222 protein-coding genes, 5 tRNA genes, 1 other RNA gene and 1 pseudogene (2 of these 229 running past the window's edge) are annotated in these 225,455 nt (G+C 56.7%); 115 read left to right on the forward strand and 114 right to left on the reverse strand.

All coding sequences use genetic code 11. The features are described from left to right. On the reverse strand, window positions 1-248 hold the 5' portion of the coding sequence (locus ACR0BK_RS01075) for a LysR family transcriptional regulator (protein ID WP_480553414.1). The gene continues 661 nt to the left of window position 1, outside the view; 248 of the gene's 909 nt are visible here — the first part of the coding sequence; the start codon lies at window positions 246-248; its stop codon lies off the left edge, out of view. 169 nt (window positions 249-417) lie between these two features. On the opposite strand from ACR0BK_RS01075, the gene ACR0BK_RS01080 reads away from it, so the two are divergent. From ACR0BK_RS01080 to ACR0BK_RS01125, 10 genes are all read left to right on the forward strand, one after another. Next, a complete protein-coding gene (locus tag ACR0BK_RS01080; RefSeq protein WP_480553416.1) occupies window positions 418-3,837 on the forward strand; it encodes an indolepyruvate ferredoxin oxidoreductase family protein in 3,420 nt (1,139 codons plus the stop codon). Window positions 3,838-3,915: 78 nt separating this feature from the next. Further along, window positions 3,916-4,794: a lysophospholipid acyltransferase family protein gene (locus ACR0BK_RS01085; protein WP_480553418.1), complete on the forward strand. Its 879-nt coding sequence runs from the start codon at window positions 3,916-3,918 to the stop codon at window positions 4,792-4,794. An 8-nt stretch (window positions 4,795-4,802) separates the two neighbouring features. Beyond that, window positions 4,803-5,612: a glutamate racemase gene (locus tag ACR0BK_RS01090; protein ID WP_480472593.1), complete on the forward strand. Its 810-nt coding sequence runs from the start codon at window positions 4,803-4,805 to the stop codon at window positions 5,610-5,612. A 94-nt stretch (window positions 5,613-5,706) separates the two neighbouring features. After that, window positions 5,707-6,735 carry an N-acetyl-gamma-glutamyl-phosphate reductase gene (gene argC, locus ACR0BK_RS01095; RefSeq protein ID WP_480553420.1) on the forward strand — a complete coding sequence of 343 codons (1,029 nt, stop codon included), beginning with the start codon at window positions 5,707-5,709 and terminating at the stop codon, window positions 6,733-6,735. A gap of 7 nt (window positions 6,736-6,742) precedes the next feature. Further along, the gene (ccmE, locus tag ACR0BK_RS01100) at window positions 6,743-7,189 is read left to right on the forward strand and encodes a cytochrome c maturation protein CcmE (protein ID WP_480553422.1); all 447 of its coding nucleotides are present in this window, start codon (window positions 6,743-6,745) and stop codon (window positions 7,187-7,189) included. 118 nt (window positions 7,190-7,307) lie between these two features. Further along, window positions 7,308-7,919 carry a holin-associated N-acetylmuramidase gene (locus ACR0BK_RS01105; RefSeq protein WP_480553424.1) on the forward strand — a complete coding sequence of 204 codons (612 nt, stop codon included), beginning with the start codon at window positions 7,308-7,310 and terminating at the stop codon, window positions 7,917-7,919. Next, window positions 7,910-8,488: a holin family protein gene (locus ACR0BK_RS01110; protein WP_480553425.1), complete on the forward strand. Its 579-nt coding sequence runs from the start codon at window positions 7,910-7,912 to the stop codon at window positions 8,486-8,488. Before ACR0BK_RS01105 ends, ACR0BK_RS01110 begins: the two co-directional genes overlap by 10 nt. Window positions 8,489-8,563: 75 nt before the next feature. Continuing rightward, entirely contained in the window at window positions 8,564-10,528 is a 1,965-nt protein-coding gene (locus ACR0BK_RS01115; protein WP_480472601.1) for a heme lyase CcmF/NrfE family subunit, read from the forward strand. After that, on the forward strand, window positions 10,525-10,980 hold the full coding sequence (locus ACR0BK_RS01120; protein WP_480553427.1) for a cytochrome c-type biogenesis protein: 456 nt from the start codon (window positions 10,525-10,527) through the stop codon (window positions 10,978-10,980). Before ACR0BK_RS01115 ends, ACR0BK_RS01120 begins: the two co-directional genes overlap by 4 nt. A 75-nt stretch (window positions 10,981-11,055) precedes the next feature. Then, window positions 11,056-11,832 (forward strand): enoyl-CoA hydratase-related protein, encoded by a 777-nt coding sequence (locus tag ACR0BK_RS01125; protein WP_480553428.1) that lies wholly within the window; start codon window positions 11,056-11,058, stop codon window positions 11,830-11,832. A gap of 6 nt (window positions 11,833-11,838) precedes the next feature. Here the strand turns inward: ACR0BK_RS01125 and bmt are convergent, their stop codons facing one another. Together bmt and ACR0BK_RS01135 are read right to left on the reverse strand one after the other, a co-directional pair. Next, entirely contained in the window at window positions 11,839-12,852 is a 1,014-nt protein-coding gene (bmt, locus tag ACR0BK_RS01130; protein WP_480472607.1) for a betaine--homocysteine S-methyltransferase, read from the reverse strand. A 124-nt stretch (window positions 12,853-12,976) separates the two neighbouring features. After that, a complete protein-coding gene (locus ACR0BK_RS01135) occupies window positions 12,977-13,297 on the reverse strand; it encodes a DUF1476 domain-containing protein (RefSeq protein ID WP_480472609.1) in 321 nt (106 codons plus the stop codon). 186 nt (window positions 13,298-13,483) lie between these two features. On the opposite strand from ACR0BK_RS01135, the gene purC reads away from it, so the two are divergent. From purC to ACR0BK_RS01170, 7 genes are all read left to right on the forward strand, one after another. Beyond that, a complete protein-coding gene (gene purC, locus ACR0BK_RS01140) occupies window positions 13,484-14,239 on the forward strand; it encodes a phosphoribosylaminoimidazolesuccinocarboxamide synthase (protein ID WP_209504015.1) in 756 nt (251 codons plus the stop codon). 285 nt (window positions 14,240-14,524) lie between these two features. After that, entirely contained in the window at window positions 14,525-14,755 is a 231-nt protein-coding gene (gene purS, locus ACR0BK_RS01145) for a phosphoribosylformylglycinamidine synthase subunit PurS (protein WP_117872765.1), read from the forward strand. Between the two features lie 3 nt (window positions 14,756-14,758). Next, the gene (locus tag ACR0BK_RS01150; protein ID WP_480553429.1) at window positions 14,759-15,802 is read left to right on the forward strand and encodes a zinc-dependent alcohol dehydrogenase family protein; all 1,044 of its coding nucleotides are present in this window, start codon (window positions 14,759-14,761) and stop codon (window positions 15,800-15,802) included. Between the two features lie 11 nt (window positions 15,803-15,813). Next, window positions 15,814-16,482, forward strand: coding sequence for a phosphoribosylformylglycinamidine synthase subunit PurQ (gene purQ / locus ACR0BK_RS01155; RefSeq protein ID WP_480493251.1), 669 nt, complete (start codon window positions 15,814-15,816; stop codon window positions 16,480-16,482). Window positions 16,483-16,551: 69 nt separating this feature from the next. Next, window positions 16,552-18,297 (forward strand): sensor histidine kinase, encoded by a 1,746-nt coding sequence (locus ACR0BK_RS01160; protein WP_480481076.1) that lies wholly within the window; start codon window positions 16,552-16,554, stop codon window positions 18,295-18,297. A gap of 12 nt (window positions 18,298-18,309) precedes the next feature. Then, the gene (locus tag ACR0BK_RS01165; RefSeq protein WP_480553879.1) at window positions 18,310-19,644 is read left to right on the forward strand and encodes a sigma-54-dependent transcriptional regulator; all 1,335 of its coding nucleotides are present in this window, start codon (window positions 18,310-18,312) and stop codon (window positions 19,642-19,644) included. 505 nt (window positions 19,645-20,149) lie between these two features. Beyond that, a complete protein-coding gene (locus ACR0BK_RS01170) occupies window positions 20,150-22,933 on the forward strand; it encodes an Rne/Rng family ribonuclease (RefSeq protein ID WP_480553431.1) in 2,784 nt (927 codons plus the stop codon). A gap of 43 nt (window positions 22,934-22,976) precedes the next feature. On the opposite strand, the gene ACR0BK_RS01175 is transcribed toward ACR0BK_RS01170, so the two are convergent. Then, window positions 22,977-23,210 carry a sulfurtransferase TusA family protein gene (locus ACR0BK_RS01175; protein ID WP_480472617.1) on the reverse strand — a complete coding sequence of 78 codons (234 nt, stop codon included), beginning with the start codon at window positions 23,208-23,210 and terminating at the stop codon, window positions 22,977-22,979. A gap of 106 nt (window positions 23,211-23,316) precedes the next feature. On the opposite strand from ACR0BK_RS01175, the gene ACR0BK_RS01180 reads away from it, so the two are divergent. From ACR0BK_RS01180 to ACR0BK_RS01195, 4 genes are all read left to right on the forward strand, one after another. After that, window positions 23,317-24,069, forward strand: a complete 753-nt coding sequence (locus ACR0BK_RS01180) for a cytochrome c biogenesis CcdA family protein (RefSeq protein ID WP_480493245.1) — start codon at window positions 23,317-23,319, stop codon at window positions 24,067-24,069. A gap of 62 nt (window positions 24,070-24,131) precedes the next feature. Continuing rightward, window positions 24,132-25,334 (forward strand): hypothetical protein, encoded by a 1,203-nt coding sequence (locus ACR0BK_RS01185; RefSeq protein ID WP_480516935.1) that lies wholly within the window; start codon window positions 24,132-24,134, stop codon window positions 25,332-25,334. Then, window positions 25,331-26,680 carry a cytochrome P450 gene (locus tag ACR0BK_RS01190; protein WP_480553433.1) on the forward strand — a complete coding sequence of 450 codons (1,350 nt, stop codon included), beginning with the start codon at window positions 25,331-25,333 and terminating at the stop codon, window positions 26,678-26,680. Before ACR0BK_RS01185 ends, ACR0BK_RS01190 begins: the two co-directional genes overlap by 4 nt. Before the next feature lie 73 nt (window positions 26,681-26,753). Further along, the gene (locus tag ACR0BK_RS01195; RefSeq protein WP_480493240.1) at window positions 26,754-27,635 is read left to right on the forward strand and encodes a fructose bisphosphate aldolase; all 882 of its coding nucleotides are present in this window, start codon (window positions 26,754-26,756) and stop codon (window positions 27,633-27,635) included. Between the two features lie 3 nt (window positions 27,636-27,638). On the opposite strand, the gene ACR0BK_RS01200 is transcribed toward ACR0BK_RS01195, so the two are convergent. From ACR0BK_RS01200 to fumC, 4 genes are read right to left on the reverse strand one after another with little or no spacing between them, the layout of a single operon-like run. After that, entirely contained in the window at window positions 27,639-28,241 is a 603-nt protein-coding gene (locus tag ACR0BK_RS01200) for a DNA-3-methyladenine glycosylase I (RefSeq protein WP_480553435.1), read from the reverse strand. 59 nt (window positions 28,242-28,300) lie between these two features. After that, on the reverse strand, window positions 28,301-28,522 hold the full coding sequence (locus tag ACR0BK_RS01205) for a ribbon-helix-helix domain-containing protein (protein ID WP_209504003.1): 222 nt from the start codon (window positions 28,520-28,522) through the stop codon (window positions 28,301-28,303). Continuing rightward, the gene (locus ACR0BK_RS01210) at window positions 28,519-28,695 is read right to left on the reverse strand and encodes a DUF4169 family protein (protein WP_480472629.1); all 177 of its coding nucleotides are present in this window, start codon (window positions 28,693-28,695) and stop codon (window positions 28,519-28,521) included. The genes ACR0BK_RS01205 and ACR0BK_RS01210 overlap by 4 nt, the downstream gene beginning before the upstream one ends. Further along, the gene (gene fumC / locus ACR0BK_RS01215; protein WP_480472631.1) at window positions 28,695-30,089 is read right to left on the reverse strand and encodes a class II fumarate hydratase; all 1,395 of its coding nucleotides are present in this window, start codon (window positions 30,087-30,089) and stop codon (window positions 28,695-28,697) included. Before fumC ends, ACR0BK_RS01210 begins: the two co-directional genes overlap by 1 nt. 206 nt (window positions 30,090-30,295) lie before the next feature. Between fumC and ACR0BK_RS01220 the strand changes: the two genes are divergently transcribed. Continuing rightward, on the forward strand, window positions 30,296-30,859 hold the full coding sequence (locus tag ACR0BK_RS01220) for a hypothetical protein (RefSeq protein WP_480472633.1): 564 nt from the start codon (window positions 30,296-30,298) through the stop codon (window positions 30,857-30,859). Between the two features lie 27 nt (window positions 30,860-30,886). Here the strand turns inward: ACR0BK_RS01220 and ACR0BK_RS01225 are convergent, their stop codons facing one another. The 8 genes from ACR0BK_RS01225 to ACR0BK_RS01260 all read right to left on the reverse strand — a co-directional run bounded on the left by ACR0BK_RS01225 (window position 30,887) and on the right by ACR0BK_RS01260 (window position 37,630). Continuing rightward, entirely contained in the window at window positions 30,887-31,348 is a 462-nt protein-coding gene (locus ACR0BK_RS01225; RefSeq protein WP_480472635.1) for an SspB family protein, read from the reverse strand. A gap of 76 nt (window positions 31,349-31,424) precedes the next feature. Then, window positions 31,425-32,678 carry a chromate efflux transporter gene (gene chrA / locus ACR0BK_RS01230; protein WP_480553436.1) on the reverse strand — a complete coding sequence of 418 codons (1,254 nt, stop codon included), beginning with the start codon at window positions 32,676-32,678 and terminating at the stop codon, window positions 31,425-31,427. Next, entirely contained in the window at window positions 32,675-33,490 is an 816-nt protein-coding gene (locus tag ACR0BK_RS01235; protein ID WP_480516947.1) for a chromate resistance protein ChrB domain-containing protein, read from the reverse strand. Before ACR0BK_RS01235 ends, chrA begins: the two co-directional genes overlap by 4 nt. 131 nt (window positions 33,491-33,621) lie before the next feature. Beyond that, the gene (locus ACR0BK_RS01240; protein WP_480472641.1) at window positions 33,622-34,053 is read right to left on the reverse strand and encodes an ester cyclase; all 432 of its coding nucleotides are present in this window, start codon (window positions 34,051-34,053) and stop codon (window positions 33,622-33,624) included. A gap of 99 nt (window positions 34,054-34,152) precedes the next feature. Next, window positions 34,153-34,499: a transfer-messenger RNA gene (ssrA, locus tag ACR0BK_RS01245) on the reverse strand. A gap of 217 nt (window positions 34,500-34,716) precedes the next feature. Continuing rightward, window positions 34,717-35,367, reverse strand: coding sequence for a hypothetical protein (locus ACR0BK_RS01250; protein ID WP_480472643.1), 651 nt, complete (start codon window positions 35,365-35,367; stop codon window positions 34,717-34,719). A gap of 13 nt (window positions 35,368-35,380) precedes the next feature. After that, window positions 35,381-36,781, reverse strand: coding sequence for a selenium-binding protein SBP56-related protein (locus tag ACR0BK_RS01255; protein WP_480553438.1), 1,401 nt, complete (start codon window positions 36,779-36,781; stop codon window positions 35,381-35,383). A gap of 117 nt (window positions 36,782-36,898) precedes the next feature. Further along, window positions 36,899-37,630 (reverse strand): FadR/GntR family transcriptional regulator, encoded by a 732-nt coding sequence (locus ACR0BK_RS01260; RefSeq protein ID WP_480472647.1) that lies wholly within the window; start codon window positions 37,628-37,630, stop codon window positions 36,899-36,901. 115 nt (window positions 37,631-37,745) lie between these two features. On the opposite strand from ACR0BK_RS01260, the gene ACR0BK_RS01265 reads away from it, so the two are divergent. From ACR0BK_RS01265 to ACR0BK_RS01355, 19 genes are all read left to right on the forward strand, one after another. Next, window positions 37,746-38,510, forward strand: coding sequence for a DUF2182 domain-containing protein (locus ACR0BK_RS01265; RefSeq protein WP_480517738.1), 765 nt, complete (start codon window positions 37,746-37,748; stop codon window positions 38,508-38,510). A gap of 4 nt (window positions 38,511-38,514) precedes the next feature. Further along, complete coding sequence (locus ACR0BK_RS01270) at window positions 38,515-39,219, forward strand: DUF1326 domain-containing protein (RefSeq protein ID WP_480553439.1); 705 nt, start codon at window positions 38,515-38,517, stop codon at window positions 39,217-39,219. Between the two features lie 153 nt (window positions 39,220-39,372). Beyond that, the gene (locus ACR0BK_RS01275) at window positions 39,373-39,507 is read left to right on the forward strand and encodes a DinB family protein (RefSeq protein WP_480553441.1); all 135 of its coding nucleotides are present in this window, start codon (window positions 39,373-39,375) and stop codon (window positions 39,505-39,507) included. Continuing rightward, window positions 39,508-40,611: a dimethylsulfoniopropionate demethylase gene (locus ACR0BK_RS01280; RefSeq protein WP_480516953.1), complete on the forward strand. Its 1,104-nt coding sequence runs from the start codon at window positions 39,508-39,510 to the stop codon at window positions 40,609-40,611. It begins immediately after the preceding gene. 106 nt (window positions 40,612-40,717) lie between these two features. Further along, window positions 40,718-41,713, forward strand: a complete 996-nt coding sequence (gene acuI, locus ACR0BK_RS01285; protein ID WP_480553443.1) for an acryloyl-CoA reductase — start codon at window positions 40,718-40,720, stop codon at window positions 41,711-41,713. A 181-nt stretch (window positions 41,714-41,894) separates the two neighbouring features. Then, window positions 41,895-42,458 (forward strand): ribosome recycling factor, encoded by a 564-nt coding sequence (frr, locus tag ACR0BK_RS01290; RefSeq protein ID WP_480472657.1) that lies wholly within the window; start codon window positions 41,895-41,897, stop codon window positions 42,456-42,458. Window positions 42,459-42,467: 9 nt separating this feature from the next. Beyond that, window positions 42,468-43,199, forward strand: coding sequence for an isoprenyl transferase (locus ACR0BK_RS01295; protein WP_480553445.1), 732 nt, complete (start codon window positions 42,468-42,470; stop codon window positions 43,197-43,199). Continuing rightward, window positions 43,196-43,978 carry a phosphatidate cytidylyltransferase gene (locus ACR0BK_RS01300; RefSeq protein WP_480553446.1) on the forward strand — a complete coding sequence of 261 codons (783 nt, stop codon included), beginning with the start codon at window positions 43,196-43,198 and terminating at the stop codon, window positions 43,976-43,978. The genes ACR0BK_RS01295 and ACR0BK_RS01300 overlap by 4 nt, the downstream gene beginning before the upstream one ends. Continuing rightward, a complete protein-coding gene (gene dxr, locus ACR0BK_RS01305) occupies window positions 43,978-45,150 on the forward strand; it encodes a 1-deoxy-D-xylulose-5-phosphate reductoisomerase (protein WP_480553447.1) in 1,173 nt (390 codons plus the stop codon). Before ACR0BK_RS01300 ends, dxr begins: the two co-directional genes overlap by 1 nt. 4 nt (window positions 45,151-45,154) lie before the next feature. Further along, the gene (rseP, locus tag ACR0BK_RS01310) at window positions 45,155-46,507 is read left to right on the forward strand and encodes an RIP metalloprotease RseP (protein ID WP_480516959.1); all 1,353 of its coding nucleotides are present in this window, start codon (window positions 45,155-45,157) and stop codon (window positions 46,505-46,507) included. 79 nt (window positions 46,508-46,586) lie between these two features. Continuing rightward, complete coding sequence (locus ACR0BK_RS01315) at window positions 46,587-46,715, forward strand: hypothetical protein (protein ID WP_267364732.1); 129 nt, start codon at window positions 46,587-46,589, stop codon at window positions 46,713-46,715. Between the two features lie 128 nt (window positions 46,716-46,843). Then, window positions 46,844-49,204, forward strand: a complete 2,361-nt coding sequence (gene bamA / locus ACR0BK_RS01320; RefSeq protein ID WP_480553448.1) for an outer membrane protein assembly factor BamA — start codon at window positions 46,844-46,846, stop codon at window positions 49,202-49,204. Window positions 49,205-49,210: 6 nt separating this feature from the next. After that, window positions 49,211-49,789, forward strand: a complete 579-nt coding sequence (locus ACR0BK_RS01325; protein ID WP_480493217.1) for an OmpH/Skp family outer membrane protein — start codon at window positions 49,211-49,213, stop codon at window positions 49,787-49,789. Between the two features lie 73 nt (window positions 49,790-49,862). Then, on the forward strand, window positions 49,863-50,336 hold the full coding sequence (gene fabZ / locus ACR0BK_RS01330; protein WP_267364735.1) for a 3-hydroxyacyl-ACP dehydratase FabZ: 474 nt from the start codon (window positions 49,863-49,865) through the stop codon (window positions 50,334-50,336). Continuing rightward, on the forward strand, window positions 50,333-51,118 hold the full coding sequence (lpxA, locus tag ACR0BK_RS01335; protein WP_480553450.1) for an acyl-ACP--UDP-N-acetylglucosamine O-acyltransferase: 786 nt from the start codon (window positions 50,333-50,335) through the stop codon (window positions 51,116-51,118). Before fabZ ends, lpxA begins: the two co-directional genes overlap by 4 nt. A gap of 4 nt (window positions 51,119-51,122) precedes the next feature. Beyond that, window positions 51,123-51,917, forward strand: coding sequence for an LpxI family protein (locus ACR0BK_RS01340; RefSeq protein ID WP_480553451.1), 795 nt, complete (start codon window positions 51,123-51,125; stop codon window positions 51,915-51,917). Then, window positions 51,917-53,083 (forward strand): lipid-A-disaccharide synthase, encoded by a 1,167-nt coding sequence (gene lpxB, locus ACR0BK_RS01345; RefSeq protein ID WP_480516965.1) that lies wholly within the window; start codon window positions 51,917-51,919, stop codon window positions 53,081-53,083. The genes ACR0BK_RS01340 and lpxB overlap by 1 nt, the downstream gene beginning before the upstream one ends. Beyond that, window positions 53,076-53,651, forward strand: coding sequence for a hypothetical protein (locus ACR0BK_RS01350; RefSeq protein ID WP_480516967.1), 576 nt, complete (start codon window positions 53,076-53,078; stop codon window positions 53,649-53,651). The genes lpxB and ACR0BK_RS01350 overlap by 8 nt, the downstream gene beginning before the upstream one ends. Before the next feature lie 99 nt (window positions 53,652-53,750). Next, the gene (locus ACR0BK_RS01355; protein WP_480553452.1) at window positions 53,751-54,296 is read left to right on the forward strand and encodes a carboxymuconolactone decarboxylase family protein; all 546 of its coding nucleotides are present in this window, start codon (window positions 53,751-53,753) and stop codon (window positions 54,294-54,296) included. On the opposite strand, the gene mnmA is transcribed toward ACR0BK_RS01355, so the two are convergent. Continuing rightward, window positions 54,293-55,438, reverse strand: a complete 1,146-nt coding sequence (gene mnmA / locus ACR0BK_RS01360; protein ID WP_480516971.1) for a tRNA 2-thiouridine(34) synthase MnmA — start codon at window positions 55,436-55,438, stop codon at window positions 54,293-54,295. The two genes, ACR0BK_RS01355 and mnmA, sit on opposite strands and share 4 nt — an antisense overlap. Window positions 55,439-55,566: 128 nt before the next feature. On the opposite strand from mnmA, the gene sciP reads away from it, so the two are divergent. The 5 genes from sciP (at window position 55,567) to ACR0BK_RS01385 (ending at window position 61,360) form a co-directional block, all read left to right on the forward strand. Then, complete coding sequence (gene sciP, locus ACR0BK_RS01365; RefSeq protein ID WP_480516973.1) at window positions 55,567-55,860, forward strand: CtrA inhibitor SciP; 294 nt, start codon at window positions 55,567-55,569, stop codon at window positions 55,858-55,860. An 85-nt stretch (window positions 55,861-55,945) separates the two neighbouring features. Next, a complete protein-coding gene (ctrA, locus tag ACR0BK_RS01370) occupies window positions 55,946-56,662 on the forward strand; it encodes a response regulator transcription factor CtrA (protein WP_267364745.1) in 717 nt (238 codons plus the stop codon). Window positions 56,663-56,785: 123 nt separating this feature from the next. Beyond that, window positions 56,786-59,038, forward strand: coding sequence for an NAD-dependent DNA ligase LigA (ligA, locus tag ACR0BK_RS01375; protein WP_480553454.1), 2,253 nt, complete (start codon window positions 56,786-56,788; stop codon window positions 59,036-59,038). Next, complete coding sequence (gene recG, locus ACR0BK_RS01380; protein WP_480553456.1) at window positions 59,035-61,125, forward strand: ATP-dependent DNA helicase RecG; 2,091 nt, start codon at window positions 59,035-59,037, stop codon at window positions 61,123-61,125. The genes ligA and recG overlap by 4 nt, the downstream gene beginning before the upstream one ends. Window positions 61,126-61,237: 112 nt before the next feature. Further along, a complete protein-coding gene (locus ACR0BK_RS01385) occupies window positions 61,238-61,360 on the forward strand; it encodes a hypothetical protein (RefSeq protein ID WP_267366389.1) in 123 nt (40 codons plus the stop codon). 184 nt (window positions 61,361-61,544) lie between these two features. Here ACR0BK_RS01385 and ACR0BK_RS01390 read toward each other — a convergent pair whose 3' ends face one another. Together ACR0BK_RS01390 and ACR0BK_RS01395 are read right to left on the reverse strand one after the other, a co-directional pair. Next, window positions 61,545-62,183 (reverse strand): MarC family protein, encoded by a 639-nt coding sequence (locus ACR0BK_RS01390; protein WP_480553457.1) that lies wholly within the window; start codon window positions 62,181-62,183, stop codon window positions 61,545-61,547. Window positions 62,184-62,241: 58 nt separating this feature from the next. Next, window positions 62,242-62,694 carry an iron-sulfur cluster assembly scaffold protein gene (locus ACR0BK_RS01395; protein WP_480553459.1) on the reverse strand — a complete coding sequence of 151 codons (453 nt, stop codon included), beginning with the start codon at window positions 62,692-62,694 and terminating at the stop codon, window positions 62,242-62,244. A gap of 48 nt (window positions 62,695-62,742) precedes the next feature. On the opposite strand from ACR0BK_RS01395, the gene hisI reads away from it, so the two are divergent. Further along, entirely contained in the window at window positions 62,743-63,132 is a 390-nt protein-coding gene (gene hisI / locus ACR0BK_RS01400; RefSeq protein WP_480553460.1) for a phosphoribosyl-AMP cyclohydrolase, read from the forward strand. Window positions 63,133-63,135: 3 nt separating this feature from the next. Here the strand turns inward: hisI and gluQRS are convergent, their stop codons facing one another. The 4 genes from gluQRS to ACR0BK_RS01420 form a co-directional block, all read right to left on the reverse strand. Beyond that, window positions 63,136-64,017, reverse strand: a complete 882-nt coding sequence (gluQRS, locus tag ACR0BK_RS01405; RefSeq protein WP_480553461.1) for a tRNA glutamyl-Q(34) synthetase GluQRS — start codon at window positions 64,015-64,017, stop codon at window positions 63,136-63,138. Next, on the reverse strand, window positions 64,014-64,628 hold the full coding sequence (locus ACR0BK_RS01410) for a class I SAM-dependent DNA methyltransferase (protein ID WP_480505215.1): 615 nt from the start codon (window positions 64,626-64,628) through the stop codon (window positions 64,014-64,016). Before ACR0BK_RS01410 ends, gluQRS begins: the two co-directional genes overlap by 4 nt. Before the next feature lie 37 nt (window positions 64,629-64,665). Further along, the gene (gene trmFO, locus ACR0BK_RS01415) at window positions 64,666-66,006 is read right to left on the reverse strand and encodes a methylenetetrahydrofolate--tRNA-(uracil(54)-C(5))-methyltransferase (FADH(2)-oxidizing) TrmFO (RefSeq protein ID WP_480553464.1); all 1,341 of its coding nucleotides are present in this window, start codon (window positions 66,004-66,006) and stop codon (window positions 64,666-64,668) included. Between the two features lie 255 nt (window positions 66,007-66,261). Then, window positions 66,262-67,047, reverse strand: a complete 786-nt coding sequence (locus ACR0BK_RS01420) for an enoyl-CoA hydratase (RefSeq protein ID WP_480553466.1) — start codon at window positions 67,045-67,047, stop codon at window positions 66,262-66,264. A 58-nt stretch (window positions 67,048-67,105) separates the two neighbouring features. Here ACR0BK_RS01420 and ACR0BK_RS01425 point away from each other — a divergent pair, with 58 nt between their 5' ends. Then, window positions 67,106-67,549 (forward strand): PaaI family thioesterase, encoded by a 444-nt coding sequence (locus tag ACR0BK_RS01425; RefSeq protein ID WP_480472700.1) that lies wholly within the window; start codon window positions 67,106-67,108, stop codon window positions 67,547-67,549. Between the two features lie 60 nt (window positions 67,550-67,609). Here the strand turns inward: ACR0BK_RS01425 and ACR0BK_RS01430 are convergent, their stop codons facing one another. Beyond that, the gene (locus tag ACR0BK_RS01430) at window positions 67,610-67,837 is read right to left on the reverse strand and encodes a DUF1127 domain-containing protein (protein WP_480472702.1); all 228 of its coding nucleotides are present in this window, start codon (window positions 67,835-67,837) and stop codon (window positions 67,610-67,612) included. A 98-nt stretch (window positions 67,838-67,935) separates the two neighbouring features. Here ACR0BK_RS01430 and ACR0BK_RS01435 point away from each other — a divergent pair, with 98 nt between their 5' ends. The 3 genes from ACR0BK_RS01435 to rpsI all read left to right on the forward strand — a co-directional run bounded on the left by ACR0BK_RS01435 (window position 67,936) and on the right by rpsI (window position 70,451). Next, a complete protein-coding gene (locus ACR0BK_RS01435; protein ID WP_480553467.1) occupies window positions 67,936-69,339 on the forward strand; it encodes an aminotransferase-like domain-containing protein in 1,404 nt (467 codons plus the stop codon). A gap of 161 nt (window positions 69,340-69,500) precedes the next feature. Further along, a complete protein-coding gene (gene rplM, locus ACR0BK_RS01440; protein ID WP_480472706.1) occupies window positions 69,501-69,959 on the forward strand; it encodes a 50S ribosomal protein L13 in 459 nt (152 codons plus the stop codon). Between the two features lie 6 nt (window positions 69,960-69,965). After that, window positions 69,966-70,451 (forward strand): 30S ribosomal protein S9, encoded by a 486-nt coding sequence (gene rpsI / locus ACR0BK_RS01445; protein WP_209503959.1) that lies wholly within the window; start codon window positions 69,966-69,968, stop codon window positions 70,449-70,451. Window positions 70,452-70,519: 68 nt separating this feature from the next. Here rpsI and ACR0BK_RS01450 read toward each other — a convergent pair whose 3' ends face one another. The 9 genes from ACR0BK_RS01450 to ACR0BK_RS01490 form a co-directional block, all read right to left on the reverse strand. After that, window positions 70,520-71,680: an ABC transporter substrate-binding protein gene (locus tag ACR0BK_RS01450; RefSeq protein ID WP_480472708.1), complete on the reverse strand. Its 1,161-nt coding sequence runs from the start codon at window positions 71,678-71,680 to the stop codon at window positions 70,520-70,522. A gap of 25 nt (window positions 71,681-71,705) precedes the next feature. Beyond that, window positions 71,706-73,592 (reverse strand): AMP-dependent synthetase/ligase, encoded by a 1,887-nt coding sequence (locus ACR0BK_RS01455; RefSeq protein WP_480553470.1) that lies wholly within the window; start codon window positions 73,590-73,592, stop codon window positions 71,706-71,708. Between the two features lie 5 nt (window positions 73,593-73,597). Further along, on the reverse strand, window positions 73,598-74,371 hold the full coding sequence (locus ACR0BK_RS01460) for an ABC transporter ATP-binding protein (RefSeq protein WP_480553471.1): 774 nt from the start codon (window positions 74,369-74,371) through the stop codon (window positions 73,598-73,600). Continuing rightward, complete coding sequence (locus ACR0BK_RS01465; RefSeq protein WP_480553473.1) at window positions 74,368-75,132, reverse strand: ABC transporter ATP-binding protein; 765 nt, start codon at window positions 75,130-75,132, stop codon at window positions 74,368-74,370. Before ACR0BK_RS01465 ends, ACR0BK_RS01460 begins: the two co-directional genes overlap by 4 nt. After that, complete coding sequence (locus ACR0BK_RS01470; RefSeq protein WP_480553475.1) at window positions 75,129-76,226, reverse strand: branched-chain amino acid ABC transporter permease; 1,098 nt, start codon at window positions 76,224-76,226, stop codon at window positions 75,129-75,131. Before ACR0BK_RS01470 ends, ACR0BK_RS01465 begins: the two co-directional genes overlap by 4 nt. A gap of 3 nt (window positions 76,227-76,229) precedes the next feature. After that, window positions 76,230-77,105, reverse strand: a complete 876-nt coding sequence (locus tag ACR0BK_RS01475; RefSeq protein WP_480553477.1) for a branched-chain amino acid ABC transporter permease — start codon at window positions 77,103-77,105, stop codon at window positions 76,230-76,232. Window positions 77,106-77,180: 75 nt separating this feature from the next. Further along, window positions 77,181-78,209 carry an alcohol dehydrogenase catalytic domain-containing protein gene (locus ACR0BK_RS01480; protein ID WP_480553479.1) on the reverse strand — a complete coding sequence of 343 codons (1,029 nt, stop codon included), beginning with the start codon at window positions 78,207-78,209 and terminating at the stop codon, window positions 77,181-77,183. Window positions 78,210-78,417: 208 nt separating this feature from the next. Next, window positions 78,418-78,972: a hypothetical protein gene (locus ACR0BK_RS01485; RefSeq protein WP_480553481.1), complete on the reverse strand. Its 555-nt coding sequence runs from the start codon at window positions 78,970-78,972 to the stop codon at window positions 78,418-78,420. Between the two features lie 249 nt (window positions 78,973-79,221). After that, window positions 79,222-79,311: transfer RNA gene (locus ACR0BK_RS01490), tRNA-Ser, on the reverse strand. A gap of 123 nt (window positions 79,312-79,434) precedes the next feature. Between ACR0BK_RS01490 and ACR0BK_RS01495 the strand changes: the two genes are divergently transcribed. The 9 genes from ACR0BK_RS01495 (at window position 79,435) to ACR0BK_RS01535 (ending at window position 86,891) form a co-directional block, all read left to right on the forward strand. Next, window positions 79,435-80,277 (forward strand): DUF2059 domain-containing protein, encoded by an 843-nt coding sequence (locus ACR0BK_RS01495; protein ID WP_480517740.1) that lies wholly within the window; start codon window positions 79,435-79,437, stop codon window positions 80,275-80,277. Next, the gene (locus tag ACR0BK_RS01500) at window positions 80,277-81,080 is read left to right on the forward strand and encodes a DUF2059 domain-containing protein (RefSeq protein ID WP_480472726.1); all 804 of its coding nucleotides are present in this window, start codon (window positions 80,277-80,279) and stop codon (window positions 81,078-81,080) included. Before ACR0BK_RS01495 ends, ACR0BK_RS01500 begins: the two co-directional genes overlap by 1 nt. A gap of 220 nt (window positions 81,081-81,300) precedes the next feature. Continuing rightward, window positions 81,301-81,912 (forward strand): 50S ribosomal protein L21, encoded by a 612-nt coding sequence (locus tag ACR0BK_RS01505; protein ID WP_480553483.1) that lies wholly within the window; start codon window positions 81,301-81,303, stop codon window positions 81,910-81,912. Between the two features lie 11 nt (window positions 81,913-81,923). Continuing rightward, a complete protein-coding gene (rpmA, locus tag ACR0BK_RS01510; RefSeq protein ID WP_050602452.1) occupies window positions 81,924-82,193 on the forward strand; it encodes a 50S ribosomal protein L27 in 270 nt (89 codons plus the stop codon). Between the two features lie 95 nt (window positions 82,194-82,288). Continuing rightward, window positions 82,289-82,897 (forward strand): LysE family translocator, encoded by a 609-nt coding sequence (locus ACR0BK_RS01515; RefSeq protein ID WP_480472730.1) that lies wholly within the window; start codon window positions 82,289-82,291, stop codon window positions 82,895-82,897. Then, window positions 82,894-83,430 carry a GNAT family N-acetyltransferase gene (locus ACR0BK_RS01520; RefSeq protein WP_480472732.1) on the forward strand — a complete coding sequence of 179 codons (537 nt, stop codon included), beginning with the start codon at window positions 82,894-82,896 and terminating at the stop codon, window positions 83,428-83,430. Before ACR0BK_RS01515 ends, ACR0BK_RS01520 begins: the two co-directional genes overlap by 4 nt. Window positions 83,431-83,467: 37 nt before the next feature. Continuing rightward, window positions 83,468-84,502 (forward strand): GTPase ObgE, encoded by a 1,035-nt coding sequence (obgE, locus tag ACR0BK_RS01525; protein WP_480553485.1) that lies wholly within the window; start codon window positions 83,468-83,470, stop codon window positions 84,500-84,502. Continuing rightward, window positions 84,490-85,596 carry a glutamate 5-kinase gene (proB, locus tag ACR0BK_RS01530; protein ID WP_480493171.1) on the forward strand — a complete coding sequence of 369 codons (1,107 nt, stop codon included), beginning with the start codon at window positions 84,490-84,492 and terminating at the stop codon, window positions 85,594-85,596. Before obgE ends, proB begins: the two co-directional genes overlap by 13 nt. A gap of 32 nt (window positions 85,597-85,628) precedes the next feature. Continuing rightward, window positions 85,629-86,891 (forward strand): glutamate-5-semialdehyde dehydrogenase, encoded by a 1,263-nt coding sequence (locus ACR0BK_RS01535; RefSeq protein ID WP_480493170.1) that lies wholly within the window; start codon window positions 85,629-85,631, stop codon window positions 86,889-86,891. Here ACR0BK_RS01535 and ACR0BK_RS01540 read toward each other — a convergent pair. After that, complete coding sequence (locus tag ACR0BK_RS01540; protein ID WP_480553487.1) at window positions 86,888-87,484, reverse strand: histidine phosphotransferase family protein; 597 nt, start codon at window positions 87,482-87,484, stop codon at window positions 86,888-86,890. The two genes, ACR0BK_RS01535 and ACR0BK_RS01540, sit on opposite strands and share 4 nt — an antisense overlap. 42 nt (window positions 87,485-87,526) lie before the next feature. Here ACR0BK_RS01540 and ACR0BK_RS01545 point away from each other — a divergent pair, with 42 nt between their 5' ends. From ACR0BK_RS01545 to tsf, 5 genes are all read left to right on the forward strand, one after another. Beyond that, window positions 87,527-87,709 (forward strand): DUF3553 domain-containing protein, encoded by a 183-nt coding sequence (locus tag ACR0BK_RS01545; protein ID WP_050602459.1) that lies wholly within the window; start codon window positions 87,527-87,529, stop codon window positions 87,707-87,709. A 102-nt stretch (window positions 87,710-87,811) separates the two neighbouring features. Further along, entirely contained in the window at window positions 87,812-88,567 is a 756-nt protein-coding gene (olsB, locus tag ACR0BK_RS01550) for an L-ornithine N(alpha)-acyltransferase (protein WP_480553489.1), read from the forward strand. Then, the gene (gene olsA / locus ACR0BK_RS01555; protein ID WP_480553491.1) at window positions 88,533-89,408 is read left to right on the forward strand and encodes a lyso-ornithine lipid O-acyltransferase; all 876 of its coding nucleotides are present in this window, start codon (window positions 88,533-88,535) and stop codon (window positions 89,406-89,408) included. The genes olsB and olsA overlap by 35 nt, the downstream gene beginning before the upstream one ends. Window positions 89,409-89,574: 166 nt before the next feature. Beyond that, a complete protein-coding gene (gene rpsB, locus ACR0BK_RS01560; protein WP_480553493.1) occupies window positions 89,575-90,357 on the forward strand; it encodes a 30S ribosomal protein S2 in 783 nt (260 codons plus the stop codon). Between the two features lie 77 nt (window positions 90,358-90,434). Beyond that, on the forward strand, window positions 90,435-91,310 hold the full coding sequence (gene tsf, locus ACR0BK_RS01565) for a translation elongation factor Ts (protein ID WP_480517012.1): 876 nt from the start codon (window positions 90,435-90,437) through the stop codon (window positions 91,308-91,310). A gap of 354 nt (window positions 91,311-91,664) precedes the next feature. Here the strand turns inward: tsf and ACR0BK_RS01570 are convergent, their stop codons facing one another. The 3 genes from ACR0BK_RS01570 to ACR0BK_RS01580 form a co-directional block, all read right to left on the reverse strand. Beyond that, window positions 91,665-92,420 carry an autoinducer binding domain-containing protein gene (locus ACR0BK_RS01570; RefSeq protein ID WP_480493168.1) on the reverse strand — a complete coding sequence of 252 codons (756 nt, stop codon included), beginning with the start codon at window positions 92,418-92,420 and terminating at the stop codon, window positions 91,665-91,667. Then, window positions 92,417-92,866: a type II 3-dehydroquinate dehydratase gene (gene aroQ / locus ACR0BK_RS01575; protein WP_480517014.1), complete on the reverse strand. Its 450-nt coding sequence runs from the start codon at window positions 92,864-92,866 to the stop codon at window positions 92,417-92,419. The genes ACR0BK_RS01570 and aroQ overlap by 4 nt, the downstream gene beginning before the upstream one ends. 123 nt (window positions 92,867-92,989) lie before the next feature. After that, a complete protein-coding gene (locus ACR0BK_RS01580) occupies window positions 92,990-93,991 on the reverse strand; it encodes an NADPH:quinone oxidoreductase family protein (protein WP_480553495.1) in 1,002 nt (333 codons plus the stop codon). 151 nt (window positions 93,992-94,142) lie between these two features. Here ACR0BK_RS01580 and ACR0BK_RS01585 point away from each other — a divergent pair, with 151 nt between their 5' ends. Both ACR0BK_RS01585 and ACR0BK_RS01590 read left to right on the forward strand, forming a co-directional pair. Next, on the forward strand, window positions 94,143-94,961 hold the full coding sequence (locus tag ACR0BK_RS01585; protein WP_480553497.1) for an SDR family NAD(P)-dependent oxidoreductase: 819 nt from the start codon (window positions 94,143-94,145) through the stop codon (window positions 94,959-94,961). Between the two features lie 14 nt (window positions 94,962-94,975). Next, window positions 94,976-96,010 carry a phosphotransferase family protein gene (locus ACR0BK_RS01590; protein ID WP_480553499.1) on the forward strand — a complete coding sequence of 345 codons (1,035 nt, stop codon included), beginning with the start codon at window positions 94,976-94,978 and terminating at the stop codon, window positions 96,008-96,010. Between the two features lie 7 nt (window positions 96,011-96,017). Here the strand turns inward: ACR0BK_RS01590 and ACR0BK_RS01595 are convergent, their stop codons facing one another. Next, window positions 96,018-96,641, reverse strand: a complete 624-nt coding sequence (locus ACR0BK_RS01595) for a DsbA family protein (protein WP_480472758.1) — start codon at window positions 96,639-96,641, stop codon at window positions 96,018-96,020. Between the two features lie 217 nt (window positions 96,642-96,858). Between ACR0BK_RS01595 and ACR0BK_RS01600 the strand changes: the two genes are divergently transcribed. Together ACR0BK_RS01600 and ACR0BK_RS01605 are read left to right on the forward strand one after the other, a co-directional pair. Continuing rightward, window positions 96,859-98,073 carry a serine hydrolase domain-containing protein gene (locus ACR0BK_RS01600; RefSeq protein WP_480553501.1) on the forward strand — a complete coding sequence of 405 codons (1,215 nt, stop codon included), beginning with the start codon at window positions 96,859-96,861 and terminating at the stop codon, window positions 98,071-98,073. A gap of 51 nt (window positions 98,074-98,124) precedes the next feature. Then, a complete protein-coding gene (locus ACR0BK_RS01605) occupies window positions 98,125-98,994 on the forward strand; it encodes an acyl-CoA thioesterase (RefSeq protein WP_480476735.1) in 870 nt (289 codons plus the stop codon). Here ACR0BK_RS01605 and ACR0BK_RS01610 read toward each other — a convergent pair. The 11 genes from ACR0BK_RS01610 to ACR0BK_RS01660 form a co-directional block, all read right to left on the reverse strand. Continuing rightward, window positions 98,991-99,758, reverse strand: coding sequence for an SDR family oxidoreductase (locus ACR0BK_RS01610; protein ID WP_480553503.1), 768 nt, complete (start codon window positions 99,756-99,758; stop codon window positions 98,991-98,993). The genes ACR0BK_RS01605 and ACR0BK_RS01610 overlap by 4 nt on opposite strands. A gap of 177 nt (window positions 99,759-99,935) precedes the next feature. Next, window positions 99,936-100,625: a phosphate regulon transcriptional regulator PhoB gene (gene phoB, locus ACR0BK_RS01615; RefSeq protein ID WP_480472764.1), complete on the reverse strand. Its 690-nt coding sequence runs from the start codon at window positions 100,623-100,625 to the stop codon at window positions 99,936-99,938. Window positions 100,626-100,637: 12 nt separating this feature from the next. Then, a complete protein-coding gene (gene phoU / locus ACR0BK_RS01620) occupies window positions 100,638-101,339 on the reverse strand; it encodes a phosphate signaling complex protein PhoU (protein WP_480472766.1) in 702 nt (233 codons plus the stop codon). Between the two features lie 16 nt (window positions 101,340-101,355). Beyond that, window positions 101,356-102,153: a phosphate ABC transporter ATP-binding protein PstB gene (gene pstB, locus ACR0BK_RS01625; RefSeq protein ID WP_480480931.1), complete on the reverse strand. Its 798-nt coding sequence runs from the start codon at window positions 102,151-102,153 to the stop codon at window positions 101,356-101,358. 12 nt (window positions 102,154-102,165) lie between these two features. After that, window positions 102,166-103,497: a phosphate ABC transporter permease PstA gene (pstA, locus tag ACR0BK_RS01630; RefSeq protein WP_480472770.1), complete on the reverse strand. Its 1,332-nt coding sequence runs from the start codon at window positions 103,495-103,497 to the stop codon at window positions 102,166-102,168. After that, a complete protein-coding gene (gene pstC / locus ACR0BK_RS01635; RefSeq protein WP_480553505.1) occupies window positions 103,494-104,966 on the reverse strand; it encodes a phosphate ABC transporter permease subunit PstC in 1,473 nt (490 codons plus the stop codon). Before pstC ends, pstA begins: the two co-directional genes overlap by 4 nt. Window positions 104,967-105,055: 89 nt before the next feature. After that, window positions 105,056-106,096 carry a substrate-binding domain-containing protein gene (locus tag ACR0BK_RS01640; protein ID WP_480553507.1) on the reverse strand — a complete coding sequence of 347 codons (1,041 nt, stop codon included), beginning with the start codon at window positions 106,094-106,096 and terminating at the stop codon, window positions 105,056-105,058. Between the two features lie 185 nt (window positions 106,097-106,281). After that, entirely contained in the window at window positions 106,282-107,328 is a 1,047-nt protein-coding gene (locus ACR0BK_RS01645; RefSeq protein WP_480553509.1) for a sensor histidine kinase, read from the reverse strand. 28 nt (window positions 107,329-107,356) lie between these two features. Then, window positions 107,357-107,881, reverse strand: a complete 525-nt coding sequence (locus ACR0BK_RS01650; RefSeq protein ID WP_480553511.1) for a gamma carbonic anhydrase family protein — start codon at window positions 107,879-107,881, stop codon at window positions 107,357-107,359. Then, the gene (gene gmk / locus ACR0BK_RS01655; RefSeq protein WP_480493148.1) at window positions 107,878-108,519 is read right to left on the reverse strand and encodes a guanylate kinase; all 642 of its coding nucleotides are present in this window, start codon (window positions 108,517-108,519) and stop codon (window positions 107,878-107,880) included. Before gmk ends, ACR0BK_RS01650 begins: the two co-directional genes overlap by 4 nt. Window positions 108,520-108,536: 17 nt before the next feature. Further along, window positions 108,537-109,427 carry a YicC/YloC family endoribonuclease gene (locus tag ACR0BK_RS01660; protein WP_480553513.1) on the reverse strand — a complete coding sequence of 297 codons (891 nt, stop codon included), beginning with the start codon at window positions 109,425-109,427 and terminating at the stop codon, window positions 108,537-108,539. A 244-nt stretch (window positions 109,428-109,671) separates the two neighbouring features. Between ACR0BK_RS01660 and ACR0BK_RS01665 the strand changes: the two genes are divergently transcribed. Then, the gene (locus tag ACR0BK_RS01665; protein ID WP_480553515.1) at window positions 109,672-110,346 is read left to right on the forward strand and encodes a PAS domain-containing protein; all 675 of its coding nucleotides are present in this window, start codon (window positions 109,672-109,674) and stop codon (window positions 110,344-110,346) included. A gap of 69 nt (window positions 110,347-110,415) precedes the next feature. Here the strand turns inward: ACR0BK_RS01665 and ACR0BK_RS01670 are convergent, their stop codons facing one another. Next, complete coding sequence (locus tag ACR0BK_RS01670) at window positions 110,416-111,786, reverse strand: class II 3-deoxy-7-phosphoheptulonate synthase (RefSeq protein ID WP_480472784.1); 1,371 nt, start codon at window positions 111,784-111,786, stop codon at window positions 110,416-110,418. A 169-nt stretch (window positions 111,787-111,955) separates the two neighbouring features. On the opposite strand from ACR0BK_RS01670, the gene ACR0BK_RS01675 reads away from it, so the two are divergent. Then, complete coding sequence (locus ACR0BK_RS01675) at window positions 111,956-112,960, forward strand: GlxA family transcriptional regulator (RefSeq protein WP_480472786.1); 1,005 nt, start codon at window positions 111,956-111,958, stop codon at window positions 112,958-112,960. A gap of 2 nt (window positions 112,961-112,962) precedes the next feature. On the opposite strand, the pseudogene ACR0BK_RS01680 reads toward ACR0BK_RS01675, so the two are convergent. Beyond that, window positions 112,963-114,069 (reverse strand): annotated as a pseudogene (locus tag ACR0BK_RS01680) (PQQ-dependent sugar dehydrogenase). A 154-nt stretch (window positions 114,070-114,223) separates the two neighbouring features. On the opposite strand from ACR0BK_RS01680, the gene ACR0BK_RS01685 reads away from it, so the two are divergent. The 8 genes from ACR0BK_RS01685 to ACR0BK_RS01720 all read left to right on the forward strand — a co-directional run bounded on the left by ACR0BK_RS01685 (window position 114,224) and on the right by ACR0BK_RS01720 (window position 121,158). Next, complete coding sequence (locus ACR0BK_RS01685) at window positions 114,224-115,405, forward strand: ABC transporter substrate-binding protein (RefSeq protein WP_209503916.1); 1,182 nt, start codon at window positions 114,224-114,226, stop codon at window positions 115,403-115,405. A 106-nt stretch (window positions 115,406-115,511) separates the two neighbouring features. Beyond that, window positions 115,512-116,300, forward strand: a complete 789-nt coding sequence (locus tag ACR0BK_RS01690) for an ABC transporter ATP-binding protein (protein ID WP_480553517.1) — start codon at window positions 115,512-115,514, stop codon at window positions 116,298-116,300. Window positions 116,301-116,308: 8 nt separating this feature from the next. Further along, window positions 116,309-117,139 (forward strand): ABC transporter ATP-binding protein, encoded by an 831-nt coding sequence (locus ACR0BK_RS01695; protein ID WP_480553880.1) that lies wholly within the window; start codon window positions 116,309-116,311, stop codon window positions 117,137-117,139. Between the two features lie 187 nt (window positions 117,140-117,326). Continuing rightward, window positions 117,327-117,629, forward strand: a complete 303-nt coding sequence (locus ACR0BK_RS01700) for a hypothetical protein (RefSeq protein ID WP_480472792.1) — start codon at window positions 117,327-117,329, stop codon at window positions 117,627-117,629. Window positions 117,630-117,865: 236 nt separating this feature from the next. Then, entirely contained in the window at window positions 117,866-118,195 is a 330-nt protein-coding gene (locus ACR0BK_RS01705; RefSeq protein ID WP_480553519.1) for a hypothetical protein, read from the forward strand. 206 nt (window positions 118,196-118,401) lie between these two features. Further along, window positions 118,402-119,412 (forward strand): branched-chain amino acid ABC transporter permease, encoded by a 1,011-nt coding sequence (locus ACR0BK_RS01710; RefSeq protein WP_480517044.1) that lies wholly within the window; start codon window positions 118,402-118,404, stop codon window positions 119,410-119,412. Further along, a complete protein-coding gene (locus tag ACR0BK_RS01715; RefSeq protein ID WP_480553521.1) occupies window positions 119,409-120,722 on the forward strand; it encodes a branched-chain amino acid ABC transporter permease in 1,314 nt (437 codons plus the stop codon). The genes ACR0BK_RS01710 and ACR0BK_RS01715 overlap by 4 nt, the downstream gene beginning before the upstream one ends. Window positions 120,723-120,903: 181 nt before the next feature. Then, on the forward strand, window positions 120,904-121,158 hold the full coding sequence (locus ACR0BK_RS01720; RefSeq protein ID WP_480553523.1) for a hypothetical protein: 255 nt from the start codon (window positions 120,904-120,906) through the stop codon (window positions 121,156-121,158). A gap of 32 nt (window positions 121,159-121,190) precedes the next feature. Here ACR0BK_RS01720 and ACR0BK_RS01725 read toward each other — a convergent pair whose 3' ends face one another. Further along, a complete protein-coding gene (locus ACR0BK_RS01725) occupies window positions 121,191-122,738 on the reverse strand; it encodes a helicase HerA-like domain-containing protein (protein ID WP_480472801.1) in 1,548 nt (515 codons plus the stop codon). 432 nt (window positions 122,739-123,170) lie between these two features. On the opposite strand from ACR0BK_RS01725, the gene ACR0BK_RS01730 reads away from it, so the two are divergent. Then, window positions 123,171-123,749, forward strand: a complete 579-nt coding sequence (locus ACR0BK_RS01730) for an invasion associated locus B family protein (protein WP_480472803.1) — start codon at window positions 123,171-123,173, stop codon at window positions 123,747-123,749. 49 nt (window positions 123,750-123,798) lie between these two features. Here ACR0BK_RS01730 and ACR0BK_RS01735 read toward each other — a convergent pair whose 3' ends face one another. The 4 genes from ACR0BK_RS01735 to ACR0BK_RS01750 are packed head-to-tail and all read right to left on the reverse strand — an operon-like array spanning window position 123,799 to window position 128,040. Next, window positions 123,799-125,007, reverse strand: coding sequence for a beta-ketoacyl-[acyl-carrier-protein] synthase family protein (locus ACR0BK_RS01735; protein WP_480472805.1), 1,209 nt, complete (start codon window positions 125,005-125,007; stop codon window positions 123,799-123,801). Window positions 125,008-125,016: 9 nt separating this feature from the next. Continuing rightward, the gene (locus ACR0BK_RS01740) at window positions 125,017-125,274 is read right to left on the reverse strand and encodes an acyl carrier protein (RefSeq protein ID WP_480472807.1); all 258 of its coding nucleotides are present in this window, start codon (window positions 125,272-125,274) and stop codon (window positions 125,017-125,019) included. A gap of 32 nt (window positions 125,275-125,306) precedes the next feature. After that, window positions 125,307-126,398, reverse strand: coding sequence for a UDP-3-O-(3-hydroxymyristoyl)glucosamine N-acyltransferase (locus tag ACR0BK_RS01745; protein ID WP_480472809.1), 1,092 nt, complete (start codon window positions 126,396-126,398; stop codon window positions 125,307-125,309). Between the two features lie 34 nt (window positions 126,399-126,432). Further along, window positions 126,433-128,040 carry a L,D-transpeptidase family protein gene (locus tag ACR0BK_RS01750; RefSeq protein ID WP_480553525.1) on the reverse strand — a complete coding sequence of 536 codons (1,608 nt, stop codon included), beginning with the start codon at window positions 128,038-128,040 and terminating at the stop codon, window positions 126,433-126,435. Window positions 128,041-128,393: 353 nt separating this feature from the next. Between ACR0BK_RS01750 and mepK the strand changes: the two genes are divergently transcribed. Continuing rightward, window positions 128,394-128,963, forward strand: coding sequence for a peptidoglycan L,D-endopeptidase MepK (mepK, locus tag ACR0BK_RS01755; protein ID WP_480472813.1), 570 nt, complete (start codon window positions 128,394-128,396; stop codon window positions 128,961-128,963). A 273-nt stretch (window positions 128,964-129,236) separates the two neighbouring features. On the opposite strand, the gene ACR0BK_RS01760 is transcribed toward mepK, so the two are convergent. The 10 genes from ACR0BK_RS01760 to iscR form a co-directional block, all read right to left on the reverse strand. Beyond that, window positions 129,237-129,313 (reverse strand) — tRNA-Arg (locus ACR0BK_RS01760). Between the two features lie 77 nt (window positions 129,314-129,390). Then, window positions 129,391-130,611 carry a cysteine desulfurase gene (locus tag ACR0BK_RS01765; protein ID WP_480505150.1) on the reverse strand — a complete coding sequence of 407 codons (1,221 nt, stop codon included), beginning with the start codon at window positions 130,609-130,611 and terminating at the stop codon, window positions 129,391-129,393. Between the two features lie 13 nt (window positions 130,612-130,624). Further along, on the reverse strand, window positions 130,625-131,191 hold the full coding sequence (locus tag ACR0BK_RS01770; RefSeq protein ID WP_480553527.1) for a YIP1 family protein: 567 nt from the start codon (window positions 131,189-131,191) through the stop codon (window positions 130,625-130,627). After that, complete coding sequence (locus ACR0BK_RS01775) at window positions 131,188-131,673, reverse strand: YIP1 family protein (RefSeq protein ID WP_480553881.1); 486 nt, start codon at window positions 131,671-131,673, stop codon at window positions 131,188-131,190. The genes ACR0BK_RS01770 and ACR0BK_RS01775 overlap by 4 nt, the downstream gene beginning before the upstream one ends. Further along, window positions 131,673-132,953: a Fe-S cluster assembly protein SufD gene (gene sufD, locus ACR0BK_RS01780; protein WP_480472821.1), complete on the reverse strand. Its 1,281-nt coding sequence runs from the start codon at window positions 132,951-132,953 to the stop codon at window positions 131,673-131,675. Before sufD ends, ACR0BK_RS01775 begins: the two co-directional genes overlap by 1 nt. Beyond that, complete coding sequence (gene sufC, locus ACR0BK_RS01785; RefSeq protein ID WP_480472823.1) at window positions 132,953-133,708, reverse strand: Fe-S cluster assembly ATPase SufC; 756 nt, start codon at window positions 133,706-133,708, stop codon at window positions 132,953-132,955. Before sufC ends, sufD begins: the two co-directional genes overlap by 1 nt. 48 nt (window positions 133,709-133,756) lie before the next feature. Further along, window positions 133,757-133,960, reverse strand: a complete 204-nt coding sequence (locus ACR0BK_RS01790; protein ID WP_480517060.1) for a hypothetical protein — start codon at window positions 133,958-133,960, stop codon at window positions 133,757-133,759. Continuing rightward, window positions 133,960-135,480 (reverse strand): Fe-S cluster assembly protein SufB, encoded by a 1,521-nt coding sequence (sufB, locus tag ACR0BK_RS01795; protein WP_480553529.1) that lies wholly within the window; start codon window positions 135,478-135,480, stop codon window positions 133,960-133,962. The genes ACR0BK_RS01790 and sufB overlap by 1 nt, the downstream gene beginning before the upstream one ends. A gap of 18 nt (window positions 135,481-135,498) precedes the next feature. Then, entirely contained in the window at window positions 135,499-136,578 is a 1,080-nt protein-coding gene (locus ACR0BK_RS01800) for a cysteine desulfurase family protein (protein WP_480553531.1), read from the reverse strand. Window positions 136,579-136,629: 51 nt separating this feature from the next. After that, window positions 136,630-137,088, reverse strand: coding sequence for a Fe-S cluster assembly transcriptional regulator IscR (iscR, locus tag ACR0BK_RS01805; RefSeq protein WP_209596301.1), 459 nt, complete (start codon window positions 137,086-137,088; stop codon window positions 136,630-136,632). A gap of 179 nt (window positions 137,089-137,267) precedes the next feature. Between iscR and ACR0BK_RS01810 the strand changes: the two genes are divergently transcribed. From ACR0BK_RS01810 to ACR0BK_RS01835, 6 genes are all read left to right on the forward strand, one after another. After that, window positions 137,268-137,921 carry an alpha/beta hydrolase gene (locus ACR0BK_RS01810; protein ID WP_170424714.1) on the forward strand — a complete coding sequence of 218 codons (654 nt, stop codon included), beginning with the start codon at window positions 137,268-137,270 and terminating at the stop codon, window positions 137,919-137,921. Next, a complete protein-coding gene (locus ACR0BK_RS01815; RefSeq protein ID WP_480493134.1) occupies window positions 137,921-138,166 on the forward strand; it encodes a hypothetical protein in 246 nt (81 codons plus the stop codon). The genes ACR0BK_RS01810 and ACR0BK_RS01815 overlap by 1 nt, the downstream gene beginning before the upstream one ends. Beyond that, entirely contained in the window at window positions 138,163-139,332 is a 1,170-nt protein-coding gene (locus tag ACR0BK_RS01820) for an HD domain-containing protein (RefSeq protein ID WP_480553533.1), read from the forward strand. The genes ACR0BK_RS01815 and ACR0BK_RS01820 overlap by 4 nt, the downstream gene beginning before the upstream one ends. A gap of 362 nt (window positions 139,333-139,694) precedes the next feature. Next, window positions 139,695-140,030 carry a DMT family transporter gene (locus tag ACR0BK_RS01825; RefSeq protein WP_480517066.1) on the forward strand — a complete coding sequence of 112 codons (336 nt, stop codon included), beginning with the start codon at window positions 139,695-139,697 and terminating at the stop codon, window positions 140,028-140,030. Window positions 140,031-140,106: 76 nt separating this feature from the next. Then, window positions 140,107-141,924: a translational GTPase TypA gene (gene typA / locus ACR0BK_RS01830; protein WP_480472835.1), complete on the forward strand. Its 1,818-nt coding sequence runs from the start codon at window positions 140,107-140,109 to the stop codon at window positions 141,922-141,924. Window positions 141,925-142,225: 301 nt separating this feature from the next. After that, window positions 142,226-142,822 carry a hypothetical protein gene (locus ACR0BK_RS01835; protein WP_480553535.1) on the forward strand — a complete coding sequence of 199 codons (597 nt, stop codon included), beginning with the start codon at window positions 142,226-142,228 and terminating at the stop codon, window positions 142,820-142,822. Window positions 142,823-143,037: 215 nt separating this feature from the next. Here the strand turns inward: ACR0BK_RS01835 and ACR0BK_RS01840 are convergent, their stop codons facing one another. The 4 genes from ACR0BK_RS01840 to recA all read right to left on the reverse strand — a co-directional run bounded on the left by ACR0BK_RS01840 (window position 143,038) and on the right by recA (window position 148,232). After that, window positions 143,038-143,661, reverse strand: a complete 624-nt coding sequence (locus ACR0BK_RS01840) for a transglutaminase-like cysteine peptidase (protein WP_480553537.1) — start codon at window positions 143,659-143,661, stop codon at window positions 143,038-143,040. A gap of 372 nt (window positions 143,662-144,033) precedes the next feature. After that, on the reverse strand, window positions 144,034-144,321 hold the full coding sequence (locus ACR0BK_RS01845) for a DUF1330 domain-containing protein (RefSeq protein ID WP_480517072.1): 288 nt from the start codon (window positions 144,319-144,321) through the stop codon (window positions 144,034-144,036). 1 nt (window position 144,322) lies between these two features. Beyond that, entirely contained in the window at window positions 144,323-146,995 is a 2,673-nt protein-coding gene (gene alaS, locus ACR0BK_RS01850) for an alanine--tRNA ligase (RefSeq protein WP_480553539.1), read from the reverse strand. A gap of 169 nt (window positions 146,996-147,164) precedes the next feature. Further along, the gene (gene recA / locus ACR0BK_RS01855) at window positions 147,165-148,232 is read right to left on the reverse strand and encodes a recombinase RecA (RefSeq protein WP_480472844.1); all 1,068 of its coding nucleotides are present in this window, start codon (window positions 148,230-148,232) and stop codon (window positions 147,165-147,167) included. A gap of 192 nt (window positions 148,233-148,424) precedes the next feature. Between recA and ACR0BK_RS01860 the strand changes: the two genes are divergently transcribed. Beyond that, the gene (locus ACR0BK_RS01860; RefSeq protein ID WP_480553541.1) at window positions 148,425-149,018 is read left to right on the forward strand and encodes a sulfotransferase family 2 domain-containing protein; all 594 of its coding nucleotides are present in this window, start codon (window positions 148,425-148,427) and stop codon (window positions 149,016-149,018) included. Window positions 149,019-149,022: 4 nt separating this feature from the next. On the opposite strand, the gene ACR0BK_RS01865 is transcribed toward ACR0BK_RS01860, so the two are convergent. From ACR0BK_RS01865 to guaB, 3 genes are all read right to left on the reverse strand, one after another. Continuing rightward, entirely contained in the window at window positions 149,023-151,314 is a 2,292-nt protein-coding gene (locus ACR0BK_RS01865) for a hybrid sensor histidine kinase/response regulator (protein ID WP_480553543.1), read from the reverse strand. A gap of 108 nt (window positions 151,315-151,422) precedes the next feature. Next, a complete protein-coding gene (locus tag ACR0BK_RS01870) occupies window positions 151,423-152,580 on the reverse strand; it encodes an RsmB/NOP family class I SAM-dependent RNA methyltransferase (RefSeq protein WP_480553545.1) in 1,158 nt (385 codons plus the stop codon). 93 nt (window positions 152,581-152,673) lie between these two features. After that, on the reverse strand, window positions 152,674-154,122 hold the full coding sequence (gene guaB / locus ACR0BK_RS01875; RefSeq protein WP_480472852.1) for an IMP dehydrogenase: 1,449 nt from the start codon (window positions 154,120-154,122) through the stop codon (window positions 152,674-152,676). A gap of 217 nt (window positions 154,123-154,339) precedes the next feature. Between guaB and ACR0BK_RS01880 the strand changes: the two genes are divergently transcribed. Further along, window positions 154,340-156,385: an ASKHA domain-containing protein gene (locus tag ACR0BK_RS01880; RefSeq protein ID WP_480476741.1), complete on the forward strand. Its 2,046-nt coding sequence runs from the start codon at window positions 154,340-154,342 to the stop codon at window positions 156,383-156,385. A gap of 53 nt (window positions 156,386-156,438) precedes the next feature. Here ACR0BK_RS01880 and ACR0BK_RS01885 read toward each other — a convergent pair whose 3' ends face one another. From ACR0BK_RS01885 to ACR0BK_RS01935, 11 genes are all read right to left on the reverse strand, one after another. After that, the gene (locus ACR0BK_RS01885; protein WP_480553547.1) at window positions 156,439-157,545 is read right to left on the reverse strand and encodes an alpha-hydroxy acid oxidase; all 1,107 of its coding nucleotides are present in this window, start codon (window positions 157,543-157,545) and stop codon (window positions 156,439-156,441) included. Further along, entirely contained in the window at window positions 157,545-158,099 is a 555-nt protein-coding gene (gene comE, locus ACR0BK_RS01890; RefSeq protein WP_209503877.1) for a sulfopyruvate decarboxylase subunit beta, read from the reverse strand. Before comE ends, ACR0BK_RS01885 begins: the two co-directional genes overlap by 1 nt. After that, on the reverse strand, window positions 158,096-158,602 hold the full coding sequence (comD, locus tag ACR0BK_RS01895) for a sulfopyruvate decarboxylase subunit alpha (RefSeq protein WP_480517090.1): 507 nt from the start codon (window positions 158,600-158,602) through the stop codon (window positions 158,096-158,098). Before comD ends, comE begins: the two co-directional genes overlap by 4 nt. Before the next feature lie 46 nt (window positions 158,603-158,648). Further along, on the reverse strand, window positions 158,649-159,059 hold the full coding sequence (locus tag ACR0BK_RS01900; protein ID WP_480553549.1) for a universal stress protein: 411 nt from the start codon (window positions 159,057-159,059) through the stop codon (window positions 158,649-158,651). A 23-nt stretch (window positions 159,060-159,082) separates the two neighbouring features. After that, window positions 159,083-160,063, reverse strand: a complete 981-nt coding sequence (locus ACR0BK_RS01905) for an alcohol dehydrogenase catalytic domain-containing protein (RefSeq protein WP_480493122.1) — start codon at window positions 160,061-160,063, stop codon at window positions 159,083-159,085. Beyond that, complete coding sequence (locus tag ACR0BK_RS01910; RefSeq protein ID WP_480517094.1) at window positions 160,060-160,821, reverse strand: SDR family NAD(P)-dependent oxidoreductase; 762 nt, start codon at window positions 160,819-160,821, stop codon at window positions 160,060-160,062. Before ACR0BK_RS01910 ends, ACR0BK_RS01905 begins: the two co-directional genes overlap by 4 nt. Then, window positions 160,814-162,121 (reverse strand): histidinol dehydrogenase, encoded by a 1,308-nt coding sequence (gene hisD / locus ACR0BK_RS01915; RefSeq protein WP_480517096.1) that lies wholly within the window; start codon window positions 162,119-162,121, stop codon window positions 160,814-160,816. The genes ACR0BK_RS01910 and hisD overlap by 8 nt, the downstream gene beginning before the upstream one ends. Window positions 162,122-162,133: 12 nt before the next feature. After that, window positions 162,134-163,462, reverse strand: a complete 1,329-nt coding sequence (locus ACR0BK_RS01920; protein ID WP_480517098.1) for a TRAP transporter large permease — start codon at window positions 163,460-163,462, stop codon at window positions 162,134-162,136. A gap of 11 nt (window positions 163,463-163,473) precedes the next feature. Then, window positions 163,474-163,986: a TRAP transporter small permease gene (locus ACR0BK_RS01925; RefSeq protein ID WP_480517100.1), complete on the reverse strand. Its 513-nt coding sequence runs from the start codon at window positions 163,984-163,986 to the stop codon at window positions 163,474-163,476. A 108-nt stretch (window positions 163,987-164,094) separates the two neighbouring features. Continuing rightward, window positions 164,095-165,240 (reverse strand): TRAP transporter substrate-binding protein, encoded by a 1,146-nt coding sequence (locus ACR0BK_RS01930; protein WP_480472866.1) that lies wholly within the window; start codon window positions 165,238-165,240, stop codon window positions 164,095-164,097. 23 nt (window positions 165,241-165,263) lie between these two features. Further along, window positions 165,264-165,449 carry a hypothetical protein gene (locus ACR0BK_RS01935; protein ID WP_480517102.1) on the reverse strand — a complete coding sequence of 62 codons (186 nt, stop codon included), beginning with the start codon at window positions 165,447-165,449 and terminating at the stop codon, window positions 165,264-165,266. Window positions 165,450-165,583: 134 nt separating this feature from the next. Here ACR0BK_RS01935 and ACR0BK_RS01940 point away from each other — a divergent pair, with 134 nt between their 5' ends. The 3 genes from ACR0BK_RS01940 (at window position 165,584) to ACR0BK_RS01950 (ending at window position 169,862) form a co-directional block, all read left to right on the forward strand. Continuing rightward, window positions 165,584-166,606: a LacI family DNA-binding transcriptional regulator gene (locus tag ACR0BK_RS01940; RefSeq protein WP_480553551.1), complete on the forward strand. Its 1,023-nt coding sequence runs from the start codon at window positions 165,584-165,586 to the stop codon at window positions 166,604-166,606. Window positions 166,607-166,976: 370 nt separating this feature from the next. Next, complete coding sequence (locus ACR0BK_RS01945; protein WP_480553553.1) at window positions 166,977-168,197, forward strand: APC family permease; 1,221 nt, start codon at window positions 166,977-166,979, stop codon at window positions 168,195-168,197. A gap of 126 nt (window positions 168,198-168,323) precedes the next feature. Further along, window positions 168,324-169,862 carry an MFS transporter gene (locus ACR0BK_RS01950; RefSeq protein ID WP_480553555.1) on the forward strand — a complete coding sequence of 513 codons (1,539 nt, stop codon included), beginning with the start codon at window positions 168,324-168,326 and terminating at the stop codon, window positions 169,860-169,862. On the opposite strand, the gene ACR0BK_RS01955 is transcribed toward ACR0BK_RS01950, so the two are convergent. The 7 genes from ACR0BK_RS01955 to ACR0BK_RS01985 all read right to left on the reverse strand — a co-directional run bounded on the left by ACR0BK_RS01955 (window position 169,863) and on the right by ACR0BK_RS01985 (window position 177,191). Beyond that, window positions 169,863-171,455: a trypsin-like peptidase domain-containing protein gene (locus ACR0BK_RS01955; protein WP_480493117.1), complete on the reverse strand. Its 1,593-nt coding sequence runs from the start codon at window positions 171,453-171,455 to the stop codon at window positions 169,863-169,865. It lies immediately after the preceding gene. Window positions 171,456-171,645: 190 nt separating this feature from the next. After that, a tRNA-Gly gene (locus tag ACR0BK_RS01960) sits at window positions 171,646-171,719 on the reverse strand. Between the two features lie 69 nt (window positions 171,720-171,788). Continuing rightward, complete coding sequence (locus ACR0BK_RS01965; protein WP_480472879.1) at window positions 171,789-172,616, reverse strand: polyphosphate kinase 2 family protein; 828 nt, start codon at window positions 172,614-172,616, stop codon at window positions 171,789-171,791. A gap of 125 nt (window positions 172,617-172,741) precedes the next feature. After that, window positions 172,742-173,797: a methyltetrahydrofolate cobalamin methyltransferase gene (locus ACR0BK_RS01970; protein ID WP_480553557.1), complete on the reverse strand. Its 1,056-nt coding sequence runs from the start codon at window positions 173,795-173,797 to the stop codon at window positions 172,742-172,744. 9 nt (window positions 173,798-173,806) lie between these two features. Next, a complete protein-coding gene (locus tag ACR0BK_RS01975) occupies window positions 173,807-174,733 on the reverse strand; it encodes a methylenetetrahydrofolate reductase (protein WP_480553559.1) in 927 nt (308 codons plus the stop codon). Between the two features lie 25 nt (window positions 174,734-174,758). Next, window positions 174,759-175,055 (reverse strand): virulence factor, encoded by a 297-nt coding sequence (locus ACR0BK_RS01980; RefSeq protein WP_480493114.1) that lies wholly within the window; start codon window positions 175,053-175,055, stop codon window positions 174,759-174,761. Window positions 175,056-175,304: 249 nt separating this feature from the next. Beyond that, a complete protein-coding gene (locus ACR0BK_RS01985) occupies window positions 175,305-177,191 on the reverse strand; it encodes a PhoX family protein (RefSeq protein WP_480553561.1) in 1,887 nt (628 codons plus the stop codon). Window positions 177,192-177,369: 178 nt separating this feature from the next. On the opposite strand from ACR0BK_RS01985, the gene ACR0BK_RS01990 reads away from it, so the two are divergent. Both ACR0BK_RS01990 and ACR0BK_RS01995 read left to right on the forward strand, forming a co-directional pair. Further along, window positions 177,370-178,482, forward strand: a complete 1,113-nt coding sequence (locus ACR0BK_RS01990; protein WP_480553563.1) for a Ppx/GppA phosphatase family protein — start codon at window positions 177,370-177,372, stop codon at window positions 178,480-178,482. Further along, window positions 178,482-179,198, forward strand: a complete 717-nt coding sequence (locus ACR0BK_RS01995) for an RlmE family RNA methyltransferase (protein WP_480553565.1) — start codon at window positions 178,482-178,484, stop codon at window positions 179,196-179,198. The genes ACR0BK_RS01990 and ACR0BK_RS01995 overlap by 1 nt, the downstream gene beginning before the upstream one ends. Window positions 179,199-179,200: 2 nt before the next feature. Here the strand turns inward: ACR0BK_RS01995 and ACR0BK_RS02000 are convergent, their stop codons facing one another. The 3 genes from ACR0BK_RS02000 to ACR0BK_RS02010 form a co-directional block, all read right to left on the reverse strand. Then, on the reverse strand, window positions 179,201-179,392 hold the full coding sequence (locus ACR0BK_RS02000) for a hypothetical protein (RefSeq protein ID WP_480472891.1): 192 nt from the start codon (window positions 179,390-179,392) through the stop codon (window positions 179,201-179,203). Between the two features lie 87 nt (window positions 179,393-179,479). After that, window positions 179,480-181,381 (reverse strand): multiheme c-type cytochrome, encoded by a 1,902-nt coding sequence (locus ACR0BK_RS02005; RefSeq protein WP_480553567.1) that lies wholly within the window; start codon window positions 181,379-181,381, stop codon window positions 179,480-179,482. Beyond that, a complete protein-coding gene (locus ACR0BK_RS02010) occupies window positions 181,378-182,244 on the reverse strand; it encodes a YihY/virulence factor BrkB family protein (protein ID WP_480517114.1) in 867 nt (288 codons plus the stop codon). Before ACR0BK_RS02010 ends, ACR0BK_RS02005 begins: the two co-directional genes overlap by 4 nt. A 171-nt stretch (window positions 182,245-182,415) precedes the next feature. On the opposite strand from ACR0BK_RS02010, the gene ACR0BK_RS02015 reads away from it, so the two are divergent. Next, the gene (locus tag ACR0BK_RS02015) at window positions 182,416-183,504 is read left to right on the forward strand and encodes an AI-2E family transporter (RefSeq protein ID WP_480472897.1); all 1,089 of its coding nucleotides are present in this window, start codon (window positions 182,416-182,418) and stop codon (window positions 183,502-183,504) included. Between the two features lie 99 nt (window positions 183,505-183,603). On the opposite strand, the gene ACR0BK_RS02020 is transcribed toward ACR0BK_RS02015, so the two are convergent. Further along, window positions 183,604-184,272, reverse strand: coding sequence for a Crp/Fnr family transcriptional regulator (locus tag ACR0BK_RS02020; protein WP_480553569.1), 669 nt, complete (start codon window positions 184,270-184,272; stop codon window positions 183,604-183,606). Between the two features lie 206 nt (window positions 184,273-184,478). On the opposite strand from ACR0BK_RS02020, the gene ACR0BK_RS02025 reads away from it, so the two are divergent. From ACR0BK_RS02025 to cls, 3 genes are all read left to right on the forward strand, one after another. After that, on the forward strand, window positions 184,479-186,098 hold the full coding sequence (locus ACR0BK_RS02025; RefSeq protein WP_480553571.1) for an arylsulfatase: 1,620 nt from the start codon (window positions 184,479-184,481) through the stop codon (window positions 186,096-186,098). A 229-nt stretch (window positions 186,099-186,327) separates the two neighbouring features. Further along, window positions 186,328-187,164 (forward strand): HAD family hydrolase, encoded by an 837-nt coding sequence (locus ACR0BK_RS02030; RefSeq protein WP_480553573.1) that lies wholly within the window; start codon window positions 186,328-186,330, stop codon window positions 187,162-187,164. Window positions 187,165-187,188: 24 nt separating this feature from the next. Then, window positions 187,189-188,601, forward strand: coding sequence for a cardiolipin synthase (gene cls, locus ACR0BK_RS02035; protein ID WP_480472905.1), 1,413 nt, complete (start codon window positions 187,189-187,191; stop codon window positions 188,599-188,601). Here the strand turns inward: cls and ACR0BK_RS02040 are convergent. Continuing rightward, window positions 188,598-189,032: an ion channel gene (locus tag ACR0BK_RS02040; RefSeq protein ID WP_480472907.1), complete on the reverse strand. Its 435-nt coding sequence runs from the start codon at window positions 189,030-189,032 to the stop codon at window positions 188,598-188,600. The two genes, cls and ACR0BK_RS02040, sit on opposite strands and share 4 nt — an antisense overlap. A 171-nt stretch (window positions 189,033-189,203) precedes the next feature. On the opposite strand from ACR0BK_RS02040, the gene ACR0BK_RS02045 reads away from it, so the two are divergent. The 3 genes from ACR0BK_RS02045 to ACR0BK_RS02055 are packed head-to-tail and all read left to right on the forward strand — an operon-like array spanning window position 189,204 to window position 193,292. Next, window positions 189,204-189,851 carry an ABC transporter ATP-binding protein gene (locus tag ACR0BK_RS02045; RefSeq protein WP_480553575.1) on the forward strand — a complete coding sequence of 216 codons (648 nt, stop codon included), beginning with the start codon at window positions 189,204-189,206 and terminating at the stop codon, window positions 189,849-189,851. After that, entirely contained in the window at window positions 189,848-192,262 is a 2,415-nt protein-coding gene (locus ACR0BK_RS02050) for an FtsX-like permease family protein (protein WP_480553577.1), read from the forward strand. The genes ACR0BK_RS02045 and ACR0BK_RS02050 overlap by 4 nt, the downstream gene beginning before the upstream one ends. Then, window positions 192,252-193,292, forward strand: coding sequence for a lipocalin-like domain-containing protein (locus tag ACR0BK_RS02055; protein ID WP_480553579.1), 1,041 nt, complete (start codon window positions 192,252-192,254; stop codon window positions 193,290-193,292). The genes ACR0BK_RS02050 and ACR0BK_RS02055 overlap by 11 nt, the downstream gene beginning before the upstream one ends. A gap of 58 nt (window positions 193,293-193,350) precedes the next feature. On the opposite strand, the gene ACR0BK_RS02060 is transcribed toward ACR0BK_RS02055, so the two are convergent. The 4 genes from ACR0BK_RS02060 to ACR0BK_RS02075 form a co-directional block, all read right to left on the reverse strand. Next, window positions 193,351-193,782: a universal stress protein gene (locus ACR0BK_RS02060; protein ID WP_480472915.1), complete on the reverse strand. Its 432-nt coding sequence runs from the start codon at window positions 193,780-193,782 to the stop codon at window positions 193,351-193,353. Beyond that, window positions 193,779-196,388, reverse strand: a complete 2,610-nt coding sequence (locus ACR0BK_RS02065) for a TRAP transporter permease (protein ID WP_480553581.1) — start codon at window positions 196,386-196,388, stop codon at window positions 193,779-193,781. Before ACR0BK_RS02065 ends, ACR0BK_RS02060 begins: the two co-directional genes overlap by 4 nt. 108 nt (window positions 196,389-196,496) lie before the next feature. Further along, on the reverse strand, window positions 196,497-197,465 hold the full coding sequence (locus ACR0BK_RS02070) for a TAXI family TRAP transporter solute-binding subunit (RefSeq protein ID WP_480472919.1): 969 nt from the start codon (window positions 197,463-197,465) through the stop codon (window positions 196,497-196,499). 465 nt (window positions 197,466-197,930) lie between these two features. Then, window positions 197,931-198,016, reverse strand: a tRNA-Leu gene (locus tag ACR0BK_RS02075). A 145-nt stretch (window positions 198,017-198,161) separates the two neighbouring features. Here ACR0BK_RS02075 and ACR0BK_RS02080 point away from each other — a divergent pair. Then, complete coding sequence (locus ACR0BK_RS02080; protein ID WP_480472921.1) at window positions 198,162-198,740, forward strand: YqaA family protein; 579 nt, start codon at window positions 198,162-198,164, stop codon at window positions 198,738-198,740. Beyond that, window positions 198,737-199,207: a disulfide bond formation protein B gene (locus tag ACR0BK_RS02085; protein ID WP_480472923.1), complete on the forward strand. Its 471-nt coding sequence runs from the start codon at window positions 198,737-198,739 to the stop codon at window positions 199,205-199,207. Before ACR0BK_RS02080 ends, ACR0BK_RS02085 begins: the two co-directional genes overlap by 4 nt. Here ACR0BK_RS02085 and ACR0BK_RS02090 read toward each other — a convergent pair. Further along, the gene (locus tag ACR0BK_RS02090; protein WP_209503840.1) at window positions 199,204-199,791 is read right to left on the reverse strand and encodes an HNH endonuclease; all 588 of its coding nucleotides are present in this window, start codon (window positions 199,789-199,791) and stop codon (window positions 199,204-199,206) included. The two genes, ACR0BK_RS02085 and ACR0BK_RS02090, sit on opposite strands and share 4 nt — an antisense overlap. 213 nt (window positions 199,792-200,004) lie before the next feature. Here ACR0BK_RS02090 and ACR0BK_RS02095 point away from each other — a divergent pair, with 213 nt between their 5' ends. Together ACR0BK_RS02095 and ACR0BK_RS02100 are read left to right on the forward strand one after the other, a co-directional pair. After that, window positions 200,005-200,610 carry an rRNA large subunit pseudouridine synthase E gene (locus ACR0BK_RS02095; RefSeq protein WP_480476745.1) on the forward strand — a complete coding sequence of 202 codons (606 nt, stop codon included), beginning with the start codon at window positions 200,005-200,007 and terminating at the stop codon, window positions 200,608-200,610. Window positions 200,611-200,642: 32 nt separating this feature from the next. Then, complete coding sequence (locus tag ACR0BK_RS02100) at window positions 200,643-201,068, forward strand: VOC family protein (protein ID WP_480553583.1); 426 nt, start codon at window positions 200,643-200,645, stop codon at window positions 201,066-201,068. A 43-nt stretch (window positions 201,069-201,111) separates the two neighbouring features. On the opposite strand, the gene ACR0BK_RS02105 is transcribed toward ACR0BK_RS02100, so the two are convergent. Both ACR0BK_RS02105 and ACR0BK_RS02110 read right to left on the reverse strand, forming a co-directional pair. Further along, window positions 201,112-201,777, reverse strand: coding sequence for an alpha/beta hydrolase (locus tag ACR0BK_RS02105; RefSeq protein ID WP_480553585.1), 666 nt, complete (start codon window positions 201,775-201,777; stop codon window positions 201,112-201,114). Then, entirely contained in the window at window positions 201,774-202,406 is a 633-nt protein-coding gene (locus tag ACR0BK_RS02110) for a DNA-3-methyladenine glycosylase family protein (protein WP_480553882.1), read from the reverse strand. Before ACR0BK_RS02110 ends, ACR0BK_RS02105 begins: the two co-directional genes overlap by 4 nt. Window positions 202,407-202,503: 97 nt before the next feature. On the opposite strand from ACR0BK_RS02110, the gene ACR0BK_RS02115 reads away from it, so the two are divergent. Continuing rightward, entirely contained in the window at window positions 202,504-203,730 is a 1,227-nt protein-coding gene (locus tag ACR0BK_RS02115; protein ID WP_480553587.1) for an MFS transporter, read from the forward strand. On the opposite strand, the gene ACR0BK_RS02120 is transcribed toward ACR0BK_RS02115, so the two are convergent. Genes ACR0BK_RS02120 through cysS form a run of 3 tightly spaced genes read right to left on the reverse strand, consistent with a single transcriptional unit; the run spans window position 203,731 to window position 207,541 of the window. Then, window positions 203,731-204,507: a squalene/phytoene synthase family protein gene (locus ACR0BK_RS02120; RefSeq protein WP_480553883.1), complete on the reverse strand. Its 777-nt coding sequence runs from the start codon at window positions 204,505-204,507 to the stop codon at window positions 203,731-203,733. Between the two features lie 2 nt (window positions 204,508-204,509). Continuing rightward, the gene (gene cimA, locus ACR0BK_RS02125) at window positions 204,510-206,144 is read right to left on the reverse strand and encodes a citramalate synthase (RefSeq protein ID WP_480517130.1); all 1,635 of its coding nucleotides are present in this window, start codon (window positions 206,142-206,144) and stop codon (window positions 204,510-204,512) included. Further along, window positions 206,144-207,541: a cysteine--tRNA ligase gene (cysS, locus tag ACR0BK_RS02130; protein ID WP_480553589.1), complete on the reverse strand. Its 1,398-nt coding sequence runs from the start codon at window positions 207,539-207,541 to the stop codon at window positions 206,144-206,146. The genes cimA and cysS overlap by 1 nt, the downstream gene beginning before the upstream one ends. A gap of 219 nt (window positions 207,542-207,760) precedes the next feature. Here cysS and ACR0BK_RS02135 point away from each other — a divergent pair, with 219 nt between their 5' ends. Further along, a complete protein-coding gene (locus ACR0BK_RS02135) occupies window positions 207,761-208,105 on the forward strand; it encodes an MmcQ/YjbR family DNA-binding protein (RefSeq protein ID WP_480553591.1) in 345 nt (114 codons plus the stop codon). Between the two features lie 56 nt (window positions 208,106-208,161). Continuing rightward, window positions 208,162-209,346 (forward strand): pyridoxal phosphate-dependent aminotransferase, encoded by a 1,185-nt coding sequence (locus tag ACR0BK_RS02140; RefSeq protein WP_480553593.1) that lies wholly within the window; start codon window positions 208,162-208,164, stop codon window positions 209,344-209,346. 6 nt (window positions 209,347-209,352) lie between these two features. Here ACR0BK_RS02140 and ACR0BK_RS02145 read toward each other — a convergent pair whose 3' ends face one another. Next, complete coding sequence (locus tag ACR0BK_RS02145) at window positions 209,353-209,871, reverse strand: outer membrane protein (protein ID WP_480553595.1); 519 nt, start codon at window positions 209,869-209,871, stop codon at window positions 209,353-209,355. Window positions 209,872-210,285: 414 nt separating this feature from the next. On the opposite strand from ACR0BK_RS02145, the gene ACR0BK_RS02150 reads away from it, so the two are divergent. After that, a complete protein-coding gene (locus ACR0BK_RS02150; protein ID WP_480553597.1) occupies window positions 210,286-211,830 on the forward strand; it encodes a trimethylamine methyltransferase family protein in 1,545 nt (514 codons plus the stop codon). Between the two features lie 52 nt (window positions 211,831-211,882). On the opposite strand, the gene ACR0BK_RS02155 is transcribed toward ACR0BK_RS02150, so the two are convergent. Beyond that, complete coding sequence (locus ACR0BK_RS02155) at window positions 211,883-212,128, reverse strand: EF-hand domain-containing protein (protein WP_480472945.1); 246 nt, start codon at window positions 212,126-212,128, stop codon at window positions 211,883-211,885. A 537-nt stretch (window positions 212,129-212,665) separates the two neighbouring features. Next, window positions 212,666-216,286: a vitamin B12-dependent ribonucleotide reductase gene (locus ACR0BK_RS02160; RefSeq protein ID WP_480553599.1), complete on the reverse strand. Its 3,621-nt coding sequence runs from the start codon at window positions 216,284-216,286 to the stop codon at window positions 212,666-212,668. A gap of 541 nt (window positions 216,287-216,827) precedes the next feature. Here ACR0BK_RS02160 and ACR0BK_RS02165 point away from each other — a divergent pair. Continuing rightward, window positions 216,828-217,262 (forward strand): hypothetical protein, encoded by a 435-nt coding sequence (locus ACR0BK_RS02165; RefSeq protein WP_480553601.1) that lies wholly within the window; start codon window positions 216,828-216,830, stop codon window positions 217,260-217,262. Window positions 217,263-217,276: 14 nt separating this feature from the next. On the opposite strand, the gene ACR0BK_RS02170 is transcribed toward ACR0BK_RS02165, so the two are convergent. From ACR0BK_RS02170 to pdxH, 4 genes are all read right to left on the reverse strand, one after another. Next, window positions 217,277-217,353, reverse strand: a tRNA-Pro gene (locus ACR0BK_RS02170). A gap of 43 nt (window positions 217,354-217,396) precedes the next feature. Next, complete coding sequence (locus tag ACR0BK_RS02175; protein WP_480553603.1) at window positions 217,397-217,864, reverse strand: DUF192 domain-containing protein; 468 nt, start codon at window positions 217,862-217,864, stop codon at window positions 217,397-217,399. A gap of 7 nt (window positions 217,865-217,871) precedes the next feature. Then, window positions 217,872-218,378, reverse strand: coding sequence for a cold-shock protein (locus ACR0BK_RS02180; protein WP_245220458.1), 507 nt, complete (start codon window positions 218,376-218,378; stop codon window positions 217,872-217,874). A gap of 142 nt (window positions 218,379-218,520) precedes the next feature. Next, window positions 218,521-219,126, reverse strand: a complete 606-nt coding sequence (gene pdxH, locus ACR0BK_RS02185; protein ID WP_480553884.1) for a pyridoxamine 5'-phosphate oxidase — start codon at window positions 219,124-219,126, stop codon at window positions 218,521-218,523. A gap of 135 nt (window positions 219,127-219,261) precedes the next feature. Here pdxH and fabI point away from each other — a divergent pair, with 135 nt between their 5' ends. The 5 genes from fabI to trpE all read left to right on the forward strand — a co-directional run bounded on the left by fabI (window position 219,262) and on the right by trpE (window position 225,224). Further along, window positions 219,262-220,068, forward strand: a complete 807-nt coding sequence (fabI, locus tag ACR0BK_RS02190; protein WP_480553605.1) for an enoyl-ACP reductase FabI — start codon at window positions 219,262-219,264, stop codon at window positions 220,066-220,068. Window positions 220,069-220,072: 4 nt separating this feature from the next. Further along, window positions 220,073-220,582, forward strand: coding sequence for a xanthine phosphoribosyltransferase (gene gpt / locus ACR0BK_RS02195; RefSeq protein ID WP_480517147.1), 510 nt, complete (start codon window positions 220,073-220,075; stop codon window positions 220,580-220,582). 21 nt (window positions 220,583-220,603) lie between these two features. Next, window positions 220,604-221,779, forward strand: coding sequence for an aminotransferase (locus tag ACR0BK_RS02200; protein ID WP_480517149.1), 1,176 nt, complete (start codon window positions 220,604-220,606; stop codon window positions 221,777-221,779). An 80-nt stretch (window positions 221,780-221,859) separates the two neighbouring features. Continuing rightward, a complete protein-coding gene (locus ACR0BK_RS02205; RefSeq protein ID WP_480553607.1) occupies window positions 221,860-223,701 on the forward strand; it encodes a SurA N-terminal domain-containing protein in 1,842 nt (613 codons plus the stop codon). Between the two features lie 11 nt (window positions 223,702-223,712). Beyond that, window positions 223,713-225,224, forward strand: coding sequence for an anthranilate synthase component I (gene trpE, locus ACR0BK_RS02210; RefSeq protein ID WP_480472957.1), 1,512 nt, complete (start codon window positions 223,713-223,715; stop codon window positions 225,222-225,224). Between the two features lie 47 nt (window positions 225,225-225,271). Here trpE and ACR0BK_RS02215 read toward each other — a convergent pair whose 3' ends face one another. Next, window positions 225,272-225,455 carry the 3' portion of a divergent polysaccharide deacetylase family protein gene (locus ACR0BK_RS02215; RefSeq protein ID WP_480553609.1) on the reverse strand. 1,244 nt of this gene lie beyond the right edge of the window, so the window shows 184 of its 1,428 coding nt (coding positions 1,245-1,428); the start codon falls outside the window, past its right edge; it ends in the stop codon at window positions 225,272-225,274.

The following is a 225,455-nucleotide window of genomic DNA, read 5'->3' on the forward strand; positions in this document are numbered from 1 at the left end:
CGAATGCGCGCGGCTGCTGCGTCCAGCCGTTTTGACATGGCGGATGTGGCGTCGAACAACAGTTCACCCTGCTCGGTGAGAATCAACCCCCGGGCGTGACGGTGAAAAAGGGTGGCATCCAATGACTCTTCCAGCGCGCGGATCTGTCTGCTCACGGCGGATTGAGACAAATTGAGCTTGTCCCCGGCATGTGTGAGGCTGCCCGCATCGGCCACCGCGTGAAATATTCTAAGCTTGTCCCAATCCATCGCCGCAACTTTCGTTATCTTTTCGAACGCCTATATGAAACAGGTAACAAGTTCTACAATCAAAGGCCGAAATCGTTACGGTTCAGTGCATAAAACCTATACAGGTCAGAAATTATGACCTAAAATGCGCTGAGTACATGCACACTGATCTGGCGAGGGGAGACGTCTGATGAGTCAGCCACAGATTACGTTAAACGACCGGTTCGATCTTGAGAAAAGCCCCGTTCTTCTGAACGGAACACAGGCGCTTGTCCGGTTGATGCTGATGCAAAAGGCCAGAGACCGGCAGGCGGGACTGAACACTGCGGGGCTGGTGACTGGATATCGTGGCTCGCCACTGGGCGCTGTTGATCAGCAGATGATGCGGGCGCAAAAGCCGTTGTCCGAAAGCGATGTTACGTTTCAGTTTGGATTGAACGAAGATCTGGCGGCAACAGCGCTGTGGGGCAGCCAACAGGCCGGCTTGCGCGGCGACGGTAAGTTCGATGGGGTTTTCGGTCTTTGGTACGGCAAGGGGCCGGGCGTAGATCGGTCCGGTGACGTCATGCGCCACGCGAATATGGCCGGTACCGCCAAGCATGGCGGTGTGCTTATGGCGATGGGTGATGACCATACTGGCGAAAGCTCGACCGTGTTGCATCAGTCCGAATGGTCACTGGTGGATATGTATATGCCTGTCGTCAGCCCGGCGGGCGTGCAGGAAATCCTCGACTACGGAATTTACGGCTATGCCCTCAGCCGTTTTGCCGGGGTTTGGGTTGGGCTAAAGACCATGAAGGACACAATCGAGGTTACTTCGGTTGTGGATGGTCGCCCCGACCGAATGCAGGTTGTCGTACCTGATTTCGATATGCCGGAAGGCGGTTTGAATATCCGCCTTGGGGACACGCCGCACCTGCAAGAAACGCGCGTCATCGATTACAAGAGGTTTGCAGCCGAGACGTTTTCACATGCCAACAAGCTGGACAAGCGGATATGGGGCAAACCGGGTGCAAAGATCGGGTTTGTTGCGGCCGGTAAGAACTGGCTGGACCTGACCCATGCGCTCTCGCTTTTGAACATCGACGAGTCCGAAGCCGAGCGGCTGGGGATCACGACCTACAAGGTGGGACAAACCTTCCCGCTGGACATGGTCGGGTTCCACGACTGGGCCGAAGGACTGGACCTGATCGTGATCGTCGAGGAAAAGCGCAAGCTGATCGAAGTTCAGGTCAAAGAAGCTATCTTTGACGACCGTCGCGGCCGCCGGGTTTATGGGTGGTACAAGGGCGGCGCCGGTACGTTGCATCGCGATGAACTGTTCCCGACCCGCGGCGCGCTGGACCCGATCATGATTGCCGAAAAGCTGGGTGAGATCCTGATCGAAGAAGGGCGCGAAACCGATGGTATTCGTGCGGGTCTGGCCTCATTATCCGAAGCACGCCGGGCTGACAACGCACAGGAAATTGCAACGCGGCTTCCGTATTTCTGCTCGGGTTGCCCGCATAACAGTTCGACCAAAGTCCCCGATGGCAGCCGTGCCTATGCAGGGATCGGTTGTCATTACATGGTTCAGTGGATGGACCGGAACACCACCGGCTTTACCCAGATGGGCGGTGAAGGCGCGAACTGGATCGGTGAGGCACCGTTTTCGACCACCAAACACGTGTTCCAGAACCTTGGCGATGGCACCTATAACCACTCGGGCGTTCAGGCGATCCGCGCGGCGTTGTCAGCGGGCACGAACATCACCTTCAAGATCCTGTTCAACGATGCCGTCGCCATGACGGGCGGGCAGGAGAATGAAGGCGATCTGACCGCAGAACGGATCGTTGCCGAGGTCAAGGCCATGGGTGTCTGTGAGGTTGCTCTGGTCTATGACGAAAAGGAAGACGTGAACTTCAAGGCTTTGCCGTCGAGTGTTCAGACGTTCGAGCGTGCGGAACTGATGCAGGTGCAGGAGAAATTTCGCGAGATCGAGGGCGTCTCGGTCATCGTTTATGTTCAGACCTGTGCGGCCGAAAAACGCCGTCGCCGCAAACGCGGCACGTTCCCGGACCCGGACAAGCGTGTGTTTATCAATACCGATGTGTGCGAAGGCTGCGGCGATTGCGGGGTGCAGTCGAACTGTGTGTCGATTGTGCCCAAGGAAACAGAACTTGGGCGTAAGCGCGCCATCGATCAGTCAAGCTGCAACAAGGACTATTCCTGCCTGAACGGCTTTTGCCCATCCTTTGTCACGCTTGAGGGGGCGAAGATCCGTAAAGAGGCAACGACCGAAATCGACTTGCCGGACCTGCCGATGCCGGTGTTGCCCAAGATCAGCGGCACCCATAACGTGGTGATCACGGGTGTCGGGGGAACCGGTGTTGTCACGCTGGGCGCGATTCTTGCGCAGGCTGCCCAGATTGACGGCAAGGGCGCGGGCATGATGGAAATGGCGGGCTTGGCGCAGAAGGGCGGCGCGGTTCACATCCATTGCCGTCTGGCCAACGCACCCGAAGACATCAGCGCCATCCGTGTCGCAACCGGCGAAGCCCATGCGCTGATCGGCGGTGATCTGGTGGTGTCCGCTGGAGCCAAAACTTTGGGCCTGACGCGCACAGGCCGTACAGGCGCCGTTGTGAACAGCCATGAGACAGTAACAGGCGACTTTACGCGCAATACCGAGTTCCGCATTCCTGCCGATCAGCTGGAACTGGCCCTCCAGGCACGGTTAAAAGAAGGTGTCTCGCTGTTTGACGCGACCGAGTTGGCACGCGCCGTGATGGGCGACTCGATCTATTCCAACATGATGATCTTTGGCGCGGCGTGGCAGCGGGGGTTGTTGCCCGTCCGCCATCAGGCGATCTTTGATGCCATCGAATTGAACGGAACTACGATTGAACGGAACAAGCGTGCGTTCGATATCGGGCGTTGGGCGGTTCTGCATCCCGCTGAAGTGCAGTCCATTCTGTCCCCGACCGTGACCGAGATGCCCAGATCGCTGGATCAGAAGATCGAATTCCGCGCAAGCCATCTGACCGATTACCAAAGTGCGCGGCTGGCCAAACGGTATCGCAAGCTGGTCGACAGTGTTGAGGATGCGGATATCCGCGAGGCGGTGGCAAAAGGCTATCACAAGCTTTTGTCCTACAAGGATGAATACGAAGTCGCGCGCCTTCTTCTGACAAGCCGTGACAAAGCGGCTGCCGAGTTCGATGGCGATTTCAAGATGACGTTCCATCTGGCCCCACCCTTTTTGGGGGGATCGGGCAACAACGGCAGACCCCGCAAACGTGCGTTTGGCGAAGCCATCCTTGGCGCACTGAAGCTTTTGACCCGGTTGAAGACACTGCGCGGTACGCCACTGGATATCTTCGGCTATTCGTCGGAACGCAGGATGGAACGTGCGTTGATCCGTCAATATGAAAAGGACATGCGCGAGGTTCTGCCGCTTGTATCGCAGACAACACGCGATGCGATTGCCGCCCTGGCTCGTTTGCCGCTGGATATCCGTGGGTTTGGCCCCGTATTGCGCGAGAACGAGGCCAAAGCAGCCAAACGGCGCGAGGAGTTGCTGACCGTCATTCGCGGCGGAGGGACAGGGTTGCAGGCTGCGGCGGAATAAAACGTCACAAGCGTGTCACGATAGCTAGGCAAAATCGTTACTTGCACTTATTTTGCAGGCAGCAAACCGGAGACCCATATGCCTTCCCGTCGTCATGCCGTTCGCGACATTTCCTATGCGCATTCCGCCGAAACCAAAGGTGGGCGGATGGTCATCAAGCTGATGGAGAACACGACGGGCCGTATGCGCCTGATCAAACGCGCGGACGGGTACGAGAAAGACGTTGCCAATGGGCGCGACTTTTGGGCTGTGATGGTCGAACGCTATGGGCTTACACTGGACGTGGCGGGGGGATCGCTTTCGAATATCCCGAAAGACGGTCCTCTGATCCTGATTGCCAATCATCCCTACGGAATTCTGGATGGCCTGATGATGGGACATATCCTGTCCGAGACGCGGGGTGATTTCCGCATTCTGGCCCATCGGGTGTTTCGCAAGGCCGAAGACCTGAATCGCATCATTCTGCCAATTTCGTTTGATGAAACGAAAGAGGCGATGCAGCTGAACCTTGAGACCCGCAAAACCGCACTCACATATCTGGGCGAAGGCGGGGCGATCGGCATTTTTCCCGGCGGGACGGTCAGCACCGGGGTTAAGCCGTTTTCCCACCCCATGGATCCGGGTTGGCGCGGGTTTACCGCGCGGATGGTGGCGAAATCTAATGCCACAGTTGTTCCGGTTTTCTTTGATGGCCACACGTCTCGTCTGTTTCAGATCGCCAGCCATCTGCACAGTACTTTGCGGATGGGCCTGCTGATCAAAGAGTTCAAGAAACGCGTTGATACACCGGTGAAGGCCGTAGTCGGAGAGCCGATCAGGCGCGACATTCTGGACCCGCTCAGCAAGGATACGCGCAAGATGATGGATTTCCTGCGCAAAGCCACGTATGAGCTGTCTCCAACGCCGTTGAAGTCCTATGATTACGGCTATGAGTTTGAGGAACGGCATCGCGCCTGAATGATCTAATGGCAGTAGGTATCTTTGATTCCGGTTTGGGCGGTCTGACCGTCCTGAGTGCCGCACAGCAACGTCTGCCGGACGTTGATTTCCTGTATTTTGCAGACAGTGCACACGCGCCATACGGTGTGCGTGATGCCGAGGATATCTATCAGCTGACCCGCAAGGCGGTTCAGGATCTGTGGTCGCGTGGCTGCAATCTGGTGATTCTGGCCTGCAACACCGCCAGCGCCGCAGCGTTGCGGCGGATGCAGGAAGAAGGCGTGCCCAGCGGCAAACGCGTTCTTGGCGTTTTTGTCCCGTTGATCGAAGCACTGACCGAACGGCAATGGGGCGACAATTCCCCGCCGCGCGAAGTGGCCGTCAAACATGTGGCGTTGTTTGCAACGCCTGCCACCGTGTCCAGCAGGGCCTTTCAGCGGGAACTGGCATTTCGGGCCATCGGAGTAGATGTCGAGGCACAGGCCTGTGGCGGCGTTGTGGATGCCATAGAAGACGGTGACATGATCCTGGCCGAAGCCTTGGTGCGCAGCCATGTGGATGCGCTGAAACGCAAAATGCCAGAACCTCAGGCTGCTATTCTGGGCTGCACGCATTACCCGTTGATGGCCGAAGCATTCCAGGCGGCGTTGGGTGATGATGTGCAGGTTTACAGCCAGGGTGCGCTTGTTGCTGACAGTCTGGCAGATTACCTGCAACGTCACCCCAACATGTTGGGCGAGGGCCCGAGTGGTTTTCTGACAACTGGCAAACCCAATGTAGTCAGCGACCGGGCGACGCAGTTCCTCCGACGACAAATCACGTTCCAGGCTGCCTGACTTAGGTCAAGGACGCAGCCACTTTGCTTCCCTTATTTCAAGGCCGTCACATCGGCGGTCGAAACATGTGACACTCAAGTGAAAGAGGTCTGACATGACCCATAAAATCGCAATTCTGGGCGCTTCGGGCTATACCGGCGCTGAACTGGTGCGGCTGATCGCCGAGCACCCGAACATGGATATCGTCGCGCTGGCCGCCGAACGTAAGGCTGGCATGACCATGGCGCAGGTTTTCCCGCATCTGCGCCACATGGATCTGCCTGATCTGTGCAAAATCTCCGAGATCGACTTTTCGCAGGTTGACCTGTGTTTTTGCGCTTTGCCGCACAAAACCAGTCAGGAAGTGATCCGGGACTTGCCGAAAGATCTGAAAATCATTGACCTGTCTGCCGACTTCCGGCTGGCCGACCCTGACGAGTACGAAAAATGGTACGGCAATCCGCATACCGCGCTAAAACAGCAGGAAGAGGCGATCTATGGTCTGACCGAGTTCTACCGCGAAGACATCAAGGGGGCACGGCTTGTTGCGGGCACCGGGTGCAATGCGGCGACCGGGCAATATGTTCTGCGGCCGCTGATATCTGCCGGGGTCATTGATCTGGACGATATCGTTCTGGACCTGAAATGCGCCGTGTCAGGGGCAGGGCGGTCATTGAAGGAAAACCTGCTGCACGCTGAACTGAGCGAAGGCAGCAACGCCTATTCCGTTGGAGGGACGCACAGACATCTTGGCGAGTTTGATCAGGAGTTTTCGAAACTTGCCGGTCGGGCTGTGCATGTGCAGTTCACGCCCCACCTTATCCCTGCAAACAGGGGTATTCTGGCCACAACCTATGTGAAGGGCGACCCGCACAGCATCTACGAAACGCTTGCCAAAGCCTACGCGGACGAGCCGTTCATCCAGATGCTGCCGATAGGTGAGACTCCTTCAACCCACCATGTGCGGGGGTCGAATTTCTGTCATATCGGTGTTGTGGCGGATAGGATTGAGCGGCGCTCAATTGTGATTGCGGCGCTGGATAACCTGACAAAAGGTAGCAGTGGGCAAGCCTTGCAGAACGCGAACCTGATGTTAGGTGAAGATGAAACTCTGGGCCTGATGATGGCCCCGCTTTTCCCGTGAGGATGGTATGAAAACGCTCAAGAAACGTCGGCGCGTACAAGTCATTCTGGTGGCAGTTGTTGCCTTGGTGACGGCAACAGCGTTGATTGGCTGGGCATTGCAGGACGGGATCAACTTTTTCCGCTCACCCAGTGAGGTGATTGCTGAGCCGCCGAAACCAACCGAAGTGTTCCGGATTGGCGGCTTGGTCGAAGAAGGCTCGATCATTCGCGGACAGGGCGAAACCATTCGTTTTGTTGTAACGGATGGTGGCGAAAGCGTTCCGGTCTCGTTCACAGGTGTTCTGCCTGATCTATTCTCGGAAAATCAGGGAATGATCGGCACGGGCAGTTACGTGAACGGGGTCTTTGAAGCGACTGAAATTCTTGCCAAACATGATGAAACCTACATGCCGAAAGAGGTCATGGACGCTCTGAAAGAGCAAGGTGTCTATAAAGGCGCGGAAGAAAGCTGATAAACTCTCTGAACCTGCTTCGGAGCGTTGCGTGCATGGTGCATGCAGCGCTCCGTTTCGTTTTGAATCGTTAATGTCTGTCGGAAACGGTGTGGCCACCTAACGTTACGAGGGTGGTATGCAGACGGTACGCCAAATTGCCAAAGAGATTGTGGCCCGTGAAGGGGGCTTTGTTTATGACCCCGACGATCCGGGCGGAGCAACCAAGTTCGGGGTCACGATTCACACCCTGCGCAGGCTGGGCTTGGATCTGACCGGCGACGGCCGGATTGACGAGGCGGATGTGCGCGCTTTGTCCCCTCGGCAAGCGGTCGACATCTTTGTGCAGCATTATTTCGACAAGCCGCGCATTGGTGAGCTGCCCGAAACCCTGCATGCCTCTGTTTTCGACATGTATGTGAATGCCGGTGCGCAGGCGGTGAAGATTCTTCAGCGGCTGCTAAAGGAAATGGGGTTTAACGTCACTGCCGATGGCATAATCGGCCCGCAAACCGTGGCGGCCTGCGAAAGCGCGGCGCAGCCAGAGCCCGGCGTCTTGCGCGACGCTTACGGGATTGCGCGGCGAAATTACTATTTTCGCCTTGCTGATCGGCGGCCTGCATCCAGAAAATACGCGCGTAGCCGATCAGGCGGCAAAGGCGGCTGGATAATACGGGCCGAAGAGTTTCTTTCGCCGCGTTATCACCTTTCGGACAGCGATTTTAACAAAAGGATCGCGGCATGGGGCTGATTTCAGGTGTGCTGGCGCTGCTGTTTGGAAACGGCCGCAACGTCTTGCAGGAAACCGCAGAACTCTATCGTGAAAACACAGAAGCAAGCGCGGTGCGCGCAAATGAGGTTCAAACTCAGGCCATGTTACAGTTTGGTTCCGAATTTCAGGCGCCTCAGAAGGGGCTGTTTGACCGTGTCATGGACGGCGTGAACAGGTTGCCGCGCCCGGCGCTGGCATTGGGAACGCTTGGCTTATTCGTTGCCGCCATGGTCGACCCAATATGGTTTGCCGCACGGATGCAGGGCATAGCCTTGGTACCAGAGCCGCTCTGGTGGTTGCTGGGCGTGATCGTGTCGTTTTACTTTGGCGCGCGTCACCAGAGTAAAATTCAGGATTTTCAGCGGGATATCCGCTCAACCATGACGCAACTGCCAACGGTCTTGAGCAATATCGAGGCCTTGCGCACCATGCAGAGCGACAGCCCCGGTGCTGCCGATCCCGGTCCGGATGCTGTGCTGAACAGCGATGTCATACGTCCCGAAGAAAATCAGGCTCTGAACGATTGGCGAAAGCTTCGCGGTATCTGACCCGCGACACTTTGTGCGTGCAGATCAAGCTAAAGGTCATGGCCCCCGGTTCCGCACCGGCGTATATTCCGGGGCATGATTACAGAACTTGGCCACTTCACCCTGATCCTCGCGTTCTTTGTCGCCATTGTGCAAAGCGTTGTTCCACTTATCGGCGCCTCAAAACGCTGGACCGGCTGGATGGCCTTTGCAGAGCCCGCCGCGATCGTCCAGTTCCTGCTGACGGCGTTTGCATTTGGTGCTTTGATCTGGGCGTTTGTAACGTCTGACTTTTCCCTCAGGATTGTGGTCGAGAACAGCCACACGGCTAAGCCGATGCTGTACAAGATCAGCGGAACATGGGGCAACCACGAAGGATCCATGCTGCTGTGGGTGCTGATCGTCACCCTGTTTGGAGCGATGGCGGCTTTCTTTGGTGGCGGCTTGCCACCGACACTCAAGGCCCGTGTTCTGGCCGTTCAGTCGGCCATTGCCGTGGCGTTTTTCGGTTTCATCCTGTTCACGTCGAACCCGTTTGACAGGCTTGCCATCGCTCCGTTTGACGGGCGTGACCTGAACCCACTGCTGCAAGATCCTGGGCTGGCCTTCCACCCGCCGTTTTTGTACCTCGGCTATGTCGGGCTGAGCATGGCATTCAGCTTTGCGATTGCTGCCCTGATCGAAGGGCGTATCGATGCAGCATGGGGCCGGTGGGTGCGCCCCTGGACGCTGGCGGCATGGGTTTTCCTGACTATCGGAATCGCGTTGGGATCCTGGTGGGCTTATTACGAACTGGGCTGGGGCGGTTTCTGGTTCTGGGACCCGGTGGAAAACGCATCCTTCATGCCCTGGCTGCTAGCGGCGGCGCTGTTGCACTCGGCAATTGTCGTGGAAAAGCGCGAAGCGTTGAAAAGCTGGACCATTCTGCTGGCAATTATTGCGTTTGGATTTTCCCTGATCGGCACGTTTATCGTGCGTTCAGGTCTGCTGACCTCGGTACATGCTTTTGCCAATGATCCTGAACGCGGTGTGTTCATCCTGATCATTCTGGTCTTCTTCATCGGTGGCGCGCTTACCTTGTTTGCCGCGCGGGCGCAGGCGATGGAGGCCAAGGGCGTTTTTGGCATGGTCAGCCGCGAAAGCGCGCTGATCGTGAACAATGTCCTTCTTGCGGTCAGTTGTTTCGTTGTCTTTGTCGGGACGATGTGGCCGATGGTGGCCGAGATGATGTTCGACCGCAAACTCTCGGTCGGGGCGCCGTTTTTCAACGCGGCCTTTTCACCGTTCATGGTTTTGCTGGGTCTGATCCTGCCGATCGGGGCCATGCTGCCGTGGAAACGCGGTCGGTTGGGCAAAACGGCCTGGTCCCTGCGCTATGCCTTTGGTCTGGCGCTGGCGATTGCGTTGTTGGTTTGGGCAATGCAGACCGGTCGCAGCGCGCTAGGGCCCGTAGGCCTGTTTCTGGGGGCATGGATCACTTTCGGTGCCGCCATTGATTTGTGGAGCCGGACAGGCCGCAATGGCAGCTTCAAACGTCTGATCCGACTTCCGGGCGCCGATTGGGGTAAGGCAGTTGCCCATACCGGCCTTGGCGTGACGATCTTTGCGATTGCCGGTCTGACCGCGTGGGAGGCAGAAGATATCCGTGTGGCGCAGCTGAACCAGCCGTTCGAAGTGGGTCAGTTTACACTGACGTTGCAGGACGTGCGACGGGTACAGGGGCCGAACTATTTTTCAACCACGGCTGATGTTTTGGTGGAAAAGGGCGGTCGCGCCATCGGAACGCTGCATCCCGAGAAACGGGATTATCCCGTCGCACGCATGCCGACGACCGAGGCCGCGATTGACTATCGTTTTCTTGGTGACCTTTACGTCGTCATCGGGGATCAGCAGGCAGACGGTGGCTGGGTCATGAGAACCTATATCAAACCGCTGGCGAACTGGATCTGGGGTGGATGTATCCTGATGGCGCTCGGCGGTGTCCTCAGCCTGAGCGACAGGCGCTTCCGCGTCGCCGCAGGCGCGCGTAAATCCCCCGCTGGCGGAGTACCCGCAGAATGAAGCGCCTTGTTCTGATCCTGCTGCTGCTTTCAGCACCCGTGTTCGCGGTACAACCTGATGAAGTTCTGGACGACCCGGTTCTGGAGCAGCGGGCGCGCGACCTGAGTGTTGGATTGCGGTGCCTGGTGTGTCGCAATGAAAGCATTGACGAAAGCAACGCCGATCTGGCGCGCGATCTGCGTCTGCTTTTGCGCGAACGTTTGGTTGCGGGTGACAGCGACGAAGAGGCCATCTCGTTTATCGTTGACCGCTACGGCGAATATGTCCTGCTCAAGCCCACCACCAGTGGTTCGAACCTGCTGTTGTGGCTTGCCGGGCCGATCATGCTGCTGATCGCTGCCGCAGTCGGGCTGAACTTTCTTCGCACACGCGCCAGGGCGCAGGTTTCGGGTGAAACCGAAGCTCTAAGTGCGGAAGAACAAGAACGCCTTCGCCAAATTCTTGAAGACTGACGTTTGGTTCTGCTTTTCCCATCCTGCCCGGACAAGTAAGTGTGCTGAAACACGTGGCGCGAGGGAAAGGTTTTCATGAATTACGAAACGGTTCTATTGGACATATCGGACGGTCTGGCGGTTCTGACCCTGAACAGACCGGACAAGATGAACGCGCTGACCACTCGGATGCGGGCAGAGATTACCCACGCGATGAAAGACGCCGCGGTTAAAGCGCGCTGTATCGTTATCACCGGCGCGGGGCCGGCGTTTTGTTCCGGGCAGGATCTGGGGGATGCATCATCGACCGGCAAGATCGATCTGGAACGATCATTGCGCGACGAGTACGAGCCGATGCTGGAAGCCATCCACAGCTGTCCTGTTCCGACGATCGCGGCTGTAAACGGACCTGCTGCGGGGGCAGGGGCCAACCTTGCGCTGTGTGCGGACGTGGTTATTGCAACGGAGAGTGCGTATTTCCTGCAGGCTTTTGCACGTATCGGCTTGCTGCCCGATGCCGGGGGCACCTGGTTCATGCCGCGTCAGATGGGCTTGGCCAAAGCAATGGGGGCCGCCTTGTTTGCTGACAAGATCAGCGCCCGGCAGGCCGAAGAATGGGGCATGATCTGGGAAGCTGTCCCCGATGATACGTTTGCCGCACATTGGCACAAAAGGGCAGAATATCTGGCCAAAGGTCCAACCGCCGCCTATGGCGCGATCAAGCGTGCCATCCGCGGGACCTACGAAAACACATTGCAGCAGCAGCTTGCAACCGAGGCGCATCTTCAAGGTGAATGTGGCCGGTCGCGGGATTTTGCAGAAGGTGTGGTGGCGTTCATGGAAAAACGCCCTCCGAAATTCGAAGGGCGTTGATAAGCGTTAGGCGCGGCGACGGCGACGCGTGCGGCGTTCGGGGCCTGCGTCGTCCTCGGTTCCGTCCGAAGCCGACGAAAACGGCCCCAGTGCCTCGGTGATCTGATCCAGTGTTGGGCGCTCGCCGCGCGAAGTGGTATCCAGCGCTTCGCGCATTTTGCGCAGATGATCAGGCATGGTCCCGCAGCACCCGCCGATGATTGTTGCGCCCGAATCCCGTGCCATGGCAGCATACCGACCCATCAGTTCGGGTGTCCCGTCATAATGGATATGGCCATCCACGTATTTCGGAATACCCGCATTGCCCTTTGAGATCAGCGGACGCTCGGTGCCTTGCGCTGCAAAACCCAGAACCGTGCGCAGGATATCCGACGCGCCGGTACCACAATTGGCCCCAAAAGCGATCGGTGGGTTTGGCAAGGTTTCGACCAAAAGCGCAAGATCGGCCGAGGTGACACCCATCATCGTGCGCCCGGCCGTGTCAAAGCTCATCGTGCCGCACCAGGGCATGTCGGCCAGCGCAAAGGCCTCGGCTGCCGCGCGGAATTCCTCTGGCGCGCTGATGGTTTCCACCCAAAGAACGTCAACTCCGCCCGCTTTCAAAGCCTCGGCCTGTTCATGGAACATTTCAACCGCGTCGGAATGCGATAGGCTGCCGACCGGTTCCATAATCTCGCCGGTGGGTCCAACCGATCCGGCCACGACAATAGGGCGCCCGGCTTTGTCCGCGATTTCACGTCCAAGTTCTGCGCCGATACGGTTCAGCTCGCCCACGCGGTTCTGCGCATCATGCAGTTTCAGACGCGCCGCAGTGCCTCCAAACGTGTTGGTCAGAAACAGGTCGCTGCCCGCGTCGACGGAACCCTGATACAGCGCCCTGATCTTGTCCGGAGCATCCACATTCCACAGCTCAGGCGCGTCACCTGATTGCAGACCCATGTTAAATAAATTGGTCCCCGTTGCACCGTCCGCAAGGATGGCGTCTTTGGTGTCCAGAAGTTTGCTCAGCGCGTTTGTCATAGGGTTATTCCAGAAAAAGCGTATAAACGCTGCAAAAAAACAGAGACGCCCCGTGTCTCATGACCAGGGCGTCAAATCAATTTCATAAAACTCATGAAGATCATGAATTTTGCATTTCAGGCAATCAGTGCTCGCCTTCCACCATCACCTGTTCTTTGGCTTCAACCAGAAGCTCGGCCATTTTCGAACGGATCGTGGCTTCATCCGCAAGATCACCCAAGTAGGCTTTGACCGCCTCGACAACATCGTCTTCGCCGACATGCTGTAGGTCGGTATGAACCAGTTCCTGGCCGTATTTCCGTGCCTGTTCAACAGTTTCGCCCTTCAGCGCAGACGCCCAGACAGCCATAAAGCGGTTGCGGCGCATCCGAGCGATGAACTGCATCTTTTCGTCATGGGCGAATTTGCTTTCAAACGCGGCTTCACGTTCGTCGAATGTGGTCATTGGTTGGGGACCCCTTGGATTACCGTTTCTCACTGATGATATGACAATAGGACACTCTGGGTGCAAGGTATTTGCGCTGCGTCAAAGGCCCTCGGGGCAGCGAACTTGCGGGAACGCAGGGCTTGCACTATGAGGACGCCAACGTGAAGGGACTCATTCCCTTTCGCCAGTCTGGAAAGGTCGCTTATGGCGCGTCGCAAGAAAATCTACGAAGGCAAGGCCAAAATTCTGTATGAAGGCCCCGAACCGGGCACCATCGTACAGTATTTCAAGGATGACGCCACCGCGTTCAATGCCGAGAAGAAAGACGTGATTGACGGCAAAGGCGTGCTGAACAACCGTTTGTCCGAGTTCTTCATGACCGGGCTGACCCAGATTGGTATTCCGAACCACTTCATCCGGCGCCTGAATATGCGCGAACAGCTGGTGCGCAACTGCGAGATCATTCCACTGGAAGTGATCGTGCGCAATTACGCGGCCGGTTCGATGTCGAAACGTCTTGGCATCGCAGAAGGGACGCAATTGCCACGTCCGATCGTTGAATATTGCTTCAAGGATGATGCTTTGGGCGATCCTCTTGTCACCGAGGAACATATTGCCGCGTTTGGCTGGGCCAGCCAGCAGGACATGGACGACATCCTCAGCCTCGCGCTGCGCGTGAACGATTTCCTGAGCGGCGTGATGCTGGCGGTGGGTATTCGTCTGGTTGACTTCAAGATCGAAATCGGGCGCGTGTTTGAAGGCGACTATCAGCGGCTGGTCGTTGCGGATGAAATCAGCCCGGACAGCTGCCGCCTGTGGGATATCAAGACCGGTCAGAAACTGGACAAGGATGTATTCCGCCGCGATCTGGGCAGTCTGACAGATGCCTATTCCGAGGTCGCCCGAAGACTGGGTGTGCTGCCTGCCAGCAACGTCACCAAGCCGACGCTGATCAACTAAATACCACGCCTTAGAAACGCCGCCCCCTCAGGGCGGCGTTTTGTCTTTGCCAAGTTGTTGGTAGAGCAGGGTGTTTGCGTGTGGCCGGGCCGTTTGATCAGATGACTATTCCGAAGCTTCCAGCTGCCGTGCCGGCAAAACTACTCGGGTCCATCTGACGGTGCGGGATCGTCACCCACCTGCGGCAAACTGCGTTTGAAACAGGGTTGTCGAAACCCTTCAGGCGCGCTATCCCCCGCGCAACGAAATGGGCCTTGTATGCGGCCCTCAGTTGGAGTTGCCAAAATGAAAGCACGGGTTCATGTGATGCTCAAGAACGGGGTGCTGGACCCGCAGGGCGAAGCAGTACGTCACGCATTGGGTGCAATGGGCTTTGATCAGGTCGAAGGCGTACGTCAGGGCAAAGTCATCGATCTTGAGCTTGCCGATGGCGCAACCGAGGCAGACGTGACCGAGATGTGCGAAAAGCTTTTGGCCAACACCGTCATCGAACGCTACGAGATCGAACTGGTCTGATTGATGCGGGCCGCGCGTCTGATCACCTATCGTCAACCGCTTGAGGTGTCGACGATCCCCGATCCGGTTCCCGCTGAAGACGGTGTTGTGGTGCGAGTGCTGGCCTGCGGTGTGTGCCGGTCCGACTGGCACGCGTGGTCGGGCTCAGACCCGGACGTTGTCCTGCCCATGACACCCGGTCACGAGTTTTGCGGCGAGGTGGTCTCGGTCGGTGCGCGCGTTAAACGGTGGCGTGTTGGGGACCGGGTGATTGCGCCCTTTATCCTTGCCTGTGGGCATTGCCCGGACTGCGCAAAGGGTCATCAGACAATCTGTCCGAACCAGGTCGTGCCCGGCTTTACCTGTGACGGGGCTTTTGCTGAATATGTTGCCGTGGCTCATGCCGATGCCAACCTGACATCCTTGCCCGACAGCATCGCGCCTGAAATCGCCGCCGCATTGGGGTGCCGCGTAACCACGGCGTGGCAGGCGCTTGTTGGCCGGGCGCAGGTGCAGGGTGGTGAGTGGATTGCTGTATTTGGCGGCGGCGGTGTCGGAATATCAACGCTTCTTCTTGGCAAGGCGCTCGGCACGCGTGTTATCGTAGTCGATATCGCCGAGGACAAGCTGGCCTATGCCAAAACTCTGGGCGCCGACGCGGTGGTCAATGCCGCGACATGTGATTCCCCACAGGCGGTGAAAGACATCACCGGTGGCGGCGCCGATGTTGCGATCGAGGCGCTTGGCGTCGAAGCCACGACCGTTTCCGCCATGCGATCCCTGCGCAAAATGGGGCGCATGGTGCAAATCGGAATGCCCACGGGGGACCATGCGCAGATGTCGTTGCCGATGGATGTGCTCTATTCTGGTCAGCTCTCCGTATTTGGCACCCGTGGAATGCCAAGCTGGCGCTATCCGTCGCTGTTGTCGCTGATCGCGGGCCAAGGGGTCGACCTGAGCCCGCTGGTGACCCGGAAAATAACCCTGAACCAGGTAAGCGCCGAGCTTGCCGCTTTTGACCATCCAACGCCTCCGGGTGTTGCGGTTGTCACAGATTTTGTCTCGTAGGAGGGCCCGCCATGCGTGCAGCCGTAATCGTTTTCCCCGGATCCAACTGTGACCGAGATCTTGCCGTCGCCTTTGAGCAGGCCGGTTTTCAGGTCGATATGGTCTGGCACAAAGACGCGGCTTTGCCCGAAGGTATTGATATCGTGGGCGTGCCGGGCGGGTTCTCTTATGGAGATTACCTGCGTTGCGGCGCAATCGCGGCCCAATCGCCGATTTGCAAGGCCGTCGTCGAACACACGCAGCGCGGCGGTTATGCCGTAGGCATTTGCAACGGTTTTCAGGTTCTGACCGAAACCGGCATTTTGCCGGGCGCATTGCTGCGCAATGCTGGGCTGAAATACATCTGCAAGACCGTTGGCCTAAGGGTTGAGACCAGCGACTGCGCGTTTACCAGCGGCTACAACGCAGGCGATGTGATCGGTATTCCGATTGCGCACCACGATGGCAACTATTTTGCGGATGACGCGACGCTGGCCGCGCTGAAAGATCAGGACCGGATCGCTTTTACCTATGCCGAAAACCCGAACGGCTCGATCGGGGATATCGCCGGAATCCTGTCGGAAAACCGCCGCGTTCTTGGAATGATGCCGCACCCCGAACGCGCAGCCGATCAGGGTCATGGCGGCACAGACGGGGTGGCGTTGTTCCGCGCATTGTCAGGTGTGTTTGAAGCGGCGTGACTTGAGGTCTCGCCCGCCGGGGCGTAACCTTTTGCCATGAACACAGAAGTTCGATCTGGCTGGTCAAATATGTTGAAACCGTTTCGTGGTGCGCCGCTGGGCTGGCGGTTGCGGCTGGCGGTTCTTGTTCTGCTGGTCGCGACAATTGCAACGGTCTGGGTGACGAACCGGCTGTTGACTGACAGGTTCACCGAATCCACGCGCAACCGGGCAGAGCTGCGACTGACGCTGTATTCGGGCAACTTGCTGAGTGAATTGCGCCGCAACTCGATTGTTCCGCAATTGCTGGCCCGCGACCCGACGTTGATTTCGGCATTGCAGTCAGGCGATTACACCCTGTCTACCCAACGCCTTATTTCATTCGTGGAAGAGATCGGCGCGGCCTCACTGGTTTTGCTGGACAGCGACGGGCGCACAGTTGCCGCGACCGACCGAAACAGGTTGGGCGAAGGACATCGGAACACGCCATATTTTGTGGATGCGATCCGCTCGAACGCGACGATCTTCTCTGTTATTCCCAAGGACGCAGGCGGGTACAGCTTTGTGTATTCGCGCCGGTTGGAGAACGGGGCCGAGTTCCTGGGCGTAATCGTCGTCGAGGTTGACCTGCAAAAGTTCGAACGCGCTTGGGCAGGTATCTCGGACGCGGTGATGGTTACCGACAGCACCGGCAACATCATTTTGTCCACGGAACCCCGCTGGCGCGGGCTGGATGAGAACACGGCGATGCTGCGCCAACCGCCACAAGGGGCGATCCAGCGCGCGATCCGGGCAACAACCGATTGGACCGCGCTGCCGCCTGATGCCTATCTTCAGGGCGAAGCGGTGATGCGGATCGAGACGCGCATTCCTTTCCGCGGCTGGCAGATGACCTCGTTCACGACCTATGCCTCGATCCGGGAAAAGGTGAACAGCGTTCTGGCGCTGGAAATCATGGGGTTTGCGATTCTTCTGGCGCTTGCGTTCTATGCGTTGAGCCGCCGTGCCACGTTGCGCATGACCCTGTTCCAGCGCGAGTCGGCAGAGCTTCGCGCATTGAATGCACGGCTACAGCGGGAAATCGCTGAACGTGAACGGGTTGAAAAGACGCTGGATTTGGCGGAACAGACGCTTGCGCAAAGCTCGAAACTGGCCGCCCTGGGCGAGATGTCGGCAGCGGTCAGTCACGAGTTGAACCAGCCTCTGGCGGCAATGAAAACCTATCTGGCCGGGGCCCGTCTGCTGCTGCGCCGCAACCGCCCGGAAGAGGCCCTTGCCAGCTTTGGCCGCATCGATGGTCTGATCGAACGGATGGGGGCAATTACCCGGCAGCTCAAGTCTTATGCGCGCAAGGGTGCGGATGCGTTTTCACCAGTAAATCTTGGTGAAGCGCTGGCCTCGTCCCTGTCGATGATGGAGCCGCAATTGCGTCAGCGACACGTGAAGATCACACAGATCGTACCAGAGGAACCCGTGATCGTGATGGGGGACCGAATGCGCATCGAACAGGTCATGGTCAACCTCTTGCGAAACGCGCTGGACGCCACCAAATCAGTGGCGGAGCCGGATGTGGAAATCATCCTGGCAGCTGGTGACACGGCTGTGCTGACCGTACGCGACAACGGGCACGGAATCGAGGATATCGAAAACCTGTTCGAGCCGTTCTACACAACCAAACAGCCCGGAGACGGTGTTGGTCTGGGGCTTGCCATCTCGTCGGGGATCGTGAACGACCATGGGGGACGGCTGACTGCACGCAACGGCCAATATGGCGGTGCGGTGTTTGAAATGCAGTTGCCTGCACTGGGAAGCGACGGCCTTGAAGCCGCGGAATAACGAGGAATGACTATGGCACAAGCCATGAAAATTGCCATTGTTGACGATGAACAGGACATGCGCCAATCGATCAGCCAGTGGCTCGCTTTGTCCGGCTATGACACGGAAACCTTCGCCAGCGCGGAAGATGCGCTCAAGGTGTTGGGTCCGGATTATCCGGGGATAGTGATTTCGGACATCAAGATGCCCGGAATGGACGGCATTCAGCTTCTCAAAAAGCTGATGGGCGCTGACAGCACCTTGCCCGTGATCATGATCACCGGTCACGGCGATGTTCCGATGGCTGTTGAGGCGATGCGTGTCGGTGCATTCGATTTCCTTGAAAAACCCTTCAACCCCGACCGCATGTCTGAACTGGCCAAACGGGCCAGCAATGCGCGGCGTCTGACATTGGACAACCGCGCGCTGCGCCGGGAATTGTCCGGCGGCACCCAGATCATGAACAAACTGATCGGTGCCAGCCCGGTTATGGAACGCCTGCGCGAGGATATCCTCGATCTAGGTCAGGCGGATGGCCATGTGCTGATCGACGGAGAGACAGGGACCGGAAAGACGCTTGTCGCACACGCCCTGCACGCGGTTGGAAGCCGTGCCGGCAAGAAATTCGTGCTGGTGTCCTGCGCGGCGCACGAGGAAGACGCGTTGGCCAAACGTCTGTTTGGGCCGATGATGCCTGAAGACGCCCAATTGCCCGCCATCGAAGAGGCGCGGGGCGGAACGCTGGTTTTGGAAGATGTCGAAGCGCTCAGCGATTCCCTGCAAGCCAAGCTGCTCAGCGTGATGAACGAGCAGGGCACGCCGGCCGAGACACGCATCGTAGCGATCTCGAACCTGCAAGAGGCCGGAAAAACCTCCGAAGATGTCTTGCGGCCTGATCTGTTCTATCGATTGGCCGCCTTGCGCATCACCATGCCGCCCCTGCGCCAGAGGGGCGAGGACATCCTGACCCTGTTTACCCGTCTGAGCGAGCAGTTCGCCGAAGAATACGGTTGTGATGCGCCTCAGGTAAGCGCTCAGGAAGCCGCGCAGCTGTTGCAGGCGCCCTGGCCGGGGAACGTGCGCCAGTTGATCAACATTGCCGAACGCGCGGTACTGCAATCGCGCCGTGGGTCCGGAACGATCGCCTCGCTGTTGATGTCGGATCACGAGGAAATGCAGCCGGTCATGACCACCGAAGGCAAGCCGCTGAAGGAATATGTCGAAGCCTTTGAACGGATGCTGATCGACAACACGATGCGGCGGCACAAAGGATCTATCGCGTCTGTGATGGATGAACTGTGCCTGCCGCGCCGAACGCTGAATGAAAAGATGGCCAAATACGGCCTCCAGCGGTCGGACTATCTGTAAACTTTGTGACGGGGGCTCTGCCCCCGTCGCCTTTGGCGACTCCCCCGGGATATTTTTGGCCAGATGAAGGCGATCCCGCATGCCACGGTTGGGGGCGGTGCAGTTTGCCCATTGTCTTTTCCACAGGACTGCTTTTATTGTGTCCGGACGGGCCGGGCCAGTTTTGTGTCCATAAGCCCCGAATCATTGAGTTTCGCTGCTTTGCTGAAGGTGATGACATATTATTCGCCGCAAAGCAGACCGATTGTGCCCCTTTCGGGGCAATGTAGTACCTGAGCCCGGAACGTCTGGGCGAAAGGAATAAATGGGCAGGCTGCGGCTAACGCGCCTGTCGGAGAAGAACCGCGATGACGCGCGCGCAACGATTGAGTGACCGGGCAGGGGGCCACAGCGCCAGACCCTGCCGCGCGCCGTCCGATATCGCCCTGACAAGACACCTCCCCAAATGTGCCTGTCCACCTGGACGGGTCAGGACAACGCGTTTGGCGCGGTGCACCAAGGACTCATGGCTAAGAAAATGCTTATCGATGCCACCCACGCGGAGGAAACCCGCGTCGTGGTGGTCGACGGAAACAAGGTCGAGGAGTTCGATTTTGAATCCGAAAACAAGCGCCAGCTTGCTGGCAACATCTATCTTGCAAAAGTAACACGGGTTGAGCCGTCGCTTCAGGCGGCCTTTGTGGATTATGGCGGGAACCGGCACGGCTTCCTCGCGTTTTCGGAAATTCACCCGGACTATTACCAGATCCCCATCGCCGACCGCGAGGCGCTGATGGAGGAAGATCGCGCCTATGCCGAGGCCATGAAGGCGCGGGATGAGGCCGACGAGGGCAAGCCGAAAAAGCGGCGTTCGCGCGCCCGATCAAAGGCCGCGGATCTTAAATCGGACGATCTGGTCGAAACGATGGAAGTTTCGACCGAGCCGACCGGTATGGAAACCATCGACCTTGACGATGCCGACATGGAGGTGCCCGAGGGGACATCGCCTATGGAAATCGTCGGTGAAACACCTGTTGAGGAGCCTGCGGACAACGAAGCGCCGGAAGCTGTGTCAGATGACACTGCTGAGGAAACGGCTTCGGAAGACGAGGCTCAGGCTGAAACGGTCGAGTCTTCACAAGACGATGCAGCAGGGGATTCTGATGACGCGGCGGATGCTTCAATCGCTGACGATGGCGATGAAGCGTCTGAATTGTCTGAGGATGACCCGGACGCAGATGATGGCGATGCGGATGAGGAACACGCTGACGCAGCCGCGAAAGATGACACGATTGAAACCGTAGCCGAGGAAGACGACAGCGAGGACATCCGCCCTCAGCGCAAGCCACGCCCACGCCGGTATAAGATTCAGGAAGTGATCAAAGTGCGCCAGGTGCTGCTGGTGCAGGTCGTCAAGGAAGAACGCGGCAACAAAGGGGCAGCCCTGACGACCTATCTGTCGCTGGCAGGTCGCTATTGTGTTTTGATGCCGAACACCGCGCGTGGCGGTGGGATCAGCCGCAAGATCACCAACGCGGTTGACCGCAAAAAGCTGAAAGAAATCGCGGCGGATATTGATGTGCCGACAGGGGCGGGTTTGATTATCCGGACTGCAGGCGCCAAGCGCACAAAATCGGAAATCAAGCGCGACTATGAATACCTGCAACGCCTGTGGGAGCAGATCCGGGCATTGACCCTGGAATCCATTGCACCTGCGAAGATCTATGAAGAAGGCGATCTGATCAAACGGTCGATCCGGGACCTTTATAACCGCGATATCGACGAGGTTCTGGTCGAGGGCGAGGGCGGATACCGCATCGCCAAGGACTTCATGAAGATGATCATGCCGTCCCATGCCAAGAATGTGAAACGGTACGAGGACGCGCTGCCGCTGTTTGCGCGCTATCAGGTGGAAAGCTATCTGGCGGGGATGTTCAACCCGACCGTTCAGCTGAAATCTGGCGGGTATATCGTGATCGGCGTGACCGAAGCGCTGGTGGCAATCGACGTGAACTCGGGCCGGGCCACGAAAGAAGGCTCGATCGAGGAAACGGCGCTGAAAACCAATCTGGAAGCCGCGGAAGAAGTAGCGCGTCAGTTGCGTCTGCGTGACCTTGCCGGTCTGATTGTCATCGATTTCATCGACATGGACGAGCGCAAGAACAATGCGTCGGTTGAAAAGCGTCTTAAGGACAAGCTGAAAACCGACCGTGCCCGCATTCAGGTCGGCCGGATTTCGGGTTTTGGCCTGCTCGAGATGAGCCGTCAGAGGCTGCGCCCGGGTATGATCGAGGCGACCACGCAGCCATGCCCGGCATGCCATGGCACCGGCCTGATCCGTTCGGACGACAACATGGCGCTGTCGATCCTGCGTCAGATCGAAGAAGAAGGCACGCGCCGCCGCTCGCGCGAGGTTCTGGTGCGCTGCCCGGTCAGTATCGCGAACTTCCTGATGAACCAGAAGCGCGAGCATATTGCCCAGATCGAATCGCGCTATGGCCTGTCTGTACGGATCGAAGGCGATGTGCATCTGGTCAGCCCGGATTTCTCGATGGAGAAATTCAAGACCGCCAGCCGCATTGTTCCCGAAGCGACAGCTCCTGTCGTGTCGGTCGATGCCTCGCTGATGGATCTGGTGGATTCTTCGGAAGAGGAGGAAGCCGAAGAGGATATCGCGTCGATTGAAGATGATACCAAACCCAAGCGCAAGCGCCGCCGTCGTCGTCGCAAGAAAGGCGCGGGCAACGGTGACGCGGCGGAACAGGGCGCGGATGACGGCGAAGGGTCAGAGCAGGAGGATGCCGTAGGCGAATCCGCTGAAACGGAAACCGCTGTCGAGACAACCGAAGCCGAAGCAACGGAAGAGGAAAAACCCGCCAAGCCCAAGCGTAAGCGCGCTCCGCGTCGTCGTAAGAAAGATGCGGTAGCAGAAGAGGGTGCGGAACAGTCGGAAGCACCGGACACCGATGCCGGGGCCGATGCACCGGCGGTTGAAGAGGCGGCCTCAGACGCAGAAGCCGAACCTGCCGAGGCGGCTGTCGCCGAGCAAAGTGAAGCCGATGAGACTGCTGACGCTGCGCCGGAAGCAAAAGACGTAGCCGAGCAGACTGACGAAGTCGCACAAGCAGAAGCGGTCGTTGCGATGGAAGAACCTGAAGTTCAATCTGCCGATGAGCCGATCGAAGACGCACCCGTGGAAGAAACACCCATGGCAGCAGAACCTGAACCGGTGCTTGAAACTGTGGCAGATGAACCTGAGCCAGAATCCGACAGGCCCAAACGGCGCGGATGGTGGTCGCTGGGCAACTGATGAAAGGGCGGGCAGATTTGCCCGCCTTTTTTATATCACAAAGTCAGTCGGTTTTTCGGATCAGATAGACCTGATGTTCGCCATCCAAATCCTGAGACAGCAATGTGTGGCCAGCTTCGGCGCAAAAATGCGGGACATCGATGATGGCTGCCGGGTCATCAGCCAGTACACGCAACACAGAACCTTGCGGCATGGATTTCAGCCGTTTGCGGGCCTTGAGGACGGGCAGGGGGCAAAGAAGGCCCAGCGCATCCAGCGTATCTGTAATCTCTGACATGATTTTCGGGATAGGGCGAAGTTGTAATATTGTCCAGATTCCAAGCACGAGGATGTGACTCATTGGCCCCGTGACGGACCGCCATTCATCACTTATGTGCTTAGACATGTTCGGAATAGAAATCATAGACGCGGGGCTGCTGCCCGCCATGTTTGTTGCCCTGCTGGGTGGCCTGATTAGCTTTCTGTCGCCTTGTGTGCTGCCCATCGTGCCGCCCTATCTGGCATATATGAGCGGCGTCACGATCAACGAAATGCAGGATGAGGCCCGCGCCCGGCGCAAGGCAACCATGTCAGCGCTGTTCTTTGTGCTGGGCCTGTCGACGGTTTTTCTGCTGTTGGGATTTACCGCATCTGCCTTTGGAGTGTTCGTGCTGCAAAATCAGGTTCTTTTTGCCAAACTGTCCGGTGCCGTTGTCATTGTCTTTGGTCTGCATTTCCTGAATGTCTTCCGCATCCCCTTTCTGGACCGCGAAGCGCGGATCGAAACCGGCGATTCCGGTGGCTCGGTCTTTGGTGCTTATATTCTTGGGTTGGCCTTTGCTTTCGGCTGGACGCCCTGTATCGGCCCCCAGCTGGGCGCGATCCTGTCCCTTGCGGCAACCGAGGCCTCGGTGGCGCGCGGCACGCTGTTGCTGGGTGTTTATGCAGCCGGATTGGGTATTCCGTTTCTGCTGGCAGCCATGTTTCTCAACCGCTCTATGACCGTGATGAACCGGATCAAGCCCTATATGGGCGTGATCGAAAAGGTCATGGGAGGGCTGCTGCTGTTCGTGGGCATCATGCTGATCACAGGCCTGTTCACCCGCTTCAGCTGGTGGTTGCTTGAAACCTTCCCGGCGCTTGCGAATTTCGGCTGAGCGTCTGCCCCCCTTACCTTGACCTAAAGCCTGCGTTAACCTGCGCGGCAGAAGGTAAAGGCATGAGCAGTCAGAGAAATCAGTCACAGGTTCGCAAACGCCGGGTGTTCTACATCCCCGGTTATGACCCGATGCCGCCGCGACGATATCGCGAGCTTTACCGAACCGAGTCGCAGGCGCAGGCCCGGATCTCGGGATATGAGATCGCCATGGCCCCCAAGTCCGCAAAAGGTCTGTTCGGCTGGTCCGTGACATCATTGCAGGACGGTGCGTCTGTTGAGACAGAAATCGAAGTTCTGGTCTGGTCAGACATCGTGCGCGACAGCATGTCCGCGTCGATCCCTGCAACCTACGCGCAGTTGGCCCACACGGCGTGGATATACATTTCGACCGGCGCTTTGTGGCGCCTGATGCGGTTGCGCAAGGGCCCGGTGATTGCGGCGCTCTATCCGGTGGCGATGTTGGTGTCTCAGCTGCTGGTTGCGTTTGCAGTCGTGTGGGCATGTGTGGCGATGGCTGGCTGGTGGGGTCTGTTTCCGGGTATCGCCGTTGCGGTTGCGCTGATGCTGTGGTTCCGCAAGATCGACAACCGGCTGTTTGCCTATTACCTGATGCATGATTACGCCTATTCCGCGCAGCTGAAGGGGGAAACTCCGCTTAAACTGAAGGACAGACTGGCCGTATTCCGCAAGGCGATTGAAGCCGCTCTGATATCCGGTGTGGATGAGGTACTGGTCGTGGGCCACAGTTCGGGCGCGCATATGGGGGTGTCTGTTCTGGCCGACCTGATCCGCGACAGGGCTGTGCCGAAACAGGGGGCAGAGTTGTCGTTCCTAAGCCTGGGGCAGGTGATGCCTATGGTATCCTTTCTGCCAAATGCGCATGGCCTTCGGTCCGACCTTCAATTCCTGTCCTCCAGTTCAGACATCACGTGGGTCGATGTCTCGGCCCCCGGGGATGGCTGTGCATTTGCGCTGTGTGATCCGGTGGCCGTTACAGGGGTGGCCGGACCAGAGAAACGCTGGCCGCTTGTCCTGTCGGCGGCCTTTACCCAAACCCTGTTACCTGAACGTTGGAAAGCCTTGCGCTGGCGGTTTTTCCGGCTGCATTTTCAGTACCTTTGCGCCTTCGATAAGCCGGGTCTGTACGACTATTTTCGGATAACGGCAGGCCCTTTGACGCTAAAGCAGCGGTTCCTTGGGCGCACACCTTCGCGCAGCCGGATTGAGACGCCAGTGTCCAAATACACGTCGGTGCGCCCATGACCCCGCCCAAGCCCCAGCCACGCGCAGACAAGGTTTCCCTACTGCGCTATCTGAAACTGTTTCGTCAGGATCTGCTGTCTGCGCAGCCAGCGCGCCTTTATCGCGCGTGGATGGCCGAATTCAGGACACCCTTCTTTCGATCTTTCCTGATCAATCAACCGGACCTGATTGACACCGTCCTCAGGAAACGCCCCGAAGATTTCCCTAAATCGGGCCGGATCAGCGAAGGCCTGCGCCCCTTGCTTGGAAATTCGGTGTTTCTAACCAATGGAGAGACGTGGAAACGTCAGCGGCGCATCATTGACCCGGCATTTGAGGGCGGGCGGCTGAAAGACACGTTTCCCGCCATGCTGGCCGCGGCAGACGCATGTGTTGAGCGGTTGCGGCCCCATGTCGGCAAACAGATCGAAGTCGAAGAACAAACAAGCCACGCCGCAGCGGATGTGATTTTTCGCACCTTGTTTTCGGTGCCAATTGACCACGCCATAGCCAGCAAGGTGTTTGAAAAGTTCCGCAACTACCAGCGCGAACAACCTCTGCTGAACCTTGCAGCCTTCGTTCCGCTGCCCAAATGGATGCCTCGGTTTCACTCCCGGACGACACGGAAAAACGCCGAAGACATTCGTAACCTGATCACTGACCTGACCCATGAGCGGGCTGAGGCGATCAAGGCCGGAACCGCCCCCGATGATCTGGCAACCAAGATCATGACGACCGCTGATCCTGAAACCGGCCAGTTTTTCGGGCCCGAGGAGATGGTTGATCAGGTTGCGATCTTCTTTCTGGCAGGCCATGAGACCAGCGCATCGGCTCTGGCGTGGACAGTTTATCTGCTGGCAATTTATCCCGAATGGCAGGAAAGGATTGCTGACGAAGCTGCCACTCTGGACGATCCGACATTTGCCTCGGTTTCCAAACTCAAGATCAGCCGCGACGTGTTTCGCGAGGCACTGCGCCTTTACCCACCGGTTCCCATGATGGTGCGAGAGGCCACGGGCCCACACCGTTTCCGAAACAGGGACGTTCCCAACGGGTCACAAATCGTCATCAGCCCTTGGCACCTGCACCGTCACGAACGATTATGGGACAACCCCGACAGCTTTGACCCGACTCGCTGGAACAGTGAAAACGACAAGACATGCCAGCGCGAAGCATATATCCCGTTCTCCGCAGGTCCCCGCGTTTGTACCGGGGCCGGGTTTGCCATGGTCGAAGGGCCGCTGATCCTGTCGATGCTGGTGCGAAATTTCAAATTCGAAACAATCAGCGGCAAAACGCCGGTTCCGGTGGCCCACCTGACCGTTCGATCCAGGGATGGCATATGGTTGCGGCTGATTGAGCGCTAACAAACTACCATCGGTCCTGACTGTGATGTATGCGGGGGGAGACATCGGAATCATCATTGAACGGGAAAACACTATGGCCAAAGCAGAACAGCGCGCGCAGATGATCAACGGAGCAGGCTTTATCGCGGCATTGGATCAAAGCGGCGGCTCGACCCCGAAAGCTTTGGCGTTGTACGGCGTTGACGCGTCGACCTACAGTTCGGACGCTGAGATGTTCGGTGAAATACAAAAGATGCGCGCGCGGATCATTCTGGCAAATGACTTCACCAAGGACAAAGTCATCGGTGCGATCCTGTTCGAACGCACCCTCGGGGAAGAGATCGAGGGCCGCAAGGTCGCAGATTACCTTTGGTCGGTCAAAGGCATCGTGCCTTTTCTGAAAATCGACAAGGGCCTCGAGGATCAGGCCAACGGCGTTCAGCTGATGAAGCCGATCCCCGGTCTGGCCGACACGCTGGCAAAGGCAGAAGGCGTATTCGGCACCAAGGAACGTTCGGTCATCCACGAGGCTAATGCCGAAGGCATCGCGGCCGTGGTCGCCCAGCAATTCGACGTAGCCCGTGAAGTGACTGAAGCCGGGATGGTTCCAATCGTCGAGCCGGAGGTCAACATTCATTCAGAAACCAAGGCCGAGGCCGAGGAGATTCTGAAAGCTGAAATCCTGAAGAACCTCGACCAGCTGGTCGAAGGGCAGGAGGTCATGCTGAAGCTGACGATCCCGACACAGGCAAACCTGTATGACGAACTGGCCGACCATCCGCGCGTTCTGCGCGTTGTCGCACTGTCAGGCGGGTATTCGACCGAAGAGGCCTGTAACCTGCTGGGTCAAAACGGCAAAATGATCGCGTCTTTCTCTCGCGCACTGACCGAAGGTCTCTCGAAACAGCAGTCAGACGCCGAATTCAACGCCGCTTTGGGCGGCAATATCGACAAGATTTTCAAAGCCTCTGTCTGATCCTCAGACGGGTTTCGTGAAAGAGCGGCGCAACTGCGCCGCTTTTTTTCTGCTGATACAGCCCTCGGCATGGTCATTGACCAGTCCCATGGCCTGCATGAACGCAAACACCGTCGTGGGGCCAACAAACTTCCAGCCCCGTTTCTTGAGGTCCTTCGACATCGCCACCGACTCGGGCGATGTGGATGCCGATTGCGGGGGCGGCGGCGTTTCCGCCTCATACCGCCAGACATAAGCAGCCAGCGATCCTTCAGACGCCACCAGCTCCTGCGCGCGGCGGGCGTTATTGATCACCGCCTCGATCTTGCCCCGGTGGCGAATGATCCCATCATTTTGCAGCAGACGTTCAACATCAACTTCAGAGAATTCGGCCATCTTGTTGAAATCAAAACCGTAAAACGCTTCTCCGAAATTCTCGCGCTTGTTCAGGATCGTGCGCCAGCTAAGACCCGACTGAAAACTTTCCAGGCACAGTTTCTCGAATAACCGCTGATCATCCGAGACCGGAAAGCCCCATTCGTTGTCATGATAGTCAAAGAATTCCGGCGCGGCCTGGCACCAGGAACACCGAGGTTGACCGTCTGGCCCCAATACTGTGTTGCTCATGAATGTACCCCTTTTGTTCCTCGGGGACGTTACACCCAACGACCAAGATCTGACAAGTGTTAAACCTTGTCTCGGTACCAGTTCAGAATAAACACGCGAATAGCCGAGGCCAATCCGGTTTCCGGGTCGCGGTCAACATCAATTTGCGCGGCCAGTGCATTGATTGGCTGATCTTTTTCTTTCGCAATGTCGCGAAATGCGCGCCAGAATTCATCTTCAAGCGAGACAGATGTCCGGTGGCCCTTGAGGGTCAATGAACGTTTTACCGGGCGACCGCTCATTCATCCAGCTCGTGATTGTCGAGTTCACGCTTCTGCTTGTCCTGCTGAAGCCTGACGATTGCTTTCTCGGACTTGGTGCGCCCAAAGGCGACGGCATTCTCATCTGCGCGGGCCTTCTTCTCGGCCCGCGCCTTTTCTTTTCGATACCGGTTCAGGTTGACCGGCTTGCCCATTAGTCTTTCGGGCCGATCATCTGTTCGGGGCGTACAACGGCATCAAAGGTTGCCTCGTCCACAAACCCCAGCGCAATGGCTTCTTCCTTGAGGGTTGTGCCGTTCTTATGCGCGGTCTTGGCGACCGTGGTGGCATTGTCATAGCCGATGGTCGGGGCCAGCGCCGTCACCAGCATCAGCGATTCCTTCATCAGCTTGTCGATGCGCGGCTCATTGGCCTTGATGCCCAGCAACATCCGCTCGGTAAAGCTGTCGGCGGCGTCGCCCAGCAGCTGGATCGATTGCAACAGGTTGTAGGACATCATCGGGTTATAGACGTTCAGCTCGAAATGGCCCTGACTGCCTGCAAAATTCATCGCGGCGTTGTTGCCCATTACATGCGCAGCAACCTGTGTCAGCGCCTCGGCCTGGGTCGGGTTCACCTTGCCGGGCATGATGGACGAGCCGGGCTCGTTCTCGGGCAGGATCAGTTCGCCAAGCCCCGAACGCGGGCCAGAGCCCAGGAAACGGATGTCGTTGGCGATCTTATAGCAGCTGCCCGCGATGGTCGCCAAAGCCCCGGACATAAAGACCATGGCGTCATGAGCAGCCAGCGCTTCGAACTTGTTTGGCGCGGTCACAAAGGGCAAGCCGGTGATCTGCGCCATATGGCCCGCCACAGCTTCGCTCCAACCGTTTTGGGTGTTCAGGCCGGTGCCTACGGCAGTGCCGCCCTGCGCCAGCTCATAGATGCCGGGAAGCGCTGCGTGAACGCGTGCAATCCCCTGACGGATCTGGTGGGCATAACCGCTGAATTCCTGCCCCAGTGTCAGAGGCGTTGCATCCTGTGTATGGGTCCGGCCAATCTTGATGATGTCCTTGAACTCATCAGCCTTCTGCTCAAGACCAGAGGCCAGCTTTTCAAGCCCGGGCAGAAGGACGTCACGAACACTCATCGCCGTGGCAATGTGCATCGCAGTTGGAAAGGTGTCATTCGACGACTGACCCATGTTGCAGTGATCGTTCGGATGCACGGGGTCTTTTGAACCGATGACACCGCCCAGAATTTCGATGGCGCGGTTCGCGATGACCTCGTTCGAGTTCATGTTCGACTGGGTGCCGGAACCCGTCTGCCAGACGACCAGCGGAAAGTTGTCGTCAAACTGGCCGTCGATCACCTCACCCGCAGCCTGAATGATGGCATCGGCAATTCTGGCATCCAGCTTGCCGGTTGCCTTGTTCTCCATCGCGCAGGCTTGCTTGATCACGCCCAGCGCACGCACAATGGCAATGGGTTGTTTTTCCCAACCGATCGGAAAGTTCATGATCGAACGCTGCGTTTGCGCCCCCCAATACTTGTCGGCAGGAACCTCGAGCGGGCCAAAGCTGTCGGATTCGGTGCGGGTCTGAGACATCTGTCACTCCGTCTGGTATGCTGTTGTATGCCGTTTAGCCGCAGCTAAGCCGTGACGCAATCGGCCAGTTGCGCGCACCTTAAACCCAAGGGCGTCAAAGGTATAGGCGCGGGGTGCGTCACTTTTATTGTTATCGTCGGGGAATGTGCCATTGTGCGCGGCCCCCTCTCAGCTACAATAGGTTAGTAGCCGCCTTGGAGGACAAGATGTCGAATTTCCATCGCATTACGCTTGAAAAAGCGATCGTGTTATTTGCTGTCTGTGCTTTGTGGCTGTCCGTTTTGGGCGCATCTGCGCGCGCCGCGGACATTACCCCGTTCCTGGGGGATTATGTGGGCTCGGCAAATGTCGTGGATGCGGACGGAACCTCAACCCCGCGGGATATGAGCGTTTCAATTTTCGAGACCAAAAACGGGTTCAACGTCAGCTGGCAAACCACCACCTACAAGCTAGACGGGCGGGTAAAAGAACAGCAGTTCTCGATTGACTTCGTGCCCTCGGACCGCCCGGATGTGTTCTCGGCCGCGATGAAACGCAATGTGTTCGGTCATGAGGTTCCGCTGGACCCGATGAAAGGTGAACCCTTCGTATGGGGACGTATCGTTGGCGACACACTGACCGTGTTTTCGTTGTTCATCGACGTGGACGGCGGATATGAATTGCAGCAGTTCGACCGAACACTAGCCGAAGACGGGCTGAACCTGTCATTTTCACGCTTCATAGACGGCCAGAAATCCCGATCAGTCGAAACATTTCTGATGAAACGCTGAACCCCGCGCCGGGCGAGGCTCAAAGGCTTATTTGCGGAAGCTGTCCAGCGACACGACATCGGCGTCGTGATGTGCCTCTTCTTCCTCTTCGACCTCGATCAAGTCATCTGCAACATAATCGTCATCATCTTCGTCGTCCGGGCTTTCGAACCGCAGTCCAAATTCCACCGATGGATCGACAAAGGTCTTGATCGCGCCATAAGGAATATAGAGCGGTTCCGGCGCGTCCCCGAAATTGAGAGTAATGGCGAACCCGTTCTCTCCGACTTCGAGGTTTTCAAACCAGTGCTGCATGACGATTGTCATTTCTTCCGGATACCGGTCGCGCAGCCAATCCGCGATGTCCACGCCATCTTCGCGTGTGTCGAAGGTAATGAAAAAGTGATGCGCTCCGGGCAGACCGGATTTCGATACATCCGTCAGCACAGTCTTGATAAGCCCGCGCATGGCGGTGTGCATCAGGTTGCCATAGTCGATGCCTTGCGACATGTGTCATCCTCAAAAGTGGTTAAGCTCAGCATAGGGGTTTTGTTCGGAAACGAAAGGGCAGGTATGATCGGATTGATCAGATATTATGCGCAGCCAGCCCTGCCATTGACATCAGAACCAGCACCGTACCGATCCCCAATTTTAGTCTAAATATCAATATTCCAGCAATAAAGGTTAACGCAAGCGCCGGGATATCGAGCGAGGACAGTCGGGGCACGGGTATTGCCGCCGGACCCAAATTCATATCTGGCACCGATTCGAAAAGAACATTCAGGGCAAACCACACGGAAAGGTTGAGAATCACTCCGACAACAGCGGCGGTGATGCCGTGAAGGGCGGCAGACAGGCGCGGACGCGTGGCCAGACGGTCAAGATAGGGGGCCGTCAGGAAAATCCACAAAAAGCAGGGCACGAACGTTGCCCATAGTGCGACAGCGCCCGCAGCAAGCGCCAGTGAGAATCCACCGTTGATCTGCCCCGCCAGCATGGCGACGAACTGCGTAACCAGTATCAATGGTCCGGGGGTGGTTTCCGCCAGCCCCAATCCGTCGATCATCTGGTCTGCACTGATCCAGTGGTACCGATCCACAACGGTTTGCGACATATAGGCCAGAACGGCATAGGCACCACCAAAGGTCACAACGGCCAGACGGGCAAAGAACCACCCCAAATCGCTGAGCAATTGATGCCCGCTGAGTGTCAATGCAACAAGCGGCCCGAGCCAAAGCGGCAACCAGATCGCTATCGTCCGGGCCGAGCGGGCAAGGTGCGGCGTGTCCTGAGCCGTGGCTGCCTCAGCGGGTCCTTGATGACGCAAATACCCCCACAGGGCCGCGATCAGAATGATCAGCGGGAAGGGCAGGTTGAACAGAAAGATCGACAGAAACGACAGGCCCGCGATGACACGATGTTCCATATCCGTCAGCGCCTTACCTGACAGCTTGCGCAGGGCTTGCAGGACGATCACGATGACGGTCGCCTTGATGCCGGTAAATGCGGATTGCACCAGTGGAACGTCGCCAAATGCTGAATAAAGCGCGACTAGAACAGCAATCACAAACGCCCCTGGCAAAACGAACAGGCTGCCCGCAATCAGCCCGCCCACGACACCGCGCAAGCGCCAGCCAGCATAGGTTGCCAATTGCATTGCCTCTGGACCGGGCAGCAACATGCACAAGGAAAGCGCGCGCAGATAGGTCTGTTCATCCAGCCAGGGCCTGCGCTCGACCAGTTCTTGATGCATCAGCGAGATCTGGGCGGCGGGGCCGCCAAATGACAACAGGCCGATCCGTCCGAATACCTTGAAAAGGTCCAGTGCCGAAGGTCTCATGCGCCATGACCCGATGGCCAGTCATGCTTTTCATCAAACCCGTCGCGTGCCCAGCGGAACAGAGCATCATAAAGGTGCAATCCGGCTTCAAGTTGAGCATGGTCATCGCGATACTGGCGGGACAAACCTACCGAGAACGCCAGCAACCCAGCGGCTTCCGGGGCCAGATCATGCTGGTCGGTATCCGCAGCGCGAATGATCCGGGCCATACGCTCAAGCGCCTCGGTTCGCAGGTCAAATGCCCGGATCATCGTGTCAAATGTGCAGCCGCTGTCCTGATGCGTCCAAAATGTACTCGGAACGTCAAAGGGGGTGGCATCAAAATGATCAACGACTCCCTGAACTTCTTCCGACGCGACGAAAAGGAACCGTGCCTTGCGGTCAACAAACCGGCGGATCAGCCAGGGGCAGGCGATGCGGTCAATTTTGGGTCTTTGGCGCGTAACCCACAATGTGCTGCCATTAACGCGCGCCGGTAATACCGACTGGGGGATCAACGGCGCCTCACGCTGTTCGTGCCACCCTTCAAACCCACCTTCCAGATGTTCGGCGTTTTTGCCCGCCCCTCGTAGCCAGGACGCTACCCCCTGACTGAGCTTTTTGCCCTTGTGGCAGATTATTACACAAGGGTCGTTACCAATCAGACGACTCATCGCGTCGATTTCCGTGTGCGGACAGCGAATTGATCCCGGAATCAGCCGCGGATCCTTACTGAAATCCGCATCAGTGCGTATATCGATCAGAACAGGCGCCTGAGGCGTTCCGATTAACCGGCTCAATTGGGTCGGTGTAATGGCGTTAAGAGCAGCCATAGCATGTCTCCTTTAGTCATTCGGATCCATGCGAAGCTTGGGCTGACGCCTCACGGGGTGTTCGCAAGCTGACCCCCTGAGTCAGTGCTACCGCGCAAGAACATAGGGGGTCAAGATTGCGGTTTGAACCGTCAGGACCAGTCGAGCCGCTGACCGGTCATGCACACGGGAAGGGTATCGGCGGGAAACTGACCCATCTCTTCAAAAAACGAGATGAAATCGAAATGATTATACGCTTCGACCATCTTATTGTCTTTGAACCGGGCCATGACCTGACCGGTCACCTCCAAAGGGGCACCGTTATCGGCCCGGCACGTCTGCACATGCAGGATTGCGGATACCCAATCGCCATTCTCGATGATCTTGGGCAAATCCACCTTGATATCCCCTAAGACATGACGAAACGCCGTGACGAGGTCCCGAAAATCGTCCGCACCCACCTGCATTTCGGGGATCAGCCCCTCGGCCATGGTTTCGGGTGCAAAGAACTGATCGATCGCCTCGGTGTTTCCGTTTTCCCAAACCTCAGAATACCAGGATCTGAGTATCTCTGAATTCGTCATCCCAACGCTCCTGTCCAACTGCGAACACGATGGCAAAAAGGAATGAACAAACTCTGAATCTGCGCAAAGGCGGCATAAATATCAGACATATTGGGGGGAAGTGCAGGTTTCTGTTGCCAGGTACCTGCGAACCCCGCCTTACGCGGCTAGGCGCAAGGACTTAAGTTTCGGTCTTGTTACTGCTTACGCAGCAACTGCAACCGGAGCACGATTGTCGTTTGCAATTGTACTGTTTTCGCCGGTAACGGTGGCAGACAGCCGAGACAAAGCTTACCCCTTTAGACGTTCGTCGATCCTGTTTCGGCCCCATGATCCTCAAACGAAGGATTTTGGTGGAGCCGCCGGGTACCGCCCCCGGGTCCGATCCGCTTATTACGAGCGCGTTTATGTCCATAGTCCCGAAGGACATCTCATATATAGGTGAGGTGAGCGGCGGATGCAAACCCGGATTGCACATCTTTGTTGTCTTTAATTACAGAGCGTTACGTGACCCTATTGAAGTTTCCAGCGATCAACCATATCACCAGCACCCGTTCGATTCCACCGAAAGTAGCTGCCTTCAAGAAAGGCGGGTTATCCAGCGCCAATGGCAGGAACTGGTCTAGCGCGGCACCGGCATTGATTACGCCCAAGGACAGTGTGTTCCGGCTCAAAGGAAAGCGATCAAACCGCCGACCACAGCCCCAAAAGACCAACCAAAACAAGGCTCAGCGCCCAGATGAGTTCAAGGTTGAACCAGCTGCGGGACAGGAAACGCAGCCCCAGCCAACGATAAACGGCGAAGGCCAGAAACCCTCCGCCCAGAACCATGGCGGCGGTATGCAAGGCCGCAACTCCCAGAACCAGCAGACCGTTTGTTGTCATGATTTTGGAAATCGCCTGATGACCGGCATCCAGTTCATCCAGCTGGCACAGGCCCAGATAGATCGGAACCAGCATAAGGGCGGCCCCGTGCGCAAGAGCCACGAGAAACGACCACAGAGCCAGTTTGCTGGGTGGTATACGCGACAGAAAACGGGGATGGCGGCGGGTGATTGCAATGTAAAGCCCCATCGCGATGACAATCAACGCAGCCCAGATGCGGATTTCCTTTTGATAATCGACCAGAACGGCCATCAGCGCAAAGGGCAGAAGGACACCCAGCATGGCAACGAAATGCCCACCGGCCAAGGCCGCCAGTGCGCGCCACAGGGCGGATTGGCGCTGCTCCATCAGGGCAGAGGAAACCGCCAGCGGCCAGCCCATCCCGGGGTTCAGCCCGTGATACGCGCCGCTCAGAACAACGGCCAGCCAAAGGCCAGCCGTTGATGTCATCAGGGTTTCCAATTCAGACCGAGGGGTAACAGAAACTGTCGGTTGAACAATCTCCGCCCTCCAGCCGGATTTGGTGGCTGCGATATCCTTTGGGGAAATCGACCCAGAATTTCGGGTCCAAAACCAGCCCGCCATTCTCGCCCACATCCGCCTTGACCATGGCCGCGCCGCCTTCTTCGGGATAGAACTGATCGTCCCACGTGGAATAAAGCGAATTGGTCCAATAGACGCGTTTACCATCGCGGCTGATCTCGACCATTTGCGGCCCATAGCCAAAAGTCTGACCGTTCGGATGTTTGGTCTTTTTGACAATCCCTCCGATTTCGACCTTCCCGGCAAGGGTCGGGTTCATCGGATCGGACACATCATATTGATGCATCTCGCCGGTGCCCCAGCAGGCGACATAGAGGTATTTGTCATCCAGACTCAGGTCGATATCGGTGACCAGTGGTGGTACGGCGGCAAACCCCTTGAGAAGATCAGGAAGATCATCTGGATCAGCGGGTTGCGGGTCGATGGTGATCGTTTTCTTGGCTTCGAACGTGCCGTCGTCATTGCGCCACCACGTAAAGATTGCGCCTTGAAGGTTGGTGGTATCAACGACAACGCCGCAGAACCCGTATTGTTTGACCGGGTCATGCGCGGGCCGGATTTCCAACGCCATCTGGTGGTTTTCGCCCAGATCGATGGTCTGAATATTGGTCCGGTTGCGCAGATTCCAGAAATGGATGCGATGACCGTATTTGTTCGAAAGCAGATCCTCTGCCACCAGCCCGTTTTCAAATTGTGGAGGAAGGCCCCATTCGGAACTGACCATGTAATCGCGCGGCAGATTCCACCAGAAATCATAATGCTTGTCCTGCACGCCGCGCTCGATCTCATAGCGCCCGATGATCTCGAAGCTTTCACAATCCATGATGAAAATACCCGGAGGACCATCCGTGCCGTCCTCGCCGCCGCCGCCCAGCGTGCTGACATAGATGCCTTCCGGCCCGCAATGGATCGTGTGCGGTCGTGAATACCCAGTTTTATCAAAGACTTCCTCGGGTTCGATGATCTTGTGAATCTTCGCCTCAAGCGGGTTCTTTACATCGATGATGTATATCCGGCTGGAACGGATACCGGGGATGATCAGATAGCGACGTTCCAGAAACGCATGACCGCTGAGCGGTGACAGCGATGAGGAACAGGCATTCCAACCGAAATGGTGAAACTCGTCGCCTTTTTCGGGCATGATCACCTGATGCACGATCTTCCCGAAATCGGCCGAGGATGGATCGACATTCACAACTGCCAGCCCGTCAGGTTGCGAAAAATCGGGGCTGAGCATCAGCGTGAAAGCAAGCGTTTCAGCAGGGCCTTCCATTGCCAGCTTGGCTGACGGATAAAAGGTTGGGTCCGGTCTTTTGTTCATAACGTCCTCCCGTAAATCATTGTCATTCAATTCATATTGAGAGTTCCGGTCTTGACGCCGGATGACATTCTGCCTGCTCGTACCTTTGCCTTTGAAAGGTTGTTTCCGTTTAAGCCCTCAGGCCGGTTTCCGTTTGCGTTCGGCCACATCGTGGGCCAGTTGCTGTGTGTAATGTTCCAGATCGACCAGCGCGGCGTCGACGGTATCTGCGTCTCTGGCCTCAAGCGCGTCTGCAATTCTGGTGTGCAATGCGATGATTTCTTCGCGCGAACGTGCCGTGAAGGTAATCATGTTCATCAAAGGCTGCATCGCCTCGACCGCGCCAGCCAGTTGATAGGACAGGACCGGGTTGTCGGCCCCGTCCACCAGGGCCCTGTGGAACGTCACGTCTGAGGCACAAAATGCCTCATCCGTCAGGCCGGGTTGGGACTGGCGAAAGATTTCCGCCCGCATCGTGGCAAGCTGATCCGCCGTTCGTCTTTGGGCAGACAGGGGGGCACAGGCGCGCTCCAGCGCATAGCGGGCTTCGCAGGCGGTATCAAAGCTGACCGCGTTCATCGACAGCAGCAGGGTCGAGGTTGTGATCTGCTGCGAATAGGCATCTTCGAAACTCAGGCGGTTCACGAACGCACCTCCGGTAGCGCCACGCTGCGTGCGGATCAGGGACTGCGCCGCCAGTCGTTTCAAAGCCTCACGCACCGTTGGGCGCGAGACCTGAAATTGCTCGGAAAGTTCCGCTTCCGAGGGCAGGCGCGCATCCACGATCAACTCGCCTGAAACAATCGCGTCCCGGATGGCTTGCGCAATCTGGGCAGACAGGTCGGCGGTTTTCCGAGGCGCGGTTTTCATGTTCAGAAGACCCTGAGCAAATTTTTATTTGTCTGACATTTAAAAGTCTGACATTTGAAAAGCAAGAGAGTTGAGTCGGGAGGCCGAAGTGAGTCGTACTTGGCTGCGCAGCGGAATGTGGCTGGGCTTTTATGTCCTGATCCTGTGGGCGTGGTGGGTCATGTTCGCGATGGGCCGCGACATGGACCTTGACCTGATTGGTCGTCCGGGGCCCATGGGGCAGGCGATGGCTGCGATGGACCCGCGCATGGATATGTACATGCCGATGGCCGAGTTTGGCACGCTGTTCTGGATGTGGGCGATCATGATGGCGGCCATGATGCTGCCGACACTTGTGCCAACCCTGCGCAGCTATGACGACCTGATCCGCGGTGCCAATGGCACCCGTGCCGGTTGGCTGGGTGTACTTGCAGGGTATTCGTTGGTTTGGGTCGGGTTTGCGGCTGTGATCGCGGGAACGCAGCGGGCCCTGCTGTTTGGTGGCGTGATTGATATGCTGGGCATTGCCAGGTCCGGCTGGGTTGCGGGCGGGTTGATGATCGTAGTTGGCGCGTTTCAGTTCTCGCGCGCCAAAGAGGTCTGCCATGGTGTGTGCCACGCCCCTATGGCCTATTTCCTGGGCCATTGGAGAACTGGATTTGCGGGCGGCGTCCGCATGGGGCTGGACCTTGGTGCCTTCTGCGTCGGATGCTGCTGGGGTTTCATGGCGCTTGGTTTTGTGGGCGGTGTCATGAGCCTTTTGTGGATGGGTCTTGCGACCCTATTCATGGTTTTGGAGAAACTTCCCCAGATCGGTCATGCTGTAACCCGACCGGTGGGATTTGTATTGATTGCGGGCGGTCTTGTCCTGCTCGTTTACCCTATTAACTACGGAGGATAAGCCAATGGCAAAGAACAGAAAACCGGATGCCGACCGGTTGCCCGTCAGCCAGCGTATCGACAGCCGGATGCCCAATCCCAAACGTCGCGAGATGAGCCCGACGGACTGGGCCATCAAGGGGGAGTTGATCCTGAACTGCTCGTGCGATGTGTTCTGTCCCTGCGTCGTTTCACTGGGCGCGCACCCTCCGACCGAAGGGCATTGTCATGCCTGGATGGGTATTGTCGTTGATGAGGGCCATTACGAGGGCGAGGATCTGTCGGGTCTGAACGTCGGCCTGCTGGTCGATATTCCCGGCCGGATGGGCGAAGGCCAGTGGAAAGTGGCGGCTTACGTAGATGAGCGCGCCAGCGGCAAAGCCTATAACGGGCTGCTGCAAATCTTCAGCGGGCAGGCGGGCGGTACCACCGGTCTGTTCACCATGCTCGTCAGCGAAATCATCGGGGCCGAACGGGCGCCTGTTCAGATCGAGCGTGACGGCACCAAGCGCCGCATCATGATCGGCCGCAAGATTCAGGGTGAGATCGAGATGCTGGCGGGCAAAGACCCCGAACATCCCGTGATGGTTTCAAACTCAAAATACTGGATGGGTCCTGACATCATCGTGGCCCGCGGCACCAAGTCGAAAGTGCGCGACTACGGGCGCGTTTGGGATTTTGGCGGCAAGTCCGCTGAAATCTGTCCGATTGATTGGCACGGGCCCAAGTGATGATCTCAGGCGCACTTGCGCAAGAGATGGCGCGGTAAAATCACTGGCAAAACTCGCAGTTGGCCGAGTTTCTGCAATAGTTGTCGCATCAGAAACTGTCTGTTGCTTGGGCCAATCAAAAGGTGCTTAGTCGTAAAAGAGGTCGACATCACAATGTCTTACGAAAACTGTGTCATCCATTTCTTCAACCATCAGACCCACCACCGGGATCAATTGCACAAAATGCTGACCGAAGTTGGTTCGCAAACGCCCGTCAGCGACATCGTCTTTATGGCCGAGGAGGTTTGAATGCCGCAGATTTCCGCCTCTCGCCGCTTGCGGCGCACACCGTTTTCAGAAGGAGTCGAGGCCGCAGGGGTCAAGGGATACACGGTTTACAACCGCATGCTGTTACCCACGGTCTTCGACAGCATCGAAGCCGATTACCGGCATCTGAAATCCCATGTGCAGGTCTGGGATGTCGCATGCGAGCGGCAGATCGAGCTGCGCGGACCGGACGCCGCGCGCTTGATGCAGATGCTGACCCCGCGCGATTTACGGGGGATGTTGCCGGGGCAATGTTTCTATGTCCCCATCGTGGACGAAACCGGAGGCATGCTGAATGACCCGGTTGCGGTAAAACTGTCCGAAGACCGCTGGTGGATTTCAATCGCTGACAGCGACCTGTTGTTGTGGGTCAAGGGAATCGCCGTTGGATATCGTCTGGATGTGCTGGTGGACGAACCGGATGTGTCACCTCTTGCTGTTCAGGGTCCCAAAGCCGACGACCTGATGGCGCGTGTCTTTGGCGACCGGGTGCGCGACATCCGGTTCTTCAAATTCGATATGTTCCAGTTTGAAGGTCGCGATCTGGCTGTGGCGCGATCGGGCTATTCCAAACAAGGCGGGTTCGAGATTTATGTGGAAGGCAGCGATATCGGCATGCCCCTGTGGAACGCCCTGTTTGCAGCAGGGGAAGATTTGCAGGTGCGCGCCGGATGCCCGAACGTGATCGAACGGATTGAAGGTGGTCTGCTGTCTTATGGCAATGACATGACCGACGACAACACCCCGCATGAGTGCGGTTTGGGCAAGTTCTGCAACACACATACCGCGATTGGCTGTATCGGTCGGGACGCGTTGCTGCGTGTGGCCAAGGAAGGGCCTGTTCAGCAAATCCGCCCCGTCGCCATTGCCGGCGATCCTGTACCGGGCTGCGACCGCCCATGGGGCCTTTACGCGGACGGCAAGCGTGTGGGGCAGGTGACCTCGGCCGCGTGGTCACCCGATTTCAACACCAACGTCGCCATTGGCATGGTACGCCTGAGCCATTGGGATGCGGGAACGGAGCTGGACGTAGAAACACCAGATGGAATGCGCCGCGCGACCGTGCAGCCGCATTTCTGGATTTAAAGGGGGGTTTTGGGGGCGCTGCCCCCGTCGCTGCGCGACTCCCCCGGGATATTTGGGGCCAGGTGAAACAACGGGCCGGTTACAGAAACACGAAAGGAATTGAGAGATGTTCAATGCACTTGTGATGGACAAGGACGAAGAAAGCGGTTTGGCGAGCGCGTCGGTCAGGCAACTCACGCTGGATGATCTGCCGCATGGCGACGTCACGGTCGCGGTTGAATATTCCACAGTGAACTACAAGGACGGTCTGTGTCTGTCCCCCAAGGGGGGCGGTTTGGTGCGGGCGTATCCGCATGTCCCCGGAATTGATTATGCCGGTACTGTCGAGGCATCGACCGATGCGCGTTACAAGCCGGGTGACAAGGTTGTTCTGACCGGGTGGCGGGTAGGCGAGGCGCATTGGGGTGGTTATTCGCAGAAAGCCAGTGCCAAGGCGGACTGGCTGGTTCCTCTGCCGGATGGGCTTGATACCCGGCAGGCGATGGCTGTTGGTACCGCCGGGTTTACCGCGATGCTGGCCGTGATGGCGTTGGAGGATCACGGGCTGACCCCCGATCGCGGCCCGGTTCTGGTAACCGGGGCGGCCGGTGGTGTCGGGTCGGTGGCCACTGCCATTCTGGGTCATCTCGGCTATCAGGTGGCTGCCGTGACCGGGCGACCCGAAACCGGAGATTATCTGAAATCGCTGGGTGCAACGACAATAGTGCCCCGCGATGAGCTGAATGAGACTACCAAGCGCCCGTTGGAAAGTGAAACCTGGGCGGGTTGCGTGGATGCCGTGGGCGGTGCGATGCTGGCGCGTGTGCTTGGGCAAATGAAATACGGCTGCTCGGTCGCGGCCGTGGGTCTGGCGGGCGGTGCGGCGTTGCCTGCAACGGTGATTCCTTTCCTGCTGCGCGGTGTGAACCTTCTTGGCATCGACAGTGTCATGCAACCCTATGAAAACCGGGTTCGTGCCTGGCAAAGGATCGCCACCGACCTGCCCATGGACAAGCTCGAGTCGATGGTTCAACCGGCGGCCTTGTCTGATCTTCCGCAACTGGGTGCCGATATCCTGAAAGGGCAGGTCAAAGGGCGCGTTGTTGTCGATTTGAATGCCTGAGCGCAGATGACAGCCTAAACCCGATACGATGCCGTGTCGGGTTTTGCGAAGGTGCGTTTGGTACAAATTGATCGCAACACCTCTGGCCATTGGTACAAAACCGCCTCATGATTGCTATACATCCCAAATGTGATGGCGTAAGACCCATCCAAAGAGTACCTGAATACGGGGAGTGAGCAGCATGTCTGACGACTTCGAACTGGACACCGATGACCTGAAACGCCGCATGGATGGCGCAATGGCCAATCTGAGAACCGAATTTGCCTCGCTGAGAACCGGGCGCGCATCGGCTTCGATGCTTGAGCCTATTATGGTAGACGCTTACGGCTCGACGACACCGATCAACCAGGTGGGCACCGTCAACGTCCCAGAGCCGCGCATGGTCACTATAAATGTGTGGGATAAGTCATTGGTAGGAAAGGTTGAAAAGGCCATTCGCGAAAGCGGATTGGGCATCAACCCGCAGCTGAACGGCACAATCATAATGCTGCCGATTCCCGAGTTGAACGAAGAGCGTCGCCGTGAACTGGGCAAGGTCGCTGGCCAATATGCGGAAAGCGCCCGGATCGCGATCCGCAATGTGCGCCGGGACGGCATGGATCAGATCAAGAAGGCAAAAGCGGACGGTATGTCTGAAGACGACCAGAAGCTGTGGGAAAGCGAAGTGCAGGATCTGACGGATGCGATGATCAAGGCTGTAGATGCGGCGCTTGAAACCAAGCAAACTGAAATCATGCAGGTCTGATCTGGTCTGATGCCGAAAGATCCCCAAACCGATCCGGTCTGCGGCCCGCGCCATGTCGCTATCATCATGGATGGCAATGGCCGCTGGGCGCAGGCGCGTGGTCGCCCCAGGCTGTTTGGGCACCATGCCGGTGCGCGGCGTGTTCGCGAGGTTGTCGAGGCCTGTCCACATCTGGGGATCAAGTACCTGACTGTGTTTGCATTCTCGACCGAGAACTGGAAGCGAACGCAGGTTGAGGTGGCCGGGTTGATGAGCCTGTTTCGGCGCTACATCATCAAGGAGACACGGACCCTGGCAGATAATGGCATCCGGGTTCGGTTCATAGGTGATCGGGTAAGGTTGGATTCAAAACTGATCGAATTGATGGATTCACTGGAAGAAGAAACCAAGGACAACGACCTTGTTCATCTGACGGTCGCCCTGAATTATGGCGGTCGGGACGAAGTAGCGCGCGCCACCAAACGTCTCGCGCGGGATGTGGCCGACGGGCAGCTTAAACCCGAGGATGTGGATGAAGAAACGTTGCCTAAGTATCTGGATACACGCGTTCTTCCGGATCCAGACCTTGTCATTCGAACCAGTGGCGAAGCACGGATTTCAAATTTTCTGCTGTGGCAGTCCGCCTATTCCGAGTATGAATTTATAGATACGTTGTGGCCGGATTTCACCGCGGCAGAACTCGAAAGGCTATGTCGCAACTATGGGGCCAGAGAGCGCCGGTACGGGGCGGTTCTGGCATGAGTGATGGCCGGTGGTCTGATCTGACGAGTCGGGTCCTTTCTGCCGCCGTTCTGGTTGCGATAGGGGCCATCGAAGTCTGGCTTGGCGGTCTCTGGTTCGAGGTCTTCATTGCAGCTGCTTGTGGCCTGATGACCTGGGAACTGGTCCGGATGATTGACCCTGAAAGCCAGGGTGTGGCCGTGCAGTTGGGCGTTCTGACTGCGTTTGCCGTTATCCTCAGCTACCACCTGCCGGCGCTATACACGCTCCCTGTCGTGCTTGCGCCAGCTTTGGTGGGTATGGGACAGATCGGTCGTTCGAAAACCTTATACGGCTTGTTCGCGGTCTGGATTGTTGCGGCTGGTCTGGGATTCATTTCCATTCGCGAAAACTCGGGATTTGGCTGGATGGTCTGGCTGATAGCGGTGGTGGTGGCCACGGATGTGGCGGGCTATTTTGTGGGCAAAATGGTCGGAGGGCCCAAGTTCTGGCCAAAGGTCAGCCCCAAGAAAACATGGTCTGGAACGGCAGGCGGATGGGCTGCCGCGGCCTGTGTCGGTATCGCCTTCGCAAGCCACGCGGGTTTCGGATTTGCCTTTGTTGTTGTTTCCGTTTTAGCATCAATGGCCAGCCAGGCGGGTGACATAATCGAAAGCGCGATCAAACGTAAGTTCGGGGTCAAGGACAGTTCGAACCTGATCCCCGGCCATGGCGGCTTTCTGGATCGGTTCGACGGCATGATGGGGGCTGCGGTGTTTGTTCTGATCGCAGGGCTTCTGTACACGCCGGGTGAGATGTAATGCGACGGATTTCCGTTCTTGGCGCCACGGGTTCGATCGGGCAAAACACGCTTGATCTGATTTCGCGTAATCCCGAAGACTATGATGTGGTGGCGCTTACCGGCGGCGCGAATATTCAACAGCTTGCCGATGACGCTCGTCGGTTGCGCGCCGATCTGGCTGTCACGGCACACGAAGACAGGTTGGAGGACCTGCGCGTCGCCTTGGCAGGCAGTGGGGTCGAAGTGGCGGCCGGGCCGCACGCAATTACCGAGGCTGCCGCGCGTCCGGCGGATTGGGTCATGTCAGCAATCGTCGGGGCAGCGGGCCTTGCGCCTGGGATCGAAGCCCTGAAACAAGGGACGACACTGGCCTTGGCCAACAAGGAAACACTGGTCTGCGCCGGATCACTGGTTCTGGAAACTGCAAAAAACCATGACGCGCGTTTGCTTCCGGTCGACAGTGAGCATTCTGCCGTGTTTCAGGCGCTGGTTGGCGAAGATTTCAACACGGTCGAACGCGTGATTATCACCGCAAGTGGCGGAGCGTTCCGCGACTGGCCGCTGAAGGATCTGGCAAACGCCACCGTCGAACAAGCGTCCAGCCATCCGAATTGGGATATGGGACAGCGGATCACAATCGACAGTGCCTCGATGTTCAACAAGGCGTTGGAAGTAATAGAAACAAAAGAATATTTCGGAGTATCTCCGGATCAAATCGAAGTTTTGGTTCATCCCGAATCCATTGTCCATGCAATGGTCGGGTTTCGAGATGGCGCAATGATGGCACATATGGGCGCCCCCGATATGCGCCATGCCATAGGGTATGCGTTGCACTGGCCGGAAAGGCAGAAGCTGCCGGTTCAGCGGCTGGACCTGGCAAAGCTGGCTCAGCTGCGCTTTAACGAACCGGATCTCACACGCTATCCAGCCCTAAAACTTGCTTGGGACGTTATGGAGCGCGGTGGGCTGGCCGGCGCGGTATTCAATGCCGCCAAGGAACGCGCGCTGGATCACTTCATTGCGCGCCGGATCGGCTTTCTTGATATGGCGGACACCGTTTCTGCCGTATTGGACAGGTTTGACGCAACGGGTGGCCTTATTGATGCCCCGGTGACACTTGATAACGTACAGCAAACCGACCATCTGGCACGTCAGTGGGTCGATAACACTGTGATGGAACGAGCAGGATAGAATTTTGGACGTACTTTCCCTGATCCCGCAATTCGGCAATCTGCTGTGGACGATTGTTGCCTTTGTTATTGCGCTGTCGGTCATTGTGGCCGTTCATGAATATGGCCACTACATTGTGGGCAGGTGGTCGGGTATCCATGCCGAAGTCTTCTCGCTCGGGTTCGGGCCGGTGCTCTGGAGCCGCAAGGATAAGCGCGGAACCAAGTGGCAGATCGCAGCATTGCCTTTTGGTGGATATGTAAAGTTTCTGGGCGATGCCAATGCGGCCTCGGGCAAGGATGAAGAGGCGATGGAAGACATCGCGACCCAAAATCCTGAGGAGTTGCGCCGCACCATGCACGGCGCCCCGCTATGGGCACGGGCAGCAACTGTCGCGGCTGGCCCGGTCTTTAATTTCGCCATGTCCATTCTGGTTTTTGGCCTGATCTTCTGGTCACAGGGCGTTTCGCGTGAACCCCTGACCGTTGGCGCGTTGCAGCCTTTGCCAGGCACCGTGCAGGAATTGCGCGAGGGAGATGTGATTACGGCTATCGCCGGTCGTCCGACACCGGACTATGACGAAGAAGTCGCATGGAAGGAATTCATCGACCAACTGCCTGTTCAACCGGTTCTGGATTATTCCGTGATCCGCGATGGCCACCCCCTTGAGGTTCAGGCCCCCTGGATGCTTCCGCCGCTGATCCGTCAGGTTGCTCCGCGTAGCGCGGCTATGGATATCCAACTGAAGCAAGGGGATGTCATCACCTCGGTCAATGGTGAACCGATCTTTGCCTTCGAACAGCTAAAGGATCATGTCGAAGGATCGGACGGCCGCGTCTTGCTGCTTGAAGTCTGGCGGGATGGGTCCGAGTTGGAATTTGCCCTAGCGCCCCGGCGCACGGATGAACCGCAGCCTGATGGTGGTTTTGTCACCCATTGGCGCATCGGAATCGTCGGTGGCATGATGCTGGAGCCTGCTACGGTACCGGCTGGTCTTTTCGATTCCCTAAAGGGCGGTGTCATCCAGACAGGCCGCATCATCGAAGGGTCCTTGTCCGGCATGTGGCACATGGTGACGGGCGCAATCAGCACCTGCAACATCTCGGGGCCAATCGGAATTGCCGAAACCTCGGGGGCGATGGCCAGCCAGGGGGCGCAGAACTTTATCTTCTTCATTGCTGTCCTTTCGACGGCCGTAGGCTTGTTGAACCTGTTTCCCATTCCGGCGCTGGATGGCGGGCATCTGATTTTCTACGCCTACGAGGCCATTGCCGGGAAACCACCCAGCGACCGGGCGTTGCGCATACTCATGGGCATTGGAATTGCGATCATTCTGACGCTGATGCTGTTTTCGGTCAGCAACGACCTGTTCTGCTGAATGTGGCGGCTGGAGCAAATTCCAGCCGCATTCCCGCCATATTTCAGCGCTACAGTATTCCCGTCAAAAGGGAACAGTCATGTCCAAAACGCTGAAAAAATCGTATCAAAGCTTTAGCTTCCTGTTCATGTTGAATTGGGACGTTATGCTGAGCTTTGCCGTTACAGCGTTGGCAATGGCTGGGGCCGCCTATCTGGCGGGAATGTGATTCTCGGCTAAATCGTAGGTCTGTTGTCCCGTGGCTGTCTGCCTGACTGCTTCGATATCGCCTTTTGACAAGCTCATTCAATCCCGTTACTCAGCATTAAAGTCTCAAAATTCTGGGTAGAGCATAAAATGACTGACAGGCGAGACGCAGGCACATCCTGCGGGGGGCATAAGCCGATAAACAATATTTTGTGGCAGGCGCTAACGGTTTTTTTCCTTTTTGTTGCGGTAAGCTTACTGGCGTTTCCACATGCGGCATCGGCGCAAAGCTACACGATCAACTCGTTTGATGTTGAGGGGAATCGCCGGATCGAAACCGGGACAATCATCGCTCGTACCGGAATCGAACCGGGCCAGACCGTAACGGCCGGACAGCTTAACGATGCCTATCAGCGTTTGCTTGACAGTGGTGTATTTGAAACAGTCGAACTGATACCGCGCGGCACGACTCTGGTCATTCAGGTTCAGGAATACCCAACGATCAACCAGATCAGCATTGAAGGGAATGCTCGCGTCAAAGACGACGTTCTTCTGGACGTGATCTCGTCGCAACCACGCCGGGTTTTTACGCCTCAGGCGGCCGAAGCGGATGCTGACACGATCGCCGAAGTGTATTCGGCCCAGGGTCGTGTCGCGGCAACTGTCATTCCTCGCATCATCCGTCGCAGCGACAACCGGGTCGATCTGGTCTTTGAAGTGGCAGAAGGCACGACCATTGAGGTCGAGCGCGTCAGCTTTGTCGGCAACCGCGCCTTTTCGGACCGGAGGCTGCGCCGGGTACTGGAAACCAAACAGGCAACGTTTCTGCGGACATTCTTCCGCAACGACACGTTTATCGGCGACCGCATCGAATTCGACAAACAAGTCATTCGCGATTTCTACCTGTCGCGGGGCTATATCGATTTCCGTGTGAACAGCGCCAACGTCGAATTTACCCGCGAACGGGATGCCTTCTTTCTGGTGATGAACGTCACCGAAGGCCAAAAGTTCTCGTTTGGAAAGATAACGACGGTTAGCGAAATCGCCGGGGTCGATGCGGCGCCGTATCAGGATGCGCTGAAAATCAAACCTGGCGTGACCTATACGCCGACGCTGGTGGAAAACTCGATCGCGCGGCAAGAGCGCCTTGGGTTGAAGCAGGGCGTTGATTTCCTGCGTGTTGAACCGCGTGTGACGCGCAATGACCGAGATCTTACCCTGGACGTCGAATTTGTTCTGACGAAGGGTCCGCGTATTTTTGTTGAGCGGATCGATATCGAAGGCAACACCACCACGCTGGACCGTGTGATCCGCCGTCAGTTCGACACCGTCGAAGGTGACCCGTTCAACCCGCGTGAAATCCGTCAGGCCGCGGAACGCATCAATGCGCTTGGGTTCTTTGCGGTTGCGGAAGTTGAGCCTCGGGAAGGGTCGTCACCCAGCCAGGTCATTCTGGATGTTGATGTCGAAGAACAGCCTACAGGCTCTCTGAGCCTTGGCGGCAGCTACTCGGTCACAGACGGCTTCGGGATTGCAATCGGCCTGAACGAGGCGAACTTCCTGGGACGCGGTCAGAATCTTGGTGTGTCCATCTCGACAGCACAGGATTCAGAACAGTACACGATTAACTTTACCGAGCCCTATTTGCTGGGCCGAAAGCTGCGTTTCGACCTTGGACTGGGTCTGTCGGCAACCAATTCCGGCTTTGCAAGTTACGACACGAGCTCGTTGTTTTTCACACCTCAACTGACCTATGCAATCGGCGAACTTTCTGCTCTTCGGTTGCGCTATGACTGGGACCGCAGCGAGATGACCCAGCAGAGCGATCAGGTCAACGGTGCGGTGATTGCGTCTGAGATTGCGCAGGGGAAACGGACATCCAGCTCGCTGGGACTGTCATACATCTATGACAGCCGGATCGGTGGTCTGGACCCGAATTCAGGCGTTCTGTTCGAGGTTGGCGTCGACGCGGCGGGTCTTGGTGGCGATAACAAATACTTCAAAACCACCGCTCGCGGGATCGCCCAAACACGGGTCTGGAACGAAGAAGTCGTTCTGCGTGCAACACTGGAACTGGGTGCGTTTAATTGGACTGGCGATGGTTTCAGCCGCGCTGTTGACCGCTTTGTTTTGGGGCCTCGTACCTTCCGCGGGTTTGAACCGGCCGGTATTGGCCCGCGTGATTTGTCCAATGGCCAGGATGATGCCATCGGTGGCAACTATTACTGGGTCGCGCGTTTTGAAACCGATTTCCCCTTGGGTCTGCCCGAGGAGCTGGGCCTGCGGGGCGGTCTGTTCTATGATGTTGGAAACCTATACAACATCAACGATGTGAACACCGCAGGGGCAAATATCGTTGGTGCAGACGGGTCCATTCGTCACGTAATCGGCATCTCGGTCCTGTGGGAAACACCGTTTGGACCTTTGCAGTTCAACTTCTCGAAGGCTCTGAAAAAGGAAACGTTCGACAAGGAACAGAACTTTGACCTGACCATTCAGGCACGGTTCTGATCTGCGATGACGAACAGGTTCTTTACCTTGATACAGGGCCCGCTTTGGGCCCTGTGTGCATTTTTGATGCTGTTTCAGGCCCCTTCGGCTGAAGCACAGCAACTGGGTGTTCCGCAAGCCAGCGTGGTCACATTGTCCGGCGAGCAGCTGTTCAAGAATTCGGCATTCGGGCAGCGTGTTTTGCGCGAGATCGAAAAAGAAAGCGCGATGCTTGCGGAAGAAAATGAACGGATCGTCGCGGAACTCAGCCGCGAGGAAAAAGACCTGACTGAAAAGCGTGCAACCATGCCAGCCGAAGAGTTTCGACCTCTGGCCGAAGCGTTCGATGTCAAGGTGCAGTCCCACCGTGATGGGCAAAGAGCAAAGCTTGACGCGTTGGCGCGTCGCAGCGAAGAGGCGCAACAGACGTTCTTTGAAATAGTTCGTCCGATCCTTGTTGATTTGCTGCGCGACTTTGGGGCCAGCGTGATCATCGAACGTTCCAATGTCGTTGTAAGCACGTCAGATATCACAGAAGCTGCGATAACCCGTGTAAACACGGCAATTGGCGATGGCAGCGGGCTGCAAAAAGACAAGAGCGAATAGGTTCGCTTGCCCTTACGAGGCTGTATTGCTAACCACGCTGAAAAAGAAACATTCAGAACGGGATACCTGCATCATGACAACGGAACCCAAAAGCGCCGATATTCAGTTGATCCAAAGGATCCTGCCGCATCGTTATCCGTTTTTGCTGGTCGATAAGGTGGTTGACATCTCTGGCTATCAATCGGCCCGCGGTATCAAGAACGTCACCATGAACGAGCCGCATTTCCAGGGGCATTTTCCGGGAACTCCGATCATGCCAGGTGTTACCATCGTTGAGGCGATGGCGCAGACCGCAGGCGTGATGCTGGGCGTGGGTATGGATGTCATCGACACCGAGTTGCTGATCTATTTCATGAGCATCGACAAGTGTAAATTCCGCCGGAAAGTTGTTCCTGGCGACGTGCTAGAAATGCATGTCGAAACGGTTCGCGGCAAGAAGGGTGGCAAGCTTTTCAAATTCAACGGCCGCGCAACTGTTGATGGTGAAGTAGCCGCCGAGGCAGAATTCTCGGCCTATGTCGATTGGGATATGGAAAAAACAACATGAGCGGTATCCATCCCAGCGCGATTATCGAAGATGGGGCGCAGATCGGGCAGGATTGCATCATCGGTCCTTTCAGCTATGTGGGCGCCAATGTAAAACTGGCTGATCGGGTCGAGTTGAAGTCTCATGTCGTTGTGACCGGTGATACATCGATTGGCGAAGACACCGTGATCTTTAATTTTTCGGTGATCGGTGAGATTCCTCAGGACCTGAAATTCGGCGGTGAAAATACGCGCCTTGAAATCGGTCAGCGCAACCGCATTCGCGAGCATGTAACGATCAACACCGGAACCGAAGGCGGCGGTGGCGTAACCCGGATCGGGAATGATTGCCTGCTTATGGCAGGTGTTCATGTGGCCCATGACGTACAGATCGGCAACCGGGTTATCATGGTGAACCACGCGGGCGCAGCTGGTCACTGTATCGTCGAGGATGATGTAATCGTCGGTGGCATTTCGGGCCTGCACCAATGGGTGCGCGTTGGACGTGGGGCTATCATCGGTGCGCTCACCATGGTGCCCAAAGACGTCATTCCCTACGGACTGGTACAAGCATCCAGGGGTGAGCTTGAAGGTCTGAACCTCGTGGGTCTCAAGCGTAAAGGTGTTTCGCGCGAAGACATCTCGGCATTGCGTGCCGCGTTCAAGGAGTTGTCTGAAGGCGAAGGAACGTTCATGGATCGCGCCAACCGTCTTGGTCAGGGTAACGACAGCGACTATGTGCAGCGGATCGTTGATTTTGTCACCGGACACAGCGATCGGTCGTTCCTGACACCGAGGAAATAGGAACATGCTTGCGTTGATTGCGGGAACCGGGGCGCTGCCGACCGAATTGGTTGCCCAATTGGCGGAACGTCCGCTGATCTGCGCGATGGAAGGTTTCCTGCCGGATGATCTGGTCGCAGATATCGTGTTTCCGCTTGAACAGCTTGGCAGTTTTATCGCCGGGCTTCAGGCGAAGGGCGTGACCGAGATCTGCATGGCCGGCGCAGTTCGGCGCCCGAAGGTTGATCCGAAACGTATTGACGCGGCAACGATGCCATTGGTTCCGGTGATCCAGCAGGCCATGCTGTCGGGTGATGACGGAGCATTGCGGGCTGTCATTGGCCTGTTGGAAGGCGCAGGATTGCGGGTGTCTGCCGCGCATGAAATCGCCCCTGGCCTGTTGCCGCCTTTGGGCTGTCTGACTGATGTGCACCCATCCGAGAGTGATATGGCAGATGCAGACCGCGCTGCCGGAATTCTGCGGGCCATGGGAACTGCGGATATAGGTCAGGCCTGTGCCGTTTTAAAAGGGCAGGTGTTGGCAATCGAAGGCATCTTTGGAACCGCCTGGATGCTTCAGTCCCTGACACAACGCCCGGATGCGGGGGGCGGCATACTGTTCAAAGGTCCAAAACCCGATCAGGACCGTCGTGCCGACCTGCCCGTCATAGGACCGGATACCATCACGGATGCGGTCGCGGCAGGCTTGTCTGGCATCGTTCTGGAAAAGGGCGGTGTGCTGGTTTTGGAAAAAGAACAGGTCATCGCCGAATGTAACCGTCTTGGGCTGTTCCTGTATATTCGCGAGCGAGCGGTCTGATGCGTGTTTTTCTGGTCGCCGGTGAACCTTCGGGCGACCGGCTGGGCGCCGCGTTGATGGAGGGGCTGAAGACCCTGATCCCCGATATTGAATTCGACGGGGTGGGCGGACCTTTGATGGCGGTTCAGGGGCTGACCAGCCGGTTTCCGATGTCGGAACTTTCGGTGATGGGTTTGATCGAGGTTCTGCCGAAGTTTTTCCACCTCAAGCGTCGAATCTCGGAGACCGCGCAAGCAGTGTTGGACACGCGGCCGGACGTTCTGATAACCATCGACAGCCCCGATTTCAGCCTGCGTGTCGCCAAAATCGTCAAAGCCGCCAGTGATATCCGCACCGTGCATTACGTCGCGCCCAGTGTCTGGGCCTGGCGTCCGGGGCGAGCTGATAAAATGGCAAAGGTCATCGACCATGTGCTGGCACTGCTTCCGTTCGAGCCGCCATACATGGAGCGGGCAGGGATGGAGTGTGACTTTGTTGGCCATCCAGTTGCCAGCGAACCGACGGCAACACAGGCTGAGATTGCAGCAATCCGGAGCAGGTACGACCTAGGGGATGCACCAGTCCTGCTGGCTCTGCCCGGATCGCGCCGGGGTGAGATCGAGCGTCTGGCAGACACGTTTGGTGAGGCATTGCGGCTGTTTTTGACGGATCATCCCAGTTATCGCGTCGTAGTTCCAACCGTAGGTGCAACAACTGATCTGGTCAACGATATGACGCAAAACTGGCCGGGCGCACCAATAGTGCTCGACCCGCGCCAAATCGGGGCCGGGCAAGCCACCATCGAAAAACGCGCGGCCTTTGGCACAGCACGTATTGCGCTGGCCGCTTCGGGTACGGTTTCTTTGGAACTGGCCGCGCAGAATACACCCATGGTGATCGCCTACAAGCTCAATTGGCTGACCCAGAAAATGGCTGAACGCATGGTCAAGCTGGACACTGTTACATTGGTCAACCTGGTATCTGAAACACGCGCCGTGCCTGAATGCCTGCTGAACGATTGCCAGCCAGAAAAGATCGCCAAGGCCCTGCATGATGTGACCAATGCCCCCGACGCTCAGCAACTTGCGATGAACCTGACAATGGAAAGGTTGGGGCGCGGAGGAGAAGCTCCGGGATTGCGGGCGGCACGAGCTGTGCTGGACAGAATGCAGATTGAGCATGCTTGATCACACGCTGTTCGCCGCTTCAGCCGGGATTGCCATGATTTCCACCAATCTGGACAATCTGGCCGTCTTGCTGGGTTTGATACTGGTGATCGAGCAGCGCCGCGCCATCATTGGCTTTGCCGTCGCGCAAACAATTGTTCTGACATTGGCCATGACCGTCGCTTTGGGCGTTGACCAGAGCGGCGCGCCGTTTTGGATCGGGTTTCTGGGTCTTGTGCCACTGGCCTTTGGTCTGCGCGGTATCTGGAGGCAGCTTTTCGGGGCCAATTCTGAAGGAACCGAGGCAAAAGGGGCCGTGACCTCGGTGGTTACCCTGTTCCTGAGCCTGTCGATTGACAGTTTCGCGGTCATGACACCGTTATTGGCGGATTCTACCCCCTCATACCGCGTTGCCGCCTTGATTGGCGCAGCACTGGCCGCTTCCGTGCTGGTCTTTACCGCCGCCTGGGGCGCCCCTCGGGCCAAAAGCCTGGGGCCACGCGTCGCCCGAATGGATAGGGTCGCCCCATATATCATGGTCTGCGTTGGGCTCTATATCCTCTTCAATTCGCCTACGGACGCCCTGTAAGAAATTTGTTCCGGCGTTCCGTCTCGGGTTTGTGATCCGCGACCGTCTGTTGCAGCGGTGCGGACTTAAAGTATCCTCTCTAAAAAAGGAGCTTTCATCATGACCCGCATTCCCCTTTTGTCAGACGCCGAGATGGCAGACGAGACACGCGCGTCTCATGCGGCTTTGGGCGCTTATGGTCCGTTCGACAATTGGGCCCGGGTCGCCGCACATTGTCCACCGGTTCTGGAACATGTCGCAGGGATGCTAACAGCGTTACGGGAACAGCAGACCTTGCCGCGTCGTGCGCTGGAACTGGCCATGGTGACGGTTTCCAAACTGAACGCCTGTGACTACTGCGTCTCGCATCATACTCCGCTGTTGACAGTTGCTGGTCTCAGCCCCGAAGGCGCGGCGCGTTTGCCAGATGTTGACAACCACCCCGAGCTGGACGCGTGCGACAAGGCCGTCGTGCGATACGCCGAGGCGGTAACGACACGATCAGGCCGCATGCGCGACGCCGAGGTTTCCAACTTGCGGGATTGGTTCAGCGATGCCCAGATTGTCGAGTTAACCTGGCGCATCGCTTTGTGCGGTGCATTCAACCGGTTCAACGATGCGCTTCAGATCCAGATCGAACCGGAGGTTGAACCGGTTTCAGCCTAGTACCCGCGCCAGATCCAACCGCCGCCAAAGATGCGGCTGCCTTCTGAGGCATAGAAGACGCAGGCCTGACCGGGCGAGATGCCTTCTTCGGGTGTCAGCAATTCAACCTCAGCAGTGGTGTCGGACAGCGGTCGAATAATGGCTTCACGCGGGGGGCGGGTCGAACGGACCTTGACTGACAGGTGCCATTCTTCGCGAGAAGTGAAGGGTTCATCGCCCAGCCAGTTGATCTCACGCACGGGGACGACACGCGTTGCCAGCATCTCTTTGGGGCCGACAACGACCTGTTTCTTGTCCACGTCCAGCTTGACCACATAAAGCGGTTCGCTCAGACCGCCGATGCCCAAGCCGCGCCTTTGGCCGATCGTGTAATGGATCACACCGTTATGCTGTGCCAGAACGCGGCCATCGGCATGAACAATCTCGCCCGGCTCTGCAGCACCGGGGCGCAGCTTTTCTATAACGCTGGCATAATTGCCATCGGGCACAAAGCAGATGTCCTGACTGTCAGGCTTGTCCGCCACAGACAACCCATATTGAGCCGCCATTTCGCGGGTCGCGTCTTTTGAGGGCAGGTGGCCAAGCGGGAAGCGCAGGAAATCAAGCTGTTCCGGCGTTGTCGAGAACAGGAAATAGGATTGATCCCGGTTGGCATCTTCCGCGCTGTGCAGTTCCGGGCCGTTTGGCCCCATCTTGCGCTGGATATAGTGCCCGGTGGCCATACAGTCAGCCTCAAGATCCTTGGCGGTTTCCAGCAGGTCCTTGAATTTTACCCGCTCGTTGCAGCGAATGCAGGGTACGGGTGTTGCGCCTGCCAGATAGCTTTCTGCAAACTCATCGATCACCGCGTCCTTGAAGATGTTTTCGTAGTCCAGAACATAGTGGGGAAACCCACGCTCTTCTGCCACGCGGCGCGCATCGTGGATATCGATCCCGGCACAGCACGCCCCTTTCTTGGCCAGAGCCGCTCCATGATCATAGAGTTGCAGTGTCACACCGACCACGTCATAGCCCTGATCGGCCAGATAGGCTGCGGCAACAGAGCTATCGACGCCCCCCGACATGGCCACAACCACCCGCGTTTCCGAGGGCGGTTTGGCAAAGCCAAGCGAGTTCAGCGGGGGCTCGGTGTCGAGGGCCATTGGCGGTTCCTGTCCGGGTTAAGAAAGACCGGCAGAATATAGGAAAATTCTACACACTCTCAAGAGGCGGTTTCATACGACCTTAAGTAGGCTGGTGCCAGCTTTGATGCAGCAAAGAGGGTAAAGCGATGTATTTGCACAAAGTGGAAGGGCCAAGGTCTGTTTCTCTGCCGGATGGGTCCATACTGACACGCGCCGATCTGCCGCCGTCAAGCACAAGGCGGTGGGTGGCCTCGCGCAAGATTCTGGTCGTGCGTGGGGTACTTTACGGGCTGATCAGCCTGTCTGAGGCAAAACAGAAATACGGGATCAGCGACGAAGAATTCAACGGCTGGGTTTCCCTGGTCGCAGAACACGGTGTCGAGGCTTTGAAAGCCACGGCCTTAAAAAAGTATAGACAACCTATAGGTGAGCGGGAATAAATGATTCAACGGTAACGTCAGATTAACCATTCTTGGTCAGGTTTAATTTTAATTGGAATTATTGACCCGAATTGGAGCAGTGAAAATGCGTATACTTCTTGTCGAGGATGATCCGACCACGTCCAAAAGCATCGAACTGATGCTGACGCATGCGAACCTTAACGTCTATGCAACGGATCTTGGAGAAGAAGGTATCGATCTGGCAAAGCTCTACGATTACGACCTGATCTTGCTGGACCTAAATCTGCCGGACATGAACGGGCATGAAGTGTTGCGCCAGTTGCGGATTGCCAGGGTGGAAACACCGATCCTGATCCTATCGGGTGCAGATGATACGGACAGCAAGATCAAAGGCTTCGGGTTTGGCGCGGATGACTACCTGACCAAGCCCTTCCACCGTGAAGAACTGGTGGCCCGTATCCATGCCATCATCCGCCGGTCGAAAGGGCATTCGCAGTCCATCATCCACACAGGTCGCGTGGCCGTTAACCTGGACGCCAAAACCGTCGAGGTGGACGGAAAAACCGTACACCTGACAGGAAAAGAGTACCAGATGCTGGAATTGCTCAGCTTGCGCAAGGGTACGACTCTGACCAAGGAAATGTTTCTGAACCACCTATATGGCGGCATGGACGAACCCGAGCTGAAGATCATCGACGTCTTCATCTGCAAACTGCGCAAAAAGCTCAGCAACGCAACCGGTGGTGAGAATTATATCGAAACCGTTTGGGGCCGGGGTTACGTGTTGCGCGACCCGCAAAGCAACACATTGGACGAGACGCGAATGGCGGTCGGCCTCTAAATTGAACCATTTGTGTCGCTGGTAGTCCAGGGCGGCACTTTGCACTCACGGCTCAGCACATCTGGACCTGGCCATGGCCTCGCCCTATCACTGAGGTCCAAGAACGCGTGACAGGGCGAGGCCATGAGCAATTCCATTCCCATATCAGACCTGACGGATGATGAGGCGCGTGCCGAACTGGCGCGGTTGGCGGACATCCTGTCGCGAGCCAACACTCTGTATCACGCAGAAGATGCGCCCGAGTTGTCGGATGCGGATTATGATGCCCTCAAACGCAGAAACGCCGAGATCGAGGCGCGTTTCCCCCACCTGAAACGTGCTGACAGCCCGACAGAGCAAGTCGGGGCCAAACCGGCGGACGGGTTTTCAAAAGTTACTCATGCCGTCCGAATGATGTCACTGGGAAATGCGTTCGACGATGGGGACATTGCCGATTTCGACATCTCGATTCGAAAATATCTGGGCTTTGATGCAGGCGCGCCACTGGCTTTCACAGCTGAACCCAAGATTGACGGCCTGTCTTTGTCCTTACGCTATGAGAACGGACAACTGGTTCAGGCCGCAACGCGGGGCGACGGTGAAGTTGGCGAGAACGTAACGGCCAACGCCTGCACAGTCTCTGATATTCCACAGCTGATCGAGAACGCGCCCCAAATTCTTGAGGTCCGGGGCGAGATTTACATGTCTCATTCCGATTTTGAAGCGTTGAATGAGCGGCAGGCTGAACGGGGGGGCAAACCCTTTGCCAACCCGCGCAATGCAGCGGCAGGGTCACTGCGCCAGCTGGATTCGGAAATTACCCGTTCCCGCCCATTGCGCTTCTTCGCCTATGCATGGGGTGAACTGTCAGAGCCTTTGGCAGATACTCAGATTGGAGCAATTGAGCGTCTTGCGACCCTTGGGTTCCCCACGAATCCCTTGACCCGCCTATGTGCCACGATTGAGGACATGATCGCTCATTACCGGGATATCGAAGCGCAGCGTGCGACTTTGGGGTATGACATCGATGGGGTCGTCTACAAGGTAAACGATCTGTCTTTGCAGGTACGTCTGGGTTTCCGCTCAACGACGCCAAGATGGGCAATTGCGCATAAGTTCCCAGCCGAACTGGCCTGGACCAGATTGGAGGCGATCGACATTCAGGTTGGTCGAACAGGGGCGCTTAGCCCCGTGGCACGGTTGCATCCTGTAACGGTTGGCGGAGTGGTAGTCTCCAATGCCACATTGCACAACGAAGATTACATCGCAGGGCGCGATGCCAAGGGCGGCGCGATCCGTGAAGGAAAAGATATCCGAGTGGGCGATTGGGTTCAGGTTTATCGCGCTGGCGATGTGATCCCCAAACTGTCGGATGTCGACTTGTCCAAACGCCCCGCCGATGCACACCCTTTTGCCTTTCCGACACATTGCCCCGAATGCGGGAGTGATGCGATCCGCGAAGAAGGCGACGCGGTTCGACGGTGCACCGGCGGCCTGATCTGTCCCGCGCAGGCCGTTGAAAAACTAAAACATTTCGTGTCGCGCAAAGCCTTTGATATAGAAGGGCTGGGTGCAAAACAGATTGAAATGTTCTATGGGGATCCAACCCTTCCGATCAATGCGCCAGCTGATATCTTCACGCTGGAACAACGGGACGCAGCCAGTCTGACGCGGTTAAAAAACCGGGACGGGTGGGGCGAAACATCCGCCAGGAACCTGTTCGAAGCCATTGATGAAAAGCGGGAAATTCCCTTTGCGCGCTTGTTGTTCGCACTGGGCATTCGGCATGTTGGCGAAGTGGGTGCGCGCGATCTGGCGCTTTTTTACCGCGATTGGGATGCGATGGCACTCGCGTTGGACACTGCGCGCCCGGCCGCGCTGGCCCAACGGCAGGCCGATGAGGCGGAAGATACAGAGCGTGCGGCTGCGCAGCTTGAAGGGCGTCGCGCGCGCGTGAAAGAAGTGCGGGACGCAGCCATCGCGGAGGCCAATGTCGCAGCCGATGCCAATGCCGCCTGGGCAGAGCTGATCGGCATCGACGGAATTGGCGCGACGCTTGGCCTTTCACTGTCGGACGCATTTGCCAATGAAGAGGAACGACGGGCTTTCGACACGCTGCGCAGCGAATTGACGGTTATCGCCCCCGACGCGCCAGCCTCGGACAGTCCGGTCGCGGGTAAAACCGTAGTGTTCACCGGAACGCTGGAAAAGATGACCCGCGCCGAAGCCAAAGCGCGAGCCGAGGCGTTGGGCGCTAAGGTTTCCGGCTCTGTCAGCAAGAAAACCGATATTCTGGTCGCGGGGCCCGGAGCCGGGTCAAAGGCGAAAATGGCGGCGGAACTTGGGATCGAAACTTTGGACGAGGATGGCTGGCTTCAGCTGATAGAAGGCGCATGAGCGGACGCCCCGAACAGCTTTTCCCGCTATTTGCGGGGCTGGAAACGTTGGATGGCGTCGGTCCCAAGACGGCACAGGCCATGGCGCAGACCGGGGTGGAATCCCCGCGCGATGTTCTGTTCAGCCTGCCTTATGCCGTGGTGGACCGGCGCAGGCGGGATACAATTCAGGGGGTGGACCTGCCAGCCACTCTGACCGTGGAAGTGACAGTCGGCCCGCACAGGCCGCCTCACAACAAGGGAGGGGCTTATCGCGTTCATGTCGAAGACAGTCAGGCCGATTTCCAGCTGGTCTTTTTCCACGCACGTGGTGAATATCTGAAAAAAGTTTTGCCGCAAGGATCTCGCCGCGTGGTTTCCGGCAAGTTGGAACTGTTCGACGGCATGGCGCAGATGGTGCACCCTGACCACATGCTGCCCGTTGAACAGGCCGGAGATATCCCGGAATTCGAACCGGTTTACCACCTTACGCAAGGGCTGACCCAGAAAACAGCGTTCAAGGCCAGCCGCAGCGCATTGGCACGCGCACCCAAGCTAGAGGAATGGATCGATCCGGCGCAAGTGTCACAGCAAAACTGGCCGAGCTGGTCTGCGGCCATTCACGCCGGTCACAATCCGCGTGGCGCTGATGATGTCGCGCCGTTTGCCCCTGCGCGTCAGAGATTGGCGTATGACGAATTGTTTGCGCATCAGCTGACGCTCGCTCTGGCCCGGCAGCGAGAGCGCAAGTCGCGGGGGATAGTCAGCGTGGGAACCGGGGCACTGCAATCGAAAGTGCTGGCAAGCCTTCCCTATCGCCCGACTGATGCACAAACGCGCGCTATTGGTGAGATTTCGGCTGATATGGCGTCTGACGCCCGAATGAACCGACTGTTACAGGGCGACGTCGGCGCCGGTAAGACGCTGGTGGCCTTCATGGCGCTTCTGATCGCGGTTGAGGCAGGCGGGCAGGGCGTGATGATGGCCCCGACCGAAATTCTGGCACGCCAGCATCTGGAAGGGTTGCGCCCACTGGCCGAGCAGGCCGGAGTGGTTCTGGAACTGCTGACCGGACGTGATAAGGGCGCGGAGCGGCGTGCCAAACTTGAGGCACTTAAACAAGGCGATATTCACATTCTGGTTGGCACACATGCAGTGTTTCAAAGTGATGTTGAATTCAAGGCGCTGAGATTGGCCATCGTCGACGAACAGCACCGGTTTGGCGTGCGGCAGAGAATGGAATTGTCGGAAAAAGGCAAGGGGGCCGATGTTCTGGTAATGACCGCCACTCCGATCCCACGCAGTCTTGCGCTGGCGCAATATGGCGACATGGATGTTTCGGTGCTGGATGAAAAGCCTCCGGGGCGAAAACCGATCAAAACGGCGATTGTCAACACACAGCGCATGGACGAAGTCATCGCCCACCTGCGGCGAGCGATTGATGAGGGGCGACAGTGTTACTGGGTGTGCCCTCTGGTCGACGAATCCGAAGTTTCGGACCTGACGGCGGCCGAGGAACGCTTCAAACGCCTGCGGGCCATTTTGGGTGAGGGCGTTGTGGGGCTGGTTCATGGTCAGATGCCACCCGCCGACAAAGACGCCGCGATGAGCGCATTTCAGAATGGGCAAACAAAGGTCCTTGTTGCCACGACGGTGATCGAGGTCGGCGTGAACGTACCCAACGCAACGATCATGGTCATTGAACGGGCCGAGATCTTTGGGCTGGCGCAATTGCACCAGTTGCGGGGGCGCGTCGGGCGCGGGGATGCGGAATCCACCTGTTTGCTGATGTATCAACCACCGCTCAGCGAGGGAGGGCGCAAGCGGCTGGAGGTTCTGCGCGAGACAGAGGATGGCTTCCGAATCTCGGAAACTGACCTTGAGATGCGAGGCGCGGGCGATCTGATCGGAACTGCGCAATCCGGGTTGCCAAAATTCCATATCGCGGATCTGGAACGTCAGGCAGGATTGATGGCCGTCGCCCAATCCGATGCGCGGGCGCTGCTAACGACCGATCCCAAACTGACTTCGGACAGGGGAAGGGCCGCACGTGTACTTTTGTGGCTGATGAAACAGGATCAGGCGATCCGTTTGATTTCAGTGGGTTAGCTGTAACGTTCCCTAAAGTTCACAAATGTTCTCAAAAAGTTCTTTACCTGTGCTTGGAAATATGAGAACAAAAGGTCAACAAAGGATTAAAACTCTGACCGGAGGTGACCCTATGCTGACCCAGATCAAGACCGCTTTCAGCCGCGCGCAATCGACCATCCTGCAGGATGCCGTTGGCGTGTTGTCTTTGGTCGTGATGCTGATGGTGGCCCTTCACCTGCCGGTTGGTTTCTAAGCCTTTCTGCCTGCGATCTCGTGCCGAAAAATCCGCGCTGTCATCCCCATTTCAGTCAAGGGTGACCTGCCTGTCCCAAACCCCTTGAGGGGCCATGCCTCGGCCCCGCGCGGTACACCGGACCCCACGCGAGACACGCAATACCTGCCGCCGCCCTTTCGCCCGGAAAGCGCGGCGGCTTTTTTTACAATTGGCCGGTTTTGAAGATCTCCAACAGCGCGGACAGGACTGAGTTAGCAGCTACCGAGGCCAAGATCATGCCCATGACACGGCTGATGATTGCCGCGCCTGAATGACCGATCAGCCGAATGATGGGCTCGGCCAAAAGCATCAGTACAAACGCAACCAGCAATACGGATAGCATGACAAGCGCAGTGATACCCTGATCGGCGATGCTGTAACGGTGGTTGTCAGTCAGGATAACGATTGCCAGCATTGCGCCGGGGGATGCCAGAGAAGGCACGGCAAGCGGGAAAATCGCCGGGTTCTGCTGGTGGTACGCGTCTTCACGATCTTCTTCGGCTTGCCGTTGTTCGACCTCTTGTTTGCTTTCACCAAAGATCATCGTCAGGGCAAACAGAAACAGGATAATGCCGCCAGCGACCTGAAAAGAATTCAACCCGATATCCAGCGCTTCGATCAGCACCTGACCAAATACAAGGAAGAACAGCAATACGGCAGCACTTATCACGGCTGCTAACATCGCTGTCCGCCGCCGGCCTGCCGCGTCCAATCCGGCAGTAACTGCAATGAAAACGGGAATTGTTCCAATCGGGTCGATAACGACCCAAAGCGTCACGAAATGCTCGAGCAAATTATTCAAACCCATCCCTCCTGAAATCTGGGCAGAGGGTAAACGGGTTTACGCCAAATAGCTATAATCAGGCGCAGTTTGCCTGTTCAGCCTGCGCCATGGCCTCAGCCGTGGCATCCAGAACCAGCAGGATCGACGCGTGGCGGTTTTTATAATCCCGTGCGGGCATAAGCACCTCAAGCCCATCAAACGGCGCATCAGGTGCAGGGCCGCCAGTCTTGAGCATGGCCGCCAACTGATCGCGCGCAGCTTCGACCTGCGCCCGCGACGCGCCAATTATTGCATCCCCAACGACCGAGGCAGACGCTTGCCCCAAAGCGCAGGCTTTGACGTCCTGACCAAAGGCACTGATCTGACCATCGCGAACCTTGATGTCCACAGTTACTGTCGATCCGCATAAAGGTGAGCGTTTCTTGACGGTTGCATCGGGATCTTCCAGTCGCTCAAGATGCGGAATATCCGCAGCCAGCGCCAGAATGCGCCCAGAGTACAGCTTAATCAGGTCGTTCTCGCCGCTCATGGCTTTCCCTCGTCGTGTGTTACCCATACATAGTGGCGAGCCCACCGGATGCAAAAGGTTTTTGAGATGTCTGACCCAGTCGTGTTTGATCCCTCTACTTTGAGATTTAATGAGGCGGGTCTGATCCCGGCGATTGCGCAGGATGAAACATCAGGCGAGGTCCTGATGATGGCCTGGATGAATGTACAGGCGGTTGAAAAGACCCTCGAAACCGGGCGGGTGACCTATTGGTCACGCTCGCGGCAGGCTTTCTGGATCAAGGGCGAAACCTCGGGCCATGTGCAGGAATTGGTGGATTTCCGGATCGATTGCGACCGGGACTGTCTATTGGTTCTCGTCCGTCAAACCGGAGCAGCCTGTCATACCAACCGACGAACCTGTTTTTTTACCGCCGTTCGGGATGGGGTCGAAACTGAACTGATGGCGCCAATGGAGTAGGGGTCAAAGCCCAACCATTCGGCGTATGTCGCCCGGGCTAGCCCCTTCGGCCCGGTATTTTGAGATCGCGCGGGCATCATCGCGTTTGGCCAGCCGTTTGCCTGCATCATCGCGGATCAGGTCGTGGTGGAAATACTCGGGTGTCGGCAGGTTCAGTAACACGTGCAACAGAACGTGGATGCGGGTCGCGTCAAACAAGTCCCGTCCCCGTACCACCTGTGTTATACCCTGAGCTGCGTCGTCAAGTACGACGGACAAATGATACGACGTCCCCATGTCACGGCGGGACAGAACAACATCACCTATGGTGGCAATCAACTCATCAGGCGAAAAGGTGACAATGCCGGTTTCGCCGTCCGGACCCGAACCCAGCTCAAGAAACTGATACCTGTCGGGGTTGCGGACCGTCTGACACGCCTTGACCACGTCCAATCGCAATGGGTCCTGAGTTGGACGAGGAAGTTCCGATAAATCTTTGCCAACAAACCTTTTTCGACAAGTCCCAGGGTAAACAAGCCCGTCGGGTCCAAGCATGGGTGCGCCTTCCTGCGGCGCACTGGTTGCAGCGGCGATATCTTTGCGATTACACGTGCATGGATACAAAAGACCCTGCGCCCATAGCTGATCCAGCGCCTTGTGGTAAAAGCCCAAACGATCCGATTGGCGCATCACGGGCTCCGGCCATGTCAGCCCCAACCATCTGAGGTCGTGGTAAATCTGATCCTCCCATAGCTGTCGCGAGCGGGATTGATCGATATCCTCAATTCGCAGCAGGAACCGGCCGCTTTCAGAAGCAGCCCGATCGCTGGCAACCAACGCAGAATATGCGTGCCCAAGGTGAAGGGGGCCTGTTGGGGATGGCGCAAAGCGCGTTACGAGAGTCACGCTTTTTCTAATACATACACGTCAGAGTTAAGGTTGATACCGGGCAGGTGGGGGCCGTGTTCACGAAATAACAAACGTGCGGCCCCCATGTCGACCCAATCCGTCAGACGGCAGGTGAATTTATGGTCCGCCAACGCATGATCGTTCAGCGAAAAGCCAAGCAAACCACCCTTGGGCAACGCGTGCATCAACAAATCCAGTGTCTCGGGTGGGGCAGCACCTTTTCCGATCACTCCTATGGCAGTAATCATCGTGTACTCCCCACGCTTCAACGGCGCGGGCTTGGCGATATCGAATCCGGTCAGTGTTCGATAAACGCCCTTGCTGGCGGCTTCCTGAAGCATGTTCTCTGTTGGGTCCATCCCATCGATGACTTCAAAGCCAACAGCGCGCAGGGCAAGCCCCGACAACCCGGTGCCGCAGCCGTAGTCCAGAATTGGGGTCTGCGGCTTCGGTGCGAAAGACCACAAAGCCGCTGCTACACGGCCCGGCGTGGCGTAACCGTGCTCACCGACTTCCTTTTCATAGGTTGCAGCCCAGTTCTGATAGTGCGCTTCAGTCGCTTCAGGCGTGCCGAGGTTGTATGTGCTGTTCAGAAACGTGTCGTTCATTCCAGCATGCTAGGCCGAGTCCGCATTACGCGTCCAGTCAGCAATGTTCCAACCAAGTACTCCATTCAGCTTTGGCCCGGTCGGTATAGGCCTTGTACCGGTCTTTACGACCCCGACGCCCGCCTTTCAGGCCATCCACGGGGCGAAACAGGCCGAAATTCACGTTCATCGGCTGAAAGGTCTTGGCCTCGGCACCACCCGTAATGTGGTGAATCAAAGCACCCATTGCGCTGTCTTGCGGAACAGCGGGCAGGTCACGCCCCAAAATCTGAGCAGCGGCAAACCGACCAGCCAGCAACCCCATCGCGGCGCTTTCTACATAGCCTTCCACACCCGTGATCTGTCCAGCAAACCGAATGTTGGGTTTGGATTTCAACCGCATTTGCGAATCCAGAAGCGTGGGAGAGTTGATGAACGTATTGCGGTGAATGCCGCCCAACCGGGCAAAGCTGGCATTTTCCAAGCCAGGGATCATACGGAACACGTCGGTCTGGGCGCCGTATTTCATCTTTGTCTGGAAACCCACGATGTTAAACAAGGTGCCCAATGCGTTATCGCGGCGCAACTGCACCACTGCATGTGGTTTCACGCCGGGCTCATGCGGGTTGGTCAGCCCGACCGGTTTCATCGGACCATGGCGCAGCGTTTCGCGACCGCGTTCGGCCATAACCTCGATGGGTAGACAGCCGTCGAAGTAACCTGCTGCCTCGCCTTCGTGAAATTCGGTTTTTTCTGCTGCCAGAAGCGCGTCTATGAAGGCCTCGTACTGATCCCGGTCCATCGGGCAGTTCAGATAGGCCGTCCGCTCTTCTTCGGTCTCGCCCTTGTCGTAGCGTGATTGCATCCACGCTTTGCTCATGTCGATGCTTTCGGCATAGACGATCGGTGCGATGGCGTCGAAAAAGGCAAGTGCGTCAGACCCTGTCTCGGCCTGGATGGACTGACCCAGCGCGGGCGACGTCAGGGGGCCGGTCGCAAATATCCACTGGCCATCGCTGGGCAGGGTCGTCACTTCTTCGTCGGTTACCGTCACGCGTGGGTGGGCGCGAAGTTTTGTGGTCACACTTTCTGCAAACGGGTCACGGTCCACAGCCAGCGCGCCACCGGCTGGCAGGCGGTGTTCATCGGCTGTTGTCATGATCAACCCATTGGCGGCACGCATTTCCCAATGCAGCAGACCCACTGCGTTCTGCTCATCATCATCCGAGCGGAACGAGTTCGAGCACACCATTTCCGCCAGATTGCCGGTCTGATGTGCAAAGGTGCCGATGGTCGGACGCATTTCGTGGATCACAACATCCACGCCCATTTCAGCAACTTGCCAGGCCGCCTCTGACCCGGCCATGCCGCCGCCTACAATATGCAAAACTTGTGTCATGCGATGCCACATAGGGCAGACCACAATCGGGCGCAACTGAGGCAAAGCGGTTTCACGAATTTTATAGAAGGGGTCTTGGGGTCGCCGTTGCGGGATTGTCAGCGCTGGTGAGAGAGACCAGCTGGAGGGACCTTCCGCCCACGGCGACCCAAAAGTGTCCTGAGGCCTTGGCCTCGACCCAGCTTTGCCACAGTGTCGCCCTTTTGGAAAGTGCAAAATTCAAAACAGTGGCGAAAAATGTGCAAAACAATTGCATTATTGGGACCAATTTGGGGGACGTTTTTCGATAAAGGCTGAAATGCCTTCTTCTGTATCCCGGTACAGCATGTTCTGCGCCATTACGTCACCGGCATAGGCATAAGCCTGATCCAGCGGCATAAGAAGCTGTTGATAAAACGCCTCTTTACCGATTTTGACAGCGGATCCCAGCTTGGAAGCAACCAGTTCTGCCAGCGCATTGGCTTCGTGTTCAAGACGCGTCTCGGGGACAACGCGGTTGACCAAACCCAAATTAGCCGCACGTTCGGCTGATATGAATTCACCAGTCGTCAGCATTTCAAATGCCTGCTTTCTGGGGATATTGCGGCTGAGGGCCACCATTGGTGTCGAGCAGAACAAACCGATATTGACGCCGTTCACCCCAAACCTTGTGCCTTCCGCGGCGACGGCCATGTCACAGGTGGCTACCAGCTGACACCCGGCGGCGGTTGCAATGCCGTGGACCTGTGCGATGACGGGCTGGGGTAGGGACTGGATCGACATCATCACTTTCGCGCAGCGCGAAAACAGGTCATTGAAATAAGCTTTGCCACCATCTTCGGACTGGCGTCCGGCCGTCATCTGTTTCAGGTCGTGCCCGGCGCAAAAAACCTTACCCTGACCCGCCAGGATCACAGCCCGGATCGACGTGTCTTCACGCAACGTGTCCAGTTTAGCCTGAAACGCCGACAGCATCTCGTCACTCAGCGCGTTCAGCCGCTCTGGGGCGTTCATTGTAAGCCGTGCAACAGCGCCGGTGTCGTTACGTTCCAGAATTGCCATCTTGCCCTCCGATCCCATGTTGGGCCAACTCTAGGTCGGTATGAGCAGGAGGGAAAGCATGGCTTTGGCAATGAACCGGGACGAACTGTCACAATACCTAAAGGAGGTTTTCCCGCAGGTGCATAAAGACTTTGTCGTCGAGGACCTGACCGAAGATACAATCACCATGCGCCTTGTTGTGAAGGATCAGCATCTGCGGCCGGGGGGTACGGTTTCGGGACCATCCATGTTTGGGCTGGCTGATGTTTGTGTATACGCGATGGTTCTGGCGCGAAAAGGGCGTCAATCCCTGGCGGTCACAACGAACAGTTCCCTGGATTTTCTACGCAAACCAGCAGGCAACACGGACATGATTGCTATATGTCGCCTGCTGAAACTGGGCCGGACTTTGGCCGTCGGTGACGTACTTATGTATTCCGATGGCGCGGAAGACCCTGTTGCCAGAGCGACGATGACCTATTCCCTGCCACCTGCAGGGTCCGCGGCCGCGAAATTCGGATAAAAAAGACCGGGGACAAGCCCCGGCCCAGGAAGAGGTCCCAATAATGGGACTGGGGATCAGTTAAATCTGCCAAAAATGGCGCTTTACCTCGCGGCGCGCATCATGGCGTGTCAGACCGACGTCTTTCAGCAAGCGGTCATCCAGATAACTAAGATTGACGCGGCTACGGCGACGACGCTCCCATTGAGTGACCGCTGCCGCAAACCGCACGGCCAGTGCAGCGGCCAGAGGCAGCCGGGGGCTGTCGGTCAGCAGCAGAAGGGCGGGGGTGTGCATTGTGCGTGTCATCTCGGAATTCCTTTCAATTGTATTGACACAAATCAGTTGTACTTGGTACACGTGACTGATACATTTGAAATTGTGTCAAAAGCAAAGGAAGAATTGTAATGGATACAATTTGGCCAGAGGCGCTACCGAAATCCAAAGGACCGAAATACACTCTGGTTGCTGACACAATTCGAAAAGCCATAGATAACAAATCTTTGGAAGTGGGCGTCAAACTTCCTCCGGTGCGCGAACTGGCGTATCGCCTGCAAATAACGCCTGGTACAGTCGCGCGCGCCTATACAATCCTGACAGATGAGGGGTTGTTACAAGCCGAAGTCGGGCGTGGTACATTTGTTGCGCTGCCAAAATCGCCCATTCTTGACGACGTTTGGGCGCGGCAACTGCATCTTCGGGACGACAAATACAATGCCAATGTAAGTCTGTTCAGCCCTAGGTTGGCAGATATGGGGCAGGTGTCCCTGATCCGTGAATGTCTGAAAAAAGTGTCGCAAGCCGATCCGGGTTTGTTTCTGAATTACCCGACGCGTGACGCGTACCAGCCCGTGCGACAGGCGGTTGTGGACTGGTTGTCAGACCTTCCGCTGGGCGCACTGACCCATGATGATATTGTGTTGACACATGGCGGCCAGAACGGGCTTTGCGTTGTGTTTCAGACGATCCTGCGCGGGCCCAAACCTGTCGTACTGGTCGAGGACCTGTCTTATGCCGGGTTCCGTCGCGCAGGCGAACTGATGCGCGCGGAAGTGGTCGGTGTGAAGATGGACAGATGGGGTGTCGATCCGGCAGCGTTAGAACATGTTCTGCGCCACACGACAGCGCAGGCCGTCTGCGTGTCGCCAGAAGTTCAAAACCCAACGGGCGCACACACACCGTTGGAGCGGAGGAAAGAGATCGTTGAGATTGCCCGTCGCTTTGATTTGCAGATCATTGAAGATGATTGCTATCGCATGGGCGATGCCCGAGAGCCCAGCTTTCGGGCACTGGCGCCTGAACGGGGATGGCATGTGTCATCAATCTCGAAGATTCTGACACCGGCATTGCGTGTGGGTTTTGCTATCGCCCCCAGAGAAAAAAGTGTGGATCTGCGCCGGTCCGCTGAATACGGATATTTCGGATTGGCCCAGCCCTTGGCGGAATTGACCCGCCTTCTGCTGTCCGATCCGCGTACGCGTCAGATCGCCAAGGATGTGCGCACGCGGATGGGGGATTATCTACGCGTTGCCGTCAATACCCTGGGTGGGTTTGATCTGAACTGGGCCCCGGACGTTCCCTTTGTCTGGCTGAGCCTTCCGTCTGGCTGGCGGTCGGCTGCATTCAGTCGCGCGGCCGAGCGGGAAGGTATACAACTCCGATCCGCCGACGAGTTCGCGCTGCGCGATGGACGCGCGCCGAACGCGGTACGTATTGCCATGAATGGTCATGTGTCACTGGAACGGTTCGAGGACGCGATGCAGCGCCTGCGTGTTCTATTGGACAATCCGCCTGAACAAATCAGCGTTTGAATATGGGGTAATATAATACCTATTTTCTAAGTATTTGGTTTTACATGCATAAATAAGACTAATGCCGCTTGACCTGCGTGCAGGCACCTCATAAAACCCGTCCATCGAATTCGGGCCGCTCCGCTGGGGCGGTCTTTCACATCAAACAGGACTATCCTGCCATGAAAACCTTTTCTGCAACACCTGCAGACATCGACAAGAAGTGGATCCTGATCGACGCTGAAGGCGTTGTTCTGGGCCGTCTTGCTTCGATCGTCGCCATGCGCCTGCGTGGCAAGCACAAAGCGTCGTTTACTCCGAACATGGACATGGGCGACAATGTCATCGTGATCAACGCTGACAAAATCCAGATGACCGGCAAGAAGCGCGAAGAAAACTTCTACTGGCACACTGGCCACCCGGGCGGCATCAAGTCGCGCACCAAACAGCAGATCCTGGATGGCGCACACCCCGAGCGTGTTGTCTTCCAGGCCGTCAAGCGTATGCTGCCAGGCAACCGCCTGTCGCGCCAGCAGATGACCAACCTGCGTATCTATGCCGGTGCCGAGCACCCGCACGAGGCCCAGGCCCCCGAAGTTCTGGACGTCAAGTCCATGAACAAGAAAAACACCCGGAGCTAATGACCGATGGTTGATCAGATCAATACTCTCGAAGAGCTGAGCGCCGTCGCAGGCGTTGAAACCGTGGCCGAAGAAGTCATCGTACGTGAACCCGTACGTGACGAGCTGGGCCGCTCCTATGCCACTGGCAAGCGTAAAGATGCTGTTGCCCGCGTTTGGATCAAGCCGGGTTCCGGCAAAGTCACCGTAAACGGCAAAGATCAGGACGTCTATTTTGCACGCCCCGTTCTGCAGCTGATCCTGCGCCAGCCGTTCCAGGTTGCCGGCGTAGAAGGTGAATTCGACGTTGTTGCAACCGTCAAAGGCGGTGGCCTGACCGGTCAGGCCGGTGCGGTTAAGCACGGCATCTCGAAAGCGCTGCAACTCTATGATCCGAACCTGCGTGGCGCACTGAAAGCCGCTGGCTTCCTGACCCGCGACAGCCGCGTTGTGGAACGTAAGAAATTCGGTAAGCGCAAAGCCCGCCGTTCGTTCCAGTTCTCGAAGCGTTAATTCGCCGGGAATACCCAAAAGAAAGGGCTCGCACTTGCGAGCCCTTTTGCTTTGCGCGGGTCAGGGATTCATTCTTCGTAAACGAGTTTCCACGCACCGTTTTCAACAACGTTGACGAACACAGTATCCGCGCCCTGATGGTCTTCAGGACCATAGGTTATGTGGTTGCCAACCAGATCGTCCTGATAATCCAGCGTTTCCATCGCTGCGATGAAACTGTCCTGCGTCAGATCAGGGCCTGCGGCCTCCAACGCCTTAACCATCATTTCAGCCGCCGAATAACCCAGCATGGCAAATCCGACCGGATCTTCGCCTGTGGCTGCCTTGTATTCCTCGATAAATGCGGCCGGGGCAGGTTGATCCGCGCGTGCCCAAAGGTCCTGCCATGAGGCTGCCGCGTAGAATCCATCGGTCACGCCACCAGGAACCTGCGCCACGACCGTCAGGAAACTGGCTGATGTGCCGAGAAATTTCATATCGGTCAGGCCCATTTTCTTAGCGGTGCCCACGACAGTGATCGCCTGCCGCACCCCAAGCGCCATGGTGACGATATCACAACCCTCTTCCTTGAGCTTGCTCAGCGATCCGACGAAATCTGTCTCATCCGGTTTATGGGTGGTTTCTGATCCAAAAGTGAGCCCGGCTTCTTCGGCTCCGGCCTTGCTGCCTTCTAGAATTTCCTCACCAAAATCTGTCGGCAGGTACATGGTGCAGACCGTCTTTGAGCCAAACTCGCCAGCCAGATAGTTCACACCGACACGCGCCTGATCGAAATAGGTCGAGAAGGAGGTGAACTTGTTCCGCATGGGTTCCTGCAACATCTGACGCGCAGCTGTAAGAGGCGCTACGTTGGGAATGCCTTTGGGATCCAACAGCTTGAACCCTGCCATGTTCATCGGCGTGCCAAGCGATTGCAGCATGGCAAATACCTTGTCGCGATTGAGCAGTTTGTTATAGCCCTGCATCGCACGTGGCATCTGATAGCCGTTGTCTTCGACCACGTAACGAATTTTTCGCCCGTGCACGCCACCGGCTGCATTCACCCGATCAAAGACGACATTTGCACCTTTGGTTGCCGGAACACCCACTGCGGCGAATATCCCGCTCAGGTCGTTGACAGAACCAATGACAATCTCATCATCGGTCACGCCCTGTGTTTGCGCCCAACCAAGTGTTGCCGATGCTGTCAGCAGTGAGGCAGCCGCCAGACTGTTGCGTAATTTCTTCATCTCTTTCCTCCCGTTAATCTTTTGGTCAAGTGTACATGTCTTCGATCAGATGCCCGTGTTTCTTTTCAACCAGTCCGCGTTTCAGCTTCATCGTCGCAGTCAGTTCGTCGTCTTCAGCGGTCAGCAGGACGTCGATCAGACGGAAATCCTTGATCTGTTCGACCCGCGCAAATTCTGCATTAACAGCGGCAATTTCCGAACTGATCAACTGCCTGATTTCCGGTGCCGCGCATAGCGAGGCAAAATTCGAGAAGGGGATTTTATGGCCCTGCGCGTATTTTTCGACATTTTCCTGATCAATCATGATCAGTGCCGTCAGAAATTTGCGCCTGTCCCCGATGATGATTGCGTCCGCGACATAATGACTGAACTTAAGGCGGCTTTCGATCTCGGCTGGGGTGATGTTCTTACCACCTGCGGTGATGATGATATCCTTCAGGCGGCCCGTGATGGTGACATAGCCATCCTTATCTATTGACCCCATATCCCCGGTACGCAGCCAGCCATCGGCGGTGAAGGTTTCTGCTGTCTTCGCGTTGTTGCGCCAGTATCCCTGAAAAATGTTCAGGCCCTTTAGTTGGATTTCGCCATCGTCCGAGATGCGAATGTCGCACCCTTCGACAGCTTTGCCTATGGTTCCGATCTTATTGCTGTCTATGGTGTTGAGCGTGGCGAGGCCCGAAGTTTCGGTCATCCCGAACCCTTCCACCAACGACACGCCGATGGACCAGTACCATTTCAGCAGATCGGTCGAGATTGGCGCGGCGCCTGTTCCGCCTCGTCGCAGTTTGTCCAGACCCAACATTCGGCGCAGGTTTTTCAAAACCAGCTGATCCCAGAACCAGAATCTGGTGGCGACGCCGTATGGAACTGGTTGGCCTGCGCTCAGATATCCGGCACGGCGCGCACCAGTTTTTAATGCCAGGCCGAATGCCAGCCGCCCCAAAGGCGTGGCTTCCTGTGTCAGGATCTGGACGTGTGAGTAGATCTTTTCCCAAACCCTTGGCACCGCTGTGAAGGTTGAGGGCGAAACCTCCTGAAGGTTTGCGAAAACAGTTTCAGGGCTTTCGGCAAAATTGACAGTGCAGCGGGCCGCCAAGGGGAAATAGACCGAAACATCGCGTTCCAGAATGTGACACAGAGGCAGGAAACACAGCTGTTCATCGCTGGGCAGCGCTGGCAGCACCCGTGCAGCGGATTCGATGGCGGCCAGGATGTTTTCATGGCTAAGCATTGCGCCTTTCGGCTGACCGGTTGTACCCGACGTATAGACCAGCAAGGCAATGTCCTGCGGTTTGGCCAATGCGATTTCCGCTTCGAAGCGCCCGGGCTCGGCCAGTTCCGCCTCTTGGCCCAAGGCGAACAGCTCGTCGATCATCATGCAGCGCGGATGGTTCAGGTCATGCAGCCCTTCGTCCTCAAGGATGATCACCTTGATCAGATCAGGAACCTCGGCCTCAATTCCCAGAAACTTGTCCAGATGCTCTTCATCCTCGACAATCAGAAACCTGGTGCCGCTGTCGTTGACCAGGTATTGCAACTGACTGGCGGAATCCGTGGTATAGACGCCGGAAGCGATACCGCCAACGCCCTGAATGCCCATGTCGAGCCATGCCCATTCCTTGCGGTCCTCGGACAGGATTGAGACCACGTCGCCGCGTTCCAGTCCCAGCTTGCGCAAGGCCAGCCCGATCCATTTGGCATGCTGCCAGTAATCGGCCCAGGAATAGGATTTCCAGATACCCAGGTCTTTTTCGCGATGCGCCGTTCGGCCGCCCAGTTCGGCACATCGGCGTTGGAACAACTCAGCAATGGTGATGCAGCCATCAACGCGTACCGGGCGCTGTCCTGCCGTTGCGTTGAACTGAACGCCGTTTATCACGACCTGAGGGGGGAGGGGCGTGGCGTCCATCCGTTTTACCTCCACGTCTTTTTCCGCTTCCAGCGGCGGCTTTCGCGCGCGCCTTCTTCTTGTTTTCCAAGATAGAAGCTTTGAATATCCTCGGATCGCAAAAGCGCATCCGCGGCACCGTCCATGACGATGCGACCCACCTCCATGACATAGCCGTGATGCGCCAGTTCCAACGCCGCATTGGCATTCTGTTCAACCAGCAACATCGTCATATTCTGCTCTTCGTTCAAGCGCTTGAGAATGCCGAAGATCTCTTGCACCAGCAGAGGGGACAGGCCCAAAGACGGCTCATCCAGCAACATGATACGAGGCCGGGCCATCAATCCGCGCCCTATGGCCAGCATCTGTTGCTGTCCGCCCGAAAGGGTTCCGGCCTCTTGCGACCGACGGTTTTTCAGAACCGGAAAATAACGGAAGACCAGCTCACGATCCTGTTCGATCTGGTCTTTGTCTTTGCGGGTGTAGGCGCCGAGGCTTAGGTTTTCATCAACCGTCAGCAGTGGAAAAACTTCGCGCCCTTCCGGGATGTGAACCAACCCGCGCTGGACAATCTTGTGCGGTTCCCAGCCCTGAATGTCGCCGCCATCAAAGGTGATTGTTCCCTTTTCCGGGTCCATCACGCCAGAGATGGTTTTCATCAATGTGGTCTTGCCCGCGCCGTTAGCGCCAAGGATCGACACGATTTTTCCTTCGTGAACATCCAGCGAAACGCCCCGAATGGCCATGATTGGGCCATAAAAACTTTCGATATTGCGGACTTGCAAGATCGGGGCGTTCATGAGGCTTTCCCCAGATATGCCTCGATCACGGCTGGATGCGATTGCACGTCTGCCGGAGACCCGAGGGCCAGCTTTGCCCCATCTGCCATGGCCAGGACCCGGTCGGACACGCCCGATACCAATCCCATGTCGTGTTCGACCATCAGTACGGTAATTCCCATTTGCCGCCGGATATCGTCGATCCACCAGCGCATATCGGTCGTCTCTTCCACCGACAGTCCCGAGGCTGGTTCATCCATCAACAGCAGCTTGGGATCGGTCGCCAGGGCACGTGCCACTTCGACCACTTTGCGTACGCCATAAGGCAGCCCTGAAATCATCTTGTCGCGATAGGCCTGCAGGTCGAGGAAATCGATGATCTGTTCGACTTTTTCCCGGCTCTCCAACTCTTGCCGTCGGACCGCAGGGGTGAACAAAAGTTCTGAAATCAAGTTCGTTGTCCGATGCCTGTGTCTTCCGACCAGTAGATTTTGCAGGACAGTTGCGTGTTCGAACAGCTCGATATTCTGGAAGGTTCGCGCCACCCCAAAGGCAGCCACGCCAGACGGTTTAACCTGAAGCAGATCGTGACCATCAAACCGGATCGACCCTGAAAACGGTTCGTAAAAGCGCGAGATCAGATTGAAGACCGTCGATTTGCCCGCGCCATTCGGCCCGACTATGGCAAAGACTTCGCCCTGCTGAACCTCGAAGGACAAGTTGTCCACGGCTGTCAGACCACCAAATTTCAGGGTAACGTTTTCAAATTCCAGCAAGTTCATCTCAGACGCTCCGTCTTGAGATAGGATTTCTGCCGTTTGAACATGTCCTTGCGATAGAAGGGAAACAGTTCGAACCAGGTGCGGATTTTCAGCCAACGGCCATAGATGCCCATGGGTTCGAAAAGGATGAAGCCGATCAGGATCATGCCAAAGATGCCGAACTCCAGCCCCGGAATGGCAACGGTGTTTCCGCCGATGATCGCGCCGACATATTCCTTTGAAATCGATAGAAACTGCGGCAAAAATCCGATAACAATCGCGCCCAGAAACGCGCCATGAATCGAGCCCAGCCCGCCTATAACGATCATCATCAGCAATTGGATCGAGATCAGGACGCTGAAGGTTTCATTGTTAAACGCACCAGCAAACAGCCCCATCAACGCGCCGGCCCAACCTGTAACCGCACAGGACAGGGCAAACGAAATCATCTTTGTTCGGGCGATATCGATACCCATTGCCTGCGCCGAAACCTCGGAGTCGCGCACGGCGATGAAGCTGCGTCCCAAAGGGGCACGCAGCAGGTTTACGTAACCCAACGTGACCAGAATGGTGACAGACAGAACCAGCCAGAAAAAAAGATCAGGCGTCCCCCAGCGGTCAACCGTAAGGCCAAAGACCTCGACCCCGCCGATATATTTACCCGCGACACCACCAGTGATCGGCTCGGACAGAACAATGATGTCATCCATCAGGATGGACAGCGCCATGGTAAAGATCGCCAGGTAGATACCATGAAGCCTCAGTGCAGGGACTGCGACGGTCACGCCCGCGATCCCGGTCAGAATTCCGGCCAGCGGAAAAGCGACCAGAAAAGGCGCGCCTGCCTCAATCAGGGCCATGTTGGCGTAACAGCCGAAGGCCAGAAAGGCCGCATGGCCCAGACTGACTTGCCCTGTATGTCCAGTCAGGATCATCAGACCCAGACCGGCAATGGTCCAGATCAGAACGTTTGTCAGTTCACCCAGATAGAAATCGTCCAGCACGAGAGGCGCAGCCGCGACGACAAACAGAAGAAGCAGATAAAGGCGCAACTGGAACCCGTCTTTCCACGGGCGGATATCCTGCATGTAGTCGGTTTTGAAAACGATACGCATGGCTCAGACTTTCTTGACCCGGACCTGACTGAACAGCCCGTTTGGTCGGAAGATCAGGACGGCAAGCAGCAAAGCGTATGGCGCGACCTGGCTATAACCTGCCGCAATGTACCGGCTGGCGAAGGGTTCGATAACACCGACAATCAGCCCTCCGGCCAATGCACCCGGCAAACTGCCGAACCCGCCGATAACGGCGGCGGCAAACGCCTTGATACCCAGCAATCCGGTTGTCGGATCCACAGCACCTTTTGCAGCAAAGAGAATTCCGGCAATTCCCGCAACGCCTCCGGCCAAAGCCCAGACCCATCCCTGAACACGCCTGACGGGAATGCCCATGTAATAAGCTGCCAGCTGGTTTTGCGAGGCGCCCTGCATCGCCAGCCCCAGTTTGGTGCGGCTGAAGAAAACATAGAGCGACCATGTCAGCAGCACCGTGACGACGATTATCGCGACATCTTCCATCCCCAGCACAAGACCGCCCATACGCACTTCTTTGCCCGCAAGCGGGTTTTGCAGTGTTTGCGGCTCGTGCCCCCAGATCAGACCGGCAATGAAACGGATCACAAAGCCCAAAGCAATGGTCAGTATGACAACGGCGGTCTGGCTTTCACCAAACAGGCGGCGAATGATCAGGCGATCCAGAAGATAACCGAGCGCGGCCATTATTCCCAATGATACCGGCAGAGCGAGCCAGAACGGCAACCCCATATATTCGGTATTTGTCAGGCCGATGGTCACAAATGCGCCCAGCATCATGAAATCGCCCTGCGCAAAGTTAACCGCTTCGGTAGCCTTGTAGATCAGAACAAAGCCAAGCGCGATCAGGCCGTAGACACACCCGTTCGCCAGCCCGCTAATCAGCAGCTGCGCGTTATCCACACTGTCCTCCCTCCACCGGTTTTCCAGCGTCTTGTTCCGCCCGCGTATATCCTCCGGTAACGCAGGTGAATTCTACTATGGGGTGATAATCACCTTTCCGTCACTCTTTTTCAGCGCGTCAGCCAGATTCGGCACAAGATTTTCAAGCGTAAGGTGTTCGGAAACATCCGTTTTCCAGCGACCATCGGCAAAGCGGGCCTGAACTTCGGCCACAACCCGCATCTGGTCAACGGGCGGCGTCGACATCATCCAGTGCGTCAGCCAGAAACCTTCGATCCGTTTGCCCATGAAGATCAGCTGACCTGTCTGAAAAAGCGTTGGCGCTTGGGTCGAAAGTTTGCCGTAGCTGACCCAGCGCGCCCGGTTTGGCATGGTGCAGAACAGTTTCTCGGACAGTTGATCCGTCACCGCATCAAGGAAGACCCGAGGTTTCAGCGTGGCGCTTATCGCGGCAAACTTCTCGACGACTTCAGGATCGGACGTCACAAGCACTTCGGCTGCTCCAAGACTTTTCAGCATTTCGACTGTCTCGGCCCGGCGCACCAGCGCGATGGGTTTCAACCCCAGATCACGCCCGAGGCTGCACATCAGTTTTCCCAACTGGCTGGACGCAGCGGATATCACAAATGCATCGCCGTCTTCCCTTGCCATGTCCACCATCGCCATCGAGGTAAGCGGGTTGACGATTTGCGCGGCCCCGTCATCATCTGAAATATCCGGACGCAAGGGGATGCACATTTGCATCTGCGTCACTATGTATTCCGCCCAGGCACCGGATCCAGCGGCCACGAAAGCGACACGCAGCCCCTTCAGCGCCTCGGCACCTTTTCCGGTTGCAACGACGTCGCCACAGCCTTCGAATCCGGCCGCGGCACCTTTGACACGCGGCTGGCCATATTCACCCTTGATAAAGTGGAGGTCGGACGGATTGACCGACGACGCGCGCAGGCGGATCAATACCTGACCGGAGCCGGGATTGGGAACGGGCAGTTCCGCTGCTTCAAGCCAATCAGCCGCATCCTCGATGACTGGTCCGGTCGAAGTGTCCGAGTACCCGCCGTGTTTCAGGATAGCAGCTTTCATTGTTTTGGGCAGGTCAGTCATGGGATCATCCTCTAGATGGCGTGTTCAAAGCGCACACCTGTCTAAACAGGAAACTGCCGACTGGTGACATTGAGCGCGGATATCGTGTCGGAGCAGCCAATCAAATGCCGCACACTGGGTCAATTCAGAGAAACGATAACGTAAGGGCACGCCCGAAAAATAGGCGTGAGGGGTAGGGGCCGGGAACGGGCTACCGGCCCCTTCTTTGTTATTGCTGCGTCAACAGCGCGGTCAGTTCCTGAATCTTCAAGGCGATGGTTTCAGGCGACTCTTTAATGTCATCTACGATCTTGATCGCCTGTTCTTTCAGATCCGTGGCCAATGTGCTGTCCTGAATCGAGGTCATGATGCCTTCATAGTCGAAATTGGTGGGATCCAGCTTGCCTTCCTGAATCCAGGAGTTCAGCAATTCCTGTCCCTGACCCGCCAGCGCCGCCACCTGATCACCGGCTTGCTGTGCTGCCTCGGATGCTTGTTCCGCGACAGAAGAAGCCGCCTCGCTGGCTTGATCGGCAACCGACGACGCGGCTTCCTGAGCCTGTTCGGTCAAGGATGAAGCTGCCTCGCTGGCCTGTTCTGTTGCGTCTTCAAGCGCGTCAGTCGCAGCTTCCTGAGCGGTTGCCGCGGCATCAGCCACTGCATCGCCCGCCTCCTGCGTTGCGGATTGCACTTGTTCAGCCGGGGTTTGTTCGGACTGGTTGAGATAGTAGTAACCACCAACACCGACAGCGGCGATGATGAGGAGGATGAGAATACGCGACATGTGTGTCTCCTTTGGAAAATGTGTCGCCGGGATGCGTTAAATGTAGCGGATATACAAAGGGGAATTCCTGTGAATTCTCAGCAGAATAGAGGTTTGAGCCGGGCTACGCTGATTGCACCCGATTTCACGGCAAGAACACGCCGGGTGACCTAAGCCACTACAGTTTCTGACAACGGACCACTTGCAATTTTGCTGAGAACCCAGATCCGACCGGAAGACGTTTTCTAACGGCTTTCGATATTGGAATTGTGGCGGAGAGACAGGGATTCGAACCCTGGGTGGGCTTGCACCCACAACGGTTTTCGAGACCGCCCCGTTCGACCACTCCGGCACCTCTCCGCGGGGGTCTGTGAGGGGGGGATTTAGTCAGGAACGAACGGGGGTGCAAGCAGAAAATTCCGGAAATCGTGAATGCCGGGATTTTCCGTTGCCTGCCAGCGTAAAACACCTACTCTGATTGCTATGACACAGTTTGCACACCGCATCGCCATTTGGTTTCTCGCCCCGTTTCTGGCACTTGTTCTGGTTCCTCTGGAGCTTTCCGCAGCGAACCGAGATCGGATCGAGGCCTTTCTGACCACAACCGGGTTTGACGTGGCTCTTGAAAGCATCGCCCTTAGCTCACGGTCCGCGCCGCAGATGTTGGGTGTTGACCCAGAGGGGTTCGGCTCGGACTGGACCCGTTTGACGGACGAGGTTTTTGAAGTCGATGCAATGCACGACACCGCTGTTTCCATTCTGGAGCAGACCCTAAGCGACGAGGCCCTGGCACACGCTGTCGAGTTTTACGCGTCTGATCTGGGGCAACGTCTCGTCGAGGCCGAGAATGCCTCACACATGCAAGAAGACGATGACGTCAAGCAATTGGCAGGTCAAAGGATTATCTCTGACCTGATCAAGAGCGGTTCGAAACGGGTCGAAAGTTTTAAACGCATGAACAACGCGATTGATTCCACAGGCACGGCACTGCGTGCCTTGCAGGAAATTCAGGTGCGTTTCCTTCTGGCGGCCAGCGCATCGGGGGTCATCGAGCTGCAGTTGGGCGGGGATGAACTGCGCGAATTGATGAAGCAAAATGAACCGGCAATGCGCCAGTCGCTGCAACTGTCTAATCTGGCCGGTGCGGCTTACACCTATCAAGGTTTTTCCGACGCTGATTTGGATACATATGTTGACGCGCTGGAACAGCCGCTGATGCAGGAAGTCTACGAGCTGTTGAACGCCATCCAATATGAGATCATGGCCATGAGGTTCGAGGTTCTTGCCGCACGGATGGCCGAATTGCACCCGGCACAGGACATTTGATGCAGCGCGTAGTTCTGGCATTTGTGGTCGCTCTGAGTTGGGCACTGCCGCTATATGCCGATGGAAAAGTCGACCGACTGGCAAAAGCCATGCGTCTGACGCAGGTGATGGAAATCCTTGTTCACGAGGGGCAGGGCCATCGCGAGACTCTTGATGATACCTTTTTGGACAACAAGGGAGGCGCTTATTTCGAGGCGCAGGTCAATCGTATCTACGATCCCCTTTGGATGCGGAAACATTTGACGGACGCCTTCGTGGCGGGCATGTCCGATGTTCAGCTTGATCAGGCCATCTTGTTTTTTGAAAGCGATCTTGGCCAGACCATCGTAACGCTGGAAAATTCGGCCCGGCGCGCCATGTCGGATCAGGCAATCGAAGACATGGCCCGAGAAGCCTATAAATCCGCAGAACGCAGCACCGCTCAGTTCGCTTTGGTCAAGGAATATATCGAGGCAAATAACCTGATTGAAAAGAATGTTCAGGGGGCATTGACGTCAGACTACAGCTTCTTTCGGGGTCTTGATGTTGATGCGAGGACCGACGATCAGGAACTGCTGGCCGAGCTTTTGTTGCAGAAGGACAGTCGGAGCGAGGACACCGAAGAGTGGCTTTTCTCGTTTCTTCTTATGGCCTACCGCCCGTTAGACGAGGCTCAGATGCGCGAAAATATCGCGTTTTCAAGAACCGAAACGGGACGGGCCCTGAATGACGCCGTGTTTGACGGCTTTGACCGCATGTTCAATGATATTTCCTATCGCCTGGGGCAGGCGGTTGCACAGGCGCTGAGGGCGTCCGATCTTTAACGCCGCTTTGGTGTTGACTTTTACCTGCATTCTATGGATAAGCGCGCATCCCGGCCGGTTTTCCGCGCCGGGTATCGTTATTATATGGCCTGCATGACATTGTCAGGGGTCATTCACACAGCCCGAAAAGGGCGCGCTGTTCGAGGTGGCTTTCAAGTTTCTTGGGGCCAAAACACCCGCAAAGGGGACCACAGAACGCGGGTTAGAAAAGGAAAGACGCATGTTTGCGGTCCTCAAGACTGGCGGCAAGCAGTACAAGGTTCAGGCGGGCGATATCCTCCGCGTTGAAAAGCTGGCTGCCGACGCAGGTGAAAAAGTTCAATTCAACGATGTTCTGATGCTGGGCGGTGACGCTCCGGTTGTTGGCGCACCATTCGTTGCAGGCGCAGGCGTTCAGGCCGAAGTGATCGAACAGATCAAAGGTGACAAGGTCATCAAGTTCGTCAAGCGCCGTCGTAAGCACAGCTCGAAGCGTACCGTTGGCCACCGTCAGAAACTGACACTGGTCAAAATCACCGACATTCTGGCGTCGGGCGCTGACAAATCGGGCATCAAAGCTGCAACCGGTTCAGCTCCGGCTGGCGAAGCGGCACCTGCTGCAAAGCCTGCCAAGAAAGCAGTAGCCAAGGCTGAAGCACCCGCTGCTGCCGCTGCTGACGATCTGACCCAACTGAACGGTGTCGGCCCTGCCGCCGCCAAGAAGCTGGTTGAGGCCGGTATCGCGAGCTTTGCCGCTCTGGCCGCCTTGTCGGATGAGCAGATTGCTGCTATCGAAACGGTCAAAGTGAAACCCGAATGGGTTGAGCAAGCCAAAGAATTGGCTAAAGGCTAAGGAGAGAGAGAATGGCACATAAAAAAGCTGGCGGTTCCTCCCGTAACGGTCGCGACTCAGCTGGTCGTCGCCTTGGCGTAAAACTGTATGGTGGCCAGGCCGCTATCGCAGGCAACATCATCGTGCGTCAGCGCGGCACCAAGTTCTGGCCGGGCGAAGGCGTAGGCATTGGCAAAGATCACACCATCTTTGCAACTGTCGATGGCGCCGTGAAGTTCCACAAGGGACTTAAAAACCGCACCTTTATTTCGGTCCTGCCAGTGGCGGAGGCCGCAGAGTAAGCCGAGACCCAGAAGGTTTAAGAAAATTCATGGGGGACCGGCACAAAGTGCCGGTCCCCTTTCTCGTTTTAACGCAGTCGTGATCGAAAGAACCAATGACAGTCGCAACCACCAGTTTCCTGATATTTGCCGCCTCTCAGGTCGGCACGCCAGGGCCGGCCAACATGGTCCTGCTGGGAACAGGTGCGCGCTATGGGTTTCGCGCCGCATTGCCTTTTGTGGCCGGTGTCGTGCTTGGCAAGCAGCTGATTATCTGGCCCGTAGGCTTTGGCCTGCTGCAACTGGCGGAACAGGTTCCGACAGTCTTCGCGGCGCTGAAATATGCTTCGGCTGCATATATTTGCTGGCTGGCGTGGAAGATCGCGAATTTGCGATTGTCGCGCGAAAATGCGGTCGGTGATGTTCCGGGATTCTGGGCGGGGTTGATCGTGCATCCGCTGAACCCAAAAGCCTGGGCCATGATTGTTGCGGGTTTTACCGGCTTTGTCGCGGCGGGGACGTCCAGCTTTGATGCAACGCTCACGATCGCTCTTAGTTTGTTGATCTGCCAGATCGTTTTGCACCCGATTTGGACTTTTGCCGGGGATAGAATCGCGCATGCGGTTGAAGGTCGCCCGGCGGAAAAATATCTGATGTGGACGTTGGCGGGTCTTACGGTCGCGTCCGTACTATTCGTGTTGTTCGGAGGAGGAACACACCAATGAAGCTTGAGACAATAATTAATCAGCCGGTCATTGAAACCGAGCGGTTCGATCTGCGCCCCCTGCGCCGGTCGGACATGGGCCTTATCGAGCATTATGCAGGTGATGAGCGCGTGGCGCGGATGACCACCAGTATTGCACATCCACTGGCCCCCGGATCGATCGAAGCCTTTGTAACCCGTTCGATGGCCGACAACCGGGATGAAGACGTCTGGGTCATGGATGCCACCAAGGACGGAGGTCCGGAACTGATCGGTGTGATTTCGCTGAAACGACTTGACCGGAATCAGTCCGAAGTCGGCTATTGGGTCGCGCCGATCTATTGGAACACGGGCATTGCCTCGATGGCTGTCGAAGCACTTGTTAACGCCAACCCGCTGGAGAACGCGACGATGTTCGCCAGTGTGTTTCAGGATAATCCGGCCTCGGCCCGGGTCCTGACCCATTGTGGGTTCCAGTATCTGGGCGATGCGGAAAGCTATTCGGTGGCACGCGATGCGAATGTGCCCACCTGGACATACAGTAAAAAACTCTGACTTGTGGCCGATGGGGCCTTTGCAGTAGGGGACACACATGAAATTTCTCGATCTCGCAAAGGTCTACATCCGGTCCGGGGCCGGCGGTAGCGGCTGCGTCAGCTTCAGACGCGAAAAGTTTATAGAATACGGCGGCCCCGATGGCGGGGACGGCGGCAAAGGCGGGTCTGTCTGGGCCGAAGTTGTGGATGGGCTGAACACCCTGATCGACTTCCGCTATCAGCAGCACTTCTTCGCCAAAAACGGGCAACCGGGCCGGGGGCAGCAACGCACCGGCAAGGATGGGGACGATATCGTTCTGCGTGTGCCGGTTGGCACTGAAATCCTGGACGAAGACGAAGAAACCGTCATCTGCGACCTGACCGAAGTCGGGCAACGTGTTCTGCTGGCCAAGGGCGGCAATGGCGGGTTTGGCAACCTGCATTTCAAATCTGCCACAAATCAGGCCCCGCGCCGCGCCAATTCGGGGCAGGCGGGGATTGACCGCACAATCTGGCTGCGGCTCAAGCTGATCGCCGATGTGGGTCTTTTGGGTATGCCGAATGCAGGCAAGTCGACCTTTCTGGCGGCCACGTCGAATGCGCGGCCCAAGATTGCCGACTATCCGTTTACCACGCTGCACCCCAATCTTGGCGTTGTCGGCGTGGACAACGTCGAATTTGTTGTGGCCGATATCCCGGGCCTGATCGAAGGTGCTCATGAAGGCCGTGGCATTGGTGACCGTTTTCTGGGTCACGTGGAACGCTGTGCCGTGTTGTTGCATCTGGTCGACGGCACCTCTGCGACGGTCACCGATGATTACCGCACGATCATTCACGAGTTGGAAGCCTATGGCGGCGAGCTGGCTGAAAAGCCCAGGATCACTGTTCTGAACAAGATCGACGCGCTGGATGACGAAGAACGTGCCCTTGCCGTCGCAGAGCTTGAGGAGGCCGTGGGCGGCCCCGTCATGACGATGTCCGGTGTGGCGCATCTGGGTGTAACCGAAGTTCTGCGGGCGCTGCGCAGCCAGATTGACGACAACCGTGTGCGTCAGAAACCCGCTGAGGAGGCACAGCCTTGGCAACCCTGACCTCGGCACGCCGTCTGGTGGTAAAAATCGGGTCGGCTTTGCTGGTTGATCGCGACACTGGCCTGCTGCGGTCTGACTGGCTGCTGTCGTTGGCGCAGGATGTTTCCTGGCTCAAGGGGCAGGGGAAAGATGTGATCCTTGTTTCGTCCGGTTCGATTGCACTTGGTCGCGGAGTATTGGGCCTGCCGATGGCGGCACTGCCTTTGGAACAGTCGCAGGCTGCTGCTGCGGTTGGGCAAATCCGGCTTGCACGCGCCTACGAAGAGGCGTTGGCACCCCATGGGATCACAACGGCGCAGGTTCTGGTGACGCTTGAAGACAGCGAAGATCGCCGCAGGTATCTGAACTCACGCGCGACCTTGGAAACTCTGCTGGGGTTAGGCGTCGTACCGATCGTCAATGAAAACGACACGGTCGCAACGGACGAAATCCGGTATGGCGACAATGACCGACTGGCCGCGCAAATCGCCGTGACAGTAGGCGCCGACCAACTGATTCTGCTGTCGGATGTGGATGGTTTCTATTCCGGTAATCCAAAAGAAGATTCCTCGGCGACGCGCTTCGAGACAATCGACAGGATCACACCTGAGATTGAAGCTATGGCTGGTGATGCGGGATCGGGCCTGTCCAAAGGCGGGATGAAGACAAAGCTGTTGGCGGCCAAGATGGCAACCGCTGGTGGTTGCGCCATGGCAATTACTGAAGGGTCGGTTCTGAACCCTCTGAAAACGCTCGAAAACGGTGCCAATTCCACATGGTTTACTGCGACATTGGATCCACATGCAGCCCGCAAACGCTGGATTTCGGCAATGAAACCTCGGGGTGAGATCACAGTGGACGAGGGGGCGGCCAAGGCACTGGCCAATGGCAAAAGCCTGCTACCTGCCGGGATTGTGGAAGTGACCGGAGATTTCGGTCGTGGCGATCCTGTCGCCATCCTTGATCTGGAGTCCCGTCGTCTGGCTCAGGGGATCAGCCGGTATACGGCGCAGGAAGCCGATGCGATCAAGGGGCGTAAGTCTTCTGAGATTGAATCGACGCTGGGCTATCCAGGCCGCGCAGCCCTCATCCACCGGGACGACCTGGCCCTTTAACTTTCAATAAGATGATCTGAAAGGCACGCGATATGAAAGACTTCGACAGCATTCCTGCTCTGATGGAAGATCTTGGGAAACGTGCCAAAGCCGCTTCGCGTGAACTGGCTTTCGCAACAGCTGAACGAAAGCACGCAGCGCTGATTGCAGCCGCAGATGCGGTTTGGGCCAATCGGGCACGGATCATCGAAGCCAATCAAAAAGATCTGGAATTCGGCCGCGACAAGGGTCTGAGCCCCGCAATGATGGATCGCCTGATGCTTGATGAGGCGCGTATTCAGGGCATGGTCGACGGGCTGAGAACCGTCGCAGATCAGGCCGACCCGGTGGGTGAGGTTCTGTCAGAATGGAATATGCCCACGGGCCTTAACATCCAACGCGTCCGGACACCGTTAGGGGTTATTGGCGTGATCTACGAAAGCCGACCCAACGTGACTGCGGATGCCGGGGCGCTGTGTCTGAAATCGGGCAATGCGGTAATCCTGCGCGGCGGATCCGAGAGCTTTCATTCCTCAGCCGCGATCCATGCCTGTCTGGTCGAAGGGCTGAAGGCCGCGAACCTGCCCGAAGACGCCATCCAACTGGTGCCCACACGCGACCGCGCTGCAGTGCAGGAGTTGCTGACGCTGACCGACTATGTCGACGTCATCGTTCCACGCGGTGGCAAGGGACTGGTGGGCCTTGTACAACGAGAAGCCCGTGTGCCGGTCTTTGCTCATCTCGAAGGCATCGTGCACATTTATGTCGACAAGGCTGCTGATCCGCAGAAAACGCTGGAAGTGGTACTGAATGCCAAGACCCGCCGCACTGGTATTTGCGGAGCCGCTGAATGCTTGCTGGTTCATCAGGATGTCGCCGACACACTGGGGCGTGACGTCGTTGCGGCACTGGTCCAGTCAGGTGTCGAGGTTCACGCCGACGGTGTTCTCGCTGGAGAGAGTACAGTTGCTGCTACGGCGGATGACTGGGGAAAAGAGTTCCTCGACAGCGTGATCGCGGCGAAGCCCGTTGCCGATATCGACGCTGCGATTGCTCATATTCAGCAATACGGCTCAAACCACACTGATTGCATCATGACCGAGGATGACGCAGCAGCAGCCCGTTTCTTTGAGCGTCTCGACAGCGCAATCCTGATGCATAATGCCTCGACCCAGTTTGCGGATGGCGGTGAATTTGGCATGGGGGCAGAAATCGGAATCGCGACGGGCAAGATGCACGCGCGCGGGCCGGTCGGGGCGGCGCAATTGACCAGTTTCAAATATCTCGTACGCGGGAACGGAACGATCCGGGCTTAAAACCGAAGTGACACGCGGGTTGCCGAGGTTTCAACGGCAATCCGCCGACCCATCGCAGCCGCCGTTTTAGGCAGCAACGCGAATTGAACGTGCGCGGGCGTGATTTTGGTGGGAAAACGACCTGTCACGACGTTCTTCCAAAGATCACCATCGACATTCAACCTGTCTGCAACCCCGGTCACGATCCAATTGTTGCCCTGATTAACGATCTCGACCGCGCCGCCAAGCGGCATGGCGCTTTCACAGCACATAAGCGCCAGAAAGGCCAGTTTGACCTGATTACGGGGCACTGGCCCGGTCAGGTTCCAATTGACCCGTATCCGCCCCGCACGCTCGATATCTTTCAGCAGTTCGGTTATTTCGGCCCGACCAAGCGGGTGATCACTGCTCGAGCCAAAGGCAACACGGAAAAAACGAATACGTGCCCCGGCACTTCCGACGCTGCCCGAGATCAGCTCCATCTCGGGGCCCTGTACGGCGCCCACCATATCCAACAGCTCAAGCCCGTTGGTGATCGCCCCGATCGGGCTGATCAGATCATGGCAAATCCGCGAACCGATCAATTCGGCCAGGTTGACGTTGCTCTCGCCCATGCGTACCTCCGACTGTATCTGCCGCACGTCCCGGAGGCCCCTATGACAGACATGAATGCTATACTTGCACCGGGCATGTTTGTCCGCCACCCGGATTTTCCCGAATGGGGCGTCGGACAGGTTCAGTCCAACATTGCAGGCAAGATCACCGTGAACTTTCGCGAGCAGGGGAAAGTGGTGATCGACGGTACGCGCATCGCCCTGATGCCGGTCTTTGATCCGTGAAAGTGGTTTAGGAAAGTTTAACAGCGCTGACCGAAGCGGGGCTTGTTGCCTTTGGCCGAATAACTGCGGTATCAGCAGCCAATAGAACACGGATCACCCCATATGCCGGATACTGGCCCTTCTTTCACCGTAAAACTGGCCGAGACCGAAGCCGACCTGCAAGCAGCTCAGCGTTTGCGCTATGACGTCTTCGTGCGCGAGTTGGGGGGCGGTGGAGAGATGGTTGATCATGATGCTGGCCTCGAGAAAGACCGTTTCGACCCGTATTTCGATCATATGTTGGCCTATGATGATCACACCGGCGAAATTATTGGCGTATACAGGATGTTACCGGGCGAACGTGCCGCGGAACTGGGGCAATTCTATTCCGAAGATGAATATGATCTGACCGTTCTCAAGAACAGTGGGCGCAAACTGCTGGAGTTGGGACGGTCGTGCCTGCACCCCGACTACCGTGGGGGTACGGCAATGTACCACCTGTGGAACGGTTTGGCCGCTTATGTGGCGGAACGTGAAATTGAAGTCTTGTTCGGCGTTGCGAGTTTTCACGGAACAGACGTGGCCACATTGGCGCAGCCCTTGTCGATGCTTCACCACAACCATCTGGCTCCGCCAGAGTTGCGCGTACGGGCGCAGCCCGATGTTTTTCAGTCGATGGACCTTGTGAAACCAGAGGCTTTGGACCGCCGCGCCGCCATGGTTCAGGTGCCAGCATTGATCAAAGCCTACCTGCGTTTGGGTGGTTTCGTGGGCGAGGGCGCCTTTATCGACCACACCTTCAACACAACGGATGTTTGCCTAGTCCTCGACACGACGCGCATGAATGAACGGCAGCGTCGAATTTATGGCGGGGCGTGACGCAGTGAACGACCCGCTCTGGAATAGTGAAGACGCACCCGACCCGATCGAGCTGGGCGTTACTGGATGGGTTCTGGTCATTCTGCGCGGAGTACCACTAGCGGCCCTTGTCTTTGGTGGCCTGATCATCCTTCTGACTGTTCGCTTGATAGAGTATCCGTTTTTCGGCGTCCGGCGACCTGTCACGCCGTTCATCACGCAGTTTGTCTGCCGCAACGCGTTTCGAATTCTTGGCATCGGGTTTCGCACATCAGGCGCGCTGATGAAAGAGAGGGGGGCAGTGGTGGCAAACCACACGTCTTGGCTGGATATCTTTGCTCTGAACGCGCGCAAGCGGGTCTATTTTGTCTCCAAGGCAGAAGTTGCCAAATGGCCCGGTATCGGCTGGCTGGCCCGTGCGACCGGAACCCTGTTCATCGAACGGGATCGCAAGAAAGCCAAGGAACAAACCAAACTTTTTGAAACCCGCCTGAAGGTGGGTCACAAACTGTTGTTCTTCCCCGAAGGCACCTCAACAGATGGACTTCGAATTTTACCCTTTAAAACAACGCTTTTCGCTGCGTTCTTCGCGGATGAATTGCGTGATTTCATGTATATCCAACCCGTTTCCGTGGTGTTTCACGCGCCCAAAGGCCAGCCAAAACGCTTTTATGGCTGGTGGGGGGATATGGAGTTCGGGCCGCATTTGCTGAAAACCCTTGGCGCACGTCGGCAAGGAACTGTTGAACTAATCTATCATGCGCCAGCGCGGGTCAGCGACTTTGAAAACCGCAAGGCTCTGGCCGCCCATTGTGAAGACGCTGTCAGGCATGCGCACGCATTGGCGCAGCTTGAAAAATAAGGGCGATTGGCCCTTGCTTAGCGCGCAAACCTGCCTTATACGCGCGCCATTCAAACCCGCAGGCGGGGTTTGGCCTTTTTGAGGGAGACATCCTCATCAAGACCGCCGGTTGGAGCGTCCGCTTCTTTCACCCCCGCCCAGGCGTAAACCGGAAAAGGAAAATAGCATGGCTCTTCCCGAGTTCACCATGCGTCAGCTGCTGGAAGCTGGCGTTCACTTTGGTCACCAGACACAGCGTTGGAACCCCCGCATGGGCCCGTTCATCTACGGCTCGCGCAATGGTATTCACATCATGGACCTGACCCAGACCGTTCCGATGCTGGATCAGGCTTTGCAGGCTGTTCGTGACACCGTCGCAAAGGGTGGCCGCATTCTGTTTGTTGGTACCAAGCGTCAGGCCGCTGGCCCGATCGCTGAAGCGGCTGAAAAGTCGGCTCAGTACTACATGAACCACCGTTGGCTGGGCGGCACGCTGACCAACTGGAAAACCGTTTCCCAGTCGATCAACCGTCTGAACCAGATCGACGAAGCCATGGAATCGGGCGCAGAAGGCCTGACCAAGAAAGAGCGTCTGGGCATGGAACGTGACCAGGGCAAACTTCAGGCGTCGCTAGGTGGTATCCGCGAAATGGGCGGCGTTCCGGACCTGCTGTTCGTCATCGACGTCAAGAAAGAAGCATTGGCCATCGCAGAAGCCAACAAACTGGGTATTCCGGTTGTGGCTGTTGTCGACACCAACTGCTCGCCCGACGGCGTTGACTACATCATCCCCGGCAACGACGACGCAGCACGCGCAATCGCTCTGTACTGCGATCTGGTCGCACGCGCCGCTCTGGACGGCATGACCGCACAGATGGGCGCAGCAGGCGTAGACCTAGGCGCATTCGAAGAAGCTCCGGTTGAAGAAGCTCTTGCGCAAGAAGCCGCAGAAGCCCCTGCCGAAGCGTAAGCTGCCCGTCACGTAAATGACATATGGGGCAGGGTATGACCTGCCCCAATTCCGTTTGAATTGAGGAGAGCCAAAAGATGGCAATCACAGCAGCAATGGTTAAAGAACTGCGCGACTCGACCGGCGCAGGCATGATGGACGCAAAAAAAGCGCTGACCGAAACCGGCGGCAACATGGACGACGCCGTTGACTGGCTGCGTACCAAAGGCCTGGCCAAAGCAGCCAAAAAATCTGGTCGTACCGCGGCAGAGGGTTTGGTTGCTGTTCACGTCAGCGGTGGCAACGGCGTTGCTGTCGAAGTGAATTCGGAAACCGACTTCGTTGCGAAAAACGCTGAGTTTCAGGAAATGGTCGGCAAGATCGCAAACGCGGCTGAAGGCGTGGACGGTATTGACACGCTGATGGCGGCTGATCTGGGCGGCAAAAGCGTTGCCGATACCCTGACCGACAAGATCGCCACCATTGGCGAAAACATGTCGGTGCGCCGAATGGCCAAACTGTCTGGCGACACTGTTGTGTCTTATGTGCACAACGCTGCGACCAACGGCATGGGCAAAATCGGTGTGCTGGTTGCACTGTCGGGTGGTGATGAGGCTATCGGCAAGCAGGTTGCGATGCACATCGCCGCTGTGAACCCGGCTGCCCTATCTGAGGCCGACATGGACCCGGCAATTGTCGAGAAGGAGAAGCAGGTTCAGATGGACATCGCCCGCGAATCCGGCAAGCCGGAGCAGGTGATCGAGAAGATGATCGAAGGCCGCATGAAGAAATTCGTCGCCGAATCGACATTGCTGAGCCAGCAATTCGTTGTGAACCCTGATCTGACCGTTGAAGCCGCTGCAAAAGAAGCAGGCGCAACCATCACCGGCTTCGTTCGCTTGGAGGTTGGCGAAGGCATCGTTGTGGAAAAAGAAGACTTCGCTGCCGAAGTCGCAAAAGCCGCTCAGGGCTAAAGAACGGCTCCGACTGGGGCCTTGCTGAACAAAATGAAAGGGTTACGCATTGCGTAGCCCTTTTTTGTTAGTGGCACATCATAGAATTCGCAAAGAAGTGAAGGATTGGAGGGCCCCGCATGATGGGGATGGTCGAGGCCCCCCAAAATTCCGACACAGGTACGCGGACGAATAGGCGCCCCCTTGTCAGAGTGATTGGAGAGCTTTGAAATCGCAAAGATCCAATCGAATGTTCCCTGGCTAAAGCCACCACTCACGGAACACTCTCACTTTGCAACTTTTAGGTTAGATTTGAAAAGTAGTGATTTCCTTACCTAGGGTAAACTGACGCTGGATGGCATCACAAAAACACTCCTAAACTTCCATAATGAACATCTGATTATGCAAAGATGCCTTTAAAACAGCCTGAGCCGTCGTTTCGACCGACAACGCCTCACGGGCGAGTCGAAGATGCTTTTCGACAGTTGCCGCTGTCAGGCCCATCAGCAGGGCTATGTCCTGCGTGGTTTTGCCGTCACCGACCCATTGCAAAGCCTCGCGCTGACGCTTTGTCAGGGCCCGGTTCGGAGGGTTGAAAGGCAACGTCAGGATCTTCAGATGCGCAACGTTGTTCATCAAAAGAATGTCTTCGCCGTGCTCCTGCCAGATTGCGTCAATGTCTTCCTGGCTCATCCCTTCCTTGGCGGACAAGGAAATCGCCCCTTTGGAGCGCACCGAGACTGAGTTGAAGCTGATGGTGTAACCAGAAACAACACCCATGGACTTGTTGAACTCGAAAACCTCGCGCTCTTTATCGGTCATCGACCCGCGAGAGTGCATGTCCAGCAACATTCTCCAGCTGGCGGCGCCTTCATTGTCCAGCGCCCATTTCAACATGGGGGCGTGAAAATACAAACCGTCCTTGATGAAACCGTCCACATAGGCGCGGTTATGATTGGTCAGGATGACAAAATCCTCTGGATCGCCCAATGAGGTTGCCGTCCTGTATTGCGTATGGCCGTAGATTAAACGATCAAGCCCGTATTCCGCCATTTGTCGGCAATGCGCATCCCACAGGTCTTCCAGGGTTTTGGCATAGCTGACAAATCGCAGATATTCCCTGAGGGTCATGCCGTATCACCTGCTTTCAGATGGGCGGCCAGTGCGTCCAGTGCAAGAACATAACCTTGGGCGCCAAATCCACAGATCTGCCCCAGAGCGACAGGCGCGATATAGGACTTGTGACGGAATGCTTCCCTTGCATGGATGTTGGATAGGTGAACTTCGACAACCGGCAGTTCAACTGACGCGATGGCATCCATCAGCGCAACCGACGTGTGTGTGAACGCCCCCGCATTGATCACAAGGCCATCCTGCACACCGCGTGCGCCGTGGATCGCATCAATTAACACACCCTCATGGTTGGATTGCAGATGCGAGACTTCTAGGCCAATGGACGCGCCATGTCGCTGGCACTCGTCCTCGATCATCTTCAGAGTGGTGCTGCCGTAAACCTCGGGCTGCCGTGTGCCAAGCAGGTTGAGGTTTGGGCCATTCAATACCAAAACGTTGTGCATGTCTTCACGATCCCCATTAATGGTACATAGACGCCTTGAGGTTGGGTTGTCTACCTGCCTTTGCCGGATCGAGTACAGTCGAAAAACCGGTGTGGGAATCGGGCCGCCATTTTGTTCCCGGCCTCAATTTTCCTCCATGGTGACAACGATTTTTCCCAGAACGGATCGTTGCGACAATTGTTCAAGCGCCTCGTGCGCGCGGGCAAGCGGGAACCGGGCGCTAATCCGCGGTTTGATTTTCCCGGCTGTGTTCAGATCGAACAGGTTCTTGACGTTGTCAGCATGGCCGATCGGGTCGCGGAATACTGACGCGCCCCAAAACACACCAACGATCTGACATCCTTTCAAAAGGGCCAGATTCAAGGGAATCCGCGGAATGCCCGCTGGGAAACCGACGACAAGGTAACGACCGTTCCAAGCCATGCTGCGCAGGGACGGTTCGGCCAGCGCACCCCCAACGGCGTCGTAGACGACGTCAACGCCGTCAGAACCTGCGAGTTTCTTAACTTCGGTTGAGAAGGCTCTTTGTGCATCCCTGTCCATGTCGCGCGGGTAAATCGCCACGTCATCGGCACCAATCTGGCTACAGAATTCGGCCTTTTCAGGTGATGAAACGGCTGCGATCACCCTGGCACCCATGGCTTTGCCCAGTTCAATGGCGGCTGACCCCACACCTCCGGCGGCACCCAGTACCAACAGGGTTTCACCGGGTTGAATCTCCGCCCGATCCTTCAACGCGTGGTAGGACGTGCCGTAGGTGAAAATGAAACAGGCGGCATCTTCATAGGGCATCGCATCAGGAATTCGGATTGCAGTGTCCGCCTTGAGTGTGACATGGGTCGAAAACCCACCATGCCCGGTTAGGGCCAAAACACGGTCGCCTGGCTTAAATCCATTGACGCCTTCGCCCACAGCCAGAACTTCACCCGCAATTTCACCGCCCGGAGCAAAGGGCCGTGGCGGCTTCATCTGGTACAGATCGCGGATAATCAACATGTCCGGAAAATTCACGCCCGCTGCTTTCACACCGATCAAAAGCTGACCTTTGCCCGGTTTCGGGTCGGGTAGGGTCGTAAGCTCCAGGGTTTCGGGACCACCTGGTGCGACGCTGAGTAATGCTTGCATACCGCCTCTGATCTGCCTGTACTTTGTGTCGAGGAAGTTTTGGTGCAGCATGGTTTTTTGTCAACGCTACGGTCCAACGCCTGCCGCAACGGCAAGAGGAACGCAATATGTATCACGATGAACTGGTGACAATGAAACTGAGGTACACAGAATGACACCCGACACGCTCTTTTCGCTTCACGGCAAAACCGCATTGGTAACAGGTGGAGCGACTGGTATAGGCCGCATGGCAGCCGAGGCGCTGGTTCGGGCGGGTGCGCGCGTGCTCATTGCCTCAAGAAAAGGAGACGCCTGTGCCGAGGTCGCCGCAGAACTGAACGCGCTGGACGTGCCGGGCAGCGCCGAAGGCTTTGCCGGTGACATTGGCAGCGCAGTCGGTATAGGCAAGCTGGTCTCTGACATTCAGGCGCGTACGGAAAAACTAGACATCCTGATGAACAATTCGGGGGTGTCCTGGGGTGCACCGATGGGGCAGTTTCCCTACGATGCATGGGAAAAGGTCATGTCTGTCAACGTGACAGGGATATTCGAACTGACCCAGCGGCTTTTGCCAATGCTAATGAAATCAGGCACCGCCAAAGACCCGGCGCGCATTGTCAATGTCGGGTCGGTCATGGGTGAAGTCCCAATGGGCGATGGGGCCTACAGCTATTCGGCCTCAAAGGCTGCGGTTTTGCATCTGACCAGGGTCTTGGCCAAGGAACTTTCACCGTACCACATCACGGTGAACGCACTCGCTCCGGGACCGTTTGTGTCGCGCATGACTGCCTTTGCGACAGCCGATGAGGATACCAGAGAACGGGTTGGCAAGTCTGTACCTCTGGGTCGCGTCGGACGGGACGAGGATATCGCAGGCTGTATGTTGTTCCTGTGCGGTCGCGGCGGCAGTTATGTGACAGGTGCGGTGATCCCGGTTTCGGGTGGGATCAACGTTGTGACCGCCGGAAACATCTTTGCCGAGGCCCTGTGACGGGAAGACAGCCAATGAAAACCGAAACCAATCTGGATCTGGCAGCAGTAGATACGTATCTGAGCGCGCATCTTTCCGGCTACAACGGGCCATTGGAGGCGAGGAAATTTGACGTAGGGCAATCCAACCCGACGTTTGAGTTACGCACGCCGGAGAAAGCCTATGTGCTGCGCCGAAAACCCGCCGGAATATTGCTGAAATCGGCACATGCCGTTGATCGCGAATTTCGGGTTCAAAGCGCCCTTGCCGGAAGCGAGGTTCCGGTGCCCAAGATGTATCTGCTGTGTGAAGACGACAGCGTCATCGGCTCGGCCTTTTATGTGATGGAGCGTTTGCAGGGCAGGGTGTTTCCAGACCCAACCCTGCCCAAAGAAAGCAACGAAACGCGCGCCGCCATCATTGACGAGATGAACAGGGTTCTTGCCCAGCTGCATATGATGGATATCGATGCCGTTGGCCTGTCTGACTATGGGCCGGTTGGCAACTATTACGAGCGTCAGATCGCTCGCTGGACCAGGCAATACCGCGCGTCCGAAACCTCGGCCATTGCGGAAATGGATGCACTGGCCACTGCGCTCGAAACCTCGGTACCGGCCGATGACGGGCAGCGCACGCTGGTGCACGGGGATTACCGCATCGACAACCTGATGTTCGCGCCAAACCGGGCGGATTGTATCGGGGTGCTGGATTGGGAACTGTCAACGATCGGTCACCCTTATTCGGATCTTGCCGCAGTAATCATGCAATGGCAGTTGCCGCCGGGAAAACAGGGCCGGGGGCTGGCGGGTGTGGATCGAAATAGTCTGGGCCTGCCCAGCGATGAGGCATTCATTGCCCAATACTGCAAACGTCGAGGCCTGGATGGCATAGACAATTTCGGCTTTTATCTGGGCTTCAATTTCTTTCGTATGGCGGGCATTCTACAGGGTGTCTACAAACGCGCGCTGGATGGGAATGCGTCAGACCCCGACCGCGCAAAGGCTTTTGGCGCATATGTTCCTATATTCGCCCAGCACGGCCTGAAAGCTCTTGAGTCCACATTAGAGTGACGACCTATCAAGCTGTTTTTATGTCACTATCTTGCCTTGAAAGCTCAACTTCAAGGTTTGGCAGACTGTTCTTTCCAAAAAACAATTCGGCCCCGGTGAACATGCTGGGAACCCCAAACACACCACGCCGAACCGACGATTTAGTTTTCTCTTTCAGTTTCAGTTTAACGTCGGGACTTGTCATGGCTTCGCGAATTTTGCGAACGGGCAAGTCGTTTTCGTTCAGAATATCCGTTAGGACACCGATCTCGTCCGCCTTCTGACCATGTACCCAAATAGCATCAAAAATCGCGTTTATATATTTGACTTCCCAAGGTTTTCCATTAGCAAAACACGCGCCTCGCATGGCAAGTTTGGTATTGATCGGAAAATGCGGGCTCATATGAAAGCTCAGCCCACGACGGCGGGCAAACCTATGCAGATCATGCGTCAAATAGGCCGTTTTCTGGCGGTTTTCGGAATATGCCTGAAACGGGCTTTGGTTATGCGTCGCTTTGAACACCGCAGGCAACAGGACGGGAACATAAGTAATGCTTACGTCATAGCGCTCGGCAAGATCGGGGAGCATTTTATGGGCGAGAAACGCGTTCGGGCTGCAAAAATCGTAAATAAAATCTATGGTCCGCGTCATAGGGTTCCTCCGTTTCGGTCCCTTGAAATCTTGTTCATTGAACTTCAGGCGAATCTGCGTCGAAATCAGTCTAACATTTCATTGTGAGGCACGCTGAGGAAGTCTGATCACGAATTTCTCTGCAACACGCAGCTTTTTGCTGTTATTTCAGGTCACAAGCTTAAACAGTCACTGCTTAACACCGAACGGAAATATCTAAATGTCCCACAGGCAATCCATGTTTGATCAAACCCGGCTGGATCGGCTTAGCCATTGGATGGAGAGCTATGTTGAGCAGCGCAAATATGCCGGATCATCCTTTTTGCTGCGCCACAAAGGGGACGAAGCCTTTTATCATGCCAGTGGTGTCAGCAGTCTGGAGACTGGCCGGCCATTCCAACGCGACACGCTGGTGCGCATTTATTCCATGACCAAACCGGTCACATCAGTCGCGTTGATGACATTGGTCGAACGTGGACTAGTTCACCTGAACGCGCCTGTTTCTGAATTTCTACCTGAATTCAAAGATATGCACGCGCTGGTACCGGGGGCGGAGAGACTGGATCAGACCGAGGCTGCACCGTCTCCCACTCTGCATCAGTTACTGACGCATACCAGTGGGTTAAGCTATCCGTTCAACCCCGGGCTTTTACCCCATGCGATGGATGAACGGGACCTTATTTTCAAACCCAATCAGGGACTTCTGGAACACCTTGTGCGCGATCTGGCAGGGCTGCCACTGGCGTTCCAACCCGGTGCACGCTGGGAATACTCGGTCGGTATTGACGTGCTGGGTCGTGTGATCGAGGTGGTCTCGGGCCAGTCCTTGGAGCAGTTCTTTCGAAGCGAAATCCTTAAGCCACTCAACATGCGAGAAACAGGTTTTTCCATACCCGCTGGGGCAGGGGATCGTTTCGCATCGCTCTACACCCCATTGGCTGGCGACGCGATGGCGCTGAATTCCGCGGATCACGGCAGCGAAAGCCTGAGACTATTCGATTCCCACCTAGAATCCCCGTTCGAAAACACGACGACCTTTTCCGGCGGTGGCGGTCTGATCTCGACGATTGATGATTATGCAAAATTCGCGGACATGCTTCGAAACCGGGGGGCCGGGAACGGGTGCTGTATACTTGGTCCGAAAACAGTTGATTTCATGATGCGCAATCACCTTCCCGGCGACATTGCATCAATGGGTCCGCAGAGTTTTGCAGAGCAACCGATGGAAGGAATGGGCTTTGGGCTGGCCGGTGCGGTTGTTCTGAATCCCGGTCTGGTAAGGGTTCCCGGCTCTATCGGGGATTTCAGTTGGGGTGGAATGGCGTCGACCTATTTCTGGATTGACTGGCAGAATGACCTGACGGCGATTTTCTTTACCCAACTGTCCCCCTCAAGTTCGTACCCATCCCGCGCCGAACTCAAGGCGCTGGTCCATGCCGCCATGATTGAATGATTTCTTCTGTACTGATACCCGGTGCCGGACGACACAACTTGCGAGCAGACGATGACCGAAGCGGAACGTATCTTACTGGATCTTCTGGATATTGAACGGCTTGAGGTCGATCTGTTTCGCGGGACGGGGTCGGGCGGTGAAACGCCAACACGCATATTTGGCGGGCAGGTCATTGCGCAAGCGCTGGCTGCGGCATATCGAACTGTTGAAGAACGGTTGTGTCATTCGCTGCACGCCTATTTCATTCGCCCGGGCGATCCTGAGAAACCCGTTATTTATCAAGTTGATCGAGCGCGAGACGGAGGTTCTTTCACAACTCGCCGCGTGGTTGCAATTCAGCATGGAAAACAAATCCTGAACATGTCGGCGTCCTTTCATGTTCGGGACGAAGGCTGGGACCATCAGCATCCGATGCCCGTCGTGAACGCACCAAAAACGTACCCGTCCCGATCTGAATTGCGTAAAACATACGTTGAACGTGTTCCCGAAAGGTTGAGGGGCGAATTGCTGCGCGAACGCCCGATCGAGGTTCGGGAAGTCGATCATCTGGACCCGTTCACACCGAAAGTCTCTGATGATCGAAACCAGACCTGGTTTCGTATGCCCGCTGCCGCTTCGGTCGACGCCAGAACGCAGCACTTACTGCTGGCTTATGCGTCTGACATGAACCTGATGTCCTCTGGATTGCGGCCTCACGGTCTGAGCTGGTTTAGCGGAGAGTTCAACGGCGCAAGTCTGGACCACGCGCTATGGTTTCACGCGCCGGTGAATTTTCAGAACTGGCATCTGTACGTGATGGATTCGCCGTGGACGGGGCAGGGACGCAGCTTTAACCGTGGATCGATCTATTCCGAGGACGGTTCCCTTGTTGCATCTGTTGCACAGGAAGGATTGATGCGCAGAGTTCGCGCGCAACCTTAAGTGTTGTCGCTAAATCTCTGATTTAACTTCTGCATTCCACTTAGCCACCGGTCATAGTCAGCCGCCTTGAACTGCAAATAGTCAGCGACTTGTGGATGAGGTAGAACTAAAAACTGTTCATTTCGAATAGCTTGTACGCAGGAGTCAGCCACATCGCTGGGCTCGAGCATTCCATCAATCGAAGCTACTGAAATTTCATGTCCTTCGGTCATTCTTGAACGCACAGCCTGCGGACACAAGACCGAGACTTTCAATCCTTCAGCGCCATATGTCAGCGAAAGCCATTCGGCAAGTCCTACAGCGGCGTGTTTAGTAACCCCATACGGGGCTGCACCAGGTTGGTTCAGCAAACCTGCCGCAGACGCAGTTATCATAATGTATCCGCCGCCGCGACGAACCATGCGTGGAACCAGATGGCGGGCAGTCCAGACATGGGACATTACATTGATCTTCCAGATCCGATCCCAATCTTCGTCCGCAACATCGAGACCACCAAGCGTCAGAATTCCGGCATTTGCGCAAAACAGGTCAATTGGACCGACAGTTTCTTCTACAAAATCAATGAGATCCTTGATCTGCGCTTCGCTGGAAACGTCGCAGGGATACACCTGACCACCGGTTTGTTCCGCAACCAATTTAGCACCAGCGATGTCAACATCCGAGCAAACAACAGTTGCTCCTTCATGGGAAAACCGTTCCGCAAGACCACGACCAATGCCTTGGGCAGCGCCGGTGATAACGACAGTTTTGTTCTCAAGCTCCATGCGTATTCCGGGCAGGTTCGTTACAGTGTTTTCAAAGTGTTGGCTTGCGTTCCGTATTACAAGTCCGACGATTTAACCATAATACCAATTATACGTTATATGGCACGGCGGAGAATTACTCAGATACAACCGCAATCAGTGATCAAACAAATTCGACCAAAACAAGTCTGATGCGTGTTATCCCAATGCGTAACCAGCACCGCGGACTGTGCGAACAGGATCAACCCCGCCATGTTGCGTCAAGGCTTTGCGCAAGCGTCCAATATGAACATCAACCGTACGCGTATCGACATAGATGTCGCGTCCCCAGACCCGATCCAGCAATTGTTCACGGCTCCAGACCCTGCCCGGCTTTTCCATGAACGTGCTGAGAAGCCGGAACTCGGTTGGGCCCAGTTTCAAGGGCTTGCTGTCGCGGCTGACCTTGTGGGTTTCCGAATCCAGAATGATGTCGTCATATTGCAGTCGCAAGCCAACAGTTGCCGGTCGAACGCGGCGCAGTTGTGTTCGAACACGCGCCATCAGTTCGACGATCGAATATGGCTTGACCACGTAATCGTCGGCACCGGTTTCAAGCCCGCGAACCTTGTCTACCTCTTCTGATCTGGCCGACAGCATGATTATCGGGATAGAACGTGTGTCCGGACGGCTTTTGAGTCGGCGGCAAACCTCAATCCCGCTGAGATTGGGCATCATCCAGTCCAGAACGATGATATCCGGGCAGTCTTCGTCGACCAGCAACATAGCTTCGTCACCGTTGGCCGCTTTTGAGACGCGAAAACCCTCGGCTTCAAGGTTGTAGGCCAGCACCTCGCGTTGGGCCAACTCATCCTCGACCACCAATACTGTCGGTTGATCTGCGGACATCTGAAGCGTCTCCTACGCTGTTTGCGACGTTATGTCGGCCTTGGGCCGAGCCTCGGTCGGGCGATCGCCTGTGACCAGATACACCACCTGCTCGGCAATCGAGGTTACATGGTCGCCCATACGTTCGATGTTCTTGGCGATGAAATGCAGGTGCATACAGGCGGAAATATTGCGCGGATCCTCGGCCATGAAGGTCAGGAGTTCGCGGAACAGGCCGTTATACATCTGGTCGACCTCTTCATCGCGGTTGATGACGTCGGTGGCCAATTCCGCGTCGCGCTGAATATATGCGTCCAGCGCGTCGCGCAGCATACGTTCGACCTCGCGCGCCATGCGGCGCAAGGCAGCGGCGCTGCCGCTGATCTCGCCCGCATTGGCAAGAACGGTCGTACGCTTGGCGATGTTCTTCGCATAATCACCAATCCGCTCGAGGTTGCCGGATACCTTCAAGACCGAAAGAACCAAACGCAGGTCACTGGCCGTGGGCGCGCGCAAGGCAATCAGACGCGCGGTTTCCTCATCAATCAGATCTTCCAATGCGTCGATGGCCTTGTCACCTTGCCGCACATCCTGGGCCAGCTCAACGTCACGGCTTTCTAGAGAGCGCGCCGCGCTCATGATAGCGGCCTCAACCAGACCGCCCATCTTCATGATATGCGCCTGGATTGTTTCGAGGTCGCGGTCAAAAGCAGATGCAATATGTTGTTCGCTCATTGTTTGATACCTGTGTTTAGCCGATACGGCCTGTAATGTAGCTTTCCGTGCGCGGATCGACCGGGTTAGTAAAAATCTGCCCGGTTTCACCGAATTCGACCAGATTTCCCAGGTGGAAGAAGGCCGTTTTCTGGCTGACGCGCGCGGCCTGCTGCATCGAATGGGTGACGATCACAACCGAATATCGGGAACGCAATTCGTCGATCAACTCTTCGACCTGTGCGGTTGCAATCGGGTCCAGCGCCGAGCACGGCTCGTCCATCAACAGGACTTCCGGTTCGGTTGCCACGGCTCGCGCGATACACAAACGCTGCTGCTGCCCCCCTGAAAGGCCCGTGCCAGGCGCATCCAGACGGTCCTTGACTTCATCCCAGATCGCGCCTCGGCGCAGGGATTTCTCAACGATTTCATCAAGTTCCGCCTTATTCTTCGCCAAGCCGTGGATGCGCGGACCGTAGGCCACGTTGTCGTAGATCGACTTGGGGAACGGGTTCGGTTTTTGAAACACCATACCCACTTTGGCGCGCAACTGTACGGGGTCGACCCGCTTGTCATAGATGTCTTCGCCGTCCAAAAGGATATCACCTTCGACACGGCAGATATCGATGGTGTCGTTCATCCGGTTCAGACACCGCAGGAAGGTCGATTTTCCACAACCCGAAGGGCCGATAAAGGCCGTGACGGTCTTGTCTTCGATCTCAACACTCACGTCCTTGATGGCGTGGGTATCACCGTAATAAACCTGAACCTTCTTCGCGTTGATCTTGATGTCTTTGGAGTCCACGGTTCTCTCCACTCGTGTCATGTCGTTCATTATTGCCCCCAATTACCAGCGGCGTTCAAAGCGGCGGCGCAGGATGATAGCGATGATATTCATGGTCAGCAGGAACATCAAAAGGATGATGATTCCGCCCCAGGCCTTTTCGTAGAACCCGACATCAGCGCGTGCGGCCCAAGTGTAAATCTGGGCGGGCATTGCCGAGTTCGGCTCGGTAAAGCCGGCAAGGAACCCGTCGGGATATCCCCGCGCCACAAAGCCTACCATGCCGATCAGCAACAACGGTGCAGTTTCACCCAAGGCTTGTGCCAGACCGATGATGGTGCCGGTCAGAATGCCCGGCGCGGCCAAAGGCAGCACGTGGTGGAACACAGCCTGCATTTTCGAGGCCCCTACCCCCAACGCTGCATCACGGATCGACGGTGGAACCGCTTTCAGCGAGGCGCGGGTCGAGATGATGATCGTCGGCAATGTCATGAGGGTCAGAACCAGACCACCTACCAGCGGTGCCGATTGTGGCAGGTGCATGAACTGGATGAACACGGCCAGACCCAGAATACCGAACACAATCGACGGCACGGCTGCAAGGTTCGAGATGTTCACTTCAATCAGGTCGGTGAACCTGTTCTGCGGGGCGAATTCTTCAAGATAGATCGACGCTGCCACACCAATGGGCAGTGACAGGCCCAAAACCACCAGCATCATGAAAAACGACCCAATGACCGAGGCGCCGATGCCAGCACCGCCCGGGTTGTCAACGCCAGAATCCGCGCCAGTGATGAACGGCCAGTTGAAAGCCTGCTTGATGATGCCCGCCTGTTCCAGCGCATCAACCAGATCCAGATCGCTTAGCTGTAGAAACCGGCTGTCCTGCAAGGTGTCACGGGACACGCGGCCTTTGAAATACCCGTCGACCCGGCTGGAGGCGGCCAGATCAAACTTGACCGGATCACCCAGCTTGCCGGGGTTGTCGGCATAGTAAGTTCGGATTGTACCGCCGATTTTACCAAGAAGACGTTCGATGGCCGCTTCGTCGAAATCAACGCTGATCCCTTGGTCCTCCAGTTCCTTGCTCAGCTGAGCGATGAACAGGTTGGAATAGGCCTTGGTCTTGAACAACGTACTTTCCGCCTCGTCTCGCTGCGCAGCGGACAAGGTGAAATCCACGCTGACAACAGTGCGCTGAAAGGCCGGAATACCTTGCGACAGGATCGAGGCGAACAGAACGATCAGGAAGAACAGGCCCGTTGCAATAGCGACAATCCCGTATGCCCGAAATCGTTTCTCTGCATTTGCACGTTTTTTGGTATGTGCATCCCCTACAGTCAGCGAGACTGAGCGATGACCTGTTTCTGGGCTTTGCATGCTGGCGTCGGTCATTCGTATTGCTCCCGATACTTGCGCACGATGTAGAGGGCAAAGATGTTCAGCCCAAGCGTGAGGGTGAAAAGGGTCATGCCCAGTGCAAAGGCTACAAGCGCTTCGGGCGATGCGAAATCCGCGTCTCCGGTCAGCTGGCTCACGATTTTTGCGGTGACGGTCGTCATGGCTTCAAACGGGTTCAGGCTCAGCCGCGCTGCGGCCCCTGCCCCAAGGACCACGATCATTGTCTCACCTATGGCGCGCGATGCGGCCAGCAGGATCGCCCCCACGATACCCGGAAGCGCCGCTGGCAGAACAACCTGACGGATGGTTTCGGACTGCGTTGCACCCAATCCGTAAGAACCGTCGCGCAGAGCCTGCGGCACCGCGTTGATGATGTCATCCGACAACGAGGACACAAACGGGATCAGCATGATGCCCATGACCAACCCAGCGGTCATGACTGCCGTGCCAGCCTTCATCCAGCCAAGCCCGTCATCCCCGAACAGTCCAAGCAAAAGCGGACCAACGGTAAGCAGCGCAAAAAGGCCGTAAACGATGGTCGGGATACCTGCCAGTATCTCGAGCAGCGGTTTTGCTACGGCGCGGACACGGGGTGACGCGTATTCGCTGAGGTAAATCGCGGCGAACAGCCCGATCGGGACAGCCACCAGAAGGGCAACGAGCGAGATATAGAATGTCCCCCACAGCAGGGGAAGAATGCCAAGTTCAGACGACCCGCCGCGCCCCGAAAAACTGGGGGCCCAAGTCGTGCCGAAAAAGAAATCGGTAGCAGGGTAGAGTTTGAAGAATTCCCAAGTGTTGAAAACCAGGGACAGGACGATCCCGACAGTAGTCAGAATTGCGATGGACGCGGCTGCCAGCAACAGGATTCGCACGCCCTGCTCGACCACATTGCGCGCGCGGTATTCCGCGTGGGTTTGAAGCCAGCTGACCGCAGCACCGGCGAGTGCCGTCAGTATGACGGCGACTGTCATGATCGAATAGCCGGTCGCATTCATGATCCGATAGCTTTGCGCCGCGCGCAGCACAGGTTGCGTGATATCCGACGTCACCACTTGCCCGGCATCCTTCAGACGCTGGGTCATGTCGATCACATCCGCGCGCTCGTTGCGCGCCAGTTCCTCGGGTATCTGCCCGGCGGCAACTGCGTTATCCAAGCCGTACGCGGTGCGACGGACCTCGGCCATGACCAGATTGAGGGACGCGCCGTCTTCGATGGCGGAACCCGAGATCATTTCGGATACCTGAGAGTTCACGTAAAGCGGCTGTACTAGCAACCAGAGGATCATAAGGCCAAATGCGGGAACGATCGTCTTGAGGGCGACATTTGCGCCATAATACGACGGAAGCGAGTGCAAAGCCCGGATATCTCCTGTGGCGCTTTGCAGGGCGCGTGTGCGCCCCAACAGGTAACCGACTGCAGCAATCGCTAGCACGATCAGAACAAGCCATACTATCGGCATGAAACCCCCAATTGGTCTTGGCCGGGAAAGCTAAAAAATGTGGGGGCGACAGGAATGCCGCCCCCCGGTATTGCGAACCAAAGGCGGGATTAGCTGCCCGAACCCATGGTAACTTCGTTGGCGATTGCATCCTGAGTCTGTGCCAGCTCAGGGTCCGCAACCAGACCATAATTTGCCAGAGGACCCGAAGCGCCTGCGATTTCGTCGTGGGTAAAGAACTGGGCGTATTCTTTAAGGCCGGGAATCACGCCGATATGGGCTTTCTTCACGTAGAAGAACAGCGGGCGCGAAACCGGATATTCACCGGTCGAGATGCTTTCGGTCGAAGGAGCGATACCCGACATGGTTGCCACTTTCAGCTTGTCGGTGTTGTTCTCGTAGAACGCCAGGCCGAAAATGCCGATGCCATTGGGGTTGGTGTCGATACGCGCCAGCGTTTCGGTGTAGTCACCATCGATGTCGACCGCCTTGCCGTCGGTACGAACAGCCAGACAAGCATCTTCTGCGTCGTCTTCGCTCATGCCGCCAGCAATCATGGCTTCCATCGCACCGGTCGCTTCACAACCGATCAGCAGAACTTTTTCTTCGAATACTTCACGGGTGCCGTGTTTGGTACCTGGAATGAAGCCAGCGATTTCTACATCAGGCAGTTCCGGGTTGAATTCGGCCCAGGTGGTGTAAGGGTTATCAACCACTTCACCGTCTTTCAGGACTTTTGCGCCCAGTGCGTTAAAGATGTCGGCAGGTTCAAAAGCGGTGAAGGCAGGACCGTTCTGCTGGCTTGCAAAGACGATGCCATCATAACCGATGCGGACTTCCATGATGTCAGTCACACCGTTTTCGGCGCAGGCCTTGATTTCTTTTTCACGGATCGCGCGCGATGCGTTTGCAATGTCGATGGTGTTTTCACCAACACCCTCACAGAAACGCTTCAGACCAGCTGACGAACCGCCCGATTCAACAACCGGGGTCGGGAAGTCGGTGTTCTCACCAAACAGTTCCGCGACGATCGACGCATATGGCAGAACGGTCGACGAACCGGCAACCTGAACGTTGTCACGGGCAGCAGCGGTGGTTGCCGAGACGGCGGTGATTGCCAGCGCAGAAGCCGACAGTTTTACAAAGGACATTTCAGTCTCCTTGAAAAGGTATGATTGATCACCCCCATGATGATCCTGCGTGCACCCCTAGGTGCCGTGCGTAAGCCTTTTGTGACAAGTGTGTAACGCTTTTATGACAACCCTCGTTTATCCGGAGATTTCAGGTCAAAAAAACGTAACGAGGCAGATTTTGAAGGGTGATAATGCGGGAAGGGCTACCGTGGTAAGATGACTGTAAAGACGGAACCTTTTCCCAACTCACTTTCCACGCGCAACCGTCCGCGGTGGCGATTGACGATGTGCTTGACGATGGCCAGCCCCAGCCCCGTTCCACCCAACTGCCGCGACCTGTGATTGTCGGCGCGATAGAAGCGCTCGGTCAGGCGTGGCAGATGCACAGAATCAATTCCTGGCCCCTTGTCGATGATCTTCACCCGCACCCCAGGCCCACGCATCGCCGCGTCACGCTCTGATGACAAAACGCTGACTGTGACGCTGCCACCGCTGGCACCGTATTTTATTCCGTTTTCGATCAGGTTGGTGAATACCTGCCGTAACTGATCGCTGTCTCCGGTTACTGCAAGCGGGCCGTCCTGTGCGTCAAGCGTCAGCGTCACACCCGCCTCTTCCGCTAGGGGGCGCAACGAGTTAAGGGTGGATTGCAGCAGCCCTGTCAGCTCCAGCTGTTGTTTTGGGCGAACTCTTTCTTCGCTTTCCACGCGGTTCAGGGACAAAAGATCGCCAACCAGCCGGTTCATCCTGTTGGCTTCATCGGCCATGATTTGCAGGAACCGGTCACGCGCAGCCGGATCGTTGCGCGCAGGGCCGCGCAAGGTTTCAATGAAGCCCATCAGTGCCGTCAACGGTGTCCGCAATTCGTGACTGACATTGGCAACAAAGTCCCGGCGCATCTGACTTGCCTGTTCCAGGTGCGTGACATCTTGAAAAGTGGCCAGAATGGCGCCACCCGACACGGCTCCGACCCCGTTCATATATCGGCATTGCACATCAAATGTTGTGTCCTGAGCGCCGTCACTGGAAAGATGACGCGCCGTCTTGGTTTCCTTCGACTGAAGGCTTTGCTCAATCGCTTCAAGAACCAGTGGCTGCCGCAGGATGGTCGCAAAATGCCGCCCTACAATATTCTGCCCCAGAAAGGTTTTTGCATCCGTATTGGCGGCAATGATCCGTTCGGTCTGATCCACCATCAGCGCGGGCATAGGGATGGCCTGAACAAATCCATCAAGAAGGTTATCTGACATGCTTCAAACCCCGATCAATCCGCGCGTCTTACTGGACAGGTCTTAAGGTGTCCCGAAACCTGCGCATGTTTTCCTGATAGTGCAGCGCGCTTAGGGTAATCCGTTTTGCTGCGGCCTCGTCCAGTTGGCGAACCACTTTGCCCGGAGCCCCCATCACAAGGGAGTTATCCGGAATCTCCTTGCCTTCCGTGATCAAGGCCCCTGCCCCGATCAGGCAATTCCGTCCGATCCGGGCACCATTCAGAACAATCGCGCCCATTCCGATCAGAGTATTTTGTCCGATCGTACATCCGTGCAGCATCACTTTGTGTCCGATGGTGCAATTCGGACCAATCCACAAAGGATACCCGGCATCGATGTGCATGACGCAGTTTTCCTGAACGTTGCTACCTGCACCAACGCGGATTTCCTCGTGATCTGCGCGTATCGTGCAGCCGAACCAAACCGAGGCACCCTTTTCCAGCACAACCTTGCCGATCAGGTTGGCATCGGGCGCAACCCATGTGTCCTCGTGAATATCCGGCATGTGCTCGCCTAACGCGAAGATCGTCATGACAGCCCCTCGAATTCGTTTTGAAGTTTGCGCACGTGTTGTTGCAGATTTGGCTGTTGAATACGGCGCATCCGTTCGGCGCTGACGATGGTCTTGAGCTTCTTTTCGGTCGCCTCAAGATCGTCATTGATCAGGACATAATCGTAATAGCCCCAGTGGCTGATCTCATCCCAGCTTTTGAGCATCCGCCTTGCGATAACTTCATCGCTATCTTGTCCACGCGATTCCAGACGGCGGCGCAGTTCAGGGATCGATGGCGGCAGGATGAAGATCGACAACGCATGCTTACCCAGATCCGAGTTGCGGATCTGAACCTCGCCTTGCCAGTCCACGTCGAACAGCACGTCCTTACCCGCGTGGATCGAACTACGCACCGGATCAGCGGGTGAGCCATAGAAATTACCGAAGACATGCGCATGTTCCAACATCTGGCCATCGGCGACCTTCTGCTTGAACTCGTCTTCAGAAAGAAAATAGTAATCCCGCCCATGTTCTTCCCCCGGACGCGGGGCACGGGTTGTGGCCGAGACCGAAAACTCAAGGTCCTTGTCCCAGTCCATCAGCCGCTTTGCCAGGGTGGATTTGCCTGCCCCGGACGGGGAAGACAGGATGATTAAAAGGCCTCGGCGATCCGCCATATCAGTCGTTCCCATCGTTATTCCACGTTTTGCACTTGTTCGCGCATCTGATCGATCACCGCCTTCAATTCCAGCCCGACAGCCGTCAGATCCGTACTCTGAGCCTTGGAACACAGCGTGTTGGTTTCGCGGTTGAACTCTTGCATCAGGAAATCAAGCTTGCGTCCGACAGCCCCTTCCTGCCCAAGCAACTCTCGCGCTGCGGCCACATGTGCAGACAGGCGGTCGATCTCTTCGGTAATGTCGGCTTTGACCGCGATCAAAGCCAGTTCCTGCGCGACGCGATCCGGGTCCGCGCCCTGCGCATTGTCCAGTACGTGCGCCAGATTGTCCCGAAGTGCCGCGGCCATCTTGTCCTTGCGTTGCACGGCCAGATCGGCTGCCTGCGCTGTCAGCGCCGCAACTTGTTCCAGCTGAGTGTTCAGCACGGCCGCCAACGCTTCGCCTTCGGCCTGGCGCATTCCGACAAAAGCGGCCAACAGGTCGTTGAAATCTTCGGTCAGGCGCGCCACCAGCGGAGCGGGATCATCCGCATCTGCGGTTGCATCCAACATGCCTTTCAGTGCCAAAAGGTCCGAGGCGCGCGCCGGTTCCAGAGCGATGCCGCGCGCAGCTGCCATCTTGTGTGTTTGCTCCAACGCACTCAGAGCAGCGGCCATAGCGACCTCGTTCAATGCCAGTTCCGAGGCAGAGTTCTCACGATTCAGACGCATTGAAAGGGTCACATTCCCACGGCTCAGGGATTTTGACAGCGTGGCCCGAAGGGCCACCTCAAGCCCGGTCAGCCATTCAGGGACGCGCAGGCGCATATCAAGGCCTTTACCGTTGACACTGCGCAACTCCCACGTCCAGCTATGCGGTCCGTATTCACCCTTCCCCGAGGCAAACCCGGTCATGGATCTGATCATGACTGTCCTTTCCTGTGGCCTCACCCTTTTGGATGTTTGCCGCACCTAATGCGATTGACCGGTACAGAGCAAGAGTTGGCTGAGGCCGCCTTTGTTTGGGGTAAGTTAACCATTCGTTAAAGAATTGCTCCAAAATTGAATAAACCCGAGTCAAACTACCCCTGGTAATGGCTTGCAGGCCACAAATGCTCCGGTTGTGTTGCATTTTATGAAAATGGCGGCCAATTGACGTAAGGGTGAAAAAATGAAAACCTTTTTCGGGACTGGTTCCGGGTCAGATTTTGGAAAGATCGTCGCAATGGATCGCTTTGACAGTGGGCGCAGCCTTACGCCGATCCGCCAGGCCGAAGCGTATTGGACTGCATTGCTGAGAGGTGACGGTGTTCCGATGCGGTCCCAGGTTGACCCGCGCGGGCTGGAAAACATACTCGAATATACTTTCATTCTTGAACGGATCGCCCCTGGACTGGCTCGGTTTCGCCTTGCCGGAAGTCACCTGAACGGGCTTGCGGGGATGGAGGTTCGTGGCATGCCTGTGACGTCCTTTTTTCAGCCCGATGACCGCGCCAGGATTAAGGATGTTCTGGAGCAGGTATTTGCAACACCCGCCGTTGCCGAACTGGGTCTGGATTCGAGCGGGATACTTGGGCGTACCCGGATGCAGGCCTGCATGATCCTTTTGCCGCTCAAAAGTGATCTGGGCGACGTCAGCCGGGTTCTGGGGGTCATGGTCGCGGAAGGAGCGATTGGTAAAACCCCACGCAGATTTTCGATTACGGATACGCGGATCAAATCGTTTTCGGAAATTCAGGCACCGGTTCCTGCTGCGCCTAAAACCGTTGACGGTTTTGCCGAAGACCAAACGGATTTCAAACGCGCGGCCAAACACCTTCGTCTGGTCGTGTCGCGGGATGACTGAACCAGTCTGAACACCCGGAACAAAAAACAGCGGACCGATGGCCCGCTGTTTTTCTTTCTTTTCGAACGCTTAACTTGCGGCGCGTTTTGACCCGTTACGGCGCAGGTTGGTCAGTTCTTCCGCCACAAGGAACGCCAGTTCCAGCGACTGAGACGCGTTCAGGCGCGGGTCGCAAGCGGTGTGGTAGCGATCCGACAGATCCTCTTCGGTTACAGCACGCACACCACCGGTGCATTCGGTAACGTCGAGACCGGTCATCTCGAAATGGACACCGCCGGGGATCGTGCCCTCAGACTGATGCACGCCAAAGAAATCGTGTACCTCACGCAGGACAGAATCGAACGGACGGGTTTTGTAGCCCGTGGCCGACTTGATGGTGTTGCCGTGCATCGGGTCGCAGACCCAAGTGACCTTGGCGCCTTCTTCCTTCACGGCCTTGACCAGACGCGGAAGGTGTTCACCCGCCTTGCCCGCGCCAAAGCGCGCGATCAGAGTCAGGCGGCCCTCTTCATTTTCAGGGTTCAGCTTCGACATGAGAACCTTGAGGTCTTCTGCCGTCGTCGTCGGACCACATTTCAACCCAATCGGGTTCAGAACGCCACGACAGAACTCGACATGTGCACCATCAGGCTGTCGCGTACGGTCACCGATCCAGATCATGTGACCAGACCCGGCCAGCCAGTTGCCCGAGGTCGAATCCAGACGGGTCAGCGCCTCTTCGTACTCCAGCAACAGACCTTCGTGACTGGTGTAGAATTCAACAGTCGAGAATTCGTGTGTCGTGTCTGCCGTGATACCGGCCGCTTCCATGAAGTCGATGGTGTCCTGAATGCGATCTGCCACCTCAGAGTACTTCTGAACATCCTGTTCGTCGGTAAAGCCCAGAGTCCACGAATGGACGCGGCTCATGTCGGCGAAGCCACCAGTTGAGAAGGCACGCAGCAGGTTCAACGTGGCCGCCGCCTGCGTGTAGGCCTGCAACATCTTTTCGGGATTCGGAATCCGCGCTTCGGGCGTGAACGCCAGTTCGTTGATGATGTCACCGCGGTAGCTGGGCAGCTCGACACCATCCACAACCTCGGTCGGGGCGCTGCGTGGCTTTGCAAATTGGCCGGCCATACGACCGACTTTAACCACCGGCACCTTGGCACCATAGGTAAGAACCATCGCCATTTGCAGCATCACCTTGAAGGTGTCACGGATCGCATCGGCGCTGAATTGTTCAAAGCTTTCAGCGCAATCCCCGCCTTGCAGAAGGAAGGCCTCGCCGCGACCGGCGGCACCAAGATGTTGCTTGAGGCGCCGCGCCTCACCGGCGAAGACTAGCGGGGGATACTGCGAAAGCTGGGCCTCGACCTTGGCCAATGCGGCCGCGTCGGTATAGTCTGGCATCTGAACCCGGGGCTTGTTGCGCCAGTTCGATTTTTGCCATTCGGTCATAGCTTTGATCTCCGCTGAAGTGTTCAGGTCGCCTCTATACAAAAAGCAATGAAGAGTGACCATATCCCATTTGCGCCTCTTGACGCCGCAAACAAGCTTTGATCATGGTGACTGCCAAATACGCTGCGGGATACCAGGTTTTCCTGCGCAGAATTAAGGACATTTTGTCATGCAAGTGCAACGCCAAGCAGTCACGGTCGAAAATGCTGGGGCCACGCCCCGCCATTTCGTTTTTGTCCTGTTGGACAATTTTTCGCTGCTGTCTTTTGCGTCAGCGCTCGACAGTCTGCGCATCGCAAATCGCATGGCGGACAAACAGCTTTATACATGGACACTTTCCGGTGAAGGCGGAAACTCGATTTCATGTTCGGCCGGGACCGAATTCAAGCTGGACCGTGATCTTGAGGAGTTGCAGCGCGACGATGTCGTTCTGATTTGCGGAGGCGTTGACGTACAGGCAGCCACCACCAAACGCATTCTGAACTGGTTACGACGCGAGGCACGGCGCGGATTGCGCATCGGCGGTTTGTGCACGGCTGCTTATACCCTGGCCAAGGCCGGGTTACTGGACAACAAGCGGGCGACGATACATTGGGAAAACTCAGACAGTTTCATCGAAGAATTCGATGAGGTCGAGTTGACGAAAGCTGTCTTTCAGATTGATGGCGGTCGGATGACAACGGCTGGGGGGACCTCGTCTATCGATCTGATGCTCAAGTTGATTGCAGACGATTTTGGCGAAGACTTGGCAAATGCGGTGGCGGACCAGATGATTTATTCGTCAATCCGGACAGATCAGGATACGCAACGTCTGTCGACACCGACGCGGATTGGGGTCCGGCACCCCAAGCTGAGTCAGGTCATTCTCATGATGGAAAAGAACATCGAAGAGCCGATCTCTCCTTCGATTCTGGCCAAGGAAGTCGGTATGTCGACTCGCCAGCTTGAGCGTCTGTTCCGGCGCTATCTCAGCCGCTCGCCCAAGCGGTACTATATGGAACTTCGCTTGCACAAAGCGCGGAACCTGCTGATGCAAACGGATATGAGCGTCATCAACGTAGCCCTGGCATGCGGCTTTGCCTCGCCCAGCCATTTCTCGAAATGCTACCGCGCACATTACAACACCACGCCGTATCGCGAGCGTGGCGCGCAGAGCGGGCGGCTATCGGTGTAAGGTCACTCCGCCGGAGCCATTCTGTAAACTGCCCCCCGCCCAACCGAGATAAACCAGATCGACCCATCTGGCGCTTCGACGATATCGCGGACGCGCTCGGTTTCAGGGCTTCTGATCTGTTCGGCCTCGTGCATCGGCTGACCGTGAAGCCGTGCGATATAGTCAAATTTCAACGACCCTACGAAGATATCACCCTTCCATTGCGGCCATAGCTTGCCGGAATAAACCAGCAGACCGGACGGCGCTATGGAAGGATCCCAGTAGTAAACTGGCTGTTCCAGCCCTTCTTTAGCTGTACCGTCGCCGATTTTTTCACCCGAATAATGCGTGCCATATGAAATAACCGGCCAACCATAATTCCGCCCTGCACGGGGTTGGTTGATTTAATCGCCACCCCGCGCCCCGTGTTCCGAGATCCAAAGTCGGCCAAACGCGTCCAAATCCGCGCCCTGCGGATTTCGATGGCCGTAAGACCATATTTCGGGTTCGATATTCGATTGCACGACAAAGGGGTTATCCGCAGGAACTGTCCCATCGCGATTGATGCGAATGACCGAGCCCATGGGATTGGACCGATCCTGTGCATTCTCCGCCTGTCCCCGTTCGCCCAAGGTCACGAATAATGTCCCGTCCGGCGTTTCGACCACACGGCTGCCAAAATGGCGACCACCTGTACCACCTGGCGATGCCTCGAAAATTACTCGAAGGTTCTGAAGGTTCTGAAGGTTTTTGCCAGTCTCGGACAGGCGCGCAACCGCAACAGCAGTTCCTGCACCGTCGCCTTGCGGTTTTGCAAAAGTCAGAAAGACCTCTCGACTTTGATTGAAATCGCGTGAGATCGTGACGTCCAACAATCCTCCCTGCCCCAAAGTCGCGACCTTTGGAACGCCTGAAACAGCTACCGGCTGTCCATTTCGCACATACAGCAATCTTCCATCCCGTTCCGTGACGAGGAAACTCTCATCAGGCAAAATGCCAACCGCCCATGGGGTCTCTAGCCCGCCAACCATTTCTTCCAGTTGGACAATCCCGGCTGAAACCAACAGCGTCTGGGCCGCGGCACTCAAGGCGCACAGTGAGAAAGAGAGAATCATCGCCGTTCTGAGCATTCTGGTCCCTTTCGGTGACAATCAGGGGTGAGTCCCAACAAAACAGATAGAATTTCAAACGAAAAAAACACGTTTGCGTTAGGACTTTTCTTTTCCGAACAGCTTGCCTAGGGTCGTCGCCAGAACGAATACGTTCACAACTGGGAGTAACCATATGAAAAAGCTGCTTACTGCAACTGCAGCAACTGCATTGCTGGCCGGCGCAGCCATGGCCGAAGATGTCAAACTGGGGATTTTGATCGGCTTTACCGGCCCGATTGAATCGCTTGCCCCCGCCATGGGATCGGGTGCCGAGCTGGCAATCGCCGAAGTCAACGAATCCGGAAAGTTCATGAACGGTGCCAGCGTGGCTGGCGTACGTGCCGATACCGGCTGTATCGACAACGGTCTGTCCACCTCGAACGGCGAGCGTATGATCGCTGACGGTGTTGCAGGCATCATCGGCGGCGACTGTTCGGGTGTAACCGGCGCGATTCTGCAAAACGTTGCCATTCCTAACGGCATGGTCATGATCTCGCCTTCGGCGACCTCGCCCGGCCTGTCAACCATGGAGGACAATGGCCTGTTCTTCCGCACCGCGCCGTCGGATGCGCGCGAAGGTCAAGTTATGGCTGATATCCTTAAGGATCGCGGCATCAACTCGATCGCGCTGACCTATACCAACAACGACTATGGCAAAGGTCTGGCCGATGCGATCCAGACGTCCTTCGAGGCGGTTGGCGGTGAAGTGACCATTGTTACGGCGCATGAAGACGGCAAGGCCGACTATTCGGCTGAAGTTGGCGCGCTGGCCTCGGCCGGTGGCGACATTCTGGTTGTCGCGGGATATCTGGACCAGGGTGGTCTGGGCATCATCCAGTCGTCGCTGGACAGCGGTGCGTTCGACACCTTTGGTCTGCCCGGCGGCATGATCGGCGACTCGCTGCCCGCAAATGTCGGCCCCGACCTGAACGGCTCGTTCGGTCAGATCGCCGGGTCCGGTGGTGAAGGTGCAGAAAAGTACTTTGCACTGGCCGAAGCAGCCGGGTTTGACGGTTCTTCGCCCTATTCGCCCGAATCCTATGACGCGGCAGCGCTTTTCATGTTCGCCATGCAAGCCGCCGGTTCGACCAACCCCGCAGATTACGCGGGCAAAGTAATGGACGTCGCCAATGCGCCGGGTGAAAAGATTTATCCCGGTGAACTGGCGAAAGGTCTGGAACTGCTGGCCGCCGGTCAGGACATCGACTATGTCGGCGCGTCCGGTGTCGAGTTGATCGGCCCAGGCGAAAGCGCAGGGTCGTACCGCGAGATCGAAGTGACCGACGGCGAAAACAAGACCGTCAACTTCCGTTGATCCCGCATATCAAGCTATAAAATCAGACAGCCCGGGCCTTGTGCCCGGGCTGTTTCAATGACAAAAGGCTGCACCTCGTTTCACGGGGACAAGGCAAGGGGATACCATGATCGTCGTCGAGGACGTGCATAAGCATTTCGGCGGGTTTCACGCGGTGGACGGGGCGTCGCTGGAAATCCAAAAAGGGTCGATCACCGGCCTGATCGGGCCCAACGGGGCCGGAAAAACCACTCTGTTTAACGTGATCGCCGGTGTTCTGCCTCCGACCAGCGGCAAGGTGGTCATGGACGGTGAAGACATCACCGGCCTGCCCCCGCATGAGTTGTTTCACAAGGGGTTGCTGCGCACGTTCCAGATCGCACATGAGTTTTCGTCGATGACCTGCCGCGAAAACCTGATGATGGTGCCCGGTTCGCAATCGGGTGAGGCGCTGTGGAATACCTGGTTCGGACGCAAGCGCATCGCTGATGAAGAGCGCGCGCTGAAAGCCAAGGCAGACGAGGTGCTGGAATTTCTGACCATCGAACATCTGGCCGATCACAAGGCCGGTCAGGTTTCGGGCGGTCAAAAGAAACTGCTGGAACTTGGACGTACCATGATGGTGGACGCCAAGATCGTATTTCTGGACGAGGTCGGAGCAGGCGTTAACCGCACCCTGCTGATGACCATCGCCGATACGATCCTGCGCCTGAACAAAGAGCGTGGTTATACGTTCGTCGTTATCGAACACGACATGGATTTCATCGGCAAGATCTGCGACCCGGTCATCTGCATGGCCGAGGGCAAGGTTCTGGCCGAGGGTACTCTGGATGAGATCAAGGCAAACGAGCACGTGATCGAAGCCTATCTTGGCACCGGCCTCAAAAACAAAGACAAGCTGGAGGCCCAGACATGACCGCTGGCATGAGCGATAACCCCTATCAGGACGACAAGGGCAACAAGGACGCATCGATTACCAACACGCAAGGTATCGGTACAATGACGCCTGCCCATCGTAAAAGCGGTGCAACACACCGCGTTGAAGGCGGCCCGTTTCTGATCGGCGACACCATGACCGGCGGTTATGGCAAAGGCCCGGATATCCTGCACGACTGTACCATTGCCGTGGATAAGGGTGAGATCGCCGTTATCGTCGGCCCCAACGGTGCGGGCAAGTCAACGGCGATGAAAGCCGTGTTTGGGATGCTGGATGTGCGCGCCGGCTCAGTGCGTCTGGATGGCGAGGATATCACCAGCCTCACCCCACAAGACCGCGTGATCCGCGGTATGGGCTTTGTTCCTCAGACGTCGAACATTTTCACCTCGATGACTGTCGAGGAAAATCTGGAAATGGGTGCCTTCATTCGGCGCGACGATTTCTCGGACACGATGGAGCAGGTCTATGACCTGTTCCCGATCCTGCGCGACAAACGCAACCAGCCCGCCGGTGAGCTTTCTGGCGGTCAGCGCCAGCAGGTTGCCGTGGGTCGCGCGCTGATGACGCAACCCAAGGTCCTGATGCTGGACGAGCCCACCGCAGGTGTCTCACCCATCGTGATGGATGAGCTTTTTGACCGCATCATCGAGGTCGCACGCACTGGCCTGCCGATCCTGATGGTTGAACAAAACGCCCGCCAAGCACTTGAAATCGCTGACAAAGGATATGTTCTGGTTCAAGGTCGAAATGCCTATACCGGGACAGGTAAGGAATTGCTGGCTGATCCGGAAGTGCGGAAGAGTTTCTTGGGCGGGTGAGAATGAAGTACCTTGCCAAATTCCTTGCGGTTTCCACCTTCTTTTTTGTGCCCGGAAACGGGTTCGCAGAAATTCTGCGTTTGAAGGCGAACGGTGTCGAGATGCACTGTATCGCAAAACACGATTGCAACCCACCTCTTGATTGCGGTGGCGATGATTTCAATGACTGCAAACAACGCAAGGGGTATTGCAAAGACTCCTGAGCTTCGCATTTCAGCCTCTTAAGGCGGAAGATACTAACGATCAAAAACCGTATGGCATGTTCGCGTTTGCTGGTCATGAAAAGTTCGTTTTAACGGGCGCAAAGATTGCTCTGGAAAACCAACAGAACGTAGTTTTGGTTTTGCTGAAGGGTCAACCGCCTTTGGATGAATTTGAGAACTGGAACGTCATGTTGTCAGATAACGGACGAATTAGTGTTCACGTGAAACTTACGAGCGGCATACCGTCTGTGGCTTCTTATCGTGGCGCTTGTCAGGTGCCCAATTAATGGACTTCCTCAATATTCCCGTTGTTTTTTGAGCCAACGGGCTAAGACTGAGCATGTGTTTCGCCCACGCTCAAATTATTCCGCCATCCCAAGATTTCCACGCGTCGGCTGCAATCCGGTCACATTGTGCGTTTAGCGCCGGGCGCTGTGAAGGAAACGGTTTCCCGGACAAACAAATCTGATTCCGAGAAATCAAGCGAACCTTCTGAATGAAAAACTCTATTCAGGACCCAAAAATGAAAAAATGGATATGGGTGGCCGTCGCCACTTTGTGCACGAACGCTGCAATTGCGGAAGAACGCCACTTTGTCTGCGTCTCAGACCGCGACGGCAGTGAAGTGCGCCTCAAACGGGCGACGGAAGGAGACAAGGGCATCATCGAAACCGCAAGTGTTTCTGGCGACGCGATGGTCTTCAAAGGCGTTGGCAACATGACGTTTGTCTATATCCAGGGCGATGAGGTCATGACCTTTGTTGTGAACTATGACGACATGACCTTTGATCTTTCGGTCAAAGGCCCCAACGCGGGGACTGATCGCGGCGCTTGTACTGAAACAAACGCCTGAGCCCCTTCCGACCATCTCGACCACGCACCGGAATTGACCGGTGCGTGACTGAGCCGGGCTTGATGTGGAAAGTCCGTCCTTCTTGAAAGCTTTTCTAGGGTTTTTTCGCTACCAGCAGGAAAATATAACGATAAACCGCGTGCAAAACATTGTGCCCGCGCAGACCGTTATGCCATAAGGTCGCACCCGGACAGTGAGAAGAAATAATGGACTTACTCAACGCGCTTGTTGCGCTTGCCAACTTTGTCATCGTGCCTGCGATTGCCTATGGCAGTCAGTTGGCATTGGGGGCGCTTGGCGTGACCCTTATCTACGGCATCCTGCGGTTTTCGAACTTTGCCCATGGTGACACCATGGCCTTTGGCGCGATGATCGCTGTGCTTGTCACCTGGGGCTTACAGGCCGCTGGTGTCAGCTTTGGGCCGTTGCCGACTGCCCTGCTCGCCCTGCCCTTTGCCATCCTTGGCTGCATCATGCTGGTGTTGGTTACAGACAGACTGGTCTACCGCTTTTACCGCGAACAAAAGGCCAAGCCGGTTATCCTTGTGATCGTTTCAATGGGTGTAATGTTCATCATGAACGGTCTGGTGCGCTTTATCATCGGGCCGGATGACCAAAAGTTCTCGGACGGTGCAAGATTCTTGATATCCGCGCGGGACTTCAAGTCCATGACGGGCCTTCAGGAGGGTCTGGCCATCAAGACCTCGCAAGGGATCACCCTGATAGTGGCCGTTATTGCCGTGGCCTTGTTGTTCTGGTTCCTCAACAAAACACGAACCGGAAAATCGATGCGCGCCTATTCCGACAACGAGGATCTGGCACTTTTGTCCGGTATCAACCCTGAACGTGTTGTGATGATCACCTGGATCATCGTAGCCGCCTTGGCGACCACAGCGGGTGTTCTTTACGGGTTGGACAAAAGCTTTAAACCCTTCGTCTATTTCCAGCTTCTGCTGCCGATTTTCGCTTCAGCAATCGTGGGGGGGCTGGGCAACCCGCTGGGCGCGATTGCCGGCGGGTTCATCATCGCGTTTTCCGAGGTGACGATCACCTATGCCTGGAAAAAAGTACTGACCTATGTGGCCCCCGAAAACCTGGAGCCGTCCGGATTGGTTCAGCTCCTGTCCACCGATTACAAGTTCGCTGTCAGCTTTGTCATCCTGCTGATCGTGCTTCTGTTTAAGCCCACGGGCCTGTTCAAGGGAAAAGCAGTATGACCGAATCTGTCAAAAACACTCTGCTTTTCATAGCTGTTGGCAGCCTCATTCTGCTGACCGGTTTCACGCAAAGCTGGAACACCGCCGTTCTGATTCTGAACATGGGGCTGATCTCGGCCATCATGGCGATCGGTGTGAACCTGCAATGGGGCTTTGCGGGCCTGTTCAACGTGGGGGTCATGGGCTTCGTCGCGCTGGGCGGTCTGGCCGTGGTGCTAGTATCAACAGCGCCTACCCCGGGTGCCTGGGGCGCAGGCGGTTATGGTATCGTTCTGTCTTTGCTACTGGGGGCTGCCACTGTTGTTGCAGCCGTACTGGTGGCAACGAGAATGCCCAAAGGCCGGGTGCAGACGCTGACAATAATCACTGTCCTTATCGTCGGCTTTTTCCTCTACCGGGCCGTGTTCGACCCCAATGTTGCCGCAGTTGAAGCCATTGACCCGGCGATTGCCGGTAACATCGGTGGACTGAACCTGCCCGTTCTGCTGGCCTGGCCTGCCGGAGGTCTGCTGGCTGCCGGGGCGGCATGGCTGATTGGCAAAACCGCGCTTGGGCTGCGGTCAGATTATCTGGCGATTGCCACGCTGGGTATCGCCGAGATTATCATCGCCGTCATGAAGAACGAGGACTGGCTGGCCCGCGGCGTGAAGAACGTCTATGGCATCCCGCGCCCCTCGCCGGTTGTCGGGTATGAAGTTGACTTGCAGCAAGATCCGGCTTTTCTTGCCCGCGCCGAATGGCTGGGGCTGGATCCGGTCACTGCATCCACCCTTTCGGTGAAACTTGGGTATTCGCTGCTGTTCATGCTGGTTCTTCTGGCGCTGCTGTGGATGGCGCAGATGGCGCTGAAAAGCCCGTGGGGCCGCATGATGCGCGCAATCCGCGACAATGAAGTTGCAGCCGAAGCGATGGGCAAGGACGTCACCCGTCGCCACTTGCAGATTTTCGTATTAGGGTCGGCCATTTGCGGCATCGCTGGCGCGATGATGACCACCCTGGACGGACAGCTGACACCGGGCACCTACAATCCGTTGCGCTTTACCTTCCTGGTTTGGGTCATGGTGATCGTTGGCGGTTCGGGCAACAACTTCGGAGCCGTTCTGGGCGCGTTCCTGATTTGGTTCTTGTGGGTTCAGGTCGAGCCGATTGGCTTGTGGTTGATGAGTGTGATCACCGCAGGCTTGCCGGATGGCAGCGCGCTGAAATCACATCTTATTGATAGTGCCGCACATATGCGCCTTTTCACGATGGGCCTGATCCTGTTGATTGTTCTCAGATTCAGCCCAAGGGGTCTGATCCCCGAGAAATAGACCGACGCCACGTTCCAATACACAAAACCGCGCCACTAATCTGGCGCGGTTTCTTGATTCTTAAGGTTTTTCTGAATAAACGAACCCACCACAGTGTTTTTGATTTGCGGCAGGTTGCTGGCACTCACCCTCGCCTACGCCGTTTCAATCGATCAACAAGACGAGTAGACAAGAGTAGAAAATGAAATCACCACATCTAAAATCTCTCATTCTGTTTCCGGCTATTGCGGTTGTAGTATCCGCCTGCGTTCCCAGCCCCGAAGATCTTGAGACGACGCCCGTCAAGGTACAGACTCCTAAAGGTGTTGTGACCTGCCAGCTCTATCGTCAGGATCGTGTGACCTGGGACCGCGCAATCGACTTCCCAGCCACAAAGATGTCTGTCCCCGAGGCTGACGCCTATTGCCGTCAGGAAGGCCAACGCCGACTGAAGTAAACGCGACAGCGCCCCCAACGGGCGCTGCGTTCTTACCTGTTGCGGAACAAACCGCCAAGGATACCCCGCACGATCCGGCGCCCGGTAGTGCCTTTAAGCTCTTTGATCACCGCTTCGGTCATCGCTGTGGCAAAGGTGTCCTGCTTGCGCTCAACCCGGGACGAGGACCGGTCAACCCGGCTGCCCGAATATCTGCGGGCCGAAGAGTATTCGCGTTCGATCGGCGATTGCGCTTCAAAAACTTCGTCGGATTCGGCCAGTTCTGCGGCATTGGCCGCAGCTTGGGCCCGCGCCTGAAGAATCTCGAAGGCAGATTTTCGATCTATGTTCTTGTCGTATTTCCCCGCCATTGGTGAAACTGCTAGAATGTCCCGGCGTTCGGCATCTGAAATTGGCCCCAGCTGAGATCCCGGCGGGCGAATAAGCGTGCGCTCGACCACGCCCGGAACACCTTTCTTTTGCAGCATGGAAGTAACGGCTTCCCCCACGCCGACTTCGCGAATTGCCGTTTCCGTGTCAAAAGTCGGATTCTCGCGATAGGTTTCAGCGGCCAGCCTCAGGTTCTTTCGGTCCCGCGCCGTGAATGCCCTTAATGCGTGCTGAATACGGTTACCCAGCTGACCCAGAATATCTTCCGGGATATCGGCGGGACTCTGAGTAATGAAGTATACCCCCACCCCCTTTGAACGGATCAGGCGGGCGACCTGTTCGACCTTGTCCACCAGTACCTTTGGCGCATCGTCAAACAGCAGATGGGCCTCATCAAAAAAGAACACCAGCTTTGGTTTTTCAGGGTCTCCGACCTCTGGCAGCTCTTCGAACAGTTCACTCAACAGCCATAACAGAAACGTTGCATAAAGTCTTGGGGCGGCCATCAGTTGGTCTGACGCCAGAATGTTCACCATCCCCTGCCCGTTTTCGTCTGTTCGCATCAGATCGGCCAGATCCAGCGCCGGTTCTCCAAACAGCTTTGTACCGCCCTGATTCTCGAGGACCAGCAGACGTCGCTGAATCGCACCGATCGAGGATGTAGATACATTGCCGTATCGCAATGACAGTTGCGCCCGATTCTCTCCGATCCAGACCAGCAGCGCCTGTAGGTCCTTAAGGTCCAGCAACGGCATCCCTTCTTCGTCGGCCACGCGGAATGCGATATTCAGGATACCTTCCTGCGCCTCACTCAACTCCAGTAACCGCGATAGTAACAGCGGGCCCATTTCCGTCACTGTCGTGCGCACGGGATGGCCCTGTTGGCCAAACAGATCCCAGAATGTCACTGGGCAGGCAGAATAGGCAAAATCATCGAACCCGATCCGACCAGCCCGGTCTTGGAACGCCTGATGCAGTTTGTGCGTCTCGCTGCCCGGAAGGGCCAGCCCAGACAGGTCCCCTTTCACATCCGAGAGGAAAACTGGGACACCCGCCTGAGAAAACCCTTCTGCAAGAATCTGCAATGTCACAGTCTTGCCGGTACCAGTTGCCCCGGCAATCAACCCATGGCGGTTCGCATATTTCAACGCCAGTTCCTGCGGCTGGCCATAGTTTTCACCGCCACCGCCCAAAAAGATATTCGTGCCCATTAACATTGCCTTATTGTTCACCGATCCGCCGCCAGCATACAAAGTTAACCTTTGACTGCGATAGTCTATTTGCCTTGCATTGCGGGGCAGACTTCCTCCCTGTCGACTGGCCGTGCCTGCTGGCACGGCCCTTTTGGTTCGGCCACTGGATTATTATTCTGGCGCATAGATTAAAAATTGAGGATAGCTGTTGACCCGTGTGCGCCCCTTACGTAGGGTTTGCGCATAAATAAGTCGGCCAGTCCGACGGGGAGAAACTTATGGGGAAGGGAGCTGGTCGAACAGCTCCCTTTTTCTAATCTCCGAAGGTGCGGTTCCAGCCCTCAGGCAAGAATCCGTTCACCTTCGCAAAGGCTGTTCTGTTAGTGCCTGACACTGGTTCAGAAGAGTGTTAAACGAAGCAAAAAGATCAATCATCAACCCGAGGCATTCATGTTCAAGAAAATCCTTTCGTTCAACACGGTCGCCGCCGTTCTGCTGTCCGGAGCAGCGTATGCACAAGACACAACCACAACCGCGCCAGACGCTGGTCTGGACCTAGGTCAGGAAGGACCCCGGGTCGGAGAACAGTTCGTAAAGGAAGAATTCGGCGATTGGGACGTATCCTGTATCAAGGCACAGGAAGGCGAGGATCCTTGTGCCATCGTTCAGGTTCTGGAAGGCAACAATGGTGATCCGATCGCAGAAGTATCGATCGGGAAACTGCCGGAAGGTGGTGCCGCCGTTGCTTGGGCAAACGTCATCGTACCCCTGGAAACACTGCTGCAAGCGCAACTGGCCCTGTCAATCGATGGCGCTCCGCGTAAATTGTACAACTATCACCAATGCGTTCCCGTGGGCTGCATCGCGCAATTAGGTCTTAGCCAAGGGGATATCGATGCGATGAAAGCTGGCACTAAAGCGACGTTTTCGCTGGTTCCAGCCCGTTTCCCGGATCAGGTTCTTGAAATGGACATGTCGCTCTCCGGCTTCACATCGGGCTTTGACGCTCTGAACGTCAACACAAACTAAGAAAAAAACATCCGTGGAAGCCGCCGTATTAGTAACGGCGGCTTTTTCACTAAACCCGCTTCAGGGCCAGTACGGCATTTAACCCACCAAAGGCGAATGCGTTGCTGAGAGCGACGTCGACCTTTGCCTCGCGCGCTTCGTTCGGTACGACGTCCAACGCGCATTCCGGGTCCGGTTCCTCATATCCGATCGTCGGTGCAATGACACCGTCCCGCAGCGCCATGATACAGGCCAGCAGCTCAACCGCGCCGGTCCCGCCAATCAGATGACCGTGCATGGATTTCGTGGACGAGATCATCAGATCGTCGGCGTGTGGGCCAAATACGTCGGCCACAGCTGCGCATTCGGTTTTGTCATTTGCAGCCGTTCCGGTGCCATGAGCGTTGATATAGCCCACATCTTTTGCGTTCAGCTTCGCATCGGCCAAAGCACCAGCCATGGCACGCGCGGCCCCTTGTTTGCTGGGCATCACAATGTCCGAGGCATCCGATGACATGGCAAAGCCGACAACTTCGCACAGAATTTCGGCACCTCGGGCCCGGGCGTGTTCGTATTCTTCAAAAACAAAGACACCTGCCCCTTCACCCTGCACCATTCCGTTGCGGTTGGCACTGAAAGGGCGACATGCGTCTTTCGACATCACGCGCAACCCTTCCCAGGCTTTGACACCGCCGAAACACAGCATGGATTCCGAGCCCCCCGTTACCATGACCGGAGCCGCGCCACTACGCACCATCTGAAAAGCCTGAGCCATCGCATGATTTGACGACGCACATGCTGTCGAGACCGTGAAACTTGGGCCCTTCAGGTTGTGTTCCATGGAAACGTGGCTTGCGGCAGCATTGTTCATGAGTTTTGGAACGACAAAGGGATGTACCCTGTTTTTTCCATCCTCATAAACCGAACGGTAATTGTCATCCCAAGTCGAAACACCACCGCCCGCAGTCCCCAGAACAACACCTGATCTGGCTGCAAGTTCGCCATGAAACTCGATACCCGACTGCTCAATCGCCTCTTTGGCTGCCGTCAGGGTGAATTGGGTGAAGCGGTCGTACAGCGACATCTGCTGTCGGTTGAACCGCCCTTCTGCCTCGAACCCCCGGACCTGTCCGCCGATCTTGATGGCCAACCGGTCGACATCCCGAAATTCCAGATCGGAAATACCACAACGACCTTCGCGCATGGCTTCCAGCGTGTCAGGGACCGAATGGCCCAGCGAATTGATCGTACCCGCTCCGGTTATGACAACGCGTTTCATGAGCGTTTGTCAGACCTTTTCCGACACAAGCTTTTCGATCCCAGAGATGATCGCAGCTACATTCGAGATATCAAAATCACTGGCCTCGGGTTCGTTGGCATTGAAAGGAATCGAAATGTCGAACTCTTCCTCGATGGCAAATATGCTTTCGACCAGTCCAAGGCTGTCGATACCCAGATCTTCCAGCGTGCTTTCGGGCGTTACATCCGATGGCTCCAGAACGGCCTGCTCTGCAATGATCGCGATGACGCGGTCGCTGATGCTCATGTCGATCCCCTGATTATCAGTTTGAGGTTGATTTAATCGCTCGGGGTCTGTTTGAAAACAGCCTTTTTGAGTGCCTCGACGTCGCGGGCCATGCGGGGCAAGCGTCGTTGCGCCTTGTAGATATCCGTATGCGTTTCCATTTTGACGCCGGGATACCCCATGATCACGCGGCCGGCGGGAACATTGGACAGTATCTTGGTGCCGCCTCCGGCAATAACCCCGTCCCCGATGAATATGTTGTCGACAACGCCGGTCTGACCACCCAGAACCACGTTGTTTCCGATCTCAACCGATCCCGACACACCAGTCTGACCGCACAGCAGGCAGTCCTGACCGACGCGAGTGTTGTGCCCGACATGGACCAGATTATCCAACTTGGATCCGTTGCCGATACAAGTGTTTCGGATCGTGCCATTATCGATTGTACAATTCGCGCCGACTTCGACGTCATCACCGATTTCCACCGCACCCAACGAATGAATGCGCAGCCAGCTCTGTGCTTTGGCCTCACCCTGATCGCCCATTGTCTTGCGTACATTTTCGACGCCCGAGACTTCGGGTGTTACGAAGCTAAACCCGTCCCCTCCGATCCGGGCACCGGGTTGCGCGATAAAGCGATCTCCGATCCGCGCCCGTGCGCCAATGCTGACCATTTCGCGCAACACCGCCTGGTCGCCCAATATGGCGTCCATTCCCACCACGCACTGTGCCCCTATGACAGAGCCTGCGCCGATCCGGGCGCGCGCGCCCACAACAACCAACGGACCAATCGCCACATCCCGACCGATTTCAGCGGTCGGGTCGATCACGGCCGAGGGGTGAATCCCGGGTTCAACTCCCTGCCCCCGATCCAGCATGGCCGTGATGCCAGCCATGGCCATGCGGGGACGTTTGACAAAGATCGCGGCACGCAGTCCCATCGCCTGCCAGTCGGCCCCTTCCCAAAGGACAGCCGCACGTGCGGCTCCGTTGGCAAGCGCCTCGGCATATTTCGGAGACATAGCCATCGCCAAATCTGTCGGACCTGCGTCGCCCGGTTCGGCGGCGCGCACGATCGTCAGGCCGCCATCGCCCTGACATTCTGCCCCCAGAGACTCGGCGATCTGTTGTATGGTAAACTGCATGGCGGGCTTCCTTTTGGCAGGATTTGCCCTGTGCTTACCCCTGAACGTCCGGCAGGGCCACCCCTGCCTTTTGCAAGGCTTCCCAAATCTTGCCGTCCCGCCCATAAACATCGCGGCGATACTGCACTTCGCCTTTGGGCCCGATATAGGCCGTGCGATAAATCAGATGCACCGGAACTTTCTGCTCCAGATTGACTTTGGTTTCTTTTCCGGTGTTCAGAACGCGATGGAAGAATGCCTTTGGATCTTCCTCCTGTTTGGCCAGCAAGGCGTAAGCAAATTCAAAGGGCTGGGCCAAGCGGATACACCCATGTGAAAAGGCCCGAACCTCACGCGAGAACAGGTTTTTCTGTGGAGTATCATGCAGATAGATGTTGTGCTTATTGGGGAACATGAACTTCACCAGACCCAGCGCATTGCTTTGGCTGGGCGGTTGGCGCATTGCGAAAGGAAAATTTCTGGTCGTAAACTGGGTAAAATCCACCGCACTCCGATCGACTTGCCTGCCGCTTCTGTCAGTTATCAGAATATGGCCCACGGCATTCGGGTTTGATTGCAGCTTCGGCAGGTATTCCTTGGTCACGATCGAGCGGGGAACATGCCAACTTGGGTTAATCACCATATGCTCCATCTCATCCGAAAACTCCGGACTTCTGCGATCATGAGCATTTTTACCGATGACTGCGCGGGTTTCAAAAGTGACTTGCCCGTCGTCCACGATCTTGGCTGAGAAATCGGCTTGGTTCACAAGGATATGACGCGTACCTCGTTCCCGAGGCAGCCAGCGTTCGCGTTCCAACGCAACGTAAACGGCTTTCAACCGGTCTGTGGCTGGACGGTTAATCTCGGCAATCGTCCCCTTGCCCGCCACGCCATCGGGTTCAAGCCCATGCGCTGTTTGAAAGGTGCGTACACCTTCCAACAACGCGTTGTCGAAAGACGGGCTGGCGGATGGTTTCATGTAACCCATCACCACCAGACGGTCGCGCAGCTTGACAACATTCGGTCCGGTATCACCGTATTCCAGCTTGTTTTCGGGCGCTGTTGGCCCCCATCCGCCCTGGAACACCAGTTTTTCCAGAACCAGCTTCTGCTTCATCAGCGCGCGGTATTGATGTGTTTGCGGTGACAGGGCTGCAAAGTAGGCCGCGCCCTGAGTGTTTATTCCCTGCAAATGCTCGGCCGCGCTGCGACGATCTACGGATCGAACCAGCCCCTCATCGACACTGCTGGGCCGGATTATGCCTGCGTAAAGCGCGTCGGCGTATTCGACAAAGATACGGCTCAGCTCTGCTTCAACAGCACCGAGATCGCGCACCGAACGGGCCTTTTCCATCTTCTCCATCACGGCGGCAACAGTCGGCTCGGCCTGTGGCAGGCCATGCAGATGCGCATTCGTAAGCGCATTGATCAGCGCCGCCCGGCGCCGTGTGTGTTCGGGCGTATCACCCACCCAAACTGGCGAAAACCCGTTCGCCCGGTAGAATTCGACCAATTGCGGCGCCTGCGGCGTATGTTCAGCAATCGCCATCTGAAACGCAGTCCCTGGCACCGCTTCAGGCGACGTATTGGCGACAGATGCAGTAGCCACGAAACACGCGGCAAACAGGATGCTGGTACTGGTGCGGAGAACGGAAAGCATAGGATGGCCTTGAAATTCAATAGCTTGAACTGGTGATTGATACGTCGCACGATTATGCAGTCGCGTCAGAACGCTTGTCCACTCACGAAATCCTTACCAATTCGCTTCTTCGTGGGCCTGATGCGCGTTTGCATCGGCAGGGTGACCCAAAGCCCACAACTGCGAAATTTTCGTGATTCGCTGTGACATATGCGCAAAAAACTGCCGAAATTTCCCCCTTGAAAAGGTGCAATTGAAACACTTCTTGGCCGTCGATTCCGATTGTGCCATACATTCCGCATCTGGGATGGGAATAATTAAGACAGTGCACGTAACATCGTGTGCAGGCAGGAACAGTACGGGACGAAACTAAAATGACAGAGAGCAGTTCCTCGGGCTTGACCCGGCGTGCCCTATTGGGAGCGTTTGCAGCAACGGCAGTCGTAGCAGCACCCACCTACTCCAACGCAGCAGGCTTTTTACGCGGTGGCGGCGATATTCGTCGCATTCGTATGTATTCCGGTCGCACTGGCGAACGGTTGGATATGATCTATTGGGTCGATGGTAAGTATATCAAGGACGCTGTCAAAGAAGTGAACAACTTCATGCGTGATTGGCGCACAGATCAGGTAAAATCCATCGATTTGCGCACGATTGATATCATGGCGGCATCACACAACCTGCTGGATGTCAACGAACCCTATATGCTGTTGTCAGGCTATCGCTCTCCTCAGACCAACGCAATGCTGCGCTCCCGGTCGCGCCGTGTGGCGCGCAATTCGCTTCATATGGAAGGGCAAGCAGCTGATCTGCGCCTTGCCTCCCGCTCGGTTTCACAGATGGCCAAGGCAGCGATGTCGTGCCGCGCAGGCGGAGTTGGTCAGTATTATGGATCGAACTTCGTACACATGGATTGTGGCGTGGTTCGCACCTGGCGCGGGTAACACCCGGACGCTTTTGGTCTGTTCAGAACCTATTCTGACTGTATCTTCCGGTCGGTTTTCTCGTAGTCGTAGCGATTGGCGGCAGAGCCGCCAAGTCTGCTAATTTGCTATTCTCGGCACCTGACAGAATATCTCTCCCTCAAGCACTGCAACTCAGCTATGATTATTAGCTTGCGAGCCGTTGCAATGACTGCCCAATCAATGCGCTAAGCGAGCCAAATGACAAGCCCACTGTTCAGGGCTTCCGAATTCAATCCGACGTTGAATACAGGGTGGCGCACCTGAGAGGATTCGAACCTCTGGCCTCTGCCTTCGGAGGGCAGCGCTCTATCCAGCTGAGCTACAGGTGCCTTGGCCGTTAGCTAACCTTGTTCCAATCCGGGTGCAACTGCAAATCGCGATTGCCGCACTCTTATCAAAACCAAAATCAGGCAAACAGATCATGCGCCAATTCAAGCGCTTCGATCAGTGTATCAACTTCATCGGTAGTGTTATAGAGACCAAAGCTGGCGCGGCATGTTGCAGTCACCCCCAGATGGTCCATCAGCGGCCCGGCACAGTGGTGACCGGCGCGAACCGCTACACCTTTCTTGTCGAGAATGGTTGAGACGTCGTGAGCATGGCCAGCACCGTCCAGCGTAAAGCTGAAAATCGCGGCCTTGTCCGGGCGAGTGCCTTGAACCTGCAACCAGTTCAGCCCAGTCAGACGTTGCATCGCGTAATCGCGCAAGCTGGATTCATGAGCTGCGATGTTTTCCATCCCCAGGTCCATCATATACTCCAGCGCCACGCCAAGACCGATGGTCTGTACGATCCCCGGCGTGCCGGCCTCGAACTTCATTGGCGGGTCATTATAGATGATCTGATCCTTGCTGACCTCTTTGATCATGTCGCCGCCACCGATAAAGGGGCGCATTTCGGCCATGCGTTTGGATTTGATGTAAATCGCACCTGACCCTGACGGCCCATAAAGCTTGTGGCCTGTGATCGCGTAGAAATCGCACCCTATTTCTTCGACATTTACCGGCATGTGAACGGCACCCTGACTGCCATCAACCAGAACCGGGACGCCCTTGGCGTGGGCACCATCAGTTATGGCTTTCACATCTACAACCGTACCCAGCACGTTCGAGCAGTGTGTCACTGCAACCAGCTTGGTTTTCGGTCCGATTGCATCGATTACCGCCTGCGGGTCAAGCCCGCCCTCTGCGTCGACGTCGACCCATTTCAGCACGACGCCCTGTCGTTCGCGCAGGAAATGCCAGGGTACGATGTTTGCATGGTGCTCCATCACACTCAGAACAATCTCATCGCCCGCTTCAAGTCGCGGCATAGCCCAGCCATAAGCGACCAGGTTGATCCCTTCGGTCGTACCAGAGTTCAGGACGATCTCATTCTCGTTCGATGCCCCCAGAAACCGCGCGATCGTGCCACGAACGGCCTCGTATTTCTCTGTCGCAAGATTGGACAGGAAATGCAGGCCACGATGGACATTCGAATACTCCTCGGCATAGGCCCGCGTCACCGCGTCAATGACCACCTGAGGTTTCTGAGCCGAAGCACCATTGTCGAGATACGTCAAAGGCTTGCCATTCACCTGACGCGACAAGATCGGAAAGTCAGAGCGGATTTTCTGCACATCATACATAAGAGAGGTATTCCTAGACGGGCCCGGTTGGGCTTAGAAACAGAACGAAGGGGATGGCGACAAGGGCTGACAACACAATTACCGCAAAGGATTTCCAGAGCGACCCGAGTTGATGCGCTTCGTTCAGAAAATGAAGCGTGACGTAAAGGCTCAGGATTGCTGTCGCCAACAATGACATCATCATCAGGAACGGTAGGGTCAGGCTCAAGATCAGCGTCACGACCAAGGCGGCTATTTGCAGGAATTGCAGCCAGATCGTCAAAACCATCAGATCATCGAACTTCGCCAGACCTCCAAGCATTCGCCCGACCAGCAGGAATGCGACGATGCTCAGCATCATGGCCCCGGCCGAGTGCACCAAAACCATGGGAATGCTTTCGAGCGCCGGAGAGGGTTGGCCTGCCGCCATTGTTATTGACAAACCTATTCCCAATTGGACAACGCAGTTCAAAACGACCGCCAGTGCAAATGCCAGCCAAAGCACTTCTCGCCCCAGCTTGAGCGCCATCAGCCGTCGCGCCGCTTCGGCCGGGTTCCTGATCGTCAGGACAGCCATATTTCCCAGAAAACTCGAATTCATGCGACGGACCTTTGCACTTGTCTGAGACCGGATACCCAGAACCAGACAAAAACAGCAACCCAGACAAGACCCACAATCGTCAATGTAGGCCCTGGTCCGATAAACCCGGCGACAAGGCCGTTCAGCAGAACCAGCGGTGCAGACGACAACAGCGCCCAGAACAACGCCAGGCGCGCACCATAAGCGCTTCCCTGACCGCCAAACAAGCGCGCCGCCCAATGAGACACCAGTGCCAGCGTGTAAAAGACCAAGGGCAGAATGAACACGGATCCGAGCAGAGCACCACCCAAAAGCATGTTCAGCTCAACGCCTTCCAGATGCGCTTTGCGCGCAAGGCCAGGCATCTGGGCGATTAATGCCACCACACAAAACGCCATAACAAAGATCAGCGCCCGGTCTTCTCGTTGACCCATATCCAGAAGCCTGCGCACCACCCGCCCCGGCCCCTTGTACGTTGCTAGGATATCCGACGACAGGGCCATCAGCTTCGGCGCGCCAGCCACCCTTCCAGACGGCTTACGATTTCATCTGCCAAAGTGCTGTCTTCGATCTCATCCACTGCTTCGGCCAGGAATGCCAGCGTCAACATGTTGGTCGCGTCCTTGACCGGAACACCCCGTGACCGAAGATAGAACAACGCCGTATCGTCAATCGCACCCGAGGTTGAGCCATGGGAACATGCCACGTCATCGGCGTAGATCTCAAGTTCCGGTTTAGCGAGGAACTGGCTGTCATCATCTAAAAGCAGCGATTGACTGATTTGGTAACCATCGGTTTTCTGGGCCCCTTGCTTTACAAGGATCTTGCCCTGAAACACTCCGGTCGCACCGTTGCGAAGCACTTTCTTAAAGACCTGACGGCTTTCGCAATTCACCGCGTCATGGGTGATGAACACCGTGTCATCATGGTGGAAATCACCATCCCCAACACAGGCCCCGGCCACATGCGCCACCGCATTGTCGCCGGTCAGTTCAACGACCTGTTCGTTACGGGTCAGCACCCCATTCGCAGTCAAGGTGAAGGACTTGTAGACCGACTCTGCCCCCAAACGCGTGAACATATGGGTCGCGGCGCGACGTTCGTGGTCCCTGCCCTGCGCCCGCACATGATGCAGCGTCCCCTTGTCGGCAATTTCAATCTCTGTACATTTGTTGAAACGCGACGCCGCCGGGCCGGATTCAAGAATAGTCACCTCGGCCCCGCTTTCCACGCGAATAACGTGATGCAGGATCGCGTCGGATGTCGGCGAGGCATGACGATAGATCAGGTTGATCGGTTTGGAGGGTTTGCCCGTAACGTGAATGGCAACGCCGTCCGACGCAAAAGCCGTGTTCAATGCAGCCAACGGGCGTTGAACCGGGGACTGGCCGCGCGCTTCCAGAACGCCATACAGGTCTTTTGCCCAATGAATGTCTTTGCAGCAGATGTCTTCAATCCGGTCGATCTTGACACCGTCCAGCGACAGGTCATCGGATTCCTCGGCGCTGAAGACCCCGTCGACAAAAACAATTTTCAAACGGTCAAGGTCGTTGAAAAGCACCGGTTCATCATTGATAAACACCGCCGCAGGCAAAGCCTCGGCAGAAATCAGACTATCGGGTTGAGTGTATTTCCAATACTCATCCCGGCGCCCCGGCAGGCCGGATTCCAGAACACGCGCCAAAGCGTCTTCGCGTGCACCACGGGTGCAGCCCGCATCGGGCATGATCAACGTAGCCAGACGCGCCTCGGTTGCGGATTGTTTCGCTTGCGGCAAAGCCATCAGTTCACCTCGGCCAGAATGTCGGCATAACCGTTGTTTTCAACCTCAAGCGCCAGTTCAGGTCCGCCCGTCTTAACGATGCGACCATTGGCCATGATATGCACAACATCCGGTTTGATGTGATCCAGCAGGCGCTGATAATGCGTGATCACCAGGAACCCACGGCCTTCGTCCCGCAGGGCATTCACACCTTCGGCCACCAGTTTCATCGCGTCCACATCAAGGCCCGAGTCGGTTTCGTCCATGATGCACATCTTGGGTTCAAGCATGGCCATCTGCAGGATTTCGTTACGCTTTTTCTCACCGCCCGAAAAACCAACATTGACCGGGCGCTTGAGCATATCCGCGTCGATCTTTAGCGTCTTTGCTTTGGCACGCACCTCTTTCAGAAAGTCTGCGGCAGACAGTTCCTCTTCGCCACGGGCCTTGCGCTGCGCGTTTACCGCGGTGCGCAGGAACGTCATGTTGCCAACGCCGGGGATTTCAACCGGGTATTGGAAGGCCAGGAAAACACCTGCTGCCGCGCGCTCTTCCGGTTCCATCTCCAGCAGGTTCTGACCGTCCAGAGTGGCCGAACCTTCGGTCACTTCGTACCCGTCGCGCCCCGACAGAACATAGCTAAGGGTCGATTTGCCCGACCCGTTCGGACCCATGATCGCGTGTACCTTGCCAGCCTCGACCGTCAGGTCCACACCTTTGAGGATCTGCTTGTCTTCTTCTTCAAGCTGTACGTGCAGGTTTTTGATTTCCAGCATTTTTTGTCCTTTTGCGTATCGCAAGGGGCGTCTTGGCCCCGCATTGTTCTAGCCCAGTAATCTGCGGATCAGTCTGGCGAGGATCCAACCTAGGATCGCCCCGCCACCTACCGCCCAAACCGGGTTGATGAATTCCATGTAATGGGTGTTGACGTAGGCCACGCCAAGCAGCCCCCCCAGAACCGGCAATGCGTACCCAAGCCAGGTCAACACATCATCCTTACGGATGCGGGTTCTGGGTGACTGCGTCATCACCCAACCGACCCTTCAAGTGAGATGGCCACCAACTGCTGTGCTTCCATCGCAAACTCCATCGGAAGCGCCTGAAGCACGTCCTTGCAGAACCCGTTGACCACCAGGGCCACGGCTTCTTCCTCGTCCATGCCGCGCTGACGGCAGTAGAACAGCTGATCGTCATCCACTTTTGACGTCGTCGCCTCGTGCTCAACGCGGCTCGAGTTGTTCTTGACCTCGATATAGGGAACCGTATGTGCACCGCATTTGTCGCCGATCAGCAGACTGTCACACTGCGTGTAGTTCCGGCTGTCCTTGGCTTTCGGGTGCATCGACACAAGCCCACGATAGGTGTTCTGGGCCTTGCCCGCGCTGATGCCCTTGGACACGATGCGCGACTTGGTGTTCCTGCCCAGATGAATCATCTTGGTGCCGGTGTCGGCCTGTTGATAATTGTTGGCAATCGCGATCGAATAGAACTCACCCTGGCTTTCATTGCCGCGCAGGATGCAGGACGGGTATTTCCATGTCACGGCCGATCCGGTTTCCACCTGCGTCCACATCACCTTCGACCGGTCACCCCGGCAGTCGGCGCGTTTGGTCACGAAGTTATAGATACCGCCCTTGCCGTTTTCATCCCCCGGAAACCAGTTCTGAACAGTCGAGTATTTCACCTCGGCATCTTCTTCGACGATGATCTCGACCACGGCAGCATGCAGTTGTGCCGTGTCACGTTGGGGTGCGGTACAGCCTTCCAGATATGAGACGTACGAGCCCTTGTCAGCAATGATCAGGGTGCGTTCGAACTGACCGGTGTTCTCGGCGTTGATGCGGAAATACGTGCTTAGTTCCATCGGGCAGCGAACGCCCGGCGGGATGTAGACGAATGAGCCATCCGAGAATACAGCTGAATTCAACGTTGCATAGAAGTTGTCCGATACGGGAACCACGGTTCCCAGGTACTTCTTGACCAGCTCAGGATGCTCTTTGATTGCCTCAGAGATCGAGCAAAAGATCACGCCTGCCTTTTTCAGTTCGGCCTGAAAGGTGGTACCCACGGAAACCGAGTCAAACACTGCATCGACCGCAACCTTGCGGCCCTCGGCGGGAGCATCCTCAGCACCTTCGACACCAGCCAGAATCATCTGTTCTTTCAGAGGGATACCAAGCTTTTCGTAAGTGGCGAGCAGCTTTGGATCAACCTCATCCAGAGATTTGGGTTTCTCTTCCATCGATTTGGGGCGGGCATAGTAATACTGGTTCTGAAAATCGATTGGCGGATAGTGAACCATCGCCCATTTGGGCTCTTCCATTTTGGTCCAACGCTCGAACGCGGCCAAACGCCATTCGGTCATCCACTCAGGCTCATCGTTTTTCCCCGAGATCAGACGGACGATATCAGGGTTCACGCCTTTGGGGGCGTATTCCATCTCGATATTGGTATTCCAGCCATATTTATATGTGCCGACCTCACGAACCGCATCCACGGTTTCCTGATCGACACCTTCTTTCACCTGGGTCTGGTCCAAAGTGGCCATGACTTACCCTCCGTCAGATCACGCAGCCCGCGCGCGATGCTTTTTCTCTTTTTCAAGCCACGTTTCGGCGAAACGCAGCACATCTTCTTCCGTCGTCTCTGGCCCCAACGAAACGCGGATTGCGCATGAGGCCACCGTCTCATCAAATCCCATTGCCGTCAGAACCCGACTGGTTTTGACTTTGCCGCTGGAACAGGCGGATCCCGCACTGATGGCAAAGCCAGACAAGTCCATCTGCATCACCTGCGTTTCGCCTTTCCAGCCGGGCGTCGCGAAACACAGGGTATTCGGGAGTCGCTCCTGATTTTTCCCGACAAAAATAGTAGATATTGCACCAGCCTCAAGGGCGTTTTCTAGAATATTTCTAAGTTCTCTGACTTTTTCCCATACTCCATCAGCCAGATCGCGTTGAGCTGCCTCGGCAGCCGCGCCAAAACCGGCAATACCCACCACATTTTCAGTGCCGGATCTTCGCCCCATCTCCTGACCGCCACCGCTGGCCAAAGGTTCGATATCGATACCTTGCCGCAGGATCAAAGCGCCAACACCTTTTGGCCCGCCAATCTTATGCGCCGACAGGATCGCCATATCTGCGCCACTCCAGGCAAAGGAAAACGGAATGCGTCCAACAACCTGCGTAATATCCAGCAACAGCCAATCAGCGCGCCGCGCGCCATAGGGCCACTGGTTCTCAACTTTCTGAGGCGGATGCGTGATGACTCCGGTCTCAGAGTTCGCTAGCCCCATCGCCAATATGTGCCCGGGGCCAAAAGGATGCTCGCTGCAATGGGTCAAGTCGAAATGCGACCACAGCGCATCGTGGGCGGTGCTGTCGACAAAGACGTCGCAGCCTTCGGGGCGGTTTTGCAGAACCCGCGCTGCTTCGGTCGCGCCAGAGGTAAATATGACCTCTTGCGGACGGCAACCGACGGACTCGGCGACCTGCGCCCGCGCGCGTTCGACCAACGCTTTTGCGGCACGCCCTTCTGCATGAACAGATGACGGGTTCCCGACCACATCCATCGCCGCGATCATCGCCTCGCGTGCTTCGGGTCGCAGCGGTGCGGTCGCATTATGATCCAGATAAACACGTTTCATGGATACATCTTTTCTCGCACAGTAGTCATATGCATGTTCGACCTGCTCAGCTCATTCATCGACGACGGAAAACAGGCTTGGAACTGCCGGGCAAGGCGCAAGGTCATTCCTGATCACATCCGACAGACGCGTCTGGTGCAAAAAGACATAAACATGCGCGCTCAGGCTTTCCCACAAACGGTTCGTCAGGGATTGCGCCCTGCTGCCCGATGACGCACCGGATGCTCCGGCCCCTTTTTGCAGGGCATCAACCGTCTCATCCACGGCCGCAAGAACCTCGACCACGCGAATCTCGGAGGCGGGACGTGCAAGACGATACCCCCCTCCGGGCCCACGGACAGACGCAACCAGTTCCGCGCGACGCAGCTTGACGAAGAGCTGTTCAAGATACGGCAGAGAAATGTCCTGCCGTTCCGAGATTTCGCCCAAGGTTACCAGCCGATCTGTCGGCTGAAGTGCAATATCCGCCAAAGCGACCATTGCGTAACGCCCTTTGGTCGAAAGCTTCATTCTCTGCCCCCTTTTAGACGGATCTGCGCGAAATCATTGACGCCGACGCTGCCAGTGCGTATCTCCGACTGGCAGCGCGATTGCGCCAAGCAATGTAATTAGAACCGTTCTAAGGTGTCCGACGATTATAGTCAAGTATATCCGGATGCCCGCACGAAAATGACAGGACCAAAGCACACATGCCCGAGGTGATTTTTCCCGGACCCGAAGGCCGCCTGGAAGGCCGCTACCACCCGCAAAAGGAAAAAGACGCACCGATCGCCATCGTGCTTCACCCGCATCCTCAGTTCGGCGGGACCATGAACAACAAGGTGGTCTATAACCTGCACTATGCCTTTTACAACATGGGCTTCACAGTGCTGCGTTTTAACTTCCGCGGCGTCGGTCGCAGTCAGGGCGAATATGATCAAGGTGTTGGCGAGCTGAGCGATGCGGCATCTGCGCTGGATTACCTGCAATCCATGAACAACAATTCGAAACACTGTTGGGTTGCGGGCTTTTCGTTTGGGGCGTGGATCGGAATGCAGTTGCTGATGCGCCGCCCCGAAATCACGGGTTTCATCAGCGTATCGCCGCCTGCCAACATGTATGACTTTTCCTTCCTTGCGCCCTGCCCGTCTTCGGGCCTGATCATCAACGGATCGGCTGACCGTGTGGCACCACCAGCGGACACCACTGCGCTGGTCAACAAACTGCACGAGCAAAAAGGGATCACGATCACCCATAACGAGGTTGAGGGCGCGGATCATTTCTTCCAGGATCGCCACATGGACACGCTGATCACAGATGTCAGCGACTATGTGAAACGTCGGCTGACCGAGAACACCCGCTAATGTCCGACACCATCACATCGCTTGCGGCCAAACTGGCCGAAGATACGATGAAGGTTATGGACGAAACCGGCGAAGACCGGTTCTTTGTAGAAGTGGGTCAGGTTCTTGGTGCGGCGTCTCAATCTTTGGAAGAGGCATTCCTGACGGAAATTCGCGTGCGTCTGGCCGAACGCAAGGCACGACAATTCGTGATCAAGCGCCTCGCCGCGCATCGCGCGAAACTCAAGGCGATCGAAAAGCAATGACCGACCGCCTTGTTGCGCAGGTCGCGTTTCTGAAACGGGCCGACAGTCTGAAACTGGTCGAGCGGGCAAATGTCCTGCTTGACCAATCGAGGCCCGAAAACTCCGCCGAACACAGCTGGCACTTGGCATTGTGGGCAATGGTCATGGCACCACTGGCCGGGCCGGACATCTCGGTCGACCGGGTCATCCGCATGTTGCTGCTGCATGATCTGGTTGAGATCGTGACAGGTGATCACCCGATTCACCTCGACACGGATTGGGGCAACGTGGCTGAGGCTGAACAGGCCGCCGCACAGGAATTGTTTGGCCTGTTGCCCGACGAACAAGCACAGGAATTTCTTTCGCTCTGGCATGAGTTTGAGGCGGATCAGACCCCGGATGCCCGGTTTGCCAAGATTCTGGATCGCTGCCAACCGCTGTTTCAGGTTCTGTGCGCCACCGACCCGCGGCAGGATCATGTAGAAATTGCGCGTTCGAACCTAGCGGACGGACGCGCATCGTATCTGGCCCTTGCGTTTCCACTGGCCCACCAACATGCCACAAACCTCTTGAATAACTCGACCCCTCAGGATGACGCATTCACGAGAAGATTGGCGTTTCTTACAGAAGCGGACCAGTTGAAATCCGTTCTGCGCGCGTCACGCCTGATGGCCAGCGACCGGTTCGAAAACTCGGCGGAACATTCTTGGCATGTCATGCTCTATGCCTGGGTATTGGCGGAATACGCGCATTCGGATGTTCAGTTGGACCGAATACTACAGATGTTGCTTTTGCACGATGTTGTCGAAATCGACGCGGGCGACCACCCGATCCACGGTCATGTCGACCACGCGGAACAGGAAGCCAAGGAACAGGCCGCCGCCAAACGATTGTTTGGCCTTCTGCCTGACTGTCAACACCGGTCATTTACTGAACTATGGCACGAGTTTGAGGCGGCTGAGACCACAGAAGCCAGATTTGCAAAGGCTGTTGATCGTTTTCAGACACCCATAGCAAATCTGGAAACAGGTGGCGGGTCATGGGTCGAATACAGCGTTAAATTCGATCAGATTGTTACGCGTGTCCGACCCGCAATTGCAGCGGGAGCGCCTCAGCTGTGGGACTGGCTGCAACCCCAACTGGTTGCGCATTTTGAATACTGTGAAACACGCGACCCTCAGGCATAAAAAAAGGAGCCTGAAGGCTCCTTTTTTCTTGCTTGGTTTCTAGCGGCGTTCAAAAAACACTACTACCATCAAACTGTTGAACCAAGTTGGCTGCATTCACTTCGACGGACCCCCCGTCAGCAAGCCACCCAATCGCCACTATCAGAGCCGAAGCAAATATGATTGATTTCGCAAATAACGTCATCGCTCAAAACTCGTTAACAAAATTAAAAAATATGGGGCAAATATTACATTCATTCGATTGAAAAAACAGTCAGGTATACCTGACCCAAGGTAATCTTGTAGACTGCAAGGCGGTCGACGTATTTCACTCACGCAAATCGCCATCTAGCCACCCGACCCACCCTTTTCGAGGTACTCAAATGCCCCAAGCCTATCTGTATTTGTTGCTGGCTGTGCTGGCGGAAACCATTGGCACGACGGCCTTGCAAGCCAGCCAGCAGTTTTCGCGGTTCTGGCCATCCGTGATTGTTGTCGTTGGGTATGCGTTTGCATTTTACCTCATGGCGCTGACGCTGAAGGTCATGCCTGTCGGTATCGTTTATGCAATCTGGTCCGGTCTCGGTATATTCCTGATCGCCGTAATCGGATTCATCGTGTTCGGCCAAAGGCTGGATTGGCCTGCGATCCTGGGGTTGACGTTGATCTTGTCCGGAATCCTGATCATTCACCTCTTTTCAAAGACTGCCGGACACTGAACCACGGTTAGGGCTGGTATATTTTGCCGCGCCACGTTATGCGCGCGGCAACTTCCCGTTCAAAGGCTGACCTCTCATGGACCTGCGCAACATCGCAATCATCGCTCACGTGGACCACGGCAAAACGACCTTGGTCGACGAGCTGCTCAAACAATCCGGTGCTTTCCGGGAAAATCAGGCCGTCGCGGAACGTGCCATGGACAGTAACGACCTGGAGCGTGAACGCGGCATCACCATCCTGGCAAAGGCCACGTCGGTCGAGTGGAAAGACACACGCATCAATATCGTCGACACCCCTGGTCACGCCGATTTCGGAGGCGAGGTCGAGCGCATCCTCAGCATGGTCGACGGTGTTGTTCTGTTGGTGGACGCCGCAGAAGGCCCGATGCCCCAGACCAAGTTTGTAACGTCCAAGGCACTGGCGCTGGGCTTGCGTCCGATCGTGGTCCTGAACAAGGTCGACAAGCCGGACGCCGAACCTGACCGCGCACTGGACGAATGCTTTGACCTGTTCGCCAATCTCGGTGCGGATGACGACCAGTTGGATTTCCCTTCAATGTACGCCTCGGGCCGTTCTGGCTGGGCGGATATGGAGCTGGACGGCCCCCGCAAGGACTTGAGCGCACTATTCGACTTGATCGTCGATCATGTCCCTGCCCCGAAACAGATCGAACACAAAAATGAACCCTTCCGGATGCTGGCCACGACGCTGGGAAGCGATCCCTTCATCGGCCGTATCCTGACTGGCCGCGTCGAAAGCGGAACGCTGAAGGCTGGCGACAGCCTCAAGGCGCTTAGCCGCGATGGTTCGGTCATCGAAAACTTCCGTGCCACGAAAATCCTGGCGTTCCGGGGCCTGGGTCAACAGCCCATTGACGTGGCCGAAGCAGGCGACATCGTGACCATCGCTGGCATGAGCAAAGCCACCGTAGCGGATTCGCTGGTAGCCCCTCAGGTCACAGAGGCCCTGCCCGCGCAGCCCATCGATCCGCCGACCATCACCGTGACCTTCGGTATCAATGATTCTCCGTTGGCGGGCCGTGATGGCAAAAAAGTTCAATCACGCGTCATTCGAGACCGCCTGATGAAGGAAGCCGAATCGAACGTCGCCATCCGTGTCACCGACACCCCGGGCGGTGAGGCGTTCGAGGTTGCGGGCCGCGGCGAGCTGCAAATGGGCGTTCTGATCGAGAACATGCGCCGAGAAGGCTTTGAACTCAGCATCTCGCGCCCTCAGGTTCTGTTCCGTGAGGAAGACGGGCAGCGGCTTGAGCCCATCGAAGAAGTCACCATTGACGTGGATGACGAATATTCTGGTTCCGTTATTGAGAAGGTTACCGGCGCGCGTAAGGGTGAACTGGTCGAGATGCGCCCGGCCGGTACGGGCAAGACGCGGATCATCGCCCATGTCCCGTCCCGTGGTCTGATTGGTTACCACGGAGAATTCCTGACCGACACGCGCGGTACCGGTGTACTGAACCGTGTGTTCCATGACTGGGCGCCACATAAAGGGCAAATTCCGGGCCGTCGCGCAGGCGTTCTGATCTCGATGGAGAAGGGTCAGGCTGTGGCTTATGCGCTGTGGAACCTGGAAGAGCGTGGCCGCATGTTTGTTGGTCCGCAAACAGACGTGTATCAGGGTATGGTGATCGGCGAACACTCACGCGACAACGATCTGGAAGTGAACCCTCTTAAAGGCAAGAAGCTGACAAACGTGCGCGCCAGTGGAACCGACGACGCGGTCCGCTTGACGCCGCATATCCAGTTCTCACTGGAGGAGGCAATTGCCTATATCGACGATGATGAACTGGTGGAAGTCACACCAAACGCGGTGCGGCTGCGGAAGCGTTTTCTTGACCCGCACGAGCGTAAGCGAATGGCCAAATCTGCCTAGAACACCCTCAGGTTGCAAACTGACCAAACGGAAACAATGGCATTAGTGTGGCAAATTTGCTTCCAATTCGACAAAAGACGAAATCAGAAAAACCGGGCCCACTGCCCGGTTTTTATTTGAAAAATAACAGTTTTCTCCATATGGTTGAAGGCTTCTGACACAAGCCTCATCAACAAGATATTGTAGGTGCCCTCAAATTATGGTCAAAACACGTCAGAAGTGTGACGTCCTTCACAAACACCGATACGAGAATGGTGCATAGAAGGACATAGTTTAGTTATCGAGTTCCAAGGAGTTCAAAATGGGTAATAGAGCTCGCAAGTTTCCACTGTTTTTTATTGCGACAACTTTTCTGCTTTCACCTGCCGGTGAAACCTTTGCCGCTGGGACATGTACGGTTGCAACAGCACGGCAATCCGCTGCGTCCGCTCAGGTTTTGTGCGAATGCGATGCTGTGACATCCGGCATGATCCGCTACATTCAACGTCGGCATGACTTCGATCAGATCCTGGCGCGCGTCGGTGCAGAATGCGCCCCGCTGGCAGGCCTGCTAAGTGACTTCCCGACCGCATCAATCGGTGTCTCAGACCAGAGATCCGGGGACGGACCTTCCCAGGAAAACGGCACGCCCCCCAATGGCGGCGGCGGTAATCCAACCGGTGGTGAAGAACCCGGTGGCGAAGAGCCCGGTGGTGAAGAGCCCGGTGGTGAAGAGCCCGGTGGCGAAGAGCCCGGTGGCGAAGAGCCCGGTGGTGAAGAGCCCGGTGGCGAAGAGCCCGGTGGCGAAGAGCCCGGTGGCGAAGAGCCCGGTGGCGAAGAGCCCGGTGGCGAAGAGCCCGGTGGCGAAGAGCCCGGTGGCGAAGAGCACGGTGGCGAAGAGCACGAAGAAGACCGATAGAGACGAAATCGAGTATCAGCGAACCGGGCCTAGGAAAGCGGAGCGTATTCGACAGCAAAAGCTTTGCTGGTCAAGGCTTCGGGGCTAGAATACGTCGATACGCAAAACGTTCGGATTAATCCGTCCAAACGTCAGGTCAAAGACTACACTCTTGGGCGCAGATCAAATCTGCGTCTAAGGGCAGGAATTTGTGTATGTCGAAGATTCCGCTGAGATCAGCTGCGCCCGTAAACGCCAACCCATTGACTGGGCCGCTTCGGGTCTTGCATGCGCAGGAACAGATAGCGCGTAGCTGTCCAGGGCTTGATCCGGTTTGTGAGATTGTCCAAGATCAGGTCGCCCTGCGCCGAGCGGTAAACCAGAACCGCATGAGGTGTCCGGCGTGTGTCCAGTACGGTTGCAATCAAAAGCTTACTTGGATCAACCCCCGCATGGATCAGATCTCTTTTCTTCAACAATGCAAAGTCTTCACAATCACCGCCTCTGGGTGTTGGCAATGCCCATCGCTCACGCGTTTTGTACTGAGACTGATCCGTAACTTCCCGGGTCGACGCATTAACGCGACGATTCACTTGATTTACCACCGTCAGCTCTTGGTGGCTGGACAACGTCACCGAACGTTTCGCAGTGCAAGCCCAGTTATATTGGTTGCATAGGTTGATTGCACCTGAAGGCGGAGGCGAAGACGCAACGGTAGGGATAAAAACGCCGTCGGATGCCTGCGCGACAGGTGCGGTCGCTATGACGCCGATACACACGGTGCAGATGCCCAATGCGCGCGACGCAACCGATGCAAGCACGGCAACACACCTCTTGGGTAAATTCGTTAATGAAATCATGCGAGGTCCCCGATCCGATGTTCTTAGAGCGATTGCATGTCCAACTGCACCACATTCTGTTTCTTGAAACTATCTGTGATCAGGTGTTACGCGCAATCTTTTGAGAACCTGCAAGCGAAACAGGGCGAAAATTCGTCCGAGAATCTGACAATTTTACGTAAGAATTTTGTTGGCGCGGCCACAATTTGGTCAGGAACCATTCGGTAGAACGTGAGAACCGGAAGATAAGATATTGAAACCTAACAATTATATAAAAAACAGCCCGCTATCGCGGGCTGATCGGCATCAACCAAACATGACATAAGCCGAATCTTGCTTATCCACTGCCGGTTTTCTTGAAATTATCAGTGCCTTGGAAGCAAGGCCCAAATGTCACTCGGTGATTTCTACCACAATCAGTTCACGCTCGCTTGCGCCGCGCGCGTGATTCAGGGCTTGCTGGTACTCATCCGAGTGATAGCATTCAACCGCAACCTCCAGCGACGGGAAGCGCGCCACTACGTTTCGTGGACGTTCCTTGCCTTCCAGCTGAACGTATCGCGCAGCACGGGCGATAAACTCGCCCCCGTGCTTGGCGATGGCCGGTCCGGCCAGTTCGGCGTATTTGCCGTAAGCCTCGGCGTCTGTCACCGTGACATGCGCAATCCAAAGAGCAGGCATATTATCCTCCCAAAACCTGTTGTGCGGCCTTGATTGCCGCATCTGCATTTGATGCATCCTTGCCACCGCCCTGGGCCATGTCAGGACGGCCGCCGCCGCCTTTTCCGCCCAACTCGATCACGGCCGCTATTACAAGATCCACCGCCGAAATCCGTCCGGTCAGGTCTTCTGTCACACCTGCCGCAACGGCCGCCTTGCCGCCCGTATCCGCAATCAGCAGAACCGCACCCGATCCAAGTCGGCTTTTGTGTTCGTCAATCAACGCAGGAAGGTCCTTGCCTGAAACACCGCTGAGGGCTTGCGCCAGGAATTTCACGCCATTCACATCCCGCGCCTCGGCACCACCGCCCTGACCGGCCCCGCCAGCCATAGCCAGATCCCGGCGCAACTGAGCCACTTCGTTCTGCAAGGCCTTGCGTTCGTCCAGAAGGCTTTTCACGCGCGCCACCACGTCGTCCGGTTGCGCTTTCAGTTCCGATGCGACCTGAGCCAGACGTTGATCTTGCGCCGAAAGATAGCGGAAGGCTTCATCGCCGGTCAGCGCTTCGATCCGGCGCACACCAGCACTGCTGGCGCTGTCACCCAACACAACAAAGGTGCCGATATCACCTGTCTGGCGCACATGTGTGCCGCCACAGAGTTCTATCGACCACGTATCTCCGTCATGACCTTTTCCTGTTGGCGCCTTGCCCATAGAGACAACACGAACCTCGTCACCATATTTCTCGCCGAACAGGGCCTGGGCACCCAATGCGCGCGCGTCGTCGGGTGTCATGACCCGGGTTTCAACAGTCGAATTCTGGCGGATGAAATCGTTCACCTCACATTCGACTTTTTGGATTTCCTTCAGGCTCAGCGCTTTGGAATGACTGAAGTCGAACCGCAGGCGATCCGCCGCGTTCAGCGAACCGCGCTGCGCCACGTGATCACCCAGCGTTTCGCGCAATGCTTCATGCAGCAGGTGCGTGGCCGAGTGATTGGCGCGAATGGCGGAACGGCGGGCATGATCAACCTCAAGCTCTACCGCGTCGCCTTTGCGAACAACTCCGCTTTGTACCGCCACCTTATGTGCATAAACCTTGCCGTCGGCAAACTTCCTTGTGTCCTCCACGCGGCTCAGGTGATCGCGATCCTCCAGCCTACGCAACGCGCCAGTATCGCCGACCTGACCGCCGGCCTCTCCGTAGAACGGGGTCTGGTTCACGACGACCCAACCGCTGTTGCCCGCGTCGATCTTGTCGACCAGTGCACCATCAACAACCAGGGCGACAACCTGCGCTTCGGCTTTCTCGGTATCATAGCCCAGGAAATCCGTCGCACCGGCGGTATCCAGCACATCGAACCATACGACCTGATCCGCCGCTTCACCTGACCCGGCCCATGCGGCACGTGCCTTGGCCTTTTGTTCGGCCATCGCGGTATCAAAACCGTCCGTGTCGACGCTCAGGCCCTTTTCACGCAGCGCATCCTGCGTAAGATCCAGTGGGAAGCCATAAGTGTCGTAAAGCTTAAAGGCCGCTTCACCTGACAGGGGTGCCCCCTCGGAAAGCCCCGAAACCTCATCATCCAGCAACTTCAGACCACGGTCCAGTGTCTGCTTGAACCGGGTTTCTTCCAGCAGCAGCGTCTCTTCGATAAGCGGTTGCGCCTGTTTCAGTTCAGAATAATGCCCGCCCATCTGCTGCACCAGCGTAGGCACCAGGCGATGCATGACAGGATCCTTGGCGCCCAGCAGGTGCGCATGGCGCATGGCGCGGCGCATGATCCGGCGCAGAACGTATCCGCGACCGTCATTGCTGGGCATCACACCGTCTGCAATCAGGAACGAGGTCGAACGCAGGTGATCCGCGATCACCCTGTGATGCACGTTCTGGTCGCCATAGGGATCGACACCGGTCGCATCCGCCGAAGCCTCGATCAGGGTCTTGAACAGGTCGGTGTCATAATTGTCATGGCTGCCCTGCAACAGCGCCCCAATCCGTTCGAGCCCCATACCGGTGTCGATGGACTGCATGTCAAGCTCGACCATCGAGCCATCTTCGAACTGCTCGTTTTGCATGAAAACGACGTTCCAGATTTCGATGAACCGGTCGCCATCTTCCTCGGGTGATCCCGGAGGGCCACCCCAGATGTGATCGCCGTGATCATAGAAAATCTCAGTGCACGGACCGCAAGGTCCGGTCGGACCCATCTGCCAGAAATTGTCATTGGTGGCGATGCGGATGATCCGGTCCTCGGGCACACCGACCTTCTTCCAGATTTCAAAGGCTTCATCGTCGGTATGGTAGACCGTGGTCAACAGGCGGGTCTTGTCGATACCGAATTCCCTGGTGATCAGCTCCCATGCAAAAGGGATCGCTTCATGTTTGAAGTAATCCCCGAATGAGAAGTTCCCCAGCATCTCAAAAAACGTGTGGTGACGCGCCGTATAGCCAACATTGTCGAGGTCGTTGTGCTTGCCGCCCGCCCGCACACATTTCTGGGCCGTGGTGGCGCGTTTGTAATCGCGGGTTTCCAGACCGGTAAACAAGTTCTTGAACTGCACCATGCCTGAGTTCACGAACATCAACGTCGGGTCATTGCGCGGCACCAGCGGGCTGGACGCGACGACCTCATGCCCTTGTTTTTCAAAGTAGTTCAGAAAAGTCGATCGGATGTCGTTCAGGGTTGGCATAGGGATCTCTCGGCGCACATATATCTTGGTCTCCGTTGGTTTAGCCCCCCGTCAAGTGAGTGTCCACAGCAGAGGCACTCTGGAACGAAACAAGGCGACCCGATCAGGCCGCCTTGTTACAACTGTTGCAGTCTTTACGCAGAGGCTACGGATCACCCGCCTCAGGGCATCAGGCCTCCAGAATATCGTCATCCTCGGCAAACCCTGGCGACAAGTCGAATTCCAGCCCATGCGCCGCGCGGATCTTGTCTTCGATATCCAACGCCACCCGGCTGTTTTCCCGCAGGTATTGTTTGGCGTTCTCACGCCCCTGCCCGATCCGCTCATCACCATAGCTGAACCAAGACCCGGACTTTTCGACAACACCGGCTTTGACACCCAAATCCAGCAATTCGCCCATCTTCGAGATGCCTTCGCCATACATGATGTCGAACTCGACCTGCTTGAACGGCGGGGCCACCTTGTTCTTCACAACTTTTACGCGGGTCTGGTTCCCGACCACCTCATCCCGGTCCTTGATCGCGCCAATCCGGCGGATATCCAGCCGAACCGAGCTATAGAATTTCAGCGCGTTGCCACCGGTTGTGGTTTCCGGACTGCCGAACATTACGCCGATCTTCATCCGGATCTGGTTGATGAAGATGACCATGCAGTTCGAGCGGCTGATCGAGCCTGTCAGTTTGCGCATCGCCTGGCTCATCAGTCGGGCCTGCACACCGACACTGCTGTCGCCCATGTCCCCTTCGAGTTCCGATTTCGGCGTCAGGGCAGCGACCGAGTCGACAACAACCATATTGACCGCGCCCGAGCGCACCAGAGTATCCGTGATTTCAAGCGCCTGCTCACCGGTATCGGGCTGCGAGATCAGAAGCTCATCCAGATCAACACCCAGCTTGCGGGCATATTGCGGGTCCAGAGCGTGTTCCGCATCCACGAACGCGCAAACTCCACCCCGCTTTTGCTGCTCAGCTATACAATGAAGGGTCAAAGTGGTTTTGCCCGAGCTCTCAGGCCCGTAAATCTCAACAATACGCCCCATCGGCAGTCCGCCGATACCCAGCGCGATATCCAGACCCAGCGACCCGGTCGAGCTCGCCTCGATGTCCTGCCGGGCATCTTCGCCCAGCTTCATGATCGATCCCTTGCCGAACTGCCGTTCGATCTGGGCCAGCGCACTGTCGAGCGCCTTTTGCTTGTCTGCGTTTTTCTTGTCGCTCATAGTCAGAAGATCCGCCATTGTCCTGTCGCCTTCCCTTTTGTCACACCCTTAATCGGGCGGCAATCGCTGCTTTGTTCGCCTCTTGTTCCTTATGAGATCAAAAAGAGAACATTTCAACCAAAACTTACAGAAATCAGTCTTCTGCAATTGTGTTAAAGAGTCGTTTACGACAATCTGCACAAGTAACATGGCAATTTTTCGGATCGGTAAATGCTTGTTTTTTATAAAGAACGACTGGCTTTTCTTTCTGTCCCCAAGACCGGAAGCACGGCTTATCATACGGCGTTGCGTGACCGGGCAGATCTCATCGTTTCACATCCACCAGAGCTGAAACACGCCCCGGTGCGTCGGTATGACCGGTTTTTCCAGACCATGTTTCGAAAACTGTTTGATACCGAGATGGAAATTATGGCCGTTGTGCGCGAGCCGTTGGATTGGCTGGGCAGCTGGTACCGGTTCCGCAGTCGCGAAGACTTGATAGGTCAACTACGCTCGACACGTGACATGAGTTTTGACGCGTTCGTGCAAGCCTATTTGCAGGACACACGTCCAGAGTTTGCCAATGTCGGCAGCCAGGCGCAATTCTTCCGTACCCGCAACGACAGCGCTGGCGCTCATCATATCTTCAAATACGAACATCAGGACAAGGTGTTGGGTTTTCTGCAATCACGGCTGGACATGCAGATCGATCTGAAGCGCGAAAACGTTTCGCCTCAGGGAGATTTACATCTGTCACCAGCCACCGAGCAGAAGTTTCGTAGTGCCTTCCCGGAAGAATTTGCGCTGCACAAAGCCGCATTGTGATTCATCAGTTGAGTTGTTGAAACACGGCCTCAGTCAGTTGGTTGAGGGAAAACGGCTTGGGCAGAAAGGTTGAGTTGGCAATATCCGGACCCGTATCGCCGAAAACGCCTTCGGTATACCCGGACACGAAGATCACACGCGCGTCCGGGCGCGTCTCCCTGGCCTTGCGCACCCAGGTCGGCCCGTCCATTCCCGGCATGACTACATCAGTGACGAATACATCAACACTTAACGCGGGATCTTCAAGCAGTCGAAGCGCCTCTTCCGCCGAGTCCGCCTCGAGCACGGTGTAACCCTTCAGCCGCAGGGCGCGCGTTGCAAAAGCACGAACAGGCGCCTCATCCTCGACCAGCAGCACCACGCCCTCACCCTGCCTGGCACTCTGAGATTCGGGCTGGGCTGGCAACTCGGCTTCGACTTCGGTCGCTGTCTCACAAACCGGAAGGAAAACCGTGAACTCGGTACCCCGTCCAATAGCACTGTCGACAAAGATGAAGCCGCCGGTCTGCTTGACGATCCCGTATGCCGTTGACAACCCCAACCCGGTGCCTTCACCAGTTCGTTTCGTCGTGTAGAAGGGTTCGAAAATCTTCTGCAGCTTGTCTGTCGGTATACCAACGCCGCCATCTACAACCTTGACTGTCACATAGTCGCCCGGTTGCACGGTTGCCCTGTCCCGCATCAGAGGTTGCGAAAGGGTCAACACGCTGGTTTCGATGCGAATTTCGCCCCCGTCCGGCATGGCATCCCGCGCATTAACGACAAGATTCATCAGCACCTGCTCGAGTTGGCGCTTGTCCGCCCGCACGGGTTTGAGCACCGGATCGTGGCTCAGCGTTAATTGCACCTTTTCGCCAACCAAACGGTTCAGCAGGTGAATAAGGTCCGAGATCGTGTCACGCAGATCCAACACTTCGGGCCTGAGGGTCTGTTTCCGCGAAAACGCCAAAAGCTGACTGACCAACGCGGCGGCCCGGTTGGCATTCTGATTGATCTGCACCAAATCCCCGTAATCCGGGTCATTCTGGTCATGGCGCAGCAGCAGCAGATCGCAGTGACCCGAAATGGCTGTCAGCAGGTTGTTGAAATCATGTGCTACACCTCCGGCCAATTGCCCTACGGCCTGCATCTTCTGGCCCTGAACGAATTGAGCTTCCAGCGTCTTCAGTTCAGTCGCATCGTTCAGAACCGCGATCAGGTATATCTTTCCGTCGACAAACACGCGGCTCAGGGTGACTTGAACAAAGATTTCCTTGTCGTCTCTGATGAACTGCAAGAACTCTGATCGCTGCGTTTCTTCTTGCGCTTCGGTCCGTTTCAACCATTCCAGCACAGGGCCACTCATGCCCCGCATGATGTCGCTGATATTACAGCCTTCAAGCTGCTTCTTTCCCAACAGTTTCGCCGCCAGCCGATTACTGTCCAGGATGATGCCGTCCACGGAAAGCCTGAGAATTGGAACCGGAAGGTCGGAGAAAGACATGACCGCATCCTGTGCGGGCATCTGCGTAACCGGTAACAAACAAAGGCTTCGTTCCGACCCGGATTGAGAAAGTTCGGACACGGCTGCCAGAATATGACCATCGCGGGTCCTGACCGCGTTGACAGCTCCAATCCGCGGTTCTGCTTCGCTGAAAATATCCTGCACTCCGGCAGGGTGCGCACCAAACAAACGCTCGGCCGTGCCATTGACGCGCAATACATCGCCTGCGCGTCCAATGGTTACAACCGGCAAACCAAGGGTTTGCCAACTATCCTGTTGAACGTAGTTAAAGCTCCAGCAGAACAGCCCCGGCCTCATTCGATGCACGGAAACTGAAATGGACCGGCCGCCACCGGGAAACTCGCTCTGGGCGCGTCCCACAGCTTGCGCACGTGATTGCAGGCTTAGTAAAATCGCCGATGGATTGGCAAACTTGGAGCGTAAACAGCGGGCCAGGGTTTCGCCCCGTACGGCCCCCAACTTTTTCTCCGCCAGGACGTTCGCGGCCAATATGTCACCATACCTGTTCGAGATCACAACCGGAGCATCCTCGCGCTCTGCGAAAGCGGCCAAAAGGGCCGATATCTGATGCAAATGCCTGTTTGTAATCGCCCCCTTGATCCCAAACAAAAGCGCCACACCCAACAGGGAGATGCCTGTTGCCAGCAATCCTTTTGTCCAGTCCGACGGCATAAATCCAACCGCAGGTGCCAGGCTGATCAACAGCGCTAGAAACACCAACGACCCGATCCGAAACACCGATGGAGTATTGGCGGCTGAAGGGGCTGGAAAGAACTCAGTGGTGTCAGGCATAAACGGCTCGGGCACAGGTTTTGCGGTAATAACAGGTAGAATTGGTTAACACTCGCCTAACGGCGCTAAAAAACAATTCAGCTACCCAAGGTTGTATTTACTGAAAGATCAGCGCGTCAAGTGTGACGTAAAGAATCCGTCGGACCCGCGCGTTACCTGCCATGCGTGCCGGAAGGTTTCGCGCCAGCCCGCATGTTGCGCCAGAAACCTGTCGACAACCGCATCGTTCTCGTCCGCAAGAACCGAGCACGTTGCATAAGCCAGCACTCCACCTGCTTGGACCAGCGGCGTGATCTCGGCAAGAATGTCGCCCTGACTGGCTGTAAGATCTTGCAAACGTTGTTCGGTCAGCACCCATTTGCCTGCTGGTGCGCGCCGCCACGAACCGCTGCCAGAACACGGGGCGTCGGCCAAAACGACGTCAAAAGGCCCGTGACCAGCTAGTTCCGCGCTGTTCAGGATGGTTATTCTGGCCCCTGCCCGTTCTGCCCGAGCCGGAACATCCTTCATTCGGCGCGCATTCACATCATGAGCGTAAACCTCGACACCCTTGTAGGCCGCAATCGCAAGCGACTTGCCACCGCCTCCGGCGCAGTAGTCCAAAACGCGCATTCCAGGGCGCAGATCCAAGGCAGCAACGACAGCCTGACTTGCCGCATCCTGAAGCTCGACCAAACCCTGAGCGTAAGCCTGACTTAGCGCGATCTGACGCGCCCCTTCTGTCACCTCCAGAGCAGTCTCGCATAACGGTGTTGGACGGGCTGAAATACCGTCGGTCGCCAAAGCATCAATCGCCCGGGTTACATCCGTTTTCAATATATTGACCCGCAGAAAAACCGGGGCGCGCTCTTGCAATGCCAATGCGCAAGGCACGGCGCCATCGTTCAAGGATGCAACGAACCGTGGCCACAGCCAGTCGGGAAGATCATATCTCTCGGCGTCGGATGCAAAATCCCTTGATACTTCGTCATTTTGAAGGGCTTCTGGCGCGTGGCGGTCACCGGTAAACAACTCAACCGGATCTTCACCCGATGCGCGAATTGCGCCGATCATCAGGCCACGGCCAGTTCCGGAACCGCCCAACGCAGCAAACGAGCGTTTGCAACGCAAAGCATCAAACACATGATCGCGAATAGCTGCCCGATCCTTGGAGCCCGCAAACCTGCTGCGCCGTGCCCAACCGGTCAGCGCCTTTTCAACCGGGGCCCCGGCCAGAATGTCGTCCAGAATTTCAATCGAGGCCTGAACGCGGGCAGCAGGTGTCATCACGGATTACCTTGGCTGAAACAGGCCGTGACAGGCCAATCCAAAATCACTACGGCACCCCGTGCATGGGTGCCGTATGTCATGCGCAACGGCTTACATCAGCCGGTAGTTCGGGCTTTCACGTGTGATCTGAACATCGTGTACGTGGCTCTCTTTCAGACCTGCGCCCGTGATCTTCACGAATTGGCAGTTTCTGCGCATCTCTTCGACAGTCGCGCAGCCGGTGTATCCCATCGCAGCGCGCAAACCACCAACAAGCTGGTGGATCACTGCGCTGGCTGATCCTTTGTAAGGAACCTGCCCTTCGATCCCTTCGGGTACCAGCTTGTCATTTGCCGCGTCCTTCTGGAAATACCGATCCGCCGATCCGCGCGCCATCGCACCAAGACTGCCCATACCGCGATAGGATTTGAACGACCGGCCCTGATACAAAATGACCTCACCCGGGCTTTCATCTGTGCCCGCGATCATCGAACCGACCATGGCGCAAGACGCGCCGGCCGCAATTGCCTTGGCAAAATCGCCCGAGAACTTAATGCCACCATCCGCAATGACCGGAACATCCCCCGCCGCAGCCGCACAATCACTGATCGCGGTCAGCTGAGGGACACCAACGCCCGCCACCATGCGAGTTGTACAGATCGAGCCGGGGCCAATGCCCACCTTGATGGCGTCAGCACCCGCGTCGATCAGCGCCTTGGTCGCCTCGCCTGTAGCCACGTTTCCGGCAATGATCTGAACCTCGTTCGACAGAGTCTTGACCCGTCTGACCGCATCCAGCACCCCCTGAGAGTGACCATGCGCCGTATCGACGACGATGATATCCACGCCCGAAGCCACCAGCTGCTCGGACCGCTCAAAACCCGCGTCCCCAACCGAAGTCGCGGCAGCCACTCGCAGGCGGCCAAGCCGGTCTTTGCACGCAGTTGGGTTCAGAACCGCCTGTTCGGTGTCTTTCAGCGTTAGCAGACCTGTCAGTTTTCCCGTGCCGTCGACCACCAGCAGCTTTTCGATACGACGGGCCCGCATCAGGCTTTTGGCTTCTTCCAGATCGGCGGGTTCTTTCAGCATTGCCAGGTTTTCCGAGGTCATCATCGCCTTGATCGGCGTGTCGTCGGAATTGGCAAAGCGCATATCCCGGTTGGTTACGATACCAACCACGCGGCCATCCGCGTCAACTACCGGGAAACCGGTGAAATTATAGCGCTCGACCAGAGCCTTCGCATCGGCCAGGGTTTGATCCGCGCGCAAGGTAACAGGGCTATAGACGATACCCGACTCGAACCGTTTGACGCGGCGAACCTCGCGAGACTGCTCTTCTACGGAAAGGTTCTTGTGGATGACCCCAATACCGCCTGCCTGTGCCATGGCAATGGCCATGCGCGCCTCGGTTACCGTGTCCATGGCCGAGCTCAGCAGCGGGATGTTCATGGTAATCTCACGCGTGACACGCGTGGTTGTGTCCGCTGTTGCCGGCAGCACTGAAGATGCGGCCGGAACCAGAAGAACGTCGTCAAAGGTGAGTGCCTCACGAATCTGCATCTGAATACCCCATGCAAAAGCCCGTTTGGCGGTGACCCTATTGCATGGATTGAACCAAAGGAAAAGCCCTTGGGGGCAACTCTGTGGCTCCAGTTGCCTATACAGCCAAAGAAAACGACGCATGCCGCGCAAATCGTGCCGCTGTTGGCCCTTTCCCTTTGCGCTCAAACCCATATCTTGCCGGGAAAACGCGCGAACACAAAAAGGCATGTCACTCATGACCACCGACCCACTTGTCGTCTTTACCCCGTCCGGCAAACGCGGGCATTTTCCTGTCGGCACGCCAATTCTGACCGCAGCCCGCCAATTGGGAGTGGATCTGGATTCGGTCTGCGGGGGCCGTGGTATCTGTTCAAAGTGTCAGATCACCCCAAGCTATGGCGAGTTTCCCAAGCACGGCGTCACGGTGGCCCAGGATGCGCTGAGCGAATGGAACGCGGTCGAGCAGCGATATGACGACAAGCGTGGCCTGAAACCCGGTCGTCGTCTGGGCTGTCAGGCCTCGGTTCAGGGCGATGTCGTGATCGACGTGCCGCCGGAAAGCCAGGTACATCGTCAGGTCGTTCGCAAAGCCGCCACCGCACGCGCCATCACCATGGATCCGGCAACTCGTCTGTATTTCGTGGTGGTCGAAGAACCCGACATGCATTCGCCAACCGGTGATCTGGAGCGCCTTGAACGCGCGCTGCGCGAACAGTGGAATATTGACGCGGTCACGGCGGACCTGTCACTTTTGTCCAAGTTGCAACCGGTTCTGCGCAAAGGCAAATGGGAAGTCACTGTGGCCGTTCACAAAGGTCACAAGGACAGCGTCGCACGCATTGTCGAAATCTGGCCCGGCTTGCACGAAGGCGGGCTGTATGGGCTGGCCATCGACCTTGGCTCAACTACGATTGCGGCTCACCTGACCGACTTGGAAACCGGCGAGGTCAAGGCCTCATCGGGCCTGATGAACCCGCAAATCCGCTTTGGCGAAGACCTGATGAGCCGTGTTTCATATTCCATGATGAACCCCGGCGGGGATCAGGAAATGACAAAAGCCGTGCGCGAGGCGATCAATGATCTGACCACCTCAATCGCTGAAGAAGCCGGCATTGACACCGCGCTGATCGTGGAAACGGTGTTTGTCTGCAACCCGGTCATGCACCATCTGCTTCTGGGTCTGGACCCGGTGGAGCTGGGTCAGGCGCCTTTTGCCTTGGCATCGTCCGAGTCGATGTCCCTGCCCGCACGCGAGATGGAACTGACCAACATGAACCCTCGCGCGCAGGTCTATATCCTACCTTGCATCGCGGGCCATGTAGGCGCGGATTGTGCGGCGGTTGCCCTGTCCGAGGAACCCGGTATTTCCGAGGATTTGGTTCTGATCGTCGATGTGGGCACCAATGCCGAAATCCTGCTGGGCAACACCAGCCGAGTTCTGGCCTGTTCCTCACCCACCGGGCCTGCGTTTGAAGGCGCTCAGATCAGTTCTGGCCAGCGCGCAGCACCCGGCGCGATCGAGCGGATCGAAATCGATCCCCTCACCAAGGAACCCCGCTTTCGCATCATTGGGTCCGAGAAATGGTCGGACGAAGACGGCTTTGACCTTGATGTCGCCACCACTGGTATCACCGGTATCTGCGGCTCGGGCATTATCGAAGCTGTGGCCGAGATGCGTATGGCCGGCCTTCTGGATGAAAGCGGCCTGATCGGATCGGCCGAGCAGACTGGAACGGCCCGCTGCATCCCCGAAGGCCGCACTCACGCTTACCTGATTCACGATGCCAGCGCCGAAGGTGGCCCCCGCATCACTGTCACGCAAGGCGACATCCGCGCCATCCAACTGGCCAAATCCGCGCTTTATGCCGGTGCGCGTCTGCTGATGGACGAGATGGAAGTCGACAAGGTGGATCGAGTGGTTCTGGCCGGTGCCTTTGGCGCCCATATTTCAACCAAGCACGCAATGGTTCTGGGCATGATCCCTGATGCTCCGCTGGACAAGGTCACCAGCGCGGGTAACGCCGCTGGTACAGGCGCGCGGATTGCGCTGTGCAATATCGGATCACGCGCTGAAATCGAACGCGTCGTGCGCGAGATCACCAAGATCGAAACCGCAATTGAGCCGAAGTTCCAAGATCATTTCGTGGCCGCCAACGCGATCCCGCACAAGACCGATCCGTTCCCGGAACTGGCGCAGGTTGTCACGTTGCCCAATCCAAGCTTCAACACAGGCGGAGAAAGCGAAACAGGCGGTGGACGCCGCCGCAGACGCCGCGGTTAAACCAGCATAGGAACGACTCGAAGGTACGCCTCGGGTCGTTCTCCATATTTGGTTCAGGTTGCGCGTCGCACCTCGTCCAGCGACGAAACGCCCATCTGCGCCATGGCAATACTCATTTCATCACTCAGCACAGACCACAGCTGCTCAAGCCCTTCTTCCCCTTCTGCCGCGATTGCAAATTGCAGGATGCGGCCGAAGAAGGCAAAATCTGCCCCGTTTGCCAAGGCTTTCAAAACATCCTCGCCCGAGCGCAAACCGCTGTCGTAAAACAGCGGATAATCCGGACCGACGGCGTTCCGAATTTCCGGCAATACGGCAATCGGCGCTGGCGCACTGTCCAACTGGCGCCCTCCGTGGCTTGAGACCTGAATGGCATCGACACCTGCCGACTTGAGGCGCAACGCGTCTTCAGCATCCAGAACGCCTTTGACCACCAGCTTCCCGGCCCACTGTTCGCGCAGACGGGCCAAAGTCTCCCAAGTCGCCTTGGCCCGGCTTTCCCGACGATCAAAATCATATCCGCCCATCAGGAAATTCGCCATACCGGGCTTGCCCCGCAGCAGCGTGGACAGCGACCACCGCGGATGAAGCGCAAAATCAAGCACCTGTTTCGGGCCCATTTTGAACGGCATCCTGAACCCATGGCGCAATTCACGCGGGCGACGCCCCACTTCGGGCACGTCCACCGTCAGCACCAGCGTTTCGTACCCCGCAGACTTTGCGCGCTCGACCAGCTTGAATGTACCACTGCCATCACCGCTGAAATACAGTTGAAACCAGGCATGTCCTTCTGCCTCGAGAATCAGGTCTTCCATCGGAGTCGATGCGACGGTTGATACCCCAAGCGGCACCTCGTACCGCGCCGCAAGACGTGCCAGCATCAGGTCTGCACCGGGGGCCGACAGGTTGCACATACCCATCGGTGCGATGCCAAACGGGCGCTGGGTCGACCTGCCAAAGACGGAACAAGCAAGCGACCTTTCACTGACGTCTTTCAGAATCCGTGGACGAAGGATCTGCGCATCCAGTGCAGCCCTGTTTCGGGTTGCGCCAACCTCGGCCCCGGCAGACCCATCGATATAGTCAAACACCATCCACGGCAGGCGCCGCCGGGCCAGGCGGCGCGCGTCTTCGGAACTGTGGATAGCGCTGGATAGCATCAGGCCTGTACGGCCTTCATGAACCGGTCGCGGATCACCACCGGATCCATCGTGATAACCGGCATCTTGGCATTTCCGCTTTCACACTTGGCCACAATGATGGTCATCTGTTTCGAATCCAGCGCTTCTTGCAGCACGCGGCCGGTATCTTCGGCCTGACATTCGATTACGCGCTCGCATCCTGCGGCTTCCGCCATTTTCGCCAGAGAGGTCTTCTGCCCCGCATATGTCGGCTGATCCCCAGTGGACCCGTACGACCCATTGTCGACGATCAACAGGATATAGTTGTCCGCCACGTTATTGGCGATGGTCGGCAAGGTACCCAGATTGGTCAGGACCGACCCATCCCCATCGATCACGATAACAGGCTTGGGCTGCGACAAGGCCAGACCCAGACCGATGGATGAGGCCAGCCCCATCGTGCCCAGCATGTAGAAATTGGTGGGCTGGTCGTCGATGGCATGCAGTTCCTGACTTGGAATGCCGATGTTACAAACAACAAGCTGATCGCGCAGGATCGGAGCGATTTCTTTCAGAATTTCAGAACGGATCATTGGTCGCCATAGCCTCCCCAGAAACTGGCATCGGTCAAAATGGCGACCGGTTTGTTGCACATAAAGGTGTATTTGAGGATCGCGTCGAGTTCCTCAACATCTGACTGATGGTGGAAGTGATAAGTCGGGATATTCAACTGAGCCAACAGCGCTTTTGTATGCACAGCCATTTCAACCTGGCAGGCAACCGGTTCGCGCAGCTCTCCGCGATAGGAAATCAGCATGGGCAAAGGCATGCGATAATACTGGATCAGTGTCGCCAGCGTGTTGATCGTCACACCGATTGCGGTGTTTTGCATGATGATCGCGGGACGCTTGCCGCCCATCCATGCTCCGGCGCACAGGCCCATCCCCTCGTCTTCCTTGTTGGACGGGATGTGATGGATGTCCTCTCGCTGGTCGATTTCAGCGATGACGCCTGCCAGTTGCTTGCAGGGGACGGTGGTGACGAACGAGATATCGTTGGCCACCAGATCGTCGGTTATCTTCTTGTCTATGTTCATGGTCGGGCTGTTGGTCCTGTTGGGGCGCATGGCGCGATGAAGGAAATCAGGTTCTGCGGTGTACGTGTACAGCGCAGGGGGCATGACGAACGACGCGTGACGCTGTCGATCCCAAAAAATAGTCGCTCAGGTCCGGTTTGTGGGAACCTATAACAATGCAGTCCACATTGTTGCTGGTCGCGTAGTCAATAATGGTGCGGGCGGTGTGCCCTTTAATGATTTCGGCTTTCACACCGTCGAGCCCGTCAACCTTTTGCAACAATGCCCCCCTCGCACGTTCGAACCCTTCGGCCACTGCGGACTTGTCCAGATAGGCGCTGACCGATCCCTGTGGCATTTCGTAGACATGTAAGCCTATGATCTCGGCCCCGTTTTCCGATAAGGCATGCGCGACTTCCAGCGTATGTTGTGAAATGCCGTGATCCAAAGCCATCGGGACCAGAATTTTCTTGTACATGGTGGCCTCCAGTTCTGTCGGGTTTATCCCCAGGGTCTCAGGATAATCTTCGGTGCGGCTACGGAGCCAGAGCGGATATCGCGAAACGCCTGGGCGCCATCGGCCAATGCACGCTCTTCAACCCAATTCAGGGCGCCAAGACGGCCGTCAAAGATCGCTTGAGCGGTGTCGCGGAAATCCTGCGCGGAGTAGGTGTAGGATCCGATAAAGGTAATTTCCTGCAAGGTCATGCGACGCACGTCCAGACCTCCGGCATCTTCACCCAATCCGACATGCACGATCACGCCGCCCGGCGCGGCCATGGCCGAAGCGACCGACCGTGTCGCGGCATATCCGACAGCATCAATGACCAACGGGAAAGACCCATTGGGCGCATCCACGAGTGCAAAACTTTCGATTTCCGCCAGAAAAGCCCGGCGCAACGCGTTTGGTTCCGCGATTGTAACGTCTTCAATGCCCTGTGCCCGCAGGGCCAAGGCCGCCGCAAGGCCAATGGCCCCACCGCCAATCACCAAGGCGCGGCGGTCCATCGCAGAATGCAGAGCCTCGATCCCCAATCTGACTGCGTGCCAGCTTACCGCCAGAGGTTCGGCCAGCGCAGCTTTGGCGAAAGAGACATCCTCGGGCACGTCGACAAGATTTCTGCCGGGCATCGAGACATATTGCGCGAACGCCCCTTCGCGCGGCGGCATCGAGATGATCTGTCGGTTCGGGCACAGATTCTCGCGACCCGTCCGACATGCATCGCATTGACCACAGCTTACCAGCGGGTTGATCGTCACCCGATCACCAGCGCGGATACCATCAGCGATGACACCGGCTGCCTCGTGCCCGAGGATCAGAGGCGCTGGGCGACGTGTATCATGGCCCAGATAAGCGTGCATGTCCGATCCGCAGATGCCAACCGCCTCGACCCGGATCAGGTGTTCCGATGCGCCCGGTTCGGCATTCGGCACATCGTCGAACACCATTTGTTCAACACCTTTGTAAACCAGAGCCTTCATTTGGCTGTAAACCCTCCGTCAACCATCAAAACCTGCCCCGTGACATAGTCAGACGCCCGAGAGCATAAGAACAAGATCGGCCCGTCAATATCCTGCATCCGCCCATTGCGTCCGATACAGGTTTGCTCGGCGTTCCGTTCTGCGCGCTTGGAGTCGTCGAACACGGCCTGCGTCAGTTCGGTGGGGAAGAACCCCGGCCCGATGGCGTTGGCGGTTATGCCAAAGGGCGACCAGGCCTCGGCCATGGCGCGTGTCAACTGCCCGATCCCCGCCTTGGATGCGCCATAGGCGATACCACCAGGAAAAGCGCGCGTTGTTTGCAGCGAGGCGAAATTGACAATACGCCCCCACCCCTTTTCCTTCATCGCCGGAACCATCGCCTGGCTGAGGAAGAACGGTGCGCTGAGGTTTAGGGCAAGCGTGGCATCCCACCCCTCAGGAGTAACATCATCCGCAGCCTCACGCGTGTTCACCCCAGCCGCATGGACTAGAATATCGGGGGGGTCAAACTTGGAAGCGACGGCCTGCGTCAGCGCATTCACCCCATCGCGATCTGCAACGTCTGCAACAACCGCTGCAGCGCGCGTGCCAATCTCGGCCTGCATCTGCGCCAATGCCTCGCTGCGCCGGGCTACGCCGACAACACGCGCACCGGCAGCGGCAAGAGTCCGAGCCACTTGCCGCCCAAGCCCCGAGCTGGCACCGGTGATACACGCCACCCGGCCTGTCAGGTCGAATAAAGTGCGCGGGTCATCCATCGGCGGTCAAGTCGAACTGCTCGTCCGGGAAATACTTCGCAAGACGCACATCTGCGGCGCGGGCGTGACCTTCCATTCCTTCCAACCGCGATATCCGCGCGGTCGCTTCGGCAATGGGCTTCGACCCTTCGCGCGTGGCCCGCTGCCAAGTAACTATCTTCATGTACTTATGGACACTCAACCCGCCAGTATAGCTGGCCGCGCCCGATGTTGGCAGAACATGGTTCGTACCGGTCGCCTTATCACCGTATGACACGGTGGTTTCCTCGCCCAGAAACAACGATCCATAACAGGTCAGCCGTTCCAGCCACCAGTCCAGATCCTCAGCCTGAACCGTCAGATGCTCAGGTGCATATTCGTCGGAACAGGCGGCCATCTCTTCGCGGTTGGAACAGACGATAACCTCGGCATAGTCGCGCCATGCGGCCGAGGCGTTTTCGCGGTTCAATTCTGGCAGATCGGCGATTAGCGCAGGCACCAGTTCCATCACTTTTTGCGCAAGGCCACGATCATCAGTGACCAGCCAGACCGGTGAGTTGTATCCGTGCTCCGCCTGACTGACCAAATCGGTGGCGACGACATGCGCATCGGCAGACTGATCGGCAAGGATCAAACTGTCGGTCGGACCTGCGATCATGTCGATACCAACCTTGCCGTATAGGATGCGCTTGGCTTCGGCCACGAATTGATTGCCGGGGCCCACAAGGATGTTGGCGCGTGGCAAACCAAACAGACCGTAGGTCATGGCGGCAACGCCCTGCACGCCCCCCATAGCCAGAATGCTGTCGGCCCCACTGATATGGGCCGCATAAACGATGGCAGGCGCAACCCCTTCGCCAGGGCGCGGAGGCGAGCAGGCCGTGATGTGGCGACATCCCGCAACCTTGGCGGTGGTCACTGTCATAATTGCGCTGGCGATGTGGCTGTATCGCCCACCCGGCACGTAACACCCCGCAGCATCCACTGGAATCGCCTTCTGCCCAGCAACGAAGCCCGGCACGATCTCAGTCTGGACGTCAGAAACGGTGGCTTTTTGCGTCTCGGCAAAGCGCCGAACGTTGTCGTGGGCGAAACGGATGTCGGCCTTCAGCTTTTCAGAAACTTTTGCACAGGCGGCCTCAATCTCAGCCGGGGTCAGCAAGACATTCCCTTCGTACTTGTCGAACTTGGCGGCATATTCTCTTGCCTTTGCATCACCGCCCGCCTCGATATCGGTCAGAATGGTCTTCACCGTATCATGCACCTCTGAGGCGTGTGATTGAGCCGTTAAAGTTGCCTTTTTCAGATATTCACGAGGCATGTTCAGCAGGTCCTATTGGTAGATTTCAGGTAACAATGTTGTCGACACGGCTGGCACGTAGGCGATCAGGATCACCACGATCAGCATGGTCAATACGAAAGGCACAGCTCGGGCGGCAATCTTCAGAATGGATTCACCGGTAATGCCAGACACGACGAACAGGTTCAGCCCAAGCGGCGGGGTGATAAAGCCCACTCCCAGTGCGGTGATCATCATGATGCAGAACTGGATCTCGTTCATGCCGATATTGTCAGCCAATGGTTTCAGGATCGGTGCCAGGATCACGATATTCGGTGTCGTCTCCATGACGCAGCCCGCTGCGATCAGGATGCCGATCATCAGCAGGATCAGCAGATACGGATCGTCTGTCAGCGAGGTCACCGAAGTGACAAACCCTTGCGGAACGCCCATGATCGCCAGCGCCTCGGCCAGCGGTGCCGAAAAGGCGATGATCGGCAGGATCACCCCGTTCACCTTTGCAGAGCTGACCAGCATCGACGGAAAATCTGCCAATGTCAGCGTACGCAGGATGAAGCCCATGATGATGGTGACGACAACAGCCGTGGCACCAGCCTCAGTCGGTGTCAGGCGCCCCGAGAAGATGCCATAAAAGATAATCCCCGGTACGATAAAGGCATACCAGCCGGACCTGAGCGCCTTGCCCAGATTGGCGAACCACTCCCCCATGGTCATCATTCCGCCGCCTTCGTAAGCATAAAGGCGGTTCATGATGATGTTGGTGATCAGGATCGACACCAGGATAGCCAGACCCGGGATCAGAGCGGCCAGAAAAAGCGTCGATGCAGAGATACCCAGCACAAGGCCAATGATGATATAGGCGATTGAGGGCGGTATCAGGATACCGGTGCAGGCACCGGCGGCGACCAGAGCACAGGCGTAGGGGCGCGGATACCCGCTTTCCACCAACCGGTTGATTGTCATCCGGCCGACCGCAGCAGCCCCGGCGGCATCCGACCCCGAAATCGCCGCAAACATTCCGCAGACCAGCACCGTGGCCGATCCGAAACCACCCTTGGCGAAGCATGTCAAAGCCTCGGCAACATCCAGAAACTTGCGTGACAACCCCGTCCGTACCAGAACATCCCCGGTCAGGATAAACAAGGGCACGGCAGTCAGGGCAAAAGCGTCGATGCCGGTAAACAGGCTCTCTCCGACAAGGCTGAGAGGAAGGTCACCGGACATGATCAGCATTACGATCGCAGCCGTTCCAATGGCCGCCCAAACCGGTACGGCCAAGGCGATCAGGGCAACAAACAGGATCACCGGCAGATAAAAATCCCAGCCCAGTTCAACGGTTTGATTGAGGGAGTTCCAAAGCATCCGGTTTCTCCTCAGTCAAACAGTTTGTCGCCTTCGAAGACGGGCGTGCCGTCGCGAAGGCATTTCAGATCGCGCAACAGGGATTGGATCAGTCGCCAGATCATCAGGGCAAACCCGGTCGGCACAGCCATCAGGAACCAAACCTTGGAAATCCGCAAACCGTCCGTAACGGAACCAAACTTGGCCGAAACGTGAACCGCCTCATATGACCAGTAGAGTGCGATGATCGCCACCATGAACATCACCAGATCGCCGAAGATATAAAGCAGCGCTTTGGGGCGCGGCCCGACATAGTGCATGATCACATCGATCCGGATATGGGCCCGCTCTTTCACCGCGGCAGCCGCACCTATCCAAGCCAGGTAGATAAAGGAATACCGTACGATTTCCTCGCCCCAGATCGAGGAATAGGCGAATATCTCGCGCCGCAGCACCTCGATGGCCATAGTGATCACCAGCATCACGTAGAACACCAGCAGCAACCAGCGTTCGGCGTTTCGGTCAATTTTCTGAAGAACGGTCATCTGATCCTCCGGCGATGGAACAGCCAGGTCCGCACCTGCCTTGTCGGGCCGCTGTTGGCCGCGCGGTACAAGAATCGTGGACGCCAGCAGGCGCCCACGGGTTTCACCTTAGGCGTCGTGGACGTAATATTTACCCTGCGTACCAGCCGCTTCGACCAGCTTCTCAAAGTTGTCCATCGAACCAGCCAGTTCCGTCTTGAACGGATCCCATTCCGAACGCTGATACCCACCGGCATCCTGCCATTCCGCCAGCTGATCATCGCTGAGCGAATGGAATTCAACACCAGCCTTGTTCAACTCGGCCATGGCATAGGCGCGGGCCGACGGAACCTTGGACAGGTTCTGATGACCAGTCATCTCGGCACCCCACATGATGCCTTCCTGCACGTCAGCAGGCATCGAGTTGAACCACTCCAGATTACAGGAATAAACCTGACTGTCCGGAACGGCCTGCGTGAAGGTCACATGGCTGAGGATGTCCTTGAAACCGAAAACATACAGCGCCCCTACCGACGGGTCGAGCGCGTCGGCAACACCCTGCTTGATCGCCGAAGGCGTTTCACCCCATGCGACAGGCGTCGGGTTGGCACCGACCATGCGATAGTATTGTTGCAGCATCTTCGATCCGGGAACGCGGAACTTGATCCCGCCCATATCTCCCGGGGTTATGACCGCATTGCCGCCCTGCCGGACTGCGACAACACGCGGATCGATATTCACGTAGAACAAGGCTTTGAAGCCTGCCGCCTCGACCTTGGGATGGACTTCGCTTTTCCACGTGTCTGAATGGACAAGGTTGGTGAAGCGCTGGTTCGACCCGCACAGATACGGCATGTTGATCAGGTCGACCGTGGACGCAAAAGGTGCAAAATTCGACAGAGAATGCTGCGCGGCCTGAATCGTTCCACCCTGTACTTTCTGCACCAGCGCGCCGCCCGCGCCTAGCTGGCCACCGGGGGCCAATTTGACATAGACCTTGCCGTTGGTGGCATTCTGGATGTTTTCCTTCAGGTCCAACTGCATGATGGGATAGCTGCGCGACGCGCCCAGCACATAGGCTGTTGCCACCGTCATAACATGGTCAGCGGCCTTCTCACGCTCACTCTCTTCTTTTGCGGTTTGCGCGGCGGCCTCTGAAGACCACAAAACACCCCCAGCCCCGGCAACCAATGCGGCTGTGAACGCGCCACTTGCGCTCAGCTTCAGAAAGTTGCGACGCTCTGCTGACGCCAGTTCAATCTTGTCGTTGTTCATGAATTGCCCTCCCAAGCAAAAGTTCAGCTGCCGTTCGTTGCGTTTCGGTCAGCTTCCTTTTTCAGAATTGCGACAACGAACAAAATCGACGCCGCGAACAGAACCAACATCTCTCCTACGTCGCCAAGAAACGCGCGGCCTGCGAAAGCACCCAAAGCAACGTTGGCGAAATAGATCGCGAAAACGACGGTAGATGCAGCAAGGACCATTTCCGGGACTCCCTTTCAGAATCGGCTCAACACCTTTGTAAGCGCTTACATAATTATTGCAAGCGCTTACATTGACCCTTTCATCATCTGAAAAATGCGATTAACTTAAGCCAACCAGAATTGAGAGTTCGAGAATGTCAAAACATCGGTCTGCTCCGACACTGGATGACGTTGCCAAGGCCGCGGGCGTTTCGACCGCGACAGTGTCCCGGTGTCTGAACAACCCGCAGCAAGTTGTTGAAGCAACGCGCAAGCGTGTCCTGTCGACGGTCGAAGAATTGGGGTACACGCCAAATTTCGCGGCCCGCGTGATGGCGGCCAAGCGGTCATTTACCATTGGCGCCATCATCCCAACCATGGAAAACGCTATATTCGCAAGGGGGTTGCAGGCGTTCCAGGAAGAGATACATCAGCGTGGTTACACATTGCTGGTCTCCAGTTCAGCCTATGAGCCCGAAGCGGAAAAGGATCAGATCCGAACCCTGGTCGCACGGGGTGCAGATGGGCTGTTATTGATCGGTCATGACAGGGACGCAGATATTTATGATTACCTGGACAGACGGAAAGTGCCCGCGCTGGTTGCCTGGTCCTTTCTGCCGGACAAACCTGTGCCGTCAGTTGGGTTCGACAACTGCAAAGCCATGAAAGCGCTGGCAGACCAGATCATCAGACAGGGACATTCACGTCTTGCGACAATATCGGGTATCAGTTCGGGCAATGACCGGGCGCGGCTCAGGATCGCAGGGATAAAAAGCGCCATGGCTGACCACGGCCTGCAGCCGGATGACCTAATGGTGATCGAAACCACGTATGAATTCGAAAATGGCGCGACGGCGTTCAGGGATCTCATGGCGACTGACACGCCGCCGACCGCCGTTTTGTGCGGAAACGATGTTCTGGCTGTCGGCGCATTGAGACAGGCGCAAAAAATGGGGCTCCGAGTGCCCGAAGACGTGTCGATTACCGGCTTTGACGACATCGAAATCGCGCGCATTGTCAGCCCTGCCCTGACAACGGTTCACGTGCCCCACCGTGAAATGGGTCAAAAAGCTGCGCAGGAGTTGATACGGATGATCGAAACGAACTCTGCGGGCCAGTCTTTGGAGCTTTCGACCTGTTTGGTCACCCGAGACTCCCTGCTTGACCGCATTCCTTAAGGCTCAGAAAGTTCGGCGGTTCATTGCGTGTAAAAGGCGCACCGGTCTACGATTCAGTGTGACGATCCGCTTTCATTGACCTGAATCAAAGCACGCAAAGTGACCACATAGTGAAGTACGAATATATCAACGGGCCCGACGCTCACCTGCCTGACCCCAAGCAAATTTACCGGTGATCAGTATTTCAACGGCGCGAAGGTTTCACTCCACGGGCGCGGCAAATGCGAGGCGCGCTCTTCTGCCGACTACGCTCTGGCTTCTCGGGACAAAACGCACGTCAGTCACTCATATGATCGAGGCAACGGGACCAAGCAGAGAAACTTTAATGCCAACCCAAGACACGCAACGCATTCCAATTGGCGGATAGATGATGTCCATCGTTGAACAAAATACACCAAAGCTGCGACGGGCGCTGACGACCCCGCTGCTCACGCTCTATGGGCTTGGGGTAACCGTCGGCGCTGGAATATACGTGCTTGTTGGTGCGACGGCCGGGATTGCGGGCCCATTTGCCGCTGTTTCGTTCCTGATTGCCGCGCTTGTTGTTGCGCTGACTGCCCTGTCCTACGCAGAACTGGCAACCCGATATCCTGTGAGTGCGGGTGAAGCCGCTTATGTCGAAGCAGGGTTTCAGAAAAGCTGGATGGCCGTGCTGGTCGGTCTCGCCGTGGCCGCCTCGGGCATCATCTCGGCCTCGGCCGTGGCTATCGGGGCCGCGTCGTACCTTCAAACGCTTACAGGTTTAGGCATTTCAAGTCTGACAATCGGTGTAGTTCTGGTCATGGGGCTGATCGCCCTATGGGGGATCACGCAGTCGGTAATGGTGGCGGCAGTCATTACCATCATAGAAATCAGCGGGCTACTCGTCGTTATTGGTTGGGGCCTGTCCCTTCCTGAGCCTCAGGGCTATGCGCTCACCCAGATGGTTCCCGGGCTGGACCCAAACGCCTGGAGAGGGATATTGGCCGCTTCGCTTCTGGCGTTTTTCGCCTTTGTGGGTTTCGAGGACATGGCGAATGTCGCTGAAGAAGTTAAAGACCCCGCCGGAACAATCCCGAAAGCGATCCTGTTGACGCTTATTCTGGCCACGGTCTTGTATCTTGGTACGTCCATGACTGTTCTGTATGTGGTGCCGATCGATGTCCTTTCGACGTCCGCCGCGCCGCTGGCCCTGATTTTTACGGACGCGCCCGATGTTATCCAGCAGGGGTTTTCAGCCATTGCCATCGTTGCGACGATCAATGGTGTTCTGATCCAGATGATCATGGCATCCCGCGTGATTTACGGGCTCGCGGATCGGGATCATTTGCCAAAGTTTCTGGCTAAGGTGTCTCAGGTCACTCAGACGCCAACGGTAGCGACAATCATGGTCACGGCGATAATCCTGTTGCTGACACAAACGCTTCCAATCGCCATTCTGGCCGAGCGGACGTCGCAAATTGTTCTGGGAGTCTTTGTGCTGGTCAATCTGTCACTGATCCTTTTGAAGACCCGGGCTGAAGCCGATGAACCGCAGTTCCGCGTGCCTCTTGTTGTTCCTCTCTTTGGGGTGGTGACCAGTTTGTTGCTTTTTGCATCCGCATTTCTGTAACCCTGTGTCATTAGGTCAAGGAAATCCTGCGATGCGATTTACGTGAACATGACCACTGACCAGCCTTCTACAAGAGTGCGGCTTTCTGCATGGTGGCATAGAACCTTTGTTGATCTGGCCCGACAGATGCAATGGTCCTACCTGCCACCGCTCATGGTCTATTTTGCCGCCGGTGTTTCTGGTCTGACATCGGTCGTCGGTGCCTTCTTTCTTAAGGACTACCTTAACCTATCCGCATCCTTTGTTGCCGGGCTGGCGTTTTGGGCCGGGCTTCCCTGGATCCTGAAAATGCCGCTGGGTCATATTGTTGATCTGTTTTGGCGGTGGAAGTCATTGCTGATCCTATTGGGGGCAACCCTGATCACCTTGTCCCTGCTCACCATGTACGGGCTTGTAGCCTTTCCCGGACATATGGCTGATGTCATGCCGCTGGAACATTGGTACATCATTGCCCTGCTCTTGGCGCCTTCCGGCTATGCCATTCAGGATGTTGTCGCCGACGCGATGACAGTCGAAGCCGTTCCAAAGATCAATCCCTACGGGCAGCCGTTTTCGCCCGAGGAAACCCGTGCACAGCATACAACAATGCAAACCCTGGGCAGGATCGCCATTTTCTCCGGTTTTGCAGCCGTTGCCGCGGTCAATATCTGGGTGTTCTCGGGAACCGAGGGCATGCAGAAATCAGACCGCCTTGCATTGTATGGCAACGTCTACCTGATCGCGCTTGTCATTCCACTGCTGTCCGTCAGCGGTGTGGTTTTGCACAGCTTGATACAGCGTCAACGTCTTCGCCAAGGTCATCCCCCTCATACCCATGACGAAACCACCGAGGTCAAATGGCCGATCCTGCTGGGCGGTCTCGCCTTTGTTGTATTGAGTATCGTGTTAGGAACATCGAATTTCCAACTCGCCCAGGAAACTATTTTTGCAGTCTCTCTGAGTGTGATCTTGTACCTGATGTCACGCTTAGTGAAGGAACTGAACCCAAATCAGGCAAAGGCCCTGATTGGTACGGCGATAATCATTTTCGTGTTTCGTGCGGTTCCTCTGCCCGGGTCGGGGTTGACCTGGTTCGAAATCGACGAGTTGGGGTTTGACGAGCAGTTCCTGGCAATCCTGGCGCTTCTGACGTCCCTGCTTGCATTGGTGGGGCTCATCGTCCTGAGACCGTTTATGGCCAACCGCTCGATTGCGCAGGTCGTCATCATTCTGACCATCGCGTCGGGGGTCCTCGCCCTGCCCAACCTAGCGCTGTATTACGGCGTGCATGAATGGACATCTGCGCATACCGGCGGGATCGTAGACGCAAGGTTCATCGCAGTCCTCGACACCGCAGTTGAATCTCCGCTGGGTCAAATCGCGATGGTTCCGATGCTGGCCTGGATCGCACGTAATGCTCCTGTGCATCTGAAGGCAACTTTCTTTGCCGTCATGGCATCATTCACCAACATGGCATTGTCGGCCAGCAGTTTGGCAACGAAATACCTGAACCAGATTTTCGTGGTGTCGCGCGCGGTAACCGACCCGGAAACCGGTGTCGTCACATCGATTGCCGATTACGGCCAACTTGGGCACCTGTTGATCGCCGTGGGCCTGATTTCTGTGATCGTTCCGTTGGTGGTCGTATTCCTTGTTCAAAAATCGCCGTTCCAGACCAACGACTGATTACTGGCTGACAGTTTCTCTCAGCAAGGTTTTCAGGTGCAAAACCGGAACCCCGATGTTCGAGCCCCCGAACTCTGGCAGGATCGCGGCGTTAATCGCGACCACCTCTCCCTTGCGGTTCAGGGCCGGCCCTCCGCTTCCTCCTGACGTTGTTTCCGCGTCATAAACGACTGCACCCGGGCTTGTCTGCGCCACAATTCCTCGGCTGGCGAGAGGTTGAACCTGGTTTTGCGCAGATAACCGTGCGGCGATCGTCCAGAAATTGACGGACCCGTCTTTTTCGAGCGTATTCAGAAACTCCGGCCCCGCCTGCGCAATTAATGATTTCAGGCCAGTAGGATACCCCAGCAGAAAGACTTCGTCACCGCTTCGTGGAAGATCTTCCGCCAGTGGCAATCCCAGCCCCTCGATACGGTTTGGATCAACCGACAAAAGTGCCAGATCAGCGGTTTCACTGAACCGGTCCAAAGTAGCCTCGATCGGATCGGTCTGACCTGGCAGATAGGCCAGCAACCGAAGCATCTCGGCCTCAAGACCTGCGTTTTTCAGTGCCTGAGCTTGGTCGCCGGATGTCCAGGGCAAGGCAACGTGGCGGTTGGTGGCCATCAGCGGCGTACCCTCCAGCAGAAATCCGGTGCCAGTGAACTGGAACTCCGCGGGCTCGCCTGTTGCGTCCGGTTCGATCCAGGGTTGTCCGAAGGGTGTTTGCAACTTCTCTCCGTTCGGCCCCAACACGTGGCGCAGCAGTTTACCGCTTTCGATATGACGCAATCCGTAGGCGCCCTGAATGAAAGCCACGGATTGAGTAGAGGCGGTGATGACCCGCGTAGACGCCCCCGCGCGTTGTTCAAGTGTACCCAACCGCTGCTCGGTTGATATCAGCTGGTTCTGAAAGGCTTCCCTCAACGCCACAAGGTCTTCGGGGGTTAGAACATCTTCCCGCGTCTGGCTAAGCATGGTCGCCACAGCTTCAATCTTGCGAGCTTCCTGTTGCAGGCTGTCGGCCAGTCTCCGGTCGTTTTGATAAAGCAGGAACAGCAGACCTGCGATCAGCGCAATCGCGGCTACTACCGTAATCCTGAAGAACATAGTGGTTTGAGAAACAAGCCTTCGCCCACTCTCACGCAGCGCACCCGACATTCTTTGGGCAAAGGGTCGGCGACTTGACCGCGCATAGGCATAGGCGTCGCTCAGGATATCCTCGACCGTATGACGGATGGGAAACCTCTGAGTACATATGCGGTATCGGGAGATCGGGCCCAATTCGCCAAACTCGATCATGTCGCCGTGTTTCAGCGTTGCCGACACAATCTTGTGGCCATTGACCCAGATGTCTTGCCCTGCCAGCGCGTTGAGCACATAGCCCCCCTCGGTCCACTGAAGCGTTGCGATATCTTCGTCATGGGGCGGTGTGTTGTCTTTCAGGCGTAGGCCTAGCGCACGGCCTTCGCCAACTGAAACAGTCAATGCGCTGTCGACAAGCCAGGAAACCGTTCCACGGGACGGGCCGGTCAGGCTCTCCAGAAAGGCATGAACATCACCTGCGCAAGGCTCTTGGGGGGTTCTCGTGCCGGTCTGATCAATTTCCCGCATAGTTGGGCTCTGCTCAACAGTGATGGGGTCACTCTATCATAAGACGCCCGGAATCCTACTAATCGCAAGGGGGATGCCCCAAACCGGAACTATCTACAGGCATAAATCAATTTGGTGGAACGTCCCGAAACGACCCCCATGCCTGCCAGAGCAGGCCTTCACCGGAAATCGCCGTCTTACCTGAGAGTTCTGGAGCGGGTAGCGGGAATCGAACCCGCGCGTTCAGCTTGGGAAGCTGACAGGCTACCATTACATCATACCCGCCGCACCTCTGAGATATAACCAGAGTTCCCTGACGCGCAAGCCAGATCGTTTCAGCTCGCCCGGAAAATGTCACTCAGTCCGCGCACGAAGACTGTCGATCAGCGAGTCTTCAACATCCAAAGCCTGGATGGCCGCCTCAAGCGTACGGCTGTCCAGATGTTGCGGGTTCAGATCGACCCCTGCTGAAAACGCTTTGACAATGGCCTTCATGGCGCTGATGCGCGCGTATCTTTTGTTATTGGCCGGTATTACGTGCCACGGCGCCAGATCGGTTGACGTCCGGGCCAACATTTCATCCACGGCGACCTCGGTAACATCCCATTTCTCGCGATTCCGGAAATCCTCGTACGTCAACTTCCAGCGCTTCAACGGGTTTCTTAGCCGTTCTGTAAACCGCTGCATCTGTTCATCTTCAGAGATGTGGAAGAACAGCTTGACGATCCGGGCACCATCGTCGACCAGCATGCGTTCGAAATCATTGATTTCCTGATAGGCAGCGCGCCAGCGCGTTTCCGGGGTCAGGTTCTCGATCCGCTCAACCAACACGCGCCCGTACCAGCTGCGGTCAAATGCGGATATCGCTCCGGACGGTGGCAAACGTTCCCAAAACCGCAGCAGGTAATGCCGGTTGAGGTAGTAGTTCCTGGGTGCCCCAATTGGCCAGACCTTAAAGCTGCGCGGGTCCAGAGCCTGGCTGATCCTGCGAATGGTTCCCCCCTTGCCTGCCGCATCCCATCCCTCGAACACCAGCACACCCTTGAGCCCGTGAAACAGATACGCTTGCTGAATCCTGGCCAGTTTGGCCTGAAGATCAATCAGTTGCTCGAAATACTCCTTTTTGCCCAACCGCTTGGTCAGATCCGCTTCTGAGAGTTTCGGGGGGTGATGTTTGCTCATCGTGCCACCTGATCGTTGCGTCCCGGTTCAGGATATCCTGAACCCTTGCGCAAAATCGACATTGATCAGGGTCAAACGAAAAGGCCGGGCACAGTGCCCGGCCTTAGCTGTCTTTGTTGATGCAATCAGGCGCGGCGACGACGGCCACCGCCGCGACGACCACCGGCTGCGCCACCGGCCTCGTCAGGTGATTTGTTGAACCTGATCCACTCCCCACCATGCGGGTCGTTGTTGGTCAGCAGGTTGGCGGCGCGGATGGCCTCCATCTCCTTACCGGCGCGCGGCTTGGTGGAGCCCAGGCCGAACATCTGAACAAACGCCTCGTCATCCATACCTTCTGGCAGAATGATGCCAGCTGCGGCAAGGGCTTCTTTTTTCTCGGTAATTTTTGCCTGCGTCACTGGCAGAGCCACCGGGTTCATAATCGCCGAGGTCATGCCGGCACCCATTGCCATCGGCAGGAAGGCATTGTTGATGCCGTGGCGGTTCGGCAAGCCGAACGAGATGTTGGATGCGCCACAGGTGGTGTTCACACCCAGTTCCTCGCGCAGGCGGCGAACCAGAGCAAACACCTGCTGACCAGCTGTTGCCATCGCGCCAATCGGCATGACCAGCGGGTCAACAACGATGTCATGCGCGGGGATTCCAAAATCGGCAGCACGCTGAACGATCTTTTTGGCCACTTCGAAACGGACATCGGGGTCTTCCGAAATACCTGTGTCGTCGTTCGAGATTGCCACAACAGGAACATTGTATTTTTTGACCAGCGGCAGAACCAGTTCCAGGCGCTCTTCCTCACCGGTGACCGAGTTCAGCAGCGGGCGACCTTCCGCCGCCTCAAGACCCGCCTCCAGAGCACCGGGTACCGACGAGTCGATACACAGCGGAACTTCGACCAGACCCTGTACCAGCTCAACGATCTTGCGCATCAGTGGCGGTTCGGTCTCGTTCGGGTTGGGGTTCGAGTTGTAGACGACGCCCGCGTTGATATCCAGAACGGTCGCGCCCGCCATCACCTGCGCCAGCGCATCCTTCTCGACGGTCGAGAAATCGCCTGCTTCCAGTTCGGCCGCCAGCTTTTTCCGACCGGTCGGGTTGATCCGCTCTCCGATCACGCAGAACGGTTCATCAAAGCCCAGAACGGCAGTTTTTGTTTTTGATTCTAAGACTGTACGGGTCATGTCCGTTCCTTAGGAGTTTGCAGGCTGCGCCGAGGCACCGCCATTATTGATCGCCCAGTTGGCGTTGGTTTTGATCCCGCCCAGCGGGAAGAAGTGCACGTTGGTGATGTTGAAATCCGGGTTGGCCGCTTTGTAGTTGGCCAATTCAGTCACAACATCGTTCGGTTCATAGGGCAACAGAAGCTTCGACACATCCATGGCGCGCTTTTGCAGAACTTTCAGCGACGGGCCGACGCCGCAAGCAATTGCGAACTTGATCAGGGTCTGCAGTTTGGCCGGACCGGCGATACCAATGTGGATGGGCAGGTCGATACCTGCCTCTTTCAGACCATCCGCCCAGGCGATGATCGGCTTGGCATCGAAGGCAAACTGAGTTGCCAGGGCCATCTCGGCATCCGTGGTTTCGTTGAATTTCTGTTTCCAGCGCAGGGCGTCATCGACGTTCTTGGTGGACCCATCGGGATCGATGTCCTTGTTACCCTCGGGGTGACCGGCAACATGAAGACGCTTGAACCCTGCCTTGTCGAACAGACCGGTTTCCATCAGCTGCATGGAACTGTCGAAATCGCCATGCGGTTTTGTCACACCACCGGCCAGCAACAGCGCCTGCTCGACGCCCGCCTCGCCCTGGTACATCGAGATCCAGTTTTCCAACGTCGCCGCATCTTTGATGATCCGCGCCGGGAAGTGGGGCATGATAGGATAGCCTTCGGCCGCAATCCGCTTGGCTGTCTTGACCATGTCTTCAATCGGGGTGCCTTCGATATGGGCAATGTAGACGCGTGTGCCTTCGGGCAGCAGCGCGCGGAAATCCTCGACCTTTTCGGCGGTCCGCGGCATGACCTCGATCGAATAGCCTTGCAGGAAGGCTTCGACAGTCGGGTTCACAGGGCTGTTTTCGACCACATCACGTTTCTTGAAGTTCAGCAAAGCCATTGAGGCCTCCCATTAAGATCCGGGCTTATGCCCAACCGTCATTTGCGATCAGCGCTTTAATGCGGTCCTGATCGTATTCCTTTTCCAGACGCAGGGCCTCGGCCTCGGCTACTTCTGCCGGGTCGCCATCAACCACAAAAGGCTCGGCCTTGCGCCATTCAGCCAGATAGGCATCACTGTCCTTTGCGTTTACCTTCATGGCGGCGCGGTCGATGGCTTGCTCGAACCGTTCTTCCAGTTGCCGCTTCGCGCCGCGACGGCCTTTGCCGACGATGACCTGAGCGGGAATGTCGCGCCAGTACACGATGGTGACGTCAGGCATTACTGTGATTCCTCCTAACCCGATGGGCCGGTTCTAAACTTCAATGTGGGGATTGGTCGGTCGGTTTTCGACACCCGGCGCTTTTCAAGCGACGTTTTCGCCCACGGTGGCGTGGCGGGGTTTTAACCCGTCTCGCGGCAAAAACGCATACCAAAATTCTCATTGTCACTATGAGAGCATTGCATAATGAACAAAAAACCCCGGACGGCATGACCCGCCCGAGGCTTGTTTCAACGCGTCTTGCCAAGGTTAACCGACCAACCCACCGTCTTCACGAGTAACCGCAATGATGGCTGAACGTGGAACCGAGTTACCACCGTCGGGCCAGTGGCTATTACCGTCTTCACCGGGGTGTTGAATACCAACAAACATGGTGCGGCGATCCGGCGACCAGCTGAGCCCAGTGATCTCACACTCGTTCGGGCCAACCAGAAAACGACGGATTTCACCGGTAACCGGGTCGCCTGCCAGCATCTGGTTGTTCCCCTGCCCTTCGAAGTCGCCCTCGTTGCTGTATTTGCCGTCGGTCTGGATCCACAGCAGGCCGTTGCTGTCAAACTTCAGACCGTCGGGCGAGTTGAACATGTTGTCGGCGTTGACATTGTCCGAACCGCCATACGCATCCTGATGCACGGTCGGGTTTCCGGCCAGTACATACAGGTCCCATTCGAAACCCGATGCGCCATGGTCTCCGCCTTCAGGGCGCCAGCGCACGATCTGACCGTATTTGTTCGCCTCGCGCGGATTCGGCCCGTTGACCGAAGTGTCGTCGCCACCGGCATTCGGTTTCACACTGCGGTTCTTGTTGTTGGTCAGGCAGCAATAGACCTCGGGCGCGTTCGGGTTGGCCGCAACCCATTCCGGGCGGTCCATGGTGGTCGCGCCAACAGCCGATGCTGCTTGCCGCGTATGGATGCAGATTTCGGCCTGCGACGTCATACCAGTTGTTTCGGGGGTCAGGTCCAGCCACTCACCAGTCCCGTCGTCGTTGAACTTTGCAACCGACAACGTACCGTTCTCAAGCAGCGCATGCGTGTCCACCCCAGCGGCATAAAAACCTTCCGAGACAAAGCGGTACAGGAACTCGCCCCGTTCATCATCACCCATGTAGACAACGACACGACCGTCATTGTTCACAATGGCCTCGGCGTTTTCGTGCTTGAACCGACCGAGCGCGGTCAGCTTACGAGGGGTCGAGGTTGGCTCGGTCGGATTGATTTCGACAACATAGCCTGCGCGGTTCGGCTCGTTAGGGTTTTTCGAGACGTCGAAACGCTCGTCAATTCCGGCCCATCCGTATCCCCAGTCCTTGGACGAAACGCCGTAGCGCTGAAGTTCGGCGCTGACCTCATGGTTTTCGTCCTCAGTCGAGAAGTAACCATTGAAATTCTCTTCACAGGCCAAATACGTCCCCCATGGGGTCATGCCATTACCACAGTTGTTCCAGGTGCCTTTACAGATGGTGCCTGTCGGATCGGCGGCAGTTTTCAGCAGATCATGGCCAGCGGCAGGCCCCGTCAATGACATGTCTGTCTGCGGCGTGATGCGGCGGTTATACGAGCTATCCTTGACGATGCCCCATTTGCCGTCGGTAACCGCAATCTCGACCACCGTCACACCATGCGCCATCATGCCTTTGGCGACATCGTCATCCGAGGCGGCTTTGGCGTCCGGGTTGTTGCCCCAAAGGATATCGCGATTGGTGTATTCGTTGTTCACGACCAGTAGAACGTGACCCTCGTGCAAAAACACATCCTGACCGTCGGTGTTATCACCAAATGCGCGCTCTTGGCTGGCAGCGGTTCCACGGGTGGCCGGATCAAATTCGGGCACATCAGACCAAAGCGGGTCGCCCCAGCGCACCATCACCTCGGCCTTGTAGCCCGGCGGCACGATGACGTCATCGGCAGTTGACGCCGGAATCGCCTCGAACGCAAAACGATCGGAGGCTGCGCGCGCACCAGTCGGAAGCAGCGACCCGCCCAAAGCCGTGAAACTTCCCACCGCCAATACGCCGCCCAGAAATCCACGACGTGACAGGGCACGTTCAACGACGCGGTCAAACTCACATTCCTCTGGGCGCGGGTTCACCATTTCATCGAATTCGTCAAAGGTCAGGACACGTTTATCTTTCATGGCAGGCTCCGTCTGCGGCTGATTGCGATCAAGAATCCCTCAACCGGGATCAAAGATCAAATCGCACCTCAGTATGAACGGCGTGTGACATCCAAGCCAAATTTGAAATGGAAATCGCTTGCACGTCGACGACGCCCCGCCTAGGGTCAAATCAACTCGAAAATCGGAGGGCGTTACGATGGCGCCCAAGCGTCCCAAAGGTGCGGGCGCGTTCCCGAAAGCGGTAGAAAGCCCCGCGCCGGCAAGACCCGATCCGGATGCCCTGTATGCGGCTCTGGATTTGGGAACAAATAGTTGCCGCATGTTGATAGCCCAGCCCAAGGGCAGCGGGTTTCATGTGGTTGACAGCTTCTCCAAGTCCGTGCAGCTGGGCGCGGGTCTGGAACGCACCGGACGTCTGTCGCGGGCGTCGATGGCACGCACCGTTCAGGCGCTGCGAATCTGTCAACAAAAGCTGAAGCGGAACAAAGTAAAACGGATGCGTCTGATCGCAACCGAGGCCTGCCGCCGCGCCAAGAATTCCCGCGAATTCATCCGACAGGTCAAACGCGAAACCGGGCTGACGCTTGAAATCATCCAACCCGAAGAAGAAGCACGTTTGGCGGTGATTTCCTGCGCCCCGCTGGTGTCCACCAAGACCGAACAGCTGTTGGTTGTCGATATTGGCGGCGGTTCGACCGAGCTGGTCTGGATCGACATCTCGTCCGTCCCACGCCGTGACCGCCCGGCTGCGATTATGCGTTTGCATAACGGATTTCACACGGCCGACAGCCCTTTTCCGGCTGCAAAAGTTGTAGACTGGATCAGCGTACCGCTGGGTGTTGCCACGTTGCGGGATCAGTTCAATGACGTCGAAAACGACGCCGCTCGCTTTGCATTGATGAGCTGGTTTTTCGAAGAAAACCTGGCCGATTTCGCACCTTACAAAGATGAACAGACCCGCGAAGGTTTTCAGATCGTCGGCACCAGCGGAACTGTCACAACGGTTGCTGCATCGCATCTTGGCCTGAAGCGCTATGACCGGACCAAGGTTGACGGGCTGCGTATGACCAGTGATCAGATTGACAAAGTGATACGCGGGTATTTAGAACTCGGCCCTCATGGGCGCCGCCGGGATCCTCGGATTGGTGAAGACCGGCAGGCCCTGATCATGTCCGGCTCAGCCATTTTGCAGGCATTGTTGCGCTGCTGGCCCACTGATCGCCTTTCCGTGGCAGATCGGGGGCTACGCGAGGGCCTGCTTTATGCACAGATGAGCGCGGACGGGGTACTGGAAGACGGACCGTTCTGATGGCGAAGACACCAACTGGCAAAAACAACTCGGGTCGCGGTCAGCGTGACCTGAAGGTAAAGGTAAAAACCGCACGTGGTCGCAAGCTGAGTTCGACCCGCTGGCTCGAACGACAGCTGAACGATCCCTATGTGAAGCGCGCCCAGACCGAAGGATACCGGGGGCGGGCCGCGTATAAGATCATGGAGCTAGACGACAAGTTCCGCTTTCTCGTACCCGGAGCACGGGTTGTTGATCTGGGGTGCGCGCCCGGTGGCTGGTGCCAGGTTGCAGTCAAACGCGTAAACGCGCTTGGCGAAAAGTCAGGGAAACGGATCGGAACTGTGCTGGGCATCGACTTGCAGGAAATCGAACCGGTTGCGGGTGCCGATACTCATGTGCTGGACTTCATGGAGGATGACGCCGACCAAAAGGTCAAGGACTGGCTGGGTGGCAAAGCGGATGTGGTGATGTCGGACATGGCAGCGGCGTCCTCGGGTCACAAGCAGACCGACCATCTTCGGATCATCGCACTGTGTGAAACTGCGGCCCATTTCGCGTTTGACGTGCTGGAAGAAGGTGGCACATTCGTAGCCAAGGTTCTTGCCGGCGGTGCCGAGGGCGAATTGCAAAAACTTCTGAAGCAGAAATTTCAGAAAGTGGCGCATGTGAAACCGCCCGCATCCCGTTCCGACAGTTCGGAAAAATTCGTTGTTGCAACCGGGTTTCGCGGCTGAACTTAATCTTCCAATCGGATACGGTTCCCGGTCAGCCGTTGTTCGCGCAGCGACGTCGCGGCCATACCCTGCAACATCAGTGTATCCCCGTGCGAAACATATACAGGCTCGCGATTGCGCAGCTCTTCAATGCGCTGCGCCAGCGTAGCGGGGTTCGTCCCGGTTGCTTTCTGTCTTGTTGAATCAGCGGACATACATCACCTCAAAACAGCAAATCTGAAATGCTGTTAGCGTGAAATTTTGCCGTGAAGTTGGAACAAATCGGGCAAACCTGTGCCGGATCAGGGCCCCAGTTGTTGCAGCAATTGCAGCAAGGCCGGGTCATCGGGCAACCTGCCCAAGGCTTCTCGCAGGGCGATACGTGCGGCTTCCGGGCCGCGATTGATCTGTGCCAGCTGCACCACCATGGGCCACGCTTCGGCGCGCTGAGGATCCAGCGCTACAACCTCACGAAATGCCCGTTCGGCAGCCGGGGCGTTGCGCAGCGTCAAGGCCATCCCCCCCAGAACCAGATGTGTTTCCGGGGCATCCAGCCTGTTCGAGATCGCCGCCTGCCATTCGGCCATCCCCTGCTCGGTCAGATCCTGTTGCTGAGGTGTCAGGGCTTGAGGAGGGATACTCAGATACTCCTTGGCGGCGGCAATGCGAACGTTGCGAAACGGATCAGACAAAAGGGGTTCTAACCTTTGAGCACGATCCGTAGCGCTCGCCTGACGCTGCAAGGCTGCTGCATTTGCGCGTATCAGCGGATCGCCTTCCTGCAACAGTGGCGCTGTATACGCGGCAACCTCAAGCGAGCCAAAAGGTTGCAGCAGATACGCTGCTGTTGCCCGCACGATAGCGGGTTGCGAGGGGTCCGTTGCGACAGCAATCAAACCCTCTGGCGTGTTCAAATGGCCATCGGCAGCAGCTTTGAACACCGTGCCATAATGCGGGGCCCGATTGGCTGTGTCAGGAAACCAGCCTTTTATCCGGCTGGCAGCCCAGACCTGATCCTTATTCTGGTGGCAATCAGTGCAGGCATCAGACCCCAATCCCAAATCCGGTCGCGGCACGCGAAAGCTGTGATCCCGGCGACCGTCCACGCCCATATATGTACGTTCGATCATGTGGCAGCTTTTGCACTGGGCACCCGCGCTATCCGTAACGTGATGATGGTGATTGGGTGTATCGTATTCCTGTTTCGCCAGCGTCGGGAAATCAGGGTTTCCGGCCGTGGAATGACATTGGGTACAAATACCGTTGCCTTCGGCCTTCAACTGCGCACTGTGTGGCTCGTGGCAGTTCATGCACCCGACCCCTCGGGCATACATTTTGGATTGCAGGAATGAGCCGTAAACGTAGACCTCATCCAGTATCTGCCCGTCTGGATGATACGAACCGGGCCGCAACACAGCCAGGTTATAGGCATCATGATACGAGGTTCCCGGCAAAGGGTTTCCGTTGCCATGTGCCTCGCGCCGCGAATGACACCCGGCGCATTGCTGGATCTCAGCCTCGGTCTGGCCTTTGCCCCAGCTCATCGAAAAGCCTGTATCACTCAGCCCCTCAGTAACGCTCTGCCCTTTGGTCCAATCGATATGAGCTGACCCCGGTCCATGGCAGGCCTCGCAGCCAACACCAATCTCGGCCTGTCGAGAAGAGTATGTTCTGGATTGCGCGTCGTAGTTCTTTTCAAACCCTGTGGCGTGACATTCGGCGCAGCGCGCGTTCCAGTTCTTGTAAGGGCCCGTCCAGTGCAGCCCGTCTTCTGGTGGCAGATCCTGATCGGGGTATAAGTGATACCAGCGCTTCTGCTCGGTATCCCAAACCACATCAAAGCTTTGCAACCGCCCCGGTTCGGTTTCAAACAGATATTGTTGCAGAGGTGCGAGTCCAACGACGGAATGCACATCATATGCCGTCGTCGCTCCGTCTTTTTCCGTTACACGAGCTGTGAACCTGTCTGCCTGTTTAGTAAATTCAACCGTCATCCCGTTCTGCACGAACCGGGTTCCATCGAAATCGGCGACCAGATGGCCGTCGCCAACTTCCGTCCAGGCCAAGGCATGATGAGACGAAGCCCATGCCTCGGCCTCGTGCTGATGGCAGTCTGAACACCGATCTGAGCCCACATATTCCAGTGACTGCGCCTGCCCTTCACTTGCGAGGGTTAAACAAGCCGCCAGAATGGCAAATCTCATGCCATATCTCCTTCAGCGGCGTTCCGAAGGTCGATCAATGCGCCGTTGTATTCAGCGCCAAGGATCAGCATCGCAGAACACAGATACAGGAAAATCAGCGCAGCCATTGCCCCGGCCAAACCCGCATATGTGGCACTGTAGGTGGCGAACTGACTGATATAGACTGAAAATGCCCATCCGCCAGCTGCCCACAAAACCAATGTCAGTATGACGCCGGGCAGGATCTGGGTCAGGCTGTGCCTGCGGGTTGGCAGAATTAGATGTGCCAGCAGGACAGTGCCTGCCGGAACGGCCACGGTAAACGTCCACCGCAGGCGATCTACGGACAGCCAGTCCGCTACCGGAGCTTCGGTATGCTCTGCCACCAGTTTCGTGTAGACTGGCAAGACCACCTCGACCGTTGCAATAACAAGGATTGCCGAACCGCCAAGGATAACCAGAACCAGACACAAAAGCCGGGTTTTCCAAAAAGGCCAACTGTCCTGATCGTGATAGGCCTGATTCATGGCAGCGCGTACTGCGGCAACCCCGTTGGACGCAAAGTAGATTGCAAGCAGACCACCCAGCGTAATCACACCCGACCCCGCCCCGGCCAGAACCGCACGCAGCTCGGCCACGATCGGGTCGGCAACATCCCTGGGCCATGCCCCGAACAGCAGATCAATCAGCTCATCGGTAACATAGTCCTGCGACAATGCCCCTGCCAGCGCCACGGTGAACAACACAAAGGGAAACAGGGCCATCATCAGCGACATGGCGACATGGCTGCTCATGACAGGTCCGTTTTTCCTGACGAACCGGCGAAGTGCCAGCCATAACGCCTGAAGCGGGCGGCCAAATGGGGGAATCGTGGGTTTTGTCATCCTGCAACCCTAACCCGCCGAAATAAAACACAGAACCCGTCATCGGTATCAAAGTGACAAAAGCCGGTCTGCAAACCGCTGACTGCATTGCTAAAACCGGAATGCAGGTGCAGGATTGGGCAAAGCGGGACGATCACTAGCCTGCTTAAGAACAGATAAACAGGATACTGAATGATCCCGGATCAGGAAGATTTCACGGCTCGCCCCAGGCTAAAACTGTCTGTTGTCCGCGACACCTGCATTATCGCGGCGCTGATGGTGCTGGGGCTTTATGCGGGAGCGAACTTCCTGATCCCGCTTGCCATGGCACTGCTGGTCAACGTTCTGATCATTGCGCTGAGCGACCGCGTCGTCGCGCTAACCCGCGCTCCAGTCTGGCTGGCAAATATCGCTGGTGTGACCATCGTTCTGGCGGGTTTGTTCATGATCATGTACGTGCTGGGCAGTCAGGCAACGCAGTTTGCACGGTCCGTCAGCACGTACGAAAACCAGTTCGACGGGGCGGTTGAGCGCATAACCGGTCTTGTCGGCAACGACGTCACCACTTTCATCCGCGACAATCTGGTCAGCATCGACATGACCTATGTCGCACGCCTGTTGCTGGGCAGCGCTACGTCTCTACTGAACCAGTTCTTTCTGATCAGCCTCTATGTCGCGTTCCTGATGGCCGAGCGTCTGGCCTTTCGCAAGAAAATTCAACTTGCGGCTGGCGACCCCCAAACTGGCGCTGATTTTGCGACCATGCTTGATGCCATATCGATCAGCCTGCAACGATATGTTGGGGTTAAGACCCTGATCAGCCTGATCACAGCGGGCATCAGTTATTTTGTATTCAGGGCCCTTGGTTTGGAATATGCGGAAACCTGGGCCGTTTTGACCTTTGCTTTGAACTTCATTCCTTCGATCGGGTCGATCATAGCGGTGTTTTTTCCGGCCATGATCGCGCTTGTTCAGTTTGATACGATCGTTCCGTTTCTGATCATCTTATTTGGGTGCGGCACCCTTCAATTCCTGATCGGTAACTTCCTTGATCCGGCCATGCTGGGCCGCTCGCTGAACATGTCGACATTCCTTGTCATTCTGGCGCTGACATTCTGGACAACTGTCTGGGGCCTGATCGGCGCTTTCCTGAGCGTGCCACTGACGGTCTGTATTCTGATCGTGTTCAGCCACATCCCTGCTTTACGCCCGGTCGCGATCCTGATGTCTCTGGACGGCCAATTGGGCGAGGAGGACGGTCAGGCGCGTGCTAATAACTGAACTGCGGCGTGGCGTAGGCTTAAGTTCGTCGGGTGCCGTACACAGCCGCCAGCCTGTCCGCGTATGTTGGACCGCATACCGGTGTCACGACCCGAAACCTCAGGTCTGACAACTGGCTATCAATGCGCCCCGATCCAGCAGTCGAACCCGGCCATACCCCAGTTCGATTAACCCCAAATCCACAAGCCGGTGAAGGTTCCTGTGCAAAGTCGGTTGCGATACAGCAATCATCGCCGCCAGATCGTCCTGGGAAACATCAATCCATCCATCGGTTTTCGAGGTCCCTTCGTCCAAGTGAAGCAACCTCAAGACCAGCCGCTTTTCCGTTCCCGTCACAGCCAGATTTGCCATGATGCGCAAAGCGGTCCGCATATTCTCATACGTCAACGCATAGAAATCCCGGATGTAGTCAGGATTGTTCTGAATCAACCGCGAGATGCTTAAATTTGGGAAAAACAAGGCTTGAGTGGCTTGCGTCGTGATAACACTGACCAGACGCAGCGCACCTGCAAACAAAGCCAGATCGCCGATCCAGAACCCAGCGCCGTCGCGGTGAAGCACAAACTCCTGACCATCATCCGCTGGGGCCGTTATCTGCACACCACCGCTGAGAATCGCGTAGATACCATTTGCCGGATCACCATAGTGATACAGCGTCTCTCCCGCCTCTACCGATTTCGGTATGCCAAGGGCTGCCAAATCGGCCTGAAACTCTGACGAGCGTTCACTGAACCATCCGGTGTTTCGTAATAGCTTCAGATTATTCATTTTGTCTCACATTTGTACTTTGCGATATAATCATATGATGAGTTTCCGACGCAAGAAGTAACCTATGCTAATGGTGTTCGATTCCTGCTACCAAAGATTTTCAATATGGGAATCAACACTTTGCTGCCGCGTTGTTCATGCATTTGAACGCCGGGTGATTTATTTCCTTTGGGGTCGCCAAGATCCTCTCAGATCAGGAGCAAACCATGTTACCTCCACGTTCGCTATCCGGCACCTGGCGCAGTAACTTGCGCCGACTTGCCGTGGTAACCGCCACGTTGACACTGGCCATACCCGCCTGGGCGCAGAACCAGAAACCGAATATCCTTGTGATCTGGGGCGACGATGTTGGTCAGTCCAACATCTCGGCCTACACGCGGGGGTTGATGGGGTATCAGACACCCAATATCGACCGTATCGCCGAAGAAGGTATGATGTTCACGGATTACTACGGTGAACAGTCGTGCACGGCTGGGCGATCATCTTTCATCATGGGGCAATCCGTTTTCCGCACGGGCCTGTCCAAAGTTGGCCTGCCGGGCGCTGAGGAAGGCATGCAGATCGAAGACCCGACCATTGCGGGCCTTCTGAAAGCGGAAGGCTACGCCACGGGTCAGTTCGGAAAAAACCACCTGGGCGACCGGGATGAACATCTGCCGACAAACCACGGTTTTGACGAATTTTTTGGCAACCTCTACCATCTCAACGCCGAGGAAGAGCCGGAAAACATCGACTATCCCAATGATGCTGTTCTGCCCGATGGCAGAACCTTCCGACAAGCTTTTGGCCCGCGCGGTGTAATTAAGTCGACAGCGGGTGGTGAGATCGAGGATACCGGCCCGCTGACCAAGAAGCGTATGGAAACGGTCGACGATGAAACCACGGCGGCTGCGATTGAATTCATCCGCAAACAAGAGGAAAGCGGCACGCCGTGGTTCGTCTGGTGGTCAGGCACCCGGATGCATTTCCGCACGCATGTTTCCGAAGAGAAATGGGCAAAGGCCAATGAAATCGTCGGCAAGCAGGTAGATGAGTATACGGCTGGCATGATCGAACATGATATGCATATTGGCGACTTCCTGACTGCGCTGGATGAGCTGGGCATCGCCGACAAGACCATCGTGTTTTACTCGACCGACAATGGTCCGCACATGAATACCTGGCCAGATGCCGCGATGACCCCGTTCTGGGGTGAAAAGAATACCCAATGGGAGGGCGCATGGCGCGTACCTGCCATGGTTCGGTGGCCCGGCAAGATTACCGAAGGTGCTGTGTCGAACGAGATCGTGCATCATATGGATTGGTTACCGACATTTCTGGCTGCAGCTGGCAACGAAACCGTGAAAGAAGATCTTCTGGAAGGTGTCACCGTGGCCGAAGTTGGCGGCGGGCGCGACTATCGCGTGCATCTGGATGGCTACAACATCTTGCCGTTGCTGACCGGCGAAACAGACAAGAGTCCGCGCAGGGAAATCTTCTATTTCACGGACGATGGTGACCTTGCGGCACTGCGCTTCGGTGATTGGAAAATCACCTTCCTGGAACAGAAGGCATGGGCAACTTTGCGCGCCTGGATGGAGCCACTGACCCCTCTGCGCGTGCCATTGATCACCAACCTGCGACGCGACCCGTACGAGCGTGGCTACCGCACATCGAACACCTACTATGACTGGATGCTCGACCGTGCCTACATGCTGGTACCTGCGCAGGCCTATGTCGCGCAGTTCCTTGAAACCTTCAAGGAATACCCACCCCGACAGGAAGCGGCGAGCTTCAGCCTCGACAAGGTGATGGAGAAGTTGACGTCACCTCCGGGCGCACCGTGAACCTGACTGTTTGATCCAAGACACAGCAAAGCCGGAGTCCCGATACCGGGGCCCCGGCCCTTCTCATTAGCGGTTGAAAATTGAGGAATAATCCGTGCGTCTATTTTTGATATTGTGCAGTGTGCTAGGAGCGACGGTCGCCATCGCTGACCCCTTGCCCTCATGGAACAATCTAGAATCCAAAGCGAAAATCGTTTCGTTTGTTGACGATGTAACCGACCCTGCCTCAATGCGTTACGTGACGCCGGATAACCGGATCGCCGTATTCGACAATGACGGAACGCTTTGGGCCGAACAGCCGGTGTATTTCCAGTTCCTTTTCGCCATGGATCGTCTGGCCGATCTGGCCAAGCGGGACCCGTCGATCCTGACAACTCCTGCTCTGGAAGCTGCTGCAAAGGGTGATCTAGCGACCGTTCTTGAAGGCGGGCATGAGGCGCTGATCGAAGTTGTCAACGCATCGCATTCTGGCACCAGCGTCGAAGACTTTCAGGCAGCTGTTGCGCAGTGGCTGGAAACCGAACGCCACCCGGGCACCGGCCTTCGTTATGACCAGATGACCTATCAGCCGATGGTCGAGTTGCTGCGTTATTTACGTGACGAAGGTTTCAAGACCTACATCGTATCCGGCGGCGGCATACATTTCATGCGCGTCTTTGCCGAGGATGCATATGGTATCCCGCCGGAACAGATATTGGGGAGCTATGCAGACAGCACCTATAAGGTGATCGACGGCAACCCGACGATCATCAAGGCACCGGGGCTAGCCTTCATCGACGACAAGGAAGGCAAGCCGATCAATATCGAACGCACGATTGGCAGACGCCCTATTCTGGCCACAGGCAACTCGGACGGAGATTTCGCTATGCTGGATTGGACAACGTCGGGTGATGGTCCGCGTTTGGGAATTCTGATCCACCACACGGACGCCGAACGCGAATGGGCTTATGACCGCGAAAGCCCGATCGGAAAGCTTGCGGGTGGGCTGGATCAGGGTTCCGACAAGGGATGGATCATTGTCGATATGGCGCAAGACTGGTCACGCATCTACACTGGGGCAAACTAAACGGCCCGAAAGACGTAAGACCCCATGTGGACAGCGCTGGTATCTATCTTTGTATTCACTTTGTACGTGGCTGCATTTGTGTTTTCGATCCGAGCGGCACAAACCGCGCGGACACCGCAAGGTGCCGTTGGTTGGGTGGTCTTTTTGGTTTCAGCACCTTTCCTAGCGGTGCCGTTGTATCTTTTTCTGGGACACCATCGCTTTCACGGATATCGCATCGCGCGCCAGAAAAGTGAGCGGGTTGTTGAAGGGATCAAAACCTTTGCCGATTACTCAAGGCCCGATCCCTCCTCAATGTCCATCAATCCGCGCCCGTTCGAGTTTCTGGCGCATCTTCCTGTGTCCAGCGGAAACGGTGCCCGGCTACTGGTTGACGGGCAAGCCACATTCGACGCCATTTTCGACGCCATCGACAAGGCCAAGAACTATATCCTCATTCAGTTCTACATCATCAGAGACGACGCACTGGGCCGCAAACTGCAATCCAAGCTGATCGAGGCGACGAAACGTGGGGTTCACGTCCGTTTCATGACCGATGCAGTCGGCAGTTACGGATTGCCGCGCGCGTATCTGGATACCATGCGTGAAGCCGGAATTGATGTAGCCGACCCGCGTCAGCAACGCGGCCCGAATTTCCGGTTTCAGCTGAATTACCGAAACCATCGTAAAACTGTCATTATCGATGGCGAGACAGGCTTTATCGGTGGCCACAATGTTGGCGAGGAATATCTGGGCAAACATCCGCATTTCGGTCATTGGCGCGACACTCACATAATGATGTCCGGTCATGTCGTCCGGCAATTGCAGCTTATCTTCACTGAAGATTGGCATTGGGCGCATAACGAAGACCTGATTGATGAACTTGACTGGGCGGGCAGTGAATCCGAACAGAACATGAATGCCCTGCTGGTCGCGACCGGACCCGGAGACGAAACCGAAACTGGCGCCATGATGTTTTTTGCAGCAATCGCCGAGGCAAAAGAACGGTTGTGGATTGCGTCGCCTTACTTCGTACCCGACATCGATGTCATGACAGCGCTGCAACATGCCGCGATGCGCGGTGTGGATGTGCGCATCCTTGTTCCTGACATGATCGACCATCGCCTGCCATGGCTGGCCGCGTTTGCCTATTTCGATGAAATCCGCGACTGTGGCGTGCGCGTATTCCGCTATACCGGCGGGTTCATGCATCAAAAGGCGTTCGTTGTCGACGATACGCTGGCCGCTGTTGGAACAACAAACCTCGACAACCGATCCTTCCGCCTCAACTTCGAAGCAATGGCGCTGTTCTTTGATGCCCGGGCGGCACAGGCCGTCGACCAGATGCTACAAGAAGATTTCGAAACCAGTTTCGAATTGACCCGTAGATTGCGTCAACAACCGGCCCACATCCGCTTTGGTGCGCCGCTGGCACGGTTGTTTGCACCGATCCTTTAGGAAAAGAACTTCTCCTGAAAAACGCGGGTCATCAATGCGACCAGATACGCGGTCGACAATCCAAACGCCAACAGCCCGGTGACCGAAGCAAACGAGCCGAAAATGCGCAGCCCTTCACCCAAAACGATGTCGCCGTATCCGAGCGTCGTAAACGTCACCAACGAGAAATAGATGGCCGAGTTCCAGTCCGGCAGAACATTTAGCAACACCCAGACGATAGCCCAGATCCAGACCTGAATGGTGTGCGTTGCGATAATGAAGCCCAAGGCAACGGCAATCGGCCCCGCGGTTGCCACAAACACCCCGCGTGTGACCCATTTTTTGTCCATCTTGATTATGGACATCGTGCACCAGGTCAGAAAGAGAATCTCGATCAGGATGCAAATACCCAGAAAGGTACTGCCCCAAACGATCTGATGCAGCAACGTCATGTATTTACACCCTGATTTTCGGCCACGAACTGTCAGGGCACAATGACCTTTCAAAACGCAAGGCACAACCCCGCCACCGGATAAGGTAGCCTGCGGCGAAAGGAACCGGTGAAAGGTCTGCACTGGACAGTTGGGAAGTCCGGCGCACATCCTGTGCAAAAAGGGCGCTTCATGCTGTTGATCATCGACCGAGTTCAAAAGACTTATCCCGGCGGGCGGCCCGTTTTGCGCGACGTGTCTCTGACACTGGATCAGGGACAAACGCTTGCTCTGACCGGTGAAAGCGGCAGCGGTAAGAGCACCTTGCTGAATCTGGCCGCCGCCCTGGACAGTTTCGACAGAGGCGAGATTACGCTGGATGGCACGCCCCTGTCCCCTTTGGATGATGCGGGCCGGGCCGGGTTGCGGCGCACAAAGGTTTCGCTTGTGTTCCAGCAGTTCAACCTGATCCCATCGCTGACCGTGGGGCAAAACCTGTCCTTTCATGCCCGCCTTGCAGGTACCGAAAATGCCCAATGGTCCGGGCAATTGGCAGACCGGCTTGGGCTTTCGGATCTGCTGGACCGCTACCCCGAAAGCTTGTCGGGCGGCCAGCAGCAGCGGGTGGCCATAGGACGGGCCATGGCCGCGCGCCCGAAACTGTTGCTGGCGGACGAGCCGACAGGCAATCTTGACGAAACCGCCAGCGCCAAAGTGCTGGACCTGATGCTGTCACTTGTGGCTGATACTGGCGCAGCTTTGCTGCTGGTGACGCATTCCCCGCAAATCGCGGCCCGTCTGGACACGCACCTACGCCTGAGCGGCGGGCGCATCCAATGACATTGGCCGTCGTCCAGGCCCTGCTGTCCCATTGGCGGGTGCATTGGTTGCAACTGGCAACGCTGCTGATCGGTATCGCCCTGGCAACTGGTTTGTGGTCCGCTGTACAGGCCATCAATGCCGAGGCCCGCGCCAGCTATTCCCGTGCCAACGCCCAACTGGCACTTGGGCAGTTTGACGAATTGCACGATCCAGCCGGTTTCATCGCCATGTCCCGTTATGTCGACCTGCGTCGCGCGGGGTGGCAGGTGGCCGCCGTACTGGAAGGCCCTTATCGGGTCGCCGGACGTACGTTGCGTTTGATGGGCGTGGATATGGTGGCCTATCCCGCCCTGCCCGCAATTACCGAGGCCCAGCAAAGCGGTGCGCCGCCCGAACCGGCGGACATATTGACTGCTCCGGGTCGCCTGCTGGTTTCGACAGAATTGGAGCCCTTGTTGCGCGATCAGGACACTCTGCCCCCGGTTCTCAGTACTTCTGCGCTGCCGCCGGATGTGATCCTGACGGATATCGGCGTTGCCGAACGTCTTCTGAATCAGCCCGGTGCAATCTCGCGGCTCATTATTCTGCCCGATCAGCCGCGCGGGCTTCAGTCCCTAACCACGATCACGCCTGAGCTGGAACGTATCAGCCCTTCACAAAAGATCGACACTGCTCGGCTGACCGACAGTTTTCATTTGAACCTGTCAGCCTTTGGATTGCTGTCCTTTGCGGTCGGCCTTTTTATCGTGAACGGCACGGTCGGGCTGGCCTTTGCACAACGCAGAGGCATCATCCGTTCGCTGCGGGCACTGGGTGTCTCGATGCGATTACTGGTCTGGCTGATCCTTGCTGAACTGACTTTTCTGGCCCTGATCGGTGGGCTCGTCGGGTTGCTTTTGGGCTTCTTTCTGGCCGGAGCACTTCTACCCGATGTCGCGGCCACGTTGCGTGGCCTTTACGACGCACCAGTAACAGGGCAACTGACGCTGCAATTGCAGTGGGTTTTGGCAGGGATCGCCATGGCAGTCTTCGGCACATTGCTGGCCAGCGGCCACGCATTATGGCGCCTGTCGCGCATGCCCCTGCTGGCAAGTCCGGGCGTTCAAGCGTGGCGGGGCGACCCCCGCGCGCGCCATCTTGCAGCGGCATTGGGATTGGTCATGATCCTGGGTGGCGTTTTGGCTTATGTCAGTTTCGGGGGGCTGATCGCCGGGTTTGCCCTGTTGGCTGGCTTGCTGACCGGTGCAGCGCTGCTGCTGCCTGCGCTTTTGTCTGTAATGCTTTCACTCTGCGCCCGAGCGGCGCGGGGCCCTGTTACGCAATGGGTCTGGGCAGATATGCGGGCACAACTGCCCGGGTTGTCACTTGCCCTGATGGCCCTGTTGCTGGCTTTGGCGGCGAATGTCGGCGTAGGCACAATGGTGTCCAGCTTCCGGCTGACATTCGTCGGGTGGCTGGACCAGCGCCTGACGTCAGAACTCTACCTGACTGCCAGCGACGACGATCAGGGGCAGGAGATTACCGACTGGCTGCGCCCTCAGGTCGAAGCTATTCTGCCAATCCGAAATGTGGAATTGTCGCACGAGACGGGGCCTTTGTTTCTTTACGGTGTGGTAGATGATCCGGTCTATCGGCAGAACTGGCCAGTGATCACCTCAAGCCCGAATGCATGGGATGACGTCATGGCCGGGCGTGCGGTTCTGATCAACGAGCAACTGGCGCGACGTGCCGATCTCTGGCCCGGCGGTGCTTTGGCCTTATCGCCGGACCACATCCTGACCATCGCCGGGGTCTATTCGGATTATGGGAATCCGACCGGGCAAGCCATCGTCTCGATGGACCAACTGAACCGGATCGCTCCGGGTACGGAGGCCCGCCGCTTTGGCATTCGTCTAAACCCCGAAAACGCAACCGAAATGGCGCAAACCTTAAGGGAACGGTTCAACCTTCCACGTCAGGCTGTCGTACAGCAAGCTGCAATGAAGGCGCAGTCGCTTGCGATATTTGAGAAGACTTTTGTCGTGACCTCGGCGTTGAATGTACTGACCCTCGGCGTGGCGGGATTTGCCATTCTCACCAGTCTGCTGACCCTGTGGACCCAGCGCCTGCCACAGATCGCACCGGTCTGGGCGCTGGGGCTGAACAGGGCGCAACTTGCAGGGCTGGAACTGTTGCGCAGCCTATTGCTGGCGGCATTGACCGCCTGTCTGGCGTTGCCACTTGGGCTTGTTCTGGCATGGGTTCTGCTGACGGTGATCAACGTTCAGGCTTTTGGTTGGCGCCTGCCGATGTTCGTCTTCCCCTGGGATTGGCTGTGGCTGTTTCTACTGACCCTTCTTGCTGCCCTGCTTGCCGCCGCCCTGCCCGCGCTACGGATGCTGCGCCTGCCACCCGCCGATCTGCTGAAAGTGTTCGCCAATGAACGTTAGGACCCTACTAATCCTGCTTATGTGGCTCTACCCGATACCGCTTTGGGCGCAGGGCTATGCAGGTCTAGGCGGAACCGCTGAAGGTTTTGAAGTGCCGGCAGCCGGGTATGAGTTTGATTTCCCAAAGGATCACGGCCCCCACCCGGCCTACCGCATCGAATGGTGGTATCTGACCGCCAATCTCCAAGGGGACGACGGCCTGGACTATGGCATTCAATGGACCCTGTTCCGGTCAGCCCTGAAACCCTATGACAGCGACGGGTGGCAAAGCCCGCAACTTTGGATGGGTCATGCTGCTGTTACGACCCCCAAGGATCATTTTTTTACCGAGCGATTGTCACGCGGGGGGATTGGCCAGGCCGGTGTAACCGCACAACCGATTGAGGCCTGGATTGATGAATGGCGCATGGCCGGATCGGATTTGGACAGCCTGTCACTGACGGCCAATGGTGATGAATTCGGCTATGATCTTTCACTGACTGCGCAAGGGCCATTGGTATTTCACGGCGACGCGGGCTATTCGGTCAAATCCGCCGATGGACAGGCAAGTTACTATTACTCGCAGCCCTTTTACACAGTCGAAGGCGTGCTGCATTTGCCGGATGGCGAGGTGCTGGTAACCGGTCAGGGGTGGCTGGATCGGGAATGGTCCTCACAACCCTTGGCGGCGGATCAGAGGGGCTGGGATTGGTTCTCGCTCAGTTTTGAGGGAGGCGATAAGCTGATGGCTTTTCGCCTGCGCGGGGATCGAGGCGATTTCACCTCGGCCACCTGGATCAATTCTGACGGCAGTACTGAGGCCATCCCCAACGGTACAATCGGCCTTTTGCCGCTGAGTACCGACGAGGTTGCCGGACGCAATATCCCGACACACTGGCAAGTCGACCTAGCGGATCGGGGCATAGATATTCAGGTCTCAGCCCTGACACCTGATGCGTGGATGGGTACCGGTTTCGAATACTGGGAAGGCCCTGTCACCGTAAACGGCAGCCATAAAGGGGTTGGCTATCTTGAGATGACAGGTTACTGAACCAACCCGACTTTTCTTTACGACCGGCGACGCGATCTTTTGCGCGCTGGAAAATCAGTCAGCGAACCACATAAACTGAGACGTTGGAATGCCGCACCACACGCGCTGCATTCGGACCAAGCAGATAGTCTTTGAAATCCGGCCTATGCGCGCCGATCACAATCAGGTCGGAACCGGCACTTTCGGCGGTTTTCAGGATCTCCTGATAGGCTGTGCCTGTCGCGACTACATGGCGGATGCTTTCATTGCGCTCTGCCCCCAATGCCGAAATGCACAGCGCCGTCAGTTTGGCTCGCGCCTCGGCCAACGCCTTGTCGTGAAAACCTGATTCAAAAAACCCGGACACCCAGCTTTCCCCGAAATCGGGCAGCACAGTCACGACATCCAACTGTGCCCCTTCCAGATCCGCCAAAGCAGCGGCTTTTTGCAGGACCGGAGCATCAATCTCGCCATTGCTGATATCAATGGCACACAGAACAGAACGTGTCATGCGGGCACCCCTTGTCTGGCGGCACGGCCGCGTTGCAGGAACGCGATAAGACCCAAGAGGATCATCGCTGGGATATACACCAGCTGCTTGGGCAGCTGGTCGGACGGCAAGCTGACCGACGTCAGGCGTACGGGTTCATCGCCATAGTAGTCAAAGATGGCCAGATCGTCGGCCACCGGCGCGCCGAACAGCGGCTCGTCAAGCTTGACCAGCCCGTCCTCGGGAAACAGCAGCAGGCCCATCGCCTCGACCCGTGCGGCCCCCCCTTCCTCGTCGCCCACAGTGACAACAACGGTTGTGTCCACCATTTCAAGCGTATCGTAATCGGGGCCTGCGACCACTAGGCGGACATCCGTTCCCGGCGGTGTCTGACCAATGGTCTCTTCAAATGCAGCGGGTTCAACCGATTCGAACGGAGGCGAGATACGATCCATGAAAAAGTCTGGTCGGAACAGGGCAAACGCCACCAGAACCAGGGCAACACTTTCATATATACGGCTGCGGGCCAGGAAATACCCCATCGTGCCCGCCGTGAAGACCAGAATCGCTATGGTCGCGAAAATTGCCACCGTAATTCCTTCGAACCATGTTACGTCAATCAACAGAAGATCGGTGTTGAAGATGAACACAAAAGGCAGTGCCACGGTGCGCAGGCTGTAGAAGAATGCTGTGAAGCCGGTTTTGATTGCATCACCGCCTGATACAGCGGCAGCGGCGAAACTGGCCAGACCCACCGGTGGCGTCACATCCGCCATGATCCCGAAGTAGAAGACGAACAGGTGCACGGCAATCAACGGCACGATAAGTCCGCTCTGCGCCCCCAGTTCAACGACCACTCCGGCCATCAACGAGCTGACAACGATATAATTCGCCGTGGTCGGCAGGCCCATGCCCAGAATCAGGCTCAGCAGGCCAACCATGATCAGCATCAGGATAAGATTGCCGCCCGACAGGAACTCGACCAGATCAGCCATAACCTGACCAACACCCGTCAAGGTCACGGTACCCACGATCACGCCCGCAGTTGCAGTTGCCAGTGCGATACCGATCATGTTCCGCGCGCCGTCAATCAGACCTTGCCACAGGTCAGCGACACCGTCGACGAAGGTACTGATTAAATTGCTCTGCCCCCGGAAAAGCGCCTTGAGCGGTTTCTGCGTCAGCAGGATTACGAACAGCAATGCGGTTGCCCAGAAGGCCGACAGCCCCGGTGATTTTTGTTCGATCATCAGGAAGTAAACCAGAACGACGATCGGCAGCAGGTGGTGCAAACCTGCCTTGTAGATATCTGCGACAACCGGCAGCGTGACTTCCTTTGCATTCGGATCGTCAGGCTCAAGGTCCGGCACTTGTGCCGCCAGAAAAAGCAATCCGACGTAAACCGCGCAGACGATCAGGCTCAGCACAAAGCCCGCCGCGGACGGAATCCAGCTTGTTACAGCATCAACCGGGAATTGCGAGCCATAGCAAAGCCCAGCAAACACCAGGAAGAAGGCCAGCATACCCACAACGGTTCGCGCCAGATGCACGTCTCGGTCACCCAAGGTTGGCATGTTCCGCTTCACCGCTTCCAAATGCACAATATAGACCAGTGCGATGTAAGAAATCGCCGCTGGCAGGAAGGCGTGGGTGATCACCTCGACATATGAGATGCCCACATATTCCACCATCAGGAACGCCGCAGCACCCATTACAGGCGGCATGATCTGACCGTTCACGGAACTTGCAACTTCGACCGACCCCGCCTGTTCGCTGGAAAAGCCAACGCGCTTCATCAACGGAATGGTGAACGTACCGGTGGTAACAACGTTGGCAATCGACGAACCCGAGATCAGGCCAGTTGCCGCAGACCCCACAACGGCCGCCTTGGCAGGGCCGCCCCGCAGGTGACCCAGAGCGCCAAAGGCCATTTTTATGAAGTAGTTCCCTGCCCCAGCCTTATCGAGTAGCGCGCCAAACAGCACGAACAGGAATACGAATTTCGTAGAAACACCCAGCGCGATGCCAAACACGCCTTCGGACGTGATCCACATATGGCTCATGGCCTTTTTCAGGCTCGCACCTTTCCACTGGATCACTTCGGGGACCCAGGAAGACGATCCAAAGAACACATAGGCCAGGAAAACCGTGGCTATGATCGCCATTGCCGGACCAAGTGCGCGGCGCGCGGCCTCAAACAGCAACAGCAGCCCCAACAAAGCCACCCATTTGTCGATGTCATCGGCCAGCAGGCCATTATTGACCAGTTTCTCATAGAAGATGTAGCCGTACAGCGCGATACCCGCGCCCAAAACGCCCATGACCCAGTCCTGAACAGGGACATAATTGCGCGGGCTGGATTTCAGCGCCGGATAGGCCGCAAACGCCAGAAAGATCGCAAAGGCCAGATGGATCTGGCGTGAATTATTCACCACGCTTCCGGGCAGCAGGTAATTCGACAAGGGAGAGGCCAGAACGATCTGATATACCGACCACAAAACGGCAACAATCGCCAGAAACAGCCCCACGTTTCCAGCGGGATTTCGCGCCCCTGCATCGGATGAGGCGACAAGGTCCTGAAGCTCTTCCTCCGAGAGTGGGCGATTGCCCTGTGTATCGGAACTCATGTGAAATCTCCCCGTCCTGCGGCCTTGGATTCTTTGGCCCTCTTGTCCCCGGTTTATCCCGGATGTGAACCGGGGCGCCGCAAAAGGACGCCCCGTGTAAAGTCTGGCTTACTGAATCCAGCCTTTTTCTTTGTAGTACTTTTCGGCGCCCGGATGCAGCGGAGCGGACAGGCCGTCCGAAATCATCTCCTCGGGCTTGAGATTTGCAAATGCCGGGTGCAGCTTTTTGAAGTCTTCGAAGTTCTCAAAGACCGAGCTTACAACCGCATAGACAGCATCGTCCGACACATCCGCCGAAGTCACGAAGGTCGCGCCCACGCCAAAGGTGGTGGTGTCATTGTCCGAACCCCGGTACATGCCACCCGGGATAGTCGCAGTGCGGTAGTATGAGTTGTTGTCGATCAGACCCTGAATCGCATCACCGGTGACGTTCACTAGAACAGAATCGCAGGCTGTCGTAGCTTCCTGAATCGAACCCGACGGGTGACCCACGGTGTAAATCATCGCATCCAGTTGGTTGTCACAAAGCGCAGCCGACTGCTCAGCCGCTTTCAGCTCGGACGCCAATTCGAAATCATCGACGGTCCAGCCCAACGCTTCCAGAACCACATCCATGGTGCCACGTTGGCCAGAACCCGGGTTACCGATGTTCACGCGCTTGCCCTTGAGGTCTTCAAAGCTGGAAATACCGGCATCCGCGCGGGCCACAACGGTGAATGGCTCGGGGTGGACCGAGAACACCGCACGTAGCTTTTCGAAGGGACCTGCCTCTTCAAATTTCGAGGTGCCGTTATACGCGTGATACTGCCAGTCGGACTGGGCAACACCGAATTCCAGCTCGCCTTCGCGAATGGTGTTGATGTTGTAGACCGAGCCACCGGTCGATTCGACCGAGCAGCGCACACCGTGTTCTTTCCGACCCTTGTTCACCAGACGGCAGATCGCGCCACCTGTCGGATAATAAACACCGGTCACGCCGCCGGTACCAATTGTAATGAACTCTTCGGCATAGGCCGCCGGAGCCAACATGGCTGCGGTTACAAACGCGCCGAGGCTCAATTTGCTGCTGTTTTTCATTTCAGAACTCCCACATTTTTTGTCTGGCAGTTGGAATTCAAATCAATCACCCTGCTCATGAATCCGTGCCGATAAAAAAATCGGCCCGCTTCACAGCAGATGCAACCTGTTGAATTTTCCAGTTTCTCCCAACCCCCTTGAGGGTTCATCCAGATACATTCAATGTCAAGGCCAGCGCCAGCCTGACTTGCTCCATTCCGCATATATGAGCGTAAGTTTTGAATTTTCCCCTCTGGCACACAGGAAAACCCGCCCGATCAGTCTTCCGGAACTTTACTGTCCTTTTCTGTTCAGGTCGGTTCGACAGCAGGACGTATACGGTGCCCCTGTATTAGCATGAGACTGATAACAGAGGACTGAAAAGAACGAGACCAGATCGAAAAGTGAGAGTTAAGTGCGCGAGCACGCAATAAGCCCGAAAAGAAAAAACAGGAAGCAGGTTCCCCTAACCCCCTGTTTTTACTTTGGTACCCAAGGCCGGACTCGAACCGGCACGGTATCACTACCGGGGGATTTTGAATCCCCTGCGTCTACCATTCCGCCACTTGGGCCACGGACACTGGATTAGCGCCCATCCGAGGGAAGGTCCAGAGGCAAAAATCATCCAATAATCCATTTGTTTCGACCGCGATGGTTGACGGGCCGTCAGGTGCGTGGTTTGGCTTTCCGGGGCCGAGAACGGGATTTGAGTGCTTAATGTTGCGATCACTTTATGACTGGACAATTCGTCTGGCGGAACACCCTCATGCGCTGTGGGCGCTGGCTGTTGTGGCCTTTGTCGAAAGTTCGTTCTTTCCGATTCCCCCCGACGTTCTGATGATTCCGATGATCCTGGCGCGCCCGTCGCGCGCCTGGCTGATTGCAACTGTTGCTCTGGTGGCTTCGGTTCTGGGCGGGATGCTGGGCTATGCGATTGGTGCGTTTTTCTATGAAAGTCTGGGGCAGCCCATTCTTGAATCCATGGGCAAGGCCCATGCGATGGAAGAATTCAACACACGCTTCAACGATTTCGGGTTCTGGGCGGTCCTGGCCGCCGGAGTGACGCCTTTCCCGTACAAGGTCATCACCATCATGTCCGGCTGGACAGGAATGCCGCTTGGGACATTCATCGCAACGTCGATACTGGCACGTGCGCTCAGATTCTTCCTTGTTGCGGCGCTGCTTTGGGGCTTTGGCGAGCCGATCCGTGAATTTATTGAAAAACGCTTGGGGCTGATGTTCACCTTGTTCATCGTCCTCCTGTTCGGCGGCTTCCTGGTGGTGAAATACCTATGACGAGACGTTCACAACTTATCGCACTGGCAAGTCTCGGGTCCCTGGCCCTTCTGCTGGCAGCTTTTGGCTTTCAATATCTGGGCGGCCTTGCCCCCTGTAAAATGTGTATCTGGCAGCGCTACCCGCATGGGGTCGCAATCGCGATTGGCGTTTTGGCGCTGGCCTTGCCAAGACTGAGCATCCTGCCGCTATGTGGCGCGATGGCAGCGGCTGTCACTTCGGGTATTGGGTTTTACCACGCCGGCGTTGAACAAGGATGGTGGGAAGGTCCGACCAGTTGCACATCCGGCAGCATCAGTGGGATGTCGAATGACGACCTGTTCGACCAGATTATGTCAGCGCCTTTGGTTCGCTGCGACGATATCCCGTGGGAAATGTTCAACATCTCGATGGCCGGATGGAATGCCATTGCCTCGGCTGTTCTGGTACTGATCTGGCTCGCGGCGTGGCGGGCAAGCAAGGCCTAGAATTCGTCCAGCTCAGCATCCCAATACAGAAAATCGATCCAGCTTTCGTGTAAGTGATTGGGCGGAAACTTCCGACCAACATTGCGCAGTGCTTCGGCGTCAGGCTGACGGGGCGGCTTTCGCAGGCTCATTCCTGCCTGACGCAGCGATTTCGACCCTTTGCGCAGGTTGCACGGGCTGCACGCCGCCACAACGTTCTGCCAACTGGTCACCCCACCGGCGGCGCGTGGCACCACATGATCAAAGGTCAAATCACCGCGGCTGCCACAGTACTGGCACCGGAACTCGTCCCTCAGAAATAAATTAAAGCGCGTGAAGGCCACGCGCTTTCTGGGTTTTACATAGTCTTTCAGAACAACGACCGAAGGTATTCGGATCTGAGTACTTGGGCTGCGAACCACTTCGTCGTATTCGGCCACGATGTCGACGCGATCCAGCCAGGCGGCCTTGATCGCTTCCTGCCAGGGCCACAGGGACAACGGGTAATAAGACAGGGGGCGATAATCGGCGTTCAAAACCAATGCCGGATGATGCTTCAGCGCACCAGGCTCCCTGACAAATTCGGTCCTGAAGTCTCCGTCCATATCAGAATCGCTCCTCGCTCTGCTCTGCCCGTTTTTGACATCAGAGCGGGGAACACCCGCCCCGGCCTTAGTATAACTATATATCGTGTTAATACTCTGACAAGCCCTGATTTTCCACAATATGTCGCAAACTGGGTAATGCGAATCCGTAACAGGCGCATGACAGTTATCCACAGCTTGCGCGGGACGCACTCTTCGGGGTATGCGCGGGTCATGTCCTGGTTCATTCGCTTCAACAAACCTTATGATGTGCTGCCGCAGTTCACCGACCGCGACAATGGGGATACTCCGCGCAGTACACTGTCCGATTTCATCGATCTGCCCGGGGTTTATCCCGCCGGTCGGTTGGATCGTGACAGCGAAGGTTTGATGCTGCTGACTGACCACGGCAAGTTGCAGGCGCAGATATCGGATCCCAAGCACAAGATGGCAAAAACCTATTGGGTTCAGGTCGAAGGCATCCCGGACGAAACCGCCCTGAAAGCGCTGCGAAACGGCGTCGAGTTGAAAGACGGCCTGACCCGTCCGGCGAAGGTGCGCCAGATCGACGAGCCAGACGACCTGTGGCCCCGCACCCCACCAATCCGCGAACGCGAGACAGTTCCAGACAGTTGGATAGAACTGTCCATACGCGAGGGCAAAAACCGTCAGGTGCGTCGAATGACGGCCGCCGTGGGCCTGCCGACCCTGCGCCTGATCCGTTATCGAATCGGAGACTGGACTCTGGACGATCTGGAACCGGGCCAGTGGGACAGCCTGCCCATGCCATCCCTGAACACCACACCGCAACGAAAACGCGACCGTCGACCGCGCCGGTGACATACCCTGCCCTGATCTGCTAAACTTGAGTCATGAAACTAACTCCCGGAATACCGGCCCCTTCGGCGATTCTGGAAGCGTCGCTTTATGTCGATGATCTGGACGCAGCAGAACAGTTTTACGGCGAAGTACTGGGCCTGAAACGCATTCAGCGTGTCGCCGACCGCCACGTGTTTTACCGAATTGGCGGATCGGTCCTGCTGATCTTTAACCCGGAACAGACGGAACAGCCGCCCCTCGACCCGGACATGCCCGTTCCGCCACATGGCGCCCGTGGTGCCGGGCATGTGTGTCTTGTACTGACCCGTGATGAAATCGCGGTAATGCGCAAGCACCTTCTGGACTGGAATGTCCCCGTAGACGCAGAATTTGACTGGCCCGGAGGCGCACGATCTTTGTACGTGCGCGACCCGGCCGGAAACTCAGTCGAGTTTGCGGAAGCGCATCTTTGGTCTTAATCCGATGCGAAACGACAGTGTTCTGCTGATTTAATCTTACCGGCTAAAGGCTCAGCTTGTCGCGCATGAAGGCCAGGGCCACACTCAGCCCGTCCGGGGCGATGCCGTGCCCGGTGCCCTTCATGACATGAGCGTAGACCTCTTTGAAACCGGCGGATTGCAGGGCCTCTGCCGCTTCGGGCAAGGATTGCGGCGGGACGACGTCGTCGGCGTCGCCATGCACCAGCAATACCGGCATCCGGCTGACAGTTTCGTCTGCCAGAAGGTCCGCCTCTAGCAAACGGCCTGAGAAAGCGACAATTCCGGCCACGGGGTCTTCGCGGCGGGGCGCGACATACAAGCTCATCATCGTGCCCTGACTGAAACCAAACAGGACTACCTGTTCGGGCAGAACATCTTCATCCACCATCAGCGCATCCAGAAAGGCATTAAAGTCCTCGACCGCCATTTCCATGCCCCTGCGCGCTTCTTCCTCAGACGACCCGTCAATCCAGGGAATCGGAAACCACTGAAAGCCATTCGGCATTCCGGGGATCTGCTCGGGCGCGTCCGGGGCCACGAACAATGTGTCGGGCAGATGTTCACCCAGCGGGTCGGCCAAACCCAGCAGATCGGCACCGTTTGCGCCATAGCCATGCACGAACACCACAACCGAGCGCGTGTCGGCCGAAACAGGCTCTTTCCGGAGCGCATTCAAAACCCGTGTCATCTGATCCCTTCTCTTTGCTTTGCAACCCGGTAATAGGCCCACAGCACCCGCGCCGCAACCGAGCGCCAGGGCGACCAGGCCTCGGCCATCTTGCGCAGTTCTTTATCCGTTGGGCGATTGGGCAGGTCATAGAGGATGCGCGCGGCCTCTTGCAGCGCCAGGTCGCCGGGGGCGATCACGTCAGCGCGACCAAGTGAGAACATTGCGTATATTTCCGCAGTCCATACGCCGATGCCTGGCACTTGCGTCAGCGTGGTCACAACCTCCGCATCAGGAACATCACGTAACGCTTTGTAATCTAAACGCGCTTCTGCCAACGCCTTTGCATATCGGATCTTCTGACGGCTTAGCCCTACGGCCCGCAGATCGTCATCCGTTGCCCACATGATCTTACGCGGACCTGTCAGTTTGGCGTCTTGCAGGCGTTGCCATATTGCATTGGCCGAAGCCACGCTGACCTGTTGGCTGACAATGGCACTCAGCAGCTGCGCGAACCCGTCAGGACGGCGACGTAGCGGCAATGGGCCAATCTGTTCCATTGCATAGGCCATGCGTGGGCAGCTCCGGGCCAGCCATTCAGCCCCTTCCGCCACACAACCCGGCGTTTCGATGATGCGGCCAACGGGCATGTAGTCCCCCTGCTCGGTTGTTACTGGCACGTTAGGCGCAAGTGCCGCAGATGCAACCGGGTTGTGCCGCAAACACTTAGCCGATACCCATTCCGCCATGACCATGATCTCGACCCTTCCTAATGACCGTCAGGCCAAACGCAACGTTGCTGTCTTAGTGGCGGCGCAGGCCATTCTGGGCGCGCAGATGCCAATGATGTTCATCGTCGGAGGGCTGGCCGGTCAGTCGCTGGCGACCAATCCCTGCCTGGCGACATTGCCCATTTCACTGATTGTTCTGGGATCGATGCTGGCGGCCACGCCAATTTCGGCCATCATGCAAAAATGGGGGCGTCGCGTCGGGTTCTTTGTTGGCGCGACATCCGGTGCGTTGGGCGGGTTGATCGGGGCCTATGGCCTGTTTCTTGGCTCTTTCCCCGTCTTCCTTGTCGGCAGCCTGTTGACGGGCCTCTACATGAGCGCCCACGGATTCTACCGGTTCGCCGCAGCGGACATCGCGTCGGACGAGTTCCGCCCCAAAGCGATTTCCTATGTCATGGCTGGTGGACTGGCGGCTGCCATCATTGGCCCGCAAATCGTAAAACTCACATCCGAAGCCTATGTCATCCCTTTTCTGGGCACCTATCTGGCTGTCATTGGGATCAATGTTCTGGGGTCCGCCCTGTTCTTCTTCCTTGATATTCCAACACCTGCAAAACCCACCGGCTCCGAGCCCAAGGGGCGGTCGCGACTGGAGTTGTTGAAAACACCTCACATCGCCGTGGCCATCATATGTGCCATGGTATCTTACGCGCTGATGAACCTTGTGATGACGTCAACGCCGTTGGCCGTGGTTGGTTGTGGTTACTCGGCCAATGACGCGGCGGACATCGTTACCAGCCACGTGCTTGCCATGTATGTGCCCAGTTTCTTCACCGGTCACCTGATCGCCCGGTTTGGTATCGAAAGGATTGTTGCGCTGGGTCTGGCGATTCTTGCAACCGCTGGCCTGGTCGCCTTGCAGGGCGTTGAATTGGGGAACTTTTTCGTTGCCCTCATTCTTCTGGGTGTTGGATGGAACTTTGGCTTTATCGGCGCGACCACGATGCTGGCCGCATCGCATGAGCCGCAGGAACGCGGCCGGATGCAGGGCCTTAACGACTTGCTGGTGTTTGGCGGAGTGACTATGGCCTCGCTGGCTTCGGGTGGATTGATGAACTGCTCGGGTGGGTCCCCGGTCGAAGGGTGGACAGCAGTCAACCTTGCAATGATCCCATTGCTGACACTGGCAGGCGGGGCCCTGTTGTGGCTGGTTCTGCGACCGGCCGACCCGGAACGGGCCTGATCACCAGCGCCCGCTGCCCACAGCCCACATCAAGGACAATCGCTGCTGTATTTCTCCCGGTACCAGAGCACCGGAGGCAACACGTTCGGGTCGGGCTATGGCTTGCTTCAATATCCGTTCGGCCAACCACCCGGAATATAATGCCGACCTTGCCTCAACCGAAATATCAGCCCGAAGCGATCTGGCTTTGTACAGACGATTCAATGCGGCCCCGGCCAAGGCACGCACCCCTTCAGAGGTGCCGTCCAGCAACGGTATCCGCCCGCGTCTTTCCAGTTCAGGAATAGCCCTCAGCCAGTTCGCCACCCCGACCGCATATCCAAAGTCACGCAACGCTGGTTCATCCGCTGCCCCCAGCGCCTGAGCGGATGCAACAAACAATGAACCCGTACTGTGATCGATATAGGCGTCAAAGTGTTCCTGATCTTCGAACGGGTCACGGTATATATCCCAACGCCTTACGGCCACATATTCATCCAAAACGCCAGCCAGATGGGGCGAAAGAACCCTTGACAAGGGTGTTACCACCTCGTGCCGCCGTACGGTTGCCCCTTCAGCAATTTCCTGTAGCGCGTCACGCCACCATTGCAGCCGCATCTCGGCGATCATCGGTTCTTGCGTCACCCAGGGTGCGCGGGCAACTTCGACGTTCAGCGCGTAAATTGGGAACAGGACTGCACGGTCTGCAACCGGTGCAGCCATCGCTGCGCGGAAACGATCTGGATCAGCCCGTTGCACAAGTGCCGCGCAGGCTTTGACGTCTTGGTCAAAGATCACGCTCACTCGGCTGCTGCCTTTTTCGGATCACAATCGCGCACCAATTTCCACTGAATCGCATCCAGAAGCGCCTCGAAAGACGCATCGACTATGTTCGCGCTGACGCCCACGGTAGACCAGCGCCGCCCCTGCCCGTCTTCGCTGTCGATGATGACACGCGTGACCGCTTCGGTGCCGCCTTGCGTAATCCGCACCTTGAAGTCGACCAGACGCATATCTGACAGTACCTGCGAATACTGGCCCAGGTCCTTGGCCAAGGCTTTGGCCAGCGCGTTCACCGGCCCCCTGTCGCTGCCTGACTCGTCCATGGATTCGCTGACAGACAGCTTCTTTTCGCCATCCACTCTTACGACAACAACGGCCTCGGACAGGCTGACCATCTTGTTGTATTTGTTCTTACGCCGTTCAACGGTGACTTTGTAACGCTTAACCTCGAAGAACTCGGGCAATTGACCCAGCTCTTCCCGCGCCAGCAGTTCAAAACTGGCCTGAGCGGTGTCATAGGAATATCCGTCAGCCTCGCGGGCTTTTATCTGGTCAAGGATGCGGCCAAGTGCCGGGTCACCTGCCTCAACACGCAAACCGGCCTCGGTCAAACGCTTACGCAGGTTTGACTGGCCAGCTTGGTTCGACATCGGAATGATACGCGAGTTCCCGACGCTTGCGGGTTCCACATGCTCATATGTCGATGGATCCTTGAGGATCGCGCTGGCGTGCAGCCCGGCCTTATGCGCAAAAGCCGACGCCCCGACATAAGCCGCCTGCTTGCTGGGCACCCGATTCAGAACATCATCCAGCATCCGGCTGATCCGGGTCAAACCAGCCAAAGCCTCACGGCTGACACCAATATCAAACTGCGACGCATAGGGTTCCTTCAGCAACAGCGTCGGGATCAAAGCGGTCAGATTTGCATTGCCGCAACGCTCGCCCAAACCATTCAATGTGCCCTGAATTTGCCGTGCACCGGCCTCAACAGCAGCCAGAGAACAGGCAACGGCGTTTTCGGTATCGTTATGGGTGTGAATGCCCAGCCGATCACCGGGCAGCCCGGCTGCGATCACCTCGGATACAATCCGCCCGACCTCGGACGGCAAAGCGCCACCATTTGTGTCGCACAGGACAACCCACCGCGCGCCAGCCTCAAGCGCTGCGCGACATACATCCACGGCATATTCCGGATTGTCCTTGTAGCCATCAAAGAAATGTTCCGCATCAAACAGCGCTTCACGCCCCTGCGCGACGATATGCGCGACCGAGGCGCGCACGTTTTCCGTGTTTTCTTCCAGTGAAATGCCAAGCGCGTGGGTGACGTGATAATCATGCGACTTGCCGACCAGACAAACAGCCTGCGTTCCCGCATTCATCACCGCAGCCAGCACATCGTCATTCTCGGCTGATCGTCCTGCGCGTTTGGTCATGCCAAATGCCGTCAACCGGGCCGCGGTTTTCGGAGCCACCTCGAAAAACGCGCTATCGGTCGGGTTGGCGCCGGGCCAACCGCCTTCGATGTAATCCACGCCCAATGCGTCCAGCGCCTGCGCGATCTGCACTTTTTCTGCGGTCGAGAACTGCACGCCCTGCGTTTGCTGCCCATCGCGCAGGGTTGTGTCGTAAAGGTAGAGGCGTTCCTTGGTCATCAGACCTCCTCCAGCTTGGCAGCATCAAAACCGGCGCCCGGCACCAGTTCGACACCTTCCTTGCTCATTCGAACCTCAAGCCCCGCCGCTACATATGCTGCCTTCAAGCGATCAACTTCCGAGAAGTCCTTGCTTTGCATCGCGGTGGCTCGTGCTTTCGCCAAACGGTCCGCATGGGCGGTCAGGTCGAAAGATGCGGTATCGGCCCAGTCGCCCATCTCAGACAAAAGCAAACCCAGCTGTTGCGAACTTGCCAACAGGCCTGCGGCGTCACCATCTGAAGCCAGGCGGTAAAGCTCGCTCATGGCACCTGCCGTATTCAGATCGTCACTTAGTGCTGCGATGACTTCAGGTGCCGCACTGGCGGCAGGTTCGATACCTGCTGTCAGCGCCCGCCATTTGCGCAGCGTCGCCTCGGCCTCATGGGCCTTTTTCTCGGTCCAGTCCATCGGCTTGCGATAATGCGTCTGAAGAAAGACGAAGCGGATCACTTCACCCGGCACGCCCTGCTCCAACAGATCGTGCACGGTAAAGAAATTGCCCAGCGATTTGGACATTTTCTTTCCTTCAACCTGCAGCATCTCGTTATGCAGCCAGACCCGCGCGAATTCGCCATGCGGGTGCGCGCATTTGCTTTGGGCGATCTCGTTCTCATGATGCGGGAACATCAGGTCGTTGCCACCACCATGGATATCAAAGCTCTCACCCAGCAGTTCATAGCTCATGGCTGAGCATTCGATGTGCCAGCCCGGACGTCCCCTGCCCCATGGGCTGTCCCAGCCCGGCAGTTCATCGGTCGAAGGCTTCCACAACACGAAATCCATCGGGTTTTTCTTGTATGGTGCCACCTCGACCCGCGCACCTGCGATCATGTCATCGACCGACCGGCCAGACAGCTTGCCATAGCTTTCTTTCCAGCTGTCGACCGCGAACAGAACATGGCCTTCGGCGGCATAGGCGTGGCCCTTGGCGATCAGGTCTTCGATCATCGCGATCATCTGGGCGATATACTGGGTCGCGCGCGGCATCTGGTTGGGTTCCAACGCTCCCAACGCCCCCATGTCGTGCAAGTACCAGTCGATGGTCTCGTCCGACCGCTCCTGCACCAATTGTTCCAGCGTGCCTTCTGCACCAGCCTGCTTGCGCGCCAGCGCCGTCGCATTGATCTTGTCGTCCACATCGGTGAAGTTGCGCACATAGGTCACATGCTTTGCGCCATAGACGTAGCGCAAAAGGCGATAGAGCACATCGAACACAACCACCGGACGGGCATTACCCAAATGGGCGCGGTCATAGACCGTTGGGCCACAGACATACATCCGCACGTTTTCAGGATCGATCGGTACGAAGTCTTCCTTCGTCCGCGTCCGTGTGTTGTGCAGCTTGATCGTCGTCATCGGTCGGGCTCCTAAGAAACAGCAAAAGCTTGCGCGTTGGCGCGGGCTTAGCAACTTGTCTCAGGGATGAAAACGAAAGAAACCGGCCCGCTTGATAAATCAGCAGGTAATGCAGCAGATAATGATGCAGGTCACCGGGTTCATGGGACATCGGTTAGCATGGGATCATTCGCAAGCCAAGTGTTGAGTTTGCCACCCCCGTTGGGCACAGTGCCAAACATGGACCGAAATTTCGTCACTTCCATCTGCAAAACGCTTCCCGGCGCTGAACTGTCCGATCCCTGGGGCGGTGGCCATGACGCCTGGAAAATTGGTGGCAAGATGTTCGCCTGTATCGGAATCGCAAATGATGGTGTTTCCGTCAAAACGCCCGATATCGAGACGGCGCAGATGCTGATTGACGCCGGGATCGGCGTAAAAGCCCCCTATTTCCACCGCAGCTGGGTGCGTCTTCCGTTTGAAACCGGCGCTGACGAAATGCGCCATCGTTTGACTGTGTCCTATGACCTTGTCCGCGCATCATTGACCAAAAAACTTCAGGCCTCGATAGCGCCGCGAAGCTGATTGACAAACGCCTGCCGCTCTGTCCCATTCAGCGCAGAGTAACCGGGGCCCTTGTCATGGAATTGTCCAAGCGCATCACGCAGATCACCGGCGGCAGCGACGGGTGGGAGGTGTTCAACCGCGCCCGACGGATGCTGAATGATGGGCATGCCGTGACAGAATTGACAATCGGCGAGCATGACGTTCGTACCGACCCGTCGATCCTGCACGCTATGGGCCTGTCGGCCCGCAACGGTCACACCGGTTATGCCACTGTGCCCGGAACAGATTTGCTGCGTGATACGGTTGCTGCCCGGGTTCAGTCCCGCACAGGTATTCCAACGACGCGCAACAATGTACTGGTCACGCCCGGTGGGCAGTCCGCCCTGTTCGCGGCGCATATGGCTGTGTGCGATCCCGGCGACACCGGGCTGTTTCTTGACCCGTATTATGCCACCTATCCCGGGACGATTCGCGGTGCCGGGGCCATTGCCCGCGCTGTTCGGACCGCTGCAGAGGATGCATTTCAACCGCGCGCCGAATTGATTGATGCAGCCGCGGAAGGCGCGGTTTCGCTGTTGATCAACACACCGAACAACCCGACCGGAGTGGTGTATTCCCGTCAGTCACTTGAAGCCATTGCCGATGTTTGCCAACGCCGTGACCTGTGGCTGATATCAGACGAAGTCTATGACACCCAGATCTGGGAGGGCGAGCACCTGTCCGCCCGCGTGCTGCCCGGAATGGCCGACCGTACCTTGGTTGTTGGATCAATGTCCAAATCTCATGCCATGACCGGGTCCCGATGCGGGTGGATCGTTGGTCCTGAATACGTGATCCGTCACCTGATAGATCTGGCTACTCATACAACCTATGGCGTACCGGGGTTCATTCAGGACGCGGCCAGCTTTGCACTGACCGCAGGACACGAACTTGAAAACAAGATCGCCGCGCCATTCCGTCGCCGCCGTTCATTGGCGATGGACGTATTAGCGGCACAGAACACAGTGGGGCTCGTCCCGGCGCAGGGTTCTATGTATCTGATGCTGGATGTACGGGCGACCGGGTTGACGGGTGAAGGGTTTGCGAACGCCCTTTTGGACACTCATGCGATTGCGGTCATGCCGGGCGAAAGCTTTGGCAAAGCCGCAGCGGGGCACATTCGGGTTGCCATGACCGTGGATGATGAGAAATTTGTCAGTGCCTTGAGAACCCTGTGCATGTTTTCAGCGCAGCTCGCCAAGCGACACGCGGCTGAATAGCCGCATTCAAAACCGAAACGTCGTACGCAGGTTGAAAACATTGGTGTCCAGACTGCCGCTGGACCGGGTGACATCGTCGAAATTCTGCCGCAGTGCTTCACCGCTGATGACGAAATTCTCGCCAATCGGATAGGCCAATCCGATTCCGTAAACCGCGGCTGTGTCACTGTCGACCGATGTATCAGCCCGCGCTGCGCCTACGACCACGTACCCCAGAGCGTTACCGAAATCATATCCACCACGCAATTTCAAGCTGGTCATGCTGTCGAGACTGCCCTGAGACTGTCCGAGGTTCAGGGACAGCCGATTATACTCCAACTCACCGCCCAGAACGAAATTCCCAAAGTCCCGGTCATAGCCCAGATGCGCACCAAAGGCCGTATCATCGCCATTCGCACCACCCGGACCATCGGCATCTGCAAATCCAAAACTGAAACCGGCATACCCGCCAGTCCAATCCTCCGCCGCAACAGGGTTAGCGCCGGCGATAAATATCGCAACAACAAGGACGGAAATAAGGTTCATAGTCGGGTTCAATGCAACACCGCTCTGGTTTCGATCAGAGGCATGACTTCAATTCAATCTGTGACCTGCTGCTCATAATTCAACTCCGCGCAGCAGACCTTGGAAGTAAGTGAATGCAGTATAACAGATTTCTTCCAAAACGGGCGAAAATCTCGGCGTTTGGTTCTCTGACCCCATAAGCCGTGAGAATTGTCCATATGAATAATCATCAAAGGTCGCAAATAGAACAGATTGTGTCGCCGCGTTTTGGAATTGTCGCGCAAGACGTTGAGGGGCAAAATGGCAGACGATGACTGGAAAATCAGCCTGATCAGCCGCACCATTGGGGCGGATCGTGGCCGTGCCGCACGAGGACGGCCGTAAAGGTGTGCTTGCAGACACCTTAAGACATCACTCAACGACCGGATTCTTGAAATGAACGACCAACCCCGCAATTCTTCGCGCAGTGGCGGCCGCGCCGCGCGCCGTGCTGCCCGTGCAACCGCACTGCCTGAGCACCTGCGACCTGTCCGCCCCGGAATGGAAGGCGGCGTCCTGAATGTACTGACACAGGCGCAGATCGAACGCATCCACGAAGCAGCACTTACCGCGCTTGAAACCATTGGCTTGGCGGATGCCCCGCAAAGTGGCATTGACTATCTGGTCGGTGCGGGCTGCACCTTGGGTGACGATGGCCGTATCCGTTTCCCTCGTGCCCTTGTCGAGGACACGATTGCTAAGGCGAACCGCTCAGTCACTTTGTACAGCCGGGATGGAAACACCGATCTGGAATTGTCGGGCACCAAAGTGCACTACGGTACGGCCGGGGCCGCCGTGTCCATGGTCGACGTCCACGGTCGGGAATATCGCCATTCCACCGTGCAAGATCTGCACGATGCCGCGCGAATCTGCCAACATCTTGATAACATTCACTTTGTGCAGCGGCCAATGGTCTGTCGTGACATCGCGGACAACCTCGAAATGGACCTCAACACAATTTACGCCTGTTGTTCTGGGTCTTTCAAACATGTCGGGACATCCTTCACCGAACCAAGCCACGTCGCACCGGCGATGGAGATGATCTATATGATTGCGGGCGGTGAAAACAAATTTCGCGAGCGCCCCTTCGTTTCGAACTCGAACTGCTTTGTTGTTCCTCCAATGAAATTCGCAACCGAAAGCTGCGAAGTGATGGAAGCATGCATCAAGGCCGGTATGCCTGTCTTGTTGCTATCTGCCGGTATGGCCGGTGCCACAGCGCCGTCGACCATCGCCGGTGCGATCACGCAAGCAACTGCGGAATGCCTGGCGGGATTGGTTTATGTTAATGCCGTAAGTCCCGGTGCCCCGGCGATTTTCGGCACCTGGCCCTTTGGTCTGGACCTGCGGACCGGTGCCATGTCGATCGGTTCAGGGGAACAAGCCCTTCTAACTGCCGGATGTGCCCAGATGCACCGGTTCTATGACCTGCCGGGCGGTGCTGCCGCTGGCGCATCGGATTCGAAACTGCCCGATATGCAGGCCGGCTGGGAACAGATGTGTTCGAACGTCATGGCAGGTCTGTCCGGTCTGAACATGGTGTATGAGGCGGCCGGGATGCATGCCTCGTTGCTGGGGTTCTGCCTGGAAAGCCTTATACTCAGCGATGATCTGATCGGACAGGCGCAACGCTGTGTACGCGGGATCGAAGTGACGGATGACACGCTGGCACTGGATCAAATGGCGGCGGTATGCATGGGCGGCCCAGGCCACTATCTGGGAACTGACGCAACGCTGAGCCGGATGCAGTCAGATTACGTCTATCCAACATTCGGAGATCGCTCCTCGCCGAAAGAGTGGGTGGAGCTTGGCAAGCCCGATCTGGTGGAAAAAGCCGTAGCCCGGAAAGAGGAAATCCTTTCCACCCCTTCCCCTGCAAGGTTCGACCCGGTTCTGGACGCCGAGATTCGGAAAAAATTCAAAATCCATCTTCCCGCCTAAGGTGATGGAAAAGGCGGCCCGAAATGGATCGGGCCGCCTGTTCATTCGATGCCTACCCGTCGCTGGGCGGCAGCAATCCTGCCTCCTGCGCGATCGCGACCTCGTCTGCATCCAACGCTCCGTCACCATTGGCATCCATGGCCGAGAAAGTGTCAGCGTTGATTTCCGGTACGACTGCCTGAATTTCCTCGATGGTCAAAAGACCATCACCGTTGGTATCGGCTGAGGATTGGGCCGAAGCAACGCCGGGCAAGCCCAGAACGGCCACGGAAAGCCCGATCAAATAATGCGATTTCATTTCAGTGCCTCCTGAAAGGTGTGTTTGTGTTTACGTCCGGACAGCGCCCAGAAGCACATGGACACCCCGGCGCGTCACGCGCTTTGGTAGAACTTCGTGATTTCACGCCAATCTTCGCGTGTTTGCCCGAGTCGGGTTTGCGGCCCTCCGCCTGAAGAAGGCGGCAAAACCTGTATCGGCGGCTCTTGCCCGACAGGACCACCTCAATCCGGCAATGTGGCGCTTATCCGGGACGACTCGGCGGGTAAAAAGAAAGGGGGCCGAAGCCCCCTGTCAGTTTCGCCTTCCAGGCTCATTTCGTTGACCGCCCGGTGTTTTTTTGCCTGCGGCCTGGACTGCGCATGGGGCGAGCGCACCCGCCCCGTGAAAGAGTGGGAAGGAGCAAATATTCCGCCCCACCCTGTTCCCGGCCAACACGGGCATGTCGGCCGAGTGGAGAATGGTCAGTCGGTAACAGACCTGTTCTCCGTATTCGTCGGGGTCGGTTACTTAGGGCAGCGTCCGACCCCTACGCCCCGGGGTGCCAGGGCGTTAAATTCAGCTACACCCGCTTGTCGCGCCGCAGGTGTTGCACTTCATGCAAGTTCCGTTTCGTACCAGCGTGTAGTTTCCGCACTCGCCGCAGGGGTCGCCCTCATAGCCCTGCATCTTGGCTTTGGTGCGGGCGTCCATCCCTGTTGCCACTGCCGTTTCGGTGGCAGGCGCTTCAAAGACAGTTGCTGTTTCTGCTAAACCGGCCACGTCACCATAACTGCCGTTGAACACCATCAGATCCTGCGGCAGACGCTTGCGCAGATACCCGGTTGAACTGATTTGTTTTAACACTTCCAACGACTTGGACGCCGCAGTTTCACTGATTTCCGAGACGTTGGAAACGCCTTCCTCTTCACCGCGTCCCAGATCATCAAAGGTAGCACCCTCGGGTTTCACATGGGCCAGATCGGTACGGTCCAGATAAGACACGGCCAGTTCGCGGAAGATGTAATCCAGGATCGACGTCGCGTTCTTGATCGAGTCGTTGCCCTGCACCATCCCTGCCGGTTCGAACTTGGTAAAGGTGAAGGCGTCGACAAATTCCTCCAGCGGCACGCCATATTGCAGACCGACCGACACGGCGATGGCAAAGTTGTTCATCATCGCCCGGAAGCCAGCACCTTCCTTGTGCATGTCGATGAAAATCTCGCCCAGTTGACCGTCTTCGAACTCACCCGTGCGCAGATAAACCTTGTGGCCGCCAACGATGGCCTTCTGTGTATACCCCTTTCGGCGATGCGGCAGTTTCTCGCGATGACTGCGGATAATTTCCTTGACCACAACCTTCTCGATCACCTTTTCGGCCAGAACGACGGCTTTTTCCTGAGCAGAGCCGCTTTCCAGCACCTCGGCCGCCTCGTCATCATCCTCGACCAGCGCAGCCGCAAGGGGCTGAGACAGTTTCGAGCCGTCACGGTACAGCGCGTTGGCTTTCACACCCAGCGACCAGCTAAGTTCATAGGCCTTCTGGCAGTCTTCGATTGTTGCATCATTCGGCATGTTGATCGTTTTGCTGATCGCACCCGAGATAAAGCTTTGTGCCGCTGCCATCATGGTGATGTGGCTGTCAACCCCAAGGAAACGCTTGCCTTTCTTGCCGCACGGGTTGGCGCAGTCGAAGATCGCGTAGTGTTCTTCCTTCAGATGCGGTGCACCTTCCAGAGTCATGGTTCCGCAGACGTGGTCGTTGGCCGCGTCGATATCCGCGCGGGTGAACCCCAGATGGCGCAACAAATCAAAGGTCGGGTCATTCAGCTTGGTCGCCGGAATGCCCAGAACACCGGTGCAGAAATCTTCGCCCAATGTCCATTGGTTGAAGACGAACCGGATGTCAAAGGCGCTTTCCAGCGCGGCGTCCACCTTGGCCAGTTCATTGGCACCAAAGCCGTGGCCAGTCAGTGAGGTGTGGTTGATCCCCGGCGCATTGCCGATTGTGCCGTGACCGACCGCGTAGGATACGATCTCTTCGATCTGCGACGAGGAATAGCCCAGCTTTTCCAGCGCAGATGGTACCGAGCGGTTGATGATCTTGAAGTAACCGCCGCCTGCCAGTTTCTTGAACTTGACCAGCGCAAAATCGGGCTCGATCCCCGTTGTATCGCAATCCATCACCAGACCGATGGTGCCTGTGGGGGCAATCACCGTGGCCTGTGCATTGCGGTAACCGTTCTGCTCGCCAAGGCTCAGCGCCTCATCCCAAGCGGACATGGCCAGATCGACCAAACGCTTGTCGGGGCAGTTGCCATGGTCCAGAGGCACCGGCTTGACGGCCAGTTTCTCGTACCCCTCAGTCACACCCTGCGCCGCGCGGCGGTGGTTGCGGATGACGCGCAGCATATGCTCGGCATTGCGCTTGTAGCCCTTGAACGGGCCAAGCTCACCGGCAATTTCAGCTGAAGTGGCATATGCCACACCGGTCATGATCGCGGTCAGCGCACCGCAGATCGCCCGCCCCTCGTCCGAGTCATAGCTGTAGCCCATGTTCATCAACAGGCCGCCAATGTTGGCATAACCAAGGCCCAGCGTGCGGAAGTCGTACGACAGCTGCGCGATTTCCTTTGACGGGAATTGCGCCATGGTCACCGAGATTTCCAGCGTCAGCGTCCATAGGCGCGAGGCGTGCATGTAATCGGCGGCCTGGAACTCACCGTCCTTGAGGAAGGTCAGCAGGTTCATCGAGGCCAGGTTACAGGCCGTGTCATCCAGGAACATGTATTCCGAACACGGATTCGATCCGCGAATTTCACCATCTTCAGGGCACGTGTGCCATTCGTTGACCGTGTCGTGGAACTGGATGCCAGGATCAGCACAAGCCCATGCGGCGTGACCAACCTTTTCCCAAAGATCGCGCGCCTTGACGGTCTTTGCGACTTTGCCATCGGTGCGGTTGATCAGCTGCCAGTCCGCGTCTTTCTCGACAGCAGTCAGAAACCCGTTGGTCACGCGGATCGAGTTATTCGAATTCTGCCCCGAGACCGAGCTATAGGCTTCCGAATCCCAGTCTGTATCATAGGTCGGGAACTCGATGCTGTCGTGGCCCTGCTTGGCGTAATCCAGAACGCGTTTGATATAAGTTTCCGGGATCGCGACCTTTTTTGCCTCTCGAACCGCCGTTTTCAACGCGTCGTTCTTTTTCGGATCGTAGGCATCTTCCTGCGCGCCGTCCCACGTGCGGATAGCCTCGAAAAGGCCGTTCAGCATCTTCTCGTGCATCTTCGATCCGGCAACGATCGAGGCTACCTTCTGCTCTTCAATCACCTTCCATTCGATGAATTTCTCGATGTCAGGGTGATCTGCATCGACGATCACCATCTTTGCTGCCCGACGGGTTGTCCCGCCTGATTTGATCGCGCCAGCGGCGCGGTCGCCGATCTTGAGAAAGCCCATCAGCCCCGAAGACTTACCGCCACCTGACAGCGCCTCGCCTTCTGCACGCAGATGGCTGAAGTTGGTCCCGGTGCCCGAGCCGTATTTGAACAACCGTGCCTCGCGCACCCATAGATCCATGATGCCGCCTTCGTTCACCAGATCATCATCAACGGACTGGATGAAGCAGGCATGTGGCTGCGGATGTTCGTAGGCGGATTTGGATTTGGTCAGCTTGCCGGTCTTATAGTCGACGTAGTGGTGCCCTTGCGCCGGACCGTCGATTCCATAGGCCCAGTGCAGGCCAGTATTGAACCATTGCGGGCTATTTGGCGCGGCGCGCTGAGTCGCCAGCATGTACCGCATCTCGTCGAAATAGGCGCGCGCATCCTCCTCGGTCGAAAAGTAGCCACCTTTCCACCCCCAGTATGCCCACGCACCGGCCAGCCGATCAAAGACCTGCTTGGAGGAAATTTCGCCCTCGAACTCAGCATCTTCAGCGGGAACCGACCGCCAGAGGAACTCGGGAACATCTTTTTCCTTAACTTTGGTCAATTTGGACGGGACGCCAGCCTTGCGAAAGTACTTCTGGGCGATCACGTCGCTTGCCACCTGCGACCAGGTTGACGGAACTTCGATCCCTTCCAGACGGAATACAATGGTTCCGTCGGGATTGCGGATTTCAGATGTCGCAGACACAAAATCCAGTTCCGAATAGGCATCCTGATCTGGTTTGGTGAATTTTCTTTCAATCTTCATGTCCGCAGCCCTAGTTAAATTCCGCCTAATTCTCGGTTCACGGCACTACATTTTGAGTTGCGGAGCACCACCCGCAACGCCTACAGAAGCGCGCAAAGGTACTGGACGCTGCTTTGGACAGCGAAAAAGCCGTTACAACGGCTGCACGTTAATAGACTGTGCTTATCCGACCCTCGCCTGTTGCCGTCCCGGCTTGAACACCAGATATTGTGGCAATCTCTTCGGCTCATACAATTTGACGTATATTGCCATAGAAGGTCAACGCCCTTTTTCAGCCAAATTTGAAATCTTTTTTGTTGACCAGACCCAGACATGAGAGGAGTCAAACTCTGGGTACGATTCCTCCACAGGCTCGCCTGCGGTAAATTTTCGGTCACGACTCGAAGTCTCAATTCGAATTACCGTTTTTACCAGCATAGTTATCTGTATTTGATCAACCAACACCTCGCTGGTTAGGCTGCAAAGGAATCAGCTTCGCCGGGTCTGTCAAACCCACACTGAACGACCAAAGGTTCACTTCGAAATGAGAAAGGCCAAACGAATGAAGTTGCTTCGCTTTATCCCCGCGTTGGCCTGTATCGTGGCCTGCACGCCACAAGAAACGCCCACCCCGTCACGTAGCGCGCTGTTCGAAACCCATCCCAAAAGGTTATTTGAGGCATTCGAAACCAGTTGTTCTGGTCCCGGCAAGGTCTTTGAGAAAATCGGCGAACAGGCTTTTGAATGCAGCGAGTATCTGCCCCCAAAAGCGGCTGCCTATTTGATTCTGAACTATGACGGATTTCCGCAGGACCTGCCCCAGAGCGTCATGCGCCTGACATCGTCAAAAACAGGGTCCGGCTATCGCGTTGACGCACGATCGTACTTTAAAGTGCCGCAGAAAACCGGCGCAATCGTTGAGGTTCCACTGGAAAGTGACGTGCTGGATCAGGCGATCAGCTCGTTGTATCTGGCGATGGGCGGCACGCCCACATGAGAATGTGAAGGAAGTGGTCGGGGCGGCAGGATTCGAACCTACGACCCCCTGTACCCAAAACAGGTGCGCTACCAGACTGCGCCACGCCCCGGACCGTGCGCCTTCCTAACGATGACAATCTGATTTGAAAAGCCCTAACAGGGCCAAATCGCAGGACCTTGCGAAAAAATTTCATGCTGCATCTGAGTGCCGACGCCGATAGAGTAACGTGCAGACAATCCGGCATTGATTTCCAGCACCGCAAAAACGGCATCCCCACCTTCAATCGGTGTCAGATCGCCGGGAATCGCCCTCTCATGCACATGTGTCACTGTGCCCGTACGGTCCAGAAATATCATGTCGAGCGGAATCAGTGTGTTCTTCATCCAGAACGCGACGGGTTGCGGTGGGTCGAAGACAAACAGCATACCGGATCGATTCGGCAACGTCTCGCGAAACATCAGACCCCTTGACCGTTCCTGTGGCGTAACTGCCATTTCCACGTCAAATCGGATTGTCGCGCTGTCGTTTCGGAGTGTGACATGGTCGGCGCTGCACGCAGCAAATGCCCCCCCCGTCCACAGCGTGATCAGAAGCGTCCAGAATACCAGAAAACGAGTCATGGAACGGTCAGCCGTCCAGCGCGGCTTCCCAGGCGAGAACCTGCGCCGCCATTCGGCCACGTTTGCCGTCAATTACGCGCATCGCAAGCGCCTCTCCGGGCTGAAGGTCAGCAAGCCCCGAGCGCCGCAACACTTCGATATGCAAGAACACGTCTTCGCCGCGCCCGAAAACATTTGCGAACCCGAAGCCCTTGCCTTTGTCGAACCACTTCACCCGCGCGGCCTCCAGAGGGGCTTCTGCGATAGCGTCCGGATCCAACTCGGCGAAATCGGCCAACATCATCGACTCGGCGCGCGCCGGCGGGTCGATTGCAACAACCTCAACCGCCTGAACACCTCTGTCCGTGCGGTGTGTCATGATCTCGATACCTGCTCCGTCCGCGACGGAACTTTGGCCGAAATTGCGCAATACGTTCACATGCAACAGAATATCCGGTCCGCCTTCGTCAGAAACAACAAAGCCGTATCCCTTGGCGGGATCGAACCATTTTACGTGTCCACGGACGCGATACATGTTGTTCAGGTCTTCAGGCACGGTTTTCCCATCGCGAATTTTAGCAGTTCGTTAAGGGTCTGTTGTTTATGGGATTGGCAGACAATTTCAAGCCGAAAAAGTTGTTTACTTTCTGCTTGTTGCATTTCACGACACGTGAACGTCATGGATTCAACCTTTCAACATGCCATGCCGATCCCGGCTCAATTCGTTGCCATCTGAACCGATCATGCAAGCGGAACGCTCCATCGGCCCAGAATTCTATCTCTGTCGGCGTCAATCGGTACCCACCCCAGAATGGAGGACGAGGTGGATTCGGCCCAAGTTTAGCAGTCACTTTCGCGACCTCTGCCATCAAAGCTGTCCGACTTGAAAGCGGTTGTGACTGCTTTGAAGCCCAGGCACCCAGTCGGCTTTTCAGTGACCTCGATGCATAATACGCATCAGCCTTGGGCCCGTTTTCACGACATACTGTACCACGAACACGAAGTTGACGCCGCAAAGATTTCCAATGCATTACAAATGCGGCTTTTTCGGACGTATCCAGCTCGTTCGCTTTGGCGCTTTCGTAGTTTGTATAGAAAACAAATGAATCCGCTTCGATTTCCTTCAGCAGAACCATGCGTGCATTTGGCAAACCGTCCGGGTCAACGGTTGCAAGCGCAATCGCATTCGGATCGTTCAATTCGGTTTCCTGGGCCTCAGCCAGCCACCGGGCCGCGATTGCAAACGGATCGGAGCCAGCAAAGATGCCATCACGCTCGGTCATTTCCATCCCCTGGAAAGTATTAATGACGAGCCTAAGGCGAGAACCCGCTGCGAGCAAGAGCGCACGGCCTTGATGCAGCGCTACCAATGGCATAAACCATGCCAATCTAACGCGAAGACAGGCGGAGAACCAAACATGTCAAATCAGTTGATGGCCGGCAAACGTGGCCTCATCATGGGACTGGCCAATGACAAATCTATCGCATGGGGAATCGCCCGCGCCTTGTCCGAAGCCGGAGCTGAACTTGCCTTTTCCTATCAGGGTGACGCCCTAAAGAAACGTGTGGACCCACTGGCTGCGCAACTGGGCAGCGAAATCGTTCTGCCCTGCGACGTGAGCGATGAGGCTTCAATTGATGGGCTTTTCTCGGCACTGGAAGAGAAATGGGGCAAGCTGGACTTTGTCGTTCACGCCATCGGTTTTTCTGACAAGAACGAACTGCGTGGGCGCTACGTGGATACCAGCCGGGCCAATTTTACGCTGACGATGGATGTATCCGTCTATTCGTTCACCGCAGTTATGCAGCGCGCGGAAAAGATGATGTCTGAAGGCGGCAGCGCCATAACGCTGACCTATTACGGAGCCGAGCAGGTGATGCCCCACTATAACGTGATGGGTGTTGCCAAGGCCGCTTTGGAAGCGTCGGTCAAGTATTTGGCGGAGGACCTGGGCAAGGACGGCATTCGCGTGAACGCGATTTCGGCCGGTCCGATCAAAACGCTGGCCGCCAGCGGCATTGGCGATTTCCGCTACATCATGAAATGGAACGAGTACAACTCTCCGCTGCGCCGCAACGTGACCATCGACGATGTCGGCAAGTCGGCCCTGTACCTGTTGTCAGACCTCAGCAGCGGCGTCACCGGTGAGAATCTGCACGTGGATTCGGGCTACCATATTGTCGGAATGAAGGCCGTTGACGCCCCAGACGTGGAAAAAGGTTAAGAACATGAGCGCTAAGGACCGCCTGCCGCACGAAAAAGGATTTCACATCAGCTGGGACCAGATCCACCGCGACTCGCGCGCATTGGCGTGGCGTCTGGATGGGCAAGGCCCCGATGACGGCAGCTGGCGTGCTGTTGTGGCGATCACCCGTGGCGGCATGGCCCCTGCGATGATCGTCAGCCGGGAACTGGATATTCGTACTGTCGATACGGTCAGCGTGAAATCCTACCATCATCAAGCTCAGGGTGAGGCGGAAGTTCTGAAAGCACCCGATACCAACCTTATGGGTGACGGAACCGGAATTCTGATCATCGACGATCTGGTAGACAGCGGAAAAACATTGGAGCTGGTTCGGGAGATGTATCCAAAAGCGCATTTTGCGACGGTTTATGCCAAACCCAAGGGACGCCCAATGGTGGATACGTTCATCACCGAAGTCAGTCAGGACACGTGGATCTTTTTCCCGTGGGATATGGCCCTTCAATATGTCGAGCCCTATCGGGGCACCGATTGAAATCAGATCAGTAGGCAGCACATGACGCTCAGCCGTACCGCCGCAACATTCGCGCCGCCAGTGATGGAAGCGCGCCGATGGGTCGAGGGCGTTTCGTTCCCACCCGAACGTCCGTTGATCAACGTAAGCCAGGCGGCGCCGGTTGACCCGCCGCCACTGGCCTTGCGCAAGGCTATGGCCGAATTTACCGTGCGCGAAGACCATGCGCACCTATACGGCCCTGTGCTGGGAAATGACGACCTTCGCACGGAACTGGCTGCGCAGATAAGCGCGCATTATGGGGCAAAGGTCGAGGCACCTCAGGTTGCTATCACCTCAGGATGCAATCAGGCGTTTTCAGCAGTGATATCGGCCATCACCGGTGAAGGGGATGAGGTTATTCTACCAACCCCATGGTATTTCAATCATAAAATGTGGCTGGATATGTCGGGTGTTCAGGCGGCGGACCTGAAGACCGGCGACGATTTGCTGCCCGGTCCGGAGCGCGCGCGGGCGCTGATAACGGACAAAACACGCGCAATTGCTCTGGTCACGCCCAACAATCCCGGCGGCGTTGAATACCCGGCAGACCTTGTCCGCGCCTTCTTTGAGCTGGCGCGCGAAACCGGGATTTACCTGATCGTCGACGAAACCTATCGTGACTTCGACAGTCGCAGCGGGCCGCCACATGATTTGTTCCAGCAACCAGACTGGGATCAGACGCTGATCCACCTGTATTCCTTCTCCAAGGCATACAGGCTGACGGGTCATAGGGTCGGTGCCATTGCAACGGGCCCCGCACTTCTGGCTGAGGTCGAGAAGTTTCTCGACACCGTTGCCATTTGCCCCGGTCAGATCGGACAGTTCGCCGCGCTTTGGGGTATGCAAAACTTGTCGCAATGGCTGGCAGGCGAACGCGACGAAATACTCGACCGTCGCGCTGCCATCCTTGAGGGTATGCCCGCGCTGGAAGCCGAAGGTTGGCGCCTTTTGGGACTTGGGGCGTATTTCGCCTATCTGGAGCACCCGTTTGACATTCCGTCCGACGAACTTGCCAGGCGTTTGGTGCGTGAAGCCGGTGTTCTGTTATTGCCCGGTACCATGTTTATGCCCGATCACCACCCGGACGGGAAACGGCAAGTGCGCATTGCCTTCGCCAACCTCGACCGCACAGGTTTGGGCCAATTGTTCGAACGGTTGCAGGGCCTGTCCTTCTAAGCTTGCCCCCCGGCGGTGTGCGTCGTATTCAAGGCGGCAACCGACAGGGCAGAACGCTGCCGTAATAACAAGAGGGCACCATGGCCGCAGGCGCTAAAAGTCTTTCGAAAACCTTTGTCTGGATTCTGATGGGCATGCTGATGCTGGGGCTCGCGGGGTTCGGCGCCGTCAACCTGAGCGGCACAGTCCGTACAGTGGCGCAAGTTGGTGATGAAAGCATCTCGATCGATGACTTTGTCCGCGAGTTGCAGCGCGAGATCCGCGCGGTTGAGGCGCAATCGGGTCAGCCCCTGCAAATGTCGCAGGCGCGCGATCTGGGGCTGGATCGAAACGCGCTTGCCCGCCTGACAGCCTTGGCGGCACTGGACAATGAGGTGAGCCAGCTCGGGATCTCCATTGGGGATGAGAACCTGCAAAAAGAGATCGTGTCTGTCCCGGCCTTTCAAGGCGTAGACGGCAATTTCGACCGTGAGGCATACCGCTTTCAGCTTGAACAGGTCGGCATGACGGATTCCGAGTTCGAGTCGGACCTGCGCAAAGAATCCGCCCGTACGATCGTTCAAGGTGCGATCATGGGGGGTGTGGAAATGCCTGCCACCGTGACAGACACAATGGCCAACTATATTGGTGCCCGTCGCAGCTTTACCGTTGCGACGGCAGGGGCCGAGGCTTTGGAAACCCCCGTGGCCGAACCGACTGACGCGCAGATTCAGACCTACTATGACGAAAACGCTGAACAGTTCACCCTGCCCCGCACGAAACAGCTGACGTATGCGATTCTGTCTCCGGCCATGTTGGTGGACACGGTTGAGGTTGACGAAGAGGCTCTGCGAAAACTTTTTGAAGAGCGGTCGGCAGAGTATAATCAGCCAGAACGCCGTCTGGTCGAGCGCCTGAATTTCCCGGATGAACAAGCGGCCAACGACGCCAAGGCGCAGCTTGAGGTCGGGGGCACGACTTTTGAACAACTGGTTCGGGACCGTGATCTGGAGCTTTCGGATATCGACCTGGGCGACCTCACGCGTGAGGATCTGGGCGAAGCCGCCGACGCCGTGTTCGCGGCAGAACTTGACGCCGTTGTCGGCCCTCTGCCATCGGTATTTGGCCCCGCCCTGTTCCGTATCAACGGATCCCTGGCTGCAAACAGCGTTCCCTTTGAGGAGGCCGAACCGGCCCTGCGCGAAGAACTGGCGACAGAACGCGCCCGCCGCCTGATCGAGGCGCAGTCCGAAGATGTCAACGACATGCTGGCTGGTGGAGCGACTCTGGAAGAATTGGCAAATGAAACTGAAATGGAGCTGGGTCAGATTGACTGGACCCGCGACAGCGCCGAGGACATAGCGGCCTATGACGGGTTCCGCGCGGCCGCCGAAGCCGTGCAAGAGGGAGATTTCCCTGAAATCGCATTTCTCGAAGACGGATCGATCTTTGCCTTGCGCCTGAACGACGTTCTGCCGCGTCGCCCCGAACCGCTGGAAAGCGCACGCGACAGTGTCGCTGCGGCTTGGGTACAGGCAGAGACCAATAAAGCCCTGTTGGACAAAGCAAACGCCGCATTGAGCCTACTGGCCACTGATGGTGACTTCGCAGCGACTGGCCTGCCCTTCCGCGTTGAAAACGCACTGACGCGTACCGCGTTTCTTGATGACGTCCCCGCCAGTTTCATGAATGAAGTGTTTCAGATGGAACTCGGTGAGTTGCGTGTCATTGGTGGAAATGGTGCAGCCTTGCTGGTGCGTCTGGACGAGGTTCTGCCCCCCGAGGATTCCGACGAACTGCGCCGGTTGCGCGACGCGCTGGCAACGCAGATGGATCAGGCGCTGTCGCAGAATATTTTTGACGCATACGTACGGGACGCTCAGACCCGCGCCCGCCCGGTCGTGGATCAGCAGGCGCTGAACGCCGTGCAGGCGAGCTTTTAAGCGAGACCAAGATGGCCCTGACACCCGATTTCGATACCTTCGCACGCGCCTATGAAGCGGGCGAAAACCAAGTGGTTTACACACGTCTCGCCGCCGACCTGGACACACCCGTGTCGCTAATGCTCAAACTGACGGGAGCGCAGAAAGATGCGTTCATGCTGGAGTCGGTTACGGGCGGTGAGGTGCGTGGCCGCTATTCGATCATCGGCATGAAACCGGACCTGATCTGGCGCTGCCACGGTGAAACGTCCGAGTTGAACCGTTCGGCGCGGTTCGATGCCGACGCCTTTGCCGCGCAGGACGGCAATCCGATGGACAATCTGCGTGCCTTGCTAGCCGAAAGCCGTATTGAACTGCCAGACGACCTGCCTCAGGCTGCCGCCGGGCTGTTTGGATATCTGGGCTATGACATGGTCCGGCTGGTCGAATGCTTGCCGGGCGTGAACCCCGATCCGCTGGGACTGCCAGATGCGATCATGTTGCGCCCGTCTGTTGTCGCAGTATTGGATGGCGTCAAAGGCGAGGTGACGGTGGTTTCACCCGCCTGGGCCAGCGACGGTCAATCTGCCAAAGCTGCCTATGCGCAGGCGGCCGAGCGTGTGATGGATGCGGTCCGCGATCTGGAACGTGCGATGCCCGCCGAAACCCGTGATCTGGGCGACGCGCGCGAAATTGCGGCGCCGGTGTCGAACTTCACCAAATCCGGCTATATGGAAGCGGTTGAAAAGGCCAAGGAATACATCCGTGCTGGCGATATCTTCCAGGTAGTTCCAGCGCAGCGTTGGACGCAGGATTTTCCGCTGCCGCCTTTCGCGCTTTATCGTTCGCTGCGGCGCACCAACCCCTCGCCGTTTATGTTCTACTTCAACTTCGGCGGTTTTCAGGTCGTTGGGGCCAGCCCCGAGATTTTGGTGCGGGTGTTCGGCAGCGAAGTCACCATTCGCCCGATTGCAGGCACACGTCCCCGTGGCGCGACCCCCGAGGAAGACAAAGCGAACGAGCTTGACCTGCTGGCCGATAAGAAAGAGCTGGCCGAACACCTTATGCTTCTGGACCTCGGGCGCAATGATACCGGCCGCGTGTCAAAAATCGGTACGGTCCGCCCGACCGAAGAGTTCATCATCGAACGCTACAGCCATGTGATGCACATCGTGTCGAACGTGGTGGGTGAGTTGGCGGAAGACAAAGATGCGCTGGACGCCTTCTTTGCCGGGATGCCTGCGGGCACCGTCTCGGGTGCGCCGAAAGTGCGGGCGATGGAGATCATTGACGAGCTTGAGCCGGAAAAACGCGGCGTCTATGGCGGTGGTGTTGGCTATTTCAGCGCAGGCGGTGACATGGACATGTGCATTGCCCTGCGCACGGCCATCGTGAAGGATCAGAAACTCTATATTCAGGCTGGTGGCGGTGTTGTCTATGACAGCGACCCCGAGGCCGAGTTCATGGAGACTGTTCATAAGTCAAACGCCATACGGCGCGCGGCGGAAGATGCCGCTCGGTTCACCGGAAACGGCAACAGTTAAAAAAACAAGGGCGGCTGATCAATTGATCACCGCCCTGTTTCAAGCTGTCACTGTACCTGTTTCATCAAGACGGCCGAGATCGGCGCCATCGCCACCCGGTTCCCGCGATCTTCAAGACCCCACAGCAAAAGGGCTGAGATTGTCTCTGGCCGTACCCGCCCCAGCATGACAACGGTTCCTTCCTGACCCGCCCGGAACGCGGCCTGATCCAGGAACCGGCGCATGATTCTG

This window comes from Ruegeria sp. AF1 (genome assembly GCF_056542125.1).

Excerpts from the sequence above, each read along its gene's own strand:
- ACR0BK_RS01080 (WP_480553416.1), top strand. The coding sequence starts at position 418 with ATGAGTCAGCCACAGATTACGTTAAACGACCGGTTCGATCTTGAGAAA.
- ACR0BK_RS01085 (WP_480553418.1), top strand. The coding sequence starts at position 3,916 with ATGCCTTCCCGTCGTCATGCCGTTCGCGACATTTCCTATGCGCATTCC.
- ACR0BK_RS01090 (WP_480472593.1), top strand. The coding sequence starts at position 4,803 with ATGGCAGTAGGTATCTTTGATTCCGGTTTGGGCGGTCTGACCGTCCTG.
- argC (WP_480553420.1), top strand. The coding sequence starts at position 5,707 with ATGACCCATAAAATCGCAATTCTGGGCGCTTCGGGCTATACCGGCGCT.
- ccmE (WP_480553422.1), top strand. The coding sequence starts at position 6,743 with ATGAAAACGCTCAAGAAACGTCGGCGCGTACAAGTCATTCTGGTGGCA.
- ACR0BK_RS01105 (WP_480553424.1), top strand. The coding sequence starts at position 7,308 with ATGCAGACGGTACGCCAAATTGCCAAAGAGATTGTGGCCCGTGAAGGG.
- ACR0BK_RS01110 (WP_480553425.1), top strand. The coding sequence starts at position 7,910 with ATGGGGCTGATTTCAGGTGTGCTGGCGCTGCTGTTTGGAAACGGCCGC.
- ACR0BK_RS01115 (WP_480472601.1), top strand. The coding sequence starts at position 8,564 with ATGATTACAGAACTTGGCCACTTCACCCTGATCCTCGCGTTCTTTGTC.
- ACR0BK_RS01120 (WP_480553427.1), top strand. The coding sequence starts at position 10,525 with ATGAAGCGCCTTGTTCTGATCCTGCTGCTGCTTTCAGCACCCGTGTTC.
- ACR0BK_RS01125 (WP_480553428.1), top strand. The coding sequence starts at position 11,056 with ATGAATTACGAAACGGTTCTATTGGACATATCGGACGGTCTGGCGGTT.
- bmt (WP_480472607.1), bottom strand. The coding sequence starts at position 12,852 with ATGACAAACGCGCTGAGCAAACTTCTGGACACCAAAGACGCCATCCTT.
- ACR0BK_RS01135 (WP_480472609.1), bottom strand. The coding sequence starts at position 13,297 with ATGACCACATTCGACGAACGTGAAGCCGCGTTTGAAAGCAAATTCGCC.
- purC (WP_209504015.1), top strand. The coding sequence starts at position 13,484 with ATGGCGCGTCGCAAGAAAATCTACGAAGGCAAGGCCAAAATTCTGTAT.
- purS (WP_117872765.1), top strand. The coding sequence starts at position 14,525 with ATGAAAGCACGGGTTCATGTGATGCTCAAGAACGGGGTGCTGGACCCG.
- ACR0BK_RS01150 (WP_480553429.1), top strand. The coding sequence starts at position 14,759 with ATGCGGGCCGCGCGTCTGATCACCTATCGTCAACCGCTTGAGGTGTCG.
- purQ (WP_480493251.1), top strand. The coding sequence starts at position 15,814 with ATGCGTGCAGCCGTAATCGTTTTCCCCGGATCCAACTGTGACCGAGAT.
- ACR0BK_RS01160 (WP_480481076.1), top strand. The coding sequence starts at position 16,552 with ATGTTGAAACCGTTTCGTGGTGCGCCGCTGGGCTGGCGGTTGCGGCTG.
- ACR0BK_RS01165 (WP_480553879.1), top strand. The coding sequence starts at position 18,310 with ATGGCACAAGCCATGAAAATTGCCATTGTTGACGATGAACAGGACATG.
- ACR0BK_RS01170 (WP_480553431.1), top strand. The coding sequence starts at position 20,150 with ATGGCTAAGAAAATGCTTATCGATGCCACCCACGCGGAGGAAACCCGC.
- ACR0BK_RS01175 (WP_480472617.1), bottom strand. The coding sequence starts at position 23,210 with ATGTCAGAGATTACAGATACGCTGGATGCGCTGGGCCTTCTTTGCCCC.
- ACR0BK_RS01180 (WP_480493245.1), top strand. The coding sequence starts at position 23,317 with ATGTTCGGAATAGAAATCATAGACGCGGGGCTGCTGCCCGCCATGTTT.
- ACR0BK_RS01185 (WP_480516935.1), top strand. The coding sequence starts at position 24,132 with ATGAGCAGTCAGAGAAATCAGTCACAGGTTCGCAAACGCCGGGTGTTC.
- ACR0BK_RS01190 (WP_480553433.1), top strand. The coding sequence starts at position 25,331 with ATGACCCCGCCCAAGCCCCAGCCACGCGCAGACAAGGTTTCCCTACTG.
- ACR0BK_RS01195 (WP_480493240.1), top strand. The coding sequence starts at position 26,754 with ATGGCCAAAGCAGAACAGCGCGCGCAGATGATCAACGGAGCAGGCTTT.
- ACR0BK_RS01200 (WP_480553435.1), bottom strand. The coding sequence starts at position 28,241 with ATGAGCAACACAGTATTGGGGCCAGACGGTCAACCTCGGTGTTCCTGG.
- ACR0BK_RS01205 (WP_209504003.1), bottom strand. The coding sequence starts at position 28,522 with ATGAGCGGTCGCCCGGTAAAACGTTCATTGACCCTCAAGGGCCACCGG.
- ACR0BK_RS01210 (WP_480472629.1), bottom strand. The coding sequence starts at position 28,695 with ATGGGCAAGCCGGTCAACCTGAACCGGTATCGAAAAGAAAAGGCGCGG.
- fumC (WP_480472631.1), bottom strand. The coding sequence starts at position 30,089 with ATGTCTCAGACCCGCACCGAATCCGACAGCTTTGGCCCGCTCGAGGTT.
- ACR0BK_RS01220 (WP_480472633.1), top strand. The coding sequence starts at position 30,296 with ATGTCGAATTTCCATCGCATTACGCTTGAAAAAGCGATCGTGTTATTT.
- ACR0BK_RS01225 (WP_480472635.1), bottom strand. The coding sequence starts at position 31,348 with ATGTCGCAAGGCATCGACTATGGCAACCTGATGCACACCGCCATGCGC.
- chrA (WP_480553436.1), bottom strand. The coding sequence starts at position 32,678 with ATGAGACCTTCGGCACTGGACCTTTTCAAGGTATTCGGACGGATCGGC.
- ACR0BK_RS01235 (WP_480516947.1), bottom strand. The coding sequence starts at position 33,490 with ATGGCTGCTCTTAACGCCATTACACCGACCCAATTGAGCCGGTTAATC.
- ACR0BK_RS01240 (WP_480472641.1), bottom strand. The coding sequence starts at position 34,053 with ATGACGAATTCAGAGATACTCAGATCCTGGTATTCTGAGGTTTGGGAA.
- ACR0BK_RS01250 (WP_480472643.1), bottom strand. The coding sequence starts at position 35,367 with ATGACATCAACGGCTGGCCTTTGGCTGGCCGTTGTTCTGAGCGGCGCG.
- ACR0BK_RS01255 (WP_480553438.1), bottom strand. The coding sequence starts at position 36,781 with ATGAACAAAAGACCGGACCCAACCTTTTATCCGTCAGCCAAGCTGGCA.
- ACR0BK_RS01260 (WP_480472647.1), bottom strand. The coding sequence starts at position 37,630 with ATGAAAACCGCGCCTCGGAAAACCGCCGACCTGTCTGCCCAGATTGCG.
- ACR0BK_RS01265 (WP_480517738.1), top strand. The coding sequence starts at position 37,746 with ATGTGGCTGGGCTTTTATGTCCTGATCCTGTGGGCGTGGTGGGTCATG.
- ACR0BK_RS01270 (WP_480553439.1), top strand. The coding sequence starts at position 38,515 with ATGGCAAAGAACAGAAAACCGGATGCCGACCGGTTGCCCGTCAGCCAG.
- ACR0BK_RS01275 (WP_480553441.1), top strand. The coding sequence starts at position 39,373 with ATGTCTTACGAAAACTGTGTCATCCATTTCTTCAACCATCAGACCCAC.
- ACR0BK_RS01280 (WP_480516953.1), top strand. The coding sequence starts at position 39,508 with ATGCCGCAGATTTCCGCCTCTCGCCGCTTGCGGCGCACACCGTTTTCA.
- acuI (WP_480553443.1), top strand. The coding sequence starts at position 40,718 with ATGTTCAATGCACTTGTGATGGACAAGGACGAAGAAAGCGGTTTGGCG.
- frr (WP_480472657.1), top strand. The coding sequence starts at position 41,895 with ATGTCTGACGACTTCGAACTGGACACCGATGACCTGAAACGCCGCATG.
- ACR0BK_RS01295 (WP_480553445.1), top strand. The coding sequence starts at position 42,468 with ATGCCGAAAGATCCCCAAACCGATCCGGTCTGCGGCCCGCGCCATGTC.
- ACR0BK_RS01300 (WP_480553446.1), top strand. The coding sequence starts at position 43,196 with ATGAGTGATGGCCGGTGGTCTGATCTGACGAGTCGGGTCCTTTCTGCC.
- dxr (WP_480553447.1), top strand. The coding sequence starts at position 43,978 with ATGCGACGGATTTCCGTTCTTGGCGCCACGGGTTCGATCGGGCAAAAC.
- ACR0BK_RS01315 (WP_267364732.1), top strand. The coding sequence starts at position 46,587 with ATGTCCAAAACGCTGAAAAAATCGTATCAAAGCTTTAGCTTCCTGTTC.
- bamA (WP_480553448.1), top strand. The coding sequence starts at position 46,844 with ATGACTGACAGGCGAGACGCAGGCACATCCTGCGGGGGGCATAAGCCG.
- ACR0BK_RS01325 (WP_480493217.1), top strand. The coding sequence starts at position 49,211 with ATGACGAACAGGTTCTTTACCTTGATACAGGGCCCGCTTTGGGCCCTG.
- fabZ (WP_267364735.1), top strand. The coding sequence starts at position 49,863 with ATGACAACGGAACCCAAAAGCGCCGATATTCAGTTGATCCAAAGGATC.
- lpxA (WP_480553450.1), top strand. The coding sequence starts at position 50,333 with ATGAGCGGTATCCATCCCAGCGCGATTATCGAAGATGGGGCGCAGATC.
- ACR0BK_RS01340 (WP_480553451.1), top strand. The coding sequence starts at position 51,123 with ATGCTTGCGTTGATTGCGGGAACCGGGGCGCTGCCGACCGAATTGGTT.
- lpxB (WP_480516965.1), top strand. The coding sequence starts at position 51,917 with ATGCGTGTTTTTCTGGTCGCCGGTGAACCTTCGGGCGACCGGCTGGGC.
- ACR0BK_RS01350 (WP_480516967.1), top strand. The coding sequence starts at position 53,076 with ATGCTTGATCACACGCTGTTCGCCGCTTCAGCCGGGATTGCCATGATT.
- ACR0BK_RS01355 (WP_480553452.1), top strand. The coding sequence starts at position 53,751 with ATGACCCGCATTCCCCTTTTGTCAGACGCCGAGATGGCAGACGAGACA.
- mnmA (WP_480516971.1), bottom strand. The coding sequence starts at position 55,438 with ATGGCCCTCGACACCGAGCCCCCGCTGAACTCGCTTGGCTTTGCCAAA.
- sciP (WP_480516973.1), top strand. The coding sequence starts at position 55,567 with ATGTATTTGCACAAAGTGGAAGGGCCAAGGTCTGTTTCTCTGCCGGAT.
- ctrA (WP_267364745.1), top strand. The coding sequence starts at position 55,946 with ATGCGTATACTTCTTGTCGAGGATGATCCGACCACGTCCAAAAGCATC.
- ligA (WP_480553454.1), top strand. The coding sequence starts at position 56,786 with ATGAGCAATTCCATTCCCATATCAGACCTGACGGATGATGAGGCGCGT.
- recG (WP_480553456.1), top strand. The coding sequence starts at position 59,035 with ATGAGCGGACGCCCCGAACAGCTTTTCCCGCTATTTGCGGGGCTGGAA.
- ACR0BK_RS01385 (WP_267366389.1), top strand. The coding sequence starts at position 61,238 with ATGCTGACCCAGATCAAGACCGCTTTCAGCCGCGCGCAATCGACCATC.
- ACR0BK_RS01395 (WP_480553459.1), bottom strand. The coding sequence starts at position 62,694 with ATGAGCGGCGAGAACGACCTGATTAAGCTGTACTCTGGGCGCATTCTG.
- hisI (WP_480553460.1), top strand. The coding sequence starts at position 62,743 with ATGCAAAAGGTTTTTGAGATGTCTGACCCAGTCGTGTTTGATCCCTCT.
- ACR0BK_RS01410 (WP_480505215.1), bottom strand. The coding sequence starts at position 64,628 with ATGAACGACACGTTTCTGAACAGCACATACAACCTCGGCACGCCTGAA.
- trmFO (WP_480553464.1), bottom strand. The coding sequence starts at position 66,006 with ATGACACAAGTTTTGCATATTGTAGGCGGCGGCATGGCCGGGTCAGAG.
- ACR0BK_RS01420 (WP_480553466.1), bottom strand. The coding sequence starts at position 67,047 with ATGGCAATTCTGGAACGTAACGACACCGGCGCTGTTGCACGGCTTACA.
- ACR0BK_RS01425 (WP_480472700.1), top strand. The coding sequence starts at position 67,106 with ATGGCTTTGGCAATGAACCGGGACGAACTGTCACAATACCTAAAGGAG.
- ACR0BK_RS01430 (WP_480472702.1), bottom strand. The coding sequence starts at position 67,837 with ATGACACGCACAATGCACACCCCCGCCCTTCTGCTGCTGACCGACAGC.
- ACR0BK_RS01435 (WP_480553467.1), top strand. The coding sequence starts at position 67,936 with ATGGATACAATTTGGCCAGAGGCGCTACCGAAATCCAAAGGACCGAAA.
- rplM (WP_480472706.1), top strand. The coding sequence starts at position 69,501 with ATGAAAACCTTTTCTGCAACACCTGCAGACATCGACAAGAAGTGGATC.
- rpsI (WP_209503959.1), top strand. The coding sequence starts at position 69,966 with ATGGTTGATCAGATCAATACTCTCGAAGAGCTGAGCGCCGTCGCAGGC.
- ACR0BK_RS01450 (WP_480472708.1), bottom strand. The coding sequence starts at position 71,680 with ATGAAGAAATTACGCAACAGTCTGGCGGCTGCCTCACTGCTGACAGCA.
- ACR0BK_RS01455 (WP_480553470.1), bottom strand. The coding sequence starts at position 73,592 with ATGGACGCCACGCCCCTCCCCCCTCAGGTCGTGATAAACGGCGTTCAG.
- ACR0BK_RS01460 (WP_480553471.1), bottom strand. The coding sequence starts at position 74,371 with ATGAACGCCCCGATCTTGCAAGTCCGCAATATCGAAAGTTTTTATGGC.
- ACR0BK_RS01465 (WP_480553473.1), bottom strand. The coding sequence starts at position 75,132 with ATGAACTTGCTGGAATTTGAAAACGTTACCCTGAAATTTGGTGGTCTG.
- ACR0BK_RS01470 (WP_480553475.1), bottom strand. The coding sequence starts at position 76,226 with ATGCGTATCGTTTTCAAAACCGACTACATGCAGGATATCCGCCCGTGG.
- ACR0BK_RS01480 (WP_480553479.1), bottom strand. The coding sequence starts at position 78,209 with ATGACTGACCTGCCCAAAACAATGAAAGCTGCTATCCTGAAACACGGC.
- ACR0BK_RS01485 (WP_480553481.1), bottom strand. The coding sequence starts at position 78,972 with ATGTCGCGTATTCTCATCCTCCTCATCATCGCCGCTGTCGGTGTTGGT.
- ACR0BK_RS01495 (WP_480517740.1), top strand. The coding sequence starts at position 79,435 with ATGACACAGTTTGCACACCGCATCGCCATTTGGTTTCTCGCCCCGTTT.
- ACR0BK_RS01500 (WP_480472726.1), top strand. The coding sequence starts at position 80,277 with ATGCAGCGCGTAGTTCTGGCATTTGTGGTCGCTCTGAGTTGGGCACTG.
- ACR0BK_RS01505 (WP_480553483.1), top strand. The coding sequence starts at position 81,301 with ATGTTTGCGGTCCTCAAGACTGGCGGCAAGCAGTACAAGGTTCAGGCG.
- rpmA (WP_050602452.1), top strand. The coding sequence starts at position 81,924 with ATGGCACATAAAAAAGCTGGCGGTTCCTCCCGTAACGGTCGCGACTCA.
- ACR0BK_RS01515 (WP_480472730.1), top strand. The coding sequence starts at position 82,289 with ATGACAGTCGCAACCACCAGTTTCCTGATATTTGCCGCCTCTCAGGTC.
- ACR0BK_RS01520 (WP_480472732.1), top strand. The coding sequence starts at position 82,894 with ATGAAGCTTGAGACAATAATTAATCAGCCGGTCATTGAAACCGAGCGG.
- obgE (WP_480553485.1), top strand. The coding sequence starts at position 83,468 with ATGAAATTTCTCGATCTCGCAAAGGTCTACATCCGGTCCGGGGCCGGC.
- ACR0BK_RS01535 (WP_480493170.1), top strand. The coding sequence starts at position 85,629 with ATGAAAGACTTCGACAGCATTCCTGCTCTGATGGAAGATCTTGGGAAA.
- ACR0BK_RS01540 (WP_480553487.1), bottom strand. The coding sequence starts at position 87,484 with ATGGGCGAGAGCAACGTCAACCTGGCCGAATTGATCGGTTCGCGGATT.
- ACR0BK_RS01545 (WP_050602459.1), top strand. The coding sequence starts at position 87,527 with ATGACAGACATGAATGCTATACTTGCACCGGGCATGTTTGTCCGCCAC.
- olsB (WP_480553489.1), top strand. The coding sequence starts at position 87,812 with ATGCCGGATACTGGCCCTTCTTTCACCGTAAAACTGGCCGAGACCGAA.
- olsA (WP_480553491.1), top strand. The coding sequence starts at position 88,533 with ATGAACGGCAGCGTCGAATTTATGGCGGGGCGTGACGCAGTGAACGAC.
- rpsB (WP_480553493.1), top strand. The coding sequence starts at position 89,575 with ATGGCTCTTCCCGAGTTCACCATGCGTCAGCTGCTGGAAGCTGGCGTT.
- tsf (WP_480517012.1), top strand. The coding sequence starts at position 90,435 with ATGGCAATCACAGCAGCAATGGTTAAAGAACTGCGCGACTCGACCGGC.
- ACR0BK_RS01570 (WP_480493168.1), bottom strand. The coding sequence starts at position 92,420 with ATGACCCTCAGGGAATATCTGCGATTTGTCAGCTATGCCAAAACCCTG.
- aroQ (WP_480517014.1), bottom strand. The coding sequence starts at position 92,866 with ATGCACAACGTTTTGGTATTGAATGGCCCAAACCTCAACCTGCTTGGC.
- ACR0BK_RS01580 (WP_480553495.1), bottom strand. The coding sequence starts at position 93,991 with ATGCAAGCATTACTCAGCGTCGCACCAGGTGGTCCCGAAACCCTGGAG.
- ACR0BK_RS01585 (WP_480553497.1), top strand. The coding sequence starts at position 94,143 with ATGACACCCGACACGCTCTTTTCGCTTCACGGCAAAACCGCATTGGTA.
- ACR0BK_RS01590 (WP_480553499.1), top strand. The coding sequence starts at position 94,976 with ATGAAAACCGAAACCAATCTGGATCTGGCAGCAGTAGATACGTATCTG.
- ACR0BK_RS01595 (WP_480472758.1), bottom strand. The coding sequence starts at position 96,641 with ATGACGCGGACCATAGATTTTATTTACGATTTTTGCAGCCCGAACGCG.
- ACR0BK_RS01600 (WP_480553501.1), top strand. The coding sequence starts at position 96,859 with ATGTTTGATCAAACCCGGCTGGATCGGCTTAGCCATTGGATGGAGAGC.
- ACR0BK_RS01605 (WP_480476735.1), top strand. The coding sequence starts at position 98,125 with ATGACCGAAGCGGAACGTATCTTACTGGATCTTCTGGATATTGAACGG.
- ACR0BK_RS01610 (WP_480553503.1), bottom strand. The coding sequence starts at position 99,758 with ATGGAGCTTGAGAACAAAACTGTCGTTATCACCGGCGCTGCCCAAGGC.
- phoB (WP_480472764.1), bottom strand. The coding sequence starts at position 100,625 with ATGTCCGCAGATCAACCGACAGTATTGGTGGTCGAGGATGAGTTGGCC.
- phoU (WP_480472766.1), bottom strand. The coding sequence starts at position 101,339 with ATGAGCGAACAACATATTGCATCTGCTTTTGACCGCGACCTCGAAACA.
- pstB (WP_480480931.1), bottom strand. The coding sequence starts at position 102,153 with ATGAACGACATGACACGAGTGGAGAGAACCGTGGACTCCAAAGACATC.
- pstA (WP_480472770.1), bottom strand. The coding sequence starts at position 103,497 with ATGACCGACGCCAGCATGCAAAGCCCAGAAACAGGTCATCGCTCAGTC.
- pstC (WP_480553505.1), bottom strand. The coding sequence starts at position 104,966 with ATGCCGATAGTATGGCTTGTTCTGATCGTGCTAGCGATTGCTGCAGTC.
- ACR0BK_RS01640 (WP_480553507.1), bottom strand. The coding sequence starts at position 106,096 with ATGTCCTTTGTAAAACTGTCGGCTTCTGCGCTGGCAATCACCGCCGTC.
- ACR0BK_RS01645 (WP_480553509.1), bottom strand. The coding sequence starts at position 107,328 with ATGTCAGATAACCTTCTTGATGGATTTGTTCAGGCCATCCCTATGCCC.
- ACR0BK_RS01650 (WP_480553511.1), bottom strand. The coding sequence starts at position 107,881 with ATGACGATCTTCGCGTTAGGCGAGCACATGCCGGATATTCACGAGGAC.
- gmk (WP_480493148.1), bottom strand. The coding sequence starts at position 108,519 with ATGGCGGATCGCCGAGGCCTTTTAATCATCCTGTCTTCCCCGTCCGGG.
- ACR0BK_RS01660 (WP_480553513.1), bottom strand. The coding sequence starts at position 109,427 with ATGATCAGATCCATGACCGGGTTTGCCTCGGGGAAGGGTGAATACGGA.
- ACR0BK_RS01665 (WP_480553515.1), top strand. The coding sequence starts at position 109,672 with ATGAAAACCTTTTTCGGGACTGGTTCCGGGTCAGATTTTGGAAAGATC.
- ACR0BK_RS01670 (WP_480472784.1), bottom strand. The coding sequence starts at position 111,786 with ATGACCGAATGGCAAAAATCGAACTGGCGCAACAAGCCCCGGGTTCAG.
- ACR0BK_RS01675 (WP_480472786.1), top strand. The coding sequence starts at position 111,956 with ATGCAAGTGCAACGCCAAGCAGTCACGGTCGAAAATGCTGGGGCCACG.
- ACR0BK_RS01685 (WP_209503916.1), top strand. The coding sequence starts at position 114,224 with ATGAAAAAGCTGCTTACTGCAACTGCAGCAACTGCATTGCTGGCCGGC.
- ACR0BK_RS01690 (WP_480553517.1), top strand. The coding sequence starts at position 115,512 with ATGATCGTCGTCGAGGACGTGCATAAGCATTTCGGCGGGTTTCACGCG.
- ACR0BK_RS01695 (WP_480553880.1), top strand. The coding sequence starts at position 116,309 with ATGAGCGATAACCCCTATCAGGACGACAAGGGCAACAAGGACGCATCG.
- ACR0BK_RS01705 (WP_480553519.1), top strand. The coding sequence starts at position 117,866 with ATGAAAAAATGGATATGGGTGGCCGTCGCCACTTTGTGCACGAACGCT.
- ACR0BK_RS01710 (WP_480517044.1), top strand. The coding sequence starts at position 118,402 with ATGGACTTACTCAACGCGCTTGTTGCGCTTGCCAACTTTGTCATCGTG.
- ACR0BK_RS01715 (WP_480553521.1), top strand. The coding sequence starts at position 119,409 with ATGACCGAATCTGTCAAAAACACTCTGCTTTTCATAGCTGTTGGCAGC.
- ACR0BK_RS01720 (WP_480553523.1), top strand. The coding sequence starts at position 120,904 with ATGAAATCACCACATCTAAAATCTCTCATTCTGTTTCCGGCTATTGCG.
- ACR0BK_RS01725 (WP_480472801.1), bottom strand. The coding sequence starts at position 122,738 with ATGGGCACGAATATCTTTTTGGGCGGTGGCGGTGAAAACTATGGCCAG.
- ACR0BK_RS01730 (WP_480472803.1), top strand. The coding sequence starts at position 123,171 with ATGTTCAAGAAAATCCTTTCGTTCAACACGGTCGCCGCCGTTCTGCTG.
- ACR0BK_RS01735 (WP_480472805.1), bottom strand. The coding sequence starts at position 125,007 with ATGAAACGCGTTGTCATAACCGGAGCGGGTACGATCAATTCGCTGGGC.
- ACR0BK_RS01740 (WP_480472807.1), bottom strand. The coding sequence starts at position 125,274 with ATGAGCATCAGCGACCGCGTCATCGCGATCATTGCAGAGCAGGCCGTT.
- ACR0BK_RS01745 (WP_480472809.1), bottom strand. The coding sequence starts at position 126,398 with ATGCAGTTTACCATACAACAGATCGCCGAGTCTCTGGGGGCAGAATGT.
- ACR0BK_RS01750 (WP_480553525.1), bottom strand. The coding sequence starts at position 128,040 with ATGCTTTCCGTTCTCCGCACCAGTACCAGCATCCTGTTTGCCGCGTGT.
- mepK (WP_480472813.1), top strand. The coding sequence starts at position 128,394 with ATGACAGAGAGCAGTTCCTCGGGCTTGACCCGGCGTGCCCTATTGGGA.
- ACR0BK_RS01765 (WP_480505150.1), bottom strand. The coding sequence starts at position 130,611 with ATGTATGATGTGCAGAAAATCCGCTCTGACTTTCCGATCTTGTCGCGT.
- ACR0BK_RS01770 (WP_480553527.1), bottom strand. The coding sequence starts at position 131,191 with ATGAATTCGAGTTTTCTGGGAAATATGGCTGTCCTGACGATCAGGAAC.
- ACR0BK_RS01775 (WP_480553881.1), bottom strand. The coding sequence starts at position 131,673 with ATGGCCCTGTCGTCGGATATCCTAGCAACGTACAAGGGGCCGGGGCGG.
- sufD (WP_480472821.1), bottom strand. The coding sequence starts at position 132,953 with ATGGCTTTGCCGCAAGCGAAACAATCCGCAACCGAGGCGCGTCTGGCT.
- sufC (WP_480472823.1), bottom strand. The coding sequence starts at position 133,708 with ATGCTGGAAATCAAAAACCTGCACGTACAGCTTGAAGAAGAAGACAAG.
- ACR0BK_RS01790 (WP_480517060.1), bottom strand. The coding sequence starts at position 133,960 with ATGACGCAGTCACCCAGAACCCGCATCCGTAAGGATGATGTGTTGACC.
- sufB (WP_480553529.1), bottom strand. The coding sequence starts at position 135,480 with ATGGCCACTTTGGACCAGACCCAGGTGAAAGAAGGTGTCGATCAGGAA.
- ACR0BK_RS01800 (WP_480553531.1), bottom strand. The coding sequence starts at position 136,578 with ATGAAACGTGTTTATCTGGATCATAATGCGACCGCACCGCTGCGACCC.
- iscR (WP_209596301.1), bottom strand. The coding sequence starts at position 137,088 with ATGAAGCTTTCGACCAAAGGGCGTTACGCAATGGTCGCTTTGGCGGAT.
- ACR0BK_RS01810 (WP_170424714.1), top strand. The coding sequence starts at position 137,268 with ATGCCCGAGGTGATTTTTCCCGGACCCGAAGGCCGCCTGGAAGGCCGC.
- ACR0BK_RS01815 (WP_480493134.1), top strand. The coding sequence starts at position 137,921 with ATGTCCGACACCATCACATCGCTTGCGGCCAAACTGGCCGAAGATACG.
- ACR0BK_RS01820 (WP_480553533.1), top strand. The coding sequence starts at position 138,163 with ATGACCGACCGCCTTGTTGCGCAGGTCGCGTTTCTGAAACGGGCCGAC.
- ACR0BK_RS01825 (WP_480517066.1), top strand. The coding sequence starts at position 139,695 with ATGCCCCAAGCCTATCTGTATTTGTTGCTGGCTGTGCTGGCGGAAACC.
- typA (WP_480472835.1), top strand. The coding sequence starts at position 140,107 with ATGGACCTGCGCAACATCGCAATCATCGCTCACGTGGACCACGGCAAA.
- ACR0BK_RS01835 (WP_480553535.1), top strand. The coding sequence starts at position 142,226 with ATGGGTAATAGAGCTCGCAAGTTTCCACTGTTTTTTATTGCGACAACT.
- ACR0BK_RS01840 (WP_480553537.1), bottom strand. The coding sequence starts at position 143,661 with ATGATTTCATTAACGAATTTACCCAAGAGGTGTGTTGCCGTGCTTGCA.
- ACR0BK_RS01845 (WP_480517072.1), bottom strand. The coding sequence starts at position 144,321 with ATGCCTGCTCTTTGGATTGCGCATGTCACGGTGACAGACGCCGAGGCT.
- alaS (WP_480553539.1), bottom strand. The coding sequence starts at position 146,995 with ATGCCAACCCTGAACGACATCCGATCGACTTTTCTGAACTACTTTGAA.
- recA (WP_480472844.1), bottom strand. The coding sequence starts at position 148,232 with ATGGCGGATCTTCTGACTATGAGCGACAAGAAAAACGCAGACAAGCAA.
- ACR0BK_RS01860 (WP_480553541.1), top strand. The coding sequence starts at position 148,425 with ATGCTTGTTTTTTATAAAGAACGACTGGCTTTTCTTTCTGTCCCCAAG.
- ACR0BK_RS01865 (WP_480553543.1), bottom strand. The coding sequence starts at position 151,314 with ATGCCTGACACCACTGAGTTCTTTCCAGCCCCTTCAGCCGCCAATACT.
- ACR0BK_RS01870 (WP_480553545.1), bottom strand. The coding sequence starts at position 152,580 with ATGACACCTGCTGCCCGCGTTCAGGCCTCGATTGAAATTCTGGACGAC.
- guaB (WP_480472852.1), bottom strand. The coding sequence starts at position 154,122 with ATGCAGATTCGTGAGGCACTCACCTTTGACGACGTTCTTCTGGTTCCG.
- ACR0BK_RS01880 (WP_480476741.1), top strand. The coding sequence starts at position 154,340 with ATGACCACCGACCCACTTGTCGTCTTTACCCCGTCCGGCAAACGCGGG.
- ACR0BK_RS01885 (WP_480553547.1), bottom strand. The coding sequence starts at position 157,545 with ATGCTATCCAGCGCTATCCACAGTTCCGAAGACGCGCGCCGCCTGGCC.
- comE (WP_209503877.1), bottom strand. The coding sequence starts at position 158,099 with ATGATCCGTTCTGAAATTCTGAAAGAAATCGCTCCGATCCTGCGCGAT.
- comD (WP_480517090.1), bottom strand. The coding sequence starts at position 158,602 with ATGAACATAGACAAGAAGATAACCGACGATCTGGTGGCCAACGATATC.
- ACR0BK_RS01900 (WP_480553549.1), bottom strand. The coding sequence starts at position 159,059 with ATGTACAAGAAAATTCTGGTCCCGATGGCTTTGGATCACGGCATTTCA.
- ACR0BK_RS01905 (WP_480493122.1), bottom strand. The coding sequence starts at position 160,063 with ATGAAGGCTCTGGTTTACAAAGGTGTTGAACAAATGGTGTTCGACGAT.
- ACR0BK_RS01910 (WP_480517094.1), bottom strand. The coding sequence starts at position 160,821 with ATGGATGACCCGCGCACTTTATTCGACCTGACAGGCCGGGTGGCGTGT.
- hisD (WP_480517096.1), bottom strand. The coding sequence starts at position 162,121 with ATGCCTCGTGAATATCTGAAAAAGGCAACTTTAACGGCTCAATCACAC.
- ACR0BK_RS01920 (WP_480517098.1), bottom strand. The coding sequence starts at position 163,462 with ATGCTTTGGAACTCCCTCAATCAAACCGTTGAACTGGGCTGGGATTTT.
- ACR0BK_RS01925 (WP_480517100.1), bottom strand. The coding sequence starts at position 163,986 with ATGACCGTTCTTCAGAAAATTGACCGAAACGCCGAACGCTGGTTGCTG.
- ACR0BK_RS01930 (WP_480472866.1), bottom strand. The coding sequence starts at position 165,240 with ATGAACAACGACAAGATTGAACTGGCGTCAGCAGAGCGTCGCAACTTT.
- ACR0BK_RS01935 (WP_480517102.1), bottom strand. The coding sequence starts at position 165,449 with ATGGTCCTTGCTGCATCTACCGTCGTTTTCGCGATCTATTTCGCCAAC.
- ACR0BK_RS01940 (WP_480553551.1), top strand. The coding sequence starts at position 165,584 with ATGTCAAAACATCGGTCTGCTCCGACACTGGATGACGTTGCCAAGGCC.
- ACR0BK_RS01945 (WP_480553553.1), top strand. The coding sequence starts at position 166,977 with ATGTCCATCGTTGAACAAAATACACCAAAGCTGCGACGGGCGCTGACG.
- ACR0BK_RS01950 (WP_480553555.1), top strand. The coding sequence starts at position 168,324 with ATGCAATGGTCCTACCTGCCACCGCTCATGGTCTATTTTGCCGCCGGT.
- ACR0BK_RS01955 (WP_480493117.1), bottom strand. The coding sequence starts at position 171,455 with ATGCGGGAAATTGATCAGACCGGCACGAGAACCCCCCAAGAGCCTTGC.
- ACR0BK_RS01965 (WP_480472879.1), bottom strand. The coding sequence starts at position 172,616 with ATGAGCAAACATCACCCCCCGAAACTCTCAGAAGCGGATCTGACCAAG.
- ACR0BK_RS01970 (WP_480553557.1), bottom strand. The coding sequence starts at position 173,797 with ATGACCCGTACAGTCTTAGAATCAAAAACAAAAACTGCCGTTCTGGGC.
- ACR0BK_RS01975 (WP_480553559.1), bottom strand. The coding sequence starts at position 174,733 with ATGGCTTTGCTGAACTTCAAGAAACGTGATGTGGTCGAAAACAGCCCT.
- ACR0BK_RS01980 (WP_480493114.1), bottom strand. The coding sequence starts at position 175,055 with ATGCCTGACGTCACCATCGTGTACTGGCGCGACATTCCCGCTCAGGTC.
- ACR0BK_RS01985 (WP_480553561.1), bottom strand. The coding sequence starts at position 177,191 with ATGAAAGATAAACGTGTCCTGACCTTTGACGAATTCGATGAAATGGTG.
- ACR0BK_RS01990 (WP_480553563.1), top strand. The coding sequence starts at position 177,370 with ATGGCGCCCAAGCGTCCCAAAGGTGCGGGCGCGTTCCCGAAAGCGGTA.
- ACR0BK_RS01995 (WP_480553565.1), top strand. The coding sequence starts at position 178,482 with ATGGCGAAGACACCAACTGGCAAAAACAACTCGGGTCGCGGTCAGCGT.
- ACR0BK_RS02000 (WP_480472891.1), bottom strand. The coding sequence starts at position 179,392 with ATGTCCGCTGATTCAACAAGACAGAAAGCAACCGGGACGAACCCCGCT.
- ACR0BK_RS02005 (WP_480553567.1), bottom strand. The coding sequence starts at position 181,381 with ATGAGATTTGCCATTCTGGCGGCTTGTTTAACCCTCGCAAGTGAAGGG.
- ACR0BK_RS02010 (WP_480517114.1), bottom strand. The coding sequence starts at position 182,244 with ATGACAAAACCCACGATTCCCCCATTTGGCCGCCCGCTTCAGGCGTTA.
- ACR0BK_RS02015 (WP_480472897.1), top strand. The coding sequence starts at position 182,416 with ATGATCCCGGATCAGGAAGATTTCACGGCTCGCCCCAGGCTAAAACTG.
- ACR0BK_RS02020 (WP_480553569.1), bottom strand. The coding sequence starts at position 184,272 with ATGAATAATCTGAAGCTATTACGAAACACCGGATGGTTCAGTGAACGC.
- ACR0BK_RS02025 (WP_480553571.1), top strand. The coding sequence starts at position 184,479 with ATGTTACCTCCACGTTCGCTATCCGGCACCTGGCGCAGTAACTTGCGC.
- ACR0BK_RS02030 (WP_480553573.1), top strand. The coding sequence starts at position 186,328 with ATGCGTTACGTGACGCCGGATAACCGGATCGCCGTATTCGACAATGAC.
- cls (WP_480472905.1), top strand. The coding sequence starts at position 187,189 with ATGTGGACAGCGCTGGTATCTATCTTTGTATTCACTTTGTACGTGGCT.
- ACR0BK_RS02040 (WP_480472907.1), bottom strand. The coding sequence starts at position 189,032 with ATGACGTTGCTGCATCAGATCGTTTGGGGCAGTACCTTTCTGGGTATT.
- ACR0BK_RS02045 (WP_480553575.1), top strand. The coding sequence starts at position 189,204 with ATGCTGTTGATCATCGACCGAGTTCAAAAGACTTATCCCGGCGGGCGG.
- ACR0BK_RS02050 (WP_480553577.1), top strand. The coding sequence starts at position 189,848 with ATGACATTGGCCGTCGTCCAGGCCCTGCTGTCCCATTGGCGGGTGCAT.
- ACR0BK_RS02055 (WP_480553579.1), top strand. The coding sequence starts at position 192,252 with ATGAACGTTAGGACCCTACTAATCCTGCTTATGTGGCTCTACCCGATA.
- ACR0BK_RS02060 (WP_480472915.1), bottom strand. The coding sequence starts at position 193,782 with ATGACACGTTCTGTTCTGTGTGCCATTGATATCAGCAATGGCGAGATT.
- ACR0BK_RS02065 (WP_480553581.1), bottom strand. The coding sequence starts at position 196,388 with ATGAGTTCCGATACACAGGGCAATCGCCCACTCTCGGAGGAAGAGCTT.
- ACR0BK_RS02070 (WP_480472919.1), bottom strand. The coding sequence starts at position 197,465 with ATGAAAAACAGCAGCAAATTGAGCCTCGGCGCGTTTGTAACCGCAGCC.
- ACR0BK_RS02080 (WP_480472921.1), top strand. The coding sequence starts at position 198,162 with ATGTTGCGATCACTTTATGACTGGACAATTCGTCTGGCGGAACACCCT.
- ACR0BK_RS02085 (WP_480472923.1), top strand. The coding sequence starts at position 198,737 with ATGACGAGACGTTCACAACTTATCGCACTGGCAAGTCTCGGGTCCCTG.
- ACR0BK_RS02090 (WP_209503840.1), bottom strand. The coding sequence starts at position 199,791 with ATGGACGGAGACTTCAGGACCGAATTTGTCAGGGAGCCTGGTGCGCTG.
- ACR0BK_RS02095 (WP_480476745.1), top strand. The coding sequence starts at position 200,005 with ATGTCCTGGTTCATTCGCTTCAACAAACCTTATGATGTGCTGCCGCAG.
- ACR0BK_RS02100 (WP_480553583.1), top strand. The coding sequence starts at position 200,643 with ATGAAACTAACTCCCGGAATACCGGCCCCTTCGGCGATTCTGGAAGCG.
- ACR0BK_RS02105 (WP_480553585.1), bottom strand. The coding sequence starts at position 201,777 with ATGACACGGGTTTTGAATGCGCTCCGGAAAGAGCCTGTTTCGGCCGAC.
- ACR0BK_RS02110 (WP_480553882.1), bottom strand. The coding sequence starts at position 202,406 with ATGCCCGTTGGCCGCATCATCGAAACGCCGGGTTGTGTGGCGGAAGGG.
- ACR0BK_RS02115 (WP_480553587.1), top strand. The coding sequence starts at position 202,504 with ATGACCATGATCTCGACCCTTCCTAATGACCGTCAGGCCAAACGCAAC.
- cimA (WP_480517130.1), bottom strand. The coding sequence starts at position 206,144 with ATGACCAAGGAACGCCTCTACCTTTACGACACAACCCTGCGCGATGGG.
- cysS (WP_480553589.1), bottom strand. The coding sequence starts at position 207,541 with ATGACGACGATCAAGCTGCACAACACACGGACGCGGACGAAGGAAGAC.
- ACR0BK_RS02135 (WP_480553591.1), top strand. The coding sequence starts at position 207,761 with ATGGACCGAAATTTCGTCACTTCCATCTGCAAAACGCTTCCCGGCGCT.
- ACR0BK_RS02140 (WP_480553593.1), top strand. The coding sequence starts at position 208,162 with ATGGAATTGTCCAAGCGCATCACGCAGATCACCGGCGGCAGCGACGGG.
- ACR0BK_RS02145 (WP_480553595.1), bottom strand. The coding sequence starts at position 209,871 with ATGAACCTTATTTCCGTCCTTGTTGTTGCGATATTTATCGCCGGCGCT.
- ACR0BK_RS02150 (WP_480553597.1), top strand. The coding sequence starts at position 210,286 with ATGAACGACCAACCCCGCAATTCTTCGCGCAGTGGCGGCCGCGCCGCG.
- ACR0BK_RS02155 (WP_480472945.1), bottom strand. The coding sequence starts at position 212,128 with ATGAAATCGCATTATTTGATCGGGCTTTCCGTGGCCGTTCTGGGCTTG.
- ACR0BK_RS02160 (WP_480553599.1), bottom strand. The coding sequence starts at position 216,286 with ATGAAGATTGAAAGAAAATTCACCAAACCAGATCAGGATGCCTATTCG.
- ACR0BK_RS02165 (WP_480553601.1), top strand. The coding sequence starts at position 216,828 with ATGAAGTTGCTTCGCTTTATCCCCGCGTTGGCCTGTATCGTGGCCTGC.
- ACR0BK_RS02175 (WP_480553603.1), bottom strand. The coding sequence starts at position 217,864 with ATGACTCGTTTTCTGGTATTCTGGACGCTTCTGATCACGCTGTGGACG.
- ACR0BK_RS02180 (WP_245220458.1), bottom strand. The coding sequence starts at position 218,378 with ATGTATCGCGTCCGTGGACACGTAAAATGGTTCGATCCCGCCAAGGGA.
- pdxH (WP_480553884.1), bottom strand. The coding sequence starts at position 219,126 with ATGACCGAGCGTGATGGCATCTTTGCTGGCTCCGATCCGTTTGCAATC.
- fabI (WP_480553605.1), top strand. The coding sequence starts at position 219,262 with ATGTCAAATCAGTTGATGGCCGGCAAACGTGGCCTCATCATGGGACTG.
- gpt (WP_480517147.1), top strand. The coding sequence starts at position 220,073 with ATGAGCGCTAAGGACCGCCTGCCGCACGAAAAAGGATTTCACATCAGC.
- ACR0BK_RS02200 (WP_480517149.1), top strand. The coding sequence starts at position 220,604 with ATGACGCTCAGCCGTACCGCCGCAACATTCGCGCCGCCAGTGATGGAA.
- ACR0BK_RS02205 (WP_480553607.1), top strand. The coding sequence starts at position 221,860 with ATGGCCGCAGGCGCTAAAAGTCTTTCGAAAACCTTTGTCTGGATTCTG.
- trpE (WP_480472957.1), top strand. The coding sequence starts at position 223,713 with ATGGCCCTGACACCCGATTTCGATACCTTCGCACGCGCCTATGAAGCG.